Source organism: Tolypothrix tenuis PCC 7101, from assembly GCF_963874875.1.
Classification (GTDB): domain Bacteria; phylum Cyanobacteriota; class Cyanobacteriia; order Cyanobacteriales; family Nostocaceae; genus Aulosira; species Aulosira tenue.
Map to the genome: position 1 here is coordinate 4,225,396 of NZ_CAWNJS010000001.1, position 209,062 is coordinate 4,434,457.

Consider the following 209,062-nt stretch of genomic DNA (forward strand, 5'->3'; position numbering starts at 1 on the left):
GATGTTGCTAATAGCCTCAACAATCTGGCGCAACTCTACAAATCCCAAGGCAGATACAGCGAAGCCGAACCTTTGTATGTGCAAGCTTTATCACTCAGGCGACGCAGCTTGGGGGAATCACATCCAGATGTTGCTAATAGCCTCAACAATCTGGCGGGACTCTACGATTCCCAAGGTAGATACAGCGAAGCCGAACCTTTGTATGTGCAAGCTTTAGAACTAACGCGACGCAGCTTGGGGGGATCACATCCAGATGTTGCTACTAGCCTCAACAATCTGGCGCAACTCTATCGTTCCCAAGGAAGATACAGCGAAGCTGAACCTTTGTATGTGCAAGCTTTGGATATTTGTGAGCGTAGTTTAGGAGTGGGTCATCCTTCAACAATAATAGTACGAAGCAATTATGCTATTTTCTTAAAGCAAGCATATCTTTAAAATAGCATTTGCTTCATCACTGTAAAAATTCAAGTTCTCAACCGCATCAATCAAGCTTTTATCTCCGAGTTCCGTGTTCAGAACTTGAAGTTTCCTGTTGCAAACGAGAACGTTCCTGTTTTTAGCTCGAAGTTTTGTGTTCAGAACTCGAAGCTTCCTGTTCCAAATGAGAACATTGCTGTTTTTAGCTCGAAGTTCCGTGTTCAGAACTCGAAGTTTCCTGTTGCAAACGAGAACATTGCTGTTTTTAGCTCGAAGTTTCCTGCTCTGAGGTGGAATGATGGAGTTATGAAGGCGATGCTCTCTCAAAATTGAATAAACTTGGTGTTAAAGATAATTATATCGACTGTCTTAAAAGTCAAGCGATGCACTTGACATTCAAGACAGCCGCTACCAGCACAAAATCTGAATCTTATTATTTACAGTTTTTATTATTTTTTGATTTTTAACAATGAATTAAGAATCAAAATCTATCTTTTGGCTGAAGTATTTGCGATACCAATATCAATATTCTGATAATAAGTGCTAAAAATAGATTTATTTTTGGCAGATAATCTTACTATTTATGCTAATAATCACACATTTATGCCAATAATCACACAAATCTAGATTTTTTAGCACATAAGCTGTTAAAAGTATTTATTCGCAAAAGGAGTAATCTTGATATTTATCAAAACAACTGAAAACACAGTTTAAATTAAGCTAGGCTGACAGTATCCATTTTGAAAAACTTTTAAACCGATAGCTTTTTAAACCTGTAATTTGTGATTGCAGTAGATTATCTTGTCGCGGCATGAGTTCAGAAAATTAATCTAAATTACAATAAACTACTGTTTTTCAGGTTAAGGCGGTTTATATAGCAGTTCTCAATCAGTTGTATAAAATAGGCTAGATTTATAAATTATTATTTCCTGTTCCCTAACTCAACAAGTAATTTTACAACTACTACTAATATTGCTATATAGTTTTTCATCTTTAATATAGGACTCATATTTGATTTGAATTTCAGGTAGGATGCGTTAGCGATAGCGTAACGCATCAGCGCCAAAGCTTTTCGTGCGTTACTATAATTTGCGGTTATGAGCCGCCATGAGAATTTTATTAGTTGAAGATGATGAAGCGATCGCAGAACCACTTGCTAAATCTTTGACAACTCAACACTATGCTGTTGATGTTGCCAAAGATGGGCAAGAAGGTTGGGATTTGGCAGAGTTATTTACCTATGACTTAATTCTGCTAGATGTGATGTTACCCAAGCTGAACGGCATTAATTTCTGTCAGAGATTACGTGCAAACGGTAATCAAACACCTGTTCTTTTATTAACCGCCCAAGATAATAGTGTAAATAAAGTCATGGGTTTGGATGCAGGTGCAGATGATTATGTTGCCAAGCCTTTTGATTTTCAGGAATTATTAGCCCGTATTCGTGCTTTATTACGTCGGGGTGGTTCTACTTTACCGCCGCTTTTAGAGTGGAAAAATTTGCGCTTAGATCCCAGCAGTTGCGAAGTCACCTGTGATGGAAAACTTGTGCATTTGACTCCCAAAGAATACGGCTTGCTTGAGCTTTTTCTTCGCAATAGTCAGCGAATTTTTAGCTGTAGTGCCTTAATAGATCATCAATGGTCATTTGAAGAACCGCCTACAGATGATACTGTCAGATCCCACATCAAAGGTTTACGGCAAAAACTGAAAGCAGCAGGAGTTGCAGACGAGCCTATTGAGACAGTTTATGGCATTGGCTATAAACTCAAGCCAGAACAAAAGAATGTAGACCAAGATAAAAAAGCCAAGGGATTAGGAAAAACCAAATTAACCTCCTCATCTCCCTCGCCTGTACCACAACAAAATCAGGTAGCGACTGGGGTGAGCAAAGTCTGGGAAGCAGTAGCGCAGAAACTTGAAGAACGAGTGGCGACGAATGAGCAAGCCTTAACGCTTTTGCAACAAGGTCAACTTAGTGAGGAAATGCGAGCTAGCGCGAGAATGGAAGCTCATAAGCTAGCTGGATCTATGGGGATGTTTGGTTCTGATGAAGGTTCTCAGTTAGCGCGAGAAATAGAATCTCTGTGGGAAATTCAGACTCCGCTTGAGCCGCAGGTAATACAGCAGCTATCGCAATTTGTGGCGGCGTTGCGTCAAGAATTGCAACTGTTAAATTCTGAGTATAAGCAGGAGTCGCAGCCAGAACATCCCGTACAAGGAAATGGTGTTTTTGGGCATAGCGAAGAAATTACCAATGCCCCATCCCCTATGCCCGAAGCGGCGGGGCGATTGTCTGTTTCCACCCACAAGAAAATCGAGTTTCCCACCGCTTTCAATCAACGCCCCTTACTGTTGGTTGTGAATCGCGATCGCAAATTAACTGAAGCTTTAGCCAAAGAGACTGATATTTGGGGCATACAAGTACGCTTCGCACAAACTGCGCGATCGCCCATTTCCTCCGCTAGAGAATTGATTGCTGAATATTCCCCAGATGTCGTATTACTCGACCTTGGCAGCACTGACACCTCAGAAACTAATCTCGCTTTACTAGCAGAACTCAATGCTAGTAACTCCTCAATACCAGTGATAGTTTTAACAGATAAAGATAGTTTGCTTGACCGGGTCAAAGTGGCGCGCTTGGGTGGTAGCGGGATTTTACAAAAGCCTGTTTCCCCTATCCAAGTATTAGAAACAGTAAATCAAATATTACAGCGCACTCGCCCTACAGCAGCAAAGGTGATGGTTGTCGATGACGATCCCCATATCTTAGCTGCTCTGCAAACCTTACTCGTGCCTTGGGGAATGAAGGTTTACACCTTAGAGAACCCCTTGCGGTTTTTGGAAGCGATCGCAGCTGCTCAACCAGATCTGTTGATTTTAGATGTGGAAATTCCAGAGATTAGCGGTATAGAACTATGCCAAGTTGTGAGGAATGATCCCCAATGGAGTGGGCTGCCCATCTTGTTTTTGACTGCTCATAACGATACCAAAACTAGACAGCAGGTCTTCGCCGCAGGTGCCGATGACTACATCAGCAAACCCATTGTTGAACCAGAACTAATTACGAGGATACTAAATCGTTTAGAGCGATCGCGCTGGCTACGCAATCTCGCAGAATTGGATGGACTAACCCAGGTAGCGAATCGGCGTAAATCTACTCAGGATTTAAATTGGTATCTGCAATTAAGCGATCGCCACCAACAACCGCTTTGCTTCGCTATTGTGGAGCTAGACAGCCTCAAAGAAATTAATCACAAGCATGGTCATGCAGTAGGCGATCGCGTGTTATCCCAACTAGGGGAACTGTTACGACAAACTTTCCACACTCAAGATGTAGTTGGTCGTTGGGGAGGTACAGAATTTGTGGTGGGAATGGCAGGAATGACCAAAACTGATGGAGAACGGCGGCTTTTGGAACTGCTCAAAAGGCTACGCCAAATTGAATTCACGGGTGCTAATAGCCAAAAGTTTCACGTTACCTTCCGTACAGCCGTAGTTGAGTATCCTCAAGATGGTGCTAATCTGCAAGCGCTTTATCAGGCGGCGGATCGGGGAATGGGGAATGGGTAATGGGGAATGGGTAATGGGTAATGAGTAATGAGTAATGAGTAATGAGTAATGGGTAATGAGTAATGGGTAATGAGTAATGGGTAATGAGTAATGGGTAATGAGTAATGAGTAATGGGTAATTGGGTGTTTGGGGTTTGTCATTAATTATTTCTCCCCTGCTCCCTGCCCCCCTGCCTTACTCCGTCTCCCCTTATTGTTAAGGTAGGATGCTATATGTTTGAATTATTAGATATTTTTTTTACATCTATAAGCTTTATATCTCAGTTAAATTACCATTTCGGCAATCAAGGGTTGATATGGTTACATTTGTTATCTGATTGCTTAATTTCTCTGGGGTATTATGCGATTTCTGCGATATTGGTCTATTTCGGGAATCAGCGCCAAGATTCGCCTGCAAAAAATCTGTTGCTGTTGTTTGGAGCGTTTCTAGCGGTTTGTGGCACAACTCATCTGATGGCAGTTTGGACATTTTGGGATGCAAATTATTGGGTATTTGGGGTTCAGAAAGCCCTTACTGCAATAATTTCAATTTATACTTTTGTAGCGCTATTAAAATTATTGCCCAAATCCCTAGAAAAACCTAGTAAAACTGAGTTAGAAGCAGCTAATCAAAAATTGCAGCAGCAAATCAGCGAATATCAAAGGCTTGAGGAGGCTTTGCGCCAAAGCGAATATCAGTATGTAACTTTAGCTCAAACCGCACCAGTGGGCATTTTCCGTACCGATGCTGCTGGAAACTGCACTTTTATGAATGAGCTAGCCTGTCAGATTATGGGTGCTTCTTTAGAAAAGGCGCTGGGAAAAGGCTGGATAGAATCATTGCATCCAGAAGACCGCGATCGCGTGATTAGGCAATGGCAAGAAACTACACAGCAAAACTTACCCTTTAAATGCGAGCATCGTTTTCGCAATCCCCAGGGTAAAACTGTTTGGGTGTTAACTCAAGCAGTACCGGAGGCGGGAAGTCAAGGAGAATTTACAAATTTTATTGGCACTATTACAAATATTAGCGATCGCAAACGCACTGAAGAAGCTCTCAGTCAAAGTGAAGCCACCCTCCGCAGCTTCTTTAATAGCGCCTCAATGCTGATGGGAATTGTGGAAATTGTGGATCATGATGTCTTGCATATTTCTGATAACCTAGCAGCCGCGAACTTTTATGGACTAACACCAGCCGCAATGCAGAATCGGCTAGCCAGCGAAATGGGTGCGCCGCAAGAGTATATCAACCAATGGATTGAGAAATATCGGGAAGCTGAACACACCCATGCTCCCGTTCGCTTTGAATATACTCACGAGACTCCCACCGCTAAAAAATGGCTGTCAGCGACAGTTTCAGCAATTAATAGCGATTGCAGTGGTCGTCAACGATTTTCTTACGTAGTTGAAGATATTAGCGATCGCAAATCAGCAGAGGAAGAATTACAAAAACAAGCATTTCTCCTGGACTTGACTCACGACTGCATCATGGTTCGCAATTTCAACGGTGAGATTGACTTTTGGAATCGTGGTGCAGAGGAGATGTACGGTTGGACGAAACAAGAAGCGATCGGCAAAATTTCTCATGATTTCTTGCAAACTCAATTTCCCCAACCGCTAGCCGAAATTGAAGCCGAACTTTTGCAAACCGGACGTTGGTCAGGTGAACTCGTACATACTAAACGTGATGGTACTCCTATTGTGGTGTCGAGTAGTTGGGCGTTACAGCGCGATGAACAAGGTAAACCAGAGAGAACTCTGGAAATTAATAACGATATTACCGAACGCAAGCGCGCTGAAGAAGAACTTCGCCACCTCAGCACAGCCCTAACAAGCGCAGTAGAAGGTATCTCACAGTTAGATAAGGAAGGACGTTATATCAAGGTCAATCCCGCTTATGCCAACATGGCTGGTTATCAGCCAGAGGAAATGATTGGTGTGGACTGGCTATTGACTGTCCATCCAGAAGATGCAGAAAAATTGCGGGTTGCGTACCAACAAATGCTAGTTAATGGCAAAGTGGAAGCGGAAGCTAGAGGCGTGCGGAAAGATAAAACAGTTTTTGATAAACAAGTAGTGATGGTCACAGCCTATGATCGCCAACAGCAATTCATCGGCCATTATTGCTTTATGAAAGACATTAGCGATCGCCGCGAAATTGATCGCCTCAAAGATGAATTTGTCTCGATAGTTAGCCATGAATTGCGAACACCCCTCACTTCTATTTCCGGTGCATTAGATTTATTAGCAGGTGGAGTGCTGCAAACCCAACCAGAAGAAGCGCAACGGATGTTAAATATTGCGGCGAGTAATACCGATAGGCTAGTACGTCTAATTAATGACATCCTCGATATCGAGCGCATTGAGTCTGGTAAGGTACAAATGACTCCGGAACACTGCGATGCTGCCGATTTGATGAATCAATCAATAGAAACAGTAGAGGAAATGGCAGAGCAAGCAGGGGTAAAATTAGCAGTTTATCCCCTATCCGCGCCCCTTTGGGCTGATCCAGACCGCATTATTCAAGTTTTCACCAACTTACTCAGCAATGCGATTAAATTTTCCCCTGAGGGTTCTACGGTTTCATTGAGTGCGGAAATTACAGCCGAGAAAGCAGCACCCTCCAGCAAACAAATTTTGTTCAAAGTTAAAGACCAAGGTCGAGGTATCCCAGCAGAGAAACTAGAATCGATTTTTGAGCGTTTTGGACAAGTTGATGCCTCAGACTCCCGCCAAAAAGGCGGTACAGGTTTAGGTTTAGCTATTTGTCGCAGTATTTTGCAGCATCATCAAGGGCAAATTTGCGTTGAAAGTACCTTAGGAGAAGGCAGCACATTCTTCTTTACCTTGCCTATTGCCTCAAAAGATGACACAGAAACTATAGAACCAGAAAACACAGGCGATCGCAAAAATATCAATCCATCTTTACTTCCAACAGAGAATAAATTCGCTGTTCTCCCTTTAGTAATTGAGTGTGACGATGACCCCTCAGTGCGGGTTGTCGTGCAAACCATGCTAGAACGACAGGGTTATCGCGTCTTAGCAGCTGCATCAGGACAAGAAGCTGTAGAACAGGCAAAATTGCATCATCCTGATGCAATTATTCTCAACTTGATGATGCCAGATATGAACGGTTGGGAAACCCTAGCGATTCTCAAACAGCAGCCACACACCCAAAACATCCCGGTGATTATTCTCAGTGGTTTGTTACCCGATGCTCATAAAAGTCTGCCACACAACATTAGCGACTGGATTGTCAAACCTCCCACTAGCAAGTTGTTGTACCAAGCCTTAGAAAAAGCTACCGCTAGCCAAAATCAATCAATCAAAGTTTTGATTATTGAAGACGACACAGATTTGGCACAGGTATTGATTGCTTTATTCAATCGTCACAACATCCTCACCTTTTATGCCCAAACCGGAAAAGAAGCTATTCAAGTCAGCCAGAACATCATCCCTGACTTATTAGTACTGGATTTGGGATTGCCAGAAAATGACGGTTTTGCCGTAGTCGATTGGCTACGACAACATCAACGCCTATGTCACGTGCCTTTAGTTGTGTACACAGCACGCGATTTAGATGATAGCGATCGCGATCGCTTAAAGTTAGGGCAAACCCTCTTCCTCACTAAAGGGCGCATTACTCCCCAGGAATTTGAACAGCGAGTGATTAACTTACTCAACCGCATGATTGGTAGCAATAGCCAAGTTAGCCCCTCCGGAGAATTCAAAATTTAAGCCGAAAATTCTCTCCCCTACTCCCTCTGCGGCCTAAGGTGTACACCAAGTCTTATAACTTAGCCCCGTAAAGTTTCGATCCTCCCTGATTCCCCTTTTTAAGGGTATTTAGGGTATCTAACCAAACGTAAATCATTTTTTATAAAGACCAGATAAATTATCTATTAAGAATACATTAACCTTCGTAAAAATACTGGGATATTGCTCTGGTACATGATAAATTTTCATCAAATTTAAGTATTAATCATGAATTGTCTAAATTAGTAATCAATAAAAATACAAACAAACGTTTTATTGATTAGTCATGACAGTATCGGGGATTTTCCCTGAAACTCTTATGCTTAGGTAACAAACGTCATCAGCTGATTCCTCTTTAGGGTGTCTAGGTGCTTCTATATTTCTCTATGTACATCATTGGTTTTCTTCTCCCTAATGCCAAAATGCTGATTACTAATTCCCAATGAAAAACTCCACCCACAAGGTGATGGAGTTTTTGGGCATTGGGAATTGGGCATAGGGGAGGCAGTGCGTTGCTGGTTTCCAGTATTGTGCAAACTGCCGTCAGGGGAAAGAAAATACCAATGCCCTATGCCCTATGCCCCAAGCGGCGGGGCGGCTATCCCTCTCCACCCACAAGGGGATGGAGTTTCCCGCCGCTTTCAATGAATAGTAATTGGCAGCTTTTTTATGTTCATCTCTCCAATTCATAATTAATACTGAAATTTCACATCAATTGTGTACATAGCTCTGGCAACAATCGCAAGCTATAACAAATCACTTTATCTATTCCTGGATTTAATTAAGGTATGAACATGAGTCAAGAAAAATATTTGATGACACCCAAGCTACATTCTATTTCCCATAATCAATCACGCATTTTGATAGTATCAATGCGTGAAGTTGCTAAGTTAGTAGGGTTTTGTAGCTTATATGAATTTGAAGATGTCATCTGCGATGCTGATGCTGCTGATATGCTCACACCTTTGAGTACAGATGATGGTATCGTTAGAAAAATCTACAAATTAGCTAAGTATTTAACTAATTCTAAAAAATTAGCAAATTTCTTAGTACCGGGAACTAATCCATACTTTATTGAACAAGAGTATGAATTGTTTTTTCCAGTATTTAATTCTCCCTTTGAACTTTTCGCACTACACGCGTTTAAAAATTGGCGACAAAAATGTAGCCAAGCAGTTTGTTATATAGATGAATTTTGGGAAACATATCTTCAGCCATCCAGTCTCTATTTTCTGGAATATTTAAAAGATTTCGACCATATTTTTCTCGGCAATAAAAATTCAGTTGAAGCAGTTGCTAAAATTACAGGTCGTCCTTGTAGCTATCTACCACCTGGGATTGATACATTAAAATTCTGTCCATATCCACAGTTACCTCACCGCAGTATTGATGTTTCCTATTTGGGTCGGCGTTCACCTGTAACTCATCAAGCTCTATTAGAGTATGCACAACAGCAACAAATTTTTTATTACTACGATACAATCAAAGTCTCCGGAACTAAAAATGCGGCTAAACAACAAACATTTGCGGTGAATAATGCCCGAGAACACCGCATTTTGTTTGCTAATTTAAACAAGAGAAGCCGTTATTTCTTTGCTAACCGCGCACGCATTAACGAAGCAGAAGCGACAAAAAATAAACAAGAGTTTGGCCCACGCTTCTTTGAGGGTGCGGCTGCTGGTGCAGTCCTCATTGGTGATCCACCAATGACAGAGGAATTCTACAAACATTTTGATTGGCCGGATGCAATTATCAAAGTTCCCTTTGATGCTCCAGAAATTGGCGAGATTATTTCTGATTTGGATTCACAGCCTGAGCGCTTGGCAAGAATTAGCAGAGATAATGTTGTCAATACATTACTCCGACACGACTGGGTATATCGCTTACGCACAGTATTTGAGACAATAGATGTTAAACCTAGCCAAATCATGTTAGCTAGAGAAGCTAAGTTAAAGAAACTAGCTTATGAAATCCAGCACACATCAAATGCATCATTAGTTAATTAGAAACTCATGATTATTTTGTACAAGCCATTTTAAGTGCCTTGTGTATGGGGAAAGTAAATTGAAACTTTTCCCATTTTATTTTTGCAGAATCAAATTATATTCAGGACTTACGCAACTGGCACAGTGATCCTCTGGCATAAGAGTCAAGAGTCAAGAGTCAAGGGTCAAAAATTTAGGTTTTTTGGACTCTTGACATTTGACCCTGGACAAACATAAACGAAAAAAATATGACACTTGCGTAAGTCCTAATATTTTATAAAATATTCGGCTGATTGATATTTATGATTGAAAACATAGCAATTTAAAATCAAGAATGCAACAGTAGGGAGACAGCAATGCTGTGACCTCTAGAATATATTGATGTTTCGCAAACATTATTTGATTAAATTTTAAAAAGCTTTTCAGCAAAAGATTAGCAACTAACCTATAAGTTTTTCTAAATTACTGACATTCTCTTACTCCTTGTCTATTTTTAGATAGTAGTGTATAGATATAATTAAAATTTATTCTGGCTCTACTAGGTTCTCAAATTTCATAATTCTTTAGTTTCTAACTGTAGATTACGTGTTTTGATATAAGAAGTTCCTCAAAGCTTGTGAAAGTCAAAAATCACATTTCAAAATTCAATTTTCAATCATAAAAATCCTAAATTTGGGAAAAGAAACAATTTACTAGCGACAAGTAGCTTGCTGTAAAACACTTTATTAAATCAGGGTAATATCATGACCAACAATAAATATTTAATAAAACCTAAATTTAATTCTTTTTCTAATGAAAAATCACGCATTTTGTTAGTATCAATGCGTGAACTGGCTAACTTAGTGGCTTTTTGTACCTTATATGAATTTGAAGATGTACTATATGATACCGATGCTGTTGATATGGTTCAACCATTGAGTGCTAACGACGGTATCTTAAGAAAAATCTACAAACTAGCTAAGTATTTAACTAACTCCAAGCAATTGGCTGAGTTACTTGTTCCAGCGAATCATCCATACTTGCTTGAGCAAGAATATGAACTATTTTTTCCCATATTTAATTCACCCTTTGAACTATTTGCCTTGCATTCGTTCAAAAACTGGCAGCAAAAATGTAAGAAGTCTGTTTGTTATATAGTTGAATGCTGGGAATCTTATCTCAAGCCATCCAATAACTACTTCTTTGAGTTCTTAAAGGATTTCGACCATATTTTTCTTGGTACTAAAAATTGTACAGAGGCAGTGGCTAAAATTACAGGTCGTCCTTGTACCTATCTACCACCTGGGATTGATACATTAAAATTCAGTCCCTATCCTGTATTACCTTATCGTAGTATTGATGTTTGCTATTTGGGTCGTCGTTCATCGGTAACCCATAAAGCCCTATTAGAATTTGCACAACACCAACCCATCTTTTATTACTACGATACAATCAAAGCTTCGGGCACCAAAAATGCCGCTAAACAACAAACATTTGCTGTTAACAATCACCAAGAACACCGCAGTTTATTAGCTAATTTAATTAAGAGAAGCCGCTATTTCTTTGCTAATCGCTCACGAGTGAACGAACTGAACACAGCAAAAATTAACCAAGAGTTTGGTTCTCGTTTCTTTGAGGGTGCTGCTGCTGGTGCAGTCATGATTGGCGAACCACCAACAATAGACGAATTTTACAAATATTTTGATTGGCCGGATGCAATTATCAAAATTCCCTTTGATTCTCCTGACATCGGTGAAATTATAACTGACTTAGATGCTCAGAGCGATCGCTTAACCAAAATTAGAAAAGAAAATGTTGTCAACTCCCTACTGCGACATGATTGGGTACATCGCTTACGAACAATCTTTGAAGCAATTGATGTTCAGCCTAGCGAAATCATGTTATCCAGAGAAGCTGAGTTAAAAAACCTAGCTAATCAGATTCATCTGTCTGATACATCATTGGTTCGTTAGTAGGGGATTGGGGATTGGGGACTGGGGATTGGGGACTGGGGACTAGGGACTGGGGATTGGGGACTGGGGACTGGGGACTGGGGACTGGGGACTGGGGATTGGGGATTGGGGATGAGGGAGATGAGGAGAAATCTCAATTACCCATTACCAAATGACTAATGACCAATGACAAATGCCCCATGCCCAATGCCCCATCCCCCCTTTTCCTGTAAAATCAAGATCCTAAAGACTGTGGATCGGGAGAAATTAGGGGTGTCTACACTCGGCGTAAACATTGACCACATTGCGACTATTCGACAAGCACGGCGAACGGTGGAACCTGACCCCGTAGCAGCAGCAGTGTTGGCAGAATTGGGGGGTGCAGATGGGATTACTGTACATCTGCGGGAAGATAGACGGCATATACAAGATAGGGATGTGCGACTTTTACGGCAAACAGTGAGAACGCACTTAAATTTAGAAATGGCTGCTACCGAGGAAATGCTAGGAATAGCCCTCGATATCAAACCAGATTATGTAACTTTAGTACCAGAAAAACGGGAAGAAGTAACCACAGAAGGTGGTTTAGATATTGTTGGGCAAATTACTAAAATAGGTGAGATAGTTGATAAATTGCAGAGTGCTAGCATTCCAGTAAGTTTATTTATCGATGCCGAACCTTCACAAATTGCAGCATCTGCCAAAGTAAAAGCGAAGTTCATAGAACTGCATACTGGGCAATACGCTGAGGCTACCGATGAAACAAGCCGCCAGCGAGAGTTAGCCGTGTTAGCTAAAGGGTGCGAGCAAGCAATTCAAGCAGGATTGCGCGTTAACGCTGGTCATGGACTGACCTACTGGAACGTTTATCCTGTGGCGATTCTGCCAGGGATGGAAGAACTCAACATTGGTCACACCATTATTAGTAGAGCAGCTTTGGTAGGTTTAGAAAGAGCTGTGCGTGAGATGAAGCAAGCTATCCGAGGAGAACTGTAAACGGTGAACAGTCAACAGTTAACAGCTAACAGTTAACTATGAAGAGTGCTGAGTTAAAAGTGCTGAGTCCTGAGTTAAAAAAACCAGCTACAAGCACTGCAGTAAGTGCTTTGTGTATCAAGGTGAGTACTTTTTACTTGACTCAGTACTCAATCATTGCTTAGAGGGGTCTTAACTGCGTAATCCAAGAATTGGGGACACAATCTTAAGCAAAGACTTCTATGAGCGCAACACAATCTAACAGTTTGCCACTTTGGGTACAGGATCGAGATAAAGTTATTGAAGGAAGTACTGGTGCCGAATGGCGCTATCAGGAACCACCTGATTATTCTCGCTCTAAAGAGAATTTGGCTAAAGAAAGTACGCGTAATCACTTAGAGGGTACTCTAGAAGCGATCGTACAGAATTTGGTCAGAAGCTTTGAGATGGAGGTATCTTTCAAAACCAACCCACAACAGTGGTTGTCTGTTGTTAATGACCAATTTCGTGTGAGTACTAATGGAGGTCAAGAATACACCGCTACAGATTTAGCAGCCCAAGGTACTTACAATCTATTTATGGCTGATTCAGAGCATTACAAAGCTTCTGGAGAAACCTTTGAATCATCCGCTCAAATCTTCCACTCAACATTTCCGCAAGGCTTTCCTTGGGAAGTTTTGGAAGTGTACTCCGGGCCACCAACCGTAACATTTAAGTGGCGGCACTGGGGACATTTTAAAGGTGCATATAAAGACCATGCACCCACTGGAGAGACAGTAGAAATTATCGGCATGAGCGTTGCCAAAGTTACCGATGACTTGCGGATAATTTCTGTGGAACACTACTTTGACAATACGCTGTTTTTAGAGAAGCTGACAGCTGGCGGCAAACTCTCAAGTAGTGAAAGCAAGGCAAGTGCTTGTCCCTTCAGTTCTTGGTTTAAAAAACTCAAGCAGAGTTAATTTTTAAGGGTACAGTTTATATACTGTACCCTTGAGTTAATCGTTAATAACCAAAGGATCAAAATGGCAACTTACTATTACGTTTTGGCAAGTCAAAAATTTTTAATACAAGAAGAACCTTTAGATGAGGTACTCAAAGAACGTACCCGTCACTACCACGAACAAGAAAAAGAAATTGATTTTTGGTTAGTAAAGCAACCTGCATTTTTAGAAGCACCAGAAATGGCTGAAATTAAAGCCAAGTGTCCTCAACCTGCTGCTGCAATTATTTCTACCGACCAACAATTTATTACTTGGTTAAAACTGCGATTGGAATATGTAATTGTCGGCGAGTTTGAAGCACCTTCGGCAACAATCTCCGATCCTTTAGCATCTCTTGCTACCGTGTCTTAATATACTATGGGGCATGGGGCATGGGGCATGGGGCATGGGTAATGGTAATTACTTGTTCTCTCTTTCCCCTTTCCCCTTTTCCCCTTACCCCTACCCCCCGGGGAACAAAATATACATTGACGAAATCTTTTAAGAAAATCTTCTTTATGTGTGAGGCTGTTGTGCAGAGATTTCCGTATTTACTACATACTGTAGTATTAGCGATCGCAGGATTGATTAATGGTATGAGTTCTGTGAACGCTCAACAAGCTCTTCCTGCTTGTCAACCTCCAAATGCTGGCGAATATCTATTATTAATAGTTAGTCCCACAGCAGATAATCAAAAGCAACTGCGTAATGCCTTGCCCAATGAACTAAAAAGTACCACCTGTCAATACCTCAGCGATACAGTTACTAGGATAGGTGGTTTTAATAAAATTGATGATGCTCAACGATGGGCAAGATATATCAACAATATTGTCGGTTTATCTGGCATTATCACCACTAAACCGGCAGATGTACAAGCGCCTCAAAATATCAGCTTTAAGCCACAAACCCTGGGGGAAGGTTACGCCGTATTAGTAGATTATTTCAACCGCCCAGAATTGGCATCTGATGTAGAAAAAGTGGTGGAAGGTGATATAGGTTTTGCTTCCTATGGACAACGCCCTTACTTGTTGGCAGTTTACACTACTAACCAAAAAGAAGCTCATAACACATTGAAAAAGCTCAATGAACGCGGTTTTGTGGCTTATTTGGTTGATAGCCGCAAGGTGACGCTACTACGTTCAAATGTGCGTTGATAGTAGCTAGATAAGGCTTGGGAAACTATTATCCTTGATTCTGTGTTCCCTGTTTCCTGTCCCTTGTTCCCTCCCTAAAAAAGTCATTTCTCCTAATTAAGTTAGATTGCGATATTAAGAGTCAATAGTTACTGGAGGCTGAACTATTGACTATTAACTATAGACTATTGGCTAATAAAAAAGACTTAGCTAAGAAAGATATGGTAATTCCCAAAGCCGACCCAGCTATTACTTGAACTGGTGTGTGTCCCAGCAATTCTTTCAGGCGGTCTTGGGTAAAGTCATGTTTATCATCAAATAATTCATCAATCATTTGATTGAGTATTCGCGCTTGTTTCCCTGCGGCTTGGCGAACTCCAGCTGCATCGTACATGACAATGATGGCAAAAACTGTAGCCAGAGCAAAATCAGGCGATGACCAACCCAGAGTTTGCCCAACACCTGTTGCTAAAGAGGTAACTAGAGCCGAATGAGCACTAGGCATACCGCCTGTGGTTACTAAAACACGAACATTAAGTTTGCGATTTTTAACTATCTCGATGACGAGCTTCATCGATTGAGCAATTAAACAAGCTATCAGAGCAACCAGCAGCACCCGGTTGTCTAAGATGTCGCCTATGTCCTGCATGGTATTTTGGGGATGTTAGTAAATATTAGCTATTAGCAGCAGTTATTTTTTGAAAAACATTTTGGATGCAACCCAACAACATTAAGCCACTTGCTAATACCAATTTTGGATTTTAGATTGAAAATCTTGAATTTTCAAACATAGCACCTCTGCCACTTTGATATAAAAACTGGAGGAAAATTCGCAATACGGTGAGTCTCAAATCCAAAATTGACCATCGCGAAGCTGGCAGTTAAAATCACAAAGTTCTGATGTCTGATGACAATTTATACCAATTCACTACAAGCAGGTAACAAATTCAAACTCTAAAACCTAGATGCTGTCTAAGTTACTCAATTCTGAATTTTGCATTTTGAATTGGTATTACCCTACGGGCTACTAAGTGAGATTACGGAATTAATGAGTAAAATTCCCGTAGGGGTTGACTTAGTGATTGCGGCTGATAATAAAATGAGCGATCGCTTTTAAAGGTTGTGCTTTTTCTCCAAATACGTCTAATTCCGCACATGCTGCTTCAATGAGCTGTTCGGCTTTAACGCGAGATTCTTCAATTCCCCACAGGCTGGGATATGTAACTTTCTGGGCTTTCAAATCCTTGCCCGCAGTTTTGCCTAATTGTTCTTGAGTGGCGGTGATATCTAAAATATCATCGACAATTTGGAATGCCAGACCAATATTCTGAGCGTACCGAGTTAGTCTTTGTACATCTTCAACAGATGCTCCCGCTAAGATACCACCACAAACAACACAAGCCTCCAAAAGGGCAGCTGTTTTGTGGTTATGAATGTAATTCAGCGTCTCTAGGGAAGTATCTGTTTTACCTTCCGATTCTAGATCCACTACTTGACCCCCAACCAAGCCAGCAGCCCCTAATGCCCTAGCAAGACGCGCTACTACCTGCAATACTCTATCTCTAGGGACAGTTAAAGGGGTGGCGATGGCGACATATTCAAAAGCATAAGCCAACAAACCATCACCAGCTAAAATCGCGATATCTTCGCCATAAACCTTGTGGTTTGTCAGCTTACCCCGACGGTAATCGTCATTATCCATCGCTGGCAAATCATCGTGAATTAATGACATTGTGTGGATCATTTCCACCGCACAAGCTGTTGGCATTGCCATTTCGATTGTGCCACCCATCATTTCACTGGTAGCAAGGCACAGGATAGGACGTACACGTTTGCCACCAGCTAAGAGAGAATAGCGCATCGACTCGTAAATCTTCTCTGGATAGGAAACGGGAAGCGCTTGATCCAAAGCAGTTTCACAAAGCTGTTGACGCTCTTTGAGATACGCTGATAGGTTAAACGTGGCTGTCTCTGGCATCTTTTTAAACTTATCAGTTGCTACCATTCTGTAAAATCCTGAAATTTTGGTATTTTTGTCATATACGTCACAATTTTAAGGGGCTTTGGATCTCAAAACATGAGTAATTAAGAGTTAAGAATTAGGAAGAATAATTCATAATTCATAATTCATCGCTCTTGATTCCTTGCCGCCTTAAATAGCTAGCAAATGTATTTTGCAACAACATAGCGACAGTCATAGGGCCAACGCCTCCCGGAACTGGGGTGATAAACTCCGCCACGCCAGCTGTCGATTCCCAGTGGACATCGCCGACTAAACGACTTTTGCCACTAGCATCGGTGACACGATTTATCCCCACATCTACCACAACAGCGCCCGGTTTCACCATTTCACCAGTAATCAATCCTGGAATGCCTACAGCTGAGATGAGAATATCGGCATTCTGGGCGATCGCTTTTAAGTCTTGGGATCGTGAGTGGGCAACGGTAACGGTAGCATCAGCGTCCACAAGCATTAACGCCATTGGCTTACCTACCAAAATACTACGTCCCACTACCACTGCTTGTTTTCCTGGCAAAGAAATTTTATATTCTTGCAGCAGCCGCATCACACCAGCTGGTGTACAACTCCGTAAACCTGCTTCTTGGCGCACCAATCGCCCCATATTCACCGGGTGCAATCCATCAACGTCTTTATCTGGCTCAATTTGATGCAGCAAGCGAATAGAGTCTAAATGTGGAGGTAAGGGTAACTGTACAAGAATCCCATCTACCTGTTCATCTTGATTGAGTGCTGCGATCGCATCTTCCAATTCTGCTTGAGTGGTTTGGGTAGGAAAATGCTTACCAAAAGAAGCAATACCCACTTTAGCGCAAGCTTTCTCTTTATTGCGTACATAAGCAGCGGATGCGGGATTGTCACCCACCATCAGCACTGCTAACCCAGGGGGACGACCAATTTTTGGTTGTAACTCTGCAATACGTTCTAAAAGTTTGTGCTGAATTTTTTCAGCTAAGGTTTTACCATCAAGAAGTTTGGCAGTTTTTGTTTCCATGAGAATTTCCAGCTATATTCGCCTTAAGTCCAAAGACCAGTATCTAGCCGTTTGTGGCAAAGTCAACAGTCATCAGTCAACTTTGGCTATTGACTATGATGGTCTTGTTATTTTATGCCTTAGCGTCTGTCAAACAACAAAATCATATTATCTTTGGGGGTTGGGGAATGGGGAATGGGTACTGGGGAATGGGGGTAAAAGCCAAATGACCAATGATCAATAACCAATGACAAATAACAAAGGACAAATGACCAATGCCAAAATTTTCTCAGATTTCCAGTATTTTTGCTTATCGATTAGGGTTGTTATTTTTTCTGGTAGTAGGACTTTTTGGTTGTGGTAACGTCACACAATCTGGTTTTGGTGTGGGGAATTTGCGTATTGGTAGTAACGTTACGCCAATTCGGGAGATTAAACCAGAGCAAAACAACCAGGCTACAGTTTATATCCAAGGTAAAGTAGAAAGGCAAGTACCCCTAGCAAAACGCTGGGCGTATCAAATTGATGATTCCACTGGCAAAATTTGGGTGGTGACCAATCAAACTAAGTTGGCGAAGGGAGACCAAATAGTGATTAAAGGTAAAGTTCGCTATAAAAGCATACCCCTTGCTGGTAAGGAGTTTGGCGAAGTTTATTTAGAAGAAGATTCTTAAATTTGGGACGAATTATATAACTTATATAAAAATTTATGGAAAATCAGCAGGTACAGGTTGCGATCGCAATTCTCTACCAAGACAACAAGTTTCTTATGCAGCTGCGGGATAATAACCCGAATATTCTTTATCCTGGCTACTGGGCACTTTTTGGTGGACATATCGAGTCTGGAGAAACGCCAAATATTGCTGTTAAGCGCGAAGTTTTAGAAGAAATTGGCTACGATTACCCAAAGTTTTCAGAATTTTGCTGTTATTGGGATGATAAAGTCATCCGTCATGTATTTCATGCACCGCTATTAGTGGATTCAAATCAACTCGTGTTAAATGAAGGCTGGGACATGGGCTTTTTAACACCAGCAGATATTCGCCAAGGTACTTGTTACTCAACAATTGCTGCTGAAGTCAGACCTTTAGGGCCAATGCATCAGCGAATTATGTTGGATTTTATAGAAAGCAATCTACATTGTGAAGCGTAAAGATTTGGAATCATATAAAGGGTCAACAATTGTAGAGACGCGATGAATCGCGTCTTTACTCACGAGTCATTCAATTATTACCCCTTCCAGGAGTTCCGTAATTTTGAATTTTGAATTTTGAATTTTGAATTGATTTGTCCCCAATCCCCCGGAGTAACCACTAATGCAATCACTCAACAAACTACCGCGATGGTTAAATATAGGATTGGCATTTCCTATTATTATTCTTAATGGTTGGTTATTACTTCAGGTTGTGCAATATTTTCAACCTTTAGTAAGTATTTTTGTTGCCGCTGTCTTATTAGCTTTTGTGTTGAATTATCCCATCCAATTTCTGCAAGAACGTGGGGTAAAACGTAACTTAGCTATTGGCGTAGTTTTACTTTTAGCTGTGGTGATTTTAGTCGCTTTAGGTATTATCTTAGTACCGCTGATTATAGAACAGCTGAATGAATTAGCGAATATTCTTCCCTATTGGGTTGATTCTGCTGGTGAACAAATCCAGGCTTTTCAAAATTGGGCGGCGACACAACAACTTCCTGTAAATTTGTCTGGTATAGCCACGCAAATTTTGGATAGATTTTCTAACCAACTGCAATCTTTTACCGGCAGAGTTGTTAGCGTTGCTTTTGATACTATTGGGATTGTTGTCAATGTGCTGCTAACAGTAGTTTTGACTGTCTACATGGTATTAAATGGCAAGCGTTTATGGGATGGAGTTTTTCAGTGGTTTCCACATCATATTGGCCCAAAAGTAAGAGAATTTTTAAGAGAAGATTTTCATAATTATTTTATTGGTCAGGCTACATTAGGTGCAGTGTTAAGTGTAGCGATGACTTTGGCATTTTTCTCGCTACAAGTTCCCTTGGCGCTACTTTTTGGAATTGGGATTGGCTTTTTCTCCCTCTTCCCTTTTGGTACAGGTATAGGTATCACTATAGTTAGTTTTTTAGTAGCATTACAAAATATTTGGTTAGGGGTAGAAGTATTAGGAATAGCAGTAGCAATTGACCAAGTAAATGCTAATTTTATTGCCCCTCGAATTCTTGGTAATTTAACAGGCTTAAATCCTGTATGGGTAGTAATTTCTTTACTAATAGGAGCTAAGTTAGGCGGAGTATTAGGTTTATTAATTGCGATACCCATCGCTAGTTTTATTAAAGATTTAGCAGATGGCTGGCGTGATGGTGTATTTACTCAAGTAATTGTATCGAATGACAATATCAAACATCATTCACCCGTTGAGGTAGGGGAATAATAACAATTCAAAATTCAAAATTCAAAATTAAGAAAGCTGAATTTTACAGGTGTTTAAAAGTTTGCAGCATCACATAAAATTAATGGTAGGGGTACAATATGTTGTGCCCCTACCCAATGTTGAATTCTTCTTATATAGCTGTTCTCATCCTAGTGAGGTACAAGCAAGAATAATTAACCGCAGATAAATGCAGATGGAAACAAATAAATTTGTACTTCACTAGACTAGGAAACGCTATAATTGCCTGTTTATTATTATGGTTTTTGGGTGGCGATCGCTAATTTTGCCCCCTGTACCTGGCGTAAATTATCCATGACAGCCACCACTTGACCGTGACTAACTCGTTCATCGGCGTTGATGATTACCAGTGCTTCTTGCTTATCAGCCATCAATGTACGCACTTGGGCTGATAACACATTTAGGTCAACTTGTTGGCGATTGACGCTAATTTTTCCCGTTGCGTCTACTGTGACATTAATCGGTTCGCTGGATGCTTGTTGTTGTGCAGAAGCAGCTTTGGGTAAATTAACTGGTAAACCTTCCGACCGAGTTAAAAACAGGGTTGACATGATAAAAAATGTCAAAATCGCAAAGATGACATCAATCATCGGTACGATATTAATTTGGGCTGGTAAATCTGGTTCATCGGGTAGGCGCATAGGGTTTCTCTCCTCGTTCATAGCGACGGCGGTAAAGCAATTCTAACTGACCTCCATACTCTTGAATCCAAGCGATTTGGCGCATATAGAGTCCCCGAAAGGTATTGGCAAAGAAAAGTGTAAAGATAGCAACTACTAATCCTGAAGCTGTAGAGACTAAGGCTTCACTAATCCCACTAGTTACACCTGATGTTTTTGTACCACCAACATCACCAATATCTAAGGAAGCAAATGAGGTAATTAATCCTAAAACAGTACCGAGAAGCCCTAATAAAGGTGCAAGACCAATGATAGTATCAAAAATGTTTTGAAAGCGCTTAAGTAAGGGAATTTCGGCTTGAGATTCGCTTTCTAATGCTAAACGAAATTCCTCTGGGGTTGGTTCTTCCAATTCTAAAGCGGCGAGAAAAATTCGCGACATCGGTAAATCAGAATTTTGTTGCAACTTATCTAAAGCACCAACTACATTATCTAGGCGATAAAGTTGTAATACTTCTCGCACTACGCGATTTTGGCGAGTATTTATCTTAATCCAAAACTTCACTCGTTCGATAATTAGCGCCACCGCCAACACCGAAAAACCTAGTAGCGGCCACATGACCACGCCGCCAGCCGTAAATAAGTTATTAAATGACATTTATTATTTTTCTACTCCTCAACTCTCTTAAAGTAGCAAACTGCTATAGAAATTCTATTGCAGTTGTGAAATAAATCGGTTTTGGCTGTTGACTGTTGACTGTTGACTGTCAACAACCTGACATAAAATATTTCACACATCATTTTAAGATGGCTATATGATAACTCTCAAGACATTACTGTGAGTTAATGTATCTGTCAATATTTGACAATATGTCAAAGCCAGATGATTGATTTTTTACCTGGAATTTGTGTTTAAGCAAAGAGTTGAATTACGAACTACGAATTACGAATTACGAATTATTTTTTAGTTGTCCATCTTCCATATAAATAATGCGATCGGCAATATCAAGGATGCGGTTATCATGGGTAACTAGCAAAATTGTACAGCCTTGTTCTTTAGCTAATTTTTGCATTAACTCCACCACATCGCGTCCTGACTTTTTATCGAGTGCGGCTGTTGGTTCATCTGCTAGTACAATTTTAGGATGGCTGACTAAAGCGCGGGCGATCGCAACCCGTTGTTTTTGTCCCCCAGAAAGACTTTCTGCGTAATAATCTACACGGTGTCCTAATCCTACACTTTCCAACATGGCGATCGCTTTTTTGTCGATGTTCTCATGCAGAAACTCATCATGTAACTCTAGAGACATCCGTACGTTTTCTTTAGCTGTCAAAAATGACATGAGATTATGGGCTTGAAAAATATACCCAATCTGGCGGCGTAGCTTAGTTAACTGCTTTTTACTAGCACCGCAAATTTCTTCCCCTAAGATTGTTAAACTACCTGATTGTGCCGATCGCAGTCCACCCATCAAAGTTAACAAGGTAGTTTTACCTGAACCAGAGGGGCCAGTCATAATCACAATTTCGCCAGCTTTAATTTCTAAATTAATATCAAATAAAACTTGTTTTTTTAGAGAACCTTCACCGAAGTAATGGTTGAGGTTATTAATATTAATGACTGGTTTTAAAGCTAAAGTAGTGGATGTAGTTTCGGGGAGCATAAATATTAAATAAGAGTCAAGAGTTGTCGGTGAGACGCGATGAATCGCGTCTGTACAAGAGTTAAGGAAATTAAAAAATATCGGCGGGGTCGGCGGCGCGTAATTTTCGCATGGCGATCGCACCCGAAAAAGTACACATGATGATGGTCAAAATAAAGACTGTGATTGCCCGTTCTACTTTCATGAAAATGGGCAATAATGTTGCAGCGTAGGTTAGCTGATAAAGTCCCAGTGAAAGGAAAAAGGAGGGTAAAAAACCTAAACAAGCTAAGAATAATGCCTCTTGCAACAGCACTCCTAATAAATAGCGATCGCTATAACCCATTGCTTTGAGGGTGGCGTATTCTGGTAAGTGTTCGGAGACATCGGAATACAGGATTTGATAGACAATTACAATCCCAACAATAAACCCAACTCCTACACCCAAGCCGAAAATAAAGCCAATACCAGTACCATTGGCCCAGTAACTTTTTTCAATCTGGGCAAATCCTTCAGTAGTCAGAACTATGACATCATTAGGTAAACCTGCGGCTAATTGCGATCGCACTTGTTCATGATTTGCGCCAGGTTTGAGAGTAATTAACCCAACTTCAATTTGATCGGCTTTGCGGTCAGGGAAAAGTTGTAAAAAAGTAGAGTCACTAGCAATTACATTCCCATCCGCAGCAAAGGAAGCACCATTACTAAAAACACCTTTGACATTGATACCTTTACCATTTAATTCAGTTTCAAATTTGCCTGTTTGTTTCAAAATAGTGGCAATATCCCCATATTCCGGCCGTCCTGCTTGGTCAAACATGACTTGATATAACTGTTTCAAATCATTTTGATGTTGCTGAACTTCTGGGAATAAAAAAGCGGGTTTTGCTGGATCAATACCCCACACCAAAATTGCACGATCCAGTCTTGTTTGGGGATTTCGCCATTGTCCGGTGCTAATATAAACCGAATTTACCGACTGCACACCGTCATAACTTAATGTTTGATACAATCGCTCACGAGAAAAGCTTTTAACTGAAAATAAAGTTTGAAATTGCGGATTAATTAAAACTAAATCTGCCTGTAAATTACGATGAGGTTTAACGGCTGCATCAAACAGCGCCCCTTCAAAACCTAACTGAATAAACATCAGCATATCGGCAAAAGCAATACCTGATACTGCTATTGCCAAACGAGTTTTTTCTTTCATTAACTGCCGCCAAGCTAGCGGAGTTTTGCGGAAGAATTTAGACAACATCTAGAAATCATTCCTTAATAAATTTAGGACTTACGCAAGTGTCATGTTTTTTTCGTTTAGGTTTGTCAAAGGTCAAATGTCAAGAGTCCAAAAAATCTAAATTTTTGACCCTTGACTCTTGACTCTTATACCAGAGGATCATTGTGCCAGTTACGTAAGTCATGAAATTGCTGTTCATCTGCTTGTGCTAATTGGCGTTGTCGCATTAATAGAAATAAAGGCAAGCCAAAGGAAACGCCAACTAAAAGATTACAAAAAACATAAACCCAGAGATTTTGCATTTTTAGCCGTGTCCCTTCCCAAAATATCAATGTCCAAAAAGTTAGGGAGGAAACAATCACATCCATGCCAAAAAAACCAGAAATTTGATTAGCAAATAGCTGTTGCCAAAATAGTTTGATATCCAGCCCATGTTCTAAAACAAAAGGTAGAAATTGGGAGTAAGGTAAAACGAAGCCCAGAATACAAAGGAGAAGATAGATAACTTGAATCATGATGACATTCACCTTCGATAATTACTGATTTCCGGAATATTTCGCCAAAATTCACTTTATATCGAACATTCGTTATCCTTTACGGCAAACAAACTTTATAATTCAATAGCTGTCTGTACTTGCAAGTTCGTAAAACCAGCAACTCGCTTGCTATCTTCTTTGTTGAGACGAATTTTTACCTCAATCACTCGGCTATCGAGGTTTTCTCCTGGTTGGTTGCTGAAAACATTTTGCCGATTTACCTGCAAGCCAATCTGAGAAACCTGACCACGCAGTTCACCAGTAAATGCTTGACCGCTAATTACTGCTTGTTGCCCCAGTTTGACTTTGTTAATATCGCTTTGATAAACTTCTGCAACTGCAATCATTTGGTCTGTTTGGGCAAAGTCTGCAATCCCAGAATCCCCGATTTTCTCCCCAGCGCGGTAATGTATTTTGAGAATTTGTCCAGTTGTGGGTGCTTTAATGTAGGCTGCGGTTAAGTCAGTTTGGGCGCGTTTGAGAGATGCGATCGCATTTTCCACTTCCGTTTGGGCTGCAGCGACATCCACAGGACGAACTTCGGCAATACTGTTAAGTGTGGCTTTGGCTTCCCTAATTTGCTTGTTACCAGTAGCGTTAATGCGGTTAAGCCCTACTTTAGCTTCGGCGATTTGTCTCTTCGCAGTAGTATTGATGCGGTTGAGAACAGCTTGGGCTTCATCTAGTTGCTGTTTGGTGGTTTCTACACTCAAACGCTTACTATCAAATGCAGAATTAGAAATCGCCCCATCTTTATATAACTGTTGGTAACGCAGATATTCGGCTTGGGCGTTATTTAGTTCCGCTGTCAGTTTTTTAATTGTCGCAGCTTGGGCGATGCTATCTCCTTGCCATTGTGCCTCTAAACGCGCGATCGCTTCTTCTTGACTTTGGCGATCGCCAATTGATTGCGCCTGTAAACGTTCCACAGTAGCTTGCTGCGCCTGAATTTCACCCGTTTTCGCCCCCGCTTTCACTTGCGCGAGTTTAGCTTGGGCGACTTGTACTTGTTTTTGCGCTTGTAGTACCGCAGTTTGCAAGCGATCGCGTGAATCTAAAATTGCGATAACTTGCCCAGCTTTCACGCGATCGCCTTCTTCAACTAAGATTTGGGCAATGCGATCGCCATCTAAAGCTAACGGTGCAGACAACTTTATTACTTCAGCCTCTGGTTGTAGTCTCCCTAAAGCAGTTACTTTCTGTACAACTGGCGCAGTTGGAACCATTTCCGATGAAGCTGTTTTACCCAACTGTCCAAATTGAGAAACAGCATAAACAGCAATTGTCCCTGTAATCGCAGTAGCCGCAATTACTAATGCAATTACCCCTTGATTTTTTGGTTTTAATAACAGCCGATAACTCATACCATTTTAGATTTTGAATTTTGCGGAAAGTTGCGTGCGGGGGTTCCCCCCGTTGAGCAAACTTTTCAAGACGGATTTTAGATTTTGTAGAAAGTTACATCGAGGACATATAAATATTCTTCCCCATTACCCATTACCCATTACCCCTCCCCAACCACCAAATACCCCATCAACATTTTCCCCAACAATGCACATTGTTCATGAAAATCAATATTTTCATCACCCCATAATTTTTCCAGAATTAAACCATTGACAAAACTCAATACAAAGGAAGCCAAAACCGGATCTTGAATACCTAAGAACTCATAAACAGCTTGTTGATATCGTTGATTAGTACGCTTCAATACACCGCTACTTTGGATAGTTTTAGAATCTTGATGCTGACAAAAATCAACCCAGATATAAGTCCACTTAATAAAATAATCTTCGTTTTTTACTAAATATCTTGCCAATACTTCCATCGACTCTGGTATTGATTTTTTTTCTCCTAACTCTGCTAATGCTAGCGTCACATCTTGCTGACAAATTTCTTCTAGTAATTGCTCAAATAAAGCTTGTTTACTGGGAAAATAGTGATACAGCGTCCCAGTAGAAACCTTTAAACCTTGAGCAATTTGCCTCATAGTGATGGCACTGTAACCTTTTTGGGCAAATAAATCGAAGCACTTGCCGAGCAGTTCCTTACGGTATTGTTCATGATCAACAATTTTGGGCATAAGTGAGCTTATTTATATCGAACGCTCGTTATATATAACGATACAATCCTTAACGCGGAGTTGTCAAGATACTGCCTTAGTTTTGGGTTAAGGGGGAAAAGGCGAAGAAAACACTAAAGTTTCCACCCAATAGTTGTCGGTTAAGGGGGAAAAGGGGAATGGTAAAAGGGAAAGAAAAAACCTTTAAAATATATTTTGCTTTATATGTTAAGGATAGGAATTGAAAATTTATTATCTTGCTTTTACCAATAAATTAGCCAAAAAATTTATTCTTTTCTTTATTAAAAAATCGTTTTATTTGGCAAATTTTAGGGAAGTATAAGCTGGATAACAACTTCCTATAAAATACTGTTTCAGGCTATGAGACTGGCAAACAATACCGACACACATCCATTACCCCTGTTACCAGGCTATGAAATTCTAGAACAACTTTATGTGGGTAATCGGACAAAAGTTTATCGAGGAGTGGAAGAGTTAAGCCAGCGTCCTGTAGTGATTAAATTGCTGCAACAAGATTATCCCAGCTTCCATGACTTGTTACGTTTTCGTAATCAATACACAATCGCTAAAAATCTTCATCTTCCTGGTGTGATTTGCCCCGATTGTCTCTTACCTTATGGCAATGGCTATGCACTGGTAATGGAGGATTTTGGCGGTATAGCGTTATCAAAATATACACAAACTCATAAATTAAGTTTATTAGATTTATTGGTGATCGCGCTGCAACTAGCCGATATTCTTCATGAGCTTTATCAGCATCGGGTAATTCATAAGGACATTAAACCCGCAAATATCCTAATTCATCCAGATTCCAAACAAGTCAAATTAATTGATTTTAGTATCGCTTCCCTATTACCGAAAGAAAACGAAGAAATCAAGCACCCCAATGTATTAGAAGGCACATTAGCTTATATTGCACCAGAGCAAACCGGGCGGATGAATCGGGGCGTTGACTACCGTACAGACTTTTATAGTCTAGGTGTGACGTTGTTTGAATTGTTGACGGGAGAATTACCTTTTACTAGTAACGATCCTTTAGAACTGGTGCATAGTCACATTGCCAAACCTGCACCCAGGATAGACGAAATTAATTCAGAAATACCAGAAGCGATCGCGCAAATTGTCGCTAAGTTAATGTGTAAAAATGCCGAAGACCGCTACCAAAGTGCTTTAGGCTTAAAATATGATTTGGAAATTTGCTTAGAACAGTTAAACCAAACAGGACATATTCAACAGTTTATCATTGGGGAACGGGATATTTGCGATCGCTTCTCCATCCCCGAAAAACTCTATGGGCGAGAAGCAGAAGTTCAGACACTATTAGATGCTTTTGGGCGAGTCAGCAGTGGTAACTCAGAATTACTCTTAGTAGCTGGTTTCTCTGGAATTGGTAAGACGGCGGTTGTCAATGAAGTTCATAAACCAATCGTCCGCCAGAGAGGCTATTTTATTAAAGGTAAATTTGACCAGTATAATCGTAATATCCCCTTCTCTGCATTTGTCCAAGCATTTCGGGATTTAATGGGACAGTTGCTTTCAGAATCGGATATCCAACTACAAGCATGGAAAGCCAGGATTCTTGAGGCTTTGGCAGATAATGCCCAAGTAATTATTGATGTCATCCCGGAATTGGAATGTATTCTTGGTATACAACCACCTGTAGCAGAACTATCGGGTACGGCGGCGCAGAATCGGTTTAATTTGCTGTTCCAGAAGTTTACTCAAGTTTTTACCACTCCCGAACATCCCTTGGTGATGTTTTTGGATGACTTGCAATGGGCAGATTCTGCATCTTTAAAATTGATGCAGTTGTTGATGAGTGAGAGGGAACAGGGGTATTTACTGCTGATTGGGGCTTATCGGGATAACGAAGTATTTCCCGGACATCCGTTAATGCTGACTTTAAACGAAGTCAGCAAAGTAAAAGCTACAATCAACAGAATTACTTTAGCATCTTTGAGTAGAAGTAGCCTGAATCAATTAGTGGCAGATATGCTCAAATGTGCTGAAACCTTGGCACAACCTCTAGCAGAATTAGTCTATCAAAAAACCCAAGGGAATCCCTTTTTTGCCACACAATTTCTCAAAACTCTGCATCAAGAGCAATTCATCACCTTTAATATTCAAGCTGGACATTGGCAATGTAATATTACTCAGGTACGCGAGGCTGCATTAACCGATGATGTGGTAGAGTTCATGGCCAAGCAGTTGCAAAAATTACCTGATGAGACTCAAAATATCCTCAAACTGGCAGCTTGTATTGGTAATCAATTTGACTTGAATACTCTCGCCATTGTCTCGGAAAAATTGCCGCAGCAGGTAGCAACTGACTTGTGGCAAGGGTTGCAGGAAGGATTAATTTTACCCATCAGTGAAACCTACAAGTTTTTTCAAGGGGATGGTTTAAATGATAACTATACTGATGCGATTAGCGTTGCTTACAAATTCTTACACGATCGCGTCCAGCAAGCTGCTTATTCCCTGATTCCCCAACAAGAGAAACAGGTTGTACATCTGAGCATTGGTCGTCACTTATTAAACCATACATCTGCTGAACAATTAGAGGAGCAAATTTTTGATATCGTCAACCAATTGAATATTGGCTGTACGCTGATCAATGATACCCTAGAGCAAGCAAGGCTAGTAGAGCTAAATTTAAGAGCCGGACGAAAAGCGATCGCTACCACTGCCTACGATACTGCTACCTATTGCTTAAAATATGCCTGCGATTTACTACCAAGTGATAGCTGGCAAACTCAGTACGATTTGGCATTAGCTTGCTACAGTAGCGCGGCTGAAGCTGCTTATCTCAATACCGATTTGGCACACATGGAAACTTTGGCGGAAATTGTCTTGCAACAAGCTCGTACTTTGTTAGATGCTGCCAAGGTATATGAAATTAAAATCGATGCTTACACAAGCCTTGGTGAATTTACCAAAGCTTTAACCACGGGTTTAAACTTTCTCCAATCTTTTGGGATTGAATTTCCCAGTCAGCCGAATAAACAAGATTTTGCTGATTTTCTCCAGCAAACCCGACAGCAATTAGCAGGACGTTCCACAGATGAGCTGTTAAACTTACCTGTGATGACTTCGCCTCAATTCCAAGCACTGCTGCAAATCTTAGTTAAGATTAGCCCAACTACATACTTAGCATCTCCACCCCTGTATCCCTTGATTTGCTGTCAGCAGGTGCAGCTATCCGTCACCCACGGTAATATTCCCGCCTCCAGCTTTGGATATGTGGTTTACGGATTATTACTTTGTGCTGTAGTTGGTGATATCAAAACAGGTTATGAATTTGGTCAATTAGCTTTACAGTTATTAGATAAATTTAATAATCAGGAATATGCCGCTAAAGTTTTATACATGACCAATAAGTTTACTGTTCACTGGGTGAAAAATGCGGCGACAACTTTACAACCATTACAAGAAGCCTATACCCTGGGACTAAAAGTTGGCGATCTTGCTTATGCTGGCTATTCTGGTTATACCTACGCCTTTCATGCTTATTTTGTCGGTAAAGAACTCACAGCCTTAGAAACAGAATGTCAGGCTTACAGCATAGGCTTGGCAAACATCAAACAACAAGCACTTTTAGGCTATTTGCATATCGTCCATCAAACCGTTGCCAATCTCTTAGGAAAATGTGAGAACCCAATTAAATTAGGAGGCACAATTTTTGATGAAGGGGTAACTTTAGCCAATCTGGAAAAAGCCAACGACAAAACGGGGTTATGGCATTTCCATATGTGCAAAGTAACTTTAACCTATTTATTTGAGTGCCATGACCAGACATTTTATCATTGTCAACAAGCAAAGCTAAATGCTGGCGGCGGTACTGGGATGTTGAATGTACCAACACTGTATTTTTATACAGCTTTAGCCTGTTTCACCCAGTTATCAGCAAATTCTCAGACAGATGAGTTATGGTTATTAATTGCGGATGCGAAAGAAAAGCTGCAAAATTGGGCTACCTATGCACCTATGAATTGCCAGCACCGATACGATTTGATTTGTGCTGAAGAACAGCGTGTTTTAGGACATCCACAACAAGCAATAGATTTCTACGATCGCGCTATTTCTTTAGCTCAAGAAAATGGCTATATCCCAGAACAAGCGATCGCTAATGAACTTACTGCTAAATTTTACCTTGGTTGGGGCAAAGAAAAAATTGCTGCTGTCTATATGCAGGAAGCTTATTACTGCTATGCTCGTTGGGGAGCGAAAGCAAAAAGTAACGATCTAGAACATCGCTATCCCCATTTACTGCGCCCAATTCTGCAGCCAGTTTCCCAACCCCTGAACCTGTGGGAAAGCTTGACAAGCACAATTACACAAGATATTTCCCTGAATACCTCAGAATCTAGCCTGGGTCATAACACAAACATCAATAACGCTATTGATATTGCCACTATGATCAAAGCTTCTCAAAGTCTATCTGCCACTCTACAACTTGATGATTTACTACATCAACTCACAAAAATTATTTTACAAAACTCCGGGGGCGATCGCTGTGCTTTAATCTGTCCTAATGGCGATGGTGAATGGCAAGTTGTCGCTATAGCTACACCAGAAACTACACAACTTTGTTCAGAACCACTCGATGGTAATCCTAATCTACCTGTGAAATTGATTCAGTATGTCAAGAACACGCAACAAATCGTAACGATTGACAATCTCAAAACGGATTTACCCGTTATAGATGAATATCTGATTCGTCAACAACCAAAGAGTTTGTTATGCTTGCCAATTATTAGCCACGGACAATTAATTGGCATTGTATCCTTAAAAAATCGCTCAACTAGCGGCGTATTTACTAGCGATCGCATTTTCGTGCTTAACTTCCTCTGCACTCAGGCGGCGATTTCTCTAGAAAATGCCCGACTTTATCAAAAAGCACAAACCTACGCCCAAAAACTCGAACAATCGCAACTGCAAATAGTTCAGAGTGAAAAAATGGCATCTTTGGGTAACTTAGTCGCCGGTGTCGCCCACGAAATCAACAACCCCATCGGCTTCCTGAATGGCAGTATTAATAATGCCCAAGAATATGTCCAGGATTTACTCGACTATATCGCCCTATATCAACAATATCATCCCGATGCTGCTCCACCTGTGCAAGAAAAGGCTCAAGACATTGATTTAGAATATCTCAGTGAAGATTTACCAAAATTACTTAATTCCATGCAAGGTGCAAGCGATCGCATTCAGTCTATCAGCACCAGCCTCCGCACCTTCTCCCGTGCTGATACTGAGTATAAAGTCAGGGCTAACCTGCACGAAGGTATCAACAGCACAATACTGATTTTGAAATATCGCCTGAAAGCTAATGATTTCCGTCCCGCCATTCAAGTAATTACCGAATATGGTCAGTTACCAGAAATACAATGCTTTCCAGGTCAATTAAATCAGGTATTTATGAATATCCTGGCTAATGCCATTGATATGTTCGATGAGATGGCGAAATATCAATCTTATCAAGAAATAGCAGCCCATCCGCAAAAAATCACGATTCGCACGGCAATGGGAGAAAATCAAGTTCTCATCTCGATTGCAGATAATGGTAAGGGAATGAGCGAAGATATCAAAGCGAGAATCTTCGACCATTTATTTACCACTAAAGGCGTAGGTAAAGGTACAGGCTTAGGATTAGCGATCGCCCGTCAAATTGTGGTAGAAAAACATGGTGGCAGCCTAGAAGTGCAGTCTGAGTTGGGTAAAGGCAGCGAGTTCAGCATTCAGCTGCCAATTTAAATAAGCCTTTCTCTAATCCTCCATCCCTTATTTTTCCGCTAGAGAGTGTTTCTTCATATCGTCTAAATTACAGACTTCTAAAGCTCGAGAATGAGTTGATGCAAGTACAACTGGGGGAGCAACGCCAGCTTCTAGCGCTTCTTGCCAACGAGCTGCACATAAACACCAGCGATCGCCTGGCTTCAATCCGGGAAAATTAAATTGAGGAACAGGCGTGCTGAGATCGTTTCCTTGAGATTTAGTAAATTCTAAAAATTCTGCTGTCATTTGAGCACATACAACGTGCATCCCAAAATCTTGTCCGCCTGTATTGCACAACCCATCTCGGTAATAACCAGTCATCGGAGAAGTACAGCAAATCTCCAGATTGGTTCCTAGTACGTTTTTAGCTTCCGCCATAAACACCTCAGCTTCAGTCACTTCATTCTGTTATTAAAGTAATACCAAATAGAGGGGCATGGGGCATTGGGCATGGGGCATCGGTAATTGGTAATGGGTAATGGGTAATTGGTAATTGGTAATTGGTAATTGGTAATGGGGATTTCTCCTCTTTTCCCCTCATCTTCCCAGTCCCCATTACCCCTTATCCCCAGCTACGGTGTATACACAAGTCCTAAAATCCTTGCCGCATAAGATGCAAGCCTTAGTAGGTAAGGTTTTGAGATTATCAATTAGATTGTCAATAGTCCTAACTTATTGATAAGCATTTAACGGAAAATCAAGGATTTAAAAAATAAATTTTCGTTCTTGTGCGTCAATTTGATTCCCAAACCAAGATGTGTATACACGGTAGTTATCCCCAGAGGGGGCCCCGAGTTCCCCAGTCCCCAGTCTCCAATCCCCAAACAGAGGTTCTAATCTACACACTAGATGCATAAGCAATTAACATTTGGAAAAGATGTAGCCTCTGCCATGTAAGGAATAAAATAGAGACTCTAAAGGCTTATTTCTTCAGGAATAGGTGATTTTGTACTTGCTAATTACGTATTTTTACTGTAGCAACACCGTGTAACATCCGTGTAATCTGGAGCGCAATGTCTTTTCATTATCTCAACCATTGTGAAATCCATCCTACAGACCTATTTAGAACAAGAAATCTGGGTATTAATTAGAGATAAATGGTATTTCGCCACAGTTATCGGAGTTTGGGATGATTTGTTGTGGTTCAAGCACAGAACTTACAACAAAGAGACAGAGGAGGATACTCTGTGGGAAATGATTGTCAAAATCAGTGAAGTAATTGCGATTGATAAAGTTCAGTCTGTTGTTAGCAGAAAACCAGACGTATTTATTTCTCGTCTACTGGAAACCGACAAAAATGTAACTAATCCTCAAGAACATGAAAGCTAGCTCTTGATATGTTCAGGGGAAAAGGTAATGGGGAAGGCGTAAAGACGATTTCGTAATTTCTCCTTTGTCTTCTAAATATCAATATCCGGAATTGATCAATTTAACTTGAAGTGTTAATTGTCTTTTTCATACCTTGTGTATGGCAACGCACCCAGGAATTCGTTTAGAATTTCTGGGTGCGCTTAGTAGGATTTTAGACATCCTATCCTAGGTTGTATTTTCCTGGTCGCTAAAAAAAATAGTTGAATAAAAATTAAGTAGTGTGAAATTTAGGAGGACTTAAATGGGATTGAGCGAAGAACTCTTGAACCCAAACAAAAAAGATTTGCTTGTGGATGACTGCTGCACGATGATCGAAAAACAGATTGCTTCAAAGTCAGGTTTAGGTGGTATGGCCCTCAAAACTGCCTTTGCTGCACTTAAGGGGGTTAAACCAGGATATATCCCTTACGTTGTTGAGCAGCTGCTACCGCAGTGCTTTACAGCAATCGATCCTATCTGGAGTGAAGGGGTAGAGAAAGGCGATCCGGTAGATTACTTGGTTGAAAGCCGCTCTCGCGCAGCTGATGCACTGCTGAGTGTTACCGATCAGAGGGTACAAAAGAGTACTCGCTCCATTGTTCGCGGAACTTATGACAAGTTTCGCGGTTCTGCCAAGCAATATGTTGAGGACGCAGTGCCAGATTTTGCTCAGGTTATAGGTAAGCACGCTCAGAACTAAGCAAATAATTAGTAATTCGTAGTTTGTAATTCGTAATTAAATTAACTACTAGCTTACCTAAATGGGATTGGGCATTGGTCAATACTTGTCGGTTAAGGGCAAAAGGTGAAGGAGAAAAGGGGCTAGAAAAAACCTTTAACCCTTACCCTTGCACCATTTCCCCAAACTAAATTCCGAGTTGAAAATCCTTAACCGAGCAGTATTGGGGCATTGGTGACTCTTCCCCATGCCCCATGCCCAATGCCCCATGCCCAAAAACACCATCTGAGCATATAGTGAGCACAAAGGTGAGCACTTTTGCCCAATAAACTTACCTACGCTAGAGACAGGAAATAAATAGCGGTAGGTAATTTATATGACTCAAACTTTAGAACGCCAAGCTGGTGGCTTATATATTCAAACTTCCAATCAACAGCAAATTGCTTTTCCCCTTAAGCACACGGAAGTACAAGCGCAAGTAGCGGGCAATATCTCGCGGGTGGAAGTTACCCAAAGCTTTGAAAATCCCTTCACAACTACATTAGAAGCTGTTTATATATTTCCGTTGCCTGATGAGGCTGCTGTTGATGATATGCTGATTCGCATTGGCGATCGCACTATTCAAGGTAGTATTAAAAAGCGCCAAGAAGCACAGCAAATCTACGAGCAAGCTAAACAACAAGGACGCACGGCTGGGCTGCTGGAACAGGAAAGAGATAATATTTTTACTCAATCCCTCGCTAATATCAAACCCGGTGAGCAAATTGATGTGATTATTCGCTACACCGAAAGCCTAAAATTTACGGCGGGAAATTACGAGTTTGTATTTCCTATGGTGGTGGGGCCGCGTTACATTCCCGGAACAACCATTGAAGACAATACCCAAGGTGGCGGTTCGGCGGCTGCACCGATGTTGCAAAATCAAGATACTGACTTAGTACCAGATGCTTCGCGCTTGAATGCACCGATTTTACCTGCGGGTACTCGCTCTCGCCATGATATTAATGTCACGGTAGAAATTGATGCGGGGGTGGAAATTCAAGATATTTCCTCACCTTCTCACCAAATCCAAATCGCCTATGAGGGACAACGAGTAAAAGTAAAACTGGCAGGTGGAGATACAATTCCCAACAAAGATTTGATTTTACGCTACCAAGTAGCAGGCAAAAGCACGCAAGCAACTTTACTCACTCAAAACGACGAAAGAGGTGGACACTTTGCCGTTTATTTAATTCCAGCTATCCAGTATCGCCCAGAACAGCTGGTTCCTAAAGATATGGTGTTTCTGATTGACACCTCCGGTTCTCAAAGTGGCGCACCGTTAATGCAATGTCAGGAATTGATGCGGCGTTTTATTAATGGGTTGAATCCTGACGACACTTTCAGCATTATTGATTTTTCTGATACTACTCAGCAACTTTCACCTGTTCCCCTCCCCAATACCCAGCAAAATCGCGCCTTAGCAATTAATTACATCAATCAATTAAATGCGGGTGGCGGAACAGAAATGTTACGCGGGATTCGTGCAGTGTTGAACTTCCCTGTTACTGATCCCGGACGCTTGCGGAGTATTGTATTACTAACCGATGGCTATATCGGCAACGAAAACCAAATTTTGGCAGAAGTGCAACGCCATCTCAAACCAGGAACCCGCCTCTACAGCTTTGGTGCAGGTAGTTCGGTGAATCGTTTCTTACTCAATCGCATTGCGGAATTAGGACGAGGTATGGCGCGTGTAATTCGCTATGATGAACCAACTGATCAAGTAGTGGAAAAATTCTTCCGCCAGATTAACAATCCTGTCCTCGCCAACATCAACTTGCAATGGGAAGGTGATGGTGCATCCCCAGTAATGTATCCTTCCATACCACCGGATTTATTTGCAGAACAGCCGTTAGTACTATTTGGGCGCAAACCAGACAGCCGTGCAGGAAAATTGCATATTACTGGCATTGCTGCGGGTGGTACGCGCTACCAACACACCTTCCAACTGGATTTTACAGCCACAGGTAATCCTGCGATCGCTCAACTTTGGGGTCGTTCCCGCATCAAAGATTTGATGAATCAGATGGTGATTGGTGAAACTAAGCTAGGCGTTGAAGCTGTTACGGATACAGCCCTTACCTATCAACTGTTATCGCAATATACAGCCTTCGTTGCCGTCAGCGATGATGTGCGTGTTAATCCCAGCGAAGCTTCTGTTTCTGTGCAAGTACCTGTAGAAATGCCTGAAGGTATTAGCTATGAGGGCATATTTGGTAGTGCTGTAGCACCAATGATCAGTACTCCGTCTACTGCACCTGAGTTTCTGCAACGCCGAAGAAGACCTGAGTCTATGGCTCAATCAGCCCCAGCCCCCATATCTCCCCCTGTACCAATGGCAGAAATGCCACCAATGGCAAAACCATCTTTTGACGTGATGGATTTATTTAAAGTAGAAAAGAAAAAGGCTAAAAAGGAAAGTAATTACCCAATTCCAGGTGGAGGAAATTTTGGAACCACAGATGCAGAGTTGGAAGAATTGGCAGAGAAACTCTCAGAAATTGCACCTGTTTATCGTCCGCAAATTGTGAGTATCTCAGGATTGGATCAACAAATGCTTTCTCTGCTTACTCAACATTTACAATCAATTCAGTTCTCTACAATTTTCACTGGCAATTTAGTATTTGAGTTGCAAATTAGCAAAGGAAGGGTGAGACAGGTAGTGCTTGATGAGCAGTTGTCTTCTCTAAAAGAACATGAAGTAATTGAAAAAATCAGGCGATCGCTTTTAACTTGGCGAATACCCAGAATTTTTACAACCACAGTCATTCTCACAATTCAAATGCAACAAGTCTAAACTAGTAGTTCAACACACAAATATTGACAGATGTAGATTGGGAAAAGGGCAAAGGGCAAAGGGGAAGGGTTTTAAACCTTTACTCTTTTCCCCTTACCCTTTCCCCTGACTGTCAACACAACTTTGGCAGACTACTAAAAAATCAGGTTTTCCCGGTGCGATCGCATTATTTAGATTACGTCGTCAACCCCATAACATCCTGTGAGTCAGGGATCATACCCCCACCAGATATATCCTAGATTTCGCGGGCATAAGAAATGCCCAATGCCCACTGGTGTCAACTTAATGTGAAACCCGCTTGGCTGCAAGGTTTCGCCCTCACCCCCAGCCCCTCTCCCACCAGGAGAGGGGAGCAAGAGATTTAGTTCCCCTTCTCCCTGAGGGAGAAGGGGTTAGGGGATGAGGGCGCGAGGTATTTGTACAACGCCTGCCCTATATAGCTTTTAGCTTAAGTTGACACCAATGCCCAATGCCCCATGCCCCATGATATTTACTTCAAACTCCCAACACAATCTTGGAGTCGTTGGAGGAAGCTGTACTCACCATCGCGGAATATTCGCCGTTATAGTTGGTAAATGCCGATGGCGCTCTGCGAATATTAGACAGACGAATTTGCCAATCAGAAACTTCTTCGTAAGTAAGATGACGAGTATTGGAAGTAGTTGTCCATACCCCCCAAAGACAAGTATCTTCAAACTGCAGCATTCCTGTTTTACGTAAGTTACAAGATTGCGGAGTTCCGGGTAAGGGAATAATGCTGTAGCAGGAAGTTTGAAATTCTAATTTTGGGTTAATTTCTACTAGTTCATCCACCAGTTCCGAAATAGCTTCCTCCAGACGCAACAAGTCATCATGGTCATCATCTGGTAGCCCGATAATGATGCCATAAGTAACAACTGGTATACCAGTGCTAACTACAGATTTCATCAATGTACAATGCTCCTGCCAAGGTAGCAGTTTCTTATAAGCTTCTCGTCCAAAAACAGGACGTTCAGCCGGTATATAAGCCAAAGGACAACCAACTTTACCGTCCCAACCAAACAAGGCTGCAATTAGTTCTTCATCTGGTCGGAGGTCGCTGCTTTCATAGTTGCGTCCAGCACCGAGAGTTGTTTTCCGCAGTTCTAAACCATTGGGCCACATGAGAGTGATTCCCATCTCCCGCGCCCCATTGGTAATTTCCAATATCTCCTCTCGTCCTCCAGGGAACAATCCACGGGCGAGGAATTGATCGGAACCGATATTGATCGACACAGCCCCCGCCTGTTTCTGAATCTCTAACCATTTCAGGGCTGTAGCTGGAGACATTCTGCGAAAGCCAGTCCCGTAGGTGGGTGTCATGCAAAAATCACAGGTGCGATCGCATCCAATGTCTGCAACTAAGGAACCAACAGGTACAAATCCTTGGACGTTGGGGAGTGTCCCTAAGCATTCTTTTGCTACTTCCAAAGAGGGTAGCGCCCACTCATCAGGACTTTTGGCTTTAGTTTTGCGAGGATATTGTTGACCATCGGCGAGAATCACACCTGTGAGTTCTTCTCTTGGAGTTTTTCCCAGTACATAGTCGAAAATCGCCCAGTTTGCTCCGCCGGATTTATCCTGAACCACTGCTGTTGCGCCAGCTTTGAAGTAGTGGTGTGGTTCCGCTAGCGCATCCGAACCGCCAACCACAATGGGGCGATCGCCTTTGGCTAAATGCTCAATCAACATACAACTGACTTGGCGGTCTTGGGAGAAATTGACTGTAATACCCCAAGCGTCGAATGCTTCGGGGTCGAGGGCGGAAATTTTACCCCCGACGTATGTTTTCCGCAGGGTCATCCCTTTCCAGACAATCTCTCCAAACTCTTCACTATAATTGTCATCTCTGAGGTTGACCAAGCGGGCATCAAATCCACCAGCTTGCAAGTCAGCTAACAATACTTGCTTACTAATTAAAGAGCGATGTCTATATAAAGAAGTCCAATTTTTGCCGTCTGCATCGTAAAGTCCTGTTGCGGGCGGTTCAATCAGCCCAATTGTCGGACGCTTCTTGTTTGTCATAGTCGAGGGTGCAGTATGGGAGATAAACGCAGAGTTATTTTGCTGTGTCATATTGGCACTCTTGAAGGAACAGTTTGCAAGTTCAATATTTAGGCGCTCGCTAAAACTTTTATTTATTCCTCATCAAAAAAATAACTAAACCTTATATTGATTGCAGGTAAATTAAACTCTTTGGCAAAGAATTAAGCCAAACCATTGCTGTGGATCTGTCCAAGTTTTTACTGTTTTTAACCCTTGCATATCCAGTTGTTTTTGCATATTTGCTAAATCAAACTTCCGCGAGATTTCGGTGAGAATACTTTCACCTGCTTCAAAGGCGACTTTTAAATCTAAAATTTCTAGATTCACCCAATGCTTTTGTTGACAATGGAGATACATTTCAATTTGAGAATCAGCTTGATTATAGATAGCTTGATGGGTGAATAAGTCGATATCAAAATTACCCTGAAAACGCCAATTTAAATGCGAGAGCATATTTAAATTAAAAGCTGCTGTTACTCCCTGACTGTCGTTATAAGCTGGCTCTAAAATTTCTTTGGGTTTTTGCAAATCAATCCCTAAAAGAAAGTAATCGCCTATTTGTAATGTCCTTGAAATTTGTTTTAAAAATGCATGACAATCTTGTGGCTCAAAGTTACCCAGAGAACTACCTAAGAAAAAAATCATCCGCCTATAGGCGAATGTAGATTCTAGCTTGACTAATGCTTGTTCGTAGGTTGCTATTAATCCATTGATAGAAAATGTCGGATATTTTTGCTTGAGATTGAGGACAGTAGATTTGAGGATTCCTCCACTCACATCGATAGGTATATATTGACAATACTTAGCAATTTTTTGATAAGCATCTAACAAAAACAGTGTTTTTGTAGAACTACCACTACCTAATTCTACTAGTTCACAAACACCTGTAATTTGAGCAATTTCATCGGCACATTTCTTTAAAATTAAGGCTTCTGTGCGGGTTGGATAATATTCTGGTAGTTCACAAATTTGTTCAAATAATTCTGAACCGCGATGATCGTAAAAATACTTTGGCGGTAATTTTTTGGGAACTTGATTTAATCCTTGAATGACATCTGCACCATCTTGATTAATCAGATCATGGTGAATCTTAAGACTTATTAAAGATGTAACCGACATTTGTTTTTCTGAAGTACTGAATGTTGGACAAAATTACAGTTTTGGCTACTTTTCTACAGAAAAAGTAGACCTAAAGTGAAGTCATCTCAAAAATTTGAGTTTTTATAGCAATCCGTGCAGGAATTGCAAAATTACTTATGAAGCTAGGGAACAACCAACAAGTAGCAGCCAACAGAAAAGAAAAACTTACAAATGTACTCTGGCTTTCAAAAATGAAAGAAGATTCTTATACAAGCTAGAGTAAATACCCGTAATAGTATATTCACATTTAACAGATAAGGTCAAGTCAAAAATAACCACACTTCCGTGAAAAACAATTTTTCTGCATTTTTATTGATGTCAAAGTACCACTGAGAATGAGATTCAAATAATTTCGTGAATTGGTATTAGCAGAGGGAAGAATTGTTTTTTCTTACGCTGTTCTAAGAAAGTCAGGCCCCTTCTGTAACTAGCTCTTCCCTTCTTTGCACTACCAAGTCGATTTGTGCGTTCATTTCCGATTCTGTCTGAGATAAAGTCCCAAAAAAGTCGTAGTGATTCAAAGCTTCCAAAATGCCCCAAGTATAATCTCCCTGAGCAAAATAAACTTGTGGATAGCTACGCAACTTTTCCAGTTCTTGACTGTAGTTCCCCACAACGACAGCTAGAGTATTACCTGCAAGCATCGATTCATCATTTCCTGACGCACCTGCGACTAAGAAGCGTTTGATTGGCAATCCCCACTTCAAAGCACAATAACGGATGGCATCGCCTTTAGAAGCGCGGATGGGAACCAAATCGAGATACATATTGTGGCTATAAATACCTTTGACATGGAGCTTATGCCGTCGCAAATGACGCATAATTTCTCGGTAGCTCACAGATTTTTCTTCATCAATAAAGTAGCTAATCTTGAACTTACCTTGACCTTCTGAGGGTTGTAGCATCACTCCTGGTAGTTCTGCCATTGCTTGGCGCACTGCGTCTGGTTGCCAACGATAGCTAATATGTCTTTGCCAGTTCATATCCGGAATTACCTGGGGGCCATAGTAAATCTCGCTACCTGTGGAGACAATGAGCAAATCTGGCATAGGAAAGCGATATTCCTCTAGCATCTCTAAGGCGCTGTCGAGGTTGCGTCCAGTCGCAATACCTACTCCAGTGGTGTGACCCTCATTATTTAATCGCTCAATTAACTGTTGTAGTGCTTCTGGGTCACCTAAGAGAGTATTATCAATTTCACACACCAAAAAGCGATCGGCAGTGGGTAAGCGGTTTGTTTCCGGAATGTTCCAATCAGTGATGTTACTAGCTGGCCCTTGCCGAAAAGGACTGAGTAAAGATTGGACTCTTCTTTGCGGTAATTGACGCACATTTTCCAGATAGCGCTCTACGTGGGTATCCCAAGAGAAATTGTCACGTACCCGACTTAAGCCATTACTAGACCAACCCTGCCATTTTTCGGTATCAGTTAATGCTGTTCGCAAAGCATCTTGAATCTGTTTAATATCGAGGGGATCGATGAGCAGACCATTATCACAAGCTGCGAGAATATCCCTTGGCCCACCATCAGATGTGGCAATAATGGGTACACCGCAAGCTGTAGCTTCAATTAAAGTTAAACCAAATGGCTCAGTTAATGCTGGATTAATAAAGACTCCCCGGGTTTTTGCCAACAATCGATAGAGTTCTGGTACTTCATCAGCACCGTGGTGTTTGGGATAGGCGATATAACCGTAAAGGTCGTAACGGTCTATCAACTGGAAAATTTCTGTGAGTACCTGACGCGGCCCTGATTCCATCGTAGTGATGTCATCTCGGTTACCTAAAACCAAAACTAAATTCGCGAGCTGACGCAACTGTGGATCTTCCCCATAGGCTTTCACCAAAGTACCAACATTTTTCCGAATCGCTGGACGGGAAAGCGCCATAATCATCGGCTTTTGCGGGTCTTGGAGAAATCGCTGCAAATCTTGATAAATAGGCGGTTCCTGCCAATTTTCCGGAACTGGGTAGAAGCGTTCGAGTGCTACTCCTGGCGCAATGACAACCATCCGTTGCGGCTGATAGTGGTCGTAAATGCCATACTGCTGTGTAACTTCTTGATTAGTACTAGCAATAATTAATGCTGCACTAGCAAGAGTAGTTTCTTCCGCTTCAATTCTGGTAGCCATATGAAAATAATTTTCAATGACTTCCGGCTTAGTTCCCTGTTCTAACAATCGTTGTTGTTTCACACGTCCCAGGGAGTGACCAGTATGCACTAGGGGGATACCTAACCACCCCGCCACCCGACAACCAACATATCCTGCATCGGCATAATGGGTGTGAATTACATGAGGTAATTTACCAATTTGACGCAGATGTTTGAGTAATTCATCTGCGAAGTTATCCAAATGAGGCCAAAGAACTTCTTTGCGGAGATAGCGACGCGGGCCGCAGTTCAGACGAATAATTTGAGCTTTGTCAGAAAGAACTTCTACAGGTTTGGCGTAGTCAGGACTGACTTTTGGGTCGTTAACTAAACGAGTAACTAGGTCTACACGTTCAACTTGAGGGTGTTTCGCTAAGGCTTGAGCAAGTTCCACCACATATTTTATTTGCCCGCCTGTATCAGCATCTCGTCCTAATTCTAAATTGTGACCCCGAATTAACCCATGAACGCTGACTAGTAGAATATACAACCCTGAGCTATGTGACATAGTGCATTCCTCGTCATGACTGCATTCCAGCCTAAGAACAGCATCTATTACAGATAACTGTTAATCGCTACAGGTAAATAAAATTATCCAGGTATTTGCAGATTATAGAACAGATTTACTGTGAGGATATCAGGGGATACAGCAACTTGGCGTTCCTCCAACTGGAAATTGCTGGCTCCTTGACTCAGTTTCAACAGTGAAAATCCACAGCAAAAACAGCCCAAACAGGCTCTGAGTATAAGTGTATAGAGAAACCCATAATGGTATTCATAGAGTATACTCAATGATTCACTGTGGAGATTTCTTAGCCAATTCATCATCAATTAGATGACACCAAGTAGTTAGAATGTTATCTCGGCAGCATTAGATCAGGCTTATCTAAAACGTGAAGCTATTTGTTTATCACACCCCGGAATTGACTCCAACAGATCAAGCCCCAGAATGTGCGATCGCAGTCGATGTTCTGCGAGCTACTAGCACAATGGCTACAGTTTTGGCGGCTGGAGGCGAAGCTGTACAAGTGTTCAGCGATTTAGATCAACTCATGGAAGTCAGTGAAAAATGGCCCCCACTCCAACGGCTGCGAGCCGGAGAACGTGGCGGTGCAAAAGTCGCTGGCTTTGAATTGGGTAATTCTCCTCTAGATTGCACACCAGAACTTGTACAAGGGAGGCGCTTATTTATCAGTACCACTAATGGTACACGTGCGTTAAAGCGGATACAAGATGCGCCAACTGTCATAGCAGCAGCCTTGATCAACCGTGCTGCGGTAGTGAAATTTCTCCTAGAAAAGCAACCTGAGACAGTCTGGATTGTGGGATCTGGTTGGGAAGGTAGTTTTTCTTTAGAAGATACAGTATGTGCAGGTGCGATCGCCCATAGTATTGTGCAACATACTCAACTATCACCAGATGACATTGCTGGTAATGATGAAGCGATCAGTGCGATCGCTCTCTACTCTCAATGGCAAGATAACTTATTAGGACTTCTACAACACGCCAGTCACGGCAAACGTTTGCTGCGCCTTGATTGTTATGAAGATCTAAAATACTGTTCCCAAACCGATATTTTAGATGTGTTGCCTATACAGCAGGAACTGGGAGTATTAAAATCTCTTGGTTAATAATTATACCAATTTTAGATTTTAGATTTTAAATTTTGGCAGCAATGCCTTGCATGTGTTTTCAAGGCTATCAGTTCAGTTCCCAAACTTAATGGAATTGCCCTCGCGTCAAACGACGCGATTTTAGGGACGTTGTTCTCAACGTCTCTATACTATTGCAATTTGATTTTACTTTTGCTCTACAATACCAAAGCTCGGACTATTGAGCTTTTACGTGCTAATTAAGTAGCATTAGCATAAAATAATACATTATTTTAACTACTTAAATCAATATTACAAAGCATCTTCCACAGCTGTCGTGCTATTTGTCAACAGTTAGACTAGTAACCACAGGTAACAATCAAAGGAATACTATGATGAGTGACCGTGATTACACATTGATTATTGATAAAAGCGGCAGTATGTCCACTCCTGACCAAGCGGGTGGTAGAAATAGATGGGAGATAGCCCAAGAATCAACTTTAGCCTTGGCGAGAAAGTGCGAGCAATTTGACCCTGATGGCATCACTGTTTACGTGTTTTCTGGCAGATTTAAACGCTATGATGATGTGACATCAGCAAAAGTCGCGCAGATATTCCAAGAAAACGATCCGGCTGGGACAACAAATTTAGCTGGTGTACTCCAAGACGCACTCAATAACTACTTTAAGCGCAAAGCTGCAGGTAAAACCAAACCCAATGGCGAGACAATTTTAGTCATTACGGATGGTGAACCAGACGATCGCAAAGCCGTATTTGAAGTGATTATCAATGCTACCCGTCAGATGGAGCGAGATGAAGAATTAGCCATTTCGATGATTCAGGTTGGTTCAGATCCCCAAGCTACTAAGTTTCTCAAAGCTTTAGATGACCAGTTACAAAGTGTTGGTGCTAAATTTGATATCTGCGACACTGTAACTTTAGACGACTTAGAAGATATGAGTCTTGCAGATGTATTGATGAATGCGATTACAGATTAATCATATTTAATTCTGCCAGGGTTATCTAAATAAATTATGAGCAATGATTGGAGATATTAGCCATGCTAGAAAATCGGGATTACACCTTAATTATTGATCAAAGTGCTAGCATGGCTACCACAGATCAAAAAAATGGTACAAGTAGATGGGCAGCATTACAAGAATCGACATTTGCCTTAGCTGCTAGATGTGAAGAGTTCGACTTAGATGGTATTACTATTTATCTATTTGCCAAAGCCTTTAAGCGCTACGACTATGTTACTGCAGCCAAAGTTAAGCAAATTTTTACAGAAAATATCCCTGGAGATACGACCAATTTAGCAGGTGTATTGCAAGACGCAATTAATAACTATTTTAAACGTAAGGCTGAGGGCAAAACCAAGCCAGCAGGCGAAGTAATTCTAGTTGTTACAGATGGGACACCAGGCGATCGCCAAGCAGTATTTGAGGTAATTATCAATGCCACTAAGCGATTAGACAATCCTCAAGAATTAAGAATTTCTCTGATTCAAGTTGGTGCTGATACTAAAGCAACTAAGTTTCTCCATGCTTTAGATGATGAATTACAAAGTGTTGGCGCTAAATTTGATATTTGTGACACCATTACCTTAGAGCAATTAGAAGATATAAGCCTGACAGACGTATTAATGCAGGCAATAAATGATTGAGTAATCACTATTTTTCTCTCGGATGTATAGCAAAAGCCTAATAGCAATTAATCATCAGAGAGAAATCATAAATTTCGCGAATTATCTTTAGCTGCCCTATTTAATTCAATTTTGATTAGATACTTGGAGACATTAGAAATGCTAGACAATCGTGATTACACTTTAATTATTGATAAAAGCGGTAGTATGGCTACCCCCGATCAAAAAGGTGGTAGAACCAGATGGTTAGCTGCACAAGAATCAACTTTAGCCCTAGCTAGTAAATGCGAACAATTTGACCCAGATGGGATTACTATTTATGTCTTTTCCGGCAAATTCAAACGCTATGAAAATGTGACATCTGCGAAGGTATCACAAATTTTTCGAGAAAACGATCCATCGGGCACTACTGATTTAGCAGGAGTGCTAAAACACGCAACTGATGATTACTTTAAACGTAAGGCTGCTAATCAAACTAAGCTCAATGGTGAGACAATTTTAGTAGTTACTGATGGTGAACCAGACGATCGCAAAGCTGTCATGAAAGTGATCATCGAAGCTTCCCGGAAGATGGATCGCGATGAAGAGTTAGCTATTTCTTTCATTCAAGTGGGTACAGATGCTAACGCTACTCGCTTCCTCAAAGTCTTAGATGATGAACTTCAAGGAGCTGGTGCCAAGTTTGATATCTGCGACACCGTTACAATGGAAGATATGGAAGACATGAGTCTTTCGGAAGTGCTACTAAATGCCATTAATGACTAAAGCCAAGTAGCTATCATTCCTGCTGTATACCAATCAGGGATGAAACAGGACAAGGAACTATGGGCTAGAGACTAGTACCGCAAGGCGGAATTCAAAATTCAAAATTCAAAATTCAAAATTAAGACAGAATAAGGGTTTTGTTGATTTTGAATGGTCTGTTTATTTACGCCGCGCTGTACTAGTATAGGCATAAAGTGGTATTAATCTTGTTTACAGGAATCAGACAATGGATGCCATTGATAAGCTGTTAGCTGAACTCAAAAATGAATATCAGGAACCACAACCCTCTCAACCTCAGCCACAGCCACAGCCTCAGCTAGGTATAGCCCAACCTGCAATTCCAACATCACCAAAAGCAGCCTCACTAATTGATAACCTTTTGGACGAAGTGAAAGCTGATTTTGCCCAAGTCGATGCTGCTGAAGAATTGCAACGACAGCAAGAATTAGAGCAAGAACGTATTCGCCAAGAAAAACTGAAAGCAAAACAACTAGCAGCTTTGAAAAAACAGGCAGAAGAATGGCTAGCTAAATTAGATCAATTTTCACCTGAAGGGCTGTGGTTTGAAAGATTTGCTGAAGGATATCCTTCAAAATTAGCAGCAGCAATTGAATATTTGCAAAACAATTTGTAGGATGCGTTATTAACGCATCCTATTATATTTCTTCTTCCTGTTCCATCCCTACGCAAATAATTTCAGAAATCAAAGCGGATTCTTATATAGCACTGCAAGTAGGTGCAGAATTGCTAGATACGGGAGGAATAGTATTCGGAGAATTCGCTATTAGCTCTAATTGTCCATTACTATTCATTGTCCATCCTTGAGCCTCAATAATTACGGATGGCGTATTTTGAGATATTTGCGGCAACACTTCTTGTTTTTTGCCTCCTACTTTTTGCTCTACTCCTACTTTTGGAGACAACTCACGTAAATCTGTCCAAATCGTCTTACCAATGATAGCGTCAGTAGGATTTTCTGGTAATCCACCCCTTCCTGTGACGACAAAATTATTAGCGCGATCGCCTCGACAACTAGCAGCAATTTGTTGAGTAGGATCTATAATATCTTCTGACAATTCTATGTTGGCAATATTTTTACTGGTTTCTAAGTTAGTAATGGTGACAATACCATTCACCCCAAATTGTGAACTAGCATCAATTTTGCTATCTACAGAAAAGAAAATACCTTGAGTTTGTATTTGAATATTACCTCCTGGCCCAAATACAGCATTAGCTCTAATATCACTGTGATTGTGAGCTAAAACAAAATCAGAATTAATATAAATATTGCCACCGCCACCATTACTATCTAACACACTAGTACTAATTAAACTATTGTTATTGAGCAACAATAAATTACTCGTTAAGTTTAAATTACCACCACCAGTTTTAGTAGAAGTTGCAACAATGTTGCCTTGATTAGTTTGTATTTGTTGGGCGTTGATCGTAATATTTCCGGCTTGACCCAAGCCTGCACTATTAGTAGATATGCGAGCTTGATTAGTTAACTTCAAAATATCACTTGTAACTTGAATATTACCGCCATTGCCTTGTGATTCTGCTTTAGCTTCGCTAAAAGCACCCGTAAATGATCCATTACTATAGCCATCAAAAACAATAGAAGGGGCATCAATATTAATTAAACCTGCATTGCCTTTGCCTGCAGTACTGGTAGTTAAGTAAGCTCCAGTTGTAAATTCTAGAGAGTCAGCATTAATATTAATACTGCCACCATCACCACTGCCTTTAGTGTCAGCAGATATTTGACTACCATTGCGAGCAGTTAATGATTGTTGCACATTTAAAAATATGTTACCGCCACCGCCAGATAATGTAGATGCGGTGATGCTAGCAGGATTTTCCGAAGATGTGTTATCTAGTACAATGGCACCAGCTGCAATTTGAATATTTCCAGCTTTTCCTTGCCCTGGGGAAATACTAGAGTTAATGCTGTGGAAATTACTAGCACTAATAATGCCCCCATCCTTAAGAGTTAAATTATCAGTTGCGATCGCTAAGTTACCGCCATCACCATTGCCTTGAATAGCACTAGCAAATAAACCACTGCGTCCTTGTTTGCTAAACCCTACAGCTTCTATATCAGTAGCTTTAACTGTCAAGTTACCTGCATTTCCAGAGCCAGCAGTACTACTAGCAATTTGACCTCCATCTATCAGGCGCAAGGTTCCAGTATCTAAGGTTAAGTTTCCCCCGTTACCTGTAGCATTGGAAGTGACAGTAGTGAATATCAGGCTAGGAGCTTTACTAGAACTACCTATGAGTTCTACATCATTTGCCTGAATAGTTAAATCTCCAGCATTTCCAGAACTAAACGTACCTGTGCCAATTTGAGCGCCATTGATCAACTGTAAACTCTGAGTATCAATGAATAAATTGCCTCCCTTACCCGTAGCGCCTGATTCTACATTTGCTAATAAACCAGTGGGTAACCCTCCTGGAGAACTACCACTTAGTTGCATCTGATTTGCTTTCACTTGCACAGTTCCTGCATTGCCAGAGCCAAAGGTTAATGCTGCTATCTGTGCGCCACCAGCCATTTGCAAGCTGTCGGTATCAACCAACAATTGACCGCCATTACCCCTGGCTCCTGATTCCACATTGGCAAATAAGCCACTGGAACCTACACTAGCTGCGCCTCCTACTAACTTTATATCTTTTGCCTTAACTGTTAAAATTCCCCCATTTTTTGAATTGAAGGTGCTGACTGCCATCCTAGCGCCATCAGCAACATATAAGTTTTGCGTATTAATAGTTATGTTACCGCCAGTTCCTTGGGTACCAGATTCTGCATTAGCAAATATGCCACTAGGAACCCTACTCCGTGAAGCACCAATTAACTGTATATTTGTCGCGTTTAGTTGAATATTCCCAGCATTTCCGAAGCCAAAGGTATTAGCAAATGCCTGTGCGCCACTATCAATTAATAAGTTATCTGTTTCAATTACTAAGTTACCGCCATTACCTGTGGCTTCGGGTGCAACTGGTGTAAACAAGCCGCTAGAACCCGCAACACGCGAACCACCAGTCAATTTTACTTCTTGGGCTTTAACTGTTAAAGTTCCGGCATTACCAGAACCAAAGGTGCCACTAGAAATCTGAGCACCACCAGCAACCAGTAAACTTTTGGCATCAATAAATAAATTGCCGCCATTACCGGTGGCTCCTGGAGCCACATCAGTAGATAAATAAGTGATAAAAGAAATTGATGATAGTGAACTGCCACTGACTGCTACAGAATCTCCTTTGATGTTCAGCGTTCCGCCAGAACCATTACCCAAAGTATTTGCCAACATCGCAGAGGCATCTTTTACCTGTATATTACGCCCCTGTAACTTGATAGTACCGCCACTATTGCCGCTAACTTCTAGGGAAGCTGCTTGCGAAAGGCTAATATCTTGAAAACTATTAACATCCTCATAGCTCAATTCCCAACCAGAGGTAATAGGATTGAGTTTGACAAAACTGTTTGTGCCAACACTTCCTAGCTCAATTCGTCCTTCTTTTGCAGTCAGATTACCCCCTGCGATCGCAACATTCCCACCTACCAAAGCCAGGGTTTTTTGTGATTGTACCTGAAGTCCCACAGGTCTATTGTCTGTAATTACAGCAAAGTTATCTGGATTCAAACTTGTATTATTTCCTGGGCCATTAACAGTAATCATGCCTGTCTTAGTCGGCCCATATTGCAACCCCAGCGGCAGACTAACTGTAAGTAGGGGGTGTGCTTGAGGACTGGTAGCACTAAACTCACTACCATCAGTAAATTTGATGCTGTTGGCTGTTGAGGCAAGAAAAGAACCACCAATATTTAAAGAAGCATTAGCGCCAAAAACAATACCATTAGGGTTGATGAGAAATAAGTTAGCTGTGCCTTGGGTGCGAATTAAACCATCAATATCGGAGATATAGCTGCCGGTGACGCGGCTGATAATATTTTGAATATCAGTAGAGTTATTGAAAGATGATGTTTGTCCTGTAAGTAGGGAAAACTGTTCAAAGCTATGAAATAAATTATTACCTACTCTAGTGCCACCATCGATGTTAAAAGTGGCACCATTTGTAGTGACAATTGTATTAATAGGTAGAGTACTATCTGGAACTACTTGTGCTGCAGCATTCAACCTGATATTTGCTAACGACCATACAACAAAAGGTAAGCCCAGCAAAATTTTGAGGTTGACAAATTTGCTCTGTTTTTTCGTCGTTAGCATAGTTGTTGCATTTCTCTTGTTAGACGACATCATCTTAGCTACTGAGTAACTAAAAGTCTTCTCTAATTTCAAAAATTAGATAACTGATTGCTCAAAAGATGGCACTGATTTGCTCGCGGCTTGATCTCCCCTTCAATTAAGGGAAATGTGTGTTAGAAGAACCCCGGTTTCTTCAAGAAACCGGGGTTATGGGTTGTTGTTTATCTGAACCGCATTAGGAGACACCCAAGATTCTGAATCAGTCCAGTATCGTTACACAAATTCGCCGAAATTTCTTTGACCAGTTATACCGGAGTCATTCCAACCTCTACTACCAGATCCACCACCAGTACCAGATCTACTACCTCCAGTCGACACCCAACCACCTACAACTAGTTCGGCTTCTTGATCGCTGAGTTCGCTTAATTTAGATAGCTGGATCGTTTTGCTATCTTGTGGATTTTTTTGATAATTATTTTTTTGAATTTTTGCTTTCATATTACTCTTTAACTTTTAGTTTAAATTTCTTGGATTTTTCAATTCATATTTTATTTTTAACCAAGATTAGTTGACAATTTTACCCTTGTAATAGCATGGGATAACTAGTACCGCCGTGAATTCAAAATTCAAAATTCAAAATTCAAAATGAATACAGCATAGGCGTTTCATTGATTTGGAATGGGTGGTTTATTTCCGCCGACTTGAACTAGGATAAATATTACCAACCATCACTACCGCCAGAACCACTACTACCACCAGAACCCCCACTACCACCAGACCCTGTGCTACTCCAAGCTAGTGATGTTTCGCCTGTATTTGATTCGGAAAGAATGGCAATGCTAACTTTTATGATTAAAGTCTCTGTACCGCCTACTACTAATTCCAATTCTTCGTCGCTAAGTTCAGTCAATTCTACTAGTTGCATAATTTTGCTATTTTCCTTTGCTTTTATAGAATTATCTGGCATTAAGGTCTTCATAAATAGGTTTTGTATATTGATAAATATGTTTATATATTAACGGTATTTTTATGTAGGAAACACTCTTAAATAACTTATTTTTGTAATTTTAATATTTAAGGTGAATTTTATAAAAATTATTTGTTGATGCCGTATAAATACTTTGTTTTAGATTTTTATGTCAGATTTTTTCTGATGTGAAGAATAAAGCATTGCAGTATTTAAAGATGGTTAACAGTATTTTTGCGTAACTGCTTAGAGCAACTTTATCTAAATTAAATAGTGAAACATCACATCTGAGTCAAAATATCTAGTATTGCTCAAAAAATTATTACCATTTGAGTCTTTGATGCTATTAGGGTTTGATGCTGATGAGTGCTCAAAATAGGCGATCGCATATTTTGAATGCTTCTGCTTGTACTGCGCCGATTTAGGATGCGATACCTGCAGTAAATAGACGAAAAGCTTGTCTTTAACTACCTCTGTAGCGTTATGAATCAATTTAAATTGACAAAGCAGCAATTATATTGTCGCAATCCGACAAACTACTCAAGTAAAATAGCTGTACTTATCATTTCATTAATGTTCTTATTTGATGAACAATCCTCAGTATTTATGGTTACCATCACTCAGAGAAGTAACTTTGTTACCAAATGAAGTTCATATTTGGCGGATAAATCTTGACCAATCAGCAGCAGAGTTACAATACTTGGCAACAATCCTCTCTAGCGATGAATCTGCTCGTGCTGAAAGATTTTATTTTCCAGAACATCGCCAACGTTTCATTGCTGGACGTGGTAGCTTGCGGACTATATTAAGTGGTTATTTGGGAATTTTTCCCCAAGAAGTGCAGTTTGATTATGAACCTCGTGGTAAACCATTATTGGCAAGTAAATTTTCTTACAGTGGATTGACGTTTAATTTATCGCATTCCCAAAATTTAGCTTTGTGTGCAGTTAGTCAAAATCGCCAAATCGGGATAGACCTAGAATATATTCGCCTCATGTCAGATTTGGAATCTCTGGCTCAACGGTTCTTTTTACCAGGAGAATATGAACTAGTGCGATCGCTATCTCCAGAGCAACAATCTTCAGTATTTTTTCGCTATTGGACTTGTAAAGAAGCTTACTTAAAAGCCACAGGCGAGGGCATAGCAAAATTAGAACAAATTGAAATTTCTCTCACGCCTACAGAATCAGCTAAGTTACAGACAGTACAAGGCTGGAGTTTACTAGAACTACCCGCTGCTGACAATTATGCAGCTGCTGTGGTTGTAGCTGGTGTTGGCTGGGATTTGAAATGTTGGCAATATAGAGAAGTTAAGGATTAGGAATTGGGGAGACAAAGGAGCAAAGAATTTAAAATTCTGTGTTACACATCAATTATCTGTAATAGCGTACATCTGTGCTTATATCTGTATCTTTATTTAAGCAAAGTAATATAACCCGAAGACTTATCATACTCTATAGCCATCCGATTTGATTTCTAAAAAAATCTAAGTATGTGTATGGTGCATGATCACGTAGACTCGTTCGACGTTCGCGCAGCGTCTCGTAGTGAAGTCGTTCCCGTAGGGTCAATACAAAGGTAAGCGGAGCTTATCACAATTTGGGGGAGCGATCGCACTTTGAAAAACAGCTTTGGTTACCAACGAGCGCTCATCCATAGAGAACATCGGTTCGTTCATGACCAACGTGATCGGGTTGTCTATCAATGAGCGCTCATCCATAGAGAACATCGGTTCGTTCATAACCAACGTGATCGGGTTGTCTATCAATGAGCGCTCATCCATAGAGAACATCGGTTCCTTCACAACCAACGTGATCGGGTTGTCTATCAATGAGCGCTCCTTCGTTGAGAACATCGGCTCCTTCATAACCAACCAGATCTCATTTGTGACCAACCAGATTGATTTAGTCTTGTGTTTCTGTTGGGTGGGGTTGGCGGTCATTGGTGTCAACTTAAGCTAAAAGCTATATAGGGCGGGCGTTGTACAAATACCTCGCGCCCTCATCCCCTAACCCCTTCTCCCCCGGGAGAAGCAGGGCTGATTCATTCGATAAGGTATGTATTTTGTCAATATGATTGGCGATAAATATTCGGGCAAAAGTCATGAATTATTGACCATATTGATGCCTAAGATTGAATGCCAATTGAATACCTTGCTGATTTTTCATCTCCTGAACCCTTGATTTTTCAAGGCTTTTAGGGAATGAAACAGCCCTGCCCGGGAGAAGGGGAACTAAATCTCTTGCTCCCTTCTCCCTGTGGGAGCTACGGTGTACACACAAATCGGAGTTATTTTGAGATCCGGGTTTTACCCCCCTTAATCCCCCCTTGCCAAGGGGGGAAACCGGAAAATCAAGTTCCCTCCCCTTTGCAAGGGGAGGGTTAGGGTGGGGTAATTCGAGGAATGGTAATGATTCGATAACTTGTGTGTACACCGTAGCCCTGTGGGAGCGGGGCTGGGGGTGAGGGCGAAACCTTGCAACTAAGAGGGTTTCACGTTAAGTTGACACCTATGGTTGGCGGTGCGTTACGCCGCAGGCTAACGCACCCTTGTGATTGAACTCTTTAAGCTGTCGCCGCTAAACCATTGTGTCGCAATAAAGGCGCAGTACTTGGTTCGCGTCCCCGGAAGGTTTTAAATACCTCCATTGGGTGCTTGCTACCACCCAACGCCAGCACTGTATCACGGTAGCGTCTACCTGTAGCTTTAATAGCACCTTCGTCTTCGAGTCCAGCTTCTTCAAAGGCAGCAAAAGCATCAGCGCTGAGAACTTCTGCCCATTTGTAGCTGTAGTAACCTGCCGCATAACCACCACCAAAGATGTGCCCAAACGCACATAAGAAAGCATCTTCTGGTAATGGGGGTATAACGGTGGTAGTTTTGGCTATGCGATGGCGGACATCAGCAGGGGTTTCCGCTCCACCCGGACGATAGCGAGAGTGGAGTTCTAAATCAACACTGCTAAAGTGGAGTTGCCGTAACATCGCACTACCACTCATATAGTTGCGGGCTGCAATCAGCTTTTGGTAATAATGCTCTGGTAGCGGTTCACCTGTTTCATAATGCTTCGCCATACCAAACAAAGTGGGGCGTTCGTAACACCAGTTTTCCATGAATTGGCTGGGTAGTTCGACTGCATCCCACTCGACGTTATTTATACCAGCCGCGCCAGTATAATCTACTTTGGTGAGCATATGCTGTAAACCATGTCCAAACTCGTGGAATAGGGTTTCCACTTCATTGAAAGTCATTAAGCTGGGCTTGCCATCAATCGGAGGAGTTTGGTTACAGACTAAATATGCTACAGGTAAACGAACGCTACTACTACCGTTTTCTGTAGTTCTACCACGATTAATGCAGATATCCATCCATGCACCACCACGTTTTTCGGCGGGGCGGCTGTAGGGATCTAAATAAAAGTAGGCTATGGGTGCGCCTGTTTCATCAGCTATTTGGAAATAACGCACATCCTCATGCCATACTGGGGCTTGACCATCGGCGGGGGTGACTGTAACGCCAAATAAGCGATTAACTAAGCCAAATAAGCCATCGAGAACTTGGGGAAGGGGGAAGTAAGGGCGTAATTCTTCCGCAGTAAAGGAGAATTTTTCTTCTCGCTGACGTTCCGCCCAGAAGCTAATATCCCAGTGTTTTAAATCTTCGGCTTCTTTTGCGCCTTTGGAGGCTGCAAAGGCTTTGAGTTCTGCTAAATCTTTGACGGCTGCATCATAACTGACGCGACGCAGTTCTTCTAACAGCGCTTCCACTGCTTCGACATTGGGAGCCATTTTACTAGCTAGGCTCAATTCCGCAAAATTCTTAAAGCCTAGTAACCCAGCTAGTTCTTGGCGTAATTCTAATATGCGGACAATTAGGGGATTATTATCTAACTCGCCGGATGCAGCACGACTAATAAAAGCTTTGTACAACTGTTCGCGTAAATCTCTGCGGGTGCTGTGCTGCATAAAGGGGCCATAACTGGGGAAATCTAAAGTGATGCGCCAAGGGCCGTTTTCTGGTGTCGCATTTTCTTCCCCAGCAGCACGGGCGGCTTGGGCTGCTAGGCTGAGTAAGCTTTGGGGTAAGCCGTCGATTTCTTCTTTAGCGGTGAGGGTTAAGCTAAAGGCTTTGGTAGCATCGAGTACATGGTTAGAGAACTTACTCGCAAGTTCTGCTAACTCCATTTGAATGGCGTTGAAACGTTCCTTTGCTTCTCCTTCTAAGCCCACACCAGAAAGTTCTGCATCCCGAATCGCAGCTTCCACAATTCTTTGCTGGGCTGATTCTAAGCTGTTCCAAGCATCACTAGCACGGAGAGCCTTAAAAGCATTGTAAAGAGGTTGGCTTTGACCCAGTTTGGTGATAAATTGCACCACATCTGGTTGCACTGCTTCATGAGCTTCCCGTAGTTCTGGGCTATTTTTGACACCCATTAAATGGTTAACTATACCCCAACTCCAAGACAGCTTGTCTGAGAGTTTGTCTAAAGGTTCTACTAAACCACTCCAAGTAGGCTGGACATTCTTTTCTAAAGCAGTCAGTTCGGAATCCAGTTCTGTTAACAGTTCCTTGAAAGCTGGGATTACTTGTTCCGCTTTGATTTCTGCAAAGGGAGGTAAGCCAGCACCCTTGAGTAGGGGATTCTGAGAAAGAGTAGCACTTTGAGTCATGATTGTGTGTGAGATGCGATCGCTCTTGGTTAATTATGATTTTTGTTTATATTCTTCTAATGTAGCGATCGCAGTGCGTTTTCGGGGGGTTGGGGGTTGGGGATTGGGGATTGGGGACTGGGGACTGGGGATTGGGGATTGGGGACTGGGGATTGGGTAATGGGTAATGGGGAAGGGGGAAGGGGGAAGGGGGAATGGTGCGTTGCGCTACGCGACAACACACCCTACGTTTTATCAATAATAAAAACAAAGAAAATTACTCTAGGCTAGTTGCAAATAAGGACATTTTTGTAAAAAGCTAGATGCTTTTTGACGAGCATTATTATTATCAACATTTACGGGTGTGGGGCGGATAATGCCATTAAATAAATCATCCAAACCGTAGGGTGTAAAAAATTCCCATTCTCCTTGAGCATTTAACCGCACTCCTACAGCCGTTGCGGTATGTAACCATTGGGAAATACCGTCTTCTGTACTATTGTAGGTTCTTTCGCCATCACGCCAACGGGCAAAGCTAGCTTGATTTTTGACATCAAACTCTTGGTTTGGAAACTGTTCTTGGAGAATAGCTTTTGCTGTGAGTTCTTGGGAACGGTTTCCCTGGATATCGAAAAATGCAATATCAAAGTCTTTGATGACTAAAGCGCAATCATTACCAAAAATTGCCCGCCAAACAGTATTTCGCACCGCACCGCCTGCTAACCACCAGTCAGGTAGGTTAAGTTGTGCGATCGCTCTTAAAATTATCCCTACAGGTGAATCAGCCAGAATCATCTGTAAGCGAGTGTTACTGTTCATATCAAAGTTCAGATAATTTTTAGCTAGCAAGCGAAAATATTACCATTCATCTTTGCCGAAGTTTGTTTAATTATTCATTCGTAGTATAAAGGGACTTCCAAATAAAAAATATCCCAGTATTTATTGTGGGGTGGACATCTTGTCATTGGTGTTAACTTAACGTGAAACCTGCTTGGTTGCAAGGTTTCGCCCTCACCCCCAGCCCCTCTCCCCCTGGAGAGGGGAGCAAGAGATTTAGTTCCCCTTCTCCAGGGGGAGAAGGGGTTAGGGGATGAGGGCGCGAGGTATTTGTACAACGCCCGCCCCACAAGATGGAATAATTTATTTCTTGGAAATCCCTAAACATCGAATAATGGTGCGTCAGTCCAAAAACTAAATTTAATTTTTAATTCAATTTAAATTTTTGAATTATGGAAGACTTATTTGCCAGCATCAACCTGACTCTAAATCAGGAACTACCTTCTATTACAGAGTCACAGCAAGCACTGTTTACACAACTCAGCATAGATGAAAATCAACCAGGGACAATTCTGCGTGATTTCCAATCTTTAATTGATTTTATTCAACCAAAAGGGGTAGAAGTCAGTAGCGTTAATCATCTTTTGCCACTAAAAGTATTATCGGAACTGAATTTACAGTTAAGCCACCCAATTGATACTAAACTGAAACGCCCTGTACAAAAATCATATCCTTACATTAATGGGCTTTATCTGTTATTACGTAGTTCAGGAATCGTGCAAATTAAATCTCAAGGTAGAAAACAATTTTTAGTATTAGATGAAGCTGTTTTAGAATCTTGGTCTCGGCTCAATTTTACAGAACGTTATTTTACCTTATTAGAAGCTTGGTTAATTTGGGGTAACAACGAAATTTTAGGTGAGCGTCAAGATACATGGAATAATTTATTTAAGTGTATTCAATTTTGGGCGCGGATTCCTGACCAAGGCTTAAAGTTTGCTAAATATGACGACCAACAAATTCTTGGTTATTATCCTGGGCTACATAATATTGCTTTATTAGAACTATTTGGATTACTAAGCATTCAACAAGCAAAAGCTCAAGAAGGTAAGGGATGGCGCATTAATAGTGTAGAGCGTTTACCCCTTGGTGATGCGATGTTTAGGTTACTTTTCCCAGTAGGGATTATAGGCAAATTTGAGGAAGAGATAAATATAAGTTTTGGACAATTACAGCCTCAGTTTCAGCCATTCTTTCCTGAGTGGCAAAATAATTTAATTCTTCCCAAACAAGGATTTACTGATGGTATTTATATTTTTAAAGTATCGGTTGCTAAATCTTGGCGACGAATTGCTATCCCAGCAAAAAGAGAATTAAGCTGGTTAGCTAGTACAATTCTTGATGCTTTTGATTTCGACTACGATCATCTATATGAATTTAGTTATAAAGACCGTTTTGGTCGTACTTGTACAATAGCTCATCCCTATACAGAATCACCTCCATTTGCAGATCAAGTCCGCATTGGTGATTTACCATTAGAACTGGGGACAAGTATGACTTATCTTTATGATTTTGGTGATAATTGGAAATTTCATGTGCAATTAGAAGACATCCAACCAACAGATAACAAAATTAAAAAAGCCAAAATTTTAGAAATTCACGGTGACGCACCCCGACAATATTGGAGCGAAGATGATGATTGGAATGAAGATGAGTAATATCTTATTCAGTTAAAGACTTACCATAAGAGATGATTTAAAAATAAACCTTAAATTGTAGGGTGCGTTACGCTATCGCTAACGCACCGAGAAAGATGGTGACACGCTTTAACCCCTTACGGGGATGGAAAATATGTATGATATTTATTCAAGTTAACAGTGATATAAATTACACCATAGATTTTGTTTTAGTACCCATAACTTGTTTTGCGATCGCACTGATTGTTTCTGTCCAAGGATGATTGGGATACTGTAAGCTGAAAATACCACTACTGCCTAAATTAAACATCTCTTCACTCACAGGTAAAATTCCAGCTACAGGGGTAGCGTAGGTATTTTGGATTTTTTGCCGTAAATCACTAAAATTTAAAGATGGTAGTGCTTTATTAACCACTAAAAGCATTTTTGGTACTTCTAATTTCTTAGCCACATCAACTGCTACGGCTGTCCCTTGGTAATCTTGTTTATCTGGACGTAGAATCAGCACCAAGGTATCAGAAAGAATAATCGACAGCAAAGTTTCTTCGTTAATACCAGGGTGAGTATCAATTAATAAATAATCTAGTTTTAAACGCTTGACTAAATGACGTAAACCATCATTCAGCAAGCGCGCGTCATAACCTTCGCGTAAAATCCGAGAAATATCACTCATTTTAATACTAGAAGGCAACAGATAAATATTTCCCTGACGACTAAACAAAGATGGTTTTTGTTTGAGAACAGAACTCACATCATAAACTGCATCTTCAATCGCACAACGTCCCCATAAATAATCATTCAGAGTATAGCGAATCCGTGCTTCTTCTAAGCCAAATAAAACATGAATACCAGGAGATTGAATATCCGTATCAACAACTCCTACTCGCTTTCCAGAACGAGCAATTAAAGTAGCCAGATTACTTGTGACGTTTGATTTACCAGTTCCGCCACGGAATGAATGCACAGAAATTATTTCAGACACGATAAAACCTCAATTATTTGGTGTTGGGTGTTTGGTGTTGGGTGTTTGGTGTTTGGTAATGGGTAATGGGTAATTGGTAATTGGTAATTGGTAATTGGTAATTTCTCCCCTTTTCTCCCTGCTCCCCTGCCTACTTCACTGATTCCCCGCATTGCGTTTACTTCTCATAATCCTTGCTTCTTCTTGCAATTGTTGGAATGATTCTGAACCCTCAATTTCTGCAACTTGACGCGCGCGTCTTGTTTCATCAATTTCAATTCGTAGTTTTTGCAATTGTTGGGTCATTTGTTGTTCACGAGCATAAATTTCATGCATCATGCGTTGAAAAACTCTTCCCATTTGTCCTAACTCGTCATTACGTTTAACAATGGGTGTGAGCTTTTGACGGTCAAATTCTTCAGCTTCTTCGGAACTAATTTGAGACATAGTCATTTTCTGAGCTAGTTGCGCCATCGGTTTGAGGGGTTGTAGCACATTGCGTTTCAGTAAATAATTAATTAATAAAATTACTATAGCGAAGATGCCAATAAATAAACTAATAAATAATATAAAAGCTCTATTAGCATCATCAAAAACTCTTTTAGCAGGAAGATATATAATTTGTGTGCCGATAATTTTATTGAGTTCCCAGCCAAAGCCATTTTCGGAACCGTAACTTAAAAGATGGCTTTTTGGTGCAGCATTCGGAGTGCTATGACAACGTAAACAAGTCGAGTTTGTAAGTGAAAAAGGACGAGCAGTATAGAAAAGTTTCTCCTCAAAAGAGTCACGAAAACCAGAGATACTTTTTAGCTCTGGTTCATCACGAAATCGTTCAATAATCTTCATTTCAAAATCATCAGCTTTATCCCTTAAATTTGTTGGATTAATGTTGGCATCTTTATAAAAGAAATCTTTAAAATCTGGATTTTTACGAAGATTTTCAAATACTTCCCTAACTGCAAAGCTAGGAATGGTTTCCGGAATAAACGTCGATTGAGTATCAACCATCGGTAGCAGCAGCGGACTAATCTTGGTATTTGTATAGTTCCTTACCGAGCTCATCGTTTCTGCCACAATTTGGCTACGATACCCGATTTCGGTTTCCGCCTTTTGCTCTAGTGCATGAGATAAAGCAAAACCACTAACTGCGATCGCACAGAGGAAAACCAGCGATAGAAGAAAGGTAAATTTAGTTGCTAATTTAAATCTGTTCAACATTGCGGTTTCCTCTTTGTTTATAAAATGGCTACCAATTCATGCACATTTAATTAATTGGATATTTTGAGTTTTTATTGTTTTTTAAATTATTCAACCACTAACCTTTGCTAATAGTATTTATTCCCATAAATTAATTAAGCGGGTTTAGCGGTGTTTAGATCCCCGACTTCTTCAAGAAGTCGGGGATCTGGATAACAGGCAACAAATCACAATTCATAATTACGAATTACGAATTACGAATTCATGATCTATGTCTATTCATACTGCTAGAAACGTGGAATTTCCAGGGTTAAAGGTAAACTCACTACTTTTGTGGGAACTAGTCCCCTTAGCCTATGACTAAAGTCTTAGTCCTAGCTAAACCCCATAAGCGAAAGTCAGACAGCTTCTCTTTACTTCGCTTAGATAGAATCCTAGACGTTTTTCAGATGTGGATAGGGGAGTTGAATTCGTACTATAGGGACATCAAGCAAGGAAAGCGAAAGCAAACAACAAACAAATCGCTCTCGGCGCTGGATTCAACACAAACTGAAACAAAAAGTTGCAGGACATCAGATTCACTGGCGAAAACCTTCCTGGGCTTCCTGGTAAGTTCTTGAGTGCCTAGTAATTATACGGTGCATCTATCAATTAATCTCGCTCATTAATACAACATAATCTCAAAATTAAGGAGAAAACATCATGTCTGACAACATTAAGCCCGTAGAATTATCTGCTGAAGAACTAGATATAGTTGCTGGTGGTGCAGCTATCGCAACTAATGCTGAAAATCGCAACTTCAGTGATGAGCAGGCTAGCGCAATAATTATTGGTGCTAACGGCGGTATTGCATCCTTCACCACTCAGAAAACTGCTGTCTCTGAACAAAAATTGCAGGATATCAGATTCACAGGTGATGATCTTCCTGGAATTCCTGGTGGTTTCTTTTCAGCCTAGTAATTGAGCTGGTAATGAACAAAATGAGTGAAGAGTTCACACTCACACCCCAATGAACACTATAAGGAGAACGACAATGACAATGGAGAACTTACAGCCCCATGAAGCGCTGGAACTATCCAACCAAGAACTCGATGATATTGCTGGTGGCGCAACTACCGATGTGTTTGGCAGAACTCTCAATGCTGAGGATACTCAGCTTGGTTTTGTAGAACTTCCTGCAACAGGTGGTATTAAAAGCGTTAGCTTTCAACAGAGCTTTTTCTCTGAGCAGGAGCTTCGAGAGTTTAAGGAAACTGGTATTTCTTAGATTAAATTTTTCAGTTTGAAGGATTGCAGCAGGAGGGTTGATTAACCAAGTTGCTGGCAGGCTCACGGTAATTTCCCTCCGCCTCATTCAACTTTAACACGTCACATCAAGGAGCTTATATGTCTGGTGACGAAAATATTCCGAATGATGCAGCCATCGAACTAACAGATGAGGAATTAGATGAAGTAGCAGGCGGTTTTAATTTGCGGTTGACAGCTGCGAGATTTCACAAATCCACAATTGGATCTGCTCAAGAAATATCACTAGGCAGAAGAAGTTCAGCAAAGTCACTGTTTCAAGCAGAAAACATAGAATCCGCCCTACTACAAGTCACCATCACCGATGCCTCAACTGAAGATCTCAAAGTTCTTGGAGAGTTGTTTGGAGATGCATCTGCACTCGATGGTTCTGCATAAACGGAGTTTTTGAAATCAATGAATTGCAGTTGAGCAAGTTTTGTTCAACTGCTTTCTGAAATTGTTCTGTTGTCAACTGAAGGATGAAGGCTGAAGACTGAAATTACTTCAATCAATAGAAGATGGGTCATGATTCAGAAAAAACTTAATTGTTTCAACTAAAGCTACTTCATTCTTTTTTCTATTAATCAATGTTGAATTGCAAATTAATCACAAAGGAGAAAAAATCATAATGGAAAACGAAAAGCCAATGGAATCACAAGAGTTATCAGTTGCCGAACTAGCAACAATTGCAGGTGGTATTGCTGTAGGTGAACCTTATCCCGGTCAGTATCCTAAAGGCGATATTTATAACGAAGTGAATGGTGCGATCGCAAAACAGTTAGAGAATATCAAAATTCCTAATTGGAAAGATAAGTATGAATATTCTCATACTTACAACAGCGAATCATCCAGTTCATGAGCAGTGTTGAGTTTTGAGTTCTGAGTATTAATGAGGATTCCTACTCATTACTCACCACTCAGCATCGGTTAAGTGATGGGGAGATTGATCGGTAGTTATTTCTGCACTCCCCATTTCTCTCCCGTTAGCAGAACAGAAGGAATTGAAATTATGACAGAAGTTCTACTGAAGGAACTCACAAATAGTGATATTGACTGGATATTAGCAACGGGTCGGAGAGAAGAAATTACTGCCGGCACGATTCTCATCCGCCAAGGGGCACCGGTTGATGCGCTTTATATTTTACTCGATGGTGCATTGTCCGTTTCTGTTGCTCAAGCTGACGATAACCCGATTGGTCGAGCATTTGCAGCCTTAGAAGGTGGTGAATTGTCAGGACGGGAGATTACAAGACTGACAAATGGGGAAGTGGTAGGAGAAATGCCTTTCTTAACATCCTACCAGTCTGCAACGACAATTAAAGCTGCGAAAAAATCTCTAGTGTTGATGGTTCCGCAGCAGGAATTGGTGAAAAAACTCCAAGAAGATATTACCTTTGCGGCTCATTTTTATCGCGCGATCGCAGTTTTATTGGCTCACCGTTTAGAGCAAATTGTCAGCCAAATTGGCCAAAGTACCATTGTGTTATTCCAACCGCAAATCCGCGAAATTTTATTTACATTTGCGGAATTAAGCGATAGCGATATCGGCTGGATGATTGCAGCTGGCGAAGCTAAGAGAATTATGGCAGGAGAAGTTTTATTTCAAGCCGGACGACCTGTTGATGCTTTTTATATTTTATTAGATGGCAAAATGGTGGCTTCCACCGCCGAAGATGCTAGCAATCCCCTCACCCGCGCCTTTTCTAATTTAGAAAACACAGAAACCATCGAAACAGAATTTGCCAGATTATCGCGTGGTGACATGGTAGGCGAAACTCCCTTTGTGGAAGCCAGTCCCCCACCAATGACAATTCGCGCCATTGAAGATGCGATCGTCCTTTCCATTCCCCGTTGGCGATTAGCGGCAAAATTGTTACATGATGTGGGCTTTGCTGCCCGATTCTATCGAGTGTTAGCGATATTGTTAGCAGACAAACAGCAAGGAATTATCAATCGCCTGGGTTACGGCAGAATTACATATAGTTCAGGTAAATCTTTAGACAGTAATCTCACTTATGAAGATGAACTAAGTTCCGGCTTCTTAGCGCAAGTAACCCTAGCAGGAACGCGGTTTGATTGGATGTTGAAGCAGTTGAAAGCTAATTGAGCAGAGGGGCAGGGGGCAGGGAGCAGGGGGAGATGTAGACGCTTTGCGGCTTCCCGCAGGGTGGGGGATGAGACAGAAATTCCAATTACCAATTACCTATTACCCATTACCCATTACCCTTTCCCCCATGCCCAATGCCCCATGCCCCATGCCCTATTTATATTTGGAGTCACTATGGTTACGGCTCAAAAAAACAATATATTTCGTAAAGAAGCACTGGATCGCTTATCTTCCCCGGAACGGCTGGATCAATTGATGCAGGTGGTGCAGCCGAAGAAGTGGATTCCATTGGCGGCTTTGGGTTCTTTGGTGGCGGTGGGTGTGGCTTGGAGTGTTTACGGTCGCATTCCCATTACTGTGAATGGACAAGGGGTAGTGGTTTTCCCTAGTAAGGTTGTGCCTTTTCAGTCTCCGAGTTCTGGGCAAATTTTGAATTTGTTTGTGCGTCCAGGCGATCGCGTGAAGAAAGGACAGGTGATTGCAACTATCGACCAAACGGAATTGCAAGAAAAGCTGGATTTATCAAGGGCGAAGCTTTTACAACTGCAAGAACAAGACCGCAGTGCCAATTCATTGCAAGCGCAACGTACAGTTTTGGATCAGGGTGCAACGCAACAACAGCGTCAAGCACTGTTACAAAGTTTAGACACTACTAAATCTGTCACGCCAATTCTGCGGGAGAAGGGTTTAGAATCGATTCGCCAAGAGAGGCGGACTTTAGAGCAACAGTTGGAAACAACGCGCAAGCTAGTCCCCACTTTTCAAGAACGGTTTGAATTGCGGCAACAATTACGGCGTGAAGGTGCTGTGTCTAGTGATACCGTGCTGCAAGCGGAGCAGGAATTTCTCAATAGTAAAAGTCGCATTGATGAAATTCAATCACAGCTAAAACAACTGGATGTGAAAGAAGCCGATGCCCAAAGGCAATATTTAGCGAACCTCAACGCTACTAAAGAACTACAAGCCCAGTTAGCAACATTAGATACTAAATTAGCTTCCCAAGCCGAACAAGATTTAGCGATCGCCACCAATCGGAAAAAAGAAATTCAAGACACCGAAAGAGCGATCGCGCAATTAAAATCACAATTAAAAGATAGAAATAAGGTTATTAGCAGCTTCAACGGTCAAATATTAGAACTGACCGTTGTTCCCGGACAAAGCTTAGAAGAAGGGGCGCGTATTGGCACCATCCAAGCTCAAGATTCCACTGATAAGTTAGTGGGAGTCGCATTCTTCCCAGTTAGTGAAGGTAAGAAGATTCAAAAAGGTATGGAGTTGCAAATTACTCCCTCTACTGTGAAGCGCGAACGCTTTGGGGGAATCGTCGCCAAGGTCACTAGCGTTTCGTCGTTCCCTGTCACCAAAGAAAGTGCATCCAGCGTTGTCGGTGGTGCGGAAATTTTGCAAGGCTTAACCTCACAAGGGCCGCAAATTCAAGTCTTCGCTGAACTCGATGCAGATCCTTCAACTAAAAGCGGTTTTCGCTGGTCATCCTCAAAGGGGCCAGAAGCCAAAGTCACCTCAGGAACCACCACCTCAGTCCGCGTAAAAGTTGACGAACAATCACCAATTTCTTTTGTTTTCCCCATACTCCGTTCTTGGAGTGGAATGTATTAATTGGGCATGGGGCATTGGGCATTGGGCATGGGTAATTGGTAATAGTAATTTCTCCCTTTCCCCTTTCCCCTTTTCCCTTTTCCCAATCCCCAGTCCCCAGTCCCCAGTCCCCAATCCCTCCTCACGACAAATCCTTACTGAACACGAATCATGTGGCGAACTCTTCAATCCCAGCTTGGGCGTAGATTAAAAAAAATTCGGCGGCTGATTAGCCCTCCCGATCGCCGTCGTCGTACTCCTACTCTGTTACAAATGGAAGCGGTGGAATGTGGTGCTGCCGCATTAGGAATTATTCTTGGTTATTACAATCGGGTTGTTCCTTTGGCAGAACTCCGTCTAGCTTGCGGTGTGTCGCGGGATGGGAGTAAAGCATCAAATATTCTCAGTGCAGCCCGGATTTATGGGATGCAAGCCAAAGGCTTTAAGGTCGATTTGGATGGGTTACGCAAACTCGAATGTCCTTATATTATCTTCTGGAATTTTAACCATTTTCTAGTTGTTGAGGGATTTAGTAGAGATAAGGTTTATCTTAACGATCCGGCTACTGGCCCCCGCACAGTTTCCCCCCAAGAATTTGATCAGTCTTTTACTGGTGTCGTCTTAGTTCTGGAACCAAGTACAGAATTTCGCCCAGGTGGACGCAAACCCAGCCTGACAATAGCTTTATGGGACAGATTGCAGAGTTCGTTGGGTGCTTTGGTTTACTGTGTGATCGCCGGATTATTATTAGTAATTCCAGGGTTAGCTATTCCCGCTTTTTCGCAAACCTTTGTCGATCATGTCTTAATTGAAGGCAGAAATGATTGGTTGCGTCCCTTAATTCTCGGCATTATTTTAACTGCTATCTTAAATGGTTTTTTAACTTTACTTCAGTTGCAATTTTTACGCCGTTTAAAAATTAAGTTGGCTGTGGGGATGTCTAGCCGCTTTTTGTGGCATATTCTCCGCCTACCAGTGAGTTTTTACGATCAACGGTTTGCGGGGGAAATTAGCAACCGCGTTCACCTCAACGATAATTTGGCGAATTTGCTTTCGGGGAGATTAGCTACCACAGTGATTTCTATTTTCACTGTCGTCTTTTATGGCGCGGTTATGCTGCAATATGATGTTGTTCTGACTTTAATTGGTCTTGCCTTCGTCATCGTCAATATTACCGTGTGGCGCTGGGTTTCTCGGCAACGTGTCGATGCCAATATGCGATTAATGCAAGAACAAGGCAAAGTTAGCGGTGTCGCCATTTCCGGCTTGCAAAGTATGGAAACCCTGAAGGCTTCAGGGCTAGAGTCAGAATTCTTTTCCCGGTGGGCTGGCTATTATGCCAAATCGATTAACGCCCGTCAGGAAATGGATACTACTAATCAAACTGTCGGTGTTTTACCATCATTTCTCACCTCCATTACCTCAATGCTGTTGCTGGTGGTGGGAGGGTTGCGGGTAATGGATGGCGTACTCAGTATCGGGATGTTGATTGCCTTTCAAGCCTTAATGCAAAGATTCCTCGAACCTGTGAATAGTTTGGTGAGTCTGGCTGGTGAACTTCAGGAAATGGAAGGTAACCTCAATCGCCTAGATGATGTTTTACATAATGCGATCGATCCAGCAGTGAGTGAAGAAAAACCCCTACCAGCAACTTATGATGTACCGAAGGCAAATGTGCGGTTGCAAGGTTATGTGGAACTCAGCAACATCACATTCGGTTATAATCGCTCCGCAGCTCCCTTAATTGAAAATCTTAATCTTTCACTCAAACCCGGTCAACGTGTGGCATTAGTTGGTGGTAGTGGTTCTGGTAAGTCAACCGTCGCCAAGTTGGTATGTGGATTATATGAACCTTGGGCTGGGGAGATTTTATTTGATGGGAAATCGCGAAAAGATATTCCCCGTTCGATTATTAATCATTCACTGGCGCTGGTAGAACAAGATATCTCGATGTTTGCTGGTAGTGTGCGCGATAATCTCACCCTTTGGGATTCGACAGTACCTTTTAGTAATTTGGTTCGCGCTTGTAAGGACGCAGAGATTCAGGATGTAGTGCTTTCCATGCCTGGTGGTTACAATGCTGACTTGGCAGAAGGGGCAACTAATTTAAGTGGGGGACAGCGTCAAAGGTTAGAAATTGCTCGTGCTTTGGTGAATAATCCGGCAATTTTGGTGATGGATGAAGCTACAAGTGCGCTGGATTCTGAGGCGGAGAAGTTAATCGATCGCAAGCTGCGGGAACGGGGTTGTACTTGTATTATTGTTGCCCACCGCTTAAGTACAATTCGCGATTGTGATGAGATTATTGTGTTTGATCGCGGCAAGGTGGTGCAACGGGGTACTCATGAGCAATTGCAGCAGGTGGAAGGGAAGTATTTGGAACTGATTCGCAGTGAAGGCGAAGCGGTTGAGGCGGAGTGAGAGAGGCAAGGGGGCAGGGGGCAGGGAGCAGGGGGAGATGAGGAGGATAATTTTTAACTCAGAACTCTTGTACAGACGCGATTAATCGCGTCTCTGTAAATGAACTACATCTTTTTTATTTCACGTATAGACGCGGAGCGGCTTCCCGCAGGGTAGGCACAGCGAAAAGTTCCTCGTTCGCGCAAGCGTTCTGAAGGAAAGCCGGGTTCCCCGGCGTAGGAAACTTTTCAAGACAAAGGCGCAAAGTAAGAATGCAAGGGGAATATCATACCATTTCTCTAAATTCAGGCTACAGATAATTCTCCCCCTGCCCCCTGCTCCCTGCCCCCCTGCTCCCTATGTGTAGCGATATTTTGGAGAATTGATATTATGTTGGATCAAGTTCGCATTGTTAGCTTGCCGGGAGAATATTATCAAATCAAGGGTAATGAGCCGATTATTCTGGATGATCCGGAGACTATTTGGGTTGTAAAATCTGGTTCATTGGCAGTATTTGCTATTCCACTGAAGGAAGGGGTGGCGGAAGGTACTCGCCGTTATTTGTTTACTACTCGCACCAGACAGGCGATGTTTGGTATTCCTAGCGATTCGCAACCATTACCTTATCAATTGGTGGCGGTGTCGATTGAGGAAACTGAACTTTTAAAGGTTTCGGTAACAGATTTTCGGGAATTTCTGGCTGATGGTCATGGTGAAGCTTTAACTTTAATTGAGGGTTGGATTGAGCAACTAGGACTGGCTTTATCTGTAATTACTCCCCCTGGTTTACCGTTTCAAGAGGAAGGGGTACGATATTTTTCCCTGAGTAATGGGCAAATTTTTCAACCACAGCGCGAGTTGGTATCTTGGGTACAAATCCAAACTGGTTATGCAACTTGGATGGGGTTTGAGGAATTGTTGATTACAGGGCGATGTCTTCGACAACTCCAAGGGAGAACGCAATTTTTGCCCTTGAGTGCAGATATGTGGTTCCAAGCTGAGGATATGGTTGAACTTGAATCTCTCAGTACTGCTGATATTCACGATCCTGATACTCTGCTGGCGGGGATGGCGCACCTGCATATATATGTTTTGGGGAGCTTGTATCTTTTAGAACAGGAGGAAACTGAGGCAGAAGCCCAACGCTTTCAAGAACGCCAACACCTCAATTCTCAGGTGATGGAGGAAACGCTGAGTGAGTTAGCTTTTTTACTTAAACCTGCCGATAGTGGTAATTTTGAGGTAGGAATTGTTAACGATCCTCAGCAAGCTTTGTTGATTGCGGCTGGTGCGGTAGCGCGGACTTTGGGTGTAACCATTCGTCCGCCGGCGAAGTCGGAAGATATGAAACGGATTCAAGATCCGCTACAAGCGATCGCCCGGGCTTCTCGTTTGCGAATGCGAACTATTTCGTTACAAGGTAAGTGGTGGAAGAAAGATAGCGGTGCGATGCTAGCTTACACCATAGAAGATAATCACCCAGTAGCGTTGTTACCTGTATCGGATACCCGCTATGAAATGTTCGATCCCATCAGGCGATCGCGCACGCTAATTAATAGTAGAACTGCGGCGAGATTGGCGCAGACTGGTTACACTTTTTACCGCCCCTTACCAGATAAAGTTCTCAGTACCCTGGATTTGCTAAAGTTTGCGCTGGAAGGACATTACCAGGAATTGATGGTTGTCGTGATTGCGGGTGTGGCGACGACTTTATTAGGGATGATTACCCCCCAAGCTACCGCCATCTTAATTGATAGTGCCATTCCCGATGCCGATCGCGGTTTATTAGTGCAAATTGCTTTAGGACTTTTGGCTACAGCTTTTGGTAGCACTCTATTTCAACTAGCCCAAGGTTTCGCCATTATGCGGGTAGAAACCTTTGCTGATGCTACTACCCAAGCGGCAGTTTGGGATCGGCTGTTGAATCTCAAAGCTTCTTTCTTCCGTAAGTTCTCAATTGGGGATTTAAATTCCCGGGTGAGTGCAGTAAGTCAAATCCGCCAAAGGCTGAGTAGTACAGTTTTAAGAAGTATATTTACCAGTTTATTTGCATTATTAAATTTAGGATTGCTGTTTTATTACAACGGTTCCCTAGCATTAATTGCTTTAGTGGTAGCGCTGGTGAATATTGGTGTCACTTTATTTTCCGGTATTTCCACCCTGCGGAAAGTTCGCCCCTTACTAGAATTACAAGGACAACTCTTAGGGGTGATGGTGCAGTTAATTAACGGTGTAACTAAACTGCGAGTTGCTGGTGCAGAAGCCCGCGCCTTTGCTTTTTGGGGTAAACAATATAGTCAGCAAATTAAATGGATGCTGAGTACCCAAAATATTGAGGATATTGTGGCGGTAATTAATAAAATCCTGCCAGCATTAACCACAGCTTGTTTATTTTGGTTTGCCACTAGTTTAATTCAGGAATCCCAATCAGGTGGTTTATCTACAGGTGTATTCTTAGCATTTAATGCCGCATTTGGGACTTTTATCGGTGGTGCTACTAGTCTCAGCAGTACAGTTGTAGATGTGCTGCAAATTGTGCCATTGTGGGAACGCGCACAGCCGATTTTGGCAGCTAAACCGGAAGTAGACACAGAAAAAGCTGATCCAGGGCGACTTTCTGGGCGGGTAGTAGTGGATCATGTGATTTTCCGCTACCGGGATGACGGGCCTTTAACCTTAGATGATGTTAGTATTCACGCGGAACCGGGAGAATTTATCGCCTTTGTCGGTGCTTCTGGGAGTGGTAAATCCACACTATTCCGCTTATTACTAGGATTTGATGCCCCAGAATCAGGGACAATTTACTTTGATGGGCAAGATTTAGCAGGTTTAGATGTCCATGCAGTCCGCCGACAATTAGGCGTAGTGATGCAAAATAGCCGCTTAACTTCTGCCTCCATCTTTGAAAATATCGCCAGTGGTGCGACAATCACAATGGATGAAGCCTGGGAAGCAGCACGGATGGCTGGCTTTGCTGAAGATATTGAATCCATGCCAATGGGAATGCACACCGTAATTAGTGAAGGTGGAAGCAACCTTTCCGGGGGACAACGCCAGCGTTTATTAATAGCGCGATCGCTTGTTTTAAAACCCAAAATTCTGTTATTTGACGAAGCCACCAGCGCTTTAGATAACCGCACCCAAGCCATTGTCAGCCAAAGCTTAGAACGGTTAAAAGTCACCAGAATTGCGATCGCTCACCGTCTCAGCACCATTCGCAATGCTGATCGTATCTATGTATTCCAAAATGGCCGTGTTGTTCAAGAAGGCAGTTTTCATCAACTCGCCAATCAACCAGGACTCTTTGCTCAATTGATGGCTAGACAGAAGCTTTAGTGGAGTGCGATCGCCTTTCTGCGGTGACAGATTGTCCGCAGTACTTGTCGGTTAAGGGGAAAAAGGGGAATGGGAAAAGGGAAATAATACCAATTTAAAAAAATTATCGTTGATTGTAGGGGGTAGTGCCCAATACTTGTCGGTTAAGGGGAAAAGGGGAAGGGGAAAAGGGGCAAGAAAAAACCTTTAACCCTTACCCTTTAACCTTTTCCCAAACCAAATTAAGAGTTTAAAATCCTTAACCGAGCAGTATTGCGGTAGTGCCGCCCTCTAGAATATATTGATGTGTCGCAAACATTATGAATTGGTATTACGCAAATTAGAAAACAATATCTGCTTTTGAGAAAGCAATATTTGCTTTTGCTTGCTGAATATACTGAATTGAGAAAACAAAAGCTGCTTGTCAGAAAGCAATATCTACTTTTGCTTGCTAAATATACCGAATTGAGAAAGCAATATTTGCTTTTGAGAAAGCAATATCTGCTTTTGTTTGCTAAATATACCGAATTGAGAAAACAAAAGCTGCTTGTGAGAAAGCAAAAGCTGCTTGTGAGAAAACAATATCTGCTTTTGCTGATTAAAAAAGTAAAAAAGCTTAGTAGGAAGCAGAAATTCTAGGCTTAATTACATAGTTCCATTCACCACGAAAAGATTTGTGCTCAATAGCAATAGTATTAAAATCTTGGTCTGTAAATTTGATTCCTGTTTCGTGGCGATTTTTATCTAACTAGCTTCTACCACTGGAATTAAACATCGAAATTATACTTTTTCTTGAGAAAATCTCGAATATTGTCGTTCGGCTGTTCACCATAATTAGAGGCAATTACCTGACTGTAATCCTCAAGATCAATAGACTGGTTAGAATCTAACGCAGCTAGAAATTCTTTTTCTCTGTCTGGTTCCACTAGCAGGAAGTAATATGCCCACCGCCCTGTACTATCCTTGGCTTTCAGTTTATGAATATTATGCCCATTGTTGGCAATATAAATCTCTTTGATACGTTCACGGAGCTTTGATACATTTTCTTCATTCCATACCTTTCTATTTTTATGACAGCGAACTTCATTAACTAAATTAATCAAATTAATGTCTGTAGATTTAATAAGTTCCTTAACTTTCAAAGTAGCAATCTCGTTTGCTGCACGCCTTTGGACTAGGCAAGCAATTGATATTGCTTGTAATTGCTCATCTGGCAACATTGCAGATTGTTGCAAAAACGGAATAACGTTTTCTCCAGACTGGCAATTAGCTCTCACAATTATTTCTATCTTTTCTACGTGAGAAGTAACTGGGAAAGATAGTCCCCAAAACAAATGACTCATTGTGTAAGAGTTAAGGCAATCAAGTCTTAAACATTCAAGTGCGATACGGAAGTTATGATAATTTTTAACTGAGTTCTGCCTTAAGCTAAAACTCAGTGTTTCTGAAATTTGTTTTCTCTTGATCTTTTGTTCAGAAGTAAACTCAGCACCTAATCCTTGAGGTTCCATATCCAGAAGATGGAGCAATGCCTTTAACTGATAGGAGCTACGCCAAAGGTCACGAAGTGCAATTGCTACTGCTGTCAGAGTTACACTATCGACATGATGCTCTGTGGTGATAGCAAGTAGCCTGTCAGTATCAACATCCTGAAAATGCCACCATCCTGGTTTACCATCCGGTTCACGAGCTATCATACTAATCGCAAATGCTGCTGCAATTCTTTCTGCTGCACTTGTCTTTTGGAGCATATAAGACAGTCCATACAGAACTCCCACAAAATTAGGAATCAGCTCAGTCGGAGATTTTTGATGATATGCCCGCATTGCTTCTGCGATACGATATGCAGCAAAAGAGCGTTCAAATAAATCTGACGATCTTAGCCCCTCCAAAACAGCAGTTACAAAGGAGTCGTTTAGAGCATTGTTTGCAAGCTTAACTGTGTCAATTTCTGATGGAATCTCGTTTTTGGGAGAACCACAGTAGTAATGTAAAAGTGCAACCCACTTTAAATGGCTACTATCGCTACATGGAGCCTCAGAATGTAATGCCTGTAGATAAGAAGCCACGCCGTCTATTGGAGTTTGAGCTAAAACCGAATCGACGAGTTTGGAGTACTGACTCTTAGGTAATGAGGGATTTAGTAATGCAATTGCATAAGCTTCGCCTCGAATTTGACTCAAGTGCCCCAGAGGTAGGGCTATGCCATTTACTGCAACCTGAGTGGCAACGTTAAACAATATATCTAAAATACTAGCTCGCTGTGCTGCTGAACTCCCTGGGTTCGATCCAAATTTGTCTGCTATGCCCTGCGGATCAACATGGCGTTGCCATATTTCAATCGTCTTTTGAAGAAAAGCGTCAGGACGCTCTTGTGCAATTGTTCGACAAAGACTTTCAGCAGAAGAATCAGATAATGTAGATAACGATTGAAAAATAATTTCTTGCCCAAGCAAGTCTGGTTCAAAAACAGGTACTTCTTTCTTTAAGATACTTTGATTGATCCCAAAGAGTTGCTCCATTTTTTTTCCTGACCAAGTCTTGGGAGCAACCCGTTCCAACACTAAAGAGTCTATGGGGGCTATGAATGTTGATAAAGCCAACACACAGACACCATTTTCCTCCCCAAATAATCTTTTGGCTTGCTCTACAATCACCTTGGCGTAGTCTTTCAGCTTTTCGTTCCAAGTTTGTGGATACCGACCTGCTAGTGCTAGAAACGCAGGTAGACCTCTTGTATCGGCTATCAATTTTTTGGCTTCATCTTCAGAAATGCTGTGATCTCCACTGCTGTCCAATATATGCTTTTGCTGCTTTTGGTCTTGAAGAGGATACAAAGGAATGCCTGAAAAAGGAATTAGTTCAGTAGCTTTGACAGACTGTAATGGTGTGCCTACTTCTTTTACTTCACCTAATCTGCTCTCTCTTAACTCCTTTAAGCTTTGATCTCGTTCAAAGTTGGTAGATAAAGGTTCAAGGTCAGTGTGAGCCAAAAATAAGATTCTTATGATATTTTCACAATCTTTCCAAGCTAGCTGTGCTCGATACAAAAATGCCCATAATTCGTCACCAAAATTTTCAGCGTTATCAATAACGATTACAGTTGCTTGGCTTGGATAATAGTTAAGTAATTGATATAGCTCATTGATTTCATCTGGAGCGAATCCTACAGTCCATTGTGGATTCTTACTTTGCAACTGAATTAACCACTCTTTTGCTAAACGCGATTTCCCTATACCATGCTGCCCATACAATACCTGCCAACTAAAAGGCTCAGGTCGTTGAATGAACTCTTCTAATCGTCTCAGTTCTACCTCTCGCCCTACGAACTGAATCGGTTCAAAAAAACGACGCCACGCATCAAGCTTGCGTTTAGGAGCTATCAGTAACGTATCAGGAAGAAAATCCTTACCAGTTGTGGAATTTACTTTGTTAGTATCATCTATACTCTTAAGTGACAGCGAAAGATTTCGATCTCCAAGTACCAACTCACAAAAGTCTGGATCTTTGGCTATGACTGAAATGGGTGTTGCCCACAAAGCCTTCTCCGCAAAAGATTTGTTCGTTTCAACGACGACACCAACTAAAAATTCATTTACAAATAATGCAGTCCCACTAATCCCTTTCCACTGATCAGGAGAGTTTGGAATAGGACTAGTAACTTGTAGTCGCAGCTGTCCTAATTTCAAGCCAGAATATCTACTTAAGAATCCTTGAAGCTCCTCAGGATTCTGAAAACCGTTGATTTTCTGAACAACAGGGAAGCCAATGCCTTTTGCTTGTACCTGTGTGTTTACCAATTCCCCAAAATATGTAATGTTTCGCTGATTTAGCTTGAAGCTCGACTTGCCTTCTTCAAGTTTAAGAAGAGCAAGATCATATTGTGGGCTATCCCAACATAAATAACATCCTTCTATTATCCAAGCAGTTCTTCCTTGTTCATAATCTCCAATTAAACGCATATGATAGCGTTTTCCGAGAATTCCTCTCTCGCCAAATGGAGCAATAACATGATGAGCAGTCAGAATAAGATTATCTCGAATCAAATAGCCAGTTCCACCTTGACTACGATGTGGGTCGTGCAGTTCTGTGACTCGGTTAGGATCCATATAAATTAATCAGTTCAGCACTATAAGGCAGACATTTAGCCAGGAAGCTGTTCTTGTAATTGTGAGACTCGGATTGGCTGACCCGTTGCATCAACAGCTTTCAATGTCAGTTTGAGTTTATGCTTGCTAGCATCTTTAATTTTAGAATCCACACCCCCTCCAAAGATATACCAGTTAATTTTTCCAGAAACACCTGATTCGCCTTCTGCAATTACCTCCAATTCGAGTTCAATTGATTGAAGGTCAAATTGCAGACTTTGATTTTTGCCTTTTTCCTGAGCGAGTCTGAGTTCTTCCCGGAGGTTCTCGATCGCGTCACTCAGTTTTATTAAGCTCATAAAACTCCTTACTTTGCATTGTATTCAAACTATTTCCCAGTCCGCTTTTCTAAAGAAAAGCCTTACCTTTCTATTGTGTTTTTAGAAATCTTATAAAAGTATTACTCTTCAGTAGTCTAAAACTTCACTTGTCCATTGGCATTATTTTGATTGTACTTGTCAGCAGCAATGCTCGCCCGACCTAAAAGCATATTAATAACTCGCTCATTATCTGTTTTGAGCTTTCAAAGGAATGCTACCCCTATTGAGGCTTTAGGGACGAGTGCAAGGTCTTTGTGCGGAGCCAGCTAGTTAGATATTATACGGAAATTTTCCGTATAATATTTTTATAAATCCTAATATATCAAGCATTACAGCTACCTTCTTTCTGGATATACGGAAAACTTATTTTTTTAACCCCTGTTTTGGATATTATACAGAATTTTTACGTATATTCACCCTTTACGAGATGATTATTTTGGCTCACAGCTAATAACATTTCTTCTTGGTTGCGATGTCGTTTCTTACCTGTTTTAGTTTAAAATTAAGTCTAGTCTCAACTCCAGTTAATAACGCATCCCACTAAACTTGTGGTGCAGTACATTGAAAGAAAGACTTGAGATTGTCAACCGTGGAGTTACTAACAATACAGGGAAAACCTGCCAGCATTCTGGGATTAGCAGGACAATCGATAGATGATGCTGATGCTGTTTTGTTGGCATTTACAGCCGGAATCAATTACTTTTTCTTTTACAATTCAGAATCTGAAAACTTTTTGGGTGGCTTAAAATCTCTGTTAGCAACAAAGCGTGAACAAGTATTGGTAACGACCGGAAGCGAAAGCCGTGATCTAAAATCTTTACGCCATTACTTGGACTCTGTGCGCCATGATTTAAATATCGATCAGCTAGATATATTTTTTCTGGAATATGTCTCCCCTGCTGACGACATAAAGCAGATTCAGGTAGTACTAGATCAACTTCGTTTGTGGCAAGACTCTGGAGTTGTGCGCTATGTGGGAGTTACCACTCATAACCGAACTATTGCTTTAGAAATCATCCAGCGCCATCAATGTGATGTGTTGATGCACCGTTACAACATGGCACATCGTAAGGCGGAAGAACAGGTATTACCAGAGGCTCAAAAAGCTAATATTCCCTTAGTAGCCTTCACTTGCACTCGTTGGGGAACGTTACTTCAAGGACATCCTTATTGGCAAGGAAAACCACCCACCGCAGCAGACTGTTATCGTTACGCGCTAAATAACTCAGCAGTGCGTCTAGCATTGACTGCCCCAAAAACTAAGCAAGAATTAGTAGAAAATCTTTCTGTATTACACTCACCCCAACTGTCAAATCAAGAAATAGCCCAATGGCAAGAGTACGGTGACTTGATTTACGGTAATGGGCAAGATGCATTTGATACTCAATGGATTTAATATTCCTTGTAGGAAACATAATCAACGTAATTCGTAATTGTGAATTTTAAATTACGAATTACGTAGCTTACTTCTCACCAGAGGCGAGTATTACGAATTAGCGACTAAAACGTCTTTTACCCTGCCTGTGCTTGGCAACTTCTTTGCGCTTGCGTTTTTCCAGAGGCGTTTCAAAGTGACGATGCTTCTTCATATCGGGAAAAATTCCCGCCTTAGAAACTTCTCGCTTAAATCGGCGTAGGGCTGATTCAATGTGTTCATTCTCACCCACTACTACTTGGGTCATTATCTCTCCTACTAAACTAAACTAACTGCTTAAACTGATCGAGCATTCAGTTGACTAAAGTGCAATTTTGTTACACTTTTTGTCAAACTTGAAAATTTGCTGGTAAAGTTTTAATGCTTCAAAGCTTAGTAGCGGTTACGAGAGCCACCATATCCGCCTCTACCGCCAGAAGAACCACCTCTGTCTTCTCTGGGTTTAGCTTTGTTAACTTTCAGGTCACGACCCATCCATTCAGCACCATCAAGGGCTTCAATTGCAGCCGTTTCTTCAGCATCACTTCCCATTTCTACAAATCCAAAGCCACGTGGCCGTCCTGTTTCACGGTCAGTAGGTAGTTGAACGCGCTTCACAGTGCCATATTCTGCAAAAACAGCAGTCAAAGCATCTTGGGTAACTTCGTAAGAGAGGTTGCCTATATAAATTGACATTAGATGATCTCCAAAATTATCACATTCATTGAGACTTAAATTTCGGAGAAAAATCTGTAAATACCAAAAGGGAAAAGCCTGTCAATACTAAAAACAAAAATACTCACCGAATTAATTCTCGTTTTCTAGGATGACATATAAGTTAATTTTTTGCATCCTGTAGATGCTTGGTGAGTTAGTCATGATATGAACACAAGTAGAACTACCTGCCCAAGTCAGTCTTCTCCATAAGGCAATACTTGTCGGTTAAGGGCAAAAGGGGAAGGGGAAAAGGGTAAAGGTTTTAAACCCTTCTCCTTTGCCCTTTTCCCTTTACCCAATCTACATCTGTCAATATTTGTGTGTTGAACTACTACTTATAACCGACTCTTACTGGGAAGTATAATCATCGCAAAATAAGGCACTTCCGCCGGATCGACTTCATCTAAGGGTACAATTCTTTGCTGTGCCATTGTTGCCCGTTCAATATATAACGCCCGCGAAGCTAATCCTAAGTGATGTAAAATATCGCGTACTTTGGTAAAGTGACGGCCCAATTTCATAATTGCGGCTGCATCTGTTTTTAAAAGTTGTGAGATCAGTTCTTCCTCTGGTAGGGGTGCAGGCAAAACTGTGAGAACATCGTTGTAGTAGGTAAAAGGTACACCCAAAGCTACCGGACAAGCCATCAGTGAGGAAACTCCAGGGACAACTTCGGTTTCGTACTTCTCAGATAATCGTGTGAATACATACATAAACGAACCGTAGAAAAACGGATCGCCTTCGCATACTACTACTACATCCCGCCCAGCTTCTAGATGTTCTGCAATGGGTTCAATTTCTTTGTCATAAATTGACTTGGCTTTTTCTGGTTCTAAAGCACGGGGGAGGTGATAGAGTACCTCAATTTGATTCCCTGGAAGGTATGGCGCAATAATTTTTCTAGCAATACTTTCTTTATCTGCTGCTGATTGATACGCAACTACAGGTGAAGCTTGCAGCAGCCTTAGGGCTTTTAGGGTTAAAAGTTCTGGATCGCCTGGCCCTATGCCAATTCCATAGAGACGACCTTTAATTGACATATATTATTCTTCCTCTGTTGCTAGGGCGTTAACTGCGGCGGCGGCGATCGCACTCCCGCCACGCCGACCATGTAATGTTAAAAATGGTACATTACGGCTATCTTCTGCTAGTGCGGCTTTCGACTCGGCTGCACCCACAAACCCCACAGGAAAACCCAAGATGACAGCAGGTTTGGGGCAACCCTCATCCAGCATTTCCAATAACCGGAATAAGGCAGTAGGCGCATTGCCAATGGCTACCACTGCACCTTCGAGATGCTTGCGCCATAATTCCAAAGCCGCTGCCGATCGCGTAGTACCCATTTTCTCAGCTAATTCTGGGACTTCTGCATCGTAAAGCGTACAGATAACTTGGTTATTTGCAGGTAATCGTCGCCTTGTAATTCCTTCAGCCACCATCCGGCAATCACAGAGTATGGGCGCGCCATCAGCCAAAGCTGCCCGTCCAGACTGTGCTGCTGTGGGTGAATATCCCAAGTCAGTGACAATATCCGTCATTCCACAGGCATGAATTAAACGTACTGCAACTTTTGCTACATCCGGAGGCAATATTTCTAGATTTGCTTCCGACCGGATAATGGCGAAAGAATTACGATAGATTTCCTTGGCATCTTGGATGTAGTCAGGCATTGGGGATTGGGGATTGGGGATTGGGGATTGGGGGTTGGGGATTGGGGACTTCAGCCTTCATACTTCAGCCTAGACTGCGGCAAGCCGCTACGCGTCTATATCCTTCATCCTTCGATTGGCAAATTCCTTGAAAGACTCATCAAGGTTGAGGCGTTGGGTTTTATATACTAGCAGCATCTTTTCTATGAATGCGGGCATTTTCGCCACAGTTACAAATTGATATTCGCGACCAAATTTTTGTTCGTTGTCGCCAACGCCTACATAAACTTGATAACCTTCTAGTTTTTGATTGTTTTCCTCAATGCTGACACCGAGTAGGGTAATATCACTTTTGCTGTGCTGGGCGCAGGATTTAGGACAACCGCTAAAGTATATATTTACAGGGCTATCTAGGGAAACGCGAGTTTTGAGATATTCTGCCAATGTTAATGCGTCGCCTCTGGTGTCGGTAGCTGAGGAGGCGCACCCTTTGCTACCAGAACAGGCAACTAATGTACTGTTGATATTGCTGGTGGAATAATCTAATTCCAAAGCTGCTATTTGTCTTTGTACATCAGCTATAGATTGTTGGGGAATATCGCTTAATAGTATGTTCTGCCAAGGGGTAAGCCTGAGAGTACCCTTACCGTATTTTTCGGATAACTCCACTAATCCTAATAATTGCCTGGTTTCTAGGCGACCTAAGGGTAAAACAATTCCTATATAAAATAAACCTGGCTGACGCTGGGGATGAATGCCGATATGTTGAAATTGAGGTTCTGATTTCGGTTCCCATCTCTGGGTTTGGGGGGAAGAAAGCGGAAAAGCTAGATGCTGCTGGACTTGTTGCAGATAATTTTCACAACCTATATTGTTCAATACTTCTCGCAGGCGCAGTTTATTTTTACTTGTAGGATCGAGATGAGCTAGGTAAACATCGGCTAAAGCTGCTAAAACGGGTAAACATTGCTCTGGTGGCAATAAAATTCCTGTATCCTGGGCTGAGTTACCTTTTGCGCCGACACTCAAACACAGGCGGAAGTAAACTTCACCATTTACTAAGACGGCAGCAAAAACGATATCATTAACGCGATCGCTTACCGAAACTATGCCACCACCATCAAAGCAGACGCTAAATTTGGCAGATAGTCCTGATAGTTGTGAATTGGCTGTGATGTAATTGTCCCAAGCTGTGACAAAGGGACGGGTGTCGATCAATTCCTGGGGATCAATCCCAGCCGTTGGACTGGTCATGATATTGCGGATTTGATCTACAGTTGTGTTACTACAACCTAAACCTAAAGCTTGGAGATGCTGCAACACAAGAGCATTGATCCCCTGATGGATTTCGCGCACTTGCAAGTTAGCGCGATTAGTCACATCGACATAGCCACGTCCATATTGATCAGCGATATCTGCGATCGCCTGACACTGTTGACTATTTAAAATCCCACCAGGTATTCTAATGCGGGATAAAATACCATCTTGAGCAGGGGTGGCGTAGAACAAGCCAGGACATTTAGTAGATCCAGACAGCAAAACTATAACTCCTTCCCTGTGCGACGCAGGGATGTAGATGATCTATGTCTGTTGAGGACAGCTTGAAAGTTGGCATTCTGACTTACGCAATTTTGGATTTTAGATGCTGAATTTTGGCTAATTCTCTGACTCCTGATTTTTGTGAGTCCTCGGTTGCTAACATACTCCCGACCATCAAAATGACAATCTAAAATCTAAAACGGCTTTACAGCTGCGGCACAGTCCCGGACTTTCACCGGCGTTTCCCAACCCCAAGCTTTAGTAATTTAGCATGAGAAGGTAGTGACAATTATCGCTGCTTGATATTTTTCATCAGCTGAATAAGATTTATTTAACCAAGCTATACATTTTTAAATTTAGAATTTATAGGTATCTAATAGCTATATTCAGTTATAAAATCTCATCTTAAACAGCTTAAATCCATAAAAATCATTATTGCACGGTTTTACTAGGTATTATGCCAAAATATATCTTCTAGCTATAAATCAAATTCGCCGCTGAGTATTCAAGATTCTCTAACTTCCGCTTGATCAATTGTGCGTATATTATCCGTCTATCACGGTTAAACTTAAAATTCTGTGGAGACGCGATTGATCGCGTCTCCACAAACCCAAAATCATGACGAAAAATTCTTAACCAAACCCTATTGCGTGCCTTACTCTCAGCAGTAACATACCCTAATTGTTTCAAAATTAAAGTTTTATTGCTAAATCTTTATTGAAAGCGGCGGGAAACTCCATCCCCTTGTGGGTGGAGAGGGATAGCCGCCCCGTCGCTTGGGGCATAGGGCATAGGGCATTGGTATTTTCTTTCCCATGACGGCAGTTTGCACAATACTGGAAACCAGCAACGCACTGCCTCCCCTATGCCCAATTCCCAATGCCCAAAAACTCCACCCACAAGGGGATGGAGTTTTTCATTCTCCCTAATCCCTGTTCCCTTAAATTAGCTATTTTGCTCTGCCCTTTTCAATATCATCTAAAGCCTTTTCCGTACGTGCATTCGGATCGCTTCTCAGATCCCAATTTGGAAACAACCCAGCAACAAATTTATTGATGGCTGTACGAGTCTGTAAGCTGGCAGAACTTAAGGGTTTGGGTAGAAAACTGTCTCCAAAACCTACAAATATCAAGAACAACAAAAGCAACCATGTCGTAGCTGTCTTACGCATTGTTTGATACCCAGCAATAGTAGATCAATAGTCTAATCGACATTTTTGCAAAACAGCCATATCTTTTTTCTTCTTTGAGCTACCTCAAAGACAGCATAATAAATTCCTGGCAAAGTGATGGTAGATGAGTTCAGAGGTTCACACAGATGACCAAACTTTCCCTCAATTTGCAAACAGCTTCCGGACACCAAGTTTTAGCAGCCGCAGGTAAAAAATATCTGCGTCCTGGTGGCAGAATAGCTACAGATAAATTGCTCATGTGGGCAAATTTACAACCAGGCGAAACAGTTTTAGAGCTAGCTTCTAGCTTTGGTTATAGTGCGATCGCTCTTGCTCAACGCTACCATGTAAAAGTAATCGGCATAGAAAAGAATCACGAAAGTGTAATTCATGCCCGTGCTAATATTAGCGCTGCTAGGTTAGACGACCAAATCGAAATTATTGAAGGTGATATTTTTCATCTCGATCAAATACCAATTAAGTTCGACTATGTTTTAGGAGAAGCTATTCTCACGATGCAATCTCCACAGGGGAAAGCTAAACTTTTGGCGGCAATTCATCATCACCTAAAACCTGGAGGAAAATTCCTCTCTCATGAACTATTAGCATCTAATAAAGAAGCAGAAATTCGTACTGAATTAGCTCAGGTAATTCGTGTGAATTCTACACCGCTTTCCGCAGCTAACTGGATTACAGCTTTCACAACAGCCGGATTACAAGTACAACAGCATCATACTGGTTCCATGAATTTATTGAATTGGCAACGAATGCTGCAAGAAGAAGGTATTGTCAACACCATCAAGATTTGGTGGAATATCTTAACGCAACCATTAATCCGCCAGCGTGTTTTAGAAATCCGTCATGTCTTCCATAAATATCATCAGGAATTAGGCTACATCCTCATATCTGCTGTTGCTCAATAACATTATTTATCTGCTGCCATCGTCGTTTTATTATTCCTGACAAATATGACTTCCACAATCACAAATAACCAATTTTTTGTTACTCAATTGCAAGCAGAAATTGAATATCCCCATAGTGGAGTTCTCAGTAAAGTACTTTTGAAAGACCAAGTGTGTCAATATACCTTATTTTGTCTAGCAGCTAATACAGAAATTTCGGAACATACCTCCACTCGTAATGCCACAATCAGCGTCATTGAAGGTAAAGGTTTACTAACTTTATGCGGTGAGAATATTGTCCTAGAGCCTGGTGTTTTAGTTTTTATGCCTGCTAATGCACCTCACGCCTTACAAACTGCAGAAAATCTCAGCTTTTTACTCATACTTTCCGAAAAAGCATCAGATAACAATTAATTTTTGGATAAAGAACTATGCAATCACTAATTTCTACTTTCGCCCAATACTCAGATATTGCTCAACCTCAATTAGAAGTAATACTATCTCACCCACTCAATGAATTTTTGAATTCACCGGAATTAACGCAAAAATTAGACAGTTTAGATAGTCCTTTGCTCAAGGAAACATTACCCACAGCCGGAGCAGTTTTAGCCAAAGAACTACCACCTTTTTACAACTGGCTAAAAAATGAATTAGGTGTGAAGCGCGTTCCTGAGAGTCCCGATCACACAACAGCCTGGGTAATTGGTTTTGTTCATCATCGCGAAAGTTTAACTAACTTAGTGGATTTACACCGTCCCGTACCACGTGCGGCTTTAGAGGCTTCCATTCCCCGCTTAATAGCGTTATTTAATGGAGTGCAAAACGCCAAAATACGTCAGGAATGGCAAAAAGCGATCGCAATTCTTTGTTTAGTTCTGGTAGTCGCAGCCCGGGAACAAGATAAATTAACTGTACCTGTTTAGGCTAAAACCAATACTTGGCGGTTAAGGGGAAAAGGGGAAGGGGAAAAGGGAGAAGAAAAAACCTTTAAGCCTTACCCTTTAACCTTGTCCCCAAACCAAATTCCGAGTTGAAAATCAGCGAACGGACAGTATTGAGGCTGAAACACTTTCAGGAGATAGCAAACCAAAATTGTACTGCTGGAATGCGATCGCCTATGAATGAAGGGAAAGCGATTTTTACGTAGGGTTACACCTACGTACTTTTTTTGGATCGCTAGAATATAACCAAAAAACCATAGTCGTTGATCGAGCAAGTGCGAAAACATCAATTCATTTACATTTTTGTGGCGCTGAGTTTAATTGGTATCCTAGGTTTTTCTTACTTCAGCCGCAAGCGATCGCGAATTCCTGTTTGTCAGTCATCAAAATTTATTGCTACTAAAGGTCAAAAATACTATGCCTATCCTGAAAAAATAGTAATTCAGCCTTGGCGCGGTCAACATCACGTCTATGCTGTATTTGCAGTTCCCAATCAATATAAAACTGACTATGTAATGCAAGTTACATTACCTGACAATGATACAGACTGCGGAACTATACATAATATTCCCAGTGCAAACAGTGAGGGCGTTCAAACTCCTCCCGGACATTACTTAGTTAAAGGGTATTTAAATACACGAGTTGCTCTGTGGCTAATTGCCCAAGGGAAGGTAGGTGAACTGCAGCAACCCACCAACTGGAAATTAGGCTACGGTGAGAAAATCCCTAAAAAGCGTAAGAAAGCTGCGTTGGGGATAGATTGGGGGTTGGGGAGATGAGGACAATTACCAATTACCTATTACCATGCCCAATGCCCAATGCCCCATGCCCCATAACATCTAGTCATAAAGCATACACAAAAATAGGCCTGATTTGACAACTGTATTTGATAACCTGAAAGATACTGTACTAGAGAAGCTTTATGAACCGGATGTTTCGCAAATATCATCGCCAAATTGCGATCGCTTTATGTATACCCTTATTTTTAACTGTGCTTACTGGTATGGGCTATACCATCGTAGATGAATGGTTTCACCAAGGTGAGTTAGGAGAATTTCTGCTGAGTATTCATACTTTTGAGATATTACGTTTAGGTAAAATCTATCCAATTTTGAATGGTTTGGGATTAGTAGGCTTGCTCATCACTGGTTTAAGTATGACAGGCTTATTTCGCAAACGCCCAGAGCAAAATAACTAGTAATTTCAAGCGAAATTAAAAATTCAAATTTGATACAGCGTAAGTGTTTCAGAAATTTTTCATAGTTAGCTAATTTACACTGTAGTGTAATCATACTGCTACGCAGGTGTTGCTGATTTTTGGTATGAAAATAACTTTGGATCTGGTTCAGAACTTTGTAGAAATTGTTCATGAAACCTATCTAAATTTAGATTCATACTGAGATGCAGTAACGCCGTTCGTCAAGCCAAAAAAAAGACCCCCGGTGATTAGCCAGGGGATTCTGCAAGTCGGTATTGTCGCACAAAGACATTCGCGAGTTTTAAGATACCAATTTCATAATAAAAATATCTGCCAAATTGCCAAATCTAGATGATGAGGGGATTGGGGACTGGGGACTGGGGACTGGGGAGAAGGGATGATGGGGATTGAGAAGATGAGGGAGAAATAACAGATACTCATTACCCATTACCAATTACCAATTACCCATTACCCATTACCAATTACCCATTACCCATTACCCATTACCCAGTCCCTATTCCCCAATCCCCATTAAGCGTAAATATTTAGCAAAGAGAATCAAATGCTACTGCAATAGTTGAAACCTCAGTTTTTAATCAAACATTATCTTAAAAAAATCTAAAAAAATATGTTGAGTATCCCTGTGAATCTTGGTTTACCCCGTGTGCCAAGTTTAGTAACTTCTTTACCGGGGCCTCATGCTCAAGCAATTATAGAACGCGATCGCGCTGTCACTTCTCCTTCTTATACAAGAGATTATCCCTTGGTAGTGGCTAGGGGTGAAGGTTGTATGGTGGAGGATGTTGACGGTAATGTTTTCTTAGATATGACTGCAGGGATTGCGGTGACTAATACTGGACACGCCCACCCGGAAGTGATTGCAGCTATTCAATCACAGTCAGCAAATCTTCTACATATGTCGGGGACTGATTTTTATTATGAACCGATGGTGGAATTAGCGGAAAAATTAGCTAGTCGCGCCCCTTTTCCCGCAGGTGCTAAAGTATTTTTTACCAATTCCGGAGCGGAATCTAACGAAGGAGCAATTAAACTAGCTCGATATTACACCAAGCGATCGCAAATCATCGCATTTTTAGGCGCATTCCACGGACGGACTTATGGTGCAATGTCTCTGACTGCTTCTAAAGTAGTGCAAAGACAAAATTTTGGCCCCTTTGTACCTGGTGTCACTCATATTCCCTACGGTACTCACGCCAGCTTAGATTATTTAGAAAAACATTTATTCCCGACGATGTTACCACCACAGGAGGTAGCAGCAATGGTTGTCGAAGCGATACAAGGAGAAGGTGGCTACATCGTACCCGAAGATGGTTTTTTACAAAGAATTCGGGAGATATGCGATCGCTATGGCATTCTGATGGTAGTTGATGAAGTGCAATCGGGGATGGGGCGCACTGGATGCTTATTTGCCATTGAGCATTGGTGTGTGATGCCTGATATTATTACCACAGCCAAAGGTATCGCTAGCGGTTTACCTTTAGGTGCAATTCTCTCTCGCCCAGAATTAATGACTTGGCCGCCAGGGGCCCATGCTACAACATTTGGAGGAAATCCCGTAGCTTGCGCTGCTGGGATTGCGACACTAAGGCTTTTAGAAAGTGGTTTGATGGCTAACGCCTTGCAAATGGGAGAGTTATTACAAACAGGTTTAACTCAATTACATGAAAAATTTCCCCGCCTATCGTTACCACGGGGTAAAGGTTTAATGGTAGCGGTGGATTTATACAATGAAGAAGGTAATCTTGATCGTAATCTGCGCGATCGCATAATTCAAGAAGCCTTCAAACGAGGTTTATTATTGCTTGGTTGTGGTAAAGCCGCAATTCGTTTTTGCCCACCTTTAGTTATCGATAGCAATCAAATTCATATTGCTTTAGATATTCTCTCAGATATCTTCAGTTCCTAATTGCACATTATAAATTTATCAAACTCTTGTGGGGTGGGTCGGACAGCCCGCCCTTATAGTGAAACTTAAATACTGATAAGCTTACTCAGTTGCAGTTTTTTGTACTACCTTGGAATTAATAGATAGCCATTCTATTGACTACTTTCTCATCGTCATAACAGATACTAATTTTGATAGCAACTTCCTACAAAAATTAACCTTTGACTCTTGACTTTTGACCTTTGACTCTTAAATTTATGAAACCCCAAATAGCCCTTCATCTCTTTTCATCGCTGTGGGAAGAATACAGCGCCAGAGTCAGTTACGCCCGCACCTATCAAGAAATGATTACTGCGGCGGGTGGAACTGTTGCAAATGACCACATTGCTTTACGTTCTTTGCGTCTATCTCTCGATACGCCAACAGGTAAAGTTGATTTGGGAATTAATTATTTGGAACAATTAGCTACAGCTTTAGGGTATGTAGCAGCAGGGGAATATATTTTCCCAGAAACTCATTTGTATGCTCGTCATTATAGTCATCCTCAGCAAGCAGAATTTGATTTGCCTAAGCTATTTATTAGCGAGTTAATTGTAGATGAATTGCCTGATAAAATTATTCAACTCATCTATCAAACAGTATCATCAATTGATCACGAAATCATATATTATCTACAAAATTCAATCAAAGATAATGAGGATGAAAAAAATATTACTCAAAAACTGCAACAAATATTTACTCGTCCTTGGAAAACACCCCAGCGTTCTGTTGTGGAAGAGGTGAATCAAGTAAATCAATATGGTGCTTGGGTGTTGTTGCATGGTTATGCAGTCAACCATTTTACAGGCTATGTCAATCGCCAAAATACTGCAAAATACCCAGATATTGACGCTACAGTTGCAGGTTTAGTTAACTTGGGCGTTCCTATGAAAGCGGAGATAGAGGGTAATATTGCTTGTGGCTTGCGCCAAACAGCCACGCAAGCTGTAACGGAAATGGTAACTGTTTTAGATGATAGCAATAATGCAGAAATTCAAATTCCCTGGACTTATGCTTATTATGAAATCGCTCAACGTTATCCTGTAGAAATAGAGCCAGGAAAACCTCTACTTTTTGATGCTTTTTTAGGTAATAATGCCCAGCAATTATTTGAAATGACAAGGTTGTCTGGTAATGGGTAATGGGTAATGGGTAATTGGTAATTGGTAATTGGTAATTGGTAATTGGTAATTGGTAATTGACGTTTAATGTTAATTAAGCCTTGAAACACTTATAGCATAAGAGGCGTTTCTAATTCACATTAGGCGTAATTACGAATTAAGAATTACCAATTATTAATTAGTTTGACAGCTACCATCGATACAGAATGAAGATTGATAGATACTGTCACGTTTACCGAAGATAGTATAACGATTATCGCGGATTTGTTCGTAAAAGCGATCGCCTGCCCACTTCGCCCCAGGTAATGCGCGATAAGCATCGACAAATACACTTCCTAGCGGTAATAACTTGCCAATTTCTTCTGCGGCGTTACTTCCTTGCCAACGTTTTGCTGGTGCATTAGCATCAATCAACATCATCCCCTGTTCGCAATCTTGGGGTGTAATGCCAAATTGGGCGAGTGTCTGTTCATCTTGCATGGGACTGTAACGAAACAGCTTACCTTGATCTAAGCTCTCTAATAACTGCACTAAGGTAACGCAGAGATTGCAATTGCCGTCGTAGATTACGTAATAATTCATTATCCTTGTTTATACCCTTAAACGAGCGGTTGGCTTTAAAATGGTGAGATTATATTGCTATATGTAAATTTAACTTAGCTGCTCATTCCAAGAGTATCTACAGTCTTTAAAAGATTAAGTATAGCTTTACACTGGAAACTGAGTACTTGTTAGGGTGAGAATAATGCCACCAGAGAAGGTTTTAACGATTGATTTTGCTCAAAAAGATGCCTGTTCAGCAATTCTACCGCGATCGCCACTGCTTTCTAGCTTCGATGCTCAGTGGAATGGTATTCGCCTGGAACATCATCGACAGCCTGGTTATGAAACTCCAGAACATTATTTTGAACAGCATCTGATTATTATCGCCTTAGACCTCAGTGGCATCAAAGTTGAGCGGATATTTGATGGCAAGTTGCAGGTTGAACGCATCAACTATGGTGATGTGGTAGTAATTCCAGCAAATACCAATCACTTATCAAGGTGGAAAACAGAAGGAGAATTTTTAATTATTAGTCTCGAACCTGTTTTATTCACTCGTGCGGCTTTCGATGCTGTAGATTTACAGGGCTACGAGATTGTACCCCACTTTGCTGCACCTAACCCGATGATTAAACAGATAGGACTGTCACTGCAATCAGAATTAGTATCAGGTGGGCTGGGTACTCGTGTTTATACTGAATCTCTAACCACTACACTCTGTATTCATCTACTTAAACATTATTCTGCATCTAATAATATAGTTTCTGAATATACCAAAGACAGGGGACTGCCACGGCTCAAGTTACGACAAGCTGTGACATATATTCAAGAACATTTAGAGCAAGATTTGACTTTAGCTGAAATCGCGGAAGTTACAGGTATGAGTATGTACCATTTTTCGCGGCTATTTAAACAATCAACAGGTTTTGCACCGCATCAATATGTTTTAAATTGTCGAATTGAAAGAGCTAAAAAGTTATTAACTCGTACTGAACAAACTATAGACCAAATTTGCCAGCAAGTAGGGTTTCAAAGTCAAAGTCACTTTACATACGTCTTCCGAAAATCACTAGGAACAACACCTAAAGTTTACCGAGAAAAGGTGAAAATTTAGGATTTACAAATCAATTAGAGTAGAAATTTTCTACTCTATTACGATCCGCGATCGCCTTTTTGGTGGTACATTCAACACCATAGACAACCATCGCCTCTGAGAGAGCTAATTGCAAATTTTTGTCTATAAATAAACAAAATAATTGATTATCAGCTGATTTCCATCTGTCTCAGGGAAGTTTCGCTTTATGAAGCCCTATTTGTAGACTGATTGTGTTGAACCAAGCAGATAACACCCATGAGCGACAATAAAATTGCTTCTCGTCTTTATCCCACTCGCATTGATATTCCTGCTGAAGCTAGAGAAAAAATCGTGGTACTTCTCAATCAAACTTTGGCAGCATCTTTGGATCTCAAAACTCAAACAAAGCAAGCGCACTGGAACGTTAAAGGAACTGACTTTTATCAGTTGCATGAATTGTTTGATGAAATTGCAGGCGAATTAGAAGAATACATTGATATGTTTGCGGAACGTGTCACCGCTTTAGGTGGCTACGCCCTTGGTACCGCCCGCGCCGCCGCTAGCAATTCCATTTTGCCAGAATATCCTTTTGATATTTTAGATGGTAAAGACCACGTAACCGCTTTAGCAGACCGCTTTGCACCTTATGCTAAACACCTGCGGGAAGCTATTAACCAAACTGATGATTTAGGTGACCTAGACACCGCTGATCTGTATACTGAAGTTTCCCGCACCATTGACAAGCGTCTGTGGTTCTTAGAAGCGCACCTACAAGTAGCAGAAATCAAAGGCGAGAATGGCGCGTCTACTTTCAAAGGAACTCAACAGCCAGCAGGTGTGAGATAATAGCCGAAATCATCTTGAGTAAAAAGTAAAATTAGACCTATGAGCCATCAAATTGGTCTAAGAGATGATTGATAAAGTAAACCTTAAATGTAGGGTGCGTTAGCGATAGCGTAACGCACCGAGAAAGACAATTCCCTGCAGCTAATTCTCAATTGAATAACTCTGTTAATGGAGTAGTAACTTTTTGGTAAGTACGCCACTTTTAAGTGCGTACTTTTATTTTATAGGTACATACTTTATGATTTAAATAGTTAAAAAACGGGTTTGAGAGTATGTGCGTTTGAAGAATTAGATTGTTGCATAGGCTGGTAATTGGTAATGGGGAATTGCTAATTGGAAAAACCAATATCTATTTATCAGCCATCAGCCGAAATTGATAGAACAGACAATTATTTAACGAACAAATTTCAAGAATTACAAAAGCAATAATAAACAACCGTTGGATATTCAAATTTTAGATGCTTCAAGATTAAAACTATTGTATGATAAGCATCTGGCTTTCCCATTCACACAGATTCAAAATCTAACATAAGCTGAATATTCAATTTTAAGATTCAAATAAACCTGAGGTAAATGTATGTCTCAAAATACTAAGACTCTCGTAGTTCATAATAGCAACTCACGCGGTCATACTAGAATTAATTGGCTTGATAGCTACCATACATTTTCCTTTGGTAGTTTTTACAATCCCGAGCAAATGGGATTTCGCTCTCTGCGGGTGATCAATGATGATACCGTAATTGGTGGCGCTGGGTTTGGTACCCACGGTCATCGAGATATGGAAATCCTCACTTATGTTTTGTCTGGTGCGCTAGAACATAAAGATAGCTTAGGTACAGGTTCAGTCATTCTTCCTGGTGACGCACAAATTATGAGCGCTGGTACCGGAATCACCCACAGCGAATATAATCATTCGTCAACAGAACCAGTCCACTTTCTGCAAATTTGGATTTTACCTAACAAGCAAGGGCTATCTCCTAGGTATGATCAAAAAGCGTTTTCTGTGGAAGAAAAGCGGGGACAACTACGCTTGATTGCTGCGAAAGATGGGCGAGATGGCGCTGTAACAGTTCACCAAGATGTGGATATATACGCATCTGTGCTAGAAAGCGGTGATGTTGTTAATTATCACGTGAAAAGCGATCGCTATGCCTGGTTACACGTAGCCCAAGGTACCGCTACCCTCAATGGTAAGGAACTCAAAGCTGGGGATGGTGTACAAATTAGCGGCGAAGAAACACTCGAAATCAGCAGCAATTCGAGTGGAGAAGTCTTACTGTTCGATTTGGGCTAATCGTTAGGCGCTAAACCCAAAAGTGCTGCGTGAGGGTTGGGGATAGGGAAAAGGTAAAGGGGAAAAAGTTTTTTATCCCTTACCCCTTCACCTTTATCCCGCAACGTTCCCTTGACAAACTACTAGCTTGCTAATGTAGAGTGTCTCCACAGTTTGGAATAAAATCAGATTAATGGCTCTGTAATTGATTTACAGAGCCATTTTTGCTTTGAAAGTGAAGTTTATTGAAGTAGTGAATAATTTTGTTCACAAATATAAAAGATTCCTTAAGACATTTATTTTATCTACCCAAGGTAAGAAGTAGGAATTGCATAAATTTTGCACATTAAAGTAAAGCTAAATAAGTGTTAGTAACATAAAAAATGAATTATTTAAAAGATAGACATAAATTTTTACAAAAAGAACGGCAATTGCTACATACAGAATTAGTTAAATACGGTATAGACTACGATAAAGCTGCTAAAGCCGCCCAGATACTAGCCGAGAAGAAACCAGACGAAGTCTTAACACAGGAAGAAATTCAACTTACCAAAGAAGTTTGTGAGTTGTGGTTAAAACAGCGCAACCGCTTGGCTTCCATTGATAAAGTAATCAATTAATTTGTCATTTGGTAATTGGTAATTGGTAATAGATATTTCTCCCCTGCTCCCTGCCCCCCTGCCTCTTTGTCCCCAATCCCCCCTACTCAGGTATCACTGGACTAATAGGACTCAAGGGTGCAGTAAAGACATAATAGATGACTCCAGAACCGAGGATCATAATAGCAAGACTGAAGAGGATGACCCAGCGATCTGTTGGTTCGTAAGTATCTTCTTCAATATCGCGACGAACTGCAAAATAATGTCCTGTGGAAAGCCACACCGTAATTAAACCAACTAAGGAGAATACTAAACCTAACTTCCAGCCAGTTCCCGGATGAGGTAGCAAAGGAACTTGAAAGGCGCGTAACCGGACGATGACGACTCCAAAACCTAAAAGCGCGATCGCAGTTCGCATCCAAGCTAGGTAGGTGCGTTCGTTAGCTAGGTGATCCCGGATGCGCGATGGATTTAATCTTCCTGGCTTTTTCTTCTCTTCTACTTTTTCAGTATTATTTGATTCGCTATTGTCTAACTTTAATTGCATCAATAACGCCCTCATCCCCAAAAGCAATATTTTTCTAACAATGTCAAAATCATCGCCAATCTTGTTTTAGAAGATTGGCAATCTGCGTGCTAATAGCACTTTTGAAATATTTTTGATGGTTTTAGGGACTTCCAAATAAAAAAATATCCCAGTATTTATTGTGGGGTGGACATCTTGTCCGCCCAGTTGATATGGCGGGCAAGATGCCCGCCCCACAAGATGGAATAATTTATTTCTTGGAAGTCCCTTAGCATTTATCTTAATATTATTTTAAGGCTGAGTTCTCAATAAAACAAGCCTAATTTTTTCAGAGCTAATTTCAGCATTTTATACTTTAAGAAATCAGCCAAAAGTAGAGATTGCTTAAGATGTATCTTCTCTTATTTTGGCTGTAATTCAATATTACAGAAAGTCATTGCTGTTAACTCAAAAGCTATTATTGGTAGTCACATTAGTAATGGGTGTATTTATCTATGCCTGTAATACCTTAAGGATTGGAAATGATAAATAGTTTATTCTGCTTTGCTAACACAACCTACGATAGATGATGTTTTTAATTATATTGATATTCAGGAATGGCTGAGTTCACTTTTAAAGCGGCTATAAATAAATACAGTTCAGTTAAGAAAATTAATTGATAACAAAACCAAAAAACTAGTACCGCAAGGCGGAATTCAAAATTCGTCTTGAAAAGTTTGCAAGGGCGGGGGGGAACCCTCCTACCCTGCGGGAACGCTTTCAGTGACAGATTTTAGAATGAATGATGCGTTACGCTCCGCTAACGCATCCTACGGTCGATGATTTTTTCATGATTTTGATAATTTGGAATGAATGAGTTCACTTTCAAAACGGCTGTAAACAACTTTAATTGGATACCAAGTCGAAAACCAGTACAAATCTTGCATAACTTTTGTACAGTTATTATTATCTGTTTCAAAATGGACTAAAGCTAAATTATTTAATCCGATTACTTCTCTGCCATCTTGAAACCAAGATAATTTCCAAAAAGCTAAATACTGTAACCACTCCCATTTGTGGCTTTTCGCTTGTTCTTTGGCAGTCATTAACCAGGAAATATTGGTGCTAAAATCAGCAGTTTGGGTGCTGGTTCGGGAAATCCATTCCATTAGTCCATGCCATTCTGGAGGACGGTGTGATGAAGCATCGCGGTAAGATTTTCTGCGAGAAACTTCTACCATATAAGGGGGATTTGTCCATCCTAACCATTGACGACTTTTTTCTGGTAACAGCCATTGTTTGAGTCTTGTATGAATAATTTCGGTAATAATTTCTTCATTCTTAAACGCACTAGCTGTTAATTGTACTAATACAGACTTTTTCTCAGAACCTATAGATTTTCTGGTATAAGATAAACGGACAACAGAGCTGTAGTGAATATCTCCAGATAAGACTATTACTTGTTGGCGTTGTTCAAATAATGTGGTGAGGAATTTCGCTAAGGCTTCGTAATTAATATTCCAAGCATCACCGACATCTACACCATAAACTTTCTCTCTTTTTAAATGCCAATGGTGAATCCAATCTATTACTTGTAAACCAAATAAATTGGTCGGTGCAATCACAAATGTGGCTTGCATTTGTGACAGTCCTTTGGGTTTATGGGTGGCTTGTTCTAAAGGCTGAGAAAGTTGCTGCGTAAAGGCTGGAGGTGATAGTAACATTGGCGGCGCTATCGGTTTTTGATCCGCAGGGTAACCGCGCCAGGTACGTGTATCTAATACTATGACTTCATGGCAAAAACTGCGGACTGTATAATGCCAAGTTAGGGCTTCTGGGTCTCGGTCTAAGACTAAGACAGAATCATATTGTACAAATTCCGGTAAACCTGTGCGGGGGTTGGTAGGTGGCATTCCTAAGTAACGGGCGATCGCATCCCACGCTACCATATTCATTCCCCCAGAAGCAGACCAATCGGCGGCGGCTTGTAATAATTTCTCCCCTGGTTGACCTGGGGTAAATTGCTTGGGTGTGTTACCCCAAGCTTGAAATACTGCATAGGCTAACAAGGCATTTTGCACAGTTCTGCGTCCTAGGGGTTGTCCTAGTACGCGCAAACACCAAGCTTGGTTGAGATTCCAGTCATCGCTAACATCATGGTCATCGAAGATAGTATAAACGGGAATGTTCGCCATCGCCCGCCGCACTTTCCACAGGGTATGGATAAATTGCTGCATATCCTGCACCTCTTTATCCCAACGGCGGCTGACTCGATGACCGTGCATTACCTCCCGTCCTTTGGGTAAGCTACTGGGCCAGCAGGCTGGCGACCATGACAATATATAAGATGCGTAATATTCACCCAAACTCAGTAAGTGGCTGCTAACTTTGGCGGTTTTATTATGTAACCCGGCGGTGAAACCAGCTTGGTGAGTGGCGATATCTGCACGATGTCCGGGAAGTAGTTGCTTAGGTGTGACATAACTGGGGTCGGCGGCTGTTTGCTGAATCAAAGGTAACCGTTCCTCCCAACCTAACAACGCATCGCCTAACTGAGAAGAAACCCACAACAGCGGATCGGCGACATCATCACCATAAATTTGGTCGCCTGTGAGGAAAAGCTGATGGGGTCTTTGGCGGGGTTGGTTAGCGGCTGACTCAATTAAACAATCGAGAATTGGTAACGCATCAAAGCCATCACCGTGGGGTTTGCGACAGGAACCATGCACGATGCGTAAATCTTGTAAATCCGTGGGTGGAAGGGCAAATGTGGGTTTTTGATGATCAAAATAGCTGATGTTGACTGTGGGAAAGCGGCTAGAACATAAGGCTTGCTGCAATGTTTGCTGCTGGGTAGATGATTCAATAAATTGCATATCGTATGCATAGATGCGATCGCAACTCAATAAATACCTACCAGCAGATTCCGCCGTGACGACCACAATATGCAGCGATTTTCCCAGAGCATAGGTGGCACGTCTTCCCTCTAAAAGCAGATTTGTGATTAAATTCCCGTGGTTAGCCGTGTCATAAACCTGGAGTACCACCTCACAAGGACGTTGCAACGCTACCCAGACTGTAACGGTGTCGGAATCTGTTTGTTGTAAGATAGGCCCCGCCAGAATTAGCGGCGATGCTTGTAAAAACTCTGCTCCAAATAAATCGTTCATTGCCAACTATGCAAGCCTTGTTTCCATCGTATTGCTATAGTCGCGCATTTTATCTGCAAAGTCTTGACGAGTAACCGCTTTGATGATACAAATGTACTACTAAGCGGTGCAATTTTGGATAAGAATTTAAAACTCTCAACAGATAAATAGCATTTTTCAGCCCACAGGAGAGCAAATTTCATGAGACTATCGAAAATGGACTTGAGTAGCTTGATTGCGATCGCTCATTCTGACGGACATTTACAATTATTGCTTGACCGGGGCGACGAGATAGAACTTTTAGAAATTCCCGCACCAGTTCAAGCTTACGAGGGTTTGGTAGAACTGAATGAGATTGTGGCTGAACCTGCGGCGTTTCCTGAATATGAAGAACCGATTGCGCTGTTACCTGTGAGTCACTCCGTTGCGGGGGTTCCCCCCGTTGAAGGAAGTGACGAACCCGTAAGGGTGAGTTCATCAATGGCGGCTACCATTGCTTACGATAGTCACGAGCAAACTTTGCAAGTTGAGTTTAAGAGTGGTGCTGTGTATGAGTATTCTGGGGTAGATGAGGAGACTTGGGAAGATTTTTACTCGGCTGATTCTGTTGGTAGCTTTTATAATCAGCATATTAAGGGGAGATTTGACTGCGAACGGATAGATTGAGAAGGGAAATATCGGAATTATTCATGATGTGATGTAGATTATGAGGGCATGGCAGTACCTACCTGTGTCAACTTATGGTGAAACCCGCTTGGTTGGAAGGTTTTTGCCCTCACCCCCAACCCCTCTCCCACCAGGAGAGGGGAGCAAGAGATTTAGTTCCCCTTCTCCTGCGGGAGAAGGGGTTAGGGGATGAGGGCGCGAGGTATTTGTACAACGCCCGCCCTATATCTATATAGCTTTTAGCTTAAGTTGACACCAATGGGCGGTGCCATGCCCCTACGTAAGGTGGTATGATTTGGTACGAAGATGCATATAGCGATTAATTATGCGATCGCATTTCCCAAACATCGCCCTTTAGATAAATTTTTCGTAGGGGTTTAGCACTGCTAAACCCTCACCCGCCTATTGGTATGGTTATATGACTGAAATAGCATAATTGACCGAGAAAAATAACCAACTGTTCACCTTCAGAAGGCGGAATTTGCACCTCAAAGCATAAAGGTTGGAGTTCAAAGCCTGAAGCTTGCAGCTTTTATCTCGAACATTGCAGTTTTTATCTTGGTAGTTGGGCCTTTTAGCCTCAACGTTGCAGCTTTTATCTTGAACGTTGCGGCTTTTATCCTCAACATTGCGGCTTTGATGCGGAAAATTGCGGCTTTTATCTTCAACGTTGCGGCTTTTTGCTGGAAAGGTGAGAAAATGAGCAAGAGCGATGCCTGCGGCGGGCTACGCCTACGCACTTTGATGGCGACTGATGAGTAAATTAGCAACAGTCATGGTGATAGGAAGGAAATTAAAACAGGCGATCATACAATTCGCGGCTTGTTTAGCTTCGCTTGCCATGAAAATTGCCTAACCGGACTCCATATTATCCCCATTCGCCACAACTGACTCAAACAAAATCCGCATTTCTTAATTACGAATTACTCTTTTGTGGCTTGCAACTGTAAAAAATTCACCCGTCCTGATGCATCGCCAGCAATAAGTCTCACCCCATCAGGTGCAACAACACAGCAATATATTGTCTGATCCCCTGTGAAAGTGGCAATTACTTCCCCATTTTGCCAATTCCAGACTTTGAGGGTTCTGTCATTAGAAGCAGAAATCACATACTTGCCATCTGGACTCAGAGCAACTGCTATTACTGACCTACTATGACCTTCTAGGGTATGCAGTAGTTCACCAGTCTGCCAATTCCAGACTTTGAGGGTGTCGTCATCAGAAGCAGAAATCACGTACTTACCATCTAGAGTCAGGGCAAATGCTCTTATCGAGCTACTATGATTTTCTAAGGTACGCAGTTCTTCCCCAGTCTGCCAATTCCAGACTTTGAGGGTCTTGTCATCAGAAGCAGAAATCACGTACTTGCCATCTGGAGTCAGGGCAACTGCTCTTACCCAGCCACTATGATTTTCTAAGGTACGCAGTTCTTCCCCAGTCTGCCAATTCCAGACTTTGAGGGTCTTGTCACCGGAAGCAGAAATCACGTACTGGCCATCTGGAGTCAGGGCAACTGCTGTTACTGGGTAACTATGACCTGCTAAGGTACGCAGTAGTTCACCAGTCTGCCAATTCCAGACTTTGAGGGTGTCGTCATAGGCAGCAGAAATCACGTACTGGCCATCTGGAGTCAGGGCAACTGCTGTTACTGAGCTACTATGACCGAGTAAGGTATGCAGTTCTTCCCCAGTCTGCCAATTCCAGACTTTGAGGGTGTCGTCAGAGGCAGCAGAAATCACGTACTGGCCATCTGGAGTCAGGGCAACTGCTCTTACCGAGCCACTATGACCGAGTAAGGTACGCAGTTCTTCCCTAGTCTGCCAATTCCAGACTTTGAGGGTCTTGTCACCGGAAGCAGAAATTACGTACTTGCCATCTGGAGTCAGGGCAACTGCTCCTACCCAGTCACTATGACCGAGTAAGGTACGCAGTTGTTCACCAGTCTGCCAATTCCAGACTTTGAGGGTCTTGTCATCAGAACCAGAAATCACGTACTTGCCATCTGGAGTCAGGGCAACTGCTCTTACCGAGCCACTATGATTTTCTAAGGTACGCAGTAGTTCACCAGTCTGCCAATTCCAGACTTTGAGGGTGTCGTCAGAGGCAGCAGAAATCACGTATTTGCCATCTGGAGTCAGGGCAACTGCATATACCGGGTGACTATGACCTGCTAAGGTACGCAGTAGTTCACCAGTCTGCCAATTCCAGACTTTGAGGGTCTTGTCATTAGAAGCAGAAATCACGTACTTGCCATCTGGAGTCAGAGCGACTGCATATACCGAGTCACTATTACCTTTTAAGGTACGCAGTAGTTCACCAGTCTGCCAATTCCAGACTTTGAGGGTGTCGTTATGGGAAGCAGAAATTACGTACTTGCCATCTGGAGTCAGAGCAACTGCTCTTACCCAGTCACTATGACCTGCTAAGGTACGCAGTAGTTCACCAGTCTGACAATTCCAGACTTTGAGGGTCTTGTCATCAGAAGCAGAAATCACGTACTTGCCATCAGATGTGAGGGCGACTGCATATACCGAGTCACTATGACCTGCTAAGGTACGCAGTAGTTCACCAGTCTGCCAATTCCAGACTTTGAGGGTCTCGTCATCAGAAGCAGAAATCACGTACTTGCTATCAGCACTCAGGGCAACTGCATTTACCCAGTCACTATGACCTTCTAGGGTACGCAGTTGTTCACCAGATTGCCAATTCCAGACTTTGAGGGTCTTGTCATGGGAACCAGAAATCGCGTAATTGCCATCTGGTGTCAGGGCGATCGCCTGAACCGAGCCACGATGACCAACTAGAGTACGTACTAAGGGGCCGCCAGGGGAAGTTAAAATGGCTGTTTGCGGAAGTACGCAAGGAGTTTTACTTTGCTGCGCCTGGTTTAACAATCTTTGAATTTCTTCTCTTGCAAAACCCAGCAACCGCCCTAATAATTGCCCCGCCAATTGCTGTTTATCCTCATTTAAAATATGTGCCGACAGCCTCAACGCACCTTGAATTAACTGTAAATTCTCATCTAGGGGCAAAAAATCATAATCTGCTAGCAAAGCATTAATATTGATGTTCTCCAACTTCCCCTGCAACCAGCGAAAATCACACAGCAGTTGTTTTAATTCTTCTTCCCTTACCCCAGCCAGCAAGTGATAGGCTAAATTCTGCAAAATATAACCGTCATTTTCTAAACTATGCCAACCTTCGGGGTATTTTTCGCTGTAAGCATTCAACAGGCGATTGTGTAAAAACCCTATCCCCTCACTTTCGGTTGCTAATTTCGTGTACTGCTTCCTCACATAATCAAACTGCAAGTCATGCAACCGCAAATTTCCCGCTTCATCCCGCAAAGCCAGAGATTTACTCACCAATTCATCAATGACATCTTGTGTATCAAACTCATCTAACCCCAAGGGTTGCCAAAAAGTCTGTAAAACTGCTTCTGGTATGGGTGTATCTTCCGGAAAGACTGCAAAATCTAAATATCGCTGTTGGCAATTCTCATCCAAAGCCGCCACACTGACAGCAATAGCTTTGAGTAAATCGGGATAAGGATAATCGGGAAACTGTTGTTTGATTTTCTCTAAATCAGCACTCCGCAGTCTTTCTAAAATATTCTGCCAGCGATTTGCAGGTTTAGAGCGCATCATCGCGCCCACCATCGCCAATGCTAAAGGCAAATACCCACATTCTCGTGCTACCTGCAAAGTAACATCATTGTACGGGCTGGGTTGCAAAATCTCCGACTGATTTGCCCAATTCGCCAACAGTTCTAACGCCTGTTGTTCACCTAAAATTGCCAGCTGATATTCTTCCCCTCCCAACCCCGTGACTATCGCCCCATCACGGGTGGTAACTAACATTTGACAGCGTTCCCCCAACACATCAAACGCCGTCGCATCATCCAAACGCCAGATATCATCCAAAATCAGCAAGCAAGCTTTCTGTGCAAATAACTCCCGCAACCGCGCTTTCGCCAATCCCACCTCGGTAAACGCCGCTTGCTTCTCACCCAACGCCGAAGCAATATAAGATTGCCAAGTTAAAATCTGCGGCGTTTGTCCAAATGTTACCCAAAACACCCCATCAGGAAACGCCTTTCTCACTTCTTCATCCCGCGCTAAGGCTGTAGCTAAGACTGTTTTGCCAATTCCGCCCATGCCTTGCACACCAATCTTGCGACTTTTCCCTGTAATCCCCACAGGTTGCTTTGTTGGCAATAATACTTTCTGTTTTAAGGGTGCAAGTTCTTCAAGACGGGATAAAAAGTGCGGTGGTAACTCTGGGACGTTGGTAAGATTGCCTAAAGTTTGGTGATGGGGTGTTAAATTGGTTTTTTTTTAAGTTCAGGTATCAACTCGCCAGATACACCAGCTAACTCAATTGCATTCCGCGCAATATTAAAAGCAAACTCTACAGGGGAATTTTCATCATATTCGGGATTATAAGCCAGAAGCCCATCGTAAAAACCGACAACAAACTCAATCGCGGCTTTATCCTCGATCGCATCATTCATCCCAATTACATAATTAATCTGTTGGGAAATAGCCTCAGCTTGAACTTCGGAGTAACAAGCATTCAACAGCACACATTCTACTTGTTTAGAAAACTGTCCAAACAACCCAGCTAATGCTTCACCCGTAACTAGCTGTGCTTCTCCCGCTTCATCCTCAAAAGCTAGTCCTTGTATCCCTGCACCATGCCCAGAAAAGTGGATAATATTCGGTCGATAATCCAAAATAGCGCGGCGAATATCCCTCGGACGGACTGCTAAATCATACCGTAAGTCAAAGTTCTCTCGATTTAGCGACCTTTGCAAGCCTTCCTTAATATCACGCAATTCTTGATCGAGGCGCAATCGTGATGTATTGCTAGGATTTGCGGCTAATATCAGAATTTTCTGCGGTTTAACAGTCATTGCCAGGGATGGGAAGGGCTGTTTTTAAGTATACATCTTGGGAAGGGGCATGGGGCATGGGGCATGGGGCATGGGGAAGGGGGAAGGGGGAAGGGGTAATGGGTAATGGGTAATTGGGTGTCGGTAATTTCTTCTTGTCTCCCTCATCTCCCCAGTCCCCAGTCCCCAGAAGTTATTTAATTTTGAATTTTGAATTTTGAATTTTGAATTGATTTGTCCCCAGTCCTCAATTGACAACTATATAAAGGAGAAAGGGGAAAAGCACAAAGAGAAATCACCTTTCTCCTTTAACCTTTCCCCTTTCCCCTATAACCTTACATATTTAGGCGGCGAAGTTATCAGCCGCAAAGTCCCAGTTAATTAATTGATCTAGGTAATTTTTGATAAATGCAGGACGGGCATTTCTGAAGTCGATGTAGTAGGCGTGTTCCCAAACATCTAGGGTTAAAATTGCCTTTTTACCATAGGCGAGAGGGTTCTCGGCATTTGGTGTTTTGATAACTTTTAAAGTACCACCATCATCAACCAACCAAGCCCATCCACTGCCAAACTGAGTTGCAGCAGCGTTAGAGAACTCTTCTTTGAACTTATCGTAGCTACCAAAATCTTTATCAATCTTGTCGGCTAGTGCGCCAGAAGGTTGTCCGCCTCCTGCTGGTTTGAGTGAGTTCCAGAAAAAGGTGTGGTTCCACACTTGAGCCGCGTTGTTAAAGATTCCTGCTTTAGAAGCATCTTTAAAGGAAGTTGTGATTACTTCTTCTAAGGATTTATCAGCAAGTTCTGTACCATCAACTAACTTATTGAGGTTGTCTACATAAGCTTTGTGATGCTTACCATAGTGATACTCAAAAGTCTCACCTTTCATGCCATACGCCTCTAGTGCATTAAAGTCGTAGGGTAGGGGGGGCTGTGTAAATGCCATTGTGTGAAATCCTCTCTTTACCGTTTTCCAGTTTAAAGCTATTCAGATGTTTAGGAAATTACAGCTTTTATGTTGGTAAGTTTGATGCCCTAAATGTTGGCACATAAAACTTAACATGGTAATTTTACTACCAAACTGAAAATTAAAACTATAGATTTTTTGCAATAGGTAAAATCAGCAATCCTTTGGGGAGAAATGCAAAATTCACCAACTCTCTATTAAGGGCACATCTAGAATTGACACGCTAATAGTGGGAGATGGGGCCTGATGCTGCTGGGTGAAAGTCAAGAGTCAAAAGTCAAAAGTCAAAAGTCAAAAGGGCTAGATTAATAGGTGTTTAATGTATTTTCATCTGGTTAGATATTTGTCCTATGCTGCGCTGAATTTCGGTCTAGCCCTTCAGATGGTGGTTATTGCTGGCAAAAAAATATTAGTTGGGTTTTCACCTCAGTTTTAAATAGCCATGTTCAACCATTCTATTTAGCGCCACTTCTAAGGCTAAAAACTTCTAGCCCTGGAAATATTAGTTCAATAATTTAAAATCTATCTTTAGCTAGATGAATTTATCTAGAAATGAATTTATATTCAAACATCACTAAATTTAGTTGCTAGCGACATATTAATTTGCGATCGCAAAATTTTCGCAGACATACATGTCTTCATCAATTGTTGGCTCTATCAGAGCAAGTCGTAGCTAGGATCGTTTTTCCCAGGTTTGTACAGTTTAGTTAAAAATAAGTGCTTGGAGACTGGCGACTAGGTACTGAAGAATAGCGTCTTTCGCAAATTGCTTGGGGTTGAAAACCTAAAATCCCAAAAAATTTTCAATCCCAATTACCATTCCTCAGTTCCCAATCCCCAGCCCCCAATCCCAGGTGAATCAAAGAGATGACAACTGTAATAATCGCTCTTGGCAATAGTCAACAATTTTAGCAGTAACTTCAGATGCGCTAAGTCCATCGGTTTGGATTTCGATAGCATCTGCTGCTTTTTGCAAAGGTGAAACTTTGCGCGTACTATCTTTCCAGTCACGTTCGGCAATGTCCCGTTCTAACTGTTCTAGATTAACTTCCGGCAGATTTTGTTTTTTAAAGTCTTCCTGGCGGCGACGCGCACGTTCAGTTACAGAGGCGGTTAAAAAGATTTTGACTTCTGCATCCGGGAAGACATGAGTTCCAATGTCTCTTCCTTCTGCAACTAAACCACCTCTTTTTCCCCAGCTTTGCTGTTGTTTGACTAAGGCTTTACGTACCGCAGTCTGTGCAGCGATGGCTGAGACTTTAGATGTTACCTCTACAGTGCGAATCACTTGGGTAACATTAGTCCCGTTAATCCAAACCTGTACAGGAGATTGTAAATCTTGGCTAGGAGTCAATTGAATTTCACAAGAACTAGCTAATTCCGCGATCGCACATTCATCATCTATGGCAATACCTTGTTGCAGCACCAACCAAGTAACAGCACGATACATAGATCCGGTATCTAGATACACCAGACCGAGTTTTGCTGCCACTTGCCGCGCCACAGTAGACTTACCTGCGCCGGCTGGGCCGTCAATAGCGATGATGGGTAGGCGATCGCTTAATAAAATATTGTCAATCAACCTTGTAGAACCAAGACGAGCTGCGATCGCGAGCATTCCTTCCTCCTTAACTGTAACTAACGACATCAATGTATTCGGCTCAACCAATTCAATATATTCCACTAAAGCATTAGTGACCATCGCTACTTCTTGGCGAACAGCCGCTATCAGCTCCTCGCTGTTGCGAACCCCCGCGTTGAAAGCAGCTTTAGCCTGCTGCAAGCCACGATATAAAACCGCCGCCTGCTGTTTTTCCGATGCACTCAAATACTGATTGCGAGAACTGAAGGCTAGACCCGACGCTTCGCGCAGCGTGGGACAAGCAACAATTTCTACCGGAAAATTCAAATCAGCTACTAACTGTCGAATAATTGCTAGTTGCTGACCATCCTTTTGGCCAAAGTAGGCTCGGTCAGGTTGTACCAAGTTAAAAAGCTTGGTCACAATCGTGGCCACACCTTGGAAATGACCTAGCCGAGAACCACCGCACAAGCCTGTTATCATAGCAGAAGGAGGGATTACTTGTGTAACCTTCGATTCTTGTATACTCTTCTGCAAAACTCCCATTTCTTCCGGAGTCGGAGCAAAAATTAAGTCAACCCCAGCTTGTTCGCACAGTTGCATATCAAGCTCTAGAGTCCGGGGGTACTTGTTATAGTCTTCATTGGGAGAAAATTGCAGCGGATTGACAAAAATACTAACAATCACCGTAGAATTTTCTTGCCGCGCTCGTTGCATCAAGCTTAAATGACCTTGATGTAACCCTCCCATTGTTGGTACCAAACCGATAGCTGTCCGATCCCAGCTAGACATTTCATCTAGAACCAGATCGTCTGGAACCAAACATTTACTTTCCAAGCGGCGTTGAGTTAAAAAGCAGCTTAAAGCTGCAACTGTTGTCAGCAGGCGCACAAAAAACCCCTAGTTTTTATCGATCCCTCCCCCGTTAGTTTATATCTGAAACTGGGGGAAGATTTGTTCAACTAGGGGAATTTATAGTGATAGCGAATCGAAACGTAAAGAGTAGAGAGTTGAAAGTGGGTAGGAATTTTATAAAAAAGTATTAAGTTTCGAGAATTAGGGATCAAGGCAAAGAGAACAAAGGAACTCTTCAGACTTCAGCCTTAATCCTTCAGCTTTTCTTATCTGCCTAATACTTCAATCTTAACGGGTGCAACACCACTACCCATCATTCCTAAAATCCGCGCCGCACCAGCAGAAAGGTCAATAATTCGACCCCGAATATATGGGCCACGGTCGGTAATAGACACCACTACAGAACGACCATTGCGGGTGTTAGTTACACGTACTCTTGTTCCAAAGGGCAAGCTACGGTGGGCAGCAGTCATGCCTTCGGGATGAAACCTCTTGCCACTAGCAGTGCGGCTGCCAGAGCCATCGTAACCATACCACGAAGCAATGCCACTTAGGGTAATTCGCACTGGGCCAATGGCAACTTGCTGTGGCAGTTTGGGTAATGATAATGGCGAACGATTTGGTAAATTACTAATTTCGCTGATGGGAGATGCATTGCCCATGAGTCTCCGCATCCGGTTGGTGGCTTGCAATGCATCTTGTGCTAAATCATTGGTGGAATTTGCTAGGCGGGTATTTTCATTGATTTCCACCAATTCTTCGCCCTTGATTTTGATCGTATAGCGATCGCCTGATTTTTCCAGATCGGAGGCACCTTTGTTCTGGCTTTGATTGGCAATTTTCCCTTCGCCGCCTCCTTTCCAGCTGACACTAATCTGACTGGCATCTACACCGTCCCGTAGCAGCTGGTTAATCTTTGTTGCTATTACACCAGCTCTTTCTACTGGGTCATCGTGAGTAGCGCTGATTTGGTTACCTACATCCGTCAAATTCCCATTACTTGCCACTTTGATTGTATTGCTAGCAAGAGGGGCGTAACCTTGTACGCCCCCAGGGTTGTCAATGACTCCAACCTTGCTATCACTACTCTGGGCTGATAAAGAACTCAGAAAGGTAATAACAGGAATATTTCGGATAAAAAGGGTTGCCGCCTTACGACCTGCAACGCTGTGAGGATGAATTTCTGTAATCACAGCATCAGAGGTTGGTTTCCCTACTGGGGATTGGTACTCTCCTACTTTGACAACCTCACCAGCAGGTGATGGTTGAGAAGCAAGAGCATCTCCCTTGGTTGTTTGAGTGCGTCCAACTGAGGGCATCCCTAAAACAGTTAGAAACACGGCGACAATAGTCCACAAATGTCTTTGATTCATGCGTCCGATTTTAAAGCGACTGTAGAACAGAGGTTTTACGGTTCGTGGGATTATGCACCAGTAAAAGTGTTGTTCCCTTCAACTCGAACTCGTTCCGCTTTCACTTTTCTGTTTTGTAACTGCAACAGACTAACACGAACCTTTGAGCTTGGGGATCAGGGTTTTAGCGTAAGTCTTGGTAACTTTAGCAAAATTAGATCTTATTTTCAAGGCTCAAAGCTTTCTCAAATGCGGATTTCGGCTATGTAACGTTTTTTTTGATAAGTAAAACTTTTCTTATGAAAAATTAACATTTTCGTGAGTAGAAATTGAGCCAGAACTGCCAAATTTTTCACCCAACATTGCTTATATATGTAGCTTTTCAGCCCTCCTAGATTAACGCAAAACATTAGTAGAAAATATATAACTGATTATTTTAAAATTTGCGAATATATACTTATAAGACTTAATTTAATTTAATTTTATAAATCTTCAGATTGGTTTTGTAACAAGAATTACAGAATAAAAAATATAAACCTCACATTAACTTCATAATAAATTAAAAAGTTATTTTTGTTACATATCTCATGATCAGGATAAATTCATTGTCAGTTAAACAGAAGTTATATAATTAACTTTAGTTTTTAGACCGACTCAGCATAAATACTCTAAAAATATTATTGTATAATATGTGACATACTTATAATTAAGTAATTTCAAAAGAGACTCAAGCCATCAGTAGCCGTCATCAACTACATATATCAGCAGCGATCAACAGGCTTAAAGCATAGGTCACAGGAGATGGTATCGATTTGTTGTTGGGGAAAGGGGAAAGGGTAATGGGTAATGGGTAATTGGTAATGGGTAATGGGTAATTGGTAATAATAATTTCCCCTTTTCTCCCTTTCCCTTTTTCCCCCTTCCCCAATCCCCAATCCCCAATCCCCAATCCCCAATCCCCAATCCCCAATACATGAAAATAAAACCACATTTTTGCCTACAGTAGTTGATTGAGTATGATTTTTTAAAGCAAGCTGTAAGCCTCATGGCACACCAAGGAAGTTTAGAAATAGTCGCATCGCCATTTCCCGATGTTCTTAAGGAATTGCATTCCAAGTACAAGTCGCTGCGAGACGGTCTAGTAGCAAACTACATTCCAGAACTAGCAAAGGTAAATCCTGACTTGTTTAGCATTTGCATTGTGACGGTAGATGGTCAGGTTTATGAAGTTGGCGATTATGAGCAACTATTTACCATTCAGTCGATTTCTAAGGTCTTTGCTTACGGATTGGCCCTTGAGGATCATGGCCGAGATTATGTATTGACTAGGGTTGGTGTAGAACCGACAGGAGATGCATTCAACGCCATTATCCTTGATGAGCAATCCAATCGACCACTAAATCCGATGGTAAATGCAGGTGCGATCGCTACTACTAGTTTAATCAAAGGTGCTGGTGCTACCGAACGCCTTAACCGGATGCTGGATATGTTTAGAAGATACATCGGTCATGATGTATTCGTTGATATTTCTGTATTTACTTCCGAACGTAGCACCGGACATCGCAACCGCGCTATGGCTCATCTCATGCTCAACTTTGGCATGATTGACCAAAATATTGAAGAGTCCTTAGATTTATACTTTCAGCAGTGTGCGGTAATGGTCAATTGCCGTGATTTGGCAGTCATGGCAGCAACTTTAGCCAACAGAGGCATTAACCCTATTACTCAGGAACAGGCAGTAAAAAGTTGTTACATAAAAGACATATTGAGCGTTATGTACACTTGTGGGATGTATAATTTTGCTGGTGAGTGGGCTTATAAAATCGGTATTCCTGCGAAAAGCGGTGTTTGTGGCGGAATCTTGGCTGTTGTTCCCAACCAAATGGGAATTGCGGTCTTTTCGCCACCATTAGATGTGCGAGGTAACAGCGTGCGCGGGGTTAAGGTATGTGAAGAACTTTCCCAGCAACTAGGCTTACATCTATTTGAGTGTTCTGGTAAGGGTTCAAAGTTTGGTGAAACTTTCTGTCCACCACCTGCAACAGCATGATGGTGAATCAACACTGGAAAAGGTAGCATTTACAACCAAGCCAAAATCTCCACCTTCCCAATTTTATGTTCAGGATTAAATATTATGGCTGAAGAAAAGACCTACCTAGAGCTTTCTGAAGCAAATGAAGGCTCCCATAAATTTTATGAAGTCATCATTAAAGATACTGAAGTGACAATACGCTATGGTCGTATTGGCGACTCAGGGCAAACTCAGAAGAAAACTTACCCCACCCCAGACAAAGCTAAAGCCGAAGCCAACAAGAAGATTAAAGAAAAATTGGCGAAAGGTTACGAACCAGCCGTCATGGGTGTGCGTCAAAAGCGTTCGGTGACTCGACGCGCAGTTACTAGTACCACCTCAACAGCACAACAAGCGCCAATCCTGTGGAAATTCAACTCAAATTCTGCAGCCTTTGGCATCTTTATTGACGGTAATCGTTGCTGGGTGGGTAATCAAGCAGGTCAAGTTTTTGCGTTGAATCATCAAGGTCAAGTTATCAACCAGTTTAAGCTGCCTGATGGAGTGAAATGTTTAGTGGCTGATGATATCTGGATTTATGCTGGCTGCGATGATGGCAACGTCTACGACCTGACAGGGAAGTTACCAAGGGTTGCCTATAATATTGATGAAAATGTCGATATTTTTTGGCTCGATATTAACAATGGCTTGTTAGTCGTTTCCGATGCTAACGGTGGTGTCACGACAATCGATCATGAAGATGAATCACAATGGACGCGTTTAAGTCAAGGTCAATCTGGCTGGATGGTGCGTTGTGATGAAGCTGGTGTCTATCACGGTCACTCTCAAGGTGTGACCATGTATGATAATCAAGAAGGTCGGATGCTTTGGCATCAACAAACAGGTGGTGCTGTATTATTCGGTTGGCAAGAAACATCAGCCGTTTACGCTGGTGCAAGTGACCAAAAAATTTACTGTTTTAGCAAGCAAGGTAAAGCTGGCCCAGTTTACAAGTGCGACGCATCTGTTTATTCTTGCGCTACAGCAGCAGATGGTAAGTATGTGTTTGCTGGTGATAACAGTTCATCCATCTACTGTTTCAATGAATCGGGGGAACGCCTGTGGAAGCTTTCTACTGGCTGTGCTTCAGCTTTATCGATGCAGTTTTTTGAGAACCACATCTATATAGTTACCACCGATGGTTCTCTAGCTTGTATAGATGCTAGTGAAGCTGCGATTCAAGCTGCTCAAGCAGGTACAATTCCCCAAGCAGCTATTATTAAAGCACCAAAAGGAGAAGGCGCAGCACCTTCTGCGGTTGTCGAAACTACAACCGATACCAGCCAAGGCGTAATTGTTGAGTGCTACAAAGAGGGAAATAAATTGAGAGTCCGCGTTGTCTCGCCAGGGTACAAACCCAATTGGAAAGTACAATTCCCTAAAGATATTCGCCAAGAAGGACAGCGTTATCTTGTAGAAGAAATCCGCGAGTCAGCTAGTGGTGGCTTCTACCGTGCGTTCGGTGATATTAAAAAGTTAATCTAAGTCTGTCAACAGTCAACAATTAACAGCCATGATTACTAGTTATGCAATTTAAACGTGCATTAGCTTAGACAATCTCTTTGTTGTTGGGAAAGATTTTTCGCCAGTAAAGCTACATCTTCCTGGGGTAGCGAGGATGTGCTATAAAATGACAGTTTGTGCTTTCGGGAAGTGTAGTCATAAAAAATGGCAAATCTATCAGACTTTACAGGTAGCTTACCCCGATGGAAGATACTACCAGTGGCAGCAAAGACTACTGTACCAGCTGGGCCTAGACAAGATTTATAGTTAGCAGGTGATATTATTTGTTGCATAGTTTGATCTTGAATATAGCCATGATGATATTTAAGTAATTGAGTTACTGATTCTGTTACAGATATGGGGAGATATTGAAAAGGCCCGTTATCTTCATCCATATCATGTAAATAAACAATAATTTTCAGTACTTTTTTATCTTCTTTATCTATATGCCATAGCCTAGATTTTTGCTCTATTTGGTTGGCAATATCTCTACGAAAATATGCTCCATGATAGGCTACTGGTAAGCTCAGATAATTCTCTACTATATTAATTAAACGTTGTTCTACTCCCCAAATAAAAATCTCTGGATGTGCCATAATTTGTTGGGAAGTTGCATGAACAACGAATTCATTGTGATTATCTGTAAGCATTGGTGGGATTTCATGCATCAGGTTTTCTGCTGCTTGAAACATCTTAGAACTCGATGATATTCCCAAATCTGCTAATGAAGTAATTACGACTCCTTCAGTATTTAGAGTTTCAACTATACTTTGGTCAGTCGCAGAGATTAGCGGTAAATTTGCAATATGCATTTTCACTAATTTTTGATACTCAATCTCTGCCTGATGCTGCAAAAATGGCAGATTATAGATATTTCTGAGAAATTTATTTTGTACCTTTTGAAACATGGTACTCATATATTTTTAGCAAGCTTAATATGTAAGCAAGATGATGATTTGGTTATGTATTGTATGTACCTTTTTCTGGGTTTGTCCAAGTATTTATCTCTGAATTCACAGAAAGTTTATAATAGCTTTATAAATTATTTTTACTAATTAGTATTAGTGGTATAGCTTAAAAATAAATTAAAGTTAGATATCTAACAATGAATATTTCCGTATCTGGAGAAATATAGGATTATCATTAGCTTTCAAATAACTTCTCAGTAAATTAAATTAAACAATGATAATACTTATCCCTCAGCATATCTTATCTCCTAAGATATGGTTAACCATAATTGGATAAATTTAAACACTACCTTTAGTTAGATATTCAGATATTAATTGAGTCGGGTTTCATAAAATTTAGCCACTTGGAATAAGATATCAGCGTTTTATCATGGCAAATTGATAATATTAAGTTCTCATGTAAAATAAATTTCTAATTAAATTAACAATCACGCATCAATTAATAAAAATTCTTTTATAAAGAAATATAAACTGCTAATTACGCTAAACCTAGAAATCAAGATACTATCTAAGCAAAGCTCGAAATCTCAGTAATCGTTATTGTGGCTGCAAAATTGTCCATGAGCGAATTTTGCAGAGCCTGAGGAGGCATAAATCATGCATAAACAGTGGAAGTGCGATCGCTAATTTAGCCCTAAGCTTATCCATTCGCCTCCAAGCTTAAACTTTTAGCTTTTTTGTCAACTACCTAAAGATGGAAAAAATGGCTGATAAGTTTAGCCTTTAGCTAGTTGTTAAATTCAAGCGATCAATAAAAAATAGTAAATATCAAAATGATGTGCTTTTTCGTCAATAAATACTAGACTTATGCTGCTGAAAAATGATGTAATTAAGCTTTTTCAAGTTAGTCAGATAACTTCAATACCTGCTTTGTAGTTTCCAGACTGAGTTACTTAACCTAAATAAATTTAAGAATTTGTACTAATTCTCTTTATTTGGGAAACATCGCCAGATACTCTGAGCAGTCTTACTATTGCTGAGTTTGATCTGTGGTTCTAGAAAAGCTCAACTCTCATCACACAGTTAAATTTGCCTCTATCTGGCAAGCATTTAAAAATACATTAATGAAATGTAATGGTAGGTGGTTATAGAAAATTTATTATTTAACATTTCGCACTCGTAGTTTTAGCTCATAGGCAAAACCCAGCATCATCTCAAGATGTGTTTCCACTTCATTTCGCGTACAGCACTTTGCAAGATTCAATCAGGGAATTGAGAGAGAAACGACTCTACTTGTTTTTGGAGGATATTTTCATGTTTAATTGGTTCCGTGCATCAGTAAAAAGCAGCTTCCTCGCTTTGGGGATGATCGCTGCTACATTAACTCCTATTGTCATTTCTATACCTGCTTCGGCTCAAGATACTTTTCCATCAACAGGTAAGACAACATCAGGTACTACAGCACCAGCTACTACAGCACAAGCAACAACAAACTTGTCTGATGTTAGTTCAGATTACTGGGCGACTCCATTTATTCAAGCCCTAGCGCAAAGAAACGTAATTGCAGGGTTTCCTGATGGTACTTTTAAGCCAAATCAGGCTGTGACTCGGGCTCAATTTGCAGCCATGATTCAAAAAGCCTTTAATCAGAACTCAGTTCGGCAATTACCTGCTGGTGGATTTTCTGACGTTCCCGCTAACTTTTGGGCAGCAGATGCGATTCGGGAAGCCTACGAAACAGGCTTTATGTCAGGTTATCCAGGAAATGTATTTTTACCCAATCAACAAATTCCTCGGGTACAGGCGATCGTTGCGATTACAAGTGGTTTAGGTTTAACTAGTAACGATAATGCATCTAATGTATTGAACACTTACTATTCAGATGCTGCAGGAATTCCCAGTTATGCCGTCAATAGTGTGGCAGCTGCAACACAAGCCAATATTGTAGTTAACTATCCAGAAGTTAAACAACTTAATCCACAACAATCTCTGACTCGTGCTGAAGCAGCAGCAATTTTGTATCAAGCTTTAGTTAGACAAGGACAAGCACAACCTATAGCTAGCAACCTTCCCGCTGCTAGCTATATTGTTGCAGGTAGTACTACTACCACTCCCCAACCTGGTGGGACTGATATTGTTTCCTTAGCTGCATCTAGCAGTTCTTTTACCACACTAACTTCTTTGTTAAAGACAGCAGGTTTAGCTGATACTTTACAACAAGCAGGCCCATATACAGTTTTTGCTCCTACAGATCAAGCATTTGCAGCTTTACCACCTGGGACTTTACAGCAATTACAGCAACCAGAAAATAGAGAAACATTGATTAAGCTGTTAAGATACCACGTCCTTCCCGGTCAATTAACCTCTAGCCAGCTATCAACTGGTCAAGTTAAGACTATTGAAAATGACCCTGTAAATGTTCAAGTTGATGCTGCCAACAATCAAATTGCGGTGAATGGTGCAAGAGTTATCCAGGCAAATGTCCAAGCTAGCAATGGTGTAATCCATGCGATTAACCAAGTTTTAATTCCACCTAATCTGACTGGTCAGCAGCCAGGTGGCACGAATGGGGGAACGACTGGCGGAACGACTGGTGGTGTAACACCTGGTAGAAGCACCCTGGGTGGCCCTAGCTATATAGGTGTTGCTGGTAACATTGGGTTGACAGGTACTAATGCTCTCAGCGTTGGTAACTTCTCAGTAATTAGTAAACTCGGTCTGACACGTAATATCTCAGTTAGACCATCAGCGATATTTGGGGATAATACCTTAGTGTTAGTTCCCGTAACCTTAGATTTCAGACCACAAGCAGAACCAGTTACAGGACAGCAACGGTTCCCCATCGCTCCTTTTATAGGTGCTGGTGTAGCTATCGATACCTCAGGTGATACTGATATCGCTCCTCTGGTCACTGGTGGTATAGATGTTCCTTTAGGTTCTCGATTTACAGCCACAGGTTCTGTGAATGCAGCCTTTTTTGATGACACAAGTGTTGGTTTAACATTAGGCGTTGGTTACAACTTCTAGTATTAATTGAAAATAAGTTATGCCTGATGTGAAATAGAAACCCCTATTATTCCATCAGGGTTGATAAATTGCCTCAAAACTTAGTTTTGGGGCAATTTATCATATTGCAAAGGTGTAAATTATACATTTGGAAATAATAACCCGACATTTGGGTAGGGAACATCCAAAATCTATCTGCATATCCAATATCTTACTGGTGCCGTTCCCATACAATTACAGATTGTTGTAACGGAATCATTTCCATTCAAATAATGTTGGTGACACATCAATATATTCTAGAGGACAAGGCATTGGCTTGCCCCTACGATGTGTCGCATTCTTTTTTCAATTTGTATTAGCTAAAAAGCTAGAGAAGTTAATATAATACCAATTCAAATAATGTTGGCGACAGATAAATCCTTTGTAAGGGCACGGCATCCGCAATCTTTTGGCATATCAAATATCTGACTGGTGCTGTGCCCCTACCCATCTGTTGCGTTCTTTTTTTTAAATGGTAGAAAAAATATTCTTTTTCCTGCTGTATTCTGCCTCGAAACTAATTAATTTGTAACTTCTGTAATTTTAAAATGCTGTATTTGTACATCATGGCTATGGGAATCTGCTGTAAGTGATTTCCTCAGTCACTGTATTTTGATGAGATTTTAAGCTGAGAAATGGGAATTTTAAGATGAGAAACTATCAACAAAGACTAAATAACCACTCAGCATTTTATGTAGGAAACTATGAAAATTAGTCACAAATTAATTTTGGGTTTTGTGGGGATTGCAACTCTTACAGGAGCCATTGGTGCGATCGCAGTTGAGCAGCAATCCCAGGCGGCTAAATATCTGGCTCGACAGGAAGCTGAAGAAGTAGCGATGCTACTGGGGTATTTCGCGAATCATGAGTTGGAAGTGCAAAAACCGCGATCGCCTATGGAAATGTTAGCCAAGTTGCAAAATCATGTTTTAGCGCTACACAACCAACGCCAACGTGATATAGAAATTGTAGACCGCAATAAAATTATTTTGGCAGATGTAATTCCTGAAGATATCGGCAAAAAATTGGATCACGATCACAATAATGAAGTTGGTCAAACTATTCAAGATGGGAAAGCCAGAGCTTATATTGAAATTAGTGATGAGTATCCCCAAGGAATTTATTTAATTGCTGTGCCTTTTAAAAATAGTCAGGGTGCAACTATTGGTGCTGTAATTTTGGAATATACGCCACTCTACAAAGCAGCAATGGCAACAGCACAAAAAAGTATTTTAGCAACATCAATTATCACTTTGGTATGTGGTTTACTAGCATTAATAGCAGGTTCACTAATTGCTAATCATATCTCTAAACCAATTCAAAAACTTCAAAAAGCTGTTTTGAATTTGGCTGCAGGTAAACTAGATACTAGAGTTACTATGAATTGCCAAGATGAAATTGGTGAGTTAGCTATCGCCTTCAATAAAATGGCTAAGGATCTGCAAAGTTCTCGCTGGGAATTGTTGAATACTAACGAGCAATTGCGCGATGAAATTTCCGAACGTCAGCAAAAAGCAACAGAACTTCAAGCAGCTCTAAAAAATCTGCAAAATCTGCAAAAAACGCAAGCTCAATTAATTCAATCTGCAAAGATGTCTAGTCTGGGACAATTAGTAGCAGGTATTGCTCACGAAATTAATAATCCAGTTAGCTTTATTCACGGCAATTTAACTCACGTAGAAAAATATGCTGAAAGCTTGATTAATCTTATAGAACTCTACCAACAACATTATCCCAATCCGGTGGCAGAAATTCAGGCGGAAGCTGAGAATTTGGAACTGGAATTTTTGCAGGAAGACTTACCCAAGACTGTTGATTCCATGAAAATAGGAACTTGTCGGATTCGGGAGATTGTGCGATCGCTTCGCAATTTCTCACACATAGATGAAGCTGAATATAAGGTTGTAAATATCCATGAGGGGATAGATAGCACTTTGTTAATTTTGCAACATCGCCTCCAAGCTAAAGCAGGTTTACCAGCTATTGAGATAATTCGAGAATACGGTAATTTGCCTATGGTGGAATGCTATGCTGGACAACTCAACCAAGTTTTGATGAATCTGTTAGCAAATGCCATTGATGCTTTAGAAGAAGCGAATAGCAAACGCACCACTCAACAGCTAAAAGATAATCCTAACCGCATTACCATTCGCACATCTATCATCGATTCCCAGTGGGTACAAATTGCGATCGCAGACAATGGTATCGGTATACCAGAAACAGCGCGCCACAATCTGTTTAATCCTTTTTTCACAACTAAGCCAGTGAACAAAGGTACTGGAATGGGATTGTCTATCAGTTACCAAATCATTACAGAAACACATGGTGGCAAACTAGAGTATGTCTCTACTCCAGGTGAAGTAACTGAGTTTATCATTCAGATTCCCACTCACCAAAAAGTTCTGGCAACAGTTTAAATTTGTAGGAATAGTTTTGAGGAGGCAATCAATAGCAAAATTTTCAATTTACCTATTGGGTATGTAGAAACACTGACCGATTGTCGTAGCAATTTTATTTATATATTAACTGGATATTTTGTAACTAATAATACATTTTCAAATGTATATTTGCAAAGTGTAGATAAAACTTATATAAAAAGATTAAGAAAATACAAATATTTTAAAGCTTATATTGAATGTTGCTAAGTTTACCAGTTAGAGGCTGAAAAACGGGAATTTTACTATATGAGGCTGTTTCCAACACTGGATTGGCCTCTCAGCACTATTGGGTATGTAGCAAGAGATGAAAATTAGTCACAAATTAATTTTGGGGTTTCTGGGGATTGCATCTCTTACAGGAGGAATTGGTGCGATCGCAGTTCATCAGCAATCACAAACAGCTAAGTATCTTGCTCGACAAGAAGCTGAAGAAGTAGCCATGCTACTGGGATATTTTACAAATCATGAGTTGGAAGAGGGAAAATCACAATCGCAATCTGAAGTTTTATCTCGGTTGCAAAATCATGTTTTGGCGCTACACAAGCAGCGTCAACGCGATTTAGAAATCGTAGACCGAAATAAGATAATTCTGGCAGATATAGTTACTGAAGACATCGGCACAAAATTAGAGCACGATCAAAATAATGAAGTTGGTAAAACTATTCAAGATGGTATAACTAGAACTTATATTGAAACTAGTCCTGAATATCCACAAGGAATTTCTTTAATTGCTGTTCCCTTTAAAACAAATCAAGGTGAAACTATTGGTGCAGTCATTTTGGAATATACACCACTTTACCAAGCAGCAATGGCAGCAGCACAAAAAAGCATTGTGGCAACATCAATCATTAGTTTAGTGTGTGGTGTGCTGGCGTTAATAGCAGGTTTCCTCATCTCTAAAAACATTTCCAACCCCATTAAACAACTCCAGCAAGCTGTTTTAAATCTGACTGAAGGCAAATTAGATACTAGAGTAACTATTCATTCCCAAGATGAAATTGGCGAGTTAGCTACATCGTTCAACAATATGGCTAACGATTTGCAAAAGTCTCGTTATGAGTTACTTGATGCTAACGAGCAATTGCAAAATGAGATTACTGAACGCCAACAAGCAGAAGGCGAACTTCAGGAAACTCTACAAAATCTGCAAAAAACCCAAGCTCAATTAATTCAATCGGAAAAAATATCTAGTCTTGGTCAATTAGTAGCAGGTATTGCCCACGAAATTAATAACCCTGTCAACTTTATTCACGGCAATTTGACCTACATAAAAGAATATGTTGAAAGCCTAATCGACTTTGTACAACTATACCAAAAGCATTACCCCAACCCAGTTATAGAAATTCAAGCTGAAGCCGAGAACATTGAACTGGAATTTTTGCAAGAAGACTTATGGAAAATTTTAGATTCAATGAATATGGGAACATCTCGGATTAGAGAGATTGTGCGATCGCTTCGCAATTTCTCCCGTATGGATGAAGCTGAATATAAAGCTGTGGATATCCACGAGGGGATAGACAGCACTTTGTTAATCTTGCACCATCGTCTGCAAGCTAAAGGCAATTTACCAGAGATTGAAGTAATTCGAGAATATGGTAATTTACCTTTGATTGAATGTTATGCAGGACAACTCAACCAGGTATTTATGAATATTTTGGTAAATGCAATTGATGCTGTAGAAGAAGCCAATACCAAGCGTAGTAATCAACAAATAAAAGACAATCCCAGCCGCATTACTATTCGCACATCCCTGATAAATTCACATTGGGTAAAAATTGCGATCGCGGATACTGGCACAGGTATACCAGAAACAGCGCGTCACAATTTATTTAACCCTTTTTTTACAACTAAACCAGTGAATAAAGGTACTGGGATGGGATTGTCTATCAGTTACCAAATCATCACAGAAAAACATTGTGGCAAATTAGAGTATGTCTCTACTCTAGGTGAAGGAACTGAGTTTATCATTCAGATTCCCATTCGGCAGACAGTGATAGCAGCAGTGTAAACTGTCAACCAATTTCACCCCAAACCTAAGTAATTTTGCAGTGCTTGACGCATCACATCTACAGGTACAGTTTCTTGCTGCAACCAGAGTTTTAAGGCTGCTGCACCTTGTTGCACCAGCATTTCTAAGCCATCAATGGCGATCGCACCTTGTTGTTGGGCGAGTTGGAGAAATTGCGTTGGTTTAGGTATATATATCAAATCGTAGGCGATCGCATTTGCTGGTAAATCAGCTATTTCTGTCGCACTCACAGGCGATTCATCTACTTTGGGATACATCCCAATTGGTGTGGTATTAACTAACAAATTAGCTTGGGGAATTAGTTTCGTTAACTTATCCCATGTATGCACTTGCAAATTTGCACTGACTAAGGAATCAGCCCAACTATCATAAAATTCTGCTAATCGCTGTTGATTGCGCCCTACAACATGAATTTCGGCAAAACCTAGCTGCTGACAACCTGCAACCACCGCCCGCGCTGCGCCACCATTACCTAAAATTACAGCTGCTTTCTGACTCCAATCTTGCTGATATGTAGTTTGCAAAGGGGAGATAAAGCCTTCAATATCTGTGTTTGTACCTACCCATTGGTTATTTTGACGACTCACAGTATTAACTGCGCCAATGGCTTGGGCAATAGGAGTAATTTCTGCCAATAGGGGCATAATTGCCTGTTTGTGAGGAATTGTCACACTAAAACCCACAACCCCAACAGCCGCAAAACCTGCGATCGCATCTGCTAAATTTTCTGGTGCGATGGGAAAGGGTAGATAAACAAAATCTAATCCCAATTTGGCGATCGCAGCATTATGCATCACTGGTGACAGCGAGTGTTCCACCGGATGTCCAATTACCCCAAGAAGTTTAGTTTTTCCTGTAATATGCAACATATTCTAGCCGTCAGAGATAGGCTTCGCTTGTGTAGACGCAGACTTCTAATCTTGACATAAATTGGGGGATTGGGGACTGGGGACTGGGGACTGGGGACTGGGTAATTGGTAATTGGTAATTGGTAATTGGGTGTTTGTCATTAATTATTTCTCCCCCTGCTCCCTGCTCCCTGCCCCCCTGCCTTCTCATTCAATTAAAATACCTCGACTTCATGCTGGGGACTTTAACGTTGGTGTGGAATGAGTGCAGAATTTCCATGAGGATATTTTGGCTACTGCGTTCTGGTTCATTCTTGCGCGGGTGGCGTTGGATGTAAGAACCGTCTGATTGCAGTTCCCAAGCTTGGCGATTGTCTGCCAGCATAATTTCTAAAATGTCTTGTAAGGTTTGGGAAATTTTGGCATCTTCAATTGGTGTGACGGCTTCTACACGCCGATCTAAATTGCGGGGCATCCAATCGGCGCTGCCGATGTATACTTCATCTTGTCCATCATTGTAGAAATGGAAGATGCGCGAATGTTCTAAAAAGCGACCGATAATGCTAATAACCCGGATATTCTCGCTGATTTCTGGTAAACCTGGACGCAAGCAGCAAGTACCACGCACAATTAAGTCAATTTGTACCCCGGCGGCTGAGGCGGCGTAGAGAGTAGTAATAATTTGCGGATCAACTAGTGCATTCATTTTGGCAATGATTCGCCCGGGTTTGCCGTTTTGACAATGTTCAATTTCCCGCCGAATCAATTCAATCATGCGATCGCGCATACTAATTGGTGATACTAGCAGCTTGCGGTAAGAATGCTGATGGGCATAGCCTGTTAAATAATTGAATAAGTCAGTTAAATCTGCACCTAAGTCTTTGCGACAACTAAATAGTCCTAAATCGGTGTATAACTTCGCTGTTTTGGGGTTATAGTTACCAGTGCCGATATGCACATAGCGAGAAATCTTGTCCCCTTCCCGACGCACTACTAAGGCAATTTTGGTGTGAGTTTTTAATCCCACTAAGCCATAGACAACATGAACCCCAGACTTTTCTAATCTCTGTGCCCAAGTAATATTATTTTCTTCATCAAAACGGGCTTTTAATTCTACTAACACCACAACTTGTTTACCACTTTCCGCCGCAGCCATTAAAGAGTGGAAAATTTGCGAATCGCCAGAAGAACGATAAAGTGTCATTTTAATGGCTAATACATGGGCATCGCGGGCAGCTTGGGCGATAAACTCTTCTACAGAGGCGCTAAAGGATTCGTAGGGATGATGTACTAATAAATCATGTTGTTGAATGATTGAGAAAATATTTTCTCTACCTTCACTTTTCTGTGATTTCTCTATAGCAGTGGATTGATTGAAGGCACGTAATTTTGTAGGAATTACAGGTGTCCAAGGTGGATCTTTAAGTTCGGGTAACGGTAAAGCCATGAAGGACATTAAATCCTTCAAATTCAATAGCCCATCGATTTCATAAATGTCACCTTCTGTTAATTCTAATTCTGGGAATAACATTTGGCGCATCGACTGAGGCATGGATTTTTGAATTTCTAGCCTGACTCCACAACCGCGAAATTGTCGCCCACGTAATTCTTGCTGAATGGCTAAGAGTAAATCATCAGCTTCCTCTTCTGCTACTGCTAAATCCGCCTTCCGAGTCAGGCGAAACTGATGATATTCGTTGACAATCATGTCTGGAAATAAGGCTTCTAAGTTGTGCGCCACTACCTGTTCAATGGGCACACCTATCCAATGATTTGGTATGTCATTTTGCGCTTGTAGATCATGAGGTAATTCAATAAATCGCGGCAGAATATCGGGGACTTTGACTCTGGCAAATTTTTCTTTTTTAGAAACTGGATCTGTCACCACCACTGCCAAATTCAGGCTGAGATTTGCAATCAGGGGGAAGGGATGGCTGGGATCTACGGCTAAGGGTGTCAGCACTGGAAAAATTTGCCGTTGAAACAAATCTTGCAGGTAAGCGCGCTGTTCTAAGGTGATATCTGTGTAATTGAGCAGATGAATACCTTCTTGTGCCATTTCTGTTCGCAACACCTTCTCAAAGTACTCGTGTTGCTGGATTACCATCGGACGGAGAATTTGTGCGATCGCATCTAATTGTTCTTGAGGAGTCCGTCCATCGGGAGTGCGTTTACTTACCTGCGCTTGGACTTGTTCTTTAAGAATTGCCACGCGCACCATAAAATATTCATCTAAATTGGAACTAAAGATAGAGATAAACTTCAGTTTTTCTAATAATGGTGTCCGCCGATCCAATGCCTCATGTAAAACCCGCCGATTGAATTCCAACCAACTAAGTTCACGATTAAAGTAATACTGTGAATCACTTATTTTAATCACTTTGTTTATCGGTTTGGCTTGGGTCATATCCATTTTTCATTTATTTACAGAAAATTCAATGGAACACAAATACCGATACTCTATTTAGATTAATGAGATAAAATGGCTACCTATTCTGTTGCTTTACAGGACATTTTATCTTAGTCAATTAATTAAACTTCCATTAGATTAAATAATTTACATGAGTTTTATTAAGGTTACTTTAAGGCAACTAATTTACTATGTAATCTAGATAAGATACAAAGTAAATATATTATGAACATCCTTCCTTGGTAAGGTATTTAGGGAAAGGTCAGATTATTTCTCTTCAACATAGCTCGTTAATTGCCTTGGCAATAATCATCTGCTTCACCTTAATGAAATTCCAGAAAAAATCGATGATTTTTTACTTTCTTACTAAAGTAATTTTGCTTAATTACTTTTTAACTTAACATCACCCCATAGCTTCTTATTTATAAGTTAACAAAAGATTAATTTTGAGTTAAGAAAGCTTTAATACTAAAATTTGGGTTAGTAATGTAAGGTTTTTAACCACATAAAATTTTATGCGGTTAAAATAATTTTTATTTGATACATGAGAAAATTAAAAATCCTCAGTCTATTGCTTTATTGAAGAAATTTACTGAGTTTATTATGGCTAAAAGTAATACTAAATAAAAATTTTAACCTAATTATTACTTAATCATTAATAGTAGTTCCACTAGTATTAAATTTCACATTTGATAGTTACAGGATTCTGCTTTGATTGCTGAAATCTACGTAGGGTGGAATGGTACTTATACCAAATCAAATAATGTTTGCGACATATCAATATATTCTAGAGGGCAAGGCATTGCCCATACGTGTCAACTTAACGTGCAACCTGCTTGGTTGAAAGGTTTCGCCCTCACCCCCAGCCCCTCTCCCACCAGGAGAGGGGAGCAAGAGATTCAATTCCCCTTCTCCCTGAGGGAGAAGAGGGCGCGAGGTATTTGTACAACGCGCGCCCTATATAGCTTTTAACTTAAGTTGACACGTATGGGCAGTGCCTTGCCCCTACAATCTGTCGCATTCTTTTTTCAAATTGGCATTACTTAAGCAAAAGTTGCTGCTCAGATACCCGACTTTTTGAAAAAGTCGGGTATCTAAATCTCGCTAAGGGATTTTCAAGAAATAAATTATTCCATCTTGTGGGGCGGGCATCTTGCCCGCCACATAAACTGGGCGGACAAGATGTCCACCCCACAATAAATAATGGGATATTTTTTATTTGGAAGTCTCTTAATATAAGTTTTCTTGCCTACTGCAAAGTATTGTTGTGTATCTACACCTGTAAGCTAGTTATCTAAAAAACTGTGATTGTTTTCTCAAAAGCTGCTTTTGCTTTCTCAAAAGCAGCTTTTACTTTCTCTCAAGCTGCTTTTGCTTATTCAATTCGGTATATTCAGCAAGCAAAAGCAGATATTGCTTTCTCTCAAGCTGCTTTTGTTTATTCAATTCGGTATATTCAGCAAGCAAAAGTAGATATTGCTTTCTCTCAAGCCGCGTTTACTTATTCAATTCGGTATATTTAGCAAGCAAAAGCAGATATTGCTTTCTCACAAGCTGCTTTTGCTTTCTCCTTTGCGTAATTCCCTCAAAAATATCATTATGACTATGTAACTAAATTTTTTGGCTTTTCAAGTTACAAGTAATTTGTTATACTATGCCCTAATCGACACAGAACCTTGAAAACTGAATATCAAGTTTCCTGTTGAAAACAATAGTGTTTATTTTAACTATTGACACTTAAATTTTTCGCGGGGGTAGGCTAATCTCTGAAACCCTGATACTTTCGTTGACCCCCGCGAAAAGCTTGCTGGGTATGAGTTTGAAGTACCTCAAACTATGTCTGATTGTCAATAATTTATGCTTGTTGACAAGCAAATTAGACCCCCCGCGAAAATGGGTATCTCTAACCCTTTCTGGGTAAAGCTTCCAAAAGGGTAGGGTTTTCAAATCATTACCCCTAACGGGGATGGAAACATAGCTTGCAAATCAACTAGTTCTGTATTCAACAATGGTTTTCAAATCATTACCCCTAACGGGGATGGAAACGGTTATGAGCCATGTAAAAGCTGCCATGTTTTGCCAGAGTTTTCAAATCATTACCCCTAACGGGGATGGAAACCAACTTAGTCTGCCCCAACCTTCGCCTGCTGATATAAGTTTTCAAATCATTACCCCTAACGGGGATGGAAACCTGTCACTTGGACAGTTGATGTAGAATTTCATTTTTTTGGTTTTCAAATCATTACCCCTAACGGGGATGGAAACCTACTTGGAAAAACCATAGTATCCATGCAATGATAAGTTTTCAAATCATTACCCCTAACGGGGATGGAAACAAAGCTTGCTTGCGCTACTACACCTTCCATTACTGGTTTTCAAATCATTACCCCTAACGGGGATGGAAACCACTAAGTTTTTCAAGTCATCGGTTGTACCGTGAAAACAGTTTTCAAATCATTACCCCTAACGGGGATGGAAACCTAAAATTCTTTCCCTTTCTATTTGGGCATCCCTTAAAGTTTTCAAATCATTACCCCTAACGGGGATGGAAACTTGATTTCAAACTTTCAATCAAATTTTCAAAAACATTTAGTTTTCAAATCATTACCCCTAACGGGGATGGAAACAAAAGTGTTTAGCCTGTCAGAAAACATAGCTTCCAAAAGGTTTTCAAATCATTACCCCTAACGGGGATTAAAACAGCCATGAAAAACTCAGCAAATATTTGACGGTGCGTTACGCTGGCGCGATAACACACCCTACCAAATTACTAAATGTGATAGAAAAATGTTGATATCCCAGCGATCAGTTTTTTGCACATTAAACAGGTTTTTTAACCGCCTTCTGCTGTTTGGTTAATTCGATCATCTCTTCAAAACCGAAGCGATCAACCAATTCAATTAATGCTTTGGCAAGGCGATCGCTTTTTGGGGGAATTTGCTCAATTAATCTCAACACTTCTTTGCTGTTAACTCGCAGCGCTGCTTGATGCAGTTGTTCTATCCATTCTCTCGGCATTACTTCTAAGTCTGCAACTGTTAATGAGTTGGTGGGGGTGGATGCACTATTAGTAGATCCAATTTCCATATTTTGCTGCTGGTTCGCTGCTTGGGCGTAAACGTAGCGCACACCCAAGTGTTCCGCCATTTTGTCAAAGATGATATTTGCCCGGAAGGGTTTGCGAACAAAGTCATCAAAGCCTAAGGATAAGGCTATTAACCTGTCTTCTTCAAAGGCGCTACCTGTTAAAGCCACAATGACTGGCGGCTGATTACCTGCGGCTTTAATATGTTGAGTGGCTTCAAAGCCGTTCATTACAGGCATTCTAATATCCATCCAAATGAAATGGGGTGCCCAACTTTCCCAAAGGGCGATCGCAGCTTCGCCATTGACTGCTTCTTTAACTTCAAAGCCGATGGGGGTTAATAATTCTACCAATAACCGCCGATTTTCTAGTTTATCTTCCACAATCAAAATGCGATAACTGGATTGCCCTGGTTCTAAGCCGATGACTTGGCGAGTTTCTTGGGGAGTGGGCAAAGTATCTAAAATTACTGCACGGGTGGGGATATCAAAGGTAAAAGTTGAGCCTTTGCACAGTTCGCTATTCACCCTTAAATCTCCCCCCATGAGTCGCACAAATCGCTGGCTGATGGGTAATCCTAAGCCTGTGCCTTCCTGAGATTTGTAACCTGTTTCAGTTTGCACAAATGGCTCAAATAACTTCTCAAAGTCTTTTGAGGCAATGCCGCAGCCTGTATCTTCAACGCTGAAGCGCAGGGTAACTTCTTGGTTGGGAATGATGATTTGTTCCCCGGCGTTCACACGTAATGTTACTGTGCCTATTTGTGTAAATTTAATCGCGTTGCCGATGAGATTCACTAGTACCTGACGAATTTTACTTTCATCGGCGTGGATGTATTGGGGTACTGTGGGCGATCGCTCGACTATTAACTCTAAGCCTTTGGATTGGGCTTTGAGTGCAAACATTTGTTGCAAGCGTTCTACCAAGTTCCACAAGTCAAAATTGGTTTCGTTGAGGGTGACGCGACCGGCTTCAATTTTGGACATTTCCAAGACATCATTAATTAATGTCAGCAAGTCTTCGCCACTGCGGTTAATCGTATCTATATAGTCTTGCTGCTGAGGATTAAGTGAGTGATTTCGCAGCAGCAGTTGGGTAAAGCCCAGAATAATATTGAGGGGTGTTCTCAGTTCATGACTCATGTTCGAGAGAAACTGACTCTTAGCTAAGTTGGCAGCATCCGCCGCCTCTTTAGCTTGCTTGAGGGCAATTTCAGTCTTTTTCAGCTTGCTAATATCACGGGCTACCCACAGCACTGTATTCTCAGATAATGGGGAAACACTGGCTAAAAACCAAGTTTCGCGATTCTTCACAGCTAAGTGATATTCCAAGTAAACACTCTTGCGCGATTTATCAGGTTTATCTGGCTGTTCTCGCAACAGCAAAGCTTGTTGAATCGCATCATAAATTAGGTTGGCGACATCTTTGGGTAAAACTTCGTGAACTGTTTTCCCAGCCCGGTCTACATCTGGTTTATATGTATAGGATTGGGTTTGCACATATTTGAGATAACGTCCCTCGCTATCAAACACCACAACCATATCCGTCATGGCGGCGAACATTAACCGCAGTTCCGCTTCGGATTTAGATAGCGCTGCTTCTGCTTTTTGGCGATCGCGAATTTCTTGCTGAAGTTGGGCATTTTTCTCGCCTAGTTCTGTGGTTCTTTCGACTACACGGCTTTCTAATTCTTCGTTGGTTTGCGCTAAAGCGTCAAAGGAGGCGCGCAATTGCAAAGCCATTTGGTTAAAAGACTGTGCCAATTCATTTAACTCGGTGGTGCTTTGCACAGCCACTCTTTGATTCAAATTACCAGATGCGATCGCTTTGGCTGCACTTCCCAGTTTCAAAATCGGCTGAGTAATCCAACGCGCCGTTAACATCCCCAATCCCGTTGCCAGTACAAATGCGGCTAGACAAAGTATAATCGTTGTCCGCGTATTGGCATTAATTTGATCCATAAAATCGGCTTCTGGAACCACCACCACAATCAGCCAATCCAAACCCTGCTGAGTTTTCATCGGCAGAAGTTGTAAAAATTGCCTTTGACCTTTAATGTCAAAATCTAGTTGTTGTGGTTGAGCAATTTTGGTGAAGTTGCCAAAATGTTGTTGCAAATATGCGGCGGTGTTGCGCGTCAATGGATCTTTGCTATCTATCGCCTTGATGCGCCGAGGATTTTGCTTAGTAATCGGCGCTTGGGGATTTTCAATTTCGTAGGGTTGTTGGGTGGTAGAACTCCCAACCATTAATCCTGTTTGCGGCTCAACAATAAAAGTAACACCAGAACGTCCAATTTTCAGACTGCGGAGAAATTGACTAATTTCAGTTAAAGAAAAATCTACAGCCGCCACACCTAAGAGATTTTCGCGATTGTCATAGATGGGTAAACTAGCATTTAAGACATATTTAGGTGTTGCAAATAGTCGATAAATTCCCCCCCAGTTCGCTGTTTTAGACTTAACTGCTGATGTATACCAAGGACGAGTTCGCGGATCGTAATTAGGTCTAAATCTTAAAAGTTTTGTATGATTTCCCGGTCTATCTGCGGCATAAATTCTAATCTCGTGATTGGTAGATTCCCCAGAAAGCTTTACTTGAAAGCCACCATGATCACCCTTTTCTACAGCAACGTGTTCGCCATAGTTGGAGCCAATATAAACCGCCGTCACCGTATTAAATGTTTCAATTTGATACCAAAGGTGTCTTTCTAATGCTGCTAAATCTTGTAAATTTATTTCACCCAAGCGGATGGCATTAGCATTGAGTTGGTTGATTTTATGAGGCGTTTCTACATAAGTTTTGAGATACTGCTGAATGCGAGATATAATTTCACTGCGGAGTCTTATTGCTACGTCATTAACTGCCCGTTGCCCATTGTAAATTGATAACCATCCAGTCAACCCAACAGCCAAAGAAATTTGCAAGATAAAAGGCACCACCAGCACGTGACGCAAGTGTAAACTTTTAACAGCTTTCGCAAATTGATGGTTGAAAGGACGCATCTTTAAACTCCTGCAATGAAACAGGTTGTTGACTGTTGACTGTTAACAACCCTTCATGTAAAATTTCGCAAATCATTTAATATTGCTACATTTTTTACTTAGGGATTTCCAGAAATTAAATTATCCAATTTTCAAAGACCAGACCATAATTGTATTCTGCCTCCTCTGCTTTTTATTTAGCTAGTAGGATGCGTTAGCGATAGCGTAACGCATCCGTTCACGTAAGATGCGCTGAGATTTTTTCAGAAATCAAATCGGATTCCTATATTAATAAATGTAAATTGTAGAATGTCTTCGCGAAAAGTTTGTAAGCGCTGCTAATAAAATTAATTGCAGTAGAGCCATCCTATTTGATTAATAAAATTTATTAAAATTCTTTCCCATTACCCATGACCAATTAGCAATTACCTTGATATTGAAAAACAATAAAGTAAAACATTTTAATAAATTTAAATTGTAAAATATCTGAGAGCGATAATTAATAATTCTCTGATGACGTTGAGAAGTATGCAAATTACCCAGTCAAACAAAGGAGACATTCTCATCATTGATGACACCCTAGATAACCTGCGGTTGCTATCAGCAATGCTGACAGAACAAGGTTATGAAGTGCGGAGTGTTACTAATGGTGCGATGGCATTAATTGGCATCAAAGCTCAACCACCAGATTTAATTTTGCTCGATATTAGTATGCCGGGAATGAGTGGCTATGAAGTGTGTGAGCATCTTAAATCCGACCCCCAAACACAAGAAATTCCTGTAATTTTTATTAGTGCTTTAAATGAGGTATTTGATAAAGTAAAAGCTTTTGCTGTGGGTGGTGTAGATTTTATTACTAAACCTTTTCAAATTGAAGAAGTTCTCGCCCGCATCGAAGTCCAGCTAAAACTTTGCCGCTTACAACTGCAACTCCAAGAACAAAATCAGCGCTTACAAGAACAAGAAGCAGAACTCAGGCGATCGCTTGCACAAGAACGGGCACTAAATCAACGCATTGAGGAAATGGTAGCCCTAGAAGAACGCAATCGCATCGCCCGCGATATCCATGATTCTCTGGGACATTCTTTAGTAGCGCTGAATGTGCAAATGGAAACAGTATTAACACTGTGGCACAGCGATTCCGAACGGGCGTGGCAGTTTTTAGTCGAAGCCAAAAAACTCGGTTCCGCCGCCTTGCGCGAAGTGAGAGAATCAGTTTCCGCTATTCGTTCCGATCCACTCCAAGGACAATTACTCGAAACTGCGATCGCCAACCTTGCCGAGGAATTTTCTCACCTTACCGATATCCTGCCAGACTGCGAAATTGATTTATCACAACCCTTATCTAATACTGTGAATCATGTAGTATTTCGCATTATTCAAGAAGGATTAACTAACATTTATAAATATGCCAACGCCACAAAAGTACAAATCAAAATCCAAACCAGAAATGATGGATTATTACTCTTACTGCAAGATAACGGCCAAGGCTTTGATTCCGATCAAGCCGTAACAGGCTTTGGACTGCAAGGAATGCGCGAACGCACCGCCGCAATGGGTGGACAGCTAGATATCTTCAGTAAACCCGGTGCTGGGTGTCGAATTATGGCACACTTTCCCAGGGAGGAGTAGGGATTGGGGACTGGGGACTGGGGACTGGGGATTGGGAAGATGAGGGGGATGAGGCAATACAGTTTGGATAAGACAAATCAATTGACGTTTAAATTCTGTAGAGACGCGATGAATCGCGTCTCCACAACCCCAAAATCATGACAAAAAATTCCTAACCGAACCGTATTGGGAGATGAGGGAGAAATAACAAATGCCTAATACTAAACATCTAACACCGAATACTCAATGCTCAATGCCCGATGCCCAATGCCCCATGCCCAACTTAATTAAAGTCTTACTTGTTGAAGATCAAGAAATTGTACGGCAGGGTTTGAAGACGCTTTTGGAGTCAAAGCCGGGTTTGCAAGTGGTGGGTGAGGCAAATAATGGCAAAAGTGCGATCGCACAACTGAAAACATTACAGGAAAGTAACCAATTCCCTGATGTAGTGTTGATGGATATCAGAATGCCTGAGATGAATGGTGTACAAGCTACACAGATAATTTGTCAGCAATTTCCAGATATTAAAGTTTTGGTTCTAACTACATTTAACGATACAGATTATGTTGCCGAAGCGCTGCGTTTTGGTGCTAAGGGATATTTGTTAAAAGATACTCCCGCCGATGAACTTGCCAAAGCAATTCAATCAGTTCACCAAGGCTATACCCAATTTGGCCCGGGAATTGTCGAAAAAGTGATTGCAGAAAACTCTTTGACAAAGGCAAACTCATCCAAGCCATTACCACCAGGCTTAACGGAATTAACAGACAGAGAACGAGAAGTATTGTTATTGCTAGCAGCAGGCGCAAATAACCGCGAAATTGCCCAAAACCTGCATTTATCTGCAGGAACCGTGAGAAATCACATCACGCATATTTTAACGAGAATGAACCTGCGCGATCGCACCCAAGCTGCGATCGTTGCTAATTCCCACCGCACTTGGCTAGAAAACTCTGAACCCTCAGATAATTCGTAATTTTTCATTCAATAGATCAGCAAAAATATTAAAACCCATCTCATTATTTGAGATGGGTTTTGCAGAAGTTTATTAAAATCACATTCAGGTTAATAATACCAATTTCAAAAAATGCGACAGATTGTAGAATCACGACACTACCGTGTCTTCTAGAATATTATTAATGTGTCGCAAATATTATACCAATTTAAATAATGTTTGTGACAAATAAATTCTTTCTAAGGGCACGGCATCCACAATATTGTGGTATATCAAATTATCTTACTGGTGCCGTGCCCCTACCCATCTGTCGCGTTCTTTTTTAAAAATGGTATTAGTTACCTACAAACAAACCTTGACCAGCACTGCTGATGATATCTTGAGCGTTAACTAAAGTTGTGGTACCAGCACCGCCAGGCCCTGCAACTGTTTGTTGACCTACTGCCAGATTTTTTTGTTCAAAGCTGCTACCTGTGACTAAACCAAGACTTTGACCGCCACCTAAAACAATTCCAAATCCACCAGCAACATTATCTAATTCATCTTCAGACATTTCAACAGCCGCGATGTTTTTGATTTCGTTAGACATGATTTTGCTCCTTGCAATTTAATGAGTTAATGTGTAATTTCAAATGAGAGATAGAAGAGATAACCTGGCGTGATGAAATCTTTAATTATGACCAAACCAGGTTTGTAACTTTAAGAATTAGTTACCTACAAACAAACCTTGACCAGCACTGCTGATGATATCTTGAGCATTAACCAAAGTTGTGGTACCAGCACCACCAGGCCCTGCAACTGTTTGCTGACCTACTGCCAGATTTTTTTGTTGGAAGCTGCTATCGGTAAATAAACCAAGATTTTGACCGCCACCTAAAACAATTCCAAATCCACCAGCAACGTTATCTAATTCATCTTCAGACATTTCAACAGCAGCGATGTTTTTGATTTCGTTAGACATGATTTTGCTCCTTGCAATTTAATGAGTTAATGTGTAATTTCAAATGAGAGATAGAAGAGATAACCTGGCGTGATGAAATCTTTAATTATGACCAAACCAGGTTTGTAACTTTAAGAATTAGTTACCTACAAACAAACCTTGACCAGCACTGCTGATGATATCTTGAGCATTAACCAAAGTTGTGGTACCAGCACCACCAGGCCCTGCAACTGTTTGCTGACCTACTGCCAGATTTTTTTGTTGGAAGCTGCTATCGGTAAATAAACCAAGATTTTGACCGCCACCTAAAACAATTCCAAATCCACCAGCAACGTTATCTAATTCATCTTCAGACATTTCAACAGCAGCGATGTTTTTGATTTCGTTAGACATGATTTTACTCCTTGCAATTTAATGAATTAATGTGTAATTTCAAATGAGAGATAGAAGAGATAACCTGGCGTGATGAAATCTTTAATTATGACCAAACCAGGTTTGTAACTTTAAGAATTAGTTACCTACAAACAAACCTTGACCAGCACTGCTGATGATATCTTGAGCATTAACTAAAGTTGTGGTACCAGCACCACCAGGCCCTGCAACTGTTTGTTGACCTACTGCCAGATTTTTTTGTTCAAAGCTGCTACCTGTGACTAAACCAAGACTTTGACCGCCACCTAAAACAATTCCAAATCCACCAGCAACGTTATCTAATTCATCTTCAGACATTTCAACAGCCGCGATGTTTTTGATTTCGTTAGACATGATTTTGCTCCTTGCAATTTAATGAGTTAATGTGTAATTTCAAATGAGAAATAGAAGAGAGAACCTGGTGTTGATAAACTATTGAGTTGTGAGCTAACCAGGTTTTTAGAGGGATAATTAGTTACCAACAGTTAGGACTTGACCAGCATCGCTGAAGATTTCTTGAGCGTTAATCAAAGTTGTTGTACCAGCACCGTTAGGCCCTGCAAATGTTTGTTGAGCAACTGCTAGATTTTTTTGTTGGAAGGTTGCACCAGTACCTAAAGAGAGGCTTTGTCCGTTACCAAGAACTATTCCTAATCCGCCAGCAACGTTATCTAATTCATCTTCAGAAAGTTCAACAGCAACGATGTTTTTGATTTCGTGAGACATAACTTTTCTTCCTTGTTAATTGAGTGATTTTTGAGATTTTGCAGCTTGTATAAACCAGGTTATAATTTGTTTTACTTTGGTTTGTTTTCGCTGCGCTTTTCGTTTCGCTTCATGTGTTTATAGTAGGAAATCTGCCCAAGGAACACCATCGGTAGAAAGTTCGGATTCCCAAAAGATGGATCTCAATCAAACTATCTCCTACTAAAGTTGGATATCGAAAGATGAGGTAATTTCCTGAAGCGTAGACACGCAGTGGATTGGAGACTGGGGATTGGGGACTAGGGACTGGGGACTGGGGACTGGTGATTGGGGATGAACAGACAAGGGGAAATATTTATTACCAATTACCAATTACCAATTACCCATTACCAATTACCAATTACCAATTACCCAACCCTTCACTACTGACATTGTTGATACAACGATAATAAAGTACATTCCCAAACTAAACGCGGCTGGGCGTAGCAAAGTAGAGATTTACGTGCTTTTTCTAGCTGTTGAATAATGCTTAATCGATACCATTTATGCCAGTAAAATTGCTGAAGATAATCAACTAACCAGAGTTGCGCTTCTGTATCTAAATCTTTATCAATCGCTTTAGCTAACTCCAAAGCTTGACGGTATGATGCAGGTGCTTTTTTCACAGCTTCGAGTAACTCAGGGGGAATAGCCTGTAGTTGCTCGTAAGATGCGATCGCACTTCCTGGGCTACCTGCTGCTATACTCAGCAATGCCTGATTTTGCAAAACTTCTCCATGTCCAGATTGAGTCAGTACTTTAGCTAAAGACTCTCCATCTAAGCGATAAAAGGGAATACGCTGACAGCGTGACACTAAAGTTGGTAATACAGCATCAGGTGTCGGTGCAATTAAAATCAACGTCGCCTTTCCTGGTTCTTCCAGCGTTTTCAGCAAAGCATTAGCTGCTGCTTCCGCCATTGTCTCCGCTTGTTCCAGCACTACAACATTTCTCGACGCTTCCAACGGCGGACGACCAAGAAACTCTGTAATTTGCCGAATTTGCTCTAACCTAATTACAGGCGGTGCTTTACGCTTTACACCTTTTTCTGCTGCTTCTTTTGCTGTTAGCCTTTGACCTTGGTATTGGTAAGTTGGCTCTACCCACAATACATCCGGGTGGTTACCTTGCAGCAAGCGATTATGTAAAGACGCACTTAATTTTGTTTCTACATCATGAGAAAATAGCAACTCAATAAAGCACCTTGCAGCTAAACTCCGTCCCACCCCATCCGGCCCCACAAATAGATAAGCTGGCGCGACACGGTTTTGTTTCACAGCCTGAGTCAGTAACTCTATCGCTTGCTGTTGTCCTATAAGTGGTGCAAATGGGTCATTGGTCATTTGGTGTTTGGTGTTTGGTGTTTGGTGTTTGGTGTTTGGTAATTGGTAATTGAAAAATTCCCCCCTGCTCCCTGCCCCCTGCCCCCCTGCCTCACCCAGTGCCCAATCCCCTACCCCCACGATAGGCGATCGCGCAAAACTTGTTGAATTGTTTGGTGTACAATTTCTTTACTCAAAGTGCCATCGATGGGAATAATTCTTTCGGGATCAGCTGCGGCTAATGCTGCATATCCTTGCTGTACTCGTTGATGAAAGGCGATAGTTTCTTGTTCAATTCTATCTAAAGCTGCTTCTCCACCACGTTTGCGTGATAGTCCAATTTCAACATCAACATCTAACCATATAGTTAGGTCGCTGAGTAAACCACCAGTAGCAATATAATTCAATTGCTCTATTAAACTCATATTCAACTGCCGACCATAACCTTGATAAGCTATGGTAGATTCAATATAGCGATCGCATAAAATATATTTCCCTTGTGCTAAATGCGGTTTCAGCTCTTGCTCTACGTGTTGCGCCCTGTCAGCCGCATATAATAATAATTCTGTCACTTCTGCAATGGGTTTATTATCTGCTTTTTCAAGCAACAAGCGGCGCAGATCTAAACCTAATTCTGTTCCCCCTGGTTCTCGTGTAATTACTACAGAAATACCAAGGTTTTGCAACCACTCTTGACAAAGCTGCATTTGGCTAGTTTTACCGCAGCCTTCTACCCCTTCAAATACAATTAATTTACCTTTCATCCTTGGTTGATTTCCATACTACTTATTTTTCAAATTTTGCTTTATTCAGCTACCAGGTATGTTGATTGCTACTAAATACTGGGAATTCTAAATAGTGAGGGTTAAAGAAATTTCTTCATACCGCTACTTATGTCCTATTTTGATAGTAAAACTTTGCATACATTACCATTTTGTGGTTTAACAAGAAGCTTAAGTTATTGGAAAACTTGGGCTTTTGGGCTGACTTCCCATCTCGCTTGGACATCAGTAGTTCCATCTGTTCATGCTGCTTTGCGAATTCAAGCTATTTTGGTCTGGGTTCCCGCTGTGATTGTGGGGATGCTGCTGAATTATCAAATCAAACATTTAGGTAGAAATTTACTGGATGTAGCTGGATCAAATCCTAACTATACCACTTATTTGTGGCATATTTTATTATTTGGTTTCTGTTTACAAGGTTTAGCCTTTTAGCCTTTTATAGCCATAGCCCTGGCTTTTTTCTCATCAATGGGCAGCTTTTAATTTTGTTGACTTTGCCATATTGCAAGCACTACTTTAACTTGGAATAAAAAAGATGCTGTCTATTGAAAAACAGTTGGGTTCTGTGCTGAATAACGATAATTTTCTCCAGCAGTACAAGCAAGTTAAAAATTTGAAAACACAATTAGTGTTAATAATGACAACTTTGGCTATAGGAATTATTGGTATTACTAGCTATCGCATAGTTAGAGGTTTAATTCTAGAACAACTTCAGGAAAAAGCACTACTTCAAGTTCAAAAAGGAACTGATGAAATTGATCAATGGTTAACAACTCGCTCTGCCGAAATCCAAACTATTGCGAATACAAATGTTGTGCGTTCTCTCAATTGGTCGATTATTAAACCATATTTGCAAGCAGAGGTGAAGCGCCTGAATGAATTTTCTAAGTTTGCAATATCATTTCCTGATGGTTCCTACTACAACACTCAAGTAGATAAAAGCGAAGCTAACAATAAGGATCGAGATTTTATTCAAAAAGCATTAGCAGGACAACCCAATATTTCCGATCCTTACATTAGCCGTACTAGCGGATTTCCTGTCTTTGGAATGAGTTCTCCCATTCGCCAAAGTTATGACCCAGCCAGTCAAACCATTGGAGTTTTAAACGGTAGCATAAAGGTAAATCGTATTAGTCAGGTAGTTAATCAACTACACTACGGTCAGAAAAGTTATGCTTTTGCTCTCAACTCTCAGGGACAGGCTATTACTCATCCCAACCCAGCATTGATGTCAACAACAGAAAAACCAGGCCCCAGCTTCTTAGAGTCTAGCGATCGCAACTTAGCTGCGATCGCTAATCGGATGGTAAAGAAAGAACAGGGAATTCAACTGATATCCATTGATGGCACAAATAAGTATATTGCCTATGTTCCTCTCAAACAAGTTAATTGGTCAGTTGCTTTAGTTATCCCTCGCGAGAATATTGAATCTCAATTGGGTGCACTAAATTTACTTGCAACTATATTAGGTGGATTACTAATTATTGCTGTCATTATTGGTTGGCGACAAATACAATTATCTGCTCAAATGAAAGCCCAAGTCATGCTATTAAGTCAGCAAAAAATAACGCTGGGAAGTCAAGCGCAAGAACTAGAGCAAACATTACGAGAATTACAACAAACTCAAATTAAATTAGTTCATACAGAAAAAATGTCTAGTTTAGGACAATTAGTGGCTGGTGTAGCCCACGAAATTAACAACCCAGTTAGCTTTATTTATAGTAATATCAACCCAGCTAATGAATATATTCAAGATTTACTCAAGCTACTGCAACTTTATCAACAACATTATCCCGACCCAGTATTAGAAATTCAAGATGAGTCAGAAGCTATAGATATTGATTTCTTGGTAGAAGATTTACCAAAATTGTTGAATTCTATGAAAATAGGCTCTCAACGAATTAAAGAAATTGTACTATCCTTACGCAATTTTTCTCGACTAGACGAAGCGGAAATGAAAGCGGTGAATATTCATGAGGGTATTGATAGCACTTTGATGATTTTAGAAAATCGCCTCAAGCCTAACTCTGAGCATCCGCGTATTGATGTCATCAAAAACTATGGTGATTTACCGCCGATTGAGTGCTATGCAGGACAGCTAAATCAAGTATTTATGAATATTTTAAGCAATGCTATTGACGCTTTAGAAGAATCCGCGATCGCAGATAAATCATTAATGCCTAACGAAGAGATCACAATTATTAAACCGCTGATTCAAATTTTTACAGAGATGGGAGAAGATAAGCAAGCCATTATTCGGATTGTTGATAATGGCATAGGTATTCCCAATGATTTACAACAAAGATTATTTGACCCGTTTTTCACTACTAAACCTGTTGGCAAAGGTACGGGATTAGGATTATCTATTAGTTACCAAATTATTACCGAAAAGCATCAAGGGCAACTGCAGTGTATCTCATCATTAGGCAAAGGCACAGAATTTGTGATGACAATTCCTCTAGTTCAACAAATGAATCCTCACATTACTTGAGATACTAATTAACAAGCGATCGCACTTTGATGATACTGTTTTTTAGCCAGTGCGATCGCCTCACGCACAAGAATAGATATTTGCGATTTTCTTGCACTTCGTAGGGTGCGTTAGCGATAGCGTAACGCACCGCGAATTGTTAATAGTACATTGGTGCGTTGCGCTACGCGACAACACACCCTACATTCTTTCTAATACCTCAATTCCCAACAATGAAAGCCCTAACTTTAAAGTTCTCGCTGTTAAATTGCACAGAACTAAGCGAGATGTCCGCAAAGGTTCCTCAGCACCCAAAACTTGCACACCTTGATTACGGTCATAAAACTGATTAAACTTCTTACTCAGTTCATACAAATATTCACATAACCGATTCGGCATTAAGTCTTGTTCGACAGTATTAATTACCTCATCGAGTTGCAGTAAATATTTTGCTAATGCTAATTCTGTTTCATGTTGCAACAGAACTTTGGCATTATTTCCTAACTCTTCAAAGTTAATCCCACCCTTACGGCTAATTCCCTGAATCCGTGCATAAGCATACAGCATATAAGGTGCCGTATTACCTTTTAAATCCAGCATTTTGTCGTAGCTGAAAATATAATTACTGGTGCGGTTTTGGCTTAAATCAGCATATTTTACGGCACTGATACCAACTACAAGAGCAACTTTATTAATGAATTCTTCTGTTTCGTTGCGTTCTTCTTCTTTCAGTCTAACTTCTAAATCTGCACGAGCTCGAGAAACTGCTTCATCTAACAAATCCCGCAGTCTAACAGTATCACCTGAACGAGTTTTAAATTTCTTCCCATCTTCCCCCAGTACCAAACCAAAAGGAACATGAACTAATTCCACATCTTCAGGAATCCATCCAGCTTTACGTGCTACCTGAAAGAATTGGGCAAAGTGGTTAGATTGTCCAGCATCTGTGACATAAATTATGCGCTTGGCTTCATCTTTTTGAATCCGGTAGCGTAAGGCGGCTAAATCTGTTGTTGCGTAGTTATAACCACCATCAGATTTTTGCACAATCAAAGGTAAAGGTTCACCTTCTCTATTAGTAAACCCGTCCAAAAATACACACTGCGCCCCTTGGTTTTCTACCAGCAATCCAGACTTTTCTAAATCTTCGACAATTCCCGGTAGTAAGGGATTGTAGAAAGATTCACCCCGTTCTGTTACTTGAACATTGAGCAAATCATAAATTACTTGAAATTCTTTTCTTGATTGTTCGCACAGCAATTTCCAAGCATGGATTGTATCTTCCGCCCCAGCTTGTAATCTCACAACTTCTTGTCTGGCTGTCTCTTGGAAAGCTTCATCTGCATCAAAGCGCTGTTTGGCTTTGCGGTAAAAACTCACCAAATCGCCAATATCTAAAGCATTCGCGGTAGTTAAAGCTTCTGGGTAAACTTCTCGTAGGTAGGCGATTAACATCCCAAATTGAGTACCCCAATCACCCACATGGTTTAACCGCAAAACATCATGTCCCTGAAATTCTAAAATCCGGGCAATGCTATCACCAATAATAGTTGAGCGCAGATGCCCAACGTGCATTTCCTTAGCAATATTCGGGCTGGAAAAATCGACAATTTCGCGCTGAGGTGTTTTGGCTGTGGATACACCTAATCGCGAATCGGCGTGAATAGCGTTGATTTGTGCTTCCAGGTATGAGGTTTTCAGCTTGAGATTGATAAATCCCGGCCCAGCAATTTCCGGCGCTTCGCAGATTTCTGACACATCTAAATTATCCGCGATCGCAGTTGCAATTTGTCTGGGTTGCTTTCCTAGCCTTTTACTCAGGGATAAAGCCACATTCGCCTGATAATCACCAAACTTAGGATTGCTAGCAGTCACCAAAATCGGATCTACTCCAGCATACTCAGCGCCAAACGCAGCCACCAAGGCCTGTGCAAATTGTTGTTTTAGTTGTTCTTGTGTAGCGTTCATATATAAATGTTATCTGTAACAGGCGTAATGTGACCGTTGAAAGGTAGATACTCTCAGGAGCTTGATTATTTTAACCTTAAAATATGGTTACCATTACTAACTCAAGACTGTCATGGTACAGTACAACCGCCTTGACTGTCTGCCATCATCGGCAGAATTGCCCGATGCTGACGATACCCTGGTAGATAACAAACTGCAAAATCTCATTCCTAATTTATCTTACTGGTGCTGTGCCCCCGCTACTCATATTTCAGATGAATATTGCATTAATAGTTATAGTTTTATGATTTTTCATGTAATCTGGCTGTTGCTGCTGCTCGTACAACTCGATGTGCATCTTGCAAGAGAATTTGGAGAATTTCTGTGGTTACTTGCGGATGTTGGCTAATAACATAACGTTCATACCAAGGAAACGAACGTAATTTTTGTAAATTTTGAGCTAAATATTCAATAGGTGCGGCGGGATGTTGGAGAAGTGCCAAACGAAATGGTATTGTATCAAGACTATAAAACCTTGGTTCAATCAAATTAGCTAGATATTTACTTGCAACTGTAGGCGCAATTTGAATTAATTTTTTAACTGCTGCTATAAAAACTTTATGTTCTTTACGCTTATGCCCACGCTGATAACAGATATACTCATAATGGTCATATTGATAATTATTAGCCAATTTTTCTAGTATATGAATTGGGGTATTGCTATTATTAGCAACAGCTATTTGTACAAATTGATTTTTGTCTTGGGCGAGTTTTTCTAAGCAATTCTTACTCTTGGGACTACTATACGCCTCTATTATCCGAGGATTTTTGGCAACGGCTTCGCGGATCAGTACTGATTTATGCTTGGCTAGTTCAGCTAATTTTGGCAGTGGCGTATACTCATCAATAGCCTCGTTGTATTGCAGGATAAAATTACTTGTATTTGCAAATTTTTCTTGGTAGATTTTTAAAGCATATTGACGAACTTCCGAATGTTTATCGTACAATGATTTCTCTATAAATTCTGATGGAATATGGGGATTTTGTAACATCAATAAACGTAATCGATATTCTTTAAATTTGGTTATTCTCTCGCAAACTGCATCAGAGATATGAGGATGAGCAGCTACTGCTGCATATACATCTACACTACGAATATCTAAAATCTCTAATAATAGTTCCGAAGATAGATCATGATTGCAGACCACCTGTTGACAAATATTACGTACTGCTTCCCAATAAATATTAACTGGTGTAATTCTCAGCAGTTCTAATAATTGAGGAATTGGAGTCATTGCACTTGTGGCTAGTGCATATTGTGCTTGTTGATGTATTTCTTTGATTTGAGTTCCTTCATAGCTATGTGGTTCGCTAAAAAGTCTCCAGTGTAGATAAATATTATCAGGTTTGGTCTGAGACAATTGTAACTGTAATTGTCGTTGTAATTCTTGTGGAATAGCAGGATTATAGGCAAGCTTTTGGAGTATACAGTTATCTTGGTTTTGGTAAAGCAGCAGTAAAATATCTAATGGAGTACGAGGATTTTTAGCTACATTAGCCCGAACAGATATATTGCGATCGCCTGATAATCTCTCCAAACATTCTGGCGGTGTTTGGCTATTTAATGCCACTGCTTGACGAACATAAACGCTCTGATCTTGAGCTAGCTTTTGAAGTATATCTAAATCAGCACGAGGATGACTAGCAACACATTCTCTAATTCTCCAATCAGCAGATTGCGCTAATGTGTTTAAGTCGCTTAATTCTAAATTAGGATGTTTTGCAACTCGCCATCTAATAAATGACCATTTACTTTTACAAAGTTCCCGTAACTTTTCTATTTGTGTATGGGGATGAGTGGCTAAAAATCTTTCTTGGAAAAAATCATGAACAATTGACCGTGGTAAACTAGGATTCCGCATAGCCGCTTCTCGTATGAGCCGACTACGGTGATCGGCAAGTTCAATTAAGCATTCAACAGGTGTGTTTTTATTTTTAGCAACTTCAATCAGAGTGGTAATTTTAAATTTTGTATTTAAAAATTGCCGTAAATATGCTGGTGGAGTCTCACTAGATTTAGCGATGACTGTTTGCACATATTCTGAAGTTTTAGTGAGTTGCAAATCTGGTGTAATTCCCAACTGCCACAAAATAAATTGATAATAGTATCCTTTAGAATTATTGCAGGAGTAACATCCCACTTCTGCAAAGTTAGAAAAGCTCGCCGCAATAATCTGTGGTAATTTATTTTCTGCATATTCTTGCCACCCTAAATCCATCTCTCCCGCAATGTTGACGTGCATTTTGATTAATTCATGAATAAACGCATCGCCAGAGGTATTTTCTGCCGCTAATTCTAATACTTGTTTACTAACTTGAGGATTCTGCACAATTCCCAATAAATGATAATGATATCCAGAAATGGCGAATTTGTGTAACCATGCTTGAGGGGCATCGTCACAAGCTAAAATCTGCTGTAGAGATGAGCCAGGAATTACTGATTCTGGATTTTCTAAATCTAGTGTAGAGAAAATAGGATTGTGAAGAAAATCTTGGGGAAACTCTTCTGCTAGGAGAAATAAAATATAGGTTGGAGTCTGGGGATTTTTGGCTACAGCTTGACGGACTTTTATATCTTGATGTCTTGCCAATTCTGTTAATAATTCTGGTGTAGTATTCAGATTTTTGGCAACAGCAATTTCTGATTGATCACTGACTTGCATCAATTTCACCACTCATTATTTGAGAGACTAATATCCTGTTGACTATTGAGGAACAGCTTTACAGGTTAATTGTGTTGGTATGGGAATAGAAGATTGATTAGCTACTAGTTCAATTGTACCATCAGTCCGACGATGTACCCCTGTTGCTTGGACAAGAGGCTGTGGAGGTGTATGTATTTGCGCTTGTGCTGGTTTTATGGTGTAGGATGCAGAGATATCGCGCACATCAGACCAAGTGCGATCGCTCCTCACTTCCTGGTTTGGATTTTGTGGTACACCACCCCTTCCTGTAGCGACAAAACTACTACCAGTACTTCCAGAACAACCCGTAGTAATTTGTTGTGATGAATCAGTCACATTGGCTGGTAATTCTACTAAACCTGAATTAGGATCAACATCGACGTTATTCACTTCGACTGTACCATTCACCCCAAATTGGGAACTGGCAGTAATATCATTTTCGCTTGTCAGTTGCGGACGGGATTCTAAACCAATAATTCCTTGAGTAGCTATGTTAATATTACCACCTTTACCTTGGAAGGCATTAGCTGTGATATCGCTGTTTTTTAAGCCGATAATGATGGGTGCATTGATGTTGATATTACCGCCGTTACCATTACCTTGTGCCGTGGAGGTAATTTGACTGCGATCGCGCATTAACAGCAAATCTTTGACTTGTAAGCTGATATCACCACCATTACCTGATTCTGTTTGCGCTTGAATTAAAGCTTGATTTTTCAATTGGATTTGATCGGCAATAATTTGCAGATTTCCGGCATTCCCAGTACCTTGACTAGTAACTGTGACTGTTCCGCCGTCTGTGAGTGTGAGTTTTGGTGTAGTAATACTCACATTACCTGCATTTGCTGTAAGGATATCTGGCAAATCAAAGAATTGACGTATTTCTGGACTGAAACGCACAACAGCAGAGCTAATACTACTGTTATTACTACTACCACGACCACTAATGGCGATCTCTTCACGAGCATTGATTTGGACATTGCCGCCATTACCGACAAATAATGCCGATGAACCAATTATTCCACCATTGAATACTTCCAAAGTCCCAGTATCTAATCTTAAATCTTTGGCATTACCGTCAGCAAAGGTAGTGATATTAATCACACTAGGAACTCCAAAAGGATTTTCACCCATAACGGTGGTGTTTTGGTTGCGAATCATCACCTGACCAGTTGACCCACTACCCAATGTTACCGATGATAATGAAGCTCCTCCAGAGATGAGTAAATTATTTCCATTAATCAATATATCTCCAGCCACCCCTTTTCCATTCGTGCTTGTAGTAATGGATGTCACTCCAACAGGATTTAGCAGTGAAAAACCAGATAACTCTATATCTGCGGATTGAATCTGGATGTTACCACTGTTAGCAGTTTCATAAGTTACAGTAATAATTGCTGAACCTTCTTGCATTATTAACCGGGGACTAAGAATATTAACATTGGCGCTAGATCAAGTTCCCAAGGCTTCCGTACGAATCCAACTGCCGATTTTTGCATTGGGTGTGGTACCAATAAGTGCGATCGCATCTGATGCTTGTAAGTTAATATTTCCACCAGGAAGATTGCCGTAATTCTGGGATAAAATCAACGAACCATCGGTCAGTTTTATATTTCTTCCTTGGAGTTGAACCCCACCAGAGTTAAACCCACTCACATCTAATAGTGACTTTTGCGCCATTTGAATATCAGCAAAACTTTGTCCTTGCTCATACTCCAATGTATAACCCTGAGTAATCGGTACTAAACTAACTAATCCTGCACCTCCCAGACTCCCTAATTCTATTTGACCCGTTTGAGTAGTCAGAGTAGCACCATCCAACGTGATATTTCCACCCACCAATGCTAAAGTTTTTCCTGACTGTACTTGTAATTTTGTGGCGCTAGGATAGGGAATTACAGGTGAAAAACTATTAAGAGTATCTAGGCTATGTCCTGTACCTTGGACTTGTATCGATGCGGGATGATTGCCCATTTGCAAGCCAACAGGCACGCTCATAGTTAATAATGGTTTAGCGTCAGGATTGACAGCACTAAATTCTGCACCGTCAGCAAATTTAATACTATTAGCTGTTGTCCCTATAAATGAACCACCAATATTTAAGCTGGCATTTGTCCCAAAAATAATCCCAGATGGGTTGAGTAAGAATAAGTTGGCATTACCCTGGGCACTTATGGCACCATCAATATTGGAAATGTTACCACCAGTGACTCGACTGAAAATATTTTGAATATCAGTAGCATTGTCAAATGATGCAGAAGCACCTGTGGGGATAGAGAATTCACTAAAGCTATGAAATAAATTGTTACCGACCCGAGTACCTTCAGTAATATTGTAATTATTACTACCATTCACCACAGTCCCCAAGGTGCGATCAGGAGTGACTTGTGCGTTAACACCATTGTTGCAAATCGCAGAGATGCAGATTGCACTCAGAATACCAAACCCCACAAATGTTAATTTCATTCACCGATTTCTGATTTTTTGTGACGTATATATTGTTCCCAACTAAGTAAATTTGTAACTTTGATTAGTTATCGGCTACAGCCGCACAGGTTAAGGCTGGTTGCACACCAAGAGAAGATTTATCTGCAACTAATTCAATTTTACCTTGGGCGTTACGATGCCAAGAAGTAGCTTGGACAAGAGGCTGAGGAGATGTAGATATTTGGGCTTGTGCTGGCTTTGTGGTGTGGAATGCAGAGATATCGCGTGTATCAGACCAAGTGCGATCGCTCCTCACTTCTTGCATTGGGTTTTGTGGTATTCCACCACGTCCTGTAGCGACAAAACTACTACCAGTATTTGCAGAACAGCCACTAGCAATTTGCTGTGATGAGTCAGTCACATTTGCTGGTAATTCGATCAAACTAGAATTGGAGTCAACACCAAAATTATTAATATCGACTGTACCATTTACCCCAAATTGAGAACTTGCAGTAATATCACTTTCGCTGGTCAATTGCTGGCGATATTTTAGTCCGAAAATACCTTGAGTAGTGATGTTAATATTGCCACCACGACCTTGAACGGCATTGGCGATGATGTCGCTGTTTTCTAAACCAACAATCACCGATGCATTAATTGAGAGGTTCCCACCATTACCTTTGCCCGCAGCAGTGGCGGTAATGAGGCTATCGTGACGCATAAACAAATTATCTTGCAAGTTTAATTTGACATTCCCCCCGTTGCCAGAGATGGTGGATGCACTGATGGTACCTTGGTTGTCGAGAAAAATCGAATTGGCATTTAGGAGCAAATCTCCTGCACTACCAGGCCCGTCGTTTTTTACGGTCACAAAAGCCCCATTTGTGATGCGTAATGAAGGTGTATTAATTGTGAGAGAACCTGCATTACCGCTAGGAATGGGAGGTAGTCCATAAACTGCTTGAGTGACTGAATCGACAATCTCCGCAGTTGAAATGATGCGGCTAGGTGTAATTGAACCAGTGCCTTTACCATTGATATCTACGGACTCTGACGCATTAATGATCACACTACCAGATGAACCGATAGCCAAGCTGCTAGACCCTAGAGCGCCACCGTCTCGAACTACTAATCTCGATGTGTTGACGAAGGTGTTATTGGCATTTCCAGAATTGAGAGTTGTTGAACTCATTACACTCGGTAACAATGTAATTGAGTTGTTACCAGCAATTTCAATTAAGTCTTTGGCATTAACCCTTAACGTTCCAGCCTGTCCAGAGGCTAAGGTTGTAGAGAAAAAAGCAGCACCATTGAGCAGCCTCAGGTTGGTAGTTGAGACTGTAATATTGCCTGCATTGGTGAAGTTAGCTGTACCTGTGATGAAGGCGGACAACTGCGTGGGATTGCTAGGGGCAAAACCACTGATATCAATGGAGTTGGCAACATCAGCTGTAATATTGCCACCAGATCCTTGGGTAAACAGCCCAGTTTTAATTAGTCCACCATCTTGGATAGATAGCCGCCCAGCAGAGATGGTAATATCACCTGCTTGACCGATTCCTAAATTATCAATTTGAATGGAACTTCCAATACTGCCATCAGGTGAGTTCCCTGTGAGGTTAAGGGACTCGGTGGTATTGATTGTAATTCCTTTTGACGATTGTGTCCCCAAGTTTTGCACGAGAACAGCAGAACCTGTGGTTAAATTGATATTCCGTCCTTGAATTTGAATCGAGCCGTTAGTTCCACTGGCATCAAGTAGCGATCGCGCATCGAGATTGATATCCTTGAATTGCTCGACTTTTGAGTAATCACCCACCCAATTTTGTCCAGTGCTATTGAGTGCAACCTGCCCATTGCTGACACTGCCTATTTCTATATGCCCGCCCCCATTAACGGTTGCAATCCCACCGACGAACTTCACATCACCGCCAATCAATGCCAATGTATTACCTGCCTTGACCTGTAAGCCAATGGGATTCTGGCTACGATCTGTAGGGATGTATAATCCGCTAATCAGGCGATGTCCACTTCCTTGCACAGTAATTCCTTGGGAATTTGGCCCCAACTGTAAGCCGATGGGCACAGTCATTGTCAACAAGGGCGGCGCAGCAGGATTAACTGCACTAAATTCTACCCCATCAGCAAACTTAATACTATTCGCTGTGGTTCCCACAAATGAGCCACCAATATTCAACGAGGCATTTTGACCAAACACAATCCCAGATGGGTTGAGTAAGAATAAGTTGGCACTACCCTTGGCACTGATGACACCATCTATGTTGGAAATATGACCACCAGTCACTCGACTAAATATATTTTGAATATCAGTAGCATGATCAAATGATGCTGAACTACCTGTAGGTAGGGAGAACTCACTGAAACTATGAAATAAATTGTTACCGACACGAGTGCCATTGGTGATAGTGTAATTATTAGTGCCAGTCACTAAGGTGTTTAGGGTGTTGTCAGGAGTGACTTGGGCGTGAACACCATTGTTGCAAACCGCAGATATGCAGATTGCACTCAGAATACCAAACCCCACAAATGTTAATTTCATTCACCGATTTCTGATTTTTTGTGACGTATATATTGTTCCCAACTAAGTAAATTTGTAACTTTGATTAGTTATCGGCTACAGCCGCACAGGTTAAGGCTGGTTGCACACCAAGAGAAGATTTATCTGCAACTAATTCAATTTTACCTTGGGCGTTACGATGCCAAGAAGTAGCTTGGACAAGAGGCTGAGGAGATGTAGATATTTGGGCTTGTACTGGTTTTGTGGTGTGGAACGCAGAGATATCGCGGATGTCTGACCAAGTGCGATCGCTCCTCACTTCCTGGTTTGGATTTTGCGGTCTTCCACCCCTTCCTGTAGCGACAAAACTACTACCTGCATTGGCATTACAACCACTAGCAATTTGTTGAGATGAATCAGTAAAATTTACTGGCAATTCTACTAAACCAGAATTGGGGTCAACACCCACAGTATTAACTTGCACTATACCATTTACCCCAAACTCTGAACTGGCAGTAATATCGTTTTCTGGTGTCAGTTGCGAACTGTATTCTAAACCAATAATTCCTTGAGTAGAGATGTTAATATTGCCACCTTTACCTTGAACAGCATTAGCCGTGATATCGCTGTTTTCTAAGCCAAAAATGATCGGTGAATTAATGTTAATATTACCTCCGTTACCGTTACCGCCTGCGGTGCCAGACATCAAGCTATGCTGACGCATCAACAAATAATTTTGTAAGTTTAATTTGATATTTCCCCCATTACCAGAGGCAGTGGATGCAGTTATGTTGCCTTGTGTATCTAGAAAAATAGAGTTGGCATTAATCTGCAAATCCCCAGATATACCAGGCCCATCGTTTCTAACAGTTATGTATGCTCCATCTGTGATAGTTAATGACGGTGTGTTAATGATTAAGGAACCTGCATTACCTGTAGGAATTGGAGGAAGTCCAAAGAAAGCTTGAGTGATTGGATCGAGAGTTTCTGCGGTGGAAACAATACGACTAGGCGTAATCGATCCGGCACCTCTACCTTGAATATCTACAAATTCAGAAGCATTAATTATGACACTACCAGATGAACCTGTAGCAACAGTACTAGACCCTAAAAATCCACCGTCTCGAACCACTAATCTGGATGTGTTAACAAAGGTGTTATTGGCATTTCCAGGGCCGAGAGTTGTTGAAGTCAAAGCACTCGCTGACAAGATTATCGAGTTGTTACCAGCAATTTCGATTAAGTCTGCTGCATTCACTCGTACCGTTCCAGCCTGTCCAAATCCTATGGTTGTAGAGGATAATCCAGCACCATTTAAAAGCCTGAGATTGTCAGTTGAGACTGTAACATTACCTGCATTAGCGGAGTTAACTGTGGTTGTTGTGATTGAGGATAATCTGATTGGATTGCTAGGGGCAAAGCCACCGATATCGATTAAACCTGCTACATTGGCTGTAATATTGCCCCCAGATGCTGCGGTAAACATCCGAGTTGAGATTAGTCCACCATTTTGGATCGATAGTTGCCCCGCAGATATGGTAATATCACCCGCTTGAGCAGTTCCTAAATTGTCAGTTTGGATAGCACTCCCTATGCTTCCATCGGTGAGATTACCGATCAGATTCAAAGACTCCATTGCCCTGATTTTAATCCCCTCAGAGGCTAATGCACCAAAATTTTGGATTAAAATAGCAGAACCATCAGTCAAGTTGATATTTCGCCCTTGTAATTGGATTGATCCGCTATTCCCACTGGCATCCAGCAGCGATTGCTGGGCGAGATGGATATCCTGGAATTGCCTTACTGTTGAGTAATCCCCCACCCACCCGGTAACATTGGCATTGATTCCAACTTGCCCGTCGCTGATACTCCCTACTTCTAGATGTCCACCTCCGTCGGTTGCTACAATCCCACCTGAGAAATTCACCCCATTACCGATCAGTGCTAAGGTATTGCCTGCCTTAACTTGTAAACCCGTAGGATTCTGAGTGCGATCTAAAGGTGTAAAAATCCCACTTTTGATCCGATGTCCTAAGTTCTCGACAGTAATCCCCTGGGAATTTTGACCCATCTGCAAACCAATGGGTACATTCATTGTTAATAATGGTTTAGTGGCAGGATCTACAGCACTAAATTCTGAACCATCAGCAAATTTAATACTATTAGCAGTTGTGGCAACAAATGAACCACCAATATTTAAGCTGGCATTTGGCCCAAAAATTATCCCAGATGGGTTGAGTAAGAACAAGTTAGCACTACCCTTGGCACTAATTAAACCATCAATGTTGGAAACTTGACCACCAGTCACACGACTAAATATATTTTGAATATCAGTAGCATTCTCAAATGATGCTGAACTACCCGTAGGTAGAGCAAATTCACGGAAGCTATGAAATAAATTATTACCGACACGAGTGCCATTGGTAATGCTGTAATTACTACTACCAGTCACATCAGTTCCGAGGGTATTATCGGGAGTTACTTGTGCGTGAACACTATTGTTGTCAACAGCACAGATACAGATTGTCCCATAAACAACAAACCCGACAAGAGTTAATTTCATAACAGTTCTAGTTTTTATTACGTATCTATATTTCCCAATTCAGTAAATTTCATAACATTTATTAATTATTGGATACAGCAGCACAGGTTAATGCTGTTTGTACCTGATTAGGAGATTTATCGGCAACCAACTCAATTTTGCCGTTGGCGTTACGTCGCCAGCCAGTTGCTTGAACAAGTACCTGTGGAGGTGTAAGTATTTGTGCTTGTGCTGGTTTTGTGGTGTGGAACGCAGAGATATCGCGGATGTCTGACCAAGTGCGATCGCTCCTCACTTCTTGTGCTGGATTTTGTGGTATTCCACCACGTCCTGTAGCGACAAAACTACTACCTGTATTTGCATTACAACCACTAGCAATTTGTTGGGATGAGTCAGTAATATTTGCAGGTAATTCTATTAAACCCGAATTGGGATCAACACCAACATTGTTAATTTCCACTGTGCCATTGACTCCAAATTGCGAACTTGCTGTGATGTCGTTTTCTGATGTGAGTCCGGAACGATATTCTAAGCCTAAAATACCCTGTGTAGTGATGTTAATATTGCCACCACGACCTTGAACTGCGTTGGCTATAATATCACTATTTTCTAATCCTACAATTACAGGTGAGTTAATCGACAAATTACCACCATTACCTGTACCTGTAGAAGTGGCAGAAATGAAGCTCCCATGCCGCATCAGCAGGTCATTTTGCAAATTCAAGTGAATATTTCCCCCGTTACCAGAGGCGGTTGATGCAGAGATGCTACCTTGGTTGTCCAGAAAAATTGAGTTGGCGTTAAGGAGCAAATCTCCCGCCTTACCGAGTCCTTCGTTTCGCACACTAGTATATGCCCCATCTAAGATCCGCAATGAAGGTGTGTTAATAGTGAGAGAACCTGCATCACCTTTGGGAAAGGGCGGAAATCCATAGATAGCTTGAGTGATTGGATCGGCTATCTCCGCGTTGGAAACGATGCGGCTCGATAGTACTGAACCTTTAGCCTTACCCTGAATATTCACGTACTCAGAAGCGTTAATTATGACACTACCAGCCGAACCTGTAGTCAGGGTAGTAGACCCTAAAAATCCTCCATCCCTAACTACTAATCTGGATGTATTGATTAAAGTATCATCGGCATTACCAAAACCTACCGTTGATGAACCTATGGTAGCTGGTGAAAGTGTGATAGGGTTGTTGCCCACAATTTCGATTAAGTCTTTTGCATTAATTTGTACTATCCCACTTTTTCCTGAAGCGGCGGTAACAGAGAAAATAGCTCCATCCAAAATCTTGATGTTGCTAGATGAGACTGTAAGATTACCTGCGTGGGTAGAACTCAATGTGTATGTTTGCAAAGTAGACTTGTTACCATTACTGGGAGCAGAACCATCCAAAACTATTAAGTCTGCAATATTAGCTGTAATATTTCCCCCAGACCCTTGATTAAATATCCCGGTAGCGATTAGTCCACCATTTTGGATGGATAACTGTTTGGCAGAGATGGTTATATCACCCGTTTGACCTGTGCCTAAATTGTCACTTTGGATAATACTTCCAATACTGCCATCGGTAACATTCCCCGTGAGATTCAAAGACTCACTTGCCTTGATTTTAATACCCTCAGAAGCTCTTGCACCAAAATTTTGGATTAAAATGGCAGAACCATCGCTCAAATTGAGATTTCGCCCTTGTAGTTGAATCGAGCCATTGCTACCACTGGCATCAAGCAGCGATTGGTTTGCAAGGTGGATATCGTTGAATTTTGGTACTGCTGAATAATCTCCCTCCCATCCTGTAATAGTAGGTTTGAGTTTAACTTGACCCTCGCTCAAACTCCCTACTTCTAGATGTCCACCTCCATCAGCGCTAACAATCCCACCGGAGAAATTAACTGCACTACCGATCAGCATCAGTGTATTGTTTGTTTTCACTTGTAACCCAAGAGGATTATTGCTGCGATCTGCGGGAGTGAAAATGCCAGTGGTTAAGCGATGTCCGCTATTTTGGACGCTAATCTCTCCTGAGTTTTTCCCCATCTGCAAACCAATCGGTACTTTCATGGTTAACAAAGGAGATTGAGTTTTGTCAGTGCTGAATACATTACCATCATCAAATTTAATACTATTAGCAGTTGTGACAACAAAGGAACCACCAATATTTAAGCTGGCATTTGGCCCAAAAATAATCCCGGCGGGGTTGAGTAAAAATAAGTTGGCATTACCTTTAGCACTGATTTGACCATCAATATTGGAAACCTGACCACCAGTCACACGACTAAAAATATTTTGAATATCAGTGGCATTTTCAAATGATGCAGAACTACCTGTAGGTAGGGAGAATTCACTGAAGCTATGAAATAAATTGTTACCGATATGAGTGCCATTAGTGATAGTGTAATTATTACTGCCAGTCACTAAGGTTTTGAGGGTGTCATCTTGAGTTACTTGGGCGTGAACACCTTTGTTGTAAATCGCAGATAAGCAGATTATACTCAGAACACCAAATCCAACAGATGTTAATTTCATTCAGCTATTTCTGATTTTTTATTTCGTATTGATTGTTCCCAATTCAGTATGTTGCCTAACATTGATAAGAGGCAGGGGGCAGGGGGAACGGGGCAGGGGGAAAGGTACAAACCTTGTCCCTTGTGGGCAAAAGCCCCCTTGCTCCTTTTTCTCCCTTGGTTGAAGCCCCAACGCCAGTTCTCTCAAGTCGGCGGAGCCGCCCACGAGACTGGCTCCCCCTTGTGGGTGGTTTTTCTCCCCTGCTAAGAGCTCCCTGCTCCCCTGCTTCTTCACTAATTTTTGGATACAGCAGCACAGGTTAATGCTGTTTGTACCTGATTAGGAGATTTATCGGCAACCAACTCAATTTTGCCGTTGGTGTTACGTCGCCAGCCAGTTGCTTGAACAAGTACCTGTGGCGGTGTAAGTATTTGTGCTTGTACTGGTTTTGTGGTGTGGAATGCAGAGATATCACGAGTATCAGACCAAGTGCGATCGCTCCTCACATCTTGCATTGGATTTTGCGGTACACCACCCCTTCCTGTAGCGACAAAACTACTAGCAGTATTGGCATTACAACCACTAGCAATTTGTCGTGATGAGTCAGTAATATTTGCAGGTAATTCTATTAAACCTGAATTGGGATTAACACCAACATTATTAATATCGACGGTACCGTTAACACCAAATTGAGAACTAGCGCTAATATCGTTTTCTGATGTGAGTTGAGAACGGTATTCTAGCCCAAATATACCTTCAGTAGTAATGTTAATGTTCCCCCCGCGACCGCGGACAGCGTTGGCAATAATATCACTATTACCAGAGCCGATGACAAAGGGAGTATTGATGCTAATGTTACCACCATTGCCTGTACCGCCAGCTTCGGCGTTGAGGAGACTCTGATTGCCCACTCGCAACAATTCAGACAGATTTAACACTAAGTTACCGCCATCACTAGAGACTGTAGAGGCGTTGATTTGAGCATTTTGGCTGAGAATGAGCGATCGCCCGCTAATCTCCACCGTCCCACCATTACCAGTTCCCGTGCTGCGACTGGTAATTTGTGAGCCAGTTTGTAAATTCATGCGATCGCCTGCGGTAATGTTTAAGTTACCTGCTTTTCCTGATTGAGATGAGGCGGTGGAAACAATCGCATTGTCAATCAAATCTAAAGTACCAGTGTTAAATTTTACCGTACCACTGTCACCAATACCCGAAGATTGACTACTAATGTTGCTTTGATTAAGTGCGATCGCGCTAGCTTTGACATCAATTGCACCTGCATTGCCCATACCTGCGGTGTTGCTGGATATATTACTTTGATTATTGAGTTGCAAAGTGCCTGTGTTGAGTGCAATTTCTCCACCCTTACCGCTACCACTTGTACTGGCTGAGATTGTACCATTGTCAAGTTCTAGGGTATTAGTTGCCTGAAGCTTGATTCCTCCTGCATCGCCACTTTCACCCAAGGATTCGCTACTAATGGTACTTTGATTGAGTGCGATCGCTTTTGCTATGACATCGATTGCACCTGCATTCCCCATACCTGCGGTGTTGCTAGAGATGATACTTTGATTGTTGAGTTGCAAAGTACCTGTATTCAGGGCAATCTCTCCACCCTTACCACTACCACTTGTACTGGCTGAGATTGTAGCATTATCAAGTTCTAAGCTGTTAGCTGCCTGAAGCTTGATATTTCCCGCATCACCACTTTCACCCAAGGATTCGCTACTAATGCTGCTTTGATTGAGTGCGATCGCATTAGCTATGACATCGATTGCACCTGCATTCCCCATACCTGCGGTGTTGCTGGATATATTACTTTGATTGTTGAGTTGCAAAGTACCTGTATTCAGGGCAATCTCTCCACCCTTACCACTACCACTTGTACTGGCTGAGATTGTAGCATTATCAAGTTCTAAGCTGTTAGCTGCCTGAAGCTTGATATTTCCCGCATCACCACTTTCACCCAAGGATTCGCTACTAATGCTGCTTTGATTGAGTGCGATCGCGCTAGCTTTGACATCAATTGCACCTGCGTTACCACTACCTGCGGTGTTGCTGGAGATGGTACTTTGATTGTTGAGTTGCAAAGTACCTGTATTCAGGGCAATTTCTCCACCCTTGCCACTACCACTGGTATTAGCTGAGATTGTACTATTATCAAGTTCTACGGTATTAGCCACATTAAATATAATACCGCCCGCATTGCCACTGGCAGATGTTGAGGAGTTAATGGCACTACCATTGAGGAAGGAGAGGCGATCTGTGGTAATGTTGATGCTACCAGCTTGTCCAGTACTGTTTGTAGTAGTAAAAATTTGACTGTTATTCAATGTCGTTAAACCAGGACTGGTGAGGGTGACATTGCCGGCGGAATCCCTACCTTTGGTGTCGCTTTCAATCTTAGTGTTAGTCAGGGTAAGATTCCCAGCACTACTAATGTTGACATCGCCTGATCTCCCTGTCTCATTAGATGGAACTATTGTTACAAGTGAGAATCCTGCCTGAATGGTCATTGGTTTACTCGTTTGGATTGCTAGATCAGTGACCTCCAAATCTCCCCGTCCCAAAATCGACACCGCCCCCGCCTCAGCAGTAGAAGATGTTGTTAATATATTCAGTCCAGATATCCGGTTTTGAGCATCTAATGTTACAAAACCACCATTTTTTGCCGTTCCTTGGGGCGCAACGCTAAAACTATACAAGCTACTGCCGTTGCCCAGAATATCTCCATTTTGTGCAGTTAGGGCAATATTACCACCCTGACCGCTATTCCCTAGCTCTGAATGGGAGAATGATACTAAGTTGCTCTCATTTAAGATGTTGCCATTGATTGCAGTTAGGGTGATATTACCACCATTGCCACCACTTGATTTGGAGTAAGATATCAAAGATATCAAATCTTCTTCGCCTTTGATAAAGAGGTTACCATTGATTGCAGTTAAGGTGATATTACCGCCATTGTTATTTTGACCAAACTCGCTCTCGGCGAATGCGTATATATCGCTGTCGCTAATGAAAGAAAGATTGCCGTTAGTTGCAGAAAGAGTAATATCTCCAGCACTTGCAGACCCATCTAAGCTGGATACAAATGAAGCTATGGAGCCACTGACAGAAAGATTGCCGTTAGTGGTAATCACGGTAATATCGCCACCATTCCCACTTCTAAGGAATGAGGAAGACGATGAGTTTAGATAGCGAATCGAGATATTGCCATTAGCCAAAATCTTAATATCTCCGCCATTCCCACCATTCTCAAAAAAACCCAAAGACCCAGACTCAAAACCTTCGGCGACAATATCCCCAGAGGCAGTTAAGTTAATTGAACCACCATTGTCGTCTGTCATAAAACTCGATGTCCTGACACGCTTCACCCTAATACTTCCAGGCGGCAAACCTGCCACTGTCCCCGTCGTGAAGCCCAGTTGTGGCAAATTCGATGTCGGTACTGATGCCACTCCTGCCCGCAAAATCGCCGCCGGCTCAGTTGTGAGTATCAGATAATCTGGGTCAGTTCTGGGAACGCTCACATTAGGGTCGGTAATCACAATATTACCCCCCTCAATACTTCCTGTGGCTTCCACCTTCAATGCTACCCCTGTGTAGTCACCAAACACCACATCCCCATTAGCATAAATTATCGGGTCAAACAAACTCACAAACGTCCCTGGAGTTCCTTCTAAAGTCTCAAATGAGAGATTACCACCACTGAGGAAATGTGCATCCCCAGAAATATCCCCGTTGCTGATCAAACTCAGATTACCCCCACTCACAAGGGCGGCTACTGGATGGTTCAATGCCAGGATATCAATGTTTTGATTCCCCTGAATTGTTAAGTTTCTCCCTGCTTGGGCGAGAAATGGAGTTGTGAGAGTATCCCTGATTTGTACTGTGTCTTGGGCTTTGAGGGTTAAATCTCTCCCTGCTACCAGTTCTCCTTGTAAGTCCAGGCTACCTGCTTCTAGTGTCAAATCTTGTCCGGTGGTGAGGTGACTTTCTACTCGCATCGGTGCGGAATTCTGCCCCATCTGTAACCCCATTGGTACACTCATGGTTAACAATGGTGGATTACTGGGATTTGTGGCACTAAATTCTACACCATCGGCAAATTTAATACTATTAGCTGTTGTGCCGACAAAGGAACCACCAATATTGAAACTGGCATTTGGCCCAAACACAATGCCGTTGGGGTTCATCAAAAATAAACTAACTAGATTATTGCTATTGAGGGTGCGAATCAACCCATCAATATTGGAAACATTACCACCTGTGACGCGACTAAATATGGTTGTAATATTTGGTGTGTTCGTTAAATCAAAGGTGGCGCTACCACCTGTTGGTATAGAGAAATTACTGAAACTGTGGAATAAATTATTTCCTTTATCAATGCCATTGAGAATCGTAAAATCATTACCAATGGCGTTGACAGTAGTGTTAGTTGTGCCATCAGATGTGACTTGAGCTAGGGTTGCTACTGAGAGCGTGGAACTGAAGCAGCCAGTAATTAATGCTCCTAGAAGTAACTGGCTCCAGACAGTTGTACTGTTGTAGATTGCTCTCATGATCAACACCTTTTTGGAATAAACTACTTGAATTCATAGTTCCCTTATAAGTATTATTTCGAACATTATAAGATTTTGAAAAAAGAATGCGACAGATGGGTAAGGGCACGGCACCAGTAAAATATTTGATCTGCCAAAAGATTGCGAATGCCGTGCCCTTACAAAGAATTTATCGGTCGCAAACATTATTTGAATTGGTATTATTAAATTTGGTTAACAGCCGCACAAGTTAATGATAGTTGCATCTGCGAAGGAGATTTATCGGCAACCAACTCTATTTTGCCGATGGCGTTACGTCGCCAGCCAGTTGCTTGAACAAGTACCTGTGGAGGTGTAAGTATTTGTGCTTGTACTGGTTTTGTGGTGTGGAATGCAGAGATATCGCGGATGTCTGACCAAGGGCGATCGCTCCTCACTTCCTGGTTTGGATTTTGCGGTACACCACCCCTACCTGTGGCGATAAAACTACTACCACTGTTATCAGCACAACCACTAGCAATTTGTTGTGATGAGTCAGTAATATTTGCAGGTAATTTTATTAAACCAGAATTGGGATCAACAGCAACATTATTAATATCAACTGTACCGTTAACACCAAATTGAGAACTGGCAGTAATATCGTTTTCTGATGTGAGTTGAGAACGGTATTCTAGCCCAATAATTCCTTGAGCGGTGATGTTAATATTACCGCCTTTACCTTGGAAAGCATTAGCTGTGATATCGCTGTTTTCTAAGCCGACAATAGTGGGTGCATTGATGTTGAGATTACCGCCATTACCATTACCTTGTGCTGTGGAAGTAATTTGACTTTGATCGCGCATTAAAAGCAAATTTCCTACTTGCAAGCTGACATCACCACCATTACCTGATTCTGTTTGCGCCTGAATTAAAGCTTGATTTTTCAATTGGATTTGATCGGCAATAATTTGCAGATTTCCTGCATTCCCACTACCTTGACCAGTAACTGTAACTGTGCCACCATCTTTGATTGTGAGTTTGGGTGTAGTAATACTGAGACTACCTGCATTTGCCGTCAGTATATCTGGCAAACCAAATAATTGACTTAATTGTGGACTTAAACGCACAGCAGAAGAATTGATATTACTGTTATTACTACTACCACGACCACTAATGGCGATCGCTTCACTAGCATTGATTTGGACATTACCGCCATTACCTATAAATAATGCAGATGAGCCAATTGTGCCACCATTTAATACTTGCAAGTTTCCAGTATCTAATCTCAAGTCTTTGGCATTGCCATTAGCAAAAGTAGTGATACTGATATTGCTATACACTCCAAATGGATTTTCACCCATGACGGTGGTATTTTGATTGCGAATCATGACCTGACCAGTAGAGCCACTACCAAATGTCAGTGAGACTAAGGATGCTCCGCCAAACATGAGTAAATTATTCCCATTAACCACGATATCTCCAGCCTCTCCTTTTCCAAAAGTGCCAGTGGTAATGGCTGTGACTCCAGTGGGATTCAGGGGTGTAAAACCAGATAACTCTATATCTGCGGCTTGAATCTGGATGTTACCACCCTTAGCCGTTCCATAAGTTAAATTACTTATTCCTGAACCTTCTTGCATGATCAACCGGGGAGTAACAATACTGATATTGGCATTGTCTCCAGTTCCCAAGGCATCCGCACGAACCCAAGTGAAAATTTTCGCATCGGGTGTGGTACCAATAAGTGCGATCGCATCTGATGCTTGTAAGTTAATATTCCCACCAGGAAGATTGCCGTAATTCTGGGATAAAATCACCGAACCATCGGTCAGTTTTATATTTCTTCCTTGGAGTTGAACCGCACCGGAGTTAAACCCACTCACATCTACTAGTGACTTTTTCGCCAGTTGAATATCAGCAAAACTTTGTCCTTGCTCATACTCCAATGTATAACCCTGAGTAATTGGGACTAAACTAACTAATCCTGCACCTCCCAAACTACCTAATTCTATTTGACCCGTTTGAGTAGTCAGAGTAGCACCATCCAAACTTATATTTCCACCCACCAATGCTAAAGTTTTTCCTGACTGTACTTGTAATTTTGTGGCGCTAGGATAGGGAATTACAGGTGAAAAACTATTAAGAGTATCTAGGCTATGTCCTGTACCTTGGACTTGTATCGATGCGGGATTCTGTCCCATCTGCAAACCAATGGGTACAGTCATAGTTAATAATGGTTTAGCGGCAGAATTTACAGTACTAAATTCTGTCCCATCAGCAAATTTGATGCTATTGGCAGTTGTTCCTATAAATGAACCACCAATATTTAAGCTGGCATTTGGCCCAAAAATAATCCCAGATGGGTTGAGTAAAAATAAATTAGCACTACCCTGGGCATTGATGGCACCATCTATATTGGAAAGATTACCACCAGTCACTCGACTGAAAATATTTTGAATATCAGTAGCATTGTCAAATGATGCAGAAGCACCTGTAGGTAGGGAGAATTGACTAAAGCTATGAAATAAATTGTTGCCGACCCGAGTACCTTCAGTAATGTTGTAATTATTAGTACCATTCACTACAGTCCCGAGGGTGTGATCCGGAGTGACTTGGGCGTTAACACCATTGTTGCTAACAGCAGATATGCAGATTGCACTCAGCACACCAAACCCGACAAAAGTTAATTTCATTAGTCCAGTTCTTGTTTTTATTACGTATCTATTTTTCCCTTGTGGTTAAATTTTGTAACATTAGTTTCCGGCTACAGCCGCACAGGTTAAAGCTGATTGCATCTGCAAAGGTGATTGATCTGCAACCAACTCAATTTTGCTGTTGGCGTTACGTCTCCAAGAAGTTGCTTGGACAATTAGGGATTTCCAAGAAATAAATTATTCCATCTTGTGGGGCGGGCATCTTGCCCGCCACATAAACTGGGCGGACAAGATGTCCACCCCACAATAAATACTGGGATATTTTTTTATTTGGAAGTCCCTTACCTGTGGAGGTGTAGGTATTTGGGCTTGTGTTGGTTTTGTGGTGTGGAATGCAGAGATATCGCGGATATCTGACCAAGTGCGATCGCTGCAACACCTGGTCTACTGAAGCCCCAATTGCCTGAAATTCGGGAATATCCGCACTTTTAAGGCGGAGAGTGTCAACACTCTCCAGCATCATAGTCAGGTACAATCCTTTCTACATTTCGCAGACTGCGCCAGGTATATCCAGCAAAACCTAGAAGTACGCCCAAGAAAGAAAACAGAGTATATTGGAGTGCCATTCCTGAACTTGAACTATTACCGAATAAGCTGCCAAATATAGGTGCTAGTATACCTTCAGGCATCATTGCTGGGCGGAAAAAATTATCTGCTAAAGGCCCAGCAATTAATAGTCCCAGAGGTGAAGCTATGAGAGTGAATAGATAGCGAGTAGCGAAAACTCGACCTTGCAGATTAGGTGGTACTTTAGATAGCCATATTACTTGATTTGAACTAGATATCCACACCCAAAATACAGAGGATAAAAACCCTGTAATCATCCAAATTGAAGGTAAATTTGCCAAGCTAAAAACCATCATTATGCTGTAGTGCAATATGATGCCTAGTAATAAACCATGAATGCGGCGTTTAAAGCCTCCCCAGATACTCAGCCATAAAGCACCAACTAGACCACCTAAACCAATAACAGATTGAATGCTGGCAAACACTGTGGGATTGCTACCACTACGCGCCAAAAGGAAAGACGAATGTATGCCAAATAAAATAGAATCAATTGAGTGAAAAACGAATAGGAATAATAGAAGATTCAGTAACCCATTACTTTGAATAATGTAGCGTAAACCAAACGTCAAATCTTGCCAAATTTTTACCTTTTTTACATCGATTTCACTTGGTACAGGTTGGGGTATATGTACAATGCAGATGGTAGCGATCGCCAAAATAAATGTAACTATATCAAATGATAAAATACCTTGGAGTCCAATTAGGTAATAGAAGCCCCCAGCTAGGCTTGGGGCTATGATATTTGAGCTAAATTGTCCTATGTGTTCACTCATCACCACAGCCCTAGTGTAATGCTGTTTTGGCACAACCAGAGAAATTGAAGTTGAAAATGCAAAATATTGCAAGTGACGAAAGGGGCCTAGGATGACAGCAGAGGCGTATATATGCCAAATTTCTAAGTGATTAGTTAGATAAAGTAGAAATATAATAATCGTAGAAATACCCGATGCTGCATCTCCCAAAATCATCAAGAGTTTGCGATTATAACGGTCAACAATTATCCCAGCAAATAGAGTAGTAATTAATCTAGGTAATTGGTTAAAAAAGATGATTAATGATAATGAAGTTGCTTGACCTGTAATATTCCATGCCCAGAGTGTAATGGCAAAGTCAGTCATTTCGGAGCCAAGCATTGATAGCACTTGAGTACTCCAAATGAGAAGAAATGTGCGGAAGTTTGGTTGATAGAAATTTTCTGATTTCAAAGTTAAGCTCCTAAAAAAATGACATATAAATTTGCCATTTTTAAACCATCTTTTTACTTATTGTGTCACTCAAAAATAAGTAATATAGATATATTTGATAATTTATTTAGACTAATTATCCCAAATAATTATTAATTTGGGATAAATTACTATTAAAAGCAGGATGTTCTTCCCAAACATTGCATATTTTCTGGGTATATAACCACATATTAATATTAATAGTAGTGGTAAGAGATAATGCTTGATGCCACCAAAAAGCAGGGATAAATAGTATATCACCTGGATTCAGAACAGCTTCTAATCCATGAATTTCGCTAAACTTGGGAAATATTTCTAAGTTTGGTTGCTGTGGATCGATAGGACTTGACCAAAGCTCGTCATCAATTTTTTTGACATAAAGTTTTTCTTGTTCTTCGGGTGCAAATAATAAAAATACTTTTTTACCGAATATTTGAGCATTAAAGTTATGGTCTGGGTCGTTATGGATCGTTGATTTTTGATTAGCTGCTCCTATCCAGATACGAACATCAAAGCCGCTATTTTCAGGAAAATAGTTAGGAAAACTAAAATGCGGCTTTAACTGGTCAAAATATTCTTGAGCTTGGGGCGAAGTTAAAGAAAGATTGCCAAGATATGATGGACGTTGAGTATCTGTATTGAGTGATTCAATACTATCTATATAATCAGCAACTGATATTTCTGTTAGTGCTGTTGATTTCCCGAAAAATACATCAAGTTCATTATCGCTGCATCTCACGGGAACAAGTACATTTGCAAACATACTTTTGAAGGTGTCCGGGTTCCACAAAAAACAAGCTGGCCACTCATTGGCAACACCAGAGATAATTACTGGCTTGTCTTGTAATACAAACTCTTGCTGGAGTTGTTCTACTGTCGGTTTTTCAATGCGTTCTATAGGTTGAAGTTGCATATTATTAGAATTTTGTGAGTGAATTTTGCAGGCGATCGCGCTGGAATAATTGGCACGCAATTCTACAAAAAATATCCTGAGCGCAAGTCATTGATACTATTTTTCACAGCTTGAATTATGTAATTAATATCTTCATCTGTATGCGCTGTTGATAAGAAGCCACTACCACCTCGGCTCAAAAATCCTCGCTTGATTAAATGATAAGTTAACAAACTTAAACCCAGTGGTAGAGATTGTTCGGAGTTCGTAGTATTTCCAGAAGTAGCAGGGCCAAATAATGAGCCAAAATTAATCATCTTCACGGGTATTTTTTCAGCTTCAAAGTAGGCATTTAAAGTATTAACAAACCCTGCTGTGCGTTGATTTAAATTTGATTGCAACGTAGCACCTTGAGTTTTGAGATACTTCAACACAGCTTTTGCAGCAGCTAAAGATAAAGGATGCTTACAATGTGTCCCTGCAAATAATGTTGTTTCTATCTTAGGGAAGGAAGCATCACCATAGTGCCACATCCCACCATCAATTTTATCCATATAGGCAGCTTTACCAGCGATAACACCTATAGGTAAACCGCCACCAACAATTTTTCCATAAGTAGCTATATCTGCTTTAACACCAAACCATGCTTGTGCGCCACCTGGATGAATTCGGAAACCTGTGACCATTTCATCAAAAATTAAGGCAATATCTAATTCTGTTGTTAATTGTCTAAGTTGATGAAGAAATTCTTGTGGTTGTAAATCAACACGACTAGTTTGTACAGGTTCAACTAAAACAGCAGCTAATTCATGTTTATAAGTTTCTATTAATGCTAATGATTGAGGATTACCATAATCCAGAACTAAAACATCTTCAGCAATTTTAGGGGGAACACCTGAAACTGTTGGTAGTATTTGTAAACTGCCATTAATTTCTTTATTATCAACTAAAGTAGCATCAGAATGACCGTGATATGAACCAGAGAATATTGCTATTTTATTGCGGTTTGTAGCGGCTCTGGCAATACGAATAGCTGACATCACAGCTTCCGTACCTGTATTGCTAAAAGCCACTCGTTCCATTCCAGTCATTTCAGCGATTAACTCAGCAACTTCCCCAGCTAATTCTGTTTGAGGGCCAAGTTGGATACCTTGTTCTAACTGTTCTATTAACGCTGTTTTCACAAAAGATGGATTGTGACCAAACAGATTTATGCCAAATCCCATTGTTACATCTACATATTCATTACCATCAACATCCCAAATTCTGGAACCACAGGATTTTTTTGCCACAATGGGATAGCACATTTCTTTTAGTGCTAAGTTGAATCCTGCGGGAACTCGACTATCAGCTAAGGTAAAACGATAATTCTGTGTCAGTTGTTTAGATGTTTTGGTAAGTTGGTTGTAGTCATTGATGAATTGCTGTAAATAATTTTTTTGTACATCCTCTGGTGAGCTATGAGGTTGCTGTAATTTAGAAATTATTTTTTGCATATATTTCAGTTGCGTTGGGAACAGAAACAAAATTATGACGAACTAGGTGAGAAAAATATGTAGCAAGTAGCTTCTCATCTGTGGTTGGACAAACAATAGAAGTATCTATGAGTCCTCTTTGTGTGTTGCTACAATCAAATTCAAGAGCTACAAAGTTGGAATTTTCAGGTATTGATGCTGATTCACTACTCTTTGTGAGAGTAAATAAGGGAATTAAAGGATATAAAGGATGATCCGGAAAATTATCAGCAATTTTTATTAATTCTTTTTGCCATTGCTCCTCAGATAATTGTTGCAGTGGATATCCAAAAGAGCGAACTACATTAAACAATATCTTCAAGTTAAGAAGCTGTGGATTTAGTACGTGAAAAGTATTGTTTAAAGATTCTTTTTGTCTAGATAAATAAACAATAGCTTTGCTGACATAATCTACAGGTGCTAAACTATCGAAAAATTCTTGTTTGGGAACGCTACCTAGTTGGACGCATCCTATCAGTAATCTGTAGAAAAAGTCATTGGGATTAAATGCACCTGTCTTGCTATGTCCTGATATTCTTCCTGGTCTGTAAATGGAAATTGGTAAGCCGCGATCGCGCGCAATATTAATTAACTTTTCTGCTACCCATTTACTTTGAGTGTAACCACCTTCTGGTATTGGATAATCATCTAGGTGAGATTCTTCGCTAACTAACTTAACTCCAGTACCTGTAGTTGGAGAAAAAACGCTAATAGTAGAAATGAAATGTACAGGTTTAATTTTTATTTCGCTGGCTAACCTTAAAACTTCCTGTGTTCCCAGCACATTAGCAGCTTTGAGTGTGGAGTATGGTGAAGCATGATGCACCCATGCACCATTGTGATAGATAACATCAATTTTCTTGGCTATTGCTGTAAATTGTAATTGCGAAAGTCCTAAAAGCGGTTGAGATAAATCACCTACAACTGGAATAATTCTATAACTTTGAGATTCATTCCAAATGAAGTATGATTCTAGAGCGCGGCGTAGTTTTTGCTTTCCTTCCTCTGCATTAGCAGCACGAACCAAGCAATAAATATCTGCTTGCGTTTGTTGGAGTAGTTCATCTAGTAGAAAAGCACCTAAGAAACCTGTAGCTCCTGTTAAAAATATACAAGCAGGATTAGTTATCTCTTCAATTTTTTTACTTTCACAATTGATTGCTGGATCAAGCACAGCATCGGCTTTAAAATTAAAGGTAGGATGATGAATATTTACAGTTTCTAACCTCTCAATAAGAGTTGCTACTGTGGGTGCATCAAATAGCGTTTGTAAGGGCAAATCTACTTGAAAAACTTGGCGAATACGAGCAAATAAGCGCATAATTAATAAGGAATGACCCCCCAACTCAAAGAAGTCATCATAGATTCCTACTCGTTCCAAACCAAGGACTTCTGCCCAAATTTGTGTGAGTTGTTCTTCTTGTATATTACGTGGAGCTACATAAACTTTTTCTAGCTTTGAATGAGACGCTGCAAATACTGGTAAGAGTTTACGGTTAACTTTGCCATTAGTATTTAATGGTAATGTTTCTAATGGCACAAATCCTGTAGGTAACATATACTCAGGTAGCTGATTTTGTAAAAAGCAACGCAAGTCACTGACTGTAATTGTTGATGCTGTTTTTGGAACAAAGTAAGCTACTAAAAACTTATTACCGCTATTATCTTGTTGTATGTTTACAACTGCTTGGCGTACAGCAGGATGTTGAGAAATAACTGCTTCTATTTCCCCTAGCTCAATCCGAAAACCTCTAATTTTTACTTGTTGGTCAATGCGTCCCAAAAATTCAATATTACCGTCTTCCAAATAGCAAACTAAATCTCCTGTTTTATAGAGATATGAGTCAGGTATTTTACTGTAAGGATTAGGGATAAATTTACTAGCTGTTAAATCTGGACGATTATAGTAATGCCGCGCTAAACCGTCTCCACCAATATATAATTCACCAGGAATACCAACAGGAACGAGTTGCAAATTATTATCTAATATGTAAATCTGGGTGTTGGCAATAGGACGACCAATAGGAACAGAATTTTCTATCTGGCTATCAGCAGTAATAGGATAGCAACAGGTAAATGTAGTATTTTCTGTTGGGCCATAACCATTAATTAGCTGACAGTCTGAATATGCTTTTAAAAACTTCTGTACATGGGTCACAGATAAAACATCACCACCAGCTAAAAGTTGTCGTACTTGCTTTAAATCTTCTAGTTGTTCATCTACAATTAGGTGAAATAAACTAGCAGTCAGCCATAAAGTTGAAACTTGATATTGTTGCAGAACTTTTCCTAAATCTGCCAATAAATTTGTACTGTCACCGGGGAATAAAACTAGCTTTCCACCATTTAATAAGCTACCCCAAATTTCAAAGGTGGCTGCATCGAAGGAAATAGGCGCAGCTTGCAAGAATACTTCTTGTGCATTCAAGTTAGCGTAAGTAGTTTCTTTCACGAGCCTGACTACACCTTGATGAATGATGCTCACACCTTTAGGCGTTCCGGTTGAACCGGAAGTGTACATCATATATGCTAAATTCTGAGGAGTAATTTCAGTGAGCAGATTAATATTACTCTCTTGGCTAATAGTATCTTCTTCTTGATCCAAGCAAATAACTTTAACCGAGAATTGGAATAATTTTGTTAATAACTTGTTTTGGGTTAATAATACTGGTGTCTGTATATCTTCCAGCATCCAGGCTAAACGTTCTGATGGATATGTTGGATCTAATGGTACATAAGCACCTCCAACTTTGAGAATGGCTAGTATAGCAATCACCATTTCTAAGGAACGTTCTAAGCAAATAGCAACTGGAACTTCTGCTTTGATATTTAGTTTTCTGAGATAATGTGCTAACTGATTGGCACGCTGATTTAATTCTTGATAAGTTAATTGCTGTTCTGCAAATACTACCGCCACCGCATCCGGTGTTTTTTCTACCTGTTCTTCAAATAATTGATGGATGCACTTGTGTTTGGGATAATGTGTTTGGGTATTATTCCATTCGATTAATTGTTGATGGATTTCGGCTGCTGTTAATAAAGGTAATGCAGATAGAGATTGGTGAGGATGAGCAACCATACCCTCTAATAATGTTTGCAGATGCCCTAGCATTCGGGTGATGGTGACTGTATCAAAGCGAGAGCGATCAGCTATGCTGGGCGTTTCGCCATCGCTCACAATCTCTAACGCTAATTCTGTACCTACCCCTGCTTTAATTGTGATGGGATAGTTTGTCGTTTCCACAGACCGCACATTATGAATCTGCATTTCTGTAGCCCATGCTTTTAAAGAAGCGTCTACAGGGTAGTTTTCAAATACCAAAATACTCTCGAACAAAGGCAAATCTCTAGGAACTTCACTCCATCCCTGAACTTGCACTAAGGGGCTGTATTCATACTGCTGCGCTTCTACCTGTTGCGCCTGGAGTTTTTGCAGCCAAGGAATCAACAACTCATCCCCAGAAACCTGCACCCGCACTGGCAAGGTGTTAATAAACAGCCCCACCATTGCATCAGAACCAACTAATGCAGGTGGACGACCCGCAGAAGTCGCGCCAAAAACAACATCTTCCTCTCCACTATAACGGCTGAGGAGTATAGCCCAAGCTCCCTGTACTAAAGTATTTACTGTAAGCTTGTGCTGTCGTGCTAAAGATTGTAGTGCAGCAGTTGTGGCTGGTGATAGCTTGAGTGACTGCTCATCATATCCTGTTGCGGTATTTGCAGAACCACTTACTCGCAGCTGTGTCGGTGCAGTAAAACCTTGCAGAACTTTGTGCCAAAATGCTTCTGCTTTAGTTAAATCCTGCTGTGTTAGCCAAGCAATATAGTCTGCATAAGGGCGAGAACGTGGTAACGCTACAACTTGCCCATGACATAGTGCTTCATAAGCCTGGAATACTTGCTGAAGTACTAAAGCCCCAGACCAGCCATCTAAAATGAGATGGTGGCTACTCCAAATAAAATGATAAGTTGCTTGGGCTATCTGTATCAGGGTCAAGCGCATTAGGGGTGCTTGAGAAACATCAAACCCTTGCTGACGGTCAACTTGTAAAAACGCTTCTAGTTGTTCTTGTTGTTCAGATACGGGGAATGCTTGCCAGTCTTGTTGTTGCCAAGGTAACTCTATATTTCTATTGACTACTTGAAATGGCTCTTTATGCTGCTTCCAGTAAAAAGATGTGCGTAAAATAGGATGCTGATTGATAACTTGTTGCCAAGCTTGCTTAAAAGCTGCAATGTTTAGGCTTTTACTAAAGGTATAACAACTTTGAACCACATAAACCCCTGATTCGGGGGCGTACAGGGTATGAAAGAGTATACCTTGCTGCGTAGGTGAAAGTGGATAAATATTTTCAATATTTTTCTTGTTCATTAATAGTTACCTGATTGATAATAAGTTCTTTTAAAAAACCTCTGCGTTGACAAAAACTATAATTCGATTTCTGCCATTAATTCATCTAATTCTTGTTGACTAAATTGCATCTGGGGGAAATCTGAAGGAGTGAACCCACCAGCGTTGGGAGACTGACAGTGGACAATGAGCGATCGCAATGCTTCAATGTATCCTTGAGCTAGTTTTTCTACTGTTGCTAATTCATGTAATGCTTTGCTGTAAGTCCAATCCAGCCGCAACTGTCCTCCGACAATTAATCCATTCACCTCTAGCAAACAGTTACGCTTTCCTCTAGAACTTTGGGTTGCTCCCGTTGATTCCGTCGCAGGTTGAAAAATGGAGGTTTCAGAAATTACTTGGTCAAATTGACCTAAATAATTAAATGTCACCTCTGGTTGGGGTAAAGCTTGCAATTTTTCCGCAATTGATTGTTCGCTGAGATAACGTAGTACGCCATAGTTAATTCCTTTCTGGGGAATACTGCGTAGTTGTTCTTTTATTGTTTTTAATGCTTCTCCAGGGTCAAAAGCTGCTGTAATATCCAATAAAACTGGAAATATAGTAGTAAACCAGCCAACAGTACGGGATAAATCAACGTTTTCTAAAATATCTTCTCTTCCGTGACCTTCCAAATTAACTAAGAGGGAACTATTACCAGTCCATTTTTGAAAAGTTTGGACAAGAGCAGTTAGCAAAATATCATTGATTTGAGTTTGATAAGCTATCGGTACTTCATATAATAAAGATGTCGTTTCTGCTGGAGAGAGACTAACTGAAACTGTACAGGCTGAAGCAACAGTATTTTCTCCGTTGGTAAAGTCAACAGGTAAAGGAGAAATATTTTGATAATGCTGACTCAACCAATAATTAATTTCTGATTTAACATCTGCTAAATTAGTATATTCTTGCAGTTTTTCAGCCCAACTTTTTATCGAAGTTGTTTTGGCTGGTAGTTTGATTTCTTGACTCTGAAGCAGTTGTTGATATGCTGTTTGTAAATCTTCTAGTAATATTCGCCAAGAAACTCCATCAACTGCTAAATGATGAATAATAATTAACAGGCGATAAGGTTGATTTTCTCCCAATTTAAATAATGCAACTTGCACTAATTTTCCCTGAGATAAATTCAGGCTAGCTTGGAGTGCATTAGCTTTCATTTCTAGAGTCTGTCTCTGTTCAGGTTCAGATAAATTTGATAAATCAACGATAGTAAAAGGCGTGATTTTTTCAGGTGCATTAATGCTTGATTGCAAACCGGATGTAGTTTGTACAAACTGCAAGCGTAAAGCATCATGATGAATCAGTAATTGCTGTATAACCTGTTCTAATAAAATTGGGTCACAACTCGAATCTACTGCCAACATTACCGCCTGATTCCAATGGTGGGAATCAAGCAATTCTTGTTCAAAAAACCAATGTTGAATAGGAGTGAGAGCCAAAGAACCTGTAATAATTCCTTGTTCGTTAATAATGTTTGTCTTAGGAACAGCTACCAATGCTAAATCAGCAATGGTTTGATATTCAAATATCTGTTTAGGAGTGAGTTGTAAACCTGCTTGATTAGCTTTAGCAATCATTTGCAGGCTGAGAATAGAATCTCCACCTAATTCAAAAAAGTTGTCGTTAATCCCAACATTTTCTAACCGCAAAACTTCAGACCAAATTTGCACGAGGGTTTCTTCAACAGGAGTGCGTGGTGTTGCAAACAGAGCTTGTAAATCAGGTCTAGCGGTGTCTGGTGCTGGTAGTGCTTTGCGGTCTACTTTGCCATTGGGTAAAAATGATAGGGTATTTAATGTAATAAAAATTGATGGCACCATGTAGTCAGGGAGAGTTTGTTTCAAGAAACTCCGCAGCTCACTAACTGTAGGTGACTGTTCCTGACTAGGAATAATATAAGCTACTAAGCGTTTTTCTCCTGGTACATCTTCCCAAACTAAAACTACAGCTTGTTTGACTTGTAGGTGCTTGGTTAATTGGCTTTCTATTTCTCCTAGTTCAATCCGGAAACCCCTTAGCTTTACTTGTCCATCAATGCGTTCAATAAACTCTATATTTCCATCTGGAAGATAACAAGCTAAATCACCTGTTTTGTATAACTTTGTCCCCGGAAGAAAGGGATTTGGAATAAATTTTTCATCTGTCAAATCTGGACGGTTGAGATAACCCCGCGCTAAACCTGCGCCAGTAATGTAAATTTCACCAGGTACACCGATAGGAACAGGTTGGAGATAAGAGTCTAAGATGTATACTTGGGTATTTGCGATCGCCTTCCCAATCGGTACTACATTTTGCTCATATCCTGGCTGACATCGCCAATATGTTGTATCAATTGTTGCCTCTGTTGGGCCGTATAAATTACAGAGTTCAATACTGGGTAAAATGCTGAAAAAGCTTTCCTGTAAATCACTTGCTAATATTTCTCCACCACAAAATACTCGCCGTAGGCTATGGCAGTTGTATATTTTTGGTTCTGCTAAGAGCGATCGCAACTGTGAAGGTACGAACTGTACAATACTTACCTGCTGTTGTGTAATCAAATCTAGAAGATAAGCATTATCTTGATGTCCACCGGGTTGGGCTAAAATCAAGCACCCTCCAGCTAACAAAGGTGCATAGAATTCCCAAACCGAAGCGTCAAAACTAAACGGTGTTTTTTGCAGCACCCTGTCTGACGCTGTGAGGGGAAATTCTGACTGCATCCACAGCATATGATTGCAGATGGCGCGGTGGGGAATCATCACACCTTTGGGTTGTCCTGTGGAACCGGAGGTGTAAATTACATAGGCTAAGTTTTGGGGTTGAACTTGGCTGTTTGGGGTTTCGCTACTGTGTTGAGCAATGATATTCCAATCTTGGTTTAAGCAGACTATCTGCGCCTCTGTTTGCGGCAATATATCCTGTAAATGTTTTTGAGTTAGTAATACCGATACATCTGCATCAGCAAGCATGAATGCCAAGCGTTCTACAGGATAAGCTGGGTCAAGGGGTACATAAGCGCCACCTGCTTTGAGAACCCCCAACAGTCCTACGACCATTTCTAGAGAACGTTCTACGCAAATCCCCACCAAGCTATCAGAACCTACACCTAAGTTTTGCAAATAGTTTGCGAGTTGATTGGCTTTGCTATTTAACTGACGATAGGTTAATTGTTGATCTGCAAAGATTACTGCTACAGCATCCGGTGTTTTTTCTACCTGTTTTTCAAATAACTCATGAATGCACTTGTTGAAGCTATATTCTGCCTGAGTGTGATTCCAAGCCAACAACTGATGTTGCTCATTTGCCGTTAGTAAGGGCAGTTGTGCTATTTGTTGGTCAGGATTGGCAACAATACCCGCAAGCAATGTCTGTAAATGCTCTCCCATCCGGGTAATAGTGGCAGCATCAAACAAATCAGTATTGTATTCTAACCCACCCCTGATTCCTGACTCAGTTTCCTCCATTAACAAAGTCAAATCAAACTTAGCGGTGCTAGTTTCACTTGGCAAAGTCTGTAAAGTTAAGCCTGATAACTCCACTGCCGACATTGGCGCATTCTGAAGCACAAACATCACTTGAAATAGCGGTGTATGGCTCAAATCACGCTGGGGCTTAAGTTCTTCCACCAACAAATCAAAAGGTAAATCTTGGTGGTCGTAGGCTCCTAATGTAACTTCGCGCACTCTACCTAGCAGTTCTCGGAACGTGGGGTTATCTGATAAGTTAGTCCGTAACACCAATGTATTGACAAAAAAGCCAATTAGCCCTTCTATTTCCGAGCGATCGCGGTTAGCAATTGGTGAACCAACTACAATATCTCCATTACCCGTGTAGCGATATAGCAGCACTTTGAAAGCTGCTAACAAAGTCATAAACAGGGTGCAGCCTTCCTGCTGACTCAAATTTTTGAGATCAACAGTCACATCCTGCGGTAATTGGAAAGATTGTACAGCCCCTCGGTAACTTTGGACATGGGGCCGCGATCGGTCGGTGGGTAACTCTAAAACTGGTAGGTTGTCTCCTAATTGCTGTTTCCAGTATTCTAGATGAGTTGTCAGCACTTCACCTTGTAACCATTGTCGCTGCCAAACAGCATAGTTAGCATACTGAATAGGCAATTCTGGCAGAACAGAAGGTTTGCCACTAAAGTAACTTTCGTAAAGGATTGCAACTTCCCGCACCAATATATCTGTTGACCAACCATCACTAACAATGTGGTGCATGGTAAACAATAAAATATGTTCTGCTTCAGAAAGACGTAGCAAAGTGCTTCTGACTAATGGCCCAGTTGTTAAATCAAAAGGTTGTGCAGCTTCCTGATTTGCTAACTTTTGTGCCTCATTTTCTCGCATTTCGGCTGGTAAAGCTGTCAAATCAATTAACTTAATCGTCAGCTTTTGTTGGGGATGAATTATTTGAATTGCTTCGCCATCCAGAACATTAAATGTAGTTCGTAAAATCTCGTGACGCTGGATGATGGCGTTAAAACTCTGTTCCAGTGCGGCGATATTAAGTACACCATTCAAACGTAAAGCAGCAGAAATATTATAAAAAGGGCTATCTGGTTCTAACTGATTAAGAAACCACAAACGTTGTTGGGCAAAAGATAGTGGTAACTTCTCCGAACTCTCCCTCACAGAAATCGTTGGCATTTCGGGAGATGTGATTCCTTCCTCTTCGAGCAAATAAGCAAGTAGTTCTAGTTTTTGTGCGTCCATCATACCCTCACCTGTTTAGCTGCTTTCCGGTTTTCAAGTGCTTGTTGTGCCTCTTCCGCAGACATCCCCTCTAGCTGTTTAACGATTTGTGCTATCTTTGCCGTCATTCCTGGTTTAGATTCATAAGCAATTAGTTTTTGGGATAATTCCGCTACTGTGGGTGATTCAAACAAACAACGCAGAGGTATGTCTAATTTAAAAGTTTCTCGAATGCGGGAGATAACTTGAGTTGCTAACAAGGAGTGTCCACCTAAGTCAAAAAAGTTGTCGTAAATGCCAACTCGCTCAACCCGAAGAATTTTCGCCCAAATGCCTATCAATACTTCTTCAATAGCGTTACGAGGAGGTACAAAACTATCTGGAAAAGTGACTATGTTTGTGTCAGGTTTGGGTAGTGACCGCCTATCTACTTTACCATTTGGTAAAAGTGGTAATTTTGGCAGAAATACAAAAGCAGAGGGAATCATATATTGCGGCAGCTTTGGTTTGAGAAAATCACAAAGCTGTGAAATTTCCAATGAAGGAAATGATGAATTTTGAATTACATAAGCTACCAAGCGTTTATTTTTCGGTTCATCTTCTCTAGCGATAACTACAGCTTTTGCCACAGCCGGATGTTGGCTAAGTACTGCTTCAATTTCTCCCAGTTCAATCCGAAATCCCCGAATTTTAACTTGATTATCTGCTCGACCAACAAAAGCAATATTACCATCAGGTAAATAGCGCGCTAAATCACCAGTTTTGTACAAACTTGCGCCTGGGTGATGACTAAATTTATTAGGTATAAATTTTTGGGCAGTTAACTCTGGGCGGTTATGATAACCTCTAGCTAAACCCTCACCAGCAATATAAAGTTCTCCACAAACGCCAATCGGTACTGGCTGTAAATAAGAATCTAAAATGTAAATTTGGGTGTTGGCAAATGGTCTGCCAATGGGTACTAACTGTTCTGTTGATAAATTTGTGCTAGAACTTTCGTAATAAGAACTATCAATTGTGGTTTCAGTTAATCCAAAAGAATTAATTAGTCTTGTTTGTTTACCGATAAATGATTTATTTTTTTTGTACTCACCACCATACCAACTATCAGAACCGCAGATGAGCAGTTGCATAAAATCTAGGCTCTGTTGGCTCTTTTCTAAATACTGGATCAGGTTATTTAAAACTACTGGTACAAATTCAGCACAGTCAACTTTTTGTTGGCACATCAAGGCATATAATTTTTCCGGTTCTAGTAGGAATTCACGCGGACAAATAACTAATTTGGCACCAGAACATAAAGCCCGAATGAAATCGCCTGCAAAAACATCGAAGGAGAAATTAGCCATTTGCAGGTGACAAGTTAAAGATGGCAGTTGATAAGCTTGCTCCCAGCTATAATATGCATTGACAAGGCTGCTATGGTTCACCATCACACCCTTTGCTTGACCAGTAGAACCAGAGGTATAGATGAGATATGCTAAATTTTCGGGTGTAACTTTGTTGAGTAAATTTAACTCTGATTCTTGAGCAATGAACGCCCAATCTGCATCTAAACAAACTACTTCACCTTGATAAGCTGGAAGTGCATCGACTAAATGTTTTTGAGTTATTAGTACCTGACAATTTGCATCTTGCACCATGTAACTTAGGCGCTGTGCAGGTTGGTCTGGATCTAGGGGTATGTATGCACCACCAGCTTTGAGTACACCTAAAACTGCGATCGCAATTTCCAGGCTGCGTTCTACACCAATCCCTACTAAGACTTCTGCACCTACACCTAATTTTTGTAAGTAGCGTGCTAACTGATTCGCACGTTGATTTAGTTGTTGATAGGTAAGACTTTGTTCTGCAAATACTACAGCTACTGCATCAGGTGTTTTCTCTACCTGTGCTTCAAATAGTTGATGTATACATTGCTGAGGAAACTCTAGCTGGGTTTGATTCCACTCTACTAGTAGTTGATGTTTCTCGGCTGCGGTTAAGATTGGTAGTTCGTGAAGGCGCACCTCTGGATTAACCGCCATTCCTGACAGCAATGTTTGGAAATGACCTAACATTCGCGTAATGGTAGCAGTATCAAAACGAGTGCTATCCCCAGCAATTCTAATTTCTAACTCAGACCCAGGAATAACGCTAATAGTTAGGGGATAACTGGTGTAGTCAACGGCGCTGAGAGTCTCAATTTCTAAATTTTTTCGCCAATCAGACAACGCCTGATCTACCGGATAATTTTCAAATACCACAATGCTTTCAAATAAAGGTAAACCTCGCGGTATTTCACTCCAACCTTGAATTTCTACCAGTGGAGTATATTCATATTGTCGGATTTCTAATAATTGATGCTGTAACTTTCCTAGCCAAGAAAGTAACGACATTTCTGCGTCCAACTTCACCCGTAAAGGTAGGGTATTAATGAATATTCCTACCATTGACTCGGCTTTTGGTAGTTCTACTGGACGACCGGAAACTGTCACACCATACACTACCTCATTCTCACCACTGTAGCGGCTCAGAAGTAAAGCCCAAGCCCCCTGAACTATGGTGTTGAGGGTTAGTTGATGCTGTTTTGCCCAAGATTTGAGGGCGGTTGTTGTTACAGGTGAGAGTTTGAAACTTTGTTCAATATACTTTTCTGGTTGAGCCGACAAACTGTGAACTTGGAGATGAGTTAAACAAGTGGGTGCTGTGACTCCTTTAAGTGTTTGTCGCCAAAAAGCCTCAGCTTGAGATAAGTCTTGCTGTTGTAACCAAGCAATATACTCAGCGAAGCGATCGCCAAATGGTAAGGTAATTTCTTCACCCTGACACAACGCTTCGTAAACTAAAGCAAAATCTTTGAATACTAACGCTCCTGACCAGCCATCAAGGATAATGTGGTGAGAACTCCAAACGAAGTGGTAATGTTCCTCACCCAAACGAATTAAAGTCAGACGCAATAGAGATTCATCAGATAAATTAAAACCCAATTGGCGATCGCTCAACAACCAAGCCTGGAATTTCGCTTGCTGTTCTTCTGGATCTATCCCCCGCCAATCTAATTTTCGTAGAGGTAATTGGACTTTTTTATTGACAACTTGTAGCGGTTTATCAAGTCCTTCCCAGTGAAAACTAGTACGCAAAGGTGAGTGGTGAGCCACGACTCTTTCCCAAGCTTGTTCAAAAGCCGCAATATTGAGCATTCCCCTTAAGCCATAGCTCAACTGTACAAAATAAGCACCAAATTCGGATTCATACAAGCTGTGAAAAAGAATACCTTGTTGGACGGGGGAAAGTTCGTAGATATTTTCGATATTAACTGTATTCATTGATTTGTCTCCTAAGCTTTTTGGTTGAATTTTGCCAACAATTTATCCAAGTCTTGTTGATTCAACTTGGCTTGGGGGAAATCTGAAGGGGTAAAACCAGCAGTTTCAGGAGATTGGCAATGAATAATGAGCGATCGCAATGCTTGAATAAAACTATTCGCCAATTTTTCCACTGTGGCTTGCTGATGTATGGCTTTGCTGTAAATCCAATTCACTTGCAATTTTCCGCCCGTAACAATTGCTACAACTTCAATTAGATAAACTCGATTACCCCGCAAACTCCGCCCTGAACCTGCGGATTCTTTTGCAGGCGCAAATAGGGAAGACTGGGACATTACTTGGTCTGTTTGTCCTAAATAGTTAAACAGAACCTCAGCTTGGGGTAAGGTTTGGAGTTTTTCGCCCTCATCGCTGAGGTAACGCAGTACACCATAACCAAGTCCGCGATTAGGGATTGCACGGAGTTGCTCTTTGACAGTCTTCAAAGCATTCCCCAAATCTGCAACATTGACTAAATTCAGCAGCACTGGGAAATGGGTAGTAAACCAACCCACAGTCCGCGATAAGTTCACATCCGCAAAAATATCCTCTCGTCCATGTCCTTCCAGTTCCAGCAGCAGGGAATTTTCTGTTGTCCACTCTGCAAATGCTTGTACAAGTGCTGTCAGCAACACATCGTTAATTTGGGTGTGATAAGCCTGATGTATATCCTGTAGTAAAGCTTGGGTTTCTTGTTGGTTGAGGGAAACTGTCACAGTACGAGTTTCAACTAGTGTATTTTTCCCTTCTGTATAGTCTACAGGTAAGGGCGAGATTGGTTTTTCTAGTTGCTTCAACCAATAATTTAACTCTTGCTTGATAGTTGCAGATTGAGCATATTCTTGCAAACGAAAAGCCCACTCTAAAAATGAAATTGTCTTGTGTGGTAAATGTATCGCCTCACCCTGACTTAGCTGCTGATATGCTGTTTGCAAATCTTCGAGTAAAATGCGCCAAGAAAGACCATCAACAGCTAAGTGGTGGATGATAATTAACAGGCGATCGCTAGTTTTTGCACCTAATTCAAACAATGCAAATTTAACTAACGGCCCATCTGATAAATTGAGGCTGGCTTGCAATTCGGTGGCTGTTTTTTCAATAGCAATTTTCTGCTCAATTTCTGGTAACGCTGATAAATCTATGCGGGTGAATATTGCTGTTTCTTCCGCAGCAGAAATAATTTGTTCCCAACCAGATGCTTGCTGATGAAACCGCAGCCGCAGTGCATCATGATATTCAACTAAATATTGTACTAACTGCTCCCACAAATTGATGTCATTACCTGGCTGTATTTCTAACAGTAAAGATTGATTCCAATGATGTGCATCGGGTTGATTTTGAGCAAAGAACCAATATTGAATCGGTGTCAATGGTACTTTACCAGCGATTAATTCAGGTGCTGCGGGTATGTTTTTGCTCTTAGTAACTACCAATGCTAATTCTGCAATCGTGGGGCGGTCAAAAACTTGTTTAGGTGTGAGTTGTAAACCCGCTTGATTAGCTCTTGCAACAATCTGAATACTCAGGATAGAATCGCCGCCTAATTCAAAAAAATTATCTTGAACACCAACCTGTTCTAGCCGTAATACTTGCGCCCAAATATCAGCTAATGTCTTTTCTATAGCAGTGCGAGGAGCCACAAAATTTCCTGATAATTTTGGTTCTGGCAAAGCTTTGAGGTCAATTTTACCATTAGGCAGTTGGGGTATATTGTTGATACGTACAAAAGCCGAAGGAAGCATATATTCTGGGAGTTTTTCTGCCAAAAAATGGCGCAATTCGCTCAATGTTGGAGCTACTTGTCCCGGTTGGGGAACTATATAAGTTACTAAACGTTTTTGAGTTGAATTTTCTGCTCTAGCAATAACTAAATTTTCCCGGATGCTTGGATGTTGAGCTAATGCAGTTTCAATTTCGCCTAATTCAATACGGAAACCCCGAATTTTTACTTGCTGGTCAATACGACCGAGAAATTCTATATTTCCATCTGGTAAATAGCGTGCTAAATCACCTGTTTTGTAGAGACGGCTACCTTCGTTAAAAGGATTGGGAATAAAACGTTCTGCTGTTAAATCAGGACGGTTTAAATAACCTCTAGCTAAATTATCGCCGCCTATATATACTTCACCAGCTACACCTAAAGGAACAGGATGTAAATTCCGGTCAAGTAAGTAAATTTGGGTGTTTGCAATTGGTCTTCCAATAGGAACTGAATTAACTATTTCTGGCGAACAGCAATGATAAACACTACTCCAAACTGTGGCTTCTGTGGGGCCATATTCGTTAAATAAGTCTGCTTGGGGAAGTTTTTCGAGGTGACGATTCACCAATTCTAATGGACAAGATTCACCAGCCGCGATCGCACTCCGCAACGAACTTAATTCTTGTTGGCTTGCTTGTTCTAAAATGACCTTATATAAGGAAGGTAAACCTAATAAATGAGTTACCTGATTTTGGCTAATTAAATTGAGTAAATATGATATATTTTGCTCTCCATCTACTTGGGGGAATACCAAAGTTCCCCCAGAGCATAATGTCCAGAAAATTCCAGCGACGGAACTATCAAAAGCAAAGGAAGAAAGCAATAAGAAACCACCTACAGGTTCTTGATAATAATTAAACCGCGCCTGTGTGGAGTTGACTAAATTTTGATGAGTGATTTGTACACCTTTAGGTTTACCTGTAGAGCCAGAAGTATAGATAACATAAGCTAAATTGGCAGATGTCATCGCCACCGCAGGATTATCTTGACTCTCAAATGCTATTGTTTCCCAGTCACTATCTAAGCAGATAATTCTGGCTTGAGTTTCTGGTAAATCTTGCAGTAAAGATTGCTGAGTTAATAATACTGGCGTTTGCGTATCTTGCAGGATAAATTCTAAGCGTTCTGAAGGATAGTTTGGATCTAATGGTACATAAGCACCACCTGCTTTTAAAATAGCAAGAATACCAATAGCTATTGATAAAGAACGCTCTACACAAATCCCCACTAATACTTCTGGTTGAACACCTAATTTCTGTATGTAATGAGCTAATTGATTAGCCTGTTCATTTAATTCACGGTAGGTTAATTGCTGGTTTTCAAATACCACAGCAATATTATCTGGGGTGCGTTCTGCTTGCGCTTCAAATAGCTGATAAATTAATTGAGATTGATTGTAATCAACTTGGGTATTGTTAAACTCAAATAGTAGTTGTTCAAGTTCGCGATCGCTTAAAATTTCTAAATCACTAATCGCCGCAGCAGGATTAATAATTACACAAGATAATAGCTTCTGAAATTGCGAGATTAAACGTTGAATGTCTTTTGAAGTAAATAAACTATTATCGTACCATAAATCAACAATTAAATTATCTGCTTGGCGAACACAAGATAATTTAAGTTTGAATTTGTCAATACAAACATACTCTTTTAATAAATTAAATGTGACTGTATTGGCAGATACTTGCTGTGCTTGCTCTATAAACTCAAAACAATATGGAAAGCAATTAACGCCCAAGTTTTTACTAAAATCTTGCCAATCAAAATAATCTTGCCATTGATGACCTTGACTAACTGCTTTTTGAACTTCTTCCCATAATTGGTTAAATGATAAATCAGGCTGTAACGAAGACGCTATTGGTAAATATTTTGCAAATAACCCAATAGCAGGTTGTAACTCTTCATACTTACGACCATCATATAATTTAGCAACAACTATGTCAGGATGATCGAGATTCCGCCATAAGATAATTTGCCAGCAAGCTAATAAGAAATTACTTAAATCATCAGTTGGTTTTTGCAAAACTTTCTCAATATCAACTGAAAAATTTTTATCTAATTCCAGCCTGCAAAATTTTGGTTCAAAAACTGCAACATTCTCAAAGCATTTTTGCTCAAAAGGCAACTTCGCATCAAAACAATTAGAAATTTCTTGTTGTTGCCAGTATGCTTTTCCTAATTTAGCATCTTCTGCTGTGAGTAATTCATGTTGCCATTCTGCAATATCCGCGTATTGCAATGCTTTATTAGATAATTCCTCATGATTGCTATTAGCTATATAGCAACGGCTAATTTCCTGTACTAAATTACGCAGTCCAACTGCATCATTTATCATCCCTGGCAAACTTACAAGCAATATATAATGATTAGGCGCAAATTTAATTAACTCTACTTCGGTAAAATTTAAATTTTTAGAACTCTCACTAGTCAAAAATAAATTTAATTTTCGTTCTTTATCGTCATCAGCATAACTAGCCCAATCATCATAAATAATTGATATATCTTGATGTTCAGCAATTACCTGTAACGGAATCATCATCCCTGGTAGACATTGAAAACTGGTACGCAGTATTTCATGTTGATTAACAACATCCTGTAAAGATTGCTTGAGAATCTCTACATCCAAATTACCATCGATAGAAATAGCACACTGAGCAACATAAGAATTATCTTGAGTAACCGCTTGTAATTTCCATAAACGCTCTTGCTGTGGAGAAAGTCGATAACCTGCGACATTTTCTGTTGGCGAAGTATTGTTGATAATTTGCATAACTACATTCCTCTAAATAACTTTTATTTTTAATTACTTTCCCTGTCTGCATAATCTTTGCACCACTCTGCGTTTAAAAAGCAGAATTAGTCAACGGATCAGCCATCCCCACCACGACCTTACGTGACCCCTCAAACGACGAACGACCATGAGCAACCGACATATTATCTAACATTAATAAATCCCCTGCTTCCCAAGGGAATAAAACCATTTCTTGCTGATAAGCTGCGCGTAATTCTGCTAACACTTCCGGTTCAATTGGTGAACCATCACCGTAATAAGTATTATTTGGTAAATCCTCTTCCTTAAACTCTGCTAATAAAGCATTTCTGAGAGTAGGTTCGAGAGTGGAAATGTGGAAGAAAGTTGCATGATTAAACCACACTAATTCACCAGTTTTGGGATGTTTAGCGACTGCTTGACGTAGTTGACGAGTCCGCAAACGATCCCCAGTTTTCCACTCAAATTCAATATTGTTTTTTCGGCAATATTCTTCAACTACAAATTTATCTCTAGTTTGAAATACAGTCTGCCAAGTTAGCCCAAAACCATCATTATAGTTACGGACATACAAGACTTTTTTTTCAATAAATTTTTCCCGAATTTGGGGATGAATGCGCCCAAAAATATTGCGACAGTCTGCAATTGGTGTTTCCCCGCCTTGTTGGGCTGCAATTAAACAACCAAAGTAGATTTTTAACGGCCAAGTTAACCAATAAGTACCCTCGTTATGTAAGAAAATACTTTGCTCGGCAGGGTAGTCTGTTGATGTGTATATTTTATCACCAACTTCATGTCTTGGGGAAGAGCGATCGCGGTATTCTAGCAACTGTCCGCTAGAGGTTAATTTAACAAACTCATTGAATAAAGCTGTTGTATTTATATTAAAATTTCGGAAAAGTAAAGCTCTATGCTTCAACAGCAATGCTTCAATAATCTCTTGATTACTGGCAGCCCATTCTAATAAATTGACCCCAGCTATCGCAGGTTTTACTACCAAAGGAATCCTACTTTCTGGTAGTAGTTGCTCTGTTTCAATGAGAGTATTTTGAGATATTGTAAAAGTTTTGCGAGTGATATTTCCTAAGTTTCTCATATTTTTATCAACTTGGCAATGCTTTACGTTTAGCAAGTTTCAATTTCTGAATACTTGATTTTTCTATGTTTTGAATTTCTACATGATTTACTAATTTCTGATTATCCCCAGCCCCAAAAATCTTGTATTCTGCATTTGCAGATTGAAATATTTCTATTAGAGTCTGGGCGTAATCATGAGAAATTTCCTCTATTTGCTGGTTACTTAATTCAGCAGTATTACAACACAAGGAAAGTTCAATTTGATCAGAAATTACATTTAACCTAAACTCAGCTAAAATCGCAAAGTCTGTAATGTTAAATCCCTGAACATTTAATACTTCTAACTCACCCAATGTTTCCAAACGCTGGTAAACATGAAAGTGAGTAAAATTAAAACAAGTTTCAAAGCGGCGTTCTCCACCTAAATCTTTTTGAATCTGAGCCATTGGATACCATCGGTAGGGCAATAACTTCTGCTCAGTTTCAAAAGCTTGAAATATCAAATCTATCCAACTACCTTGAGGCAGTTTCATCCGCAATGGTAAAGGGTTGAGAAAAAGCCCAAGACAGCGAGTACCATCACTTGTTTCTGGTCGCCCATTCGATGAAATTAGGGTGACTACTTCTGGCTGAAGGCACAGTTTGTTAATTACTCTCAAGTGGGCAGCAAACAGTACGCTTTTGAGTGGAACTTTAGCAGATTGAGCTAGTTTTTTCAGACCTTGAGAAACTTCAGAATTAATAGCTACTTGCACAACACAAACTTCTGAATTTTCCTCCGCAGAACTTTGGGAAATGGGTTGACGAGGTATAGTTGTCTGTGGGCTGTCATGGAGCTTTTGTATCCAATAACTTTGGCATTCCTTTGACTGGATTGCTTGTTTTTGCAAAGCTACAAAGTTACGGAAGGCGTTGGCTGGTGGTGGCGCAATTGGAGAAATTTCTTTACCCAACAGAAAGAAATATAGTTCAAATAATTCAGTTAACATAGAAGCCACACTCCAGCCGTCGAGAATAGCATGATGTTCGGTAAAGCTAAACTGAAATGTTTCTTCGCTACGGCGATGGATTTGAAAGCGCAAAAGTGGTGCAATTGTGCAGTCAAACTTGTTGTTTTTCTCGGCTTCAAACCAAGAAGATAGTATTTCTTCTTGTTCTGCAACAGATAAGTGGCGTAAATCCTCTAACTGACAAGGAACAATAACAGTTTTATAAACTAACTGTAACGGTTCGCTAAAATTACTCAAATCAAAGGAAGTACGTAGCACAGGATGGCGGTTTGCCAGTTGTTGTACGGCGGTATGTAATTTCTCAAAGTCGAGAGGAGCTTTGAGATGAATGCTAGAGACGTTGTGATAAGCTTTGGTGTTGGCACTATACTGACTGTGAAACAGCATTCCTGCCTGAAGCATCGTCAGAGGGTACGCATCCTCTACATCTTGGGGTAACTTACACAAATCCTCTTCAGATATCAGGTTAAACGCTTGGACTTGTTCTGTAGTAGCACTGCTAACTTTTGCCGTTGTCAGTTCTTGAGCTAGTTGATGTATGGTTTGATGTTGAACTATCTGCTGTAGGGAAAGGCTCAAGCCTCGCTCTTTGGCTTTGCTCAATACTTGGATACTGCGGATGGAATCTCCACCTAAAGCAAAAAAGTTATCGTGAATACCAACCTGTTCAACACCCAGGACTTGCACCCAAATATCTACCAACACCTTCTCTTCGGGAGTGGAAGCAGCTACATAAGCTTCGTCTAGTTCTGGTCTAGCACTATTTGGTGTAGGTAACGCCTGACGGTCAACTTTACCGTTAGATGTTAAAGGCACTGCCTCTAGCAGCACAAATGCTGATGGGAGCATATAATCTGGCAGTTGGACTTTCAGCCAGTTTCGTAATTCACTGGTGGTTGGAACCTGTTGGGAGTTGGTAACAATGTAAGCTACCAACTGTTTGTCGCTGGGTTGATCCTCTCGCACTAAAACTACAGTTTCCCGCACTGCTGGGTGTTGTCTGAGGAGTGCTTCAATTTCCCCTAGTTCAATGCGAAACCCTCGGATTTTTACTTGATGGTCGATACGTCCTAAATATTCTAGTTCTCCATTGGGTAAGTAGCGAGCTAAATCGCCTGATTTGTAAAGGTGTGCGTCAGGCTGGTTACTATAAGGGTTGGGAATAAATTTTTGGCTAGTTAATTCGGGACGGTTGAGGTAGCCTCTAGCTAAACCCGCGCCACCAATACACATCTCTCCAGGAACCCCAATCGGTAGTAATGAATTGTGCTTATCCAGGATATATACTTGCAAGTCTGGAATTGGACGACCTATAAAACTACCATTTGCTGTTTTTAAATCTGCTAAAGTTAGGGGACGGTAGGTGACGTGTACAGTGGTTTCAGTAATACCGTACATATTCACCAACTGCGGCGAATCATCTCCGTGACGCTCAAACCAAGGCGCTAAACTTTGGATATCAAGTGCTTCGCCACCAAAGATTACTAAGCGCAGGTTATTAGCAAAGGTCTTGTCACAAGAAGCAGGGGAGCAGGGAGCAGGGAGCAAGGGGGAAGACTTGGAACGGAGATTGCACTCCGCCCCAGTAAGAGCGCCCTGGAAGGGCGGGGCTTGATACCCATGTTCCCCTCCGCCTCTTTGGTCAGATAATTCTTCTTGCTGCATCAATTGGCGGAAAGCTGATGGTGTTTGGTTAAGAATCGTTACCTGCTCTTGACACAACAAGTCACAGAAAGATTGCGGTGTGCGGCTGACCAAGTAAGAAACGACTACGACTCTTCCGCCATAGCAGAGTGCGCCCCAGAGTTCCCAAACCGAGAAGTCGAAAGCATAAGAGTGGAACAGCGTCCAGACATCATGTTCATTGAAATGGAACCATGATTGAGTTGCTTGTAACAGACGCACAACATTCCGATGAGGTATCAATACACCCTTGGGCTGACCTGTAGAGCCAGAGGTGTAAATGATATATGCTAAGTTTTCTGGTGTTAAATTTTTAATATCAGGATTTTTAGTGCTTTCTTGAGAAATGGTGATCCAGTCGGAGTCCAAGCAAATGACCTGGGCTTGATGTTCTGGTAATTTTGTTACTACATCTTTTTGGCTAATTAATACCCGAATTTGGGCATCTTGCAGTATGAAAGCTTGCCGTGACTGAGGATAATTTGGATCTATCGGCACATAAGCACCACCAGCTTTGAGAATAGCTAACAGTCCAATTACCATTTCTAAGGAACGCTCAACGCAAATTCCCACCAGTACCTCTGTCCCGACTCCGAATTTTTGGAGGTAGTTTGCTAGTTGATTGGCTCTTTGGTTCAGTTCCCAGTATGTCAGCTTTTGGTCGGCAAATACTACAGCTACTGCATCTGGTGCTTTCTCTACCTGTGCTTCAAATAGCTGATGTATGCAAAGATTTACCGGATATTCAGTTTGGGTATGATTCCACTCTATTAAGCACTGGTGTTGCTCTCTCTGGGTTAACAACGGTACATCCTTTAACTGCTGCTCTGGATTTGCTACCATACCTTCTAGTAAAGTTTGCAAATGTCCCAGCATTCTGGTGATGGTAGCAGGCTCAAAGGAATGGGTATCGCTGTTAATCTGAAGTTGTAATTGCTCTAAAGGCGCGACAATTAGACATAGAGGATAGTTGCTGCGATTAACAGCACTAAATCCCTCAATCTCTAAGTTTTCTTTGCCTTGGAGTAAGGAAGAATCTACAGGATAGTTTTCAAAGGCAATAAAACTTTGAAATAAAGGTAAGCCTTGAGATATTTCGCTCCATCTCTGAATTTGTACCAAGGGAGTATATTCATATTGTCGTGCTTGGGCTTGTTCAGCTTGCAGGTTTTTCAACCAAGAAATAATAGATTCATCTCCATGCACCCGCACCCGCACAGGTAAGGTATTTACAAATAACCCAACGGCTGATTCTACCCCTGGTAAATTAACTGGACGACCGGAAGTATTAGCCCCAAAAATAACATCATCTTCACCAGAATATCGGCTCAGAAGTAAAGCCCAAGCTCCTTGGACTAAAGTATTGACAGTAATTTGATATTGACGTGCAAAAGATTTGAGTTTTTCTGTAGCTGCTACCGATAATTCAATTTTCTGCTCATTATATTCCTGATTACTAGATGTATTGGCAGCAAATTTATCTACTACCAAAGCTGTCGGTGCAGTAAATCCTTTGAGGGCATTTCGCCAAAAATTTTCTGCTTGCGATAAATCTTGCTGTCGCAACCAACCAATATATTTACGATAGGGAAAAGCAGGTTTTAAGTATGGATTTTGATTAGTAGATAATGCTTGATAAATTTCTAGAAATTCTTTGAACAACACAACCCGCGACCAGCCATCCCAAAGGATGTGATGATTACTCCAAATGAATTGGTAAACATCATCAGCCATTTGAATTAACGCTAACCGCATTAAAGGCGGATGTGAAAGTTCAAAGCCGCGCCTTTGTTCTGTTTGCAAAAAAGCTTCTAGTTTTTGTTGCTGTTGTGCTGAATTTATCCCTCGCCAGTCTTGTTGTTCAAGAGGTAGTTCTACTTGTCGATGTACCACTTGCATAGGTTCTTCTATATCTTCCCAGTGGAAAGAAGAACGCAAAACAGCGTGCCTTTTTGCTAATTGCTGCCAAGCTTGCTCAAAAGCCAAAATATTCAGATTGCCTTTGAGGGTAATATTGTAGCGATCGCAATACACTCCCGACTCTGAATCATAAAGTGTGTGAAAAAGCAATCCCTGCTGTGTAGGTGAGAGTTTATATATATCTTCAATGTTTTCTACTTTCATAAAAATTTTAATACCAAGTTGGATTCACACAAAAAAGACCCAGAAGACAATTCCCAATCCAAAATCCGTCTTGAAAAGTTTGCTACGGAGGGAAACCCTCCTTGCAACTTTTCGCAAAATCTAAAATTGTATTACCTACTCATTTGGCTAATTTTGGCAAGCAGTTTGTCAAGTTCAGTTTGGCTGAGTTCTGCTTCTGGAAAATCTGAAGGTGTGTATCCTCCAGCATCTTGTGATTGGCAATGGCTAATTAAGCCGCGCAGTGCTTCTATAAAATGAGTAGCCAAGCGTTCAATAGTATTGGGGTGATGAATGTTCTGGCTATATGTGCAATTCAATTGCAACTGTCCATGAGTCACCATTCCGTCAATTTCTAGTAAATGGCTACGGCTTCCTTGCAAACTACGGTTGGGGCCAGTAGTTTGGGCTGCAAGTTGAAAAATAGAAGTATCTGGTAATACTTGGTCAAATTGCCCTAAATAGTTGAATTTCAACTGCGGTTGGGGTGTAGCTTGGAGGCTGCTATTTTGGCTCAAGTATTTTAAAACACCGTAATTTATGCCATTGTGCGGAATATTACGTAACTGCTCTTTAATAGTTTTTAAGGCATCTCCTGGTGAGAAAGCATCGCCTAAGTTCAACAGAACTGGAAATTGGGCAGTAAACCAGCCGGCTGTTCGCGATAAGTTGACATCGGGGAAAATCTCTTCTCTTCCATGTGCTTCGAGGGTGAGGAACAGTGAATTATCTCCTGTCCATTGGGCGCAAGCTTGAACTAATGCTGTCAGCAAAACATCATTAACTTGGGTTTGATAAGCCTTTGGTACTTCTTGTAACAGGGCTTGCGTTTCTGGGTTGCTGAGTGAAACCGATACAGTTCCCACAGATGTGACTGTATTTGCAGCTTGATCATCTGTTGGCAAGTTAATAACTGATTGCTGAATTTGATTTTGCCAGTATGGGAGTTCTGATTCTAACTCTAGAGCCTGAGCATATTCATTTAACTTTTCTGCCCATTGCTGGAAGGATGTAGTTTTTGCAGGTAGCTGTATTTTCTGACCTTGGCTAAGTTGCTGGTAAGCTGTTTGCAAGTCTTCTAACAAAATTCGCCAAGAGACACCATCAACTACTAAATGGTGAATGATAATTAACAATCGAGGTGGTTTATCTTGACCAAGGTCAAAATAAGCAACCCGGATTAAAGGGCCAGTAGAGAGGTTGAGGCTGGCTTGTAATTCAGTAGCAATAGATGTAATGGCTTGTTCTGCGTCTAGTTTGTCTGCTAAATCAAATCTGCTAACAGGTACTATCTCGTCAGGTGCAGCAGTAATTTGTAGCCAACCATTTTCCGTTAGTTGAAAATGCGATCGCAACGCATCATGATGTTGTAGTAATTGCTTAATTACTTGTTCTAATATCTGGAAGTCTAGATTCTGCCGTACCTCTAGCAATACTGACTGATTCCAGTGGTGGGGATTGGGTAAATTTTGGGCAAAAAACCAATGTTGTATCGGGGTGAGGGCTACTTCTCCAGTGACTAAGCCTGATTCTGTCTTAATAGGCTGAGTTGTTTCGGCTACTGCTGCTAACTCGGCGATTGTCTGATGTTCAAATAATTGCTTAGGCGTGAGTTGCAAACCTGCTTGATTCGCTTTCGAGATTACCTGAATGCTGAGGATAGAGTCACCGCCTAACGCAAAAAAGTTATCATCAATGCCTACTTGCTTTAAACCGAGAATTTCTGCCCAAATTTTGGCTAACAATTCCTCTTGCGGTGTGCGTGGCGCAATATATGTTTTTTCTAGTTCTGCGGCGAGTTCTGGTGCGGGTAATGCTTGATAATCTACTTTGCCGTTAGCTGTGAGGGGAATGGCGTTAAGGATGACAAAAGCAGTAGGAACCATGTACTCAGGTAATCTTTCCTGCATAAACTGTCGCAAGTCGTTAGTAGTGGTATGCAGAGAAACCACATAAGCAACCAAGCGTTCCTCACGCACAGTGGCTACAGCTTGCCTAACTGCTGGGTGTTGGCGCAAGATAGTTTCGATTTCTTCTAGTTCGATGCGGAAACCATGAATTTTTACTTGGCGATCGCAACGTCCTAAAAATTCGATGTTACCATCAGGCAAATAACGGGCTAAATCACCAGTTTTGTACAAGCGGCTTCCTTCAACCTCACTAAAAGGATTAGCAATAAACCGTTCTTGAGTCAATTCAGAACGGTTGAGGTAGCCCCGCGCTAAGTTTGCGCCACCAATATACAGTTCCCCTGGTACAGATATAGGAACTGGTTGCAGATGTTCATCGAGGATATAGATTTGAGTGTTAGCAATCGGACGACCAAGAGGGACTGTTTTTGATTGTGCGGCTTCCTGTTGCACTTTATATGTCAGCACACCAATAGTAGTTTCTGTTGGGCCGTAGTGATTTAAAATTTGACAAATCGGTTTTAGCTGCTGAACTTGTTTGACTAAATCCCAACTTGCGGCTTCACCACCCAGAATCAGTAATTGAGAGGGCAAAATTTCTTCAGGGTTAGCCACAGTTAACAACGCATTCAAATGAGAAGGAACTATTTTCAGACAATCGATAGGATGGCGGCGACAATATTCCGCTAACGCTACGGGGTTAGTAGCACGTTCTTGGGAAATAATATGCAGACATCCGCCTGTACATAAAGCAGAAAATATAACAGTATTACCTAAGTCAGCCGCCAAGGTAGAGACAGTTGCAAAACTAGCAGCATCAGGTAAATCTAGTTGCTCTAAAATACCTTGGAGATAGTTGCATAGTTGGCGATGTTCAACTGCAACGCCTTTTGGTATCCCTGTAGAACCGGAGGTATAGATAACATAAGCTAAGTTTTCACAGGTGACGCTGCTAACAGGATTTTTGCAACTGGTTTCAGCTTTCCAATTATCGAAACAAACTACTTGCGCTGTATGTTCTGGCAAATTTACAAGTAATGTTTCTTGAGTCAATAAAACTTGTATTTGAGAATCTTGCAACATCAAATTCAAGCGTTCTTTAGGCAGAGTTGAATCTAAAGGTAAGTACGCGCCACCTGCTTTGAGAACTGCCAAAATAGCAATTATTGAGAGACGAGATTTATCTAAATAAATCCCTACCAATACATCAGGTTTAACTCCTAACTGTTGGAGATAATTAGCTAATTTATTTGCCCGATGATTCAATTCACGGTAACTAAGCTGTTCATTCTCAAACACCACAGCAATATTGTCTGGTGTCTTGGCTGCTTGTTCTGTAAATAGCTGGTGAATGCACTTATTTTGAGGATAATCAGTTTGGGTTTGATTGAAATCAATTAGTAGTTGTTTTAACTGATGAATAGGAAGAATTTCAAGCTTACTAATTGGGTAATTTGGATTAGCGATCGCACTGCTTACTAAGGTTTGAAATTGCTCGGCTAAAATTGCGATCGCTCCAGATGTAAATAAATTATGATCGTAATCAATTCTTAGATTTACACAGTCATCTTTAACAAAGCCAGAAAGCTTAATATTGAATTTGTCAATACAGGCATAATGTTTATAAACTGAGAACGTTAAATCATTTAAGTAACGTTTTTCAGGGAAATCTGTCAATTCAAATAATATTGGAAATCCGTCAGATAAGCTATCTATTTCTTCAATAATAAAATATTCTTGCCATTCATGAGCATTTTGTGTAGCTTGTCTAACCTGCTCTATAACTTCCTCAAAGCTTAAATCTGGTGTAAGGCGATGAGCAATCGGGAGATATTTAGCAATTAAACCAAAAGTGTCTTGTAATTCTTCATATTCTCTACCATTACTAATACAGCCAACTATAATTTCTGATTGCTTGGTGAGTCGCCACAATAAAACCTGCCAGCATGACAAGAAGAACTCATCTAGAGAATAGTCTGCTTTAATAATGTTGCCATCAATTATAAATTCCCAATATTGTGGCTGAAATGCTCCTTGAATTTGGCTTTGATTTTGGCAAGGAAGCTGCAATTGAAAGACAGCCGCAAAATCTTTCTGAAGCCAATAATCTTTAAAATTTTCTGCTTCTGGTTCGATTAATAATTGATTTTGCCATTCAGAAAAATGAGCATACTGCACAACTTCTGTGTCGAAACCATCACTATAAAAATCGCTAATTTCCCTAAACAAATTCTTTAGTGTATCGCTATCAGCACATAATGCTGGTAAAGTAATCACTAAAATATGTTTATTTATCGATAGTTTTAGTAGAGATGCTCGTAAAAGTGGTGCTTGCTCTAAATTAAAAGGCTTTGCAATTTCATCTTGACAAGCCAAATCAATTGCATCTGCTTCTGCATTAATTAAATCTATTTCTTGCCAGGAAAAAATACAGCTATTTTCTACCACCATAATTGGCAGTTTCAAGCCTACCACCTTACAGAAGCTGCTGCGTAATATTTCATGGCGTGATATAACTTTTTTTAAAGCAGCTTTTAAAGCTTCTTTGTTTAAATTCCCTTCTAGCAAAATAGCAGTTTGAGCAACATAAGCACTGCTTTCTTGTTGCAATAACCAAAGCTGCTTTTGCTGCAAAGAAAGTCGAAAACCATTCATAGTTTCACTTAGCATATACTTCCTTCTTCCTCTTTTGGCTTTGCAATATTATTACTGTGAATCATTTCTCCCATTGCTACTACAATTTTGCGTTGTCCAATATAGGGGGAACGACCATGAGCGCATAACATATTATCTAACATGAGAATGTCTCCTTTTAGCCAGGGAAAGCTAGTTTGAGACTGTTGATATACTTGATTAATTTCTGCAATTACATCATCTTCAATCGGAGTACCATCGCCGTAATAAACGTTGCGGGGTAGTTTTTTCTCATCAAATAAAGATAATAAAGATTCTCTCGTTTTTATATCCAAATAAGCGATGTGGTGTAATTGAATTTGATTAAAGAATACTGATTCACCAGTTTGAGGATGTACTGCTAATGCTGGACGCACTTGGCGAGTAATTAAACTATCGTCTCCATACCATTCAAAACTAATTCCAGCTTGGCGACAGTAATCTTCAACTACGCTTTTATCGGAAGTGCGGAAAAAATCTTGCCAGATCACATCTAAATTATTCGTATAGTTACGAACATACATAAATTGTTTTTGGGCAAGTTTTTCTCGTAATTTTGCTGGGAGAATTTTATAAGCTTTGCGACAGTCGATAATTGGTGTTTCTCCGCCTTGTAGTGCAGGTTGAACGCAGAAAAACCAGATTTTTAAAGGCCAGCAATGCAAATGAGAACTTTCGTTATGAAACAGTATGGCTTTGTCGGCTGGGTAAGGAGTAGAACCATATACTTTGTTACCTTCACCAGTGCGGGGTAAATCGCCATAGTCACCAAATAAATTTGGACAAACTGCGCCAGCAAAATTTTCAAACTCTTTGACTGTATTAGTTTGAAATCCTCTAAATAAGATAGCACCGTGCTTTAATAATTCATTTTCTATAAATTCACGGTTACTCTTAGCCCAATCTGCTAAATCAACGTCATCAGCTAAAGGTTGAATTACTACAGGAAAGGTATTACCCGCTTGTAAATATGTGGTTTTGACTAAATTTAGTGATGATAAATTGATACTGGTAGGAGTAATTTTAATAAATTTTTCTCGATTAAAAGCCTTGCGCTTGTTGTTTTGCATAGCTTGTTGTTTCTTTTCAGCTTCAGTCAATATTTCTAAACTATTAATTCGGGCATTAGGTTGTTTAACGATATTGTTTAGTAGAGTTTCAAAATGACTTGCCATACCAGCGATACCTACGGCACGCCTATCGGCGATCGCACTTTCTGTAAATAGTTCGCTATTATAGCGCCAGGTGCTAGTAATTCCTTGAGGAGTTTTGGTTAAAAATACTGCTAATTCAAACCTGGCAGTGTCATTTCTCCAGAACCACTCTTTCAATGTCAATCCTGGTAAATCTAAAGAGGGCATCGGAGTATTTTGCAGAACAAATAAAACCTGAAATAATGGTGATGTATTACTCAAACTCCGTTCAGGTTGTAAAGCTTTAACTAATTCCTCAAAAGGTAAATCTGGATGAGCATAAGCTTCTAAAGTAACTTGGCGTACTCTTGCCAGCAATTCTCGAAAACTAGGATTACCGCTTAAATCTGTACGTAACACTAACAGATTCATGAAAAACCCAATTAACGATTCTGTTTCAGCCCGATTACGATTAGCAATATCTGTACCAATAACAATATCTTCTTGTTTGGTATATTGCAATAATAATACTTGAAAAGCGGCTAACAAAGTCATGAATAGGCTAACGCCTTCTTGATGACTTAATGCTTGAATTGCTTGTGCTAAGTTAGCAGGAATCAAAAAAGATTGACTAGCACCACGATTAGTTTTAACTTCTGTACTTGGGCGCACTGTAGGTAATTGCAGCACTGGCAAATTATTACCAAGTCTTTCTCGCCAATAAGCTAACTTTTGGGCTAAAACTTTTCCTTGCAACCAATTTCTCTGCCAAACAGCAAAGTCAGCATACTGAATTTTTATTTCTGGTAATGGAGAAGGTTGATCATAATAAAATGCACGATATAGGGTACTTAACTCTCGAATTAATACTCCTATAGACCAGCCATCCCAAACAATATGGTGTACGGTAATTAATAATATATTCTCTTCCTGACTAAGCTGAATTACTGAAACTCGAATTAATGGTAACTTTGTGAGGTCAAAAGGTAACTCAGCTTCTTGTTGAGCAAATTTTTGTGCCTTGGTTTCTCGCTCATTTTCTGGTAAATTGCTGAAATCTACTACTGATACTTTAACTTCTAAATTTGCAGAAATTATTTGTACAGGCTGTCCATCTATTGTAGTGAAAGTAGTACGCAAAATCTCATGGCGGCACACAATTTCATTGATGCTTTTTTCTAACAATTCTATATTGAGATAACCAAGTAATCGCAGAGCAACTGGTTCGTTATATGTAAAACTATTAGGTTGTAATTGTTCTGCAAGCCAGAGTCTTTGTTGAGCAAAAGATAAGGGTAGTGGCTGATTTCGCTGTACAGGTTGAATTACATCATCTTGACGTAATACTTGTAAAATCTCTGCCTTACGTTCACGTATTTGAGTCAGTAGAGTTGATGTAATTGTACCTTTGGGAGCATTATAGTGTAACTGCTGTCCTTCTACCCAAAGTTTTACGTCTAAACTTTCAATTTCCGATAAAAACTTCTTGATATTTTTCATAGTACCCCTTGTTCACGTTCGCTTGTTTCTAAATTATTTTTGTCGTTGAATAAAACAGGGATAGGCGATTGTTTTTGGCAGTATTCAGCTAATTCAGCAACAGTTGGGGCTTCAAACAATGCTGCTATTGGAATAGTTTTATGCAATTTTTGTTGAAATTTATTAATCAGAGTCACTCCAGTTAAAGAATCTCCACCCAACTCAAAGAAATTATCATAAATGCCAACTTGATTAACGCCGAGTAACTCTTGCCACAGATTAGCAATTTCTTGTTCTATCTGGTTACGGGGAGCAGAATAAACACTGTTTAACTTTGGTCTAGAATGTCCCAAAGATGAATTATCTTTTTGTTCTATAGAAGTGAAGCTAGACCATTCTTTAATTCTTATTTCTAGGTTTCTCGTAGACACAACAACCTGTCCTAGTTCATCCCAAGCTAAGATGCTGTTAAAGACTTCTACATCATCTTGTGGTGTCATTATTAACTCAGGATTCAGAAAAGATATGGATTCATTTTTGACTGATAAAAATGGTACTCTTCCATCCCAGTTAACGCTAATCCAAGGAATAGAATGTATTTGATTATGTTGGGCAACAAAAGCATCCATAAATAGGTTTGATGCTGAGTATGCACTATGTCCAACTCCACCAAAAATTGAGGCTAAAGAAGATATTAATAAACAAAAGTCAAGTTCTTTATTCTGCAAAACTTGTTGTAATACTAACAAGCCGTATACTTTTGCTTGAAATTCGCGATCGCATTCCGCTTCTGTAATTTGCTCAATCGGTCTCATTCTCTCGGTTAAGCTAGTCGCCACGGAGTGAATCACACCATTAATTGCACCAAACTTTGTCTCTGCTTGCGCTATTACTTGTTGCATTTGCTCTAAGTTAGCAGTGTCCGCCTGCACTACCATTACCTCAGCATCAAGGCTTTCTAACTCCAGCAGTTTGCGAATTTTACTACTCGTAGTATCCTCTTTTATTAGCCATTGAGACCATTCATCGCGCTGGGGAAAATCAGAACGCCCTGTCAGAATTAATTTGGCTTGAAAGTTCTTTGCTAGATGTTCTGCTAATACTAATCCCAAGCTTCCTAGCCCACCAATAATTAGATAAACTCCTCCTGTTTTGAGTTTTGGCGTTTTCGGAATTGCTGGTAAATGTACTTGTTTAAAAGTTTGTACCCAACGATGTCCACCTCTATAAGCAACTATGCGATCGCTTGATAAATTGGTGAATTCAGTTAGCAGTTTTTCTGTCAGTTTTTCTTCTTGCCAACTACCTGATTTTGGCAGATTAATATCAATACTACAGCATTGAATATTTTGATATTCTTGCCCAATTACCTTTACTAATCCCACTATAGTAGCTTTTTGGGGACAAAGAATTTCATCTGGTCTGACAGCCTGAATATTGTTGGAAATAACTTTAATTTGTAGTTTATTTGACTTATTTTCTGTTTGCAAGGCTTTGGTAAGAAACAGCAAACTGTAAAATCCTCTATCTTGAGCAGCTTGCACATCTGCAATTGCTAATTCTGTCTCATTTACAGGGGTAATACTCCATAAATGCACAATTTTGTTAGGTAAGCAATTCAGAGTCCGTAGTTCCTGAACCAGCCTGTTGTAGTCGCTTCTGTGTCTAGGGTTAATTGTATATGAGCGATCTCCTTGTTGTTCTGTAGCAGTAAATTCTTCTCCCAACGCAACGGTAATGATATTTTGTCCTTGCAGTTGTAATCGCTGTACAATGCGATCGCCTAAACCACAATCATCGACAAATACCAACCAGCGTTCTTGTTTGTGATTATTTATTAGTTGAGAATGAGGTGGTAAAGAACGTTCCCACGATGGAATATAAAACCAATCAGCTATATCTAATTTGCTATCTTTCGATTCGGTTGCTGATAGAGAAGCTTGAGCGAGTAAAATATGTTGTCCAAAAGCTTCTGTCTCTGAAAAAGCTGCTACTTTAGTAAAACCATGCTGATGAAGTAATTCTTGCCACTGTTCTTTAGAGAAGAAAGGATTTCCTTGGCTGCGTTGTTCATCTTCTAATGGAGACATCAGCAAACCGTCAGTAATATCAAATTCTAACTGAGGTTGAGTAATTTCTTGAATTAGGAGAAAACCACCAGGTGCTAATAGGGAACGCACAGTATCAAGTGTTTTACCTAAATCTTGAGTAACGTGTAAGACGTTAACAGCTATAACGATATCAAAACTCTGGCTTGTATATCCTTGCTCCGTCAAAGATTTCTCTATATCGAGAAACTTATATTCTACAAATGGATAGTCTTGAAACTTCTTTTTCGCTTCTTCTAGGAAAAAACTACCTACATCAGTAAAAGTATATTTAGTTCTTTGAGATGGTAATAAAGGTAATAATTCCGCAGTTGCAATACCTGTCCCACCGCCAATTTCAAGAAATCTTAAATTAGCCTCTGACGGTAGCGATTGCACTAATTTTTCTACAGTTGCTTTGATAATACTATTATAATATTTATCACTCAGGGAATTTTCTCTAGCAATTTTTCCGTCTTTAACTAAGGTGGCAAAATGCAATTCTAACGGCTCTTGTTCGCCGATTAATAAAGCAGCAAGGTGTTCGCCATAATTTTGGACGAGTTCAATTCTTTGTTGTGTATCTGTCCATTTTATTTTAATTTCTGCTACTAAATTATTAACTTCGGTTTTAGATATAGGCAGAAGATTACTAAAACGAACTGCATCTTGCTTGAGATGTCCCCGTTCTAGCAAAACTGTTAGCCAACGACACAATAATTGTCGATAACGAGGTAAAATTCTGCCTTGTTCTAACAACTCATCTAAGGAATATTTATCAGATATATTGCTGAAAATTCCTAAATCCTGCAAAGCAAGATTCATATAAGTGACACATAAATCTTCTAAATGATGTTTGTTAGCTAAGTAATTTTGTTCATCAAATGCAGAAATTCCGCGAACAGACTGATCTTGAGCAGCTTCAATCAATGATTGCCAAAAATCTGATAATTTCTGATGTTCGTGAGACTGTGTAACAGAAGTTTTTTGAACGTGCCAATAACGCTGACGCTCAAAGGGATAAGTTGGCAAAGGAAGGCGCTGACGACGTTCATTAGTATAAAATCCTGACCAGTTTATTGAGGCTCCTGATAGCCAAAGGCGACCTAAACTATTGAGTAAAAAAGCAATATCTGACTGTTTTTCTTGCGGATGAGGTAAAGAGGAAACTATTACCCTATTAGTTGACTGCTGTTTAGCAAAGGTAGATAATGTTCGACCTGGGCCTACCTCTAACAAGATGCAATTCTGGTCTTTAAATAATTCAGTAATACCTGCTGAGAAATGAACTGTCTGACGTAAATGTTTTACCCAATAATTAGGATCTGTTGCTTGTTGATTTGTAATCCAAGTTCCTGTGACATTAGCAATAAAAGGCATCTTTGGCGGATGCAGTTTAACTTTAGCTACTTCTTGTCGGAATGCTTCTAAAATAGATTCCATCATCGGCGAATGAAAAGCATGGGAAACATGGAGCCGACGACAATTGATGCCTTTCTCTAACAGCTTTTCTTGAAAAAGATTAATAGCATCATGGCTTCCAGCAACCACACAAGCAGATGGTGCATTACTAGCAGCTATAGATAATTGTTCATTTAATAAAGCTTGAACTTGTTCTTGGGGTAAGGAAACAGCCAGCATAGAACCAGGAGGAATTTTCTGCATTAACCGTCCTCTAGTTGCTACTAAAGCCAAAGCATCTTCTAAAGAAAATACCCCAGCCAAACAAGCTGCTACATATTCCCCAATGCTATGACCAATCATTGCTTGCGGATGCACACCCCAAGACATCCATAATTGCGCTAACGCATATTCAATGACAAATAATGCTGGTTGAGCAATTTGAGTTTGTTTGAGTTTCTCGGCTGCGACTTCATTATTTTGGGGATAAATTACTGTTCTTAAATCTATCCCTAAGTGAGGTTTTAATATTTCACAACAGCGATTAATTTGTTCACGAAATATGGCTTCGGTTTCGTAGAGTTCTTTACCCATGTTTGCATATTGAGAACCTTGTCCCGGAAACATAAAAGCGATAGATTGCTGACAGGGTTCTTGGTAATTTGTCAAAACTCTTTGAGAATCTTGCTGGCTTAAGGCTGTGATTGCATCGTCGATATTTTCACATACAAGAATGCGGCGATGGTTGAATTCTCTACGTCCTAATTGCAGCGTATAAGCTACATCTGCCAAGTTTAAATCAGGATGCTGTGTGAGGTATTGAGCCAGATTTTTAGTTGCAGTTTCTAAAGCTGAATCAGTTTTAGCTGAAAGCACTAACAACTGATAATTTATTTCTTGCTCCAGGTCGCCGAGGGTCGCGGAGGCTCTGCTCCTCTGCTCTATTTCTTCGAGAATGATATGAGCATTAGTTCCCCCCATACCTAAGGAACTGACACCAGCGCGACGAGGATTTGCGCCTGTTTGCCATTCGCTCAACTTAGTATTGACGTAAAACGGACTATTAGCAAAATCAATTTGGGGATTGGGTTGTGCAAAATTTAAGCTGGGTGGAATTAGCTTATGCTTGAGTGCTAAAGCTGTTTTAATCAGTCCAGTCACTCCCGCAGCAGCATCTAAGTGACCGATGTTAGTTTTGACTGAACCGATCGCACAAAAACCTGTTTTATCTGTAGTGCTACGAAAAACTTGCGACAGTGCAGCAATTTCAATCGGATCGCCTAAAGCTGTACCAGTACCGTGAGTTTCAATATAACTAATTGTCTCCGGCTCCACATTAGCCAACATCATGGCTTCTGCGATCGCTTCGGCTTGGCCATCTACACTCGGTGCTGTGTAGCCAACTTTACCAGAACCATCGTTATTAATTGCGGAACCTAAGATGGTTGCATAAATGAAATCACCATCGGCGATCGCATCCTGGAGCCTTTTCAGTACAACAACTCCTACCCCATTACCAATAACTGTCCCTTTTGCTCTCGCATCAAAGGCGTAACAATGTCCGTCCGGCGATAAAGTTCCTCCTTCTTGAGCTAGATAACCTGTTTTTTGAGGTGTATGAATAGAAACCCCTCCCGCCAAAGCCATATCAAATTGATAATTCAGCAGACTTTGACAAGCTAAAGACACTGCAACTAATGAAGTAGAGCAAGCAGTTTGAACTGTAATACTCGGCCCTTTAAGATTTAATTTATAAGATACACGAGTACTCAAGAAATCTTTATCATTACCAATTAATGTTTGGTAAGATGTCGCTGAACCTACTTGATCAGTATTGAAGTCAAAGGAACAATAATTGCTAAGGCTAGCTCCAGCATAAACTCCAATGCGACTATTACATCTTTGGCTGTCATAACCAGCATTTTCTAAAGCTTCCCAAGCAGATTCTAAAAATAAACGGTGTTGGGGGTCTGTGATTTCAGCTTCTTTGGGATTAACTTCAAAAAACGCCGCATCAAATAAATCAATGTCTTCTACTACACCACCAGCTTTGACATAATTGGGTTCATTTAGTAAAGCTGGCTCTATTCCCGCAGCAATTAATTCTTCTTCCGAAAATGCAGAAATTGACTCGACACCCTCTTTTAAATTCTGCCAAAATTGTTCTATATTTTTTGCTCCTGGAAACCGCCCAGCCATTCCAATAATGGCAATTTTTTCTATTGATTCTTGGATTTCTGTATTGCTCATTTTACCAGCTTCTCTAACCCTTTAGGTTATTATTTTCAGGAGAATTACTCAAAAGCTTTTGTTTAGTTTTGAAAGCAGTTCTTTGCTTTTGAGTACGTTCGCGTATTGATTGCCAAGGTGAATCTTGCTTGGAGTCTTGAATTAAATATTTTGCTAAAGAATCGATTGTTGGATGTTGAAATAACTCAATAATAGATATTTCCTTATTCAATGCTGCATCTAGCTTTTGCTTTACCTGAACTATCAGCAAAGAATGACCACCAAGGTCAAAAAAATTATCATTTATCCCGACTTTTTCTAATTTTAATACTTCTTGCCAAATATTAGCGATCGCTCTTTCAGTTTCTGAACGCGGAGCTTGATAATTTACAGCTATTGTTGGGCGCAAATCTGTAGGAATTGGCAAAGCACTACGATTTATTTTACCATTGGGCAACAGTGGCATAACATCTAGTTGCACAAATAAAGTCGGAATCATGTAATTTGGTAAAATTCCTTGCAAATAATTTCGCAGTTCATTAGTTGTAGTTATCTGTTCCTCCTCAGAAATAACATAAGCTACTATTTGTTTATCTAATGCCAAAACCACAACTTCGCGTACTGCTGGATGTGCGATTAATACTTTTTCAACTTCGCCTAACTCAATACGAAAACCGCGAATCTTAACTTGATAATCAATGCGTCCCAAATATTCTAAATTACCATTTGGGAAATAACGAGCTAAATCTCCAGTCTTATATAAACGCGAACCTAATTGACTATCAAAAGGGTGATTAATGAAGCGTTCATTAGTTACTTCTGCTCTGTTGAAATAACCTCTAGCTAACCCAGCACCACCAAGATAAATTTCCCCTTTTACACCAACTGGTACTGGTTGTAAATTAGCATCTAGTAGATAAATTTGTGTATTGCAAATCGGGCGACCTATATTTACTGCCTTATCCTCTTTCTTGACTAAACTATATGTAGAATAGGTTGTATCTTCGGAAGGCCCGTAAAGATTGACAACTTTTTGAATTGCATCATTTTGATAAATCTGTTGCACCAGTTGATGTTGGAGTGGTTCGCCAGCTAGATTAACAGTGCGTACTGAACTAGGTAAACCATTAACTCGCAGTAATTCGCTGATGATACTTGGAACTGTATTTACTAAGCTTACTTCTTGGGCAGCAGTCGAGTTAGGTAGATGCAAAGCGTTTTCTACTAAAATTACCTTTCCACCCCAACTTAAAGGCACAAATATTTCAAATACCGATAAATCGAAGCAAATAGAAGTTGAAGCTAATACTCCTGCAAGTTCATGATCACTAAATACTTGTCTTGCCCAGTGTAATAAAGCAATGCAACTACAATGTTCAATTGCAACGCCTTTTGGTTTACCAGTGGAACCGGAAGTATAAATAATATAAGCTAAGTTTTGCGATGTTACTTCACTGAATAAATTTTCTTTACTTTGGGGTTCTAATAACTGCCAATCACTATCTAAACAGATAGTATTAATATTACCTGTAAAGCCTTTAGCAAAATGTGTTTGAGTCAGCAATATCTGAGCTTGACTATCTTCTAGCATGAACGCTAAACGTTCTTGAGGATATTTAGGATCAAGTGGTATATAAGCACCACCAGCTTTCAAAGTTCCTAACAATCCAATCACCATTTCTGGTGAACGTTCCATGCAAATACCTACACAAACTTCTGGTTTGACTCCTAATTTTTGTAAGTAATATGCTAGTTGATTCGCTTTGGTATTTAACTCATGATAGGTTAGTCGTTGATTTTCAAATACAAGCGCAATAGCATTTGGAGTTTTTTCTACCTGTTCCTCAAATAACTTATGAATACACAGGTGTTGCGGATAGTCTGTTTGAGTCTGATTCCAATCAACTAAAATTTGCTTGCGCTCGAATGCAGTTAACAAGGGTAATTCTGCAATACTCTGAGCGGGATTAGCAACTATACCTTCTAGTAATGATTGCAAATGTCCTAGCATCCGATGCATTGTATCTGCACCGAACAAATCAGTATTGTATTCCAAAGTGGCAATTAACCCCTGTTCTATGTCTTCCATAAACAGAGTTAAATCAAACTTAGCTGTGTCGTTAAAACCCTCTGTAAAAGTTATATCTATATCTGATAACTTTGGCGTTGGTAATGGTACGTTTTGCAGAACGAACATCACCTGAAATAGGGGATTGTAGCTTAAATGTCGTTCTGGCTGTAGTTCTTCTACTAATTTGTCAAAGGGTAAATCTTGATGAGTATAAGCTTCTAAGGCGGTAGCTTTTACTCGTTGCAGCAATTCTCTAAAAGTGGGTACACCATCAAGGGAAGTACGCAATACTAAAACATTGACAAAAAAGCCAATTAATGATTCTATTTCGGCTCGATTGCGACTTGCAATTGGAGAACCTACTAAGATATCTGTTTGCCCAGTGTAGCGGTATAGTAAGGTTTTGAATGCTGCCAGCAAGACCATAAATAGAGTAGTACCTTCCTGCTGACAGAAGTTTTTCAATTCTGCACTCAAGCTAGGTAATAGAACTAATTTCGCTTGAGCACCGTTGAAGGTAGGAAACACCTTTCTTGGACTATCTGTCGGTAAATCTAATATTGGTAAATTGCCAGATAATTGTTGCTTCCAATAAGAAACCAAAGTTTGCAATCTTTCGCCTTGCAACCACCCTCTTTGCCAATAAGTAAAGTCTAGATACTGTATTGGTAATTCTGGTAATGGTGAAGGTTTGCTATTGACAAATGCTTTGTAAGTTTCAGTTAGTTCGCGGATGAGGATACCAATAGACCAACCGTCAACAATAATGTGGTCTAGAATCAAGACTAATTGATATTCTGCTTCCCCTAAACGCAGCAGTTTAGCACGCAATAGAGGTTGAGAAGATAAGTCAAAGGTTTGCTGGGCTTCTTGAGTGCGTCTATCCTCTGGTAATTGTTGTAAATCTTCAACAGCCAATTTAATTTTTAGTTCTGGCTGAATAATTTGAACAGGTTGCTCGTCTATAACTATAAAGTTTGTTCTTAGTATTTCGTGGCGGTTAATAATTTCATTTAGACTTTGCTCTAGAACTGCAACATTCACACCTCCTTGCAAGCGAATGATCAAGGGAAGATTGTATGCAGGTGTATCAGGCGCTAACTGATGAATAAACCATAGTCGTTGTTGAGCAAAAGATAAGGGATGATTTCTGCTGTTTTTGGAGACTGGAAGAATTGATTGTGAGGAAATTGCAACTGTGTTGAGTTGAGCCAGTATTTTACAGGAGAGTGATAGTACACTCAACCCTGCAAAGAAGTCGGCTATGGGTAAGGTAATCTCTAAATCGTTTTCAATGCGGTTTTGTAGTTCAAAGGCTTTCAAGGAATCTAAGCCAAAGCTGCTGAATGCTTGTTCTGGGTTAACTTCAGACAATGGGATAGATAATACTCTGGCTACCTGTTCTTGAATGTATCTCTCTAATAGTGGCTGTCTTTCATTGGGAGCCAGATGCAACAAAACTTGGCGTTGTAGTGTATTATCGTTAACTGCAACTTCCGCAGTTTTTCTAATATTGCTGGCAACTATATCTAAGTTATTCCCTAGAAATGCTGCCTTCGTTGCACGGCGTTGAATCTTACCACTGGAGGTTTTATAAATAGTGCCAGGTTTAATCAAAACTACTGCATAGACTTGAATTTCATGCGCTTCTGCAACAGCCTGACGAATGGCGTTAATTACTTCTTCATGATTAGGTTTGGCACGAAATTCTAATTCTTGCACTACCACTAAACGTTCTTCATTTTCTACCTCAACCGCAAAAGCAGCACAACTACCCAAACGCAAAGCAGGATGACTGCGTTCTGCGGTTAGCTCAATATCTTGTGGGTAAAAATTGCGACCACGAATAATAATTAAATCTTTAGCCCTCCCTGTAATAAACAGTTCGCCATTATCTAGAAAACCTAAATCTCCAGTCCGTAAAAATGGCCCTTTTCCTGTATCTTTGAGGTACGCACAGAAAGTTTGTTCTGTCTCTAGAGTGCGATGCCAATAGCCTTTACCCACACTTGGACTAGCTATCCATATCTCTCCAACTTCATCTGCTTGACAGCGAGTGCAATTTTCTGGATGGACAATAACTATTTGCTGTTCTGGAATGCTATAACCACAACTAACAAAGGTTTGGTTATCTTGATTTGTACTACTCTCGCGTACTTGATTTTGGGAGAGTGCAACTTTATCAACAGTTTTACTACGAGGTAAGGCTTTTTTAGCAACACCAGAAACCATCAGAGTAGCTTCTGCCATACCATAGCAAGGATAAAAGGCTTCTGGACGGAAACCACATTCTGCAAAAGTGGCGGCGAATTTTTCTAAAGTCTCTTGTCGGATAGGTTCTGCACCGTTAAACGCAACACTCCAACTGCTTAAATTAAGTGTGGCACGTTGCTCTGGGGTAATTTTATCAATGCAGAGTTCATAGGCAAAGTTAGGCGCACCACTAGTAGTTCCTTGATAGTGGGAAATTGCTTGCAACCAACGATATGGACGCTGTAAAAAAGCAGCCGGAGACATTAATATGCAAGGGAACCCTCCATATAAAGGTTGGAGTATGCCACCAATGAGTCCCATATCATGATATGCAGGCAGCCAAGAAACAAATTTACTCTGTGGTGAGTGTTCCATGAATTTATAAGTCACAGCTGCGTTGTGCAGAAGGTTGCTGTGACTTAGCATCACTCCTTTGGGTGTGCCTGTAGAACCGGAGGTGTATTGCAGAAATACTAAAGAGTCTTGATTAATCAAGGGTGCTTGCCAAGCAGTTTCTATTCCCAGTTCTAAATGATCAGTAGCTAACCACTGAAATCTGTCGTTGTCACTGATTAAGGATTGAAGTTTGGGTAAAAGGGTGCTTGTGGTCAGAGCAACTGCTGCTTGTGCATCTGCGATAATAGCTTGAATTCTGGGTGTGTTGCGTTGGTTGTGCGGTGGGTAAGCGGGAACTGCTACCACTCCAGCAGATAAACAACCAAAAAAACCAGCTAAAAAGTCCAGCCCTGGTGGGTACAGCAGTAATGCACGTTCGCCAGCCATACCCATTGATTGTAGTTGCGATGCGATCGCTCTACTACGTCGATCTAGCTCTTGATATGTGAGTGTGATTACTGTATTTTCCCCATCTTGCAAAAACCTAAAAGCTTCTTTGTGCGGCTGATATTGGGATCTATATTGCAGAATCTCAATCAACGTCGAACAGCTATAGCCATTATCCTTTAAGTCATTAAAAGGTTGAACCATTTTATTCTCAAGAGCTAGATACCAATGCTGGACTCAATTGCAAGCAAACGCAATCACAGTCATTTAATTCTCTACCAATAGCCAAGTGTCACCGCTTTCGGCAGAACTTATTGCTATTTATTTTCAATTACCTTAATCACACTAATGCAAGTAATTGGATCTTTCAATCCCTTATATATAAGAATTACTTATAAAATAATGGCCAGACTATTGGATTTAGATTTGAAAAAATATTTCTATCTTTAGATGGATGTAAATAATATTAAAGTAATATTCAGGTTCACTACTATTCTGTGCCATGTCCAGAGAATAGCCCATTCATAGGCAAATTTTTTGAGCTAGCAGCAAATTTAGCTGCTAGTGTTAGAGTTTGTTACATCCTAAAATTTTGCGAAATATTTGCAAAAGACAACATTTAGCCCTAGGGTTTACATATTGACATTTACTTGCAATAATTTGACCAATATTATTGATGACAACCTGTGAGTTGCGATTGGGCGTGAAGACAAGAATGAAACTAGAGCTAATACTGTCAAGCTTGTTACTTATCAGTTCTGTTGTTGTAGGGGATACTACTGCTGCTCTGAGTGAAGAAGTCTTAGAGAAAGATGCACAGCTTTTAAATCAGTCAATTGAGACGAGTGCAAAGATTAAATCAAATAAAAAAATCCCCAGATTCAGTGAAATCAAGGGTTCTTTCAGGTTAGCTCAGTCTGCAACACCCAGTTCGCAGCCTGGAAATCAAGTTATAGAAATTACAGGAGTCAAGATTAATAGCACAGCTACAGGGATAGATTTGATATTAGAAACTACCTTGGGCGAAAAGTTAGAAGTAAAGCCAGAAATTGATGGCAAAACTTATATTGCAAACATTTCTAATGCACAGTTACGCCTTTCTAGTGGTCAGACCTTTCGCCAAGAAAAGCCAGCTACAGGTATTGCAGAGGTAATTGTCAGTAATCAAGATGCAAATAGTATTCGTGTGACATTGATAGGTGAGGAAAGCGCACCCAAAATTGAACTGTTTGATAGTGATGAAGGTTTAATTTTTGGCGTAGCATCAGAGGCTACTGCTGCCCAACTGCAACCACCACAAACACCAACTCAACCATCTGCCGAACAGCCTCCAGAAACACCGTCAGCGCCAACAGATGAACCAATTGAATTGTTGGTTACTGGTGAGGAAGACAGATATAGAGTCACAGAATCTTCAACTGCCACTAGAACAGATACACCGATCCGCGATATTCCTCAATCAATTCAGGTTGTACCTAAACAAGCGATTGAGGATCAAAAAGCGGTACGTTTAATTGATGCACTCCGAAATGTTAGTGGTGTTTTTAGTAGTAATAGTTTTGGCGGTACGATAGATAGCTTCAATATTCGGGGATTTGACGATGCAACTATTCTGCAAGATGGCTTCAGACAAAGTAACAGTGATGGTAACTTCTCATTGCGAGATCCCGCGAGTATTGAGCAAATAGAGGTTTTAAAAGGGCCAGCTTCGGTTCTATATGGCAATGTTGAACCGGGGGGTGTAGTCAATGTAGTGACTAAAAGACCTTTGGCTGATCCTTTCTATAGTGCAGAATTATCTGTTGGTAGCTATAGCTTTTACCGTGGTAGTTTTGACTTCTCTGGGCCGTTAACTCTTGATAAAACCGCTCTTTATCGGTTGAATTTAGCTTATCAAAATGCTGGTAGCTTCCGCGATTTTGTCAATAGCGAGCGAGTTTTTGCTGCTCCTGTGTTTGATTTTAAGCTTGGCGATCGCACTAGTTTATCGATTAATACTACCTATCTATACGACGAACGGACTTTGGATCGAGGGATAGTTGCGATCGGCACTGGAATTGCTGATCTGCCCCGTAGCCGATTTTTAGGGGAACCTGGTGACTTTCGGCGTAGTGAGCAATTTGGTATTGGCTATCGTTTAGAACATGAGTTTAATGACAATCTCAAACTTCGTAACGCCTTTCAATTCTTACAAAACAATGAAAAAGTCTTGAATACGAATGCAACACAATTAGATGAAGAGACTGGCACTTTATTCCGTGACTACTTTGATAGTGCCAATGAATACAAGATATATGCGATGCAGACTGACCTCACAAGTAAATTTAAAACAGGTTCAGTCAACCATCAGCTGCTATTTGGTTTTGATTTACAAAGAAATACATCAGAAGGTTTTTTTAGAACCCCATCTGATGCGTTTGATACCTCTATAGTGGAGCGCCAAACACCCAGCATTAATATCTTTAATCCCATCTACAATGTATTGCCTCCAGATATTTCATCCTTCATCTTGCTTCGAGATGACATCACTACAACAGATAATTTAGGTATTTTCTTACAAGACCAAATTGCCCTGACAGATAATCTCAAACTTTTAATTGGTGGAAGATTTGATACTGTTACACAAAGCCGGAATGACAAGTTAGAAAATACTGAAACTAGTCAATCAAGTGAAGCATTTAGTCCTCGTGTAGGTATTGTATATCAGCCTATTCAACCGATTTCACTCTATGCCAGTTACAGCCGTTCATTCTCTCCTAACAGTGGTATTAGAGCCGATGGTTCATTGCTGGAAGCAACACGTGGTAACCAGTATGAAGTAGGTATTAGAGCCGAATTGACTCCAAAGTTGGCTGCTAATCTGGCGTTCTACAACATCACCAAAACCAATATCGCCACTACAGATCCTATTAATCCAGCATTTAGCATTGCTGTTGGTGAACAAAGCAGCCAAGGACTTGAATTTGATATTTCAGGAGAGATTTCCCCAGGATGGAACATCATTGCTTCTTATAGCTATACGAACGCTGAAATTAGTCAGAGCAATGATCTTCCGGTTGGTAACAAAGTTCCTAATGTGCCACACAATAAAGCCAGCCTCTGGACAACCTATGAGTTTCAAAATGGTGGGTTTAAAGGATTTGGTTTAGGGATGGGATTGTTTTATGTAGATGCACGAAAGGGCGATTTAGAAAATAGTTTTGAATTACCAAGCTATATCCGCACCGATGCGGCGATTTATTACCGTCAAAATAATTGGCGAGCAGCGATTAACTTCCAAAACTTATTTGATACTCGCTATTTTGAAACTAGCGAACTTGGCCGCACAACAGTAATTCCTGGCGCACCGCTAACAGTTATTGGCTCATTTGCTATCGAGTTTTAACATGAAAATTCGTCATCTGGCTTTTCAGCTACATCGCTATTTAGGGTTAGCTGCTGGACTCATTATTATGGTTGTCGGGTTGACAGGTAGCTTGCTGGTTTTTGAAGAAGAAATTAGCCATTTGCTGCTGGAAGTTCAGTTTGGCAAAATTACACCTCAACCACAGCAGTTCTCAATATTATCTATTATTGATAATGTGAAAGCTGCTTACCCCGACCCCAGCTTGAATTTGAGTTTCTTGGAATTACCCCAAACACCAGATGAGCCAATACATATTCAATTGCAATCCCCAAAAAAACCGACTTTAGAAGTACTAGTCAATCCATACACAGGCAAAATTTTAGGCGATCGCTATAGTGATTATGCGATCATGAGTGTAATCTACAATCTCCACTATTCCTTACTAGCTGGGGATATTGGGGTTGCAATTGTTGGGATTGCAGCGCTTTTATTATTCATCCTCAGCATTACAGGAATTATCCTTTGGCCTGGTTGGCGCAAGCTATTTACAGGATTCAAGATTAAATGGAATGCTCATATCAAACGCACCAATTTTGATATCCATAAAGTAGCTGGAATCATCACAGCCATATTTCTTGGTCTAACTGGTTTCACAGGGTTTTGCTGGAATTTTTATTCTTATGCAGAACCTGTGATTTATGGTGTTACTTTTTCATCCAAACCGATAGAACCGACATCCCAACCCATCCCAGGTAAATCACCATTAGCTTTAGCAGAAATTTTGCAACTTGCTGATGTTGCTTTACCAGATGCGATTACCACTTATATCGGTTTCCCTAGCAGCCCTGAAGCTGTATTTATTGTCGGTAAACGATTTCCTGAAGAAAAGGAAGTTTGGCGTAGCCGAGTGTATTTAGATCAATATACAGGGAAAGTATTGCAGGTTCGCAATTCGCGATCGCTTTCTTTTGGTGACGAAGTAGTAGATGCTTTTAATCCTCTGCATTTTGGTACTTTTGGCGGACTACTCACTCGGATTCTGTATATTTTTGTGGGTCTTTCTCCGGCTATTTTGTTGGTCACTGGCTTTGTGATGTGGCGTTATCGTTATCGACGTAAGGCAAATCTCACAAAGCTGTCCACAGTGCTGGAAGATAGACCTTGGACTTAGGGACTTCCAAATAAAAAAATATCCCAGTATTTATTGTAGGGTGGACATCTTGTCATTGGTGTCAACTTAACGTGAAACCCTCTTGGTTGCAAGGTTTTGCCCTCACCCCCAGCCCCTCTCCCACCAGGAGAGGGGAGCAAGAGATTCAATTCCCCTTCTCCCTCAGGGAGAAGC

At 40.8% G+C, this 209,062-nt stretch carries 128 protein-coding genes, 4 pseudogenes and 1 CRISPR repeat array; of the genes and pseudogenes, 59 read left to right on the forward strand and 73 right to left on the reverse strand.

The annotated features are described in order from the left end of the window. The 9 genes from AACU25_RS17210 to AACU25_RS17250 form a co-directional block, all read left to right on the forward strand. Positions 1 to 435 (forward strand): tetratricopeptide repeat protein (locus tag AACU25_RS17210; RefSeq protein ID WP_339382040.1); only part of this gene is annotated, 435 nt, incomplete at its 5' end. A gap of 1,089 nt (positions 436 to 1,524) precedes the next feature. Beyond that, positions 1,525 to 3,990 carry a response regulator gene (locus AACU25_RS17215; RefSeq protein ID WP_096577616.1) on the forward strand — a complete coding sequence of 822 codons (2,466 nt, stop codon included), beginning with the start codon at positions 1,525 to 1,527 and terminating at the stop codon, positions 3,988 to 3,990. 213 nt (positions 3,991 to 4,203) lie between these two features. Beyond that, complete coding sequence (locus AACU25_RS17220; protein WP_422641109.1) at positions 4,204 to 7,707, forward strand: PAS domain S-box protein; 3,504 nt, start codon at positions 4,204 to 4,206, stop codon at positions 7,705 to 7,707. 812 nt (positions 7,708 to 8,519) lie between these two features. Beyond that, entirely contained in the window at positions 8,520 to 9,731 is a 1,212-nt protein-coding gene (locus AACU25_RS17225) for a glycosyltransferase family protein (protein WP_190445636.1), read from the forward strand. Between the two features lie 722 nt (positions 9,732 to 10,453). Continuing rightward, a complete protein-coding gene (locus tag AACU25_RS17230) occupies positions 10,454 to 11,662 on the forward strand; it encodes a glycosyltransferase family protein (RefSeq protein ID WP_096577620.1) in 1,209 nt (402 codons plus the stop codon). A 252-nt stretch (positions 11,663 to 11,914) separates the two neighbouring features. Beyond that, positions 11,915 to 12,637, forward strand: coding sequence for a pyridoxine 5'-phosphate synthase (locus AACU25_RS17235; RefSeq protein WP_096583841.1), 723 nt, complete (start codon positions 11,915 to 11,917; stop codon positions 12,635 to 12,637). 221 nt (positions 12,638 to 12,858) lie between these two features. Continuing rightward, positions 12,859 to 13,578, forward strand: coding sequence for a SnoaL-like polyketide cyclase (locus AACU25_RS17240; protein ID WP_096577622.1), 720 nt, complete (start codon positions 12,859 to 12,861; stop codon positions 13,576 to 13,578). 63 nt (positions 13,579 to 13,641) lie between these two features. Continuing rightward, positions 13,642 to 13,971: an MgPME-cyclase complex family protein gene (locus tag AACU25_RS17245; protein ID WP_096577624.1), complete on the forward strand. Its 330-nt coding sequence runs from the start codon at positions 13,642 to 13,644 to the stop codon at positions 13,969 to 13,971. 146 nt (positions 13,972 to 14,117) lie between these two features. Next, positions 14,118 to 14,753 (forward strand): hypothetical protein, encoded by a 636-nt coding sequence (locus AACU25_RS17250; protein WP_096577626.1) that lies wholly within the window; start codon positions 14,118 to 14,120, stop codon positions 14,751 to 14,753. Positions 14,754 to 14,910: 157 nt separating this feature from the next. Here AACU25_RS17250 and AACU25_RS17255 read toward each other — a convergent pair whose 3' ends face one another. The 3 genes from AACU25_RS17255 to folD all read right to left on the reverse strand — a co-directional run bounded on the left by AACU25_RS17255 (position 14,911) and on the right by folD (position 17,746). Then, a complete protein-coding gene (locus AACU25_RS17255) occupies positions 14,911 to 15,381 on the reverse strand; it encodes a divergent PAP2 family protein (protein WP_096577628.1) in 471 nt (156 codons plus the stop codon). A gap of 426 nt (positions 15,382 to 15,807) precedes the next feature. Then, positions 15,808 to 16,737: a geranylgeranyl diphosphate synthase CrtE gene (gene crtE, locus AACU25_RS17260; protein WP_096577630.1), complete on the reverse strand. Its 930-nt coding sequence runs from the start codon at positions 16,735 to 16,737 to the stop codon at positions 15,808 to 15,810. 115 nt (positions 16,738 to 16,852) lie between these two features. Next, positions 16,853 to 17,746, reverse strand: coding sequence for a bifunctional methylenetetrahydrofolate dehydrogenase/methenyltetrahydrofolate cyclohydrolase FolD (gene folD, locus AACU25_RS17265; RefSeq protein WP_096577632.1), 894 nt, complete (start codon positions 17,744 to 17,746; stop codon positions 16,853 to 16,855). A gap of 254 nt (positions 17,747 to 18,000) precedes the next feature. Here folD and AACU25_RS17270 point away from each other — a divergent pair, with 254 nt between their 5' ends. The 3 genes from AACU25_RS17270 to AACU25_RS17280 all read left to right on the forward strand — a co-directional run bounded on the left by AACU25_RS17270 (position 18,001) and on the right by AACU25_RS17280 (position 20,136). After that, complete coding sequence (locus tag AACU25_RS17270; RefSeq protein WP_096577636.1) at positions 18,001 to 18,399, forward strand: hypothetical protein; 399 nt, start codon at positions 18,001 to 18,003, stop codon at positions 18,397 to 18,399. 35 nt (positions 18,400 to 18,434) lie between these two features. Continuing rightward, complete coding sequence (locus AACU25_RS17275; protein ID WP_096577638.1) at positions 18,435 to 18,878, forward strand: NUDIX hydrolase; 444 nt, start codon at positions 18,435 to 18,437, stop codon at positions 18,876 to 18,878. A gap of 163 nt (positions 18,879 to 19,041) precedes the next feature. Continuing rightward, complete coding sequence (locus tag AACU25_RS17280) at positions 19,042 to 20,136, forward strand: AI-2E family transporter (RefSeq protein WP_096577640.1); 1,095 nt, start codon at positions 19,042 to 19,044, stop codon at positions 20,134 to 20,136. A 254-nt stretch (positions 20,137 to 20,390) separates the two neighbouring features. On the opposite strand, the gene AACU25_RS17285 is transcribed toward AACU25_RS17280, so the two are convergent. From AACU25_RS17285 to AACU25_RS17315, 7 genes are all read right to left on the reverse strand, one after another. Next, positions 20,391 to 20,795 carry an ExbD/TolR family protein gene (locus AACU25_RS17285; protein WP_096577642.1) on the reverse strand — a complete coding sequence of 135 codons (405 nt, stop codon included), beginning with the start codon at positions 20,793 to 20,795 and terminating at the stop codon, positions 20,391 to 20,393. Further along, positions 20,779 to 21,432, reverse strand: a complete 654-nt coding sequence (locus tag AACU25_RS17290) for a MotA/TolQ/ExbB proton channel family protein (protein ID WP_096577644.1) — start codon at positions 21,430 to 21,432, stop codon at positions 20,779 to 20,781. Before AACU25_RS17290 ends, AACU25_RS17285 begins: the two co-directional genes overlap by 17 nt. Before the next feature lie 292 nt (positions 21,433 to 21,724). Next, the gene (locus AACU25_RS17295; RefSeq protein ID WP_096577646.1) at positions 21,725 to 22,438 is read right to left on the reverse strand and encodes a DevA family ABC transporter ATP-binding protein; all 714 of its coding nucleotides are present in this window, start codon (positions 22,436 to 22,438) and stop codon (positions 21,725 to 21,727) included. A 70-nt stretch (positions 22,439 to 22,508) separates the two neighbouring features. Further along, positions 22,509 to 23,675 carry an ABC transporter permease DevC gene (gene devC, locus AACU25_RS17300; RefSeq protein ID WP_096577648.1) on the reverse strand — a complete coding sequence of 389 codons (1,167 nt, stop codon included), beginning with the start codon at positions 23,673 to 23,675 and terminating at the stop codon, positions 22,509 to 22,511. A 125-nt stretch (positions 23,676 to 23,800) separates the two neighbouring features. Next, on the reverse strand, positions 23,801 to 24,169 hold the full coding sequence (locus AACU25_RS17305) for a DUF2834 domain-containing protein (RefSeq protein WP_096577650.1): 369 nt from the start codon (positions 24,167 to 24,169) through the stop codon (positions 23,801 to 23,803). A gap of 95 nt (positions 24,170 to 24,264) precedes the next feature. Next, positions 24,265 to 25,554, reverse strand: a complete 1,290-nt coding sequence (locus tag AACU25_RS17310; protein ID WP_096577652.1) for an ABC exporter membrane fusion protein — start codon at positions 25,552 to 25,554, stop codon at positions 24,265 to 24,267. A 140-nt stretch (positions 25,555 to 25,694) separates the two neighbouring features. Then, entirely contained in the window at positions 25,695 to 26,270 is a 576-nt protein-coding gene (locus tag AACU25_RS17315; protein ID WP_096577654.1) for a TetR/AcrR family transcriptional regulator, read from the reverse strand. 360 nt (positions 26,271 to 26,630) lie between these two features. On the opposite strand from AACU25_RS17315, the gene AACU25_RS17320 reads away from it, so the two are divergent. After that, the gene (locus AACU25_RS17320) at positions 26,631 to 32,027 is read left to right on the forward strand and encodes an ATP-binding sensor histidine kinase (protein ID WP_096577656.1); all 5,397 of its coding nucleotides are present in this window, start codon (positions 26,631 to 26,633) and stop codon (positions 32,025 to 32,027) included. 27 nt (positions 32,028 to 32,054) lie between these two features. Here the strand turns inward: AACU25_RS17320 and AACU25_RS17325 are convergent, their stop codons facing one another. Continuing rightward, positions 32,055 to 32,426 (reverse strand): DUF2237 family protein, encoded by a 372-nt coding sequence (locus AACU25_RS17325; protein ID WP_096577658.1) that lies wholly within the window; start codon positions 32,424 to 32,426, stop codon positions 32,055 to 32,057. A 660-nt stretch (positions 32,427 to 33,086) separates the two neighbouring features. Here AACU25_RS17325 and AACU25_RS17330 point away from each other — a divergent pair. The 3 genes from AACU25_RS17330 (at position 33,087) to AACU25_RS17340 (ending at position 36,916) form a co-directional block, all read left to right on the forward strand. Then, positions 33,087 to 33,377 (forward strand): hypothetical protein, encoded by a 291-nt coding sequence (locus AACU25_RS17330; protein WP_096577660.1) that lies wholly within the window; start codon positions 33,087 to 33,089, stop codon positions 33,375 to 33,377. A gap of 283 nt (positions 33,378 to 33,660) precedes the next feature. After that, positions 33,661 to 34,098, forward strand: coding sequence for a DUF6918 family protein (locus AACU25_RS17335; protein ID WP_096577661.1), 438 nt, complete (start codon positions 33,661 to 33,663; stop codon positions 34,096 to 34,098). 355 nt (positions 34,099 to 34,453) lie between these two features. Beyond that, positions 34,454 to 36,916 carry a VIT domain-containing protein gene (locus AACU25_RS17340; protein ID WP_096577663.1) on the forward strand — a complete coding sequence of 821 codons (2,463 nt, stop codon included), beginning with the start codon at positions 34,454 to 34,456 and terminating at the stop codon, positions 36,914 to 36,916. A 495-nt stretch (positions 36,917 to 37,411) separates the two neighbouring features. Here AACU25_RS17340 and AACU25_RS17345 read toward each other — a convergent pair whose 3' ends face one another. The 3 genes from AACU25_RS17345 to AACU25_RS17355 form a co-directional block, all read right to left on the reverse strand. Then, on the reverse strand, positions 37,412 to 39,010 hold the full coding sequence (locus tag AACU25_RS17345) for a radical SAM protein (protein ID WP_321206593.1): 1,599 nt from the start codon (positions 39,008 to 39,010) through the stop codon (positions 37,412 to 37,414). A 111-nt stretch (positions 39,011 to 39,121) separates the two neighbouring features. Then, positions 39,122 to 40,099, reverse strand: a complete 978-nt coding sequence (gene egtD / locus AACU25_RS17350; RefSeq protein ID WP_096577665.1) for an L-histidine N(alpha)-methyltransferase — start codon at positions 40,097 to 40,099, stop codon at positions 39,122 to 39,124. A gap of 431 nt (positions 40,100 to 40,530) precedes the next feature. After that, positions 40,531 to 42,780 (reverse strand): HAD family hydrolase, encoded by a 2,250-nt coding sequence (locus AACU25_RS17355; RefSeq protein WP_096577667.1) that lies wholly within the window; start codon positions 42,778 to 42,780, stop codon positions 40,531 to 40,533. Positions 42,781 to 43,165: 385 nt separating this feature from the next. Between AACU25_RS17355 and AACU25_RS17360 the strand changes: the two genes are divergently transcribed. The 5 genes from AACU25_RS17360 to AACU25_RS17380 all read left to right on the forward strand — a co-directional run bounded on the left by AACU25_RS17360 (position 43,166) and on the right by AACU25_RS17380 (position 46,908). Continuing rightward, positions 43,166 to 43,903 carry a 2-phosphosulfolactate phosphatase family protein gene (locus AACU25_RS17360; protein WP_096577669.1) on the forward strand — a complete coding sequence of 246 codons (738 nt, stop codon included), beginning with the start codon at positions 43,166 to 43,168 and terminating at the stop codon, positions 43,901 to 43,903. A 353-nt stretch (positions 43,904 to 44,256) separates the two neighbouring features. Then, positions 44,257 to 44,862: a vWA domain-containing protein gene (locus AACU25_RS17365; protein ID WP_096577671.1), complete on the forward strand. Its 606-nt coding sequence runs from the start codon at positions 44,257 to 44,259 to the stop codon at positions 44,860 to 44,862. A gap of 62 nt (positions 44,863 to 44,924) precedes the next feature. Next, positions 44,925 to 45,530, forward strand: coding sequence for a vWA domain-containing protein (locus AACU25_RS17370; RefSeq protein ID WP_096577673.1), 606 nt, complete (start codon positions 44,925 to 44,927; stop codon positions 45,528 to 45,530). A 138-nt stretch (positions 45,531 to 45,668) separates the two neighbouring features. Further along, the gene (locus AACU25_RS17375; protein ID WP_096577675.1) at positions 45,669 to 46,274 is read left to right on the forward strand and encodes a vWA domain-containing protein; all 606 of its coding nucleotides are present in this window, start codon (positions 45,669 to 45,671) and stop codon (positions 46,272 to 46,274) included. Positions 46,275 to 46,500: 226 nt separating this feature from the next. Further along, the gene (locus tag AACU25_RS17380) at positions 46,501 to 46,908 is read left to right on the forward strand and encodes a salt stress protein, Slr1339 family (protein WP_096577677.1); all 408 of its coding nucleotides are present in this window, start codon (positions 46,501 to 46,503) and stop codon (positions 46,906 to 46,908) included. Positions 46,909 to 46,990: 82 nt separating this feature from the next. Here the strand turns inward: AACU25_RS17380 and AACU25_RS17385 are convergent, their stop codons facing one another. The 3 genes from AACU25_RS17385 to AACU25_RS17395 all read right to left on the reverse strand — a co-directional run bounded on the left by AACU25_RS17385 (position 46,991) and on the right by AACU25_RS17395 (position 51,452). Then, a complete protein-coding gene (locus AACU25_RS17385; protein ID WP_190445635.1) occupies positions 46,991 to 50,506 on the reverse strand; it encodes a two-partner secretion domain-containing protein in 3,516 nt (1,171 codons plus the stop codon). A 252-nt stretch (positions 50,507 to 50,758) separates the two neighbouring features. Continuing rightward, positions 50,759 to 50,983, reverse strand: coding sequence for a hypothetical protein (locus tag AACU25_RS17390; RefSeq protein WP_096577681.1), 225 nt, complete (start codon positions 50,981 to 50,983; stop codon positions 50,759 to 50,761). Between the two features lie 220 nt (positions 50,984 to 51,203). Then, the gene (locus tag AACU25_RS17395; protein ID WP_096577683.1) at positions 51,204 to 51,452 is read right to left on the reverse strand and encodes a hypothetical protein; all 249 of its coding nucleotides are present in this window, start codon (positions 51,450 to 51,452) and stop codon (positions 51,204 to 51,206) included. A 586-nt stretch (positions 51,453 to 52,038) separates the two neighbouring features. Here AACU25_RS17395 and hetI point away from each other — a divergent pair. After that, positions 52,039 to 52,773, forward strand: a complete 735-nt coding sequence (hetI, locus tag AACU25_RS17400) for a 4'-phosphopantetheinyl transferase HetI (RefSeq protein ID WP_096577685.1) — start codon at positions 52,039 to 52,041, stop codon at positions 52,771 to 52,773. Positions 52,774 to 53,019: 246 nt separating this feature from the next. On the opposite strand, the gene AACU25_RS17405 is transcribed toward hetI, so the two are convergent. Beyond that, positions 53,020 to 53,394: a hypothetical protein gene (locus tag AACU25_RS17405; protein WP_096577687.1), complete on the reverse strand. Its 375-nt coding sequence runs from the start codon at positions 53,392 to 53,394 to the stop codon at positions 53,020 to 53,022. 623 nt (positions 53,395 to 54,017) lie between these two features. Beyond that, the gene (locus AACU25_RS17410) at positions 54,018 to 56,123 is read right to left on the reverse strand and encodes a M3 family metallopeptidase (RefSeq protein ID WP_096577691.1); all 2,106 of its coding nucleotides are present in this window, start codon (positions 56,121 to 56,123) and stop codon (positions 54,018 to 54,020) included. On the opposite strand from AACU25_RS17410, the gene AACU25_RS17415 reads away from it, so the two are divergent. Next, entirely contained in the window at positions 56,122 to 56,283 is a 162-nt protein-coding gene (locus AACU25_RS17415; RefSeq protein WP_190445974.1) for a hypothetical protein, read from the forward strand. The two genes, AACU25_RS17410 and AACU25_RS17415, sit on opposite strands and share 2 nt — an antisense overlap. Positions 56,284 to 56,384: 101 nt before the next feature. Here the strand turns inward: AACU25_RS17415 and AACU25_RS17420 are convergent, their stop codons facing one another. Beyond that, positions 56,385 to 56,921 carry a nucleotidyltransferase family protein gene (locus tag AACU25_RS17420; RefSeq protein WP_096577693.1) on the reverse strand — a complete coding sequence of 179 codons (537 nt, stop codon included), beginning with the start codon at positions 56,919 to 56,921 and terminating at the stop codon, positions 56,385 to 56,387. Positions 56,922 to 57,331: 410 nt separating this feature from the next. Between AACU25_RS17420 and AACU25_RS17425 the strand changes: the two genes are divergently transcribed. Next, positions 57,332 to 58,597, forward strand: a complete 1,266-nt coding sequence (locus tag AACU25_RS17425) for an IS1096 element passenger TnpR family protein (protein WP_096577695.1) — start codon at positions 57,332 to 57,334, stop codon at positions 58,595 to 58,597. Positions 58,598 to 58,766: 169 nt separating this feature from the next. Here AACU25_RS17425 and AACU25_RS17430 read toward each other — a convergent pair whose 3' ends face one another. Next, on the reverse strand, positions 58,767 to 59,558 hold the full coding sequence (locus AACU25_RS17430) for a MinD/ParA family ATP-binding protein (protein ID WP_096577697.1): 792 nt from the start codon (positions 59,556 to 59,558) through the stop codon (positions 58,767 to 58,769). 135 nt (positions 59,559 to 59,693) lie between these two features. Beyond that, a complete protein-coding gene (locus tag AACU25_RS17435) occupies positions 59,694 to 60,758 on the reverse strand; it encodes a Tll0287-like domain-containing protein (protein ID WP_096577699.1) in 1,065 nt (354 codons plus the stop codon). A 681-nt stretch (positions 60,759 to 61,439) separates the two neighbouring features. On the opposite strand from AACU25_RS17435, the gene AACU25_RS17440 reads away from it, so the two are divergent. The 8 genes from AACU25_RS17440 (at position 61,440) to AACU25_RS17475 (ending at position 71,463) form a co-directional block, all read left to right on the forward strand. Then, positions 61,440 to 61,694 (forward strand): CTB family bacteriocin, encoded by a 255-nt coding sequence (locus AACU25_RS17440; RefSeq protein ID WP_096577701.1) that lies wholly within the window; start codon positions 61,440 to 61,442, stop codon positions 61,692 to 61,694. 76 nt (positions 61,695 to 61,770) lie between these two features. Beyond that, entirely contained in the window at positions 61,771 to 62,004 is a 234-nt protein-coding gene (locus AACU25_RS17445) for a hypothetical protein (RefSeq protein ID WP_096577703.1), read from the forward strand. Between the two features lie 119 nt (positions 62,005 to 62,123). Next, positions 62,124 to 62,420 carry a CTB family bacteriocin gene (locus AACU25_RS17450; RefSeq protein ID WP_096577705.1) on the forward strand — a complete coding sequence of 99 codons (297 nt, stop codon included), beginning with the start codon at positions 62,124 to 62,126 and terminating at the stop codon, positions 62,418 to 62,420. Positions 62,421 to 62,652: 232 nt separating this feature from the next. Beyond that, positions 62,653 to 62,883: a hypothetical protein gene (locus AACU25_RS17455; RefSeq protein WP_096577707.1), complete on the forward strand. Its 231-nt coding sequence runs from the start codon at positions 62,653 to 62,655 to the stop codon at positions 62,881 to 62,883. A 150-nt stretch (positions 62,884 to 63,033) separates the two neighbouring features. Continuing rightward, entirely contained in the window at positions 63,034 to 64,131 is a 1,098-nt protein-coding gene (locus AACU25_RS17460) for a cyclic nucleotide-binding domain-containing protein (protein ID WP_096577709.1), read from the forward strand. A 174-nt stretch (positions 64,132 to 64,305) separates the two neighbouring features. Continuing rightward, entirely contained in the window at positions 64,306 to 65,748 is a 1,443-nt protein-coding gene (locus AACU25_RS17465) for an NHLP bacteriocin system secretion protein (RefSeq protein ID WP_096583845.1), read from the forward strand. Between the two features lie 150 nt (positions 65,749 to 65,898). Then, positions 65,899 to 68,148 (forward strand): NHLP family bacteriocin export ABC transporter peptidase/permease/ATPase subunit, encoded by a 2,250-nt coding sequence (locus AACU25_RS17470; protein WP_096577711.1) that lies wholly within the window; start codon positions 65,899 to 65,901, stop codon positions 68,146 to 68,148. A gap of 369 nt (positions 68,149 to 68,517) precedes the next feature. Continuing rightward, a complete protein-coding gene (locus AACU25_RS17475; protein WP_096577713.1) occupies positions 68,518 to 71,463 on the forward strand; it encodes an NHLP bacteriocin export ABC transporter permease/ATPase subunit in 2,946 nt (981 codons plus the stop codon). A 595-nt stretch (positions 71,464 to 72,058) separates the two neighbouring features. On the opposite strand, the pseudogene AACU25_RS17480 reads toward AACU25_RS17475, so the two are convergent. The 3 genes and pseudogenes from AACU25_RS17480 to AACU25_RS17490 form a co-directional block, all read right to left on the reverse strand. Continuing rightward, positions 72,059 to 72,190 (reverse strand): annotated as a pseudogene (locus AACU25_RS17480) (ISAzo13 family transposase); the annotation flags it as partial. Between the two features lie 19 nt (positions 72,191 to 72,209). Beyond that, positions 72,210 to 75,551, reverse strand: coding sequence for a serine protease (locus tag AACU25_RS17485; RefSeq protein WP_096577715.1), 3,342 nt, complete (start codon positions 75,549 to 75,551; stop codon positions 72,210 to 72,212). Between the two features lie 35 nt (positions 75,552 to 75,586). Further along, positions 75,587 to 75,889: a trypco2 family protein gene (locus AACU25_RS17490; protein WP_096577717.1), complete on the reverse strand. Its 303-nt coding sequence runs from the start codon at positions 75,887 to 75,889 to the stop codon at positions 75,587 to 75,589. A gap of 610 nt (positions 75,890 to 76,499) precedes the next feature. On the opposite strand from AACU25_RS17490, the gene AACU25_RS17495 reads away from it, so the two are divergent. Further along, positions 76,500 to 77,306 carry an aldo/keto reductase gene (locus AACU25_RS17495; protein ID WP_096577719.1) on the forward strand — a complete coding sequence of 269 codons (807 nt, stop codon included), beginning with the start codon at positions 76,500 to 76,502 and terminating at the stop codon, positions 77,304 to 77,306. 97 nt (positions 77,307 to 77,403) lie between these two features. On the opposite strand, the gene rpsU is transcribed toward AACU25_RS17495, so the two are convergent. The 6 genes from rpsU to AACU25_RS17525 form a co-directional block, all read right to left on the reverse strand. After that, positions 77,404 to 77,592 carry a 30S ribosomal protein S21 gene (gene rpsU / locus AACU25_RS17500; protein WP_045870964.1) on the reverse strand — a complete coding sequence of 63 codons (189 nt, stop codon included), beginning with the start codon at positions 77,590 to 77,592 and terminating at the stop codon, positions 77,404 to 77,406. Between the two features lie 125 nt (positions 77,593 to 77,717). Continuing rightward, positions 77,718 to 78,020, reverse strand: a complete 303-nt coding sequence (locus tag AACU25_RS17505) for an RNA recognition motif domain-containing protein (RefSeq protein WP_045870739.1) — start codon at positions 78,018 to 78,020, stop codon at positions 77,718 to 77,720. Between the two features lie 356 nt (positions 78,021 to 78,376). After that, positions 78,377 to 79,081: a precorrin-2 C(20)-methyltransferase gene (locus AACU25_RS17510; protein ID WP_096577721.1), complete on the reverse strand. Its 705-nt coding sequence runs from the start codon at positions 79,079 to 79,081 to the stop codon at positions 78,377 to 78,379. Between the two features lie 3 nt (positions 79,082 to 79,084). Further along, positions 79,085 to 79,711: a precorrin-8X methylmutase gene (locus AACU25_RS17515; protein ID WP_096716329.1), complete on the reverse strand. Its 627-nt coding sequence runs from the start codon at positions 79,709 to 79,711 to the stop codon at positions 79,085 to 79,087. An 87-nt stretch (positions 79,712 to 79,798) separates the two neighbouring features. Beyond that, positions 79,799 to 81,229 carry a precorrin-3B synthase gene (cobG, locus tag AACU25_RS17520; protein WP_199347482.1) on the reverse strand — a complete coding sequence of 477 codons (1,431 nt, stop codon included), beginning with the start codon at positions 81,227 to 81,229 and terminating at the stop codon, positions 79,799 to 79,801. A gap of 949 nt (positions 81,230 to 82,178) precedes the next feature. Beyond that, on the reverse strand, positions 82,179 to 82,400 hold the full coding sequence (locus tag AACU25_RS17525) for a hypothetical protein (protein WP_096577723.1): 222 nt from the start codon (positions 82,398 to 82,400) through the stop codon (positions 82,179 to 82,181). A gap of 146 nt (positions 82,401 to 82,546) precedes the next feature. On the opposite strand from AACU25_RS17525, the gene AACU25_RS17530 reads away from it, so the two are divergent. From AACU25_RS17530 to AACU25_RS17560, 7 genes are all read left to right on the forward strand, one after another. Next, entirely contained in the window at positions 82,547 to 83,323 is a 777-nt protein-coding gene (locus AACU25_RS17530) for an SAM-dependent methyltransferase (protein WP_096577725.1), read from the forward strand. Between the two features lie 45 nt (positions 83,324 to 83,368). Continuing rightward, positions 83,369 to 83,716: a cupin domain-containing protein gene (locus tag AACU25_RS17535; RefSeq protein WP_096577727.1), complete on the forward strand. Its 348-nt coding sequence runs from the start codon at positions 83,369 to 83,371 to the stop codon at positions 83,714 to 83,716. A 17-nt stretch (positions 83,717 to 83,733) separates the two neighbouring features. Next, positions 83,734 to 84,225, forward strand: a complete 492-nt coding sequence (locus AACU25_RS17540; protein ID WP_096577729.1) for a hypothetical protein — start codon at positions 83,734 to 83,736, stop codon at positions 84,223 to 84,225. A gap of 293 nt (positions 84,226 to 84,518) precedes the next feature. Then, positions 84,519 to 85,022 carry a hypothetical protein gene (locus AACU25_RS17545; RefSeq protein ID WP_321206852.1) on the forward strand — a complete coding sequence of 168 codons (504 nt, stop codon included), beginning with the start codon at positions 84,519 to 84,521 and terminating at the stop codon, positions 85,020 to 85,022. Between the two features lie 143 nt (positions 85,023 to 85,165). Beyond that, a complete protein-coding gene (locus AACU25_RS17550) occupies positions 85,166 to 85,441 on the forward strand; it encodes a hypothetical protein (protein ID WP_045870747.1) in 276 nt (91 codons plus the stop codon). Between the two features lie 628 nt (positions 85,442 to 86,069). After that, positions 86,070 to 87,368, forward strand: a complete 1,299-nt coding sequence (locus AACU25_RS17555) for an acetyl ornithine aminotransferase family protein (RefSeq protein WP_096577733.1) — start codon at positions 86,070 to 86,072, stop codon at positions 87,366 to 87,368. Between the two features lie 236 nt (positions 87,369 to 87,604). After that, positions 87,605 to 88,528, forward strand: coding sequence for a DUF1338 domain-containing protein (locus AACU25_RS17560; RefSeq protein ID WP_096577735.1), 924 nt, complete (start codon positions 87,605 to 87,607; stop codon positions 88,526 to 88,528). A gap of 153 nt (positions 88,529 to 88,681) precedes the next feature. Here the strand turns inward: AACU25_RS17560 and AACU25_RS17565 are convergent, their stop codons facing one another. Continuing rightward, positions 88,682 to 89,089 carry a thiol-disulfide oxidoreductase DCC family protein gene (locus tag AACU25_RS17565; protein WP_096577737.1) on the reverse strand — a complete coding sequence of 136 codons (408 nt, stop codon included), beginning with the start codon at positions 89,087 to 89,089 and terminating at the stop codon, positions 88,682 to 88,684. Between the two features lie 163 nt (positions 89,090 to 89,252). Here AACU25_RS17565 and AACU25_RS17570 point away from each other — a divergent pair, with 163 nt between their 5' ends. From AACU25_RS17570 to AACU25_RS17585, 4 genes are all read left to right on the forward strand, one after another. Then, on the forward strand, positions 89,253 to 90,164 hold the full coding sequence (locus tag AACU25_RS17570) for an AraC family transcriptional regulator (protein WP_096577739.1): 912 nt from the start codon (positions 89,253 to 89,255) through the stop codon (positions 90,162 to 90,164). 237 nt (positions 90,165 to 90,401) lie between these two features. Continuing rightward, complete coding sequence (dps, locus tag AACU25_RS17575) at positions 90,402 to 90,971, forward strand: DNA starvation/stationary phase protection protein Dps (RefSeq protein ID WP_045870752.1); 570 nt, start codon at positions 90,402 to 90,404, stop codon at positions 90,969 to 90,971. A gap of 577 nt (positions 90,972 to 91,548) precedes the next feature. Continuing rightward, entirely contained in the window at positions 91,549 to 92,265 is a 717-nt protein-coding gene (locus AACU25_RS17580) for a pirin family protein (protein ID WP_096577741.1), read from the forward strand. Positions 92,266 to 92,627: 362 nt separating this feature from the next. After that, positions 92,628 to 92,864 carry a hypothetical protein gene (locus AACU25_RS17585; RefSeq protein ID WP_045870754.1) on the forward strand — a complete coding sequence of 79 codons (237 nt, stop codon included), beginning with the start codon at positions 92,628 to 92,630 and terminating at the stop codon, positions 92,862 to 92,864. An 82-nt stretch (positions 92,865 to 92,946) separates the two neighbouring features. Here AACU25_RS17585 and AACU25_RS17590 read toward each other — a convergent pair whose 3' ends face one another. Both AACU25_RS17590 and AACU25_RS17595 read right to left on the reverse strand, forming a co-directional pair. Next, the gene (locus tag AACU25_RS17590) at positions 92,947 to 93,390 is read right to left on the reverse strand and encodes a YidH family protein (protein WP_096577743.1); all 444 of its coding nucleotides are present in this window, start codon (positions 93,388 to 93,390) and stop codon (positions 92,947 to 92,949) included. An 806-nt stretch (positions 93,391 to 94,196) separates the two neighbouring features. Beyond that, entirely contained in the window at positions 94,197 to 96,518 is a 2,322-nt protein-coding gene (locus AACU25_RS17595) for an alkaline phosphatase D family protein (RefSeq protein WP_096577745.1), read from the reverse strand. Between the two features lie 180 nt (positions 96,519 to 96,698). Between AACU25_RS17595 and AACU25_RS17600 the strand changes: the two genes are divergently transcribed. Both AACU25_RS17600 and AACU25_RS17605 read left to right on the forward strand, forming a co-directional pair. Beyond that, entirely contained in the window at positions 96,699 to 97,163 is a 465-nt protein-coding gene (locus AACU25_RS17600) for a KTSC domain-containing protein (RefSeq protein ID WP_096577749.1), read from the forward strand. A 558-nt stretch (positions 97,164 to 97,721) separates the two neighbouring features. Further along, positions 97,722 to 97,925 carry a hypothetical protein gene (locus AACU25_RS17605; protein ID WP_190445965.1) on the forward strand — a complete coding sequence of 68 codons (204 nt, stop codon included), beginning with the start codon at positions 97,722 to 97,724 and terminating at the stop codon, positions 97,923 to 97,925. Between the two features lie 161 nt (positions 97,926 to 98,086). On the opposite strand, the gene AACU25_RS17610 is transcribed toward AACU25_RS17605, so the two are convergent. The 5 genes from AACU25_RS17610 to AACU25_RS17630 form a co-directional block, all read right to left on the reverse strand. Continuing rightward, a complete protein-coding gene (locus AACU25_RS17610; RefSeq protein ID WP_096577753.1) occupies positions 98,087 to 101,380 on the reverse strand; it encodes an NB-ARC domain-containing protein in 3,294 nt (1,097 codons plus the stop codon). 104 nt (positions 101,381 to 101,484) lie between these two features. Further along, on the reverse strand, positions 101,485 to 102,078 hold the full coding sequence (locus tag AACU25_RS17615) for a CHAT domain-containing protein (RefSeq protein WP_096577755.1): 594 nt from the start codon (positions 102,076 to 102,078) through the stop codon (positions 101,485 to 101,487). A 322-nt stretch (positions 102,079 to 102,400) separates the two neighbouring features. Continuing rightward, the gene (gene sodB, locus AACU25_RS17620) at positions 102,401 to 103,000 is read right to left on the reverse strand and encodes a superoxide dismutase [Fe] (protein WP_045870760.1); all 600 of its coding nucleotides are present in this window, start codon (positions 102,998 to 103,000) and stop codon (positions 102,401 to 102,403) included. 880 nt (positions 103,001 to 103,880) lie between these two features. Beyond that, complete coding sequence (locus AACU25_RS17625; RefSeq protein WP_096577757.1) at positions 103,881 to 105,494, reverse strand: bifunctional pantoate--beta-alanine ligase/(d)CMP kinase; 1,614 nt, start codon at positions 105,492 to 105,494, stop codon at positions 103,881 to 103,883. A gap of 230 nt (positions 105,495 to 105,724) precedes the next feature. Continuing rightward, entirely contained in the window at positions 105,725 to 106,831 is a 1,107-nt protein-coding gene (locus AACU25_RS17630) for a septal ring lytic transglycosylase RlpA family protein (protein ID WP_096577759.1), read from the reverse strand. Positions 106,832 to 107,855: 1,024 nt separating this feature from the next. On the opposite strand from AACU25_RS17630, the gene glsA reads away from it, so the two are divergent. Next, on the forward strand, positions 107,856 to 108,860 hold the full coding sequence (gene glsA, locus AACU25_RS17635) for a glutaminase A (protein ID WP_096577763.1): 1,005 nt from the start codon (positions 107,856 to 107,858) through the stop codon (positions 108,858 to 108,860). An 84-nt stretch (positions 108,861 to 108,944) separates the two neighbouring features. Next, entirely contained in the window at positions 108,945 to 110,366 is a 1,422-nt protein-coding gene (locus tag AACU25_RS17640; RefSeq protein ID WP_096577765.1) for a WGR domain-containing protein, read from the forward strand. 59 nt (positions 110,367 to 110,425) lie between these two features. On the opposite strand, the gene AACU25_RS17645 is transcribed toward AACU25_RS17640, so the two are convergent. Then, positions 110,426 to 111,301 carry a phytanoyl-CoA dioxygenase family protein gene (locus tag AACU25_RS17645; RefSeq protein ID WP_096577767.1) on the reverse strand — a complete coding sequence of 292 codons (876 nt, stop codon included), beginning with the start codon at positions 111,299 to 111,301 and terminating at the stop codon, positions 110,426 to 110,428. 1,305 nt (positions 111,302 to 112,606) lie between these two features. Here AACU25_RS17645 and AACU25_RS17650 point away from each other — a divergent pair. The 3 genes from AACU25_RS17650 (at position 112,607) to AACU25_RS17660 (ending at position 118,783) form a co-directional block, all read left to right on the forward strand. Beyond that, positions 112,607 to 114,319: a fasciclin domain-containing protein gene (locus AACU25_RS17650; RefSeq protein WP_096577769.1), complete on the forward strand. Its 1,713-nt coding sequence runs from the start codon at positions 112,607 to 112,609 to the stop codon at positions 114,317 to 114,319. A gap of 722 nt (positions 114,320 to 115,041) precedes the next feature. Further along, entirely contained in the window at positions 115,042 to 116,754 is a 1,713-nt protein-coding gene (locus AACU25_RS17655; protein WP_096577771.1) for an ATP-binding protein, read from the forward strand. A gap of 325 nt (positions 116,755 to 117,079) precedes the next feature. Further along, a complete protein-coding gene (locus tag AACU25_RS17660) occupies positions 117,080 to 118,783 on the forward strand; it encodes an ATP-binding protein (protein ID WP_096577773.1) in 1,704 nt (567 codons plus the stop codon). 14 nt (positions 118,784 to 118,797) lie between these two features. Here the strand turns inward: AACU25_RS17660 and AACU25_RS17665 are convergent, their stop codons facing one another. Further along, positions 118,798 to 119,673 carry a shikimate dehydrogenase gene (locus AACU25_RS17665; protein ID WP_096577775.1) on the reverse strand — a complete coding sequence of 292 codons (876 nt, stop codon included), beginning with the start codon at positions 119,671 to 119,673 and terminating at the stop codon, positions 118,798 to 118,800. 190 nt (positions 119,674 to 119,863) lie between these two features. Then, positions 119,864 to 122,059 carry a polyphosphate kinase 1 gene (gene ppk1 / locus AACU25_RS17670; protein ID WP_096577777.1) on the reverse strand — a complete coding sequence of 732 codons (2,196 nt, stop codon included), beginning with the start codon at positions 122,057 to 122,059 and terminating at the stop codon, positions 119,864 to 119,866. A gap of 1,307 nt (positions 122,060 to 123,366) precedes the next feature. Here ppk1 and AACU25_RS17675 point away from each other — a divergent pair. Further along, positions 123,367 to 123,585, forward strand: a complete 219-nt coding sequence (locus AACU25_RS17675; RefSeq protein WP_190445966.1) for a hypothetical protein — start codon at positions 123,367 to 123,369, stop codon at positions 123,583 to 123,585. 416 nt (positions 123,586 to 124,001) lie between these two features. Continuing rightward, positions 124,002 to 124,763: a CRISPR direct-repeat array (repeat unit 35 nt; unit sequence GTTTTCAAATCATTACCCCTAACGGGGATGGAAAC). 119 nt (positions 124,764 to 124,882) lie between these two features. On the opposite strand, the gene AACU25_RS17680 is transcribed toward AACU25_RS17675, so the two are convergent. Continuing rightward, positions 124,883 to 128,152 carry an ATP-binding protein gene (locus AACU25_RS17680; RefSeq protein WP_096577779.1) on the reverse strand — a complete coding sequence of 1,090 codons (3,270 nt, stop codon included), beginning with the start codon at positions 128,150 to 128,152 and terminating at the stop codon, positions 124,883 to 124,885. 507 nt (positions 128,153 to 128,659) lie between these two features. Between AACU25_RS17680 and AACU25_RS17685 the strand changes: the two genes are divergently transcribed. Both AACU25_RS17685 and AACU25_RS17690 read left to right on the forward strand, forming a co-directional pair. Beyond that, a complete protein-coding gene (locus tag AACU25_RS17685) occupies positions 128,660 to 129,763 on the forward strand; it encodes an ATP-binding response regulator (RefSeq protein ID WP_096577781.1) in 1,104 nt (367 codons plus the stop codon). 253 nt (positions 129,764 to 130,016) lie between these two features. Continuing rightward, positions 130,017 to 130,718 (forward strand): response regulator, encoded by a 702-nt coding sequence (locus AACU25_RS17690; protein ID WP_096583847.1) that lies wholly within the window; start codon positions 130,017 to 130,019, stop codon positions 130,716 to 130,718. A 313-nt stretch (positions 130,719 to 131,031) separates the two neighbouring features. On the opposite strand, the gene AACU25_RS17695 is transcribed toward AACU25_RS17690, so the two are convergent. The 7 genes from AACU25_RS17695 to tmk all read right to left on the reverse strand — a co-directional run bounded on the left by AACU25_RS17695 (position 131,032) and on the right by tmk (position 134,878). Further along, entirely contained in the window at positions 131,032 to 131,286 is a 255-nt protein-coding gene (locus tag AACU25_RS17695; protein WP_096577783.1) for a CTB family bacteriocin, read from the reverse strand. A 117-nt stretch (positions 131,287 to 131,403) separates the two neighbouring features. Continuing rightward, positions 131,404 to 131,658 carry a CTB family bacteriocin gene (locus AACU25_RS17700; protein ID WP_096577785.1) on the reverse strand — a complete coding sequence of 85 codons (255 nt, stop codon included), beginning with the start codon at positions 131,656 to 131,658 and terminating at the stop codon, positions 131,404 to 131,406. 117 nt (positions 131,659 to 131,775) lie between these two features. Continuing rightward, positions 131,776 to 132,030: a CTB family bacteriocin gene (locus AACU25_RS17705; protein ID WP_096577785.1), complete on the reverse strand. Its 255-nt coding sequence runs from the start codon at positions 132,028 to 132,030 to the stop codon at positions 131,776 to 131,778. A 117-nt stretch (positions 132,031 to 132,147) separates the two neighbouring features. After that, the gene (locus AACU25_RS17710; RefSeq protein ID WP_096577783.1) at positions 132,148 to 132,402 is read right to left on the reverse strand and encodes a CTB family bacteriocin; all 255 of its coding nucleotides are present in this window, start codon (positions 132,400 to 132,402) and stop codon (positions 132,148 to 132,150) included. Positions 132,403 to 132,519: 117 nt separating this feature from the next. Further along, positions 132,520 to 132,774 (reverse strand): CTB family bacteriocin, encoded by a 255-nt coding sequence (locus tag AACU25_RS17715; RefSeq protein WP_096577787.1) that lies wholly within the window; start codon positions 132,772 to 132,774, stop codon positions 132,520 to 132,522. A 401-nt stretch (positions 132,775 to 133,175) separates the two neighbouring features. Next, positions 133,176 to 134,135 carry a DNA polymerase III subunit delta' gene (gene holB, locus AACU25_RS17720; RefSeq protein ID WP_096583849.1) on the reverse strand — a complete coding sequence of 320 codons (960 nt, stop codon included), beginning with the start codon at positions 134,133 to 134,135 and terminating at the stop codon, positions 133,176 to 133,178. A gap of 110 nt (positions 134,136 to 134,245) precedes the next feature. After that, the gene (gene tmk, locus AACU25_RS17725; protein ID WP_096577789.1) at positions 134,246 to 134,878 is read right to left on the reverse strand and encodes a dTMP kinase; all 633 of its coding nucleotides are present in this window, start codon (positions 134,876 to 134,878) and stop codon (positions 134,246 to 134,248) included. A 129-nt stretch (positions 134,879 to 135,007) separates the two neighbouring features. Between tmk and AACU25_RS17730 the strand changes: the two genes are divergently transcribed. Together AACU25_RS17730 and AACU25_RS17735 are read left to right on the forward strand one after the other, a co-directional pair. Next, positions 135,008 to 135,328 carry a hypothetical protein gene (locus AACU25_RS17730; protein WP_096577791.1) on the forward strand — a complete coding sequence of 107 codons (321 nt, stop codon included), beginning with the start codon at positions 135,008 to 135,010 and terminating at the stop codon, positions 135,326 to 135,328. A 103-nt stretch (positions 135,329 to 135,431) separates the two neighbouring features. After that, a complete protein-coding gene (locus AACU25_RS17735) occupies positions 135,432 to 137,387 on the forward strand; it encodes a sensor histidine kinase (protein ID WP_096577793.1) in 1,956 nt (651 codons plus the stop codon). A 4-nt stretch (positions 137,388 to 137,391) separates the two neighbouring features. Here AACU25_RS17735 and AACU25_RS17740 read toward each other — a convergent pair whose 3' ends face one another. Both AACU25_RS17740 and argS read right to left on the reverse strand, forming a co-directional pair. Next, the gene (locus AACU25_RS17740) at positions 137,392 to 137,517 is read right to left on the reverse strand and encodes a hypothetical protein (protein ID WP_321206851.1); all 126 of its coding nucleotides are present in this window, start codon (positions 137,515 to 137,517) and stop codon (positions 137,392 to 137,394) included. A 50-nt stretch (positions 137,518 to 137,567) separates the two neighbouring features. Beyond that, on the reverse strand, positions 137,568 to 139,334 hold the full coding sequence (argS, locus tag AACU25_RS17745) for an arginine--tRNA ligase (protein WP_096577795.1): 1,767 nt from the start codon (positions 139,332 to 139,334) through the stop codon (positions 137,568 to 137,570). A 112-nt stretch (positions 139,335 to 139,446) separates the two neighbouring features. Between argS and AACU25_RS17750 the strand changes: the two are divergent. Next, positions 139,447 to 139,551: pseudogene (locus tag AACU25_RS17750) on the forward strand (Uma2 family endonuclease); the annotation flags it as partial. Between the two features lie 64 nt (positions 139,552 to 139,615). Here the strand turns inward: AACU25_RS17750 and AACU25_RS17755 are convergent. The 21 genes and pseudogenes from AACU25_RS17755 to AACU25_RS17860 all read right to left on the reverse strand — a co-directional run bounded on the left by AACU25_RS17755 (position 139,616) and on the right by AACU25_RS17860 (position 204,575). Beyond that, entirely contained in the window at positions 139,616 to 142,036 is a 2,421-nt protein-coding gene (locus AACU25_RS17755; protein ID WP_096577797.1) for a hypothetical protein, read from the reverse strand. A 42-nt stretch (positions 142,037 to 142,078) separates the two neighbouring features. Next, positions 142,079 to 143,470 (reverse strand): S-layer family protein, encoded by a 1,392-nt coding sequence (locus AACU25_RS17760; protein ID WP_190445968.1) that lies wholly within the window; start codon positions 143,468 to 143,470, stop codon positions 142,079 to 142,081. A 39-nt stretch (positions 143,471 to 143,509) separates the two neighbouring features. Then, complete coding sequence (locus AACU25_RS17765; protein WP_339382041.1) at positions 143,510 to 144,523, reverse strand: filamentous hemagglutinin N-terminal domain-containing protein; 1,014 nt, start codon at positions 144,521 to 144,523, stop codon at positions 143,510 to 143,512. Positions 144,524 to 144,587: 64 nt separating this feature from the next. Further along, complete coding sequence (locus AACU25_RS17770; protein ID WP_096577799.1) at positions 144,588 to 147,044, reverse strand: two-partner secretion domain-containing protein; 2,457 nt, start codon at positions 147,042 to 147,044, stop codon at positions 144,588 to 144,590. A 64-nt stretch (positions 147,045 to 147,108) separates the two neighbouring features. Then, entirely contained in the window at positions 147,109 to 149,565 is a 2,457-nt protein-coding gene (locus AACU25_RS17775) for a beta strand repeat-containing protein (protein WP_096577801.1), read from the reverse strand. A 61-nt stretch (positions 149,566 to 149,626) separates the two neighbouring features. Then, entirely contained in the window at positions 149,627 to 152,074 is a 2,448-nt protein-coding gene (locus tag AACU25_RS17780) for a two-partner secretion domain-containing protein (protein ID WP_096577803.1), read from the reverse strand. 272 nt (positions 152,075 to 152,346) lie between these two features. After that, the gene (locus AACU25_RS17785; RefSeq protein ID WP_096577807.1) at positions 152,347 to 156,618 is read right to left on the reverse strand and encodes a two-partner secretion domain-containing protein; all 4,272 of its coding nucleotides are present in this window, start codon (positions 156,616 to 156,618) and stop codon (positions 152,347 to 152,349) included. Positions 156,619 to 156,821: 203 nt separating this feature from the next. Beyond that, the gene (locus tag AACU25_RS17790; protein WP_096577809.1) at positions 156,822 to 159,269 is read right to left on the reverse strand and encodes a beta strand repeat-containing protein; all 2,448 of its coding nucleotides are present in this window, start codon (positions 159,267 to 159,269) and stop codon (positions 156,822 to 156,824) included. A gap of 60 nt (positions 159,270 to 159,329) precedes the next feature. Continuing rightward, a pseudogene (locus AACU25_RS17795) lies at positions 159,330 to 159,662 on the reverse strand (hypothetical protein); the annotation flags it as partial. Between the two features lie 71 nt (positions 159,663 to 159,733). Beyond that, complete coding sequence (locus AACU25_RS17800; RefSeq protein WP_096577813.1) at positions 159,734 to 161,062, reverse strand: MFS transporter; 1,329 nt, start codon at positions 161,060 to 161,062, stop codon at positions 159,734 to 159,736. A 115-nt stretch (positions 161,063 to 161,177) separates the two neighbouring features. Beyond that, complete coding sequence (locus AACU25_RS17805; protein WP_096577815.1) at positions 161,178 to 161,993, reverse strand: cupin-like domain-containing protein; 816 nt, start codon at positions 161,991 to 161,993, stop codon at positions 161,178 to 161,180. Between the two features lie 62 nt (positions 161,994 to 162,055). Continuing rightward, positions 162,056 to 163,468, reverse strand: coding sequence for an aspartate aminotransferase family protein (locus AACU25_RS17810; RefSeq protein ID WP_096577817.1), 1,413 nt, complete (start codon positions 163,466 to 163,468; stop codon positions 162,056 to 162,058). Then, entirely contained in the window at positions 163,449 to 167,861 is a 4,413-nt protein-coding gene (locus tag AACU25_RS17815; RefSeq protein WP_096577819.1) for a non-ribosomal peptide synthetase family protein, read from the reverse strand. Before AACU25_RS17815 ends, AACU25_RS17810 begins: the two co-directional genes overlap by 20 nt. A 56-nt stretch (positions 167,862 to 167,917) precedes the next feature. Beyond that, positions 167,918 to 175,869: pseudogene (locus AACU25_RS37080) on the reverse strand (amino acid adenylation domain-containing protein); the annotation flags it as partial. Between the two features lie 11 nt (positions 175,870 to 175,880). Then, on the reverse strand, positions 175,881 to 180,440 hold the full coding sequence (locus AACU25_RS17830; protein WP_096577825.1) for a non-ribosomal peptide synthetase: 4,560 nt from the start codon (positions 180,438 to 180,440) through the stop codon (positions 175,881 to 175,883). 73 nt (positions 180,441 to 180,513) lie between these two features. Continuing rightward, positions 180,514 to 181,536, reverse strand: a complete 1,023-nt coding sequence (locus AACU25_RS17835) for a TauD/TfdA family dioxygenase (RefSeq protein ID WP_096577827.1) — start codon at positions 181,534 to 181,536, stop codon at positions 180,514 to 180,516. A gap of 7 nt (positions 181,537 to 181,543) precedes the next feature. Next, positions 181,544 to 186,334 carry a condensation domain-containing protein gene (locus tag AACU25_RS17840; protein ID WP_096716327.1) on the reverse strand — a complete coding sequence of 1,597 codons (4,791 nt, stop codon included), beginning with the start codon at positions 186,332 to 186,334 and terminating at the stop codon, positions 181,544 to 181,546. A gap of 131 nt (positions 186,335 to 186,465) precedes the next feature. Then, positions 186,466 to 190,932 (reverse strand): non-ribosomal peptide synthetase, encoded by a 4,467-nt coding sequence (locus AACU25_RS17845; protein ID WP_096577829.1) that lies wholly within the window; start codon positions 190,930 to 190,932, stop codon positions 186,466 to 186,468. After that, on the reverse strand, positions 190,926 to 193,568 hold the full coding sequence (locus tag AACU25_RS17850) for a condensation domain-containing protein (protein ID WP_096577831.1): 2,643 nt from the start codon (positions 193,566 to 193,568) through the stop codon (positions 190,926 to 190,928). The genes AACU25_RS17845 and AACU25_RS17850 overlap by 7 nt, the downstream gene beginning before the upstream one ends. Beyond that, positions 193,565 to 199,285 (reverse strand): type I polyketide synthase, encoded by a 5,721-nt coding sequence (locus AACU25_RS17855; RefSeq protein WP_096577833.1) that lies wholly within the window; start codon positions 199,283 to 199,285, stop codon positions 193,565 to 193,567. The genes AACU25_RS17850 and AACU25_RS17855 overlap by 4 nt, the downstream gene beginning before the upstream one ends. A 13-nt stretch (positions 199,286 to 199,298) precedes the next feature. Further along, positions 199,299 to 204,575 carry a non-ribosomal peptide synthetase gene (locus AACU25_RS17860; RefSeq protein WP_096577835.1) on the reverse strand — a complete coding sequence of 1,759 codons (5,277 nt, stop codon included), beginning with the start codon at positions 204,573 to 204,575 and terminating at the stop codon, positions 199,299 to 199,301. 511 nt (positions 204,576 to 205,086) lie between these two features. Between AACU25_RS17860 and AACU25_RS17865 the strand changes: the two genes are divergently transcribed. Beyond that, positions 205,087 to 207,756 (forward strand): TonB-dependent siderophore receptor, encoded by a 2,670-nt coding sequence (locus tag AACU25_RS17865; protein WP_096577837.1) that lies wholly within the window; start codon positions 205,087 to 205,089, stop codon positions 207,754 to 207,756. A gap of 1 nt (position 207,757) precedes the next feature. Then, on the forward strand, positions 207,758 to 208,888 hold the full coding sequence (locus tag AACU25_RS17870; protein ID WP_096577839.1) for a PepSY-associated TM helix domain-containing protein: 1,131 nt from the start codon (positions 207,758 to 207,760) through the stop codon (positions 208,886 to 208,888). The last annotated feature ends 174 nt before the right edge of the window (positions 208,889 to 209,062 follow it).

Bases quoted from the DNA above. Each gene is read 5' to 3' on its own strand.
- AACU25_RS17215 (WP_096577616.1), top strand. From the start codon at position 1,525: ATGAGAATTTTATTAGTTGAAGATGATGAAGCGATCGCAGAACCACTT.
- AACU25_RS17220 (WP_422641109.1), top strand. From the start codon at position 4,204: ATGTTTGAATTATTAGATATTTTTTTTACATCTATAAGCTTTATATCT.
- AACU25_RS17225 (WP_190445636.1), top strand. From the start codon at position 8,520: ATGAGTCAAGAAAAATATTTGATGACACCCAAGCTACATTCTATTTCC.
- AACU25_RS17230 (WP_096577620.1), top strand. From the start codon at position 10,454: ATGACCAACAATAAATATTTAATAAAACCTAAATTTAATTCTTTTTCT.
- AACU25_RS17240 (WP_096577622.1), top strand. From the start codon at position 12,859: ATGAGCGCAACACAATCTAACAGTTTGCCACTTTGGGTACAGGATCGA.
- AACU25_RS17245 (WP_096577624.1), top strand. From the start codon at position 13,642: ATGGCAACTTACTATTACGTTTTGGCAAGTCAAAAATTTTTAATACAA.
- AACU25_RS17250 (WP_096577626.1), top strand. From the start codon at position 14,118: ATGTGTGAGGCTGTTGTGCAGAGATTTCCGTATTTACTACATACTGTA.
- AACU25_RS17255 (WP_096577628.1), bottom strand. From the start codon at position 15,381: ATGCAGGACATAGGCGACATCTTAGACAACCGGGTGCTGCTGGTTGCT.
- crtE (WP_096577630.1), bottom strand. From the start codon at position 16,737: ATGGTAGCAACTGATAAGTTTAAAAAGATGCCAGAGACAGCCACGTTT.
- folD (WP_096577632.1), bottom strand. From the start codon at position 17,746: ATGGAAACAAAAACTGCCAAACTTCTTGATGGTAAAACCTTAGCTGAA.
- AACU25_RS17270 (WP_096577636.1), top strand. From the start codon at position 18,001: ATGCCAAAATTTTCTCAGATTTCCAGTATTTTTGCTTATCGATTAGGG.
- AACU25_RS17275 (WP_096577638.1), top strand. From the start codon at position 18,435: ATGGAAAATCAGCAGGTACAGGTTGCGATCGCAATTCTCTACCAAGAC.
- AACU25_RS17280 (WP_096577640.1), top strand. From the start codon at position 19,042: ATGCAATCACTCAACAAACTACCGCGATGGTTAAATATAGGATTGGCA.
- AACU25_RS17285 (WP_096577642.1), bottom strand. From the start codon at position 20,795: ATGCGCCTACCCGATGAACCAGATTTACCAGCCCAAATTAATATCGTA.
- AACU25_RS17290 (WP_096577644.1), bottom strand. From the start codon at position 21,432: ATGTCATTTAATAACTTATTTACGGCTGGCGGCGTGGTCATGTGGCCG.
- AACU25_RS17295 (WP_096577646.1), bottom strand. From the start codon at position 22,438: ATGCTCCCCGAAACTACATCCACTACTTTAGCTTTAAAACCAGTCATT.
- devC (WP_096577648.1), bottom strand. From the start codon at position 23,675: ATGTTGTCTAAATTCTTCCGCAAAACTCCGCTAGCTTGGCGGCAGTTA.
- AACU25_RS17305 (WP_096577650.1), bottom strand. From the start codon at position 24,169: ATGATTCAAGTTATCTATCTTCTCCTTTGTATTCTGGGCTTCGTTTTA.
- AACU25_RS17310 (WP_096577652.1), bottom strand. From the start codon at position 25,554: ATGAGTTATCGGCTGTTATTAAAACCAAAAAATCAAGGGGTAATTGCA.
- AACU25_RS17315 (WP_096577654.1), bottom strand. From the start codon at position 26,270: ATGCCCAAAATTGTTGATCATGAACAATACCGTAAGGAACTGCTCGGC.
- AACU25_RS17320 (WP_096577656.1), top strand. From the start codon at position 26,631: ATGAGACTGGCAAACAATACCGACACACATCCATTACCCCTGTTACCA.
- AACU25_RS17325 (WP_096577658.1), bottom strand. From the start codon at position 32,426: ATGGCGGAAGCTAAAAACGTACTAGGAACCAATCTGGAGATTTGCTGT.
- AACU25_RS17335 (WP_096577661.1), top strand. From the start codon at position 33,661: ATGGGATTGAGCGAAGAACTCTTGAACCCAAACAAAAAAGATTTGCTT.
- AACU25_RS17340 (WP_096577663.1), top strand. From the start codon at position 34,454: ATGACTCAAACTTTAGAACGCCAAGCTGGTGGCTTATATATTCAAACT.
- AACU25_RS17345 (WP_321206593.1), bottom strand. From the start codon at position 39,010: ATGACACAGCAAAATAACTCTGCGTTTATCTCCCATACTGCACCCTCG.
- egtD (WP_096577665.1), bottom strand. From the start codon at position 40,099: ATGTCGGTTACATCTTTAATAAGTCTTAAGATTCACCATGATCTGATT.
- AACU25_RS17355 (WP_096577667.1), bottom strand. From the start codon at position 42,780: ATGTCACATAGCTCAGGGTTGTATATTCTACTAGTCAGCGTTCATGGG.
- AACU25_RS17365 (WP_096577671.1), top strand. From the start codon at position 44,257: ATGATGAGTGACCGTGATTACACATTGATTATTGATAAAAGCGGCAGT.
- AACU25_RS17370 (WP_096577673.1), top strand. From the start codon at position 44,925: ATGCTAGAAAATCGGGATTACACCTTAATTATTGATCAAAGTGCTAGC.
- AACU25_RS17375 (WP_096577675.1), top strand. From the start codon at position 45,669: ATGCTAGACAATCGTGATTACACTTTAATTATTGATAAAAGCGGTAGT.
- AACU25_RS17380 (WP_096577677.1), top strand. From the start codon at position 46,501: ATGGATGCCATTGATAAGCTGTTAGCTGAACTCAAAAATGAATATCAG.
- AACU25_RS17385 (WP_190445635.1), bottom strand. From the start codon at position 50,506: ATGCTAACGACGAAAAAACAGAGCAAATTTGTCAACCTCAAAATTTTG.
- AACU25_RS17390 (WP_096577681.1), bottom strand. From the start codon at position 50,983: ATGAAAGCAAAAATTCAAAAAAATAATTATCAAAAAAATCCACAAGAT.
- AACU25_RS17395 (WP_096577683.1), bottom strand. From the start codon at position 51,452: ATGCCAGATAATTCTATAAAAGCAAAGGAAAATAGCAAAATTATGCAA.
- hetI (WP_096577685.1), top strand. From the start codon at position 52,039: ATGAACAATCCTCAGTATTTATGGTTACCATCACTCAGAGAAGTAACT.
- AACU25_RS17405 (WP_096577687.1), bottom strand. From the start codon at position 53,394: ATGACCGCCAACCCCACCCAACAGAAACACAAGACTAAATCAATCTGG.
- AACU25_RS17415 (WP_190445974.1), top strand. From the start codon at position 56,122: ATGATTGTGTGTGAGATGCGATCGCTCTTGGTTAATTATGATTTTTGT.
- AACU25_RS17410 (WP_096577691.1), bottom strand. From the start codon at position 56,123: ATGACTCAAAGTGCTACTCTTTCTCAGAATCCCCTACTCAAGGGTGCT.
- AACU25_RS17420 (WP_096577693.1), bottom strand. From the start codon at position 56,921: ATGAACAGTAACACTCGCTTACAGATGATTCTGGCTGATTCACCTGTA.
- AACU25_RS17425 (WP_096577695.1), top strand. From the start codon at position 57,332: ATGGAAGACTTATTTGCCAGCATCAACCTGACTCTAAATCAGGAACTA.
- AACU25_RS17435 (WP_096577699.1), bottom strand. From the start codon at position 60,758: ATGTTGAACAGATTTAAATTAGCAACTAAATTTACCTTTCTTCTATCG.
- AACU25_RS17440 (WP_096577701.1), top strand. From the start codon at position 61,440: ATGTCTGACAACATTAAGCCCGTAGAATTATCTGCTGAAGAACTAGAT.
- AACU25_RS17445 (WP_096577703.1), top strand. From the start codon at position 61,771: ATGACAATGGAGAACTTACAGCCCCATGAAGCGCTGGAACTATCCAAC.
- AACU25_RS17450 (WP_096577705.1), top strand. From the start codon at position 62,124: ATGTCTGGTGACGAAAATATTCCGAATGATGCAGCCATCGAACTAACA.
- AACU25_RS17455 (WP_096577707.1), top strand. From the start codon at position 62,653: ATGGAAAACGAAAAGCCAATGGAATCACAAGAGTTATCAGTTGCCGAA.
- AACU25_RS17460 (WP_096577709.1), top strand. From the start codon at position 63,034: ATGACAGAAGTTCTACTGAAGGAACTCACAAATAGTGATATTGACTGG.
- AACU25_RS17465 (WP_096583845.1), top strand. From the start codon at position 64,306: ATGGTTACGGCTCAAAAAAACAATATATTTCGTAAAGAAGCACTGGAT.
- AACU25_RS17470 (WP_096577711.1), top strand. From the start codon at position 65,899: ATGTGGCGAACTCTTCAATCCCAGCTTGGGCGTAGATTAAAAAAAATT.
- AACU25_RS17475 (WP_096577713.1), top strand. From the start codon at position 68,518: ATGTTGGATCAAGTTCGCATTGTTAGCTTGCCGGGAGAATATTATCAA.
- AACU25_RS17485 (WP_096577715.1), bottom strand. From the start codon at position 75,551: ATGGATCCTAACCGAGTCACAGAACTGCACGACCCACATCGTAGTCAA.
- AACU25_RS17490 (WP_096577717.1), bottom strand. From the start codon at position 75,889: ATGAGCTTAATAAAACTGAGTGACGCGATCGAGAACCTCCGGGAAGAA.
- rpsU (WP_045870964.1), bottom strand. From the start codon at position 77,592: ATGACCCAAGTAGTAGTGGGTGAGAATGAACACATTGAATCAGCCCTA.
- AACU25_RS17505 (WP_045870739.1), bottom strand. From the start codon at position 78,020: ATGTCAATTTATATAGGCAACCTCTCTTACGAAGTTACCCAAGATGCT.
- AACU25_RS17510 (WP_096577721.1), bottom strand. From the start codon at position 79,081: ATGTCAATTAAAGGTCGTCTCTATGGAATTGGCATAGGGCCAGGCGAT.
- AACU25_RS17515 (WP_096716329.1), bottom strand. From the start codon at position 79,711: ATGCCTGACTACATCCAAGATGCCAAGGAAATCTATCGTAATTCTTTC.
- AACU25_RS17525 (WP_096577723.1), bottom strand. From the start codon at position 82,400: ATGCGTAAGACAGCTACGACATGGTTGCTTTTGTTGTTCTTGATATTT.
- AACU25_RS17530 (WP_096577725.1), top strand. From the start codon at position 82,547: ATGACCAAACTTTCCCTCAATTTGCAAACAGCTTCCGGACACCAAGTT.
- AACU25_RS17535 (WP_096577727.1), top strand. From the start codon at position 83,369: ATGACTTCCACAATCACAAATAACCAATTTTTTGTTACTCAATTGCAA.
- AACU25_RS17540 (WP_096577729.1), top strand. From the start codon at position 83,734: ATGCAATCACTAATTTCTACTTTCGCCCAATACTCAGATATTGCTCAA.
- AACU25_RS17550 (WP_045870747.1), top strand. From the start codon at position 85,166: ATGAACCGGATGTTTCGCAAATATCATCGCCAAATTGCGATCGCTTTA.
- AACU25_RS17555 (WP_096577733.1), top strand. From the start codon at position 86,070: ATGTTGAGTATCCCTGTGAATCTTGGTTTACCCCGTGTGCCAAGTTTA.
- AACU25_RS17560 (WP_096577735.1), top strand. From the start codon at position 87,605: ATGAAACCCCAAATAGCCCTTCATCTCTTTTCATCGCTGTGGGAAGAA.
- AACU25_RS17565 (WP_096577737.1), bottom strand. From the start codon at position 89,089: ATGAATTATTACGTAATCTACGACGGCAATTGCAATCTCTGCGTTACC.
- AACU25_RS17570 (WP_096577739.1), top strand. From the start codon at position 89,253: ATGCCACCAGAGAAGGTTTTAACGATTGATTTTGCTCAAAAAGATGCC.
- dps (WP_045870752.1), top strand. From the start codon at position 90,402: ATGAGCGACAATAAAATTGCTTCTCGTCTTTATCCCACTCGCATTGAT.
- AACU25_RS17580 (WP_096577741.1), top strand. From the start codon at position 91,549: ATGTCTCAAAATACTAAGACTCTCGTAGTTCATAATAGCAACTCACGC.
- AACU25_RS17585 (WP_045870754.1), top strand. From the start codon at position 92,628: ATGAATTATTTAAAAGATAGACATAAATTTTTACAAAAAGAACGGCAA.
- AACU25_RS17590 (WP_096577743.1), bottom strand. From the start codon at position 93,390: ATGCAATTAAAGTTAGACAATAGCGAATCAAATAATACTGAAAAAGTA.
- AACU25_RS17595 (WP_096577745.1), bottom strand. From the start codon at position 96,518: ATGAACGATTTATTTGGAGCAGAGTTTTTACAAGCATCGCCGCTAATT.
- AACU25_RS17600 (WP_096577749.1), top strand. From the start codon at position 96,699: ATGAGACTATCGAAAATGGACTTGAGTAGCTTGATTGCGATCGCTCAT.
- AACU25_RS17615 (WP_096577755.1), bottom strand. From the start codon at position 102,078: ATGACTGTTAAACCGCAGAAAATTCTGATATTAGCCGCAAATCCTAGC.
- sodB (WP_045870760.1), bottom strand. From the start codon at position 103,000: ATGGCATTTACACAGCCCCCCCTACCCTACGACTTTAATGCACTAGAG.
- AACU25_RS17630 (WP_096577759.1), bottom strand. From the start codon at position 106,831: ATGAATCAAAGACATTTGTGGACTATTGTCGCCGTGTTTCTAACTGTT.
- glsA (WP_096577763.1), top strand. From the start codon at position 107,856: ATGGCACACCAAGGAAGTTTAGAAATAGTCGCATCGCCATTTCCCGAT.
- AACU25_RS17640 (WP_096577765.1), top strand. From the start codon at position 108,945: ATGGCTGAAGAAAAGACCTACCTAGAGCTTTCTGAAGCAAATGAAGGC.
- AACU25_RS17645 (WP_096577767.1), bottom strand. From the start codon at position 111,301: ATGAGTACCATGTTTCAAAAGGTACAAAATAAATTTCTCAGAAATATC.
- AACU25_RS17650 (WP_096577769.1), top strand. From the start codon at position 112,607: ATGTTTAATTGGTTCCGTGCATCAGTAAAAAGCAGCTTCCTCGCTTTG.
- AACU25_RS17655 (WP_096577771.1), top strand. From the start codon at position 115,042: ATGAAAATTAGTCACAAATTAATTTTGGGTTTTGTGGGGATTGCAACT.
- AACU25_RS17660 (WP_096577773.1), top strand. From the start codon at position 117,080: ATGAAAATTAGTCACAAATTAATTTTGGGGTTTCTGGGGATTGCATCT.
- AACU25_RS17665 (WP_096577775.1), bottom strand. From the start codon at position 119,673: ATGTTGCATATTACAGGAAAAACTAAACTTCTTGGGGTAATTGGACAT.
- ppk1 (WP_096577777.1), bottom strand. From the start codon at position 122,059: ATGACCCAAGCCAAACCGATAAACAAAGTGATTAAAATAAGTGATTCA.
- AACU25_RS17680 (WP_096577779.1), bottom strand. From the start codon at position 128,152: ATGCGTCCTTTCAACCATCAATTTGCGAAAGCTGTTAAAAGTTTACAC.
- AACU25_RS17685 (WP_096577781.1), top strand. From the start codon at position 128,660: ATGCAAATTACCCAGTCAAACAAAGGAGACATTCTCATCATTGATGAC.
- AACU25_RS17690 (WP_096583847.1), top strand. From the start codon at position 130,017: ATGCCCAACTTAATTAAAGTCTTACTTGTTGAAGATCAAGAAATTGTA.
- AACU25_RS17695 (WP_096577783.1), bottom strand. From the start codon at position 131,286: ATGTCTAACGAAATCAAAAACATCGCGGCTGTTGAAATGTCTGAAGAT.
- AACU25_RS17700 (WP_096577785.1), bottom strand. From the start codon at position 131,658: ATGTCTAACGAAATCAAAAACATCGCTGCTGTTGAAATGTCTGAAGAT.
- AACU25_RS17705 (WP_096577785.1), bottom strand. From the start codon at position 132,030: ATGTCTAACGAAATCAAAAACATCGCTGCTGTTGAAATGTCTGAAGAT.
- AACU25_RS17710 (WP_096577783.1), bottom strand. From the start codon at position 132,402: ATGTCTAACGAAATCAAAAACATCGCGGCTGTTGAAATGTCTGAAGAT.
- AACU25_RS17715 (WP_096577787.1), bottom strand. From the start codon at position 132,774: ATGTCTCACGAAATCAAAAACATCGTTGCTGTTGAACTTTCTGAAGAT.
- holB (WP_096583849.1), bottom strand. From the start codon at position 134,135: ATGACCAATGACCCATTTGCACCACTTATAGGACAACAGCAAGCGATA.
- tmk (WP_096577789.1), bottom strand. From the start codon at position 134,878: ATGAAAGGTAAATTAATTGTATTTGAAGGGGTAGAAGGCTGCGGTAAA.
- AACU25_RS17730 (WP_096577791.1), top strand. From the start codon at position 135,008: ATGTCCTATTTTGATAGTAAAACTTTGCATACATTACCATTTTGTGGT.
- AACU25_RS17735 (WP_096577793.1), top strand. From the start codon at position 135,432: ATGCTGTCTATTGAAAAACAGTTGGGTTCTGTGCTGAATAACGATAAT.
- argS (WP_096577795.1), bottom strand. From the start codon at position 139,334: ATGAACGCTACACAAGAACAACTAAAACAACAATTTGCACAGGCCTTG.
- AACU25_RS17755 (WP_096577797.1), bottom strand. From the start codon at position 142,036: ATGCAAGTCAGTGATCAATCAGAAATTGCTGTTGCCAAAAATCTGAAT.
- AACU25_RS17760 (WP_190445968.1), bottom strand. From the start codon at position 143,470: ATGCAAGAAGGTTCAGCAATTATTACTGTAACTTATGAAACTGCTAAC.
- AACU25_RS17765 (WP_339382041.1), bottom strand. From the start codon at position 144,523: ATGAAATTAACATTTGTGGGGTTTGGTATTCTGAGTGCAATCTGCATC.
- AACU25_RS17770 (WP_096577799.1), bottom strand. From the start codon at position 147,044: ATGAAATTAACATTTGTGGGGTTTGGTATTCTGAGTGCAATCTGCATA.
- AACU25_RS17775 (WP_096577801.1), bottom strand. From the start codon at position 149,565: ATGAAATTAACTCTTGTCGGGTTTGTTGTTTATGGGACAATCTGTATC.
- AACU25_RS17780 (WP_096577803.1), bottom strand. From the start codon at position 152,074: ATGAAATTAACATCTGTTGGATTTGGTGTTCTGAGTATAATCTGCTTA.
- AACU25_RS17785 (WP_096577807.1), bottom strand. From the start codon at position 156,618: ATGAGAGCAATCTACAACAGTACAACTGTCTGGAGCCAGTTACTTCTA.
- AACU25_RS17790 (WP_096577809.1), bottom strand. From the start codon at position 159,269: ATGAAATTAACTTTTGTCGGGTTTGGTGTGCTGAGTGCAATCTGCATA.
- AACU25_RS17805 (WP_096577815.1), bottom strand. From the start codon at position 161,993: ATGCAACTTCAACCTATAGAACGCATTGAAAAACCGACAGTAGAACAA.
- AACU25_RS17810 (WP_096577817.1), bottom strand. From the start codon at position 163,468: ATGCAAAAAATAATTTCTAAATTACAGCAACCTCATAGCTCACCAGAG.
- AACU25_RS17815 (WP_096577819.1), bottom strand. From the start codon at position 167,861: ATGAACAAGAAAAATATTGAAAATATTTATCCACTTTCACCTACGCAG.
- AACU25_RS17830 (WP_096577825.1), bottom strand. From the start codon at position 180,440: ATGCAAATTATCAACAATACTTCGCCAACAGAAAATGTCGCAGGTTAT.
- AACU25_RS17835 (WP_096577827.1), bottom strand. From the start codon at position 181,536: ATGAGAAACTTAGGAAATATCACTCGCAAAACTTTTACAATATCTCAA.
- AACU25_RS17840 (WP_096716327.1), bottom strand. From the start codon at position 186,334: ATGAAAGTAGAAAACATTGAAGATATATATAAACTCTCACCTACACAG.
- AACU25_RS17845 (WP_096577829.1), bottom strand. From the start codon at position 190,932: ATGCTAAGTGAAACTATGAATGGTTTTCGACTTTCTTTGCAGCAAAAG.
- AACU25_RS17850 (WP_096577831.1), bottom strand. From the start codon at position 193,568: ATGAAAAATATCAAGAAGTTTTTATCGGAAATTGAAAGTTTAGACGTA.
- AACU25_RS17855 (WP_096577833.1), bottom strand. From the start codon at position 199,285: ATGAGCAATACAGAAATCCAAGAATCAATAGAAAAAATTGCCATTATT.
- AACU25_RS17860 (WP_096577835.1), bottom strand. From the start codon at position 204,575: ATGGTTCAACCTTTTAATGACTTAAAGGATAATGGCTATAGCTGTTCG.
- AACU25_RS17865 (WP_096577837.1), top strand. From the start codon at position 205,087: ATGAAACTAGAGCTAATACTGTCAAGCTTGTTACTTATCAGTTCTGTT.
- AACU25_RS17870 (WP_096577839.1), top strand. From the start codon at position 207,758: ATGAAAATTCGTCATCTGGCTTTTCAGCTACATCGCTATTTAGGGTTA.